At 48.7% G+C, this 230,686-nt stretch carries 212 protein-coding genes, 2 tRNA genes and 7 pseudogenes (1 of these 221 cut by a window edge); 176 read left to right on the forward strand and 45 right to left on the reverse strand.

From position 1 onward, the window contains the following. Positions 1-234: 234 nt before the first annotated feature. From glyQ to M5E81_RS04740, 3 genes are read left to right on the forward strand one after another with little or no spacing between them, the layout of a single operon-like run. A complete protein-coding gene (glyQ, locus tag M5E81_RS04730) occupies positions 235-1,116 on the forward strand; it encodes a glycine--tRNA ligase subunit alpha (RefSeq protein WP_009146333.1) in 882 nt (293 codons plus the stop codon). Further along, positions 1,116-3,287, forward strand: a complete 2,172-nt coding sequence (gene glyS / locus M5E81_RS04735) for a glycine--tRNA ligase subunit beta (RefSeq protein ID WP_249747996.1) — start codon at positions 1,116-1,118, stop codon at positions 3,285-3,287. Before glyQ ends, glyS begins: the two co-directional genes overlap by 1 nt. A gap of 23 nt (positions 3,288-3,310) precedes the next feature. After that, positions 3,311-3,529 (forward strand): hypothetical protein, encoded by a 219-nt coding sequence (locus M5E81_RS04740; RefSeq protein ID WP_009146335.1) that lies wholly within the window; start codon positions 3,311-3,313, stop codon positions 3,527-3,529. 228 nt (positions 3,530-3,757) lie between these two features. On the opposite strand, the gene M5E81_RS04745 is transcribed toward M5E81_RS04740, so the two are convergent. Beyond that, positions 3,758-4,138: a desulfoferrodoxin gene (locus tag M5E81_RS04745; RefSeq protein WP_009146336.1), complete on the reverse strand. Its 381-nt coding sequence runs from the start codon at positions 4,136-4,138 to the stop codon at positions 3,758-3,760. Between the two features lie 281 nt (positions 4,139-4,419). On the opposite strand from M5E81_RS04745, the gene rlmD reads away from it, so the two are divergent. The 5 genes from rlmD to M5E81_RS04770 all read left to right on the forward strand — a co-directional run bounded on the left by rlmD (position 4,420) and on the right by M5E81_RS04770 (position 12,670). Then, positions 4,420-5,790, forward strand: a complete 1,371-nt coding sequence (gene rlmD, locus M5E81_RS04750; protein WP_009145206.1) for a 23S rRNA (uracil(1939)-C(5))-methyltransferase RlmD — start codon at positions 4,420-4,422, stop codon at positions 5,788-5,790. Between the two features lie 150 nt (positions 5,791-5,940). Further along, a complete protein-coding gene (locus M5E81_RS04755; RefSeq protein ID WP_367317906.1) occupies positions 5,941-6,981 on the forward strand; it encodes a virulence RhuM family protein in 1,041 nt (346 codons plus the stop codon). A gap of 645 nt (positions 6,982-7,626) precedes the next feature. Continuing rightward, complete coding sequence (locus tag M5E81_RS04760) at positions 7,627-9,048, forward strand: ISLre2 family transposase (protein ID WP_050787089.1); 1,422 nt, start codon at positions 7,627-7,629, stop codon at positions 9,046-9,048. A gap of 184 nt (positions 9,049-9,232) precedes the next feature. Continuing rightward, positions 9,233-11,509 (forward strand): replication restart helicase PriA, encoded by a 2,277-nt coding sequence (priA, locus tag M5E81_RS04765; RefSeq protein WP_249747998.1) that lies wholly within the window; start codon positions 9,233-9,235, stop codon positions 11,507-11,509. Between the two features lie 126 nt (positions 11,510-11,635). Next, positions 11,636-12,670, forward strand: a complete 1,035-nt coding sequence (locus M5E81_RS04770; protein ID WP_249747999.1) for a 3-deoxy-7-phosphoheptulonate synthase — start codon at positions 11,636-11,638, stop codon at positions 12,668-12,670. Positions 12,671-12,769: 99 nt separating this feature from the next. Here M5E81_RS04770 and M5E81_RS04775 read toward each other — a convergent pair whose 3' ends face one another. Further along, positions 12,770-13,180, reverse strand: a complete 411-nt coding sequence (locus M5E81_RS04775; RefSeq protein ID WP_009145211.1) for an amino acid-binding protein — start codon at positions 13,178-13,180, stop codon at positions 12,770-12,772. A gap of 389 nt (positions 13,181-13,569) precedes the next feature. Between M5E81_RS04775 and M5E81_RS04780 the strand changes: the two genes are divergently transcribed. The 10 genes from M5E81_RS04780 (at position 13,570) to rpe (ending at position 23,738) form a co-directional block, all read left to right on the forward strand. Continuing rightward, positions 13,570-14,607 (forward strand): substrate-binding domain-containing protein, encoded by a 1,038-nt coding sequence (locus M5E81_RS04780; protein WP_249748000.1) that lies wholly within the window; start codon positions 13,570-13,572, stop codon positions 14,605-14,607. A gap of 168 nt (positions 14,608-14,775) precedes the next feature. Then, entirely contained in the window at positions 14,776-15,258 is a 483-nt protein-coding gene (gene def, locus M5E81_RS04785) for a peptide deformylase (protein WP_009145214.1), read from the forward strand. Between the two features lie 49 nt (positions 15,259-15,307). Then, the gene (gene fmt, locus M5E81_RS04790) at positions 15,308-16,243 is read left to right on the forward strand and encodes a methionyl-tRNA formyltransferase (protein WP_009145215.1); all 936 of its coding nucleotides are present in this window, start codon (positions 15,308-15,310) and stop codon (positions 16,241-16,243) included. A gap of 32 nt (positions 16,244-16,275) precedes the next feature. Then, positions 16,276-17,091, forward strand: a complete 816-nt coding sequence (locus tag M5E81_RS04795) for a DUF116 domain-containing protein (protein ID WP_009145216.1) — start codon at positions 16,276-16,278, stop codon at positions 17,089-17,091. Further along, positions 17,060-18,421, forward strand: a complete 1,362-nt coding sequence (rsmB, locus tag M5E81_RS04800; RefSeq protein ID WP_249748001.1) for a 16S rRNA (cytosine(967)-C(5))-methyltransferase RsmB — start codon at positions 17,060-17,062, stop codon at positions 18,419-18,421. The genes M5E81_RS04795 and rsmB overlap by 32 nt, the downstream gene beginning before the upstream one ends. A 15-nt stretch (positions 18,422-18,436) precedes the next feature. Continuing rightward, a complete protein-coding gene (gene rlmN, locus M5E81_RS04805; protein WP_249748002.1) occupies positions 18,437-19,492 on the forward strand; it encodes a dual-specificity RNA methyltransferase RlmN in 1,056 nt (351 codons plus the stop codon). Next, positions 19,492-20,238: a Stp1/IreP family PP2C-type Ser/Thr phosphatase gene (locus M5E81_RS04810; RefSeq protein WP_249748003.1), complete on the forward strand. Its 747-nt coding sequence runs from the start codon at positions 19,492-19,494 to the stop codon at positions 20,236-20,238. Before rlmN ends, M5E81_RS04810 begins: the two co-directional genes overlap by 1 nt. Then, on the forward strand, positions 20,231-22,195 hold the full coding sequence (pknB, locus tag M5E81_RS04815; RefSeq protein ID WP_249748004.1) for a Stk1 family PASTA domain-containing Ser/Thr kinase: 1,965 nt from the start codon (positions 20,231-20,233) through the stop codon (positions 22,193-22,195). The genes M5E81_RS04810 and pknB overlap by 8 nt, the downstream gene beginning before the upstream one ends. Positions 22,196-22,197: 2 nt before the next feature. Next, the gene (gene rsgA, locus M5E81_RS04820; protein WP_249748005.1) at positions 22,198-23,097 is read left to right on the forward strand and encodes a ribosome small subunit-dependent GTPase A; all 900 of its coding nucleotides are present in this window, start codon (positions 22,198-22,200) and stop codon (positions 23,095-23,097) included. Beyond that, positions 23,097-23,738: a ribulose-phosphate 3-epimerase gene (gene rpe, locus M5E81_RS04825; RefSeq protein ID WP_040565025.1), complete on the forward strand. Its 642-nt coding sequence runs from the start codon at positions 23,097-23,099 to the stop codon at positions 23,736-23,738. The genes rsgA and rpe overlap by 1 nt, the downstream gene beginning before the upstream one ends. Before the next feature lie 112 nt (positions 23,739-23,850). On the opposite strand, the gene M5E81_RS04830 is transcribed toward rpe, so the two are convergent. Continuing rightward, positions 23,851-24,477, reverse strand: a complete 627-nt coding sequence (locus tag M5E81_RS04830) for a DNA-3-methyladenine glycosylase family protein (RefSeq protein ID WP_040565018.1) — start codon at positions 24,475-24,477, stop codon at positions 23,851-23,853. Between the two features lie 259 nt (positions 24,478-24,736). On the opposite strand from M5E81_RS04830, the gene gltX reads away from it, so the two are divergent. The 18 genes from gltX (at position 24,737) to M5E81_RS04920 (ending at position 43,222) form a co-directional block, all read left to right on the forward strand. Further along, a complete protein-coding gene (gltX, locus tag M5E81_RS04835; RefSeq protein WP_009145224.1) occupies positions 24,737-26,206 on the forward strand; it encodes a glutamate--tRNA ligase in 1,470 nt (489 codons plus the stop codon). Between the two features lie 131 nt (positions 26,207-26,337). After that, the gene (locus M5E81_RS04840) at positions 26,338-27,180 is read left to right on the forward strand and encodes a protease inhibitor I42 family protein (RefSeq protein WP_148495321.1); all 843 of its coding nucleotides are present in this window, start codon (positions 26,338-26,340) and stop codon (positions 27,178-27,180) included. Between the two features lie 16 nt (positions 27,181-27,196). After that, positions 27,197-27,649 (forward strand): cell division protein ZapA, encoded by a 453-nt coding sequence (locus M5E81_RS04845; RefSeq protein WP_009145226.1) that lies wholly within the window; start codon positions 27,197-27,199, stop codon positions 27,647-27,649. A gap of 7 nt (positions 27,650-27,656) precedes the next feature. After that, on the forward strand, positions 27,657-30,122 hold the full coding sequence (locus tag M5E81_RS04850; RefSeq protein WP_009145227.1) for a U32 family peptidase: 2,466 nt from the start codon (positions 27,657-27,659) through the stop codon (positions 30,120-30,122). Between the two features lie 286 nt (positions 30,123-30,408). Further along, positions 30,409-31,665, forward strand: a complete 1,257-nt coding sequence (locus M5E81_RS04855; protein ID WP_249748006.1) for a DEAD/DEAH box helicase — start codon at positions 30,409-30,411, stop codon at positions 31,663-31,665. A gap of 191 nt (positions 31,666-31,856) precedes the next feature. After that, complete coding sequence (locus tag M5E81_RS04860; protein ID WP_249748007.1) at positions 31,857-32,648, forward strand: FAD binding domain-containing protein; 792 nt, start codon at positions 31,857-31,859, stop codon at positions 32,646-32,648. Further along, entirely contained in the window at positions 32,648-33,115 is a 468-nt protein-coding gene (locus M5E81_RS04865; RefSeq protein ID WP_009145231.1) for a (2Fe-2S)-binding protein, read from the forward strand. Before M5E81_RS04860 ends, M5E81_RS04865 begins: the two co-directional genes overlap by 1 nt. A gap of 15 nt (positions 33,116-33,130) precedes the next feature. Beyond that, positions 33,131-35,410 carry a xanthine dehydrogenase family protein molybdopterin-binding subunit gene (locus M5E81_RS04870; protein ID WP_249748008.1) on the forward strand — a complete coding sequence of 760 codons (2,280 nt, stop codon included), beginning with the start codon at positions 33,131-33,133 and terminating at the stop codon, positions 35,408-35,410. A gap of 567 nt (positions 35,411-35,977) precedes the next feature. Beyond that, positions 35,978-36,934 (forward strand): GTP 3',8-cyclase MoaA, encoded by a 957-nt coding sequence (moaA, locus tag M5E81_RS04875; RefSeq protein WP_249748009.1) that lies wholly within the window; start codon positions 35,978-35,980, stop codon positions 36,932-36,934. Positions 36,935-36,958: 24 nt separating this feature from the next. Next, positions 36,959-37,456, forward strand: a complete 498-nt coding sequence (gene moaC / locus M5E81_RS04880) for a cyclic pyranopterin monophosphate synthase MoaC (protein ID WP_249748010.1) — start codon at positions 36,959-36,961, stop codon at positions 37,454-37,456. Next, positions 37,432-38,382 (forward strand): MOSC domain-containing protein, encoded by a 951-nt coding sequence (locus M5E81_RS04885; protein WP_009145235.1) that lies wholly within the window; start codon positions 37,432-37,434, stop codon positions 38,380-38,382. Before moaC ends, M5E81_RS04885 begins: the two co-directional genes overlap by 25 nt. A 5-nt stretch (positions 38,383-38,387) precedes the next feature. Then, a complete protein-coding gene (modB, locus tag M5E81_RS04890) occupies positions 38,388-39,062 on the forward strand; it encodes a molybdate ABC transporter permease subunit (protein WP_419720856.1) in 675 nt (224 codons plus the stop codon). A gap of 1 nt (position 39,063) precedes the next feature. Beyond that, positions 39,064-39,855, forward strand: a complete 792-nt coding sequence (gene modA / locus M5E81_RS04895) for a molybdate ABC transporter substrate-binding protein (RefSeq protein WP_249748012.1) — start codon at positions 39,064-39,066, stop codon at positions 39,853-39,855. Positions 39,856-39,868: 13 nt separating this feature from the next. Then, on the forward strand, positions 39,869-40,900 hold the full coding sequence (locus M5E81_RS04900; protein WP_249748013.1) for a molybdopterin-binding protein: 1,032 nt from the start codon (positions 39,869-39,871) through the stop codon (positions 40,898-40,900). Position 40,901: 1 nt separating this feature from the next. Next, complete coding sequence (locus M5E81_RS04905) at positions 40,902-41,246, forward strand: winged helix-turn-helix domain-containing protein (protein WP_009145239.1); 345 nt, start codon at positions 40,902-40,904, stop codon at positions 41,244-41,246. Positions 41,247-41,479: 233 nt separating this feature from the next. Then, entirely contained in the window at positions 41,480-42,106 is a 627-nt protein-coding gene (locus M5E81_RS04910; protein ID WP_009145240.1) for a MotA/TolQ/ExbB proton channel family protein, read from the forward strand. 16 nt (positions 42,107-42,122) lie between these two features. Beyond that, positions 42,123-42,536 (forward strand): ExbD/TolR family protein, encoded by a 414-nt coding sequence (locus tag M5E81_RS04915; RefSeq protein WP_040565019.1) that lies wholly within the window; start codon positions 42,123-42,125, stop codon positions 42,534-42,536. Beyond that, positions 42,533-43,222, forward strand: a complete 690-nt coding sequence (locus M5E81_RS04920; RefSeq protein ID WP_249748014.1) for an energy transducer TonB — start codon at positions 42,533-42,535, stop codon at positions 43,220-43,222. Before M5E81_RS04915 ends, M5E81_RS04920 begins: the two co-directional genes overlap by 4 nt. A gap of 294 nt (positions 43,223-43,516) precedes the next feature. Here the strand turns inward: M5E81_RS04920 and M5E81_RS04925 are convergent, their stop codons facing one another. Further along, positions 43,517-44,710, reverse strand: coding sequence for a pyridoxal phosphate-dependent aminotransferase (locus M5E81_RS04925; RefSeq protein ID WP_249748015.1), 1,194 nt, complete (start codon positions 44,708-44,710; stop codon positions 43,517-43,519). Between the two features lie 389 nt (positions 44,711-45,099). Here M5E81_RS04925 and M5E81_RS04930 point away from each other — a divergent pair, with 389 nt between their 5' ends. From M5E81_RS04930 to M5E81_RS04980, 11 genes and pseudogenes are all read left to right on the forward strand, one after another. Next, a complete protein-coding gene (locus M5E81_RS04930) occupies positions 45,100-45,579 on the forward strand; it encodes a ribosome maturation factor RimP (RefSeq protein ID WP_230197141.1) in 480 nt (159 codons plus the stop codon). A 24-nt stretch (positions 45,580-45,603) separates the two neighbouring features. Beyond that, positions 45,604-46,677 carry a transcription termination factor NusA gene (gene nusA, locus M5E81_RS04935; protein ID WP_009145246.1) on the forward strand — a complete coding sequence of 358 codons (1,074 nt, stop codon included), beginning with the start codon at positions 45,604-45,606 and terminating at the stop codon, positions 46,675-46,677. Continuing rightward, the gene (gene rnpM, locus M5E81_RS04940; RefSeq protein ID WP_040565027.1) at positions 46,677-46,949 is read left to right on the forward strand and encodes an RNase P modulator RnpM; all 273 of its coding nucleotides are present in this window, start codon (positions 46,677-46,679) and stop codon (positions 46,947-46,949) included. The genes nusA and rnpM overlap by 1 nt, the downstream gene beginning before the upstream one ends. Beyond that, positions 46,936-47,232 carry a L7Ae/L30e/S12e/Gadd45 family ribosomal protein gene (locus M5E81_RS04945; RefSeq protein WP_009145248.1) on the forward strand — a complete coding sequence of 99 codons (297 nt, stop codon included), beginning with the start codon at positions 46,936-46,938 and terminating at the stop codon, positions 47,230-47,232. Before rnpM ends, M5E81_RS04945 begins: the two co-directional genes overlap by 14 nt. An 84-nt stretch (positions 47,233-47,316) precedes the next feature. Beyond that, positions 47,317-49,869, forward strand: coding sequence for a translation initiation factor IF-2 (gene infB, locus M5E81_RS04950; protein ID WP_249748016.1), 2,553 nt, complete (start codon positions 47,317-47,319; stop codon positions 49,867-49,869). Positions 49,870-49,975: 106 nt separating this feature from the next. Next, positions 49,976-50,353 (forward strand): 30S ribosome-binding factor RbfA, encoded by a 378-nt coding sequence (gene rbfA, locus M5E81_RS04955; protein ID WP_021720223.1) that lies wholly within the window; start codon positions 49,976-49,978, stop codon positions 50,351-50,353. Continuing rightward, positions 50,346-51,296: a DHH family phosphoesterase gene (locus M5E81_RS04960; protein WP_009145251.1), complete on the forward strand. Its 951-nt coding sequence runs from the start codon at positions 50,346-50,348 to the stop codon at positions 51,294-51,296. The genes rbfA and M5E81_RS04960 overlap by 8 nt, the downstream gene beginning before the upstream one ends. 1 nt (position 51,297) lies before the next feature. Continuing rightward, on the forward strand, positions 51,298-52,173 hold the full coding sequence (gene truB, locus M5E81_RS04965) for a tRNA pseudouridine(55) synthase TruB (protein WP_009145252.1): 876 nt from the start codon (positions 51,298-51,300) through the stop codon (positions 52,171-52,173). Between the two features lie 2 nt (positions 52,174-52,175). Beyond that, positions 52,176-53,099 (forward strand): bifunctional riboflavin kinase/FAD synthetase, encoded by a 924-nt coding sequence (locus M5E81_RS04970; protein ID WP_249748017.1) that lies wholly within the window; start codon positions 52,176-52,178, stop codon positions 53,097-53,099. A gap of 155 nt (positions 53,100-53,254) precedes the next feature. Beyond that, the gene (gene rpsO, locus M5E81_RS04975; protein ID WP_009145254.1) at positions 53,255-53,521 is read left to right on the forward strand and encodes a 30S ribosomal protein S15; all 267 of its coding nucleotides are present in this window, start codon (positions 53,255-53,257) and stop codon (positions 53,519-53,521) included. 220 nt (positions 53,522-53,741) lie between these two features. After that, a pseudogene (locus M5E81_RS04980) lies at positions 53,742-53,900 on the forward strand (transposase); the annotation flags it as partial. A gap of 31 nt (positions 53,901-53,931) precedes the next feature. On the opposite strand, the gene msrB reads toward M5E81_RS04980, so the two are convergent. The 3 genes from msrB to M5E81_RS04995 all read right to left on the reverse strand — a co-directional run bounded on the left by msrB (position 53,932) and on the right by M5E81_RS04995 (position 57,149). Beyond that, positions 53,932-54,903 (reverse strand): peptide-methionine (R)-S-oxide reductase MsrB, encoded by a 972-nt coding sequence (gene msrB, locus M5E81_RS04985; RefSeq protein ID WP_249748018.1) that lies wholly within the window; start codon positions 54,901-54,903, stop codon positions 53,932-53,934. A gap of 487 nt (positions 54,904-55,390) precedes the next feature. After that, a complete protein-coding gene (gene panF / locus M5E81_RS04990) occupies positions 55,391-56,893 on the reverse strand; it encodes a sodium/pantothenate symporter (protein WP_249748019.1) in 1,503 nt (500 codons plus the stop codon). Beyond that, positions 56,886-57,149 (reverse strand): YhdT family protein, encoded by a 264-nt coding sequence (locus M5E81_RS04995; RefSeq protein ID WP_009145258.1) that lies wholly within the window; start codon positions 57,147-57,149, stop codon positions 56,886-56,888. Before M5E81_RS04995 ends, panF begins: the two co-directional genes overlap by 8 nt. Before the next feature lie 181 nt (positions 57,150-57,330). Here M5E81_RS04995 and M5E81_RS05000 point away from each other — a divergent pair, with 181 nt between their 5' ends. The 3 genes from M5E81_RS05000 to M5E81_RS05010 all read left to right on the forward strand — a co-directional run bounded on the left by M5E81_RS05000 (position 57,331) and on the right by M5E81_RS05010 (position 58,971). After that, positions 57,331-57,738, forward strand: a complete 408-nt coding sequence (locus M5E81_RS05000) for a hypothetical protein (RefSeq protein ID WP_009145259.1) — start codon at positions 57,331-57,333, stop codon at positions 57,736-57,738. After that, positions 57,728-58,537, forward strand: a complete 810-nt coding sequence (locus M5E81_RS05005; RefSeq protein ID WP_009145260.1) for a Cof-type HAD-IIB family hydrolase — start codon at positions 57,728-57,730, stop codon at positions 58,535-58,537. Before M5E81_RS05000 ends, M5E81_RS05005 begins: the two co-directional genes overlap by 11 nt. A gap of 62 nt (positions 58,538-58,599) precedes the next feature. Next, positions 58,600-58,971 carry a metal-sensing transcriptional repressor gene (locus M5E81_RS05010; protein ID WP_009145261.1) on the forward strand — a complete coding sequence of 124 codons (372 nt, stop codon included), beginning with the start codon at positions 58,600-58,602 and terminating at the stop codon, positions 58,969-58,971. Between the two features lie 40 nt (positions 58,972-59,011). On the opposite strand, the gene M5E81_RS05015 is transcribed toward M5E81_RS05010, so the two are convergent. After that, the gene (locus M5E81_RS05015; RefSeq protein WP_320803127.1) at positions 59,012-60,322 is read right to left on the reverse strand and encodes an MATE family efflux transporter; all 1,311 of its coding nucleotides are present in this window, start codon (positions 60,320-60,322) and stop codon (positions 59,012-59,014) included. A 148-nt stretch (positions 60,323-60,470) separates the two neighbouring features. Here M5E81_RS05015 and M5E81_RS05020 point away from each other — a divergent pair, with 148 nt between their 5' ends. The 4 genes from M5E81_RS05020 to ftsY all read left to right on the forward strand — a co-directional run bounded on the left by M5E81_RS05020 (position 60,471) and on the right by ftsY (position 66,523). Beyond that, a complete protein-coding gene (locus tag M5E81_RS05020) occupies positions 60,471-61,481 on the forward strand; it encodes an elongator complex protein 3 (protein WP_009145263.1) in 1,011 nt (336 codons plus the stop codon). Then, the gene (locus tag M5E81_RS05025) at positions 61,451-61,948 is read left to right on the forward strand and encodes a DNA-deoxyinosine glycosylase (protein WP_249748021.1); all 498 of its coding nucleotides are present in this window, start codon (positions 61,451-61,453) and stop codon (positions 61,946-61,948) included. Before M5E81_RS05020 ends, M5E81_RS05025 begins: the two co-directional genes overlap by 31 nt. A gap of 88 nt (positions 61,949-62,036) precedes the next feature. Continuing rightward, positions 62,037-65,606: a chromosome segregation protein SMC gene (gene smc / locus M5E81_RS05030; protein ID WP_249748022.1), complete on the forward strand. Its 3,570-nt coding sequence runs from the start codon at positions 62,037-62,039 to the stop codon at positions 65,604-65,606. Then, positions 65,606-66,523 carry a signal recognition particle-docking protein FtsY gene (gene ftsY / locus M5E81_RS05035; RefSeq protein ID WP_009145266.1) on the forward strand — a complete coding sequence of 306 codons (918 nt, stop codon included), beginning with the start codon at positions 65,606-65,608 and terminating at the stop codon, positions 66,521-66,523. The genes smc and ftsY overlap by 1 nt, the downstream gene beginning before the upstream one ends. 158 nt (positions 66,524-66,681) lie before the next feature. Here the strand turns inward: ftsY and M5E81_RS05040 are convergent, their stop codons facing one another. The 3 genes and pseudogenes from M5E81_RS05040 to M5E81_RS05050 all read right to left on the reverse strand — a co-directional run. Further along, positions 66,682-66,915, reverse strand: coding sequence for an RpnC/YadD family protein (locus M5E81_RS05040; protein WP_009145268.1), 234 nt, complete (start codon positions 66,913-66,915; stop codon positions 66,682-66,684). Positions 66,916-66,937: 22 nt separating this feature from the next. Further along, on the reverse strand, positions 66,938-67,471 hold the full coding sequence (locus tag M5E81_RS05045; RefSeq protein WP_336604767.1) for an Rpn family recombination-promoting nuclease/putative transposase: 534 nt from the start codon (positions 67,469-67,471) through the stop codon (positions 66,938-66,940). Positions 67,472-67,587: 116 nt separating this feature from the next. Next, positions 67,588-67,779 (reverse strand): annotated as a pseudogene (locus M5E81_RS05050) (Rpn family recombination-promoting nuclease/putative transposase); the annotation flags it as partial. Between the two features lie 418 nt (positions 67,780-68,197). On the opposite strand from M5E81_RS05050, the gene M5E81_RS05055 reads away from it, so the two are divergent. The 6 genes from M5E81_RS05055 (at position 68,198) to M5E81_RS05080 (ending at position 73,826) form a co-directional block, all read left to right on the forward strand. Then, the gene (locus M5E81_RS05055; RefSeq protein ID WP_009145271.1) at positions 68,198-68,683 is read left to right on the forward strand and encodes a GNAT family N-acetyltransferase; all 486 of its coding nucleotides are present in this window, start codon (positions 68,198-68,200) and stop codon (positions 68,681-68,683) included. A 290-nt stretch (positions 68,684-68,973) separates the two neighbouring features. Then, the gene (locus tag M5E81_RS05060; RefSeq protein ID WP_249748024.1) at positions 68,974-69,990 is read left to right on the forward strand and encodes a sialidase family protein; all 1,017 of its coding nucleotides are present in this window, start codon (positions 68,974-68,976) and stop codon (positions 69,988-69,990) included. 27 nt (positions 69,991-70,017) lie between these two features. Continuing rightward, entirely contained in the window at positions 70,018-70,986 is a 969-nt protein-coding gene (locus tag M5E81_RS05065) for a tripartite tricarboxylate transporter substrate binding protein (protein WP_249748025.1), read from the forward strand. A 153-nt stretch (positions 70,987-71,139) separates the two neighbouring features. Then, positions 71,140-72,240 (forward strand): adenosylcobinamide amidohydrolase, encoded by a 1,101-nt coding sequence (locus M5E81_RS05070; RefSeq protein ID WP_249748026.1) that lies wholly within the window; start codon positions 71,140-71,142, stop codon positions 72,238-72,240. A 93-nt stretch (positions 72,241-72,333) separates the two neighbouring features. After that, on the forward strand, positions 72,334-72,648 hold the full coding sequence (locus M5E81_RS05075; protein WP_040565031.1) for a hypothetical protein: 315 nt from the start codon (positions 72,334-72,336) through the stop codon (positions 72,646-72,648). Positions 72,649-73,067: 419 nt separating this feature from the next. Beyond that, positions 73,068-73,826 carry a hypothetical protein gene (locus tag M5E81_RS05080; protein ID WP_249748027.1) on the forward strand — a complete coding sequence of 253 codons (759 nt, stop codon included), beginning with the start codon at positions 73,068-73,070 and terminating at the stop codon, positions 73,824-73,826. 129 nt (positions 73,827-73,955) lie between these two features. On the opposite strand, the gene M5E81_RS05085 is transcribed toward M5E81_RS05080, so the two are convergent. After that, positions 73,956-74,159 carry a hypothetical protein gene (locus tag M5E81_RS05085; protein ID WP_009145278.1) on the reverse strand — a complete coding sequence of 68 codons (204 nt, stop codon included), beginning with the start codon at positions 74,157-74,159 and terminating at the stop codon, positions 73,956-73,958. On the opposite strand from M5E81_RS05085, the pseudogene M5E81_RS05090 reads away from it, so the two are divergent. The 3 genes and pseudogenes from M5E81_RS05090 to M5E81_RS05100 form a co-directional block, all read left to right on the forward strand. Further along, a pseudogene (locus M5E81_RS05090) lies at positions 74,158-74,661 on the forward strand (IS30 family transposase); the annotation flags it as partial. The gene M5E81_RS05085 and the pseudogene M5E81_RS05090 sit on opposite strands and share 2 nt — an antisense overlap. A 418-nt stretch (positions 74,662-75,079) precedes the next feature. Next, positions 75,080-76,084: an HNH endonuclease domain-containing protein gene (locus tag M5E81_RS05095; protein WP_249748028.1), complete on the forward strand. Its 1,005-nt coding sequence runs from the start codon at positions 75,080-75,082 to the stop codon at positions 76,082-76,084. A gap of 48 nt (positions 76,085-76,132) precedes the next feature. Continuing rightward, positions 76,133-77,041, forward strand: coding sequence for an HAD family hydrolase (locus M5E81_RS05100; protein ID WP_249748029.1), 909 nt, complete (start codon positions 76,133-76,135; stop codon positions 77,039-77,041). A 129-nt stretch (positions 77,042-77,170) separates the two neighbouring features. Here M5E81_RS05100 and M5E81_RS05105 read toward each other — a convergent pair whose 3' ends face one another. Next, on the reverse strand, positions 77,171-78,010 hold the full coding sequence (locus M5E81_RS05105; RefSeq protein WP_249748030.1) for an Rpn family recombination-promoting nuclease/putative transposase: 840 nt from the start codon (positions 78,008-78,010) through the stop codon (positions 77,171-77,173). A gap of 367 nt (positions 78,011-78,377) precedes the next feature. Here M5E81_RS05105 and M5E81_RS05110 point away from each other — a divergent pair, with 367 nt between their 5' ends. The 21 genes from M5E81_RS05110 to trpA all read left to right on the forward strand — a co-directional run bounded on the left by M5E81_RS05110 (position 78,378) and on the right by trpA (position 94,898). Continuing rightward, a complete protein-coding gene (locus M5E81_RS05110) occupies positions 78,378-78,932 on the forward strand; it encodes a GDSL-type esterase/lipase family protein (protein WP_249748031.1) in 555 nt (184 codons plus the stop codon). Between the two features lie 93 nt (positions 78,933-79,025). Further along, a complete protein-coding gene (gene ylxM / locus M5E81_RS05115) occupies positions 79,026-79,379 on the forward strand; it encodes a YlxM family DNA-binding protein (RefSeq protein ID WP_249748032.1) in 354 nt (117 codons plus the stop codon). Between the two features lie 5 nt (positions 79,380-79,384). Next, on the forward strand, positions 79,385-80,731 hold the full coding sequence (gene ffh / locus M5E81_RS05120) for a signal recognition particle protein (RefSeq protein ID WP_009145931.1): 1,347 nt from the start codon (positions 79,385-79,387) through the stop codon (positions 80,729-80,731). Between the two features lie 51 nt (positions 80,732-80,782). Continuing rightward, positions 80,783-81,055, forward strand: a complete 273-nt coding sequence (gene rpsP / locus M5E81_RS05125; protein WP_009145930.1) for a 30S ribosomal protein S16 — start codon at positions 80,783-80,785, stop codon at positions 81,053-81,055. A 20-nt stretch (positions 81,056-81,075) separates the two neighbouring features. Next, positions 81,076-81,303: a KH domain-containing protein gene (locus tag M5E81_RS05130; protein ID WP_009145929.1), complete on the forward strand. Its 228-nt coding sequence runs from the start codon at positions 81,076-81,078 to the stop codon at positions 81,301-81,303. A gap of 19 nt (positions 81,304-81,322) precedes the next feature. Next, positions 81,323-81,727, forward strand: coding sequence for a YlqD family protein (locus M5E81_RS05135; RefSeq protein ID WP_009145928.1), 405 nt, complete (start codon positions 81,323-81,325; stop codon positions 81,725-81,727). A 3-nt stretch (positions 81,728-81,730) separates the two neighbouring features. Further along, positions 81,731-82,234: a ribosome maturation factor RimM gene (gene rimM / locus M5E81_RS05140; RefSeq protein WP_009145927.1), complete on the forward strand. Its 504-nt coding sequence runs from the start codon at positions 81,731-81,733 to the stop codon at positions 82,232-82,234. Further along, positions 82,231-83,052: a tRNA (guanosine(37)-N1)-methyltransferase TrmD gene (gene trmD, locus M5E81_RS05145; protein WP_249748033.1), complete on the forward strand. Its 822-nt coding sequence runs from the start codon at positions 82,231-82,233 to the stop codon at positions 83,050-83,052. The genes rimM and trmD overlap by 4 nt, the downstream gene beginning before the upstream one ends. Then, positions 83,045-83,620 carry an RNA methyltransferase gene (locus tag M5E81_RS05150; RefSeq protein ID WP_249748034.1) on the forward strand — a complete coding sequence of 192 codons (576 nt, stop codon included), beginning with the start codon at positions 83,045-83,047 and terminating at the stop codon, positions 83,618-83,620. The genes trmD and M5E81_RS05150 overlap by 8 nt, the downstream gene beginning before the upstream one ends. A 129-nt stretch (positions 83,621-83,749) precedes the next feature. Then, positions 83,750-84,091, forward strand: coding sequence for a 50S ribosomal protein L19 (rplS, locus tag M5E81_RS05155; protein ID WP_009145924.1), 342 nt, complete (start codon positions 83,750-83,752; stop codon positions 84,089-84,091). Between the two features lie 192 nt (positions 84,092-84,283). Further along, complete coding sequence (gene lepB / locus M5E81_RS05160) at positions 84,284-84,856, forward strand: signal peptidase I (protein ID WP_249748035.1); 573 nt, start codon at positions 84,284-84,286, stop codon at positions 84,854-84,856. Next, entirely contained in the window at positions 84,853-85,713 is an 861-nt protein-coding gene (gene ylqF, locus M5E81_RS05165) for a ribosome biogenesis GTPase YlqF (RefSeq protein ID WP_249748036.1), read from the forward strand. The genes lepB and ylqF overlap by 4 nt, the downstream gene beginning before the upstream one ends. A 65-nt stretch (positions 85,714-85,778) precedes the next feature. Beyond that, on the forward strand, positions 85,779-86,618 hold the full coding sequence (locus tag M5E81_RS05170) for a ribonuclease HII (protein WP_148495349.1): 840 nt from the start codon (positions 85,779-85,781) through the stop codon (positions 86,616-86,618). Then, positions 86,596-86,967: a YraN family protein gene (locus M5E81_RS05175; RefSeq protein ID WP_009145920.1), complete on the forward strand. Its 372-nt coding sequence runs from the start codon at positions 86,596-86,598 to the stop codon at positions 86,965-86,967. The genes M5E81_RS05170 and M5E81_RS05175 overlap by 23 nt, the downstream gene beginning before the upstream one ends. Positions 86,968-86,986: 19 nt before the next feature. Continuing rightward, entirely contained in the window at positions 86,987-88,507 is a 1,521-nt protein-coding gene (locus tag M5E81_RS05180; RefSeq protein ID WP_249748037.1) for a YifB family Mg chelatase-like AAA ATPase, read from the forward strand. A 127-nt stretch (positions 88,508-88,634) separates the two neighbouring features. Beyond that, on the forward strand, positions 88,635-89,966 hold the full coding sequence (locus tag M5E81_RS05185; protein WP_249748038.1) for an RNA-binding domain-containing protein: 1,332 nt from the start codon (positions 88,635-88,637) through the stop codon (positions 89,964-89,966). Between the two features lie 528 nt (positions 89,967-90,494). Further along, positions 90,495-91,511, forward strand: a complete 1,017-nt coding sequence (gene trpD, locus M5E81_RS05190; RefSeq protein ID WP_249748039.1) for an anthranilate phosphoribosyltransferase — start codon at positions 90,495-90,497, stop codon at positions 91,509-91,511. A gap of 21 nt (positions 91,512-91,532) precedes the next feature. Next, complete coding sequence (gene trpC, locus M5E81_RS05195) at positions 91,533-92,312, forward strand: indole-3-glycerol phosphate synthase TrpC (RefSeq protein ID WP_009145721.1); 780 nt, start codon at positions 91,533-91,535, stop codon at positions 92,310-92,312. After that, positions 92,305-92,943, forward strand: a complete 639-nt coding sequence (locus M5E81_RS05200; RefSeq protein WP_249748040.1) for a phosphoribosylanthranilate isomerase — start codon at positions 92,305-92,307, stop codon at positions 92,941-92,943. Before trpC ends, M5E81_RS05200 begins: the two co-directional genes overlap by 8 nt. Beyond that, a complete protein-coding gene (trpB, locus tag M5E81_RS05205) occupies positions 92,930-94,114 on the forward strand; it encodes a tryptophan synthase subunit beta (RefSeq protein ID WP_009145719.1) in 1,185 nt (394 codons plus the stop codon). The genes M5E81_RS05200 and trpB overlap by 14 nt, the downstream gene beginning before the upstream one ends. Beyond that, positions 94,107-94,898 carry a tryptophan synthase subunit alpha gene (gene trpA, locus M5E81_RS05210; RefSeq protein WP_249748041.1) on the forward strand — a complete coding sequence of 264 codons (792 nt, stop codon included), beginning with the start codon at positions 94,107-94,109 and terminating at the stop codon, positions 94,896-94,898. The genes trpB and trpA overlap by 8 nt, the downstream gene beginning before the upstream one ends. A gap of 75 nt (positions 94,899-94,973) precedes the next feature. Here trpA and M5E81_RS05215 read toward each other — a convergent pair whose 3' ends face one another. Continuing rightward, positions 94,974-95,348, reverse strand: coding sequence for a hypothetical protein (locus M5E81_RS05215; protein WP_021719551.1), 375 nt, complete (start codon positions 95,346-95,348; stop codon positions 94,974-94,976). Positions 95,349-95,695: 347 nt separating this feature from the next. On the opposite strand from M5E81_RS05215, the gene M5E81_RS05220 reads away from it, so the two are divergent. The 4 genes from M5E81_RS05220 to M5E81_RS05235 all read left to right on the forward strand — a co-directional run bounded on the left by M5E81_RS05220 (position 95,696) and on the right by M5E81_RS05235 (position 100,673). After that, a complete protein-coding gene (locus M5E81_RS05220) occupies positions 95,696-96,667 on the forward strand; it encodes a TAXI family TRAP transporter solute-binding subunit (RefSeq protein ID WP_009145715.1) in 972 nt (323 codons plus the stop codon). Positions 96,668-96,805: 138 nt separating this feature from the next. Continuing rightward, positions 96,806-97,216, forward strand: coding sequence for a DUF1850 domain-containing protein (locus M5E81_RS05225; RefSeq protein WP_249748042.1), 411 nt, complete (start codon positions 96,806-96,808; stop codon positions 97,214-97,216). 34 nt (positions 97,217-97,250) lie between these two features. Next, entirely contained in the window at positions 97,251-99,206 is a 1,956-nt protein-coding gene (locus M5E81_RS05230; RefSeq protein ID WP_249748043.1) for a TRAP transporter permease, read from the forward strand. Between the two features lie 426 nt (positions 99,207-99,632). Further along, on the forward strand, positions 99,633-100,673 hold the full coding sequence (locus M5E81_RS05235) for an IS30 family transposase (RefSeq protein ID WP_249746999.1): 1,041 nt from the start codon (positions 99,633-99,635) through the stop codon (positions 100,671-100,673). 43 nt (positions 100,674-100,716) lie between these two features. Here M5E81_RS05235 and M5E81_RS05240 read toward each other — a convergent pair whose 3' ends face one another. The 4 genes from M5E81_RS05240 to M5E81_RS05255 all read right to left on the reverse strand — a co-directional run bounded on the left by M5E81_RS05240 (position 100,717) and on the right by M5E81_RS05255 (position 102,441). Further along, on the reverse strand, positions 100,717-100,893 hold the full coding sequence (locus M5E81_RS05240) for a YvrJ family protein (protein ID WP_249748044.1): 177 nt from the start codon (positions 100,891-100,893) through the stop codon (positions 100,717-100,719). 22 nt (positions 100,894-100,915) lie between these two features. Beyond that, positions 100,916-101,128 (reverse strand): DUF2922 domain-containing protein, encoded by a 213-nt coding sequence (locus tag M5E81_RS05245; protein WP_249747893.1) that lies wholly within the window; start codon positions 101,126-101,128, stop codon positions 100,916-100,918. Positions 101,129-101,360: 232 nt separating this feature from the next. Continuing rightward, complete coding sequence (locus M5E81_RS05250) at positions 101,361-101,588, reverse strand: DUF1659 domain-containing protein (protein WP_210684102.1); 228 nt, start codon at positions 101,586-101,588, stop codon at positions 101,361-101,363. Positions 101,589-101,823: 235 nt separating this feature from the next. Beyond that, a complete protein-coding gene (locus M5E81_RS05255) occupies positions 101,824-102,441 on the reverse strand; it encodes a peptidoglycan recognition protein family protein (RefSeq protein ID WP_249748045.1) in 618 nt (205 codons plus the stop codon). Positions 102,442-103,158: 717 nt separating this feature from the next. Between M5E81_RS05255 and M5E81_RS05260 the strand changes: the two genes are divergently transcribed. Continuing rightward, positions 103,159-103,572, forward strand: a complete 414-nt coding sequence (locus M5E81_RS05260) for an HTH domain-containing protein (RefSeq protein WP_009144403.1) — start codon at positions 103,159-103,161, stop codon at positions 103,570-103,572. Then, the gene (locus tag M5E81_RS05265) at positions 103,548-104,516 is read left to right on the forward strand and encodes an IS3 family transposase (protein ID WP_050787068.1); all 969 of its coding nucleotides are present in this window, start codon (positions 103,548-103,550) and stop codon (positions 104,514-104,516) included. The genes M5E81_RS05260 and M5E81_RS05265 overlap by 25 nt, the downstream gene beginning before the upstream one ends. Positions 104,517-104,730: 214 nt before the next feature. Here M5E81_RS05265 and M5E81_RS05270 read toward each other — a convergent pair. Then, positions 104,731-105,108 (reverse strand): annotated as a pseudogene (locus M5E81_RS05270) (transposase); the annotation flags it as partial. A gap of 74 nt (positions 105,109-105,182) precedes the next feature. After that, complete coding sequence (locus M5E81_RS05275; RefSeq protein WP_249747014.1) at positions 105,183-106,568, reverse strand: IS4 family transposase; 1,386 nt, start codon at positions 106,566-106,568, stop codon at positions 105,183-105,185. A 313-nt stretch (positions 106,569-106,881) separates the two neighbouring features. Here M5E81_RS05275 and M5E81_RS05280 point away from each other — a divergent pair, with 313 nt between their 5' ends. From M5E81_RS05280 to M5E81_RS05290, 3 genes are all read left to right on the forward strand, one after another. Then, complete coding sequence (locus M5E81_RS05280; protein WP_249748046.1) at positions 106,882-109,794, forward strand: DEAD/DEAH box helicase family protein; 2,913 nt, start codon at positions 106,882-106,884, stop codon at positions 109,792-109,794. Then, positions 109,795-109,986: a hypothetical protein gene (locus M5E81_RS05285; protein ID WP_249748047.1), complete on the forward strand. Its 192-nt coding sequence runs from the start codon at positions 109,795-109,797 to the stop codon at positions 109,984-109,986. 316 nt (positions 109,987-110,302) lie between these two features. Further along, the gene (locus M5E81_RS05290) at positions 110,303-111,502 is read left to right on the forward strand and encodes an IS256 family transposase (RefSeq protein ID WP_249748048.1); all 1,200 of its coding nucleotides are present in this window, start codon (positions 110,303-110,305) and stop codon (positions 111,500-111,502) included. Positions 111,503-111,733: 231 nt separating this feature from the next. On the opposite strand, the gene M5E81_RS05295 is transcribed toward M5E81_RS05290, so the two are convergent. Then, a complete protein-coding gene (locus M5E81_RS05295; RefSeq protein WP_249748049.1) occupies positions 111,734-112,603 on the reverse strand; it encodes an Rpn family recombination-promoting nuclease/putative transposase in 870 nt (289 codons plus the stop codon). Between the two features lie 522 nt (positions 112,604-113,125). Here M5E81_RS05295 and M5E81_RS05300 point away from each other — a divergent pair. The 8 genes from M5E81_RS05300 to M5E81_RS05335 all read left to right on the forward strand — a co-directional run bounded on the left by M5E81_RS05300 (position 113,126) and on the right by M5E81_RS05335 (position 125,768). Continuing rightward, positions 113,126-114,790 carry a ribonuclease J gene (locus M5E81_RS05300; RefSeq protein WP_249748050.1) on the forward strand — a complete coding sequence of 555 codons (1,665 nt, stop codon included), beginning with the start codon at positions 113,126-113,128 and terminating at the stop codon, positions 114,788-114,790. Positions 114,791-114,891: 101 nt separating this feature from the next. Next, complete coding sequence (locus M5E81_RS05305) at positions 114,892-117,450, forward strand: DNA translocase FtsK (RefSeq protein ID WP_249748051.1); 2,559 nt, start codon at positions 114,892-114,894, stop codon at positions 117,448-117,450. A gap of 17 nt (positions 117,451-117,467) precedes the next feature. After that, positions 117,468-118,466, forward strand: a complete 999-nt coding sequence (locus M5E81_RS05310; RefSeq protein WP_249748052.1) for a helix-turn-helix domain-containing protein — start codon at positions 117,468-117,470, stop codon at positions 118,464-118,466. 21 nt (positions 118,467-118,487) lie between these two features. Further along, a complete protein-coding gene (locus tag M5E81_RS05315) occupies positions 118,488-120,425 on the forward strand; it encodes a YgiQ family radical SAM protein (RefSeq protein WP_249748053.1) in 1,938 nt (645 codons plus the stop codon). A 15-nt stretch (positions 120,426-120,440) separates the two neighbouring features. After that, positions 120,441-121,430: an ABC transporter substrate-binding protein gene (locus tag M5E81_RS05320; RefSeq protein WP_249748054.1), complete on the forward strand. Its 990-nt coding sequence runs from the start codon at positions 120,441-120,443 to the stop codon at positions 121,428-121,430. Positions 121,431-121,545: 115 nt separating this feature from the next. Further along, positions 121,546-122,871: a 30S ribosomal protein S12 methylthiotransferase RimO gene (gene rimO, locus M5E81_RS05325; RefSeq protein ID WP_249748055.1), complete on the forward strand. Its 1,326-nt coding sequence runs from the start codon at positions 121,546-121,548 to the stop codon at positions 122,869-122,871. 45 nt (positions 122,872-122,916) lie between these two features. Continuing rightward, positions 122,917-124,179 (forward strand): competence/damage-inducible protein A, encoded by a 1,263-nt coding sequence (locus tag M5E81_RS05330; RefSeq protein ID WP_009144873.1) that lies wholly within the window; start codon positions 122,917-122,919, stop codon positions 124,177-124,179. Beyond that, complete coding sequence (locus M5E81_RS05335) at positions 124,179-125,768, forward strand: DEAD/DEAH box helicase (RefSeq protein WP_009144874.1); 1,590 nt, start codon at positions 124,179-124,181, stop codon at positions 125,766-125,768. The genes M5E81_RS05330 and M5E81_RS05335 overlap by 1 nt, the downstream gene beginning before the upstream one ends. A 166-nt stretch (positions 125,769-125,934) precedes the next feature. Here the strand turns inward: M5E81_RS05335 and M5E81_RS05340 are convergent, their stop codons facing one another. The 4 genes from M5E81_RS05340 to M5E81_RS05355 form a co-directional block, all read right to left on the reverse strand. Continuing rightward, entirely contained in the window at positions 125,935-126,822 is an 888-nt protein-coding gene (locus M5E81_RS05340; protein ID WP_040565032.1) for an IS3 family transposase, read from the reverse strand. Beyond that, positions 126,798-127,157, reverse strand: coding sequence for a hypothetical protein (locus M5E81_RS05345; protein WP_009145279.1), 360 nt, complete (start codon positions 127,155-127,157; stop codon positions 126,798-126,800). Before M5E81_RS05345 ends, M5E81_RS05340 begins: the two co-directional genes overlap by 25 nt. 322 nt (positions 127,158-127,479) lie before the next feature. Further along, a complete protein-coding gene (locus M5E81_RS05350; protein ID WP_040565032.1) occupies positions 127,480-128,367 on the reverse strand; it encodes an IS3 family transposase in 888 nt (295 codons plus the stop codon). Beyond that, entirely contained in the window at positions 128,343-128,702 is a 360-nt protein-coding gene (locus M5E81_RS05355) for a hypothetical protein (protein WP_009145279.1), read from the reverse strand. Before M5E81_RS05355 ends, M5E81_RS05350 begins: the two co-directional genes overlap by 25 nt. A gap of 242 nt (positions 128,703-128,944) precedes the next feature. On the opposite strand from M5E81_RS05355, the gene hflX reads away from it, so the two are divergent. The 9 genes from hflX to M5E81_RS05400 all read left to right on the forward strand — a co-directional run bounded on the left by hflX (position 128,945) and on the right by M5E81_RS05400 (position 139,657). Continuing rightward, a complete protein-coding gene (gene hflX / locus M5E81_RS05360) occupies positions 128,945-130,777 on the forward strand; it encodes a GTPase HflX (protein WP_249748056.1) in 1,833 nt (610 codons plus the stop codon). 38 nt (positions 130,778-130,815) lie between these two features. Next, positions 130,816-132,066, forward strand: a complete 1,251-nt coding sequence (locus tag M5E81_RS05365) for a methionine gamma-lyase family protein (protein WP_249748057.1) — start codon at positions 130,816-130,818, stop codon at positions 132,064-132,066. 407 nt (positions 132,067-132,473) lie between these two features. Further along, on the forward strand, positions 132,474-132,944 hold the full coding sequence (locus M5E81_RS05370; protein WP_187363685.1) for a tripartite tricarboxylate transporter TctB family protein: 471 nt from the start codon (positions 132,474-132,476) through the stop codon (positions 132,942-132,944). Positions 132,945-132,956: 12 nt separating this feature from the next. Beyond that, positions 132,957-134,438 carry a tripartite tricarboxylate transporter permease gene (locus M5E81_RS05375; RefSeq protein WP_249748058.1) on the forward strand — a complete coding sequence of 494 codons (1,482 nt, stop codon included), beginning with the start codon at positions 132,957-132,959 and terminating at the stop codon, positions 134,436-134,438. A gap of 206 nt (positions 134,439-134,644) precedes the next feature. Continuing rightward, positions 134,645-135,571: a calcium/sodium antiporter gene (locus tag M5E81_RS05380; RefSeq protein ID WP_040564965.1), complete on the forward strand. Its 927-nt coding sequence runs from the start codon at positions 134,645-134,647 to the stop codon at positions 135,569-135,571. Positions 135,572-135,769: 198 nt separating this feature from the next. Further along, positions 135,770-136,507, forward strand: coding sequence for a 30S ribosomal protein S2 (gene rpsB, locus M5E81_RS05385; protein WP_009145083.1), 738 nt, complete (start codon positions 135,770-135,772; stop codon positions 136,505-136,507). A 40-nt stretch (positions 136,508-136,547) separates the two neighbouring features. Further along, positions 136,548-137,426: a translation elongation factor Ts gene (gene tsf, locus M5E81_RS05390; RefSeq protein WP_009145084.1), complete on the forward strand. Its 879-nt coding sequence runs from the start codon at positions 136,548-136,550 to the stop codon at positions 137,424-137,426. 198 nt (positions 137,427-137,624) lie between these two features. Then, entirely contained in the window at positions 137,625-138,458 is an 834-nt protein-coding gene (locus tag M5E81_RS05395; protein ID WP_249748059.1) for a MetQ/NlpA family ABC transporter substrate-binding protein, read from the forward strand. A 77-nt stretch (positions 138,459-138,535) separates the two neighbouring features. Next, positions 138,536-139,657: an amidohydrolase gene (locus M5E81_RS05400; protein WP_009145086.1), complete on the forward strand. Its 1,122-nt coding sequence runs from the start codon at positions 138,536-138,538 to the stop codon at positions 139,655-139,657. Between the two features lie 80 nt (positions 139,658-139,737). Here M5E81_RS05400 and M5E81_RS05405 read toward each other — a convergent pair whose 3' ends face one another. Next, positions 139,738-140,205: a flavodoxin gene (locus M5E81_RS05405; protein WP_249748060.1), complete on the reverse strand. Its 468-nt coding sequence runs from the start codon at positions 140,203-140,205 to the stop codon at positions 139,738-139,740. Between the two features lie 143 nt (positions 140,206-140,348). Here M5E81_RS05405 and larAH10 point away from each other — a divergent pair, with 143 nt between their 5' ends. The 26 genes from larAH10 to M5E81_RS11420 all read left to right on the forward strand — a co-directional run bounded on the left by larAH10 (position 140,349) and on the right by M5E81_RS11420 (position 165,658). Next, positions 140,349-141,647, forward strand: coding sequence for an NPN-dependent 2-hydroxyacid racemase, LarAH10 family (gene larAH10 / locus M5E81_RS05410; RefSeq protein WP_148495317.1), 1,299 nt, complete (start codon positions 140,349-140,351; stop codon positions 141,645-141,647). Positions 141,648-141,680: 33 nt separating this feature from the next. After that, positions 141,681-142,643, forward strand: coding sequence for an L-lactate dehydrogenase (locus M5E81_RS05415; RefSeq protein WP_009145089.1), 963 nt, complete (start codon positions 141,681-141,683; stop codon positions 142,641-142,643). Between the two features lie 199 nt (positions 142,644-142,842). Beyond that, positions 142,843-143,916 carry an aminopeptidase P family protein gene (locus M5E81_RS05420; protein WP_009145090.1) on the forward strand — a complete coding sequence of 358 codons (1,074 nt, stop codon included), beginning with the start codon at positions 142,843-142,845 and terminating at the stop codon, positions 143,914-143,916. A gap of 26 nt (positions 143,917-143,942) precedes the next feature. Further along, entirely contained in the window at positions 143,943-144,500 is a 558-nt protein-coding gene (efp, locus tag M5E81_RS05425; RefSeq protein ID WP_009145091.1) for an elongation factor P, read from the forward strand. Positions 144,501-144,708: 208 nt separating this feature from the next. After that, entirely contained in the window at positions 144,709-145,152 is a 444-nt protein-coding gene (locus M5E81_RS05430) for an ACT domain-containing protein (RefSeq protein WP_040564968.1), read from the forward strand. A 34-nt stretch (positions 145,153-145,186) separates the two neighbouring features. After that, positions 145,187-146,491 (forward strand): homoserine dehydrogenase, encoded by a 1,305-nt coding sequence (locus M5E81_RS05435; protein ID WP_249748061.1) that lies wholly within the window; start codon positions 145,187-145,189, stop codon positions 146,489-146,491. Between the two features lie 12 nt (positions 146,492-146,503). Continuing rightward, positions 146,504-147,415 carry a homoserine kinase gene (thrB, locus tag M5E81_RS05440; protein ID WP_009145094.1) on the forward strand — a complete coding sequence of 304 codons (912 nt, stop codon included), beginning with the start codon at positions 146,504-146,506 and terminating at the stop codon, positions 147,413-147,415. 61 nt (positions 147,416-147,476) lie between these two features. Further along, positions 147,477-147,553, forward strand: a tRNA-Pro gene (locus tag M5E81_RS05445). Positions 147,554-148,105: 552 nt separating this feature from the next. After that, on the forward strand, positions 148,106-148,732 hold the full coding sequence (locus M5E81_RS05450) for a hypothetical protein (protein WP_249748062.1): 627 nt from the start codon (positions 148,106-148,108) through the stop codon (positions 148,730-148,732). Between the two features lie 15 nt (positions 148,733-148,747). Further along, a complete protein-coding gene (locus M5E81_RS05455) occupies positions 148,748-150,358 on the forward strand; it encodes a peptide chain release factor 3 (RefSeq protein WP_009145097.1) in 1,611 nt (536 codons plus the stop codon). Next, positions 150,342-151,997, forward strand: coding sequence for an ATP-binding protein (locus M5E81_RS05460; RefSeq protein ID WP_249748063.1), 1,656 nt, complete (start codon positions 150,342-150,344; stop codon positions 151,995-151,997). The genes M5E81_RS05455 and M5E81_RS05460 overlap by 17 nt, the downstream gene beginning before the upstream one ends. Position 151,998: 1 nt before the next feature. After that, positions 151,999-152,703, forward strand: coding sequence for a response regulator (locus tag M5E81_RS05465; protein ID WP_009145099.1), 705 nt, complete (start codon positions 151,999-152,001; stop codon positions 152,701-152,703). Positions 152,704-152,829: 126 nt separating this feature from the next. Then, entirely contained in the window at positions 152,830-153,558 is a 729-nt protein-coding gene (locus tag M5E81_RS05470) for a WecB/TagA/CpsF family glycosyltransferase (RefSeq protein ID WP_249748064.1), read from the forward strand. 213 nt (positions 153,559-153,771) lie between these two features. Then, on the forward strand, positions 153,772-154,404 hold the full coding sequence (locus M5E81_RS05475) for a phosphatidylserine decarboxylase family protein (RefSeq protein ID WP_249748065.1): 633 nt from the start codon (positions 153,772-153,774) through the stop codon (positions 154,402-154,404). Then, the gene (gene pssA / locus M5E81_RS05480) at positions 154,401-155,084 is read left to right on the forward strand and encodes a CDP-diacylglycerol--serine O-phosphatidyltransferase (RefSeq protein ID WP_249748066.1); all 684 of its coding nucleotides are present in this window, start codon (positions 154,401-154,403) and stop codon (positions 155,082-155,084) included. The genes M5E81_RS05475 and pssA overlap by 4 nt, the downstream gene beginning before the upstream one ends. A 31-nt stretch (positions 155,085-155,115) precedes the next feature. Beyond that, positions 155,116-156,408, forward strand: coding sequence for a glycosyltransferase family 2 protein (locus M5E81_RS05485; RefSeq protein WP_009145103.1), 1,293 nt, complete (start codon positions 155,116-155,118; stop codon positions 156,406-156,408). Positions 156,409-156,534: 126 nt separating this feature from the next. After that, entirely contained in the window at positions 156,535-157,194 is a 660-nt protein-coding gene (locus M5E81_RS05490) for an HAD-IA family hydrolase (RefSeq protein ID WP_249748067.1), read from the forward strand. A gap of 191 nt (positions 157,195-157,385) precedes the next feature. Continuing rightward, entirely contained in the window at positions 157,386-158,183 is a 798-nt protein-coding gene (mtnP, locus tag M5E81_RS05495; RefSeq protein ID WP_249748068.1) for an S-methyl-5'-thioadenosine phosphorylase, read from the forward strand. A gap of 9 nt (positions 158,184-158,192) precedes the next feature. Beyond that, positions 158,193-159,239, forward strand: a complete 1,047-nt coding sequence (gene mtnA / locus M5E81_RS05500; RefSeq protein ID WP_249748069.1) for an S-methyl-5-thioribose-1-phosphate isomerase — start codon at positions 158,193-158,195, stop codon at positions 159,237-159,239. Between the two features lie 32 nt (positions 159,240-159,271). After that, complete coding sequence (locus M5E81_RS05505) at positions 159,272-160,516, forward strand: adenosylhomocysteinase (protein WP_249748070.1); 1,245 nt, start codon at positions 159,272-159,274, stop codon at positions 160,514-160,516. 2 nt (positions 160,517-160,518) lie between these two features. Beyond that, a complete protein-coding gene (locus tag M5E81_RS05510; protein ID WP_249748071.1) occupies positions 160,519-161,196 on the forward strand; it encodes a class II aldolase/adducin family protein in 678 nt (225 codons plus the stop codon). 84 nt (positions 161,197-161,280) lie between these two features. Next, entirely contained in the window at positions 161,281-162,561 is a 1,281-nt protein-coding gene (locus M5E81_RS05515) for an amidohydrolase (protein ID WP_249748072.1), read from the forward strand. A gap of 31 nt (positions 162,562-162,592) precedes the next feature. Then, a complete protein-coding gene (locus M5E81_RS05520; protein ID WP_249748073.1) occupies positions 162,593-163,435 on the forward strand; it encodes a sulfide/dihydroorotate dehydrogenase-like FAD/NAD-binding protein in 843 nt (280 codons plus the stop codon). Continuing rightward, a complete protein-coding gene (gltA, locus tag M5E81_RS05525; RefSeq protein WP_249748074.1) occupies positions 163,420-164,808 on the forward strand; it encodes an NADPH-dependent glutamate synthase in 1,389 nt (462 codons plus the stop codon). Before M5E81_RS05520 ends, gltA begins: the two co-directional genes overlap by 16 nt. A 341-nt stretch (positions 164,809-165,149) precedes the next feature. Next, positions 165,150-165,311 (forward strand): hypothetical protein, encoded by a 162-nt coding sequence (locus M5E81_RS05530; protein WP_249748075.1) that lies wholly within the window; start codon positions 165,150-165,152, stop codon positions 165,309-165,311. A 269-nt stretch (positions 165,312-165,580) separates the two neighbouring features. Next, entirely contained in the window at positions 165,581-165,658 is a 78-nt protein-coding gene (locus M5E81_RS11420; RefSeq protein ID WP_366939773.1) for a putative holin-like toxin, read from the forward strand. Positions 165,659-165,888: 230 nt separating this feature from the next. On the opposite strand, the gene M5E81_RS05535 is transcribed toward M5E81_RS11420, so the two are convergent. Further along, the gene (locus M5E81_RS05535; RefSeq protein ID WP_249748076.1) at positions 165,889-166,164 is read right to left on the reverse strand and encodes a hypothetical protein; all 276 of its coding nucleotides are present in this window, start codon (positions 166,162-166,164) and stop codon (positions 165,889-165,891) included. A 174-nt stretch (positions 166,165-166,338) separates the two neighbouring features. Here M5E81_RS05535 and M5E81_RS05540 point away from each other — a divergent pair, with 174 nt between their 5' ends. Continuing rightward, positions 166,339-167,088, forward strand: coding sequence for a hypothetical protein (locus tag M5E81_RS05540; protein ID WP_249748077.1), 750 nt, complete (start codon positions 166,339-166,341; stop codon positions 167,086-167,088). 240 nt (positions 167,089-167,328) lie between these two features. After that, entirely contained in the window at positions 167,329-168,444 is a 1,116-nt protein-coding gene (locus M5E81_RS05545; protein ID WP_249748078.1) for an Ldh family oxidoreductase, read from the forward strand. A gap of 132 nt (positions 168,445-168,576) precedes the next feature. On the opposite strand, the gene M5E81_RS05550 is transcribed toward M5E81_RS05545, so the two are convergent. The 6 genes and pseudogenes from M5E81_RS05550 to M5E81_RS05575 all read right to left on the reverse strand — a co-directional run bounded on the left by M5E81_RS05550 (position 168,577) and on the right by M5E81_RS05575 (position 172,531). Further along, complete coding sequence (locus M5E81_RS05550) at positions 168,577-169,860, reverse strand: Na+/H+ antiporter NhaC family protein (RefSeq protein ID WP_249748079.1); 1,284 nt, start codon at positions 169,858-169,860, stop codon at positions 168,577-168,579. Between the two features lie 150 nt (positions 169,861-170,010). After that, positions 170,011-170,232, reverse strand: a pseudogene (locus M5E81_RS05555) (protein adenylyltransferase Fic); the annotation flags it as partial. 80 nt (positions 170,233-170,312) lie between these two features. After that, positions 170,313-170,807: a lincosamide nucleotidyltransferase Lnu(C) gene (lnu(C), locus tag M5E81_RS05560; RefSeq protein ID WP_019543803.1), complete on the reverse strand. Its 495-nt coding sequence runs from the start codon at positions 170,805-170,807 to the stop codon at positions 170,313-170,315. A gap of 23 nt (positions 170,808-170,830) precedes the next feature. Then, the gene (locus M5E81_RS05565) at positions 170,831-171,868 is read right to left on the reverse strand and encodes an IS1595-like element ISSag10 family transposase (RefSeq protein WP_002837184.1); all 1,038 of its coding nucleotides are present in this window, start codon (positions 171,866-171,868) and stop codon (positions 170,831-170,833) included. A gap of 88 nt (positions 171,869-171,956) precedes the next feature. Beyond that, a pseudogene (locus tag M5E81_RS05570) lies at positions 171,957-172,349 on the reverse strand (Fic/DOC family protein); the annotation flags it as partial. A 106-nt stretch (positions 172,350-172,455) separates the two neighbouring features. After that, positions 172,456-172,531: transfer RNA gene (locus M5E81_RS05575), tRNA-Asn, on the reverse strand. A 341-nt stretch (positions 172,532-172,872) separates the two neighbouring features. Between M5E81_RS05575 and M5E81_RS05580 the strand changes: the two genes are divergently transcribed. The 12 genes from M5E81_RS05580 to M5E81_RS05635 all read left to right on the forward strand — a co-directional run bounded on the left by M5E81_RS05580 (position 172,873) and on the right by M5E81_RS05635 (position 186,286). After that, positions 172,873-173,649 carry an enoyl-CoA hydratase/isomerase family protein gene (locus M5E81_RS05580; protein WP_040565195.1) on the forward strand — a complete coding sequence of 259 codons (777 nt, stop codon included), beginning with the start codon at positions 172,873-172,875 and terminating at the stop codon, positions 173,647-173,649. Positions 173,650-173,786: 137 nt separating this feature from the next. Beyond that, positions 173,787-174,407: a site-2 protease family protein gene (locus M5E81_RS05585; RefSeq protein WP_040565206.1), complete on the forward strand. Its 621-nt coding sequence runs from the start codon at positions 173,787-173,789 to the stop codon at positions 174,405-174,407. Between the two features lie 3 nt (positions 174,408-174,410). Further along, entirely contained in the window at positions 174,411-175,142 is a 732-nt protein-coding gene (locus M5E81_RS05590) for a segregation and condensation protein A (RefSeq protein WP_249748080.1), read from the forward strand. After that, positions 175,132-175,710, forward strand: coding sequence for an SMC-Scp complex subunit ScpB (gene scpB / locus M5E81_RS05595; RefSeq protein WP_009145777.1), 579 nt, complete (start codon positions 175,132-175,134; stop codon positions 175,708-175,710). The genes M5E81_RS05590 and scpB overlap by 11 nt, the downstream gene beginning before the upstream one ends. Positions 175,711-175,715: 5 nt before the next feature. Further along, positions 175,716-176,441, forward strand: coding sequence for a pseudouridine synthase (locus M5E81_RS05600; RefSeq protein WP_249748081.1), 726 nt, complete (start codon positions 175,716-175,718; stop codon positions 176,439-176,441). Beyond that, positions 176,438-177,676 carry a BaiN/RdsA family NAD(P)/FAD-dependent oxidoreductase gene (locus tag M5E81_RS05605; protein WP_249746991.1) on the forward strand — a complete coding sequence of 413 codons (1,239 nt, stop codon included), beginning with the start codon at positions 176,438-176,440 and terminating at the stop codon, positions 177,674-177,676. The genes M5E81_RS05600 and M5E81_RS05605 overlap by 4 nt, the downstream gene beginning before the upstream one ends. Before the next feature lie 93 nt (positions 177,677-177,769). Continuing rightward, entirely contained in the window at positions 177,770-178,438 is a 669-nt protein-coding gene (gene cmk / locus M5E81_RS05610) for a (d)CMP kinase (protein WP_009145774.1), read from the forward strand. Then, positions 178,435-179,031, forward strand: coding sequence for a lysophospholipid acyltransferase family protein (locus tag M5E81_RS05615; protein ID WP_210684442.1), 597 nt, complete (start codon positions 178,435-178,437; stop codon positions 179,029-179,031). The genes cmk and M5E81_RS05615 overlap by 4 nt, the downstream gene beginning before the upstream one ends. Next, entirely contained in the window at positions 179,031-181,100 is a 2,070-nt protein-coding gene (gene ispH / locus M5E81_RS05620) for a 4-hydroxy-3-methylbut-2-enyl diphosphate reductase (protein WP_249746992.1), read from the forward strand. The genes M5E81_RS05615 and ispH overlap by 1 nt, the downstream gene beginning before the upstream one ends. A gap of 12 nt (positions 181,101-181,112) precedes the next feature. Next, positions 181,113-182,177: a type 2 isopentenyl-diphosphate Delta-isomerase gene (fni, locus tag M5E81_RS05625; protein ID WP_249746993.1), complete on the forward strand. Its 1,065-nt coding sequence runs from the start codon at positions 181,113-181,115 to the stop codon at positions 182,175-182,177. Positions 182,178-182,627: 450 nt separating this feature from the next. Then, positions 182,628-183,848, forward strand: coding sequence for an ATP-binding protein (locus M5E81_RS05630; protein WP_249746994.1), 1,221 nt, complete (start codon positions 182,628-182,630; stop codon positions 183,846-183,848). Positions 183,849-184,174: 326 nt separating this feature from the next. Beyond that, positions 184,175-186,286, forward strand: coding sequence for a dynamin family protein (locus tag M5E81_RS05635; protein ID WP_249748093.1), 2,112 nt, complete (start codon positions 184,175-184,177; stop codon positions 186,284-186,286). A 138-nt stretch (positions 186,287-186,424) separates the two neighbouring features. On the opposite strand, the gene M5E81_RS05640 is transcribed toward M5E81_RS05635, so the two are convergent. Next, positions 186,425-188,002, reverse strand: coding sequence for an IS1182 family transposase (locus tag M5E81_RS05640; RefSeq protein ID WP_249746995.1), 1,578 nt, complete (start codon positions 188,000-188,002; stop codon positions 186,425-186,427). A 230-nt stretch (positions 188,003-188,232) separates the two neighbouring features. Here M5E81_RS05640 and tnpA point away from each other — a divergent pair, with 230 nt between their 5' ends. The 9 genes from tnpA to M5E81_RS05685 all read left to right on the forward strand — a co-directional run bounded on the left by tnpA (position 188,233) and on the right by M5E81_RS05685 (position 197,411). After that, entirely contained in the window at positions 188,233-188,379 is a 147-nt protein-coding gene (tnpA, locus tag M5E81_RS05645) for an IS66 family insertion sequence element accessory protein TnpA (RefSeq protein ID WP_249748107.1), read from the forward strand. Positions 188,380-188,747: 368 nt separating this feature from the next. Beyond that, on the forward strand, positions 188,748-190,031 hold the full coding sequence (locus M5E81_RS05650) for a DUF512 domain-containing protein (RefSeq protein ID WP_009145770.1): 1,284 nt from the start codon (positions 188,748-188,750) through the stop codon (positions 190,029-190,031). 9 nt (positions 190,032-190,040) lie between these two features. Further along, positions 190,041-190,550: a cob(I)yrinic acid a,c-diamide adenosyltransferase gene (locus M5E81_RS05655; RefSeq protein WP_249746996.1), complete on the forward strand. Its 510-nt coding sequence runs from the start codon at positions 190,041-190,043 to the stop codon at positions 190,548-190,550. 292 nt (positions 190,551-190,842) lie between these two features. Next, the gene (gene der, locus M5E81_RS05660) at positions 190,843-192,171 is read left to right on the forward strand and encodes a ribosome biogenesis GTPase Der (RefSeq protein ID WP_249746997.1); all 1,329 of its coding nucleotides are present in this window, start codon (positions 190,843-190,845) and stop codon (positions 192,169-192,171) included. A gap of 21 nt (positions 192,172-192,192) precedes the next feature. Beyond that, on the forward strand, positions 192,193-192,822 hold the full coding sequence (gene plsY, locus M5E81_RS05665) for a glycerol-3-phosphate 1-O-acyltransferase PlsY (RefSeq protein WP_249746998.1): 630 nt from the start codon (positions 192,193-192,195) through the stop codon (positions 192,820-192,822). A gap of 153 nt (positions 192,823-192,975) precedes the next feature. Continuing rightward, positions 192,976-194,268: an SH3 domain-containing protein gene (locus M5E81_RS05670; protein ID WP_187363705.1), complete on the forward strand. Its 1,293-nt coding sequence runs from the start codon at positions 192,976-192,978 to the stop codon at positions 194,266-194,268. Positions 194,269-194,287: 19 nt separating this feature from the next. After that, positions 194,288-195,772: a leucyl aminopeptidase gene (locus tag M5E81_RS05675; RefSeq protein ID WP_009145765.1), complete on the forward strand. Its 1,485-nt coding sequence runs from the start codon at positions 194,288-194,290 to the stop codon at positions 195,770-195,772. Then, the gene (locus tag M5E81_RS05680; RefSeq protein WP_009145764.1) at positions 195,772-196,596 is read left to right on the forward strand and encodes a PHP domain-containing protein; all 825 of its coding nucleotides are present in this window, start codon (positions 195,772-195,774) and stop codon (positions 196,594-196,596) included. Before M5E81_RS05675 ends, M5E81_RS05680 begins: the two co-directional genes overlap by 1 nt. Further along, a complete protein-coding gene (locus M5E81_RS05685; protein ID WP_009145763.1) occupies positions 196,587-197,411 on the forward strand; it encodes an Asp23/Gls24 family envelope stress response protein in 825 nt (274 codons plus the stop codon). The genes M5E81_RS05680 and M5E81_RS05685 overlap by 10 nt, the downstream gene beginning before the upstream one ends. A 293-nt stretch (positions 197,412-197,704) precedes the next feature. Here the strand turns inward: M5E81_RS05685 and M5E81_RS05690 are convergent, their stop codons facing one another. Next, the gene (locus M5E81_RS05690; RefSeq protein WP_249746999.1) at positions 197,705-198,745 is read right to left on the reverse strand and encodes an IS30 family transposase; all 1,041 of its coding nucleotides are present in this window, start codon (positions 198,743-198,745) and stop codon (positions 197,705-197,707) included. A 227-nt stretch (positions 198,746-198,972) separates the two neighbouring features. Here M5E81_RS05690 and M5E81_RS05695 point away from each other — a divergent pair, with 227 nt between their 5' ends. Then, positions 198,973-199,449 (forward strand): hypothetical protein, encoded by a 477-nt coding sequence (locus M5E81_RS05695; RefSeq protein WP_249747000.1) that lies wholly within the window; start codon positions 198,973-198,975, stop codon positions 199,447-199,449. After that, positions 199,406-199,816, forward strand: coding sequence for an RNA polymerase sigma factor (locus tag M5E81_RS05700; protein ID WP_249747001.1), 411 nt, complete (start codon positions 199,406-199,408; stop codon positions 199,814-199,816). Before M5E81_RS05695 ends, M5E81_RS05700 begins: the two co-directional genes overlap by 44 nt. A 105-nt stretch (positions 199,817-199,921) precedes the next feature. Here the strand turns inward: M5E81_RS05700 and M5E81_RS05705 are convergent, their stop codons facing one another. Next, positions 199,922-200,962 carry an IS30 family transposase gene (locus M5E81_RS05705; RefSeq protein ID WP_249746999.1) on the reverse strand — a complete coding sequence of 347 codons (1,041 nt, stop codon included), beginning with the start codon at positions 200,960-200,962 and terminating at the stop codon, positions 199,922-199,924. A 455-nt stretch (positions 200,963-201,417) separates the two neighbouring features. Between M5E81_RS05705 and M5E81_RS05710 the strand changes: the two genes are divergently transcribed. The 6 genes from M5E81_RS05710 to M5E81_RS05735 all read left to right on the forward strand — a co-directional run bounded on the left by M5E81_RS05710 (position 201,418) and on the right by M5E81_RS05735 (position 210,130). Further along, entirely contained in the window at positions 201,418-202,629 is a 1,212-nt protein-coding gene (locus tag M5E81_RS05710; protein ID WP_249747002.1) for an ATP-binding protein, read from the forward strand. A 242-nt stretch (positions 202,630-202,871) separates the two neighbouring features. Continuing rightward, entirely contained in the window at positions 202,872-203,831 is a 960-nt protein-coding gene (locus M5E81_RS05715) for a ketopantoate reductase family protein (protein ID WP_009144589.1), read from the forward strand. Positions 203,832-203,858: 27 nt separating this feature from the next. Continuing rightward, a complete protein-coding gene (gene thiD / locus M5E81_RS05720; protein ID WP_040564558.1) occupies positions 203,859-204,662 on the forward strand; it encodes a bifunctional hydroxymethylpyrimidine kinase/phosphomethylpyrimidine kinase in 804 nt (267 codons plus the stop codon). Continuing rightward, on the forward strand, positions 204,662-205,489 hold the full coding sequence (gene thiM / locus M5E81_RS05725; RefSeq protein ID WP_009144591.1) for a hydroxyethylthiazole kinase: 828 nt from the start codon (positions 204,662-204,664) through the stop codon (positions 205,487-205,489). The genes thiD and thiM overlap by 1 nt, the downstream gene beginning before the upstream one ends. Next, entirely contained in the window at positions 205,489-206,124 is a 636-nt protein-coding gene (gene thiE, locus M5E81_RS05730) for a thiamine phosphate synthase (RefSeq protein ID WP_249747003.1), read from the forward strand. Before thiM ends, thiE begins: the two co-directional genes overlap by 1 nt. 229 nt (positions 206,125-206,353) lie before the next feature. After that, positions 206,354-210,130 carry a phosphoribosylformylglycinamidine synthase gene (locus M5E81_RS05735; protein WP_249747004.1) on the forward strand — a complete coding sequence of 1,259 codons (3,777 nt, stop codon included), beginning with the start codon at positions 206,354-206,356 and terminating at the stop codon, positions 210,128-210,130. A 173-nt stretch (positions 210,131-210,303) separates the two neighbouring features. Here M5E81_RS05735 and M5E81_RS05740 read toward each other — a convergent pair whose 3' ends face one another. Both M5E81_RS05740 and M5E81_RS05745 read right to left on the reverse strand, forming a co-directional pair. Then, positions 210,304-211,185, reverse strand: a complete 882-nt coding sequence (locus M5E81_RS05740; RefSeq protein ID WP_249747005.1) for an IS3 family transposase — start codon at positions 211,183-211,185, stop codon at positions 210,304-210,306. Continuing rightward, positions 211,116-211,679, reverse strand: a complete 564-nt coding sequence (locus M5E81_RS05745) for a transposase (protein WP_249747006.1) — start codon at positions 211,677-211,679, stop codon at positions 211,116-211,118. Before M5E81_RS05745 ends, M5E81_RS05740 begins: the two co-directional genes overlap by 70 nt. Positions 211,680-211,819: 140 nt before the next feature. Here M5E81_RS05745 and M5E81_RS05750 point away from each other — a divergent pair, with 140 nt between their 5' ends. Then, entirely contained in the window at positions 211,820-212,623 is an 804-nt protein-coding gene (locus tag M5E81_RS05750; RefSeq protein ID WP_249747007.1) for an ADP-ribosylglycohydrolase family protein, read from the forward strand. 88 nt (positions 212,624-212,711) lie between these two features. Here M5E81_RS05750 and M5E81_RS05755 read toward each other — a convergent pair whose 3' ends face one another. The 3 genes from M5E81_RS05755 to M5E81_RS05765 all read right to left on the reverse strand — a co-directional run bounded on the left by M5E81_RS05755 (position 212,712) and on the right by M5E81_RS05765 (position 215,663). Continuing rightward, positions 212,712-212,981 (reverse strand): DUF1294 domain-containing protein, encoded by a 270-nt coding sequence (locus M5E81_RS05755; protein WP_009144596.1) that lies wholly within the window; start codon positions 212,979-212,981, stop codon positions 212,712-212,714. Positions 212,982-213,018: 37 nt separating this feature from the next. Beyond that, positions 213,019-214,245 (reverse strand): [FeFe] hydrogenase H-cluster maturation GTPase HydF, encoded by a 1,227-nt coding sequence (gene hydF, locus M5E81_RS05760; protein WP_249747008.1) that lies wholly within the window; start codon positions 214,243-214,245, stop codon positions 213,019-213,021. A gap of 365 nt (positions 214,246-214,610) precedes the next feature. Then, complete coding sequence (locus M5E81_RS05765) at positions 214,611-215,663, reverse strand: nicotinate phosphoribosyltransferase (protein ID WP_249747009.1); 1,053 nt, start codon at positions 215,661-215,663, stop codon at positions 214,611-214,613. Positions 215,664-215,829: 166 nt separating this feature from the next. On the opposite strand from M5E81_RS05765, the gene M5E81_RS05770 reads away from it, so the two are divergent. From M5E81_RS05770 to M5E81_RS05790, 5 genes are all read left to right on the forward strand, one after another. Continuing rightward, a complete protein-coding gene (locus M5E81_RS05770; RefSeq protein ID WP_249747010.1) occupies positions 215,830-216,930 on the forward strand; it encodes an MGDG synthase family glycosyltransferase in 1,101 nt (366 codons plus the stop codon). Positions 216,931-217,169: 239 nt separating this feature from the next. Beyond that, positions 217,170-218,297, forward strand: a complete 1,128-nt coding sequence (dprA, locus tag M5E81_RS05775; RefSeq protein ID WP_249747011.1) for a DNA-processing protein DprA — start codon at positions 217,170-217,172, stop codon at positions 218,295-218,297. 11 nt (positions 218,298-218,308) lie between these two features. Continuing rightward, the gene (gene topA, locus M5E81_RS05780; RefSeq protein ID WP_249747012.1) at positions 218,309-220,630 is read left to right on the forward strand and encodes a type I DNA topoisomerase; all 2,322 of its coding nucleotides are present in this window, start codon (positions 218,309-218,311) and stop codon (positions 220,628-220,630) included. Next, positions 220,631-221,959 carry a methylenetetrahydrofolate--tRNA-(uracil(54)-C(5))-methyltransferase (FADH(2)-oxidizing) TrmFO gene (gene trmFO / locus M5E81_RS05785; protein ID WP_249747013.1) on the forward strand — a complete coding sequence of 443 codons (1,329 nt, stop codon included), beginning with the start codon at positions 220,631-220,633 and terminating at the stop codon, positions 221,957-221,959. Positions 221,960-222,163: 204 nt separating this feature from the next. Then, positions 222,164-223,135 (forward strand): helix-turn-helix transcriptional regulator, encoded by a 972-nt coding sequence (locus tag M5E81_RS05790; protein WP_009144605.1) that lies wholly within the window; start codon positions 222,164-222,166, stop codon positions 223,133-223,135. Between the two features lie 316 nt (positions 223,136-223,451). Here M5E81_RS05790 and M5E81_RS05795 read toward each other — a convergent pair whose 3' ends face one another. Continuing rightward, complete coding sequence (locus M5E81_RS05795; protein ID WP_249747014.1) at positions 223,452-224,837, reverse strand: IS4 family transposase; 1,386 nt, start codon at positions 224,835-224,837, stop codon at positions 223,452-223,454. A gap of 261 nt (positions 224,838-225,098) precedes the next feature. Here M5E81_RS05795 and M5E81_RS05800 point away from each other — a divergent pair, with 261 nt between their 5' ends. Then, the gene (locus M5E81_RS05800) at positions 225,099-225,314 is read left to right on the forward strand and encodes a helix-turn-helix domain-containing protein (protein WP_009144606.1); all 216 of its coding nucleotides are present in this window, start codon (positions 225,099-225,101) and stop codon (positions 225,312-225,314) included. A 112-nt stretch (positions 225,315-225,426) separates the two neighbouring features. Continuing rightward, a complete protein-coding gene (locus tag M5E81_RS05805) occupies positions 225,427-226,422 on the forward strand; it encodes a bile acid:sodium symporter family protein (protein ID WP_249747015.1) in 996 nt (331 codons plus the stop codon). Between the two features lie 77 nt (positions 226,423-226,499). Here M5E81_RS05805 and M5E81_RS05810 read toward each other — a convergent pair whose 3' ends face one another. Beyond that, positions 226,500-226,763 carry an Arc family DNA-binding protein gene (locus tag M5E81_RS05810; protein ID WP_009144608.1) on the reverse strand — a complete coding sequence of 88 codons (264 nt, stop codon included), beginning with the start codon at positions 226,761-226,763 and terminating at the stop codon, positions 226,500-226,502. A gap of 173 nt (positions 226,764-226,936) precedes the next feature. On the opposite strand from M5E81_RS05810, the gene M5E81_RS05815 reads away from it, so the two are divergent. Next, positions 226,937-229,858 carry an insulinase family protein gene (locus tag M5E81_RS05815; protein WP_249747016.1) on the forward strand — a complete coding sequence of 974 codons (2,922 nt, stop codon included), beginning with the start codon at positions 226,937-226,939 and terminating at the stop codon, positions 229,856-229,858. 94 nt (positions 229,859-229,952) lie between these two features. Here the strand turns inward: M5E81_RS05815 and M5E81_RS11425 are convergent, their stop codons facing one another. After that, the gene (locus M5E81_RS11425; RefSeq protein ID WP_419720857.1) at positions 229,953-230,522 is read right to left on the reverse strand and encodes an O-acetyl-ADP-ribose deacetylase; all 570 of its coding nucleotides are present in this window, start codon (positions 230,520-230,522) and stop codon (positions 229,953-229,955) included. 6 nt (positions 230,523-230,528) lie between these two features. After that, positions 230,529-230,686, reverse strand: a pseudogene (locus M5E81_RS11430) (SseB family protein); its annotated part runs 238 nt beyond the window's last position; the annotation flags it as partial.

Genomic DNA, 230,686 nt, shown 5'->3' on the forward strand with positions numbered 1-230,686 from the left:
AGCGAGCCGTGACAGTGCAAGGCGGCAAAGGCGGATGAAGGCACTTTGGAGCTGTAAAAGTATATTGATTGAGGCGGGCTGCATTTTTTGCAGTCAAGCAGGGTGGAACCGCGGAGTCCGAGCTGTATGCACTCCGTCCCTGTAACATTTAAGTTACGGGGACGCGGGTGCTTTTTGTTTTTCGGACCAAGCTGCTGCCATTGCCGTCTTTGTAACAAATATAGGAGGTAAAACATGGATTTTCAGACAATTATTTTGAAGCTGCAAAAATTCTGGGCAGGCCAAAACTGCATTATGGCACAGCCCTATGACATCGAAAAAGGCGCAGGCACAATGAACCCGTCTACCTTTTTACGCGTACTCGGACCTGAGCCCTGGCGTGTGGCTTACGTAGAGCCTTCCCGCCGCCCGGCTGACGGCCGTTACGGTGATAACCCAAACCGTCTGTTCCAGCATCATCAGTTCCAGGTTATCGTTAAGCCCTCTCCGGAAAACATTCAGGAGCTGTATCTGCAGAGCCTGGCTGAGCTCGGCATTCATCAGGAGGACCATGATATCCGCTTTGTAGAGGATAACTGGGAATCTCCAACTCTGGGCGCTTGGGGCCTTGGCTGGGAGGTTTGGCTGGATGGTATGGAAATCACCCAGTTCACCTACTTCCAACAGGTAGGCAGCATTGACGTTAAGCCTGTTACCGTTGAAATCACGTACGGCCTGGAGCGTCTGGCTATGTACATCCAGGGCGTAGAAAACGTATTCGATATCCAATGGGTTGGCGACATTACCTACGGTGACGTTTTCCACACCAACGAGGTAGAGCAATCCTTCTACAACTTCCAGGTAGCAGACACCGCGCTGCTGTTTGACCTGTTCGACAAATATGAAGCAGAAGCTAAGCGCGTTATTGAGCTTGGTTATATCCGTCCTGCTTATGATTACGTTCTGAAATGCTCCCATGCATTCAACCTGCTGGATTCCCGCGGAGCAATCAGCGTAAGTGAACGTACTGCCTACATCGGCCGTGTACGTGCGATGGCCCGCCTGTGTGCAAAGGCTTATGTAGCACAACGTGAAGAAATGGGCTTCCCGCTGCTCAAGAAAGGGGAGAATAAATAATGGAAAAATTACTTTTTGAAATCGGTACAGAAGAGATTCCTGCGAAATTTATGCCTGCCATTCTGGCACAATTAAAGGATTTGACAGAAAAGAAAATGACTGAGCTGCGCATTCCCTTCGAAGCAGTTAAAACCTATGGCACTCCCCGTCGTATGACCTTCATTGCCAGCGGCGTTGCCGAGGCTCAGGAGGACAGCACTGTTGAGGCTAAAGGTCCTTCCGCAAAAATCGCTTTCGTAAGCGGCGCTCCCTCTAAAGCAGCTATCGGCTTTGCTCGCGGCCAAGGAGTTGACGTAAAAGAGCTCGTTGTTCGCGATGATTATGTATATGCTGTTAAGCATCTGGCAGGCCAACCGGTTAAGGATTTGCTGCCGGGCCTGCTGACTGATATCCTCACCAGCCTGAACTTCCCGAAAAACATGCGTTGGGCAGATCATGAATTCAAATTCGTCCGTCCGATTCGTTGGCTGGTTGCACTGTTCGGCGATGAAGTTATCCCTGTTGAAATTACCGGCGTAAAATCCGGCAAATTCAGCCGCGGTCACCGCTTCCTGCGTCCTTCCGCACTGGATAACGCTAAAGCTCATGAGTCCATCGGCGATGCTGCCAAGGCTCTGTTCGACACTGTAAAGAGTAAGGCTAAGAACGCTGTAGCTTCCGCTGCTATCGGCACCATCGGCGCTGTAGAAATCCCTGATGCTGATTCCTATGAAAAGGTTATGTATGACAACTATGTAATGGTTGACCAGGACGCTCGCCGTGAGCTGATTCGTCAACAGGTTACTGACCTGGCAATTGCCGAAGGCGGTCATGCAGAAATCAATGAAGACCTGCTGGAGGAAGTAAACTATCTGGTAGAATGGCCGACTGCTCTGTGCGGCAAATTCGAAGAAAAATTCCTTGCTCTGCCGAAGGAATGCATCATCACCCCGATGCGAGAGCATCAGCGTTACTTCCCGGTACTGGCAGAGGACGGCTCCCTGCTGAACAAGTTCATCACCGTCCGCAACGGCGGCAAGGAGCATTTGGAAATTGTTGCTCACGGTAACGAGCGCGTACTGCGTGCACGTCTGAGCGACGCTGAATTCTTCTTCAACGAAGACAGAAAACAAACTTTGGCTGACCGTCTGGAAAAACTCAAAACTGTTTCCTTCCAGGAAGGCCTGGGCAATATGAACGATAAGAGCAAACGTCTGGTACAGGCTGTTGATATGCTGGCTATGGCTATCAATGCCAAGGTTGATAAAGAAAAGCTGGAGCGCACCGCTCTGCTGTGCAAATGCGACCTGGTAACCGGCATGGTTATCGAATTCACCGAGCTGCAGGGCGTTATGGGCCGCGAATATGCTAAGCTCGACGGTGAAGCTCCTGAGGTTGCACTGGGTATTTACGAGCATTATCTGCCGCGCTTTGCCGGTGACGAGCTGCCGACTACCGATATCGGCCGTCTGACCGGTATTGCCGATAAACTGGACAACATCTGCGCTACCTTCAGCCGCGGTCTGGCTCCGACCGGCTCTCAGGATCCGTACGCACTGCGCCGTCAGGCTCTGGGCATCATCAACATTTTACTGGACGGCAACTACCATGTATCCCTGTACAAGGTTATCGCCGGCGCTCTGTACCTGCTGAACATCCCGGCAGAGGACACCAAAAAGCTCGTACCGCAGATTGCTGAGTTCATGAAACAGCGCCTGCGCAATATGCTGATGGATCAGGGCATCCGTTATGACGTAGTTGACGCAGTTCTGGCTGACCAGATGAACGACGATTTCACCGATCTTGTTGCCCGTGCTAAGGCTCTGAACAGCTTTGTTGCTTCCGCAGAGGCTCCGGCACTGATTCAGGCTGCAACCCGTGTTGCTAACCTGTGCAAGAAGATTGAAGAAGAATCTGCAATCAACCCGCAGCTCTTTGCAGTTGAAGCTGAAGGCGCTCTGCACAATGCTGCTATGGCAGCCAGCAAGGAAGTGCTGGTTGCAGCAACCAAGTATGACTATGCTGCAGTTATGGCTGAAGCAGTTAAGCTGGTTGACCCGATTAACAAATTCTTCGAAGACGTTATGGTTATGGACGAGGACGTTCGCGTGAAGAACAACCGTCTGGCACTCTTGGCAGCAGTTAAGGATATTACCCATGCTGTAGGTGACCTGAGCGTTATCGTACAATAATAAAAACTAAGGAGATTAGTCTAATGGAACAATTTAATGCAGAAGCAAAAGCACTTGTAGAAATGCAGAACGAATACGTTTTGCTCACCAGCAAAAACCCCAGCGAAATGTGCCACGATGATTTCATCCGCGCAGAAGAGCTGAACGTACAGATCAAGGACGCAACCAAGGTTATGGCTGCGTTGGCAATCGAATTTGCTGGCTACAAAAAAGACGAAAAAGGCCTGTGGGTAGAAAAATAATTCTCTCGCTGTGCTTTTTAACAGCCTTTGGGGCTTAAGACCATAAGCCTGGCGTGATTGTTTTTGTAATTTAACCGGTCTCTGATATGCTATTACATATAGCTGTCGGAGGCCGGTTTTATTTTTTAGCTTTTTGAGTAATAAAAAAGCATCGGAGCCCCTGACCATTATCGGTCGGGACTCCGATACTGAGAAAAGAAGTGTTTTATGAATGTAAGGCATCAACTGTTACAGCTTTGCCGCCCACAATCCGTGCAGATTGCAATAAGCATAAGCAGCGAGCGGAGCTGCACCCTCGGCAAGAGCGAAAACAGCCTCCGGCTTGTCACCGGGCTTTAAGATATAGCGCTGACCGCCATGAGTTGTCTGCAGATAAATCCATTGGATGTAGTGCTTTTCAATCATGGGATGCTCCACGCTGCCTACAGCTACACGCACAGTGCTGCCGTCAACGGTAATTACGGGCACATGCTTTTCCTGCGCTGCGTCTTCAGTGTTGGCAACAAGCTCCTGCATGGGCTTGCCGCAGCAGACAAGCTCACCGCCGCCGTCGTGAATCAGGCCGACAATATTACCGCAAATACTGCATTTTAAAAATTTTACTGTCATTGTGCATCGCTCCTTTCGCAAAATAAAACCTTTATAGACCCGGAAACTCAATGTCCCTAACTTAATTATAGCTTATGTTATATGAAAAGTATATAGCTTTACAGAAAATGTTGCACACTTCTCACAATTACAGGAAAGATGCAAAGTGATATTTTGGCGTTATGTAGGCTGCGGAATTGATGTAAAGCATTATCTTAGCGTGCTGCTGTTTCTTTGCAGGCTGTTTTTGTGATATAATTAGATATATATACAATAAAATCGAAAAAGTCAGGTGGAAATATATGAAGCAGATAATTCCTGTAAAACAGGGGGATAATATTACGTTAACTGTCAATGGTCTTGGCAGCAGCGGCGAGGGCGTTGGCAAGTATGAAGGATTTACAGTCTTTGTCAAAGGCGCGCTGCCGGAGGAAGAGGTGCGCGTAACTATTACGCTGGTGAAGAAAAGCTATGCAGTTGGTGCGCTGGAGGAGATTGTCAAAGCATCTGCCGAGCGTGTGGAGCCTGCGTGTCCGGTGTATAAGGAATGCGGCGGCTGTCAGCTGCAGCATTTGAGCTACAAGGGACAGCTGGAGTGCAAGCGTCAGCAGGTGCAGGATGCGCTCACTAGAATCGGACATCTTAATTTAGAGGCATTGCCGGTGTTGGGGGCGGCGGAGCCGTGGAGCTACCGCAACAAAATGCAGTTCCCCGCGGCAGCGGATGCTGAAGGTGTGCTGCAGATAGGCTGTTATGCGACGGCAACACACAGCGTCGTAGATACGGATGCCTGCATGATTTCCAAAGAGGCGAACAATGCAATTATGAAAACAGTGCGCACCTGGATGCAGCATTATAACATCAGCGCCTATGACGAAAAGACAGGCAAAGGACTTGTGCGCCATATTATGGGACGCGTGGGCGTACACAGCGGCGAAGTGATGGCGGTTATTATTACCTCTGGCTATGACATTCCGCACCGCGGCGTGCTTATTGAATGGCTGAAACGCCATGTTCCGGGACTTGTGAGCGTAGTGCAGAACATCAACAAAAAACAGACGAACGTGGTCATGGGCAGCAAGACGCGCGTGCTGTACGGACCGGAATCGATTAAGGACAGTCTGGGCAGCCTGAGCTTCCATATTTCCGCGCAGGCCTTCTTCCAGGTGAACAGCGAGCAGGCAGAAAAGCTGTATAACAAAGCGCTGGAGTTTGCGGCGCTGAGCGGCAAGGAAACCGTGGTGGACGTTTACTGCGGTACAGGTACGATTTCTCTGTATCTTGCACGTCACGCCAAACAGGTTTATGGTATCGAGATTGTAGCGCCTGCGATTGAAAACGCCAAGAAAAATGCAGAAGAAAATAAATGCGCTAATGCGGAATTTATCTGCGGTGATGCTGCTGTGGAGCTGCCGAAGCTGCTTGCAGGCGGCGTGCGTCCGGACGTTGTGGTAGTGGATCCTCCGCGTGCGGGCTGCGAGCAGAAGGTGCTGGCAGCGATTGCCGAGGTGCAGCCTGAGCGCGTTGTTTATGTGTCCTGCAATCCTGCGTCCTTGGCACGTGATTTGGCGTTTATGGAGCAGCATGGGTATAAGGCGATTGTAGCGCAGCCGGTGGATATGTTCCCGATGACTAGCCATGTTGAGTGCGTCACCCTGCTCACTAGGAGCTGAGCGACGCGGTGAGCAGCTGGTGCGCACCATGTGATAGCCGTCCAAGAATGCGAGCGAGAGCGAAGCATGATTGGAGACGGCGAACCGCTGAAACTGTGGTACTGTTAAACTGTGCTGATAAATTTGATTTGAGAGAAAGTGGTGGGGATATTGGTAAAAAACAAAGCCGAAATAACCATCCGTTCCAGCGCAGCGGAATATCTGACTTATGTTGCCTCTGTGGGGGACCAGCAGGACAGCATTGAGATGCGCTACGAAGATGAGAATATATGGCTGACACAGAAAGTGATGGCAACTTTGTATGATGTAGGTGTAAACACCATAAATTATCATATTAAAAAGATATTCGAGGATAGTGAATTACAGGAGGGTTCAGTTATTCGAAAATATCGAATAACTGCTGCTGATGGAAAAAGCTATAGCACAAATCACTATTCTTTGGAGATGATTATTGCAGTAGGATTTAAAGTCAATTCTGAGCGTGCAGTGCAGTTCCGTAAATGGGTAAATAAGATTGCCAAGGACTACACCATTAAAGGCTGGGTAATGGATGATGAACGCCTGAAACAAGGCACTTATCTGACGGATAAATACTTTGATGAACAGCTTGAACGTATCAGAGAAATTCGCGCAAGCGAAAGGAAGTTTTATCAGAAAATCACAGATATTTATGCTACTGCGATAGATTATGACAAAACCTCTGCAACAACGAAACGGTTTTACGCAACTATTCAGAACAAAATGCACTATGCAATTCACGGTCACACTGCAGCTGAATTGATTGTAGAACGCGCCGACCATCAAAAGGAACATATGGGACTTACTACATGGGCAGATGCTCCAGACGGCAAGATTAAAAAAAGTGATGTGACGATTGCAAAAAATTATCTGAGCGAAAATGAATTGCAGCAATTAAACCGTATGGTTACCGCATACTTGGATTTCGCAGAGAACATGACATTAAGGCATATTCCTCTTACTATGGAGGATTGGGAGAAGAGACTTAACAGTTTCATTGAAATGTTTGAATATGGTGTTTTACAGGATGCAGGGAAGGTGTCAGAAGCAATTGCAAAGCTGCATGCCGAAACTGAATTTGAAAAATATCGTGTCATTCAAGACAGATTATTTATGTCTGATTTTGATAAGTACATGTTGGAACTGGAAGAGAAAGCAAAAAATAATGGCTAGTCTCAGTGCGAGATTATGAAATATGACGAAGTGCTGAAACAGTGATTTTGATCTATGCAAACAGTTTGAATAGGGCCGCTTTACTGTTACTAGCGCTTGTTCGAATTCTTGCAAAAGTTCTTCGTAACCCATGAAGTGCTTTGTGGTTTGTCTAAGACTTGTATCAGGGGATTAAACTTTGCGTTAGTCTAAACCTCAAAAAATACTTCCATAATCGTTAATGTGTTTCAGTAGTCGTTAGTTTACTACGAACCAAAGAGAATATGGTAAAGCATTTTTTGCTAAGCTTTTTGTGCGAGCAAAAAAGCGACTGTTTCCCGCGCTTTGGTAAAGCGCGCTCCTTTCTTGTTACTTCTTTCGGGGACGAAAGAAGTAAACATAAAGATTAAAGGCAAACCTTAGCGGTTATGAAAGATAAAACTTCGGTAGAAGCAGAAGTACGTGAGCTTGCCTCCAAATTGACAGCATAACAGTAAAACAGCATAAAGCTGCAAAAGGCGTTCTACATGACTGCGGTAGAACGCTTTTTATATGCTAGCGTAAAGTTTTTGTAGGAAAAACGGGAAATAAAAATAAAAGAGAACACCAAATTGTGTTATGATTAAGTGACCAAACAAAAACAAATACACAATGGAGGTGTTCTCTTTGCATACTAGTATACAACGTTTTGTCGCATTTGGCACTTATAATTTGCAAAAAGCTATTGAAAAATTTATTTCCCATCCGGAAGACATAGCTAGCTTTGTTAACGATGTTCAACAAGAAGTTCTGAAGTTTGGTCTGGATATTATTTCTGAGACGTTGGAGGATTGCAACCAATTCCTCGTAGAAAGTGAAGCAAGAAAGCAGAAATGGCATGTAGTTCGTACTGACTTGAAGCAGCTACTTACTTCCATGGGACCAATTATATTTCATAAAACTCTATTTAAACATAAGGCAACTGGCAAGAGCGAGTATCTTTTAGATAAATATCTAAAGATAGAGAGCCATGAACGTATTAGTGAGGACGCCAAGGCATGTATCCTTAAAGAAGCTTCTCAGACCTCTTACCGGAAAGCAGGTGAAAACGCCAGCATTCTGGATATGGTGAGCAAACAGGCCGTTATGGACATAGTCCATGAGTTGCATTTCCCCAAAGAGAAATATAGCGGGGAGAAAAAGGTAGTAAAATACCTTTATGTAGATGCTGACGAGGACCATATTGCATTACAGAAGGCAGGAGAATTGCATTCTACAATTACCAAAATGGTATATGTCTACGAAGGCATAGAGTCTGAATATCCTGGAAGCAAACGCAGGAGATTAGTAAATCCACACTACTTCTGTGGCCTATATTCAGGCAAGGAGAATAAAAGGTTATGGGTACAAGTATATAGATATATTGAACAACATTATGATTTAGATAAGATAAAAAGAATTTATATAAATGCGGATGGAGGTATGTGGATAAAAACAGCCTTGTCACACCTAGATAAGTCTAAATATGTTTTGGATGGTTTTCATCTTAACCAAACCCTGTTTAGGATGACAGCATGCCTTAAAGGAGCAGCAGGAGACGCAAGAAGTAGAATTTGTTCTCTGATTGCAGCAGGAAAACCAAAAGAATTGCAGAAATTAGTAAAGAAAATAGCAGAAGGAACGGATACCAAAGCGGATGAGAAGAGGCTATTGGATGGTCTAGATTATCTTCTGAATAATTTCAAAGCTGCCCAAGCTAGATTAAGTAGGGCCAAAGGACTGGTGGCATGCAGCGCAGAAGGGCATGTGAGCCATGTATTGAGCGCTAGAATGAGTAGTAGGCCAATGGCGTGGAGTTTGGTAGGTGCTGATGCAATGGCAAGGCTCAGAGCATACAGCTTGAACGGCGGAAAGATGATAGATCTTGTTAGATTCCAAAAGAAGCCTATTGAAATCGAAGAAGATGAGATTTGCTTTACACCACAACAAATGATTGCTTTTGAAAACAAAGCTCGCAGACCCTATGGTAAATATTTTGATGGAATTCAGTGTGGAGTAAGCTCCCAGACCATTAAAAAGATGTGGTTCCAACACCAAGTTAGACTTTGAGAATGCTTGGCGGCCCTTGAATGGTATGCCAAGCTCGAATAACTTAATTAGTAAGACAAAATTGGTGGAGTCTGTCCTTTTGATTCCTACAGTAAACTGACGCGGCCCTTTTTATATAAACGCTCTCCGCATTCTCCCTGATTTATGCTATAATAAACTACAAGTATGTTTGCAGGAGGTTGCCATGTTTGCTGTTAATGTTGCGATAAATTTACCAGTAAAAAATTTATTCCGTCAGTTTACCTACAGTGTGCCGGAAGCACTGCAGTTTATAGACAGCGGCTGGCGTGTAGTTATTCCCTTCAGCTGCCAGAAGGTGGAAGGCTTTGTGGTGGAGCGTGTGTCGCTGCCTAGTGATGAAGTGCTGAGAAGTAAGCTGAAGCCGGTGGAGGCAGCCTTGGGCGATACTCCTTGGTTTGATAAGGAAATGCTGGCTACTGCCAAATGGATGGCAGATTATTATATGTGTTCGCTGGCAGAGGCGATGCGCCTTTTTGTGCCGGGAAAATCGAGCATTAAGCGGCGTGCCGTGCGTGATGCGCAGGGACGTTTGCTTTATTATGTTTATAATGAGCGTTTGCAGGAAAAAACTGTGTTGGCTTACCGTATCAATGCTGCAGGAAGGCAGGCGTTGGCTGAAGGAACGCTTGCCAAACGTGCCAAGGGGCAGCATGCTGCCCTGGGCGTACTGGCACAGGCTGCAGGAGCACTGAGCGTGAGCGAGTTGGCGCAGCAGGGTGTGAGCTCCGCGGTAGCGCGCGCTTTAGCGCAGAACGGTTTGGCGGACGCAGTGCAGAAGCGTGTGCTGCGCAACAGCTATAACACAGAGCAGGAGCGTGGCGAAAGCCTGCAGCTGACGGCGGAGCAGCAGGATGCCGCAGTAAAGATTAATCAGGCGATAGATGCGCAGCGTGCGCAGTCCTTTTTGCTGCAGGGCATTACGGGCAGCGGCAAGACGGAGGTTTACCTGCGTGCGGCGGCTCATGCTGTGGATGCAGGCTGGCAGGTGCTGATGCTGGTGCCGGAAATTGCGCTGACAGCGCAGCTGGTGAAGCGCTTTCAGGCATGGTTCGGCAGCGAGATTGCCGTGGCGCACAGTAAGCTATCGCAGAACGAAAGAGGCGACGTGTGGTACCGCATGCGCACAGGCAAGGCAAGGGTGCTGATTGGCGTGCGCAGTGCTGTGTTCGCTCCGTTTGAAAAGCTTGGCTTGGTGATTGTCGACGAGGAGCATGAGGGAAGCTACAAGGAGGAGGACCACCGTCCGCATTATAATGCACGTGATGTTGCCCGCACCCGCTGCCGCCTGACCGGCGCAGCTTTGGTGCTTGGCAGTGCGACGCCGGATTTATGCACTTATTATAAGGCACTGCAGGGCGAATGTACACATTTGCATCTTACATCACGTCCTAATGGTGCTGCTTTGCCAAAGGTTGAGATCGTGGATATGCGCAAGGAACTGGAGGCGCGCAATTTCAGCGTGCTGTCGCGCGCGCTGCAGCAGGCGTTAGTGATGACGGCGGCGGCGGGGGAGCAGGCGATTGTCCTCCTAAACCGCCGTGGCTATTCTACCTTTGTGATGTGCCGCGACTGCGGCCAGACGATTACCTGTCCGCATTGCGCCGTAGCAATGGTTTACCACAAGAAGAACGAGGATTTGCGTTGCCATTACTGCGGTAACACGATGCCGCTGCCGCAGGAGTGCCCCAACTGTCATAGCCGCCGAATCAAATATTTCGGCAGCGGTACGCAGAAGGCCGAGGAACAGCTGCAGCAGCTGCCGGAGGTGCGTGTGTTGCGCATGGACCAGGATTCGACTGTGGCGAAGTTTGCGCATGCCGATATCCTGCGGCGCTTTGCCGACGGTGCGGCCAATGTGCTGATTGGTACGCAGATGGTGGCGAAGGGACATGATATTCCCAATGTAACGCTGGTGGGAGTACTGGCGGCGGACAGTACGCTGCATCTGCCGGATTACCGAGCGTCGGAGCGCGCCTTTTCGTTGCTGACGCAGGCAGCGGGGCGTGCGGGACGCGGTGACAGGCCGGGACATGTAATCTTCCAGACCTATGATCCGGATAACCCGATTCTGCAGCTGGCGGTGACGCAGGATTACGACACCTTTGCCAAGCGCGAGCTGCAGGAACGTCAGAACTATTTTTATCCGCCGTTCGCCCAGATGCTTAAGCTGCAGGTTGTGGATAAGGATGAGGGTGCAGGCCTGGCGCTGGCGCAGCAGGTTGTCTTCTATCTGCAGAGCTTAAAGCTGCAAGGCAAACTGGAGGATTTGTTGATTGCAGGACCGTTCCCCTCGCTGGTGTCAAAGGCCTATGACCTGTACCGTTTCAATGTGCTGTTGAAGGCGCAGGATTTGAGGGAAACAAAGGAAGCATTGCTGAACAGTGAATTCAAGGAAAAGCCTAATCTTTACTTTAATGTTGACCCTGTAAGTGTAATTTAACATGGTAAATGATTGTATAAAAACAGAGTTTGTGTTACAATATAGAAGATTTGACACTGCTAATACCGGTAGAATGTTGCAAAAATCTGCCGGTGTCAGCAAATTGATTAATGGGAGTAATTGTTTATGAGCATGCAGATGGAATTTATCAAGGTGCTGCCGTCACCGCAGGCCTTAATGGAGGATTATCCGGTAAGTAAGGCTTCGAAGCTGCTGAAGCTGCAGCGTGACGAGGCTATAAAGAATATTTTTACAGGCAAGGATGACCGCTTTTTGTTGGTTATCGGTCCTTGCTCCAGCGATAATGAGGATGCTGTGCTGGACTATGTTTATCGTCTGGCCAAGCTGCAGGAAAAGGTACAGGATAAAATTTTTATCGTACCGCGTCTGTACACCAACAAGCCGCGTACTATCGGCGTAGGCTATAAGGGTATGCTGCACCAGCCTTCTCCCGAGGGTGAAGAGGATATGCTGGGTGGTATTATCGCTATCCGTAAAATGAACGTGCGCGTGGTAGAAGAAACCGGCCTGACCGGTGCAGAGGAAATTCTCTATCCCGAGGTTTTCCGCTATCTGTCCGATTTGCTGAGCTATGCCGCAGTTGGCGCGCGCTCCAGCGAGGACCAGCTCCACCGTATGATTGCCAGCGGCGTAGGCATTCCCGTTGGCATGAAGAATCCTACTAGCGGCGATTTGTCCGTTATGCTCAACAGTGTGGCGGCAGCGCAGCATGAGCAGGAATTTTTGTTCCGTGGCTGGGAGGTACGCACCAAGGGCAACCCGCTGGCGCATTCCATTTTGCGTGGTTATGTAGACCCCATCGGCAACAGTTTCCCCAACTACCATTATGAGGTGCTGAAAATCGTTATTGATATGTATGCGGAGCGTCAGCTGCAGAACCCGGCGATTATTGTGGATACCAACCACGCCAATTCCGGCAAAAAATATCTGGAGCAAATCCGCATTGCCAAGGATATTGTGCATTCCCGCAAGCTGAATGCTGATATCAACAGAATCGTCAAGGGCCTGATGATTGAAAGCTATATCGAGGACGGTGCTCAGGGCGTGCATGATGGCGTCTACGGCAAATCTATTACCGACCCCTGCCTGGGTTGGGAAAAGACGGCAAGACTGTTGCTTGACCTGGCGGAAGAACTGTAAACTGATAAGTATGAGCTGCTGTAGCGAAGGCTGCGGCAGCTTTTTTGCATGCAAAAAGACCGCCTGCTTCAGCGGGCGGCCTTTAAAATATTTCAGCTATTAAAATGTTTCCAGCAGCTTGTAGCCACGACCGATGAGGAAGGTGGCAGTTTCCGGCTCGTTGGTTTTAAAAACTACTACTGGTTTAACATTGTCGCGGTTAAAGGAAATATACAGATAGGAAATGTCGATGTTGGCACCGTGAATAGCGGAAAGAATGCCGTCCAGGTAACCCGGAGTATCGTTCATCTCTACAGCAATAACCTTGTCCTGACGGCATTGGTAGCCTTCTGCCTTCAGTACTTCGATAGCAGTTTCTGCCTTGTCCACAATCAGGCGCACGATGCCGAATTCCGCGCTGTCATTGGCCAGCATAGTGTAAATATTGATATTGGCTTTAGCAAGAATGGTGGTGATTTTGAACAAACCACCCTCGTTGTTTTCGGTGAATAAAGAAATCTGGTTCAGCATATGTAAAAATCCTCCCTAAATTATCATAAAGCGGGCTGTACTGTTGTCAGTTTTTGCTTGCTTAATAAAAGATTATAGCACAAACTTTGATGAGAAGAAAGAGGCTTTTGTAAAGTTATCTTTACCTGACGCAAGCTATTGTGAAGTGAAAGAGGACAAAAATAATATTTAGCTTTGATTTGAACGCAGAAAAACAGCTTTGATTTGTGATAAATACAATGCTTGCTGAGTCTATTATTCTTTAATGTTTACGTGGTTATTGAGTTTAGGTTAAAACAAACAAAGATTACAAATTGCTTGATTTTTCTTGTAAAAGTGTTATAATATTATTGATAACATATGAGCAAGTTTTGAAATGTTACTCATATAAATAAGCGGAGGTTGATAGTATGGGTATGAAGAAATTATTAGCAGTTTTATTCTCGGCTTTACTGCTTGTAGGCGTTGCAGGCTGCGGCGGCAACAATGCGCAACAGGGCGCGGTAACACAAAAGGTTATGAACGCCAAATCCAAGCAGGATTTTGAGCCTGTGACGGAAGTAAAGGAAGGACGCAAAAACGTCTATGCCGTACTTAAGGTTATGAAGGGTAACTATTGGGAAGAAGTTATCCGCGGCATTAAGGACGGCGCAGCTAAGGCTGACGTTAACGTTTATGTCGGCGGCGTTATGAAGGACGGCGATTGGGAGCTGCAACGCGATATGGTCAAGGAGCTTCCCGGCAAAAAAGCAGATGCAGTGATTCTTGCTCCGGCGGACAGCTCCAATATGACGGCAAGTGCGAAAACACTGCGCGAGCAGAAGTTGCCGGTATTTTTGGTTGATACTGCACTCAGCAGCAATGATTATGATGCAGCCTTCCTTACCGATAACTTGGAAGCTGGTGCCGAGGTTTGCCAGCAAATGGTAGAGCAGATGAAGGCTAGCGGCGTGAAGGAATCCGAGGAGGCAACGGTTCTGGTACATGTCAGCACCTTGGCCAGCACTACGATTTCCGACCGTCTGAACAGCATTATGGCAAACTGGGGTAAATTTGCTTCTGCAAGCTGGAAAATCGAACATGATTATATTATCAACTATGGTGATGAAGCGGGCGCATTTAAGCTGGTTACCGAAAAAATCAAAAACACTCATAATGTTAAAGGCATTATTGCCTGCAACAACGGCTCCACCAATGCAACCGTGGAGGCTGTAATGGCTGCAGGCCGCAAGGATATTGTCGTTACCGGTTTTGACCTTGGTAAAAAGACTTTGCTTGGCCTGGAGGACAAGAACTATAGTATCGCCGTTGCCGTACAGAATCAGTACAAAATGGGCTACGAGGCTGTGATGGCTGCCGCTGCTGCAGCAAAAGATGGCAGCAAGCCTGCACAGAAGCTGGTAAATACCGGTATCCGTATGGCAGATAAAAACAATTATAAAAAATAAATAACAAAAAAGCTTAAGAGCCTTCTGCTTCTGACGCGAAATTCGCCTGATGCAGAAGGCTTTTTAGTCTTTACTTAAATATATGAGGAAGCTTGTGCAGAGAATTTGTTTTTTCCTGTAGTAATGTGTTATAATGAACTATTGGAATAGATATAAGGAGGAACAAAAATGGCTAAGTTAAAAATAGTGATTGCCGGCGCTCCGGTGCTGCGTGAGGTGGCTCAACCGGTAGAGCGTATAGATAAAAAATTGCAGCGTCTGCTGCGTGATATGGCAGAAACAATGTATTCGGCCGACGGCGTAGGCCTGGCAGCACCGCAGGTGGGTGTAAGCAAGCGCGTAGTAGTTATCGACGTAGGCGAAGGCCTGTACGAGCTGATTAACCCTGAGATTGTTAAACGCGAGGGCAAGGTGCTGGGCAGCGAAGGCTGTCTTTCCGTGCCTGATTACGAAGGCGAGGTAGAACGCTCCGAATATGTGGAATGCGAATTCACCGACAAAACCGGCCAACGCATGTTGCTTTCCGCAAGCGGTCTGCTGGCTATTTGCATTCAGCATGAGCTGGACCATCTGGACGGCATTCTGTTCATCGACAAGGCTAAAACCATTTCGCCTAAGCAGAAGGAAAATCCCGAGGATGCTTTAAGATAAATCCTGACCGGGATACGAAAAAAATAGAAAGATATACGGAGGAAAACAAATGCGTATAGTATTTATGGGAACGCCGGATTTCGCAGTAGGCAGTCTGCAGGCGCTGTGTGAAAGCGGCAAGCATGAAATTCTTGCGGTAGTAACTCAGCCGGATCGTCCGAAGGGACGCGGCAACAAGCTGCTGCAAACACCGGTTAAAGAATATGCGCTGGCGCAGGGCCTGACTGTTTACCAGCCGCAAAAGGTAAAAACTCCCGAATTTGTTGAGCTGCTGCACGAGCTGCAGCCGGAGCTGATTGTTGTAGCTGCTTTCGGCCAGTTCTTGAGCAAGGAAATTCTGGAGCTGCCGAAATACGGCTGCATTAACGTACACGCTTCCCTGCTGCCGAAGTATCGCGGTGCGGCGCCGATTCAGTATGCCATCATCAAGGGCGAAAAGGAATCGGGCGTAACGATTATGCAGATGGATATCGGCATGGATACCGGCGCAATGCTGGATAAGGTAGTAGTGCCTATCGAAGAAAATACCACGATGGGCGAGCTGCATTATGCTCTGCGTGAGCAGGGTGCGGCGCTGCTGCTGCAAGTTATCGACAAGATTGCGGCAGGTACTGCCGTTGCGGAACCGCAGGATAACGAACAGGCTACCTATGCAACACTTCTCGACCGCAGCATGGAGCATATCGACTGGAGCAAAACGGCACAGGAGGTACACAACCTTATCCGCGGCTTTAATCCTGCACCCAGCACCTTTACCAAGCTGCCGAACGGCAAGGGCCTGAAAATATGGGGCAGTAAAATGACTGACAAAAACAGCGCTGCTGCTGCCGGTACCGTTATCGAAACCGGCAAGCACAGCTTCTTTGTAGCTTGCGGTGAGGGCGTACTGGAAATCACCGAGGTACAGCCCGAATCCAAAAAACGTATGCCGGCGCAGGTTTTCCTGAACGGCCGCGGTGTACAGGAGGGCGATCTGCTTGCCTGAAGCAGGCTGTAAATTGAAGGAGTAATCTTTTAATGAACGAAGATAGTGTATTTAAGCCCAAAAAACGTATATTTATGGCCTTGACCTCCATTAGTGCCGTATTAGGTGCGCTGATGTTTTATGTGGTCTGGAAGGTAACCTTTCCGGGGCTTTATGAAATCAGCCGTTTCCTGCCGATAATTTTCGGCTTTTTCGGCGTACTGATCGTGCTGGCAATGCTCAGCGGCGTGCTGGGAATTGTCATGGCGCTATTGGGAATACCGGTGCTCAAAATTTTGTATTTTTGGGCGTGGAAGGCGATTAATATTCTCTTCCCCTTTGCGGTAGTACTGGGACGCTTGTTCAATATTCCCCGCGTCCGCATTGAGCAGTCCTTTATCGAGGTAAGCAACAATCTGGTGCTGCAGCATAAGGTGAAGGTGCCTGCCAACCGAATTATGATTTTAACACCGCATTGTATCCAGCTGGATACCTGCGTACATAAGATAACCCGTAATGTAGAGAACTGCCGTCAGTGCGGACGCTGCAGCGTAGGTGCTATGCTGGGGCTGGCGCACAAGTACGGTTGCCATTTTGCTGTGGCCACCGGTGGTACGCTGGCAAGGCAGATGGTTAAGCAGGCAAGGCCGAAAGCTATTGTGGCCGTGGCCTGTGAGCGTGACCTGACCAGCGGCATTCAGGATGTATTTCCGCTGCCGGTGCTGGGCGTTTTAAACGAGCGTCCCTTCGGTCCCTGCTTTAATACACGGGTAGATATCAATAAGCTGGAAGCAGCAATTTTAGCATTTATGGAAGATGATGAGGAAGAAACAAAGCATGCGGAAGGAACAAAAAGCAAATTATCCTGAGAGTGCCCGCGGAGCAGCGGCGCTTTTGGTGCGTATGGTGCTGGAGGACGGCGCTTATACGAATATCGCGCTGAACCAGTATCTGCGCGGCAGCAGACTGAGCGATCTTGACAGAAGGCTGGCAACGGAGCTGGTATACGGCACGGTAAAGGCCAGCGGTACGCTTGACTGGTATCTGGCGCAGTGTGTCAGCCGTCCGCTGGACAAGGTGGCCGGTGATATTCTGGCGATACTGCGCATCAGCACCTACCAGCTGCTGTATATGACGCGCATTCCTGCGTCGGCGGCAGTAAACGAGGCTGTGAAGCTGGCGCGCTCCGTGAGCCATGAGGGCAGCGCCAAGTTCGTCAACGGCGTTCTGCGCGGTCTGCTGCGTAAGCAGGAAGCAGGAGCATTCGTCCTGCCTGATACCGAAAAGCAGGATGCCGATTATCTGTCGCTGCAGTATTACCATCCGCGCTGGCTGGTGAAGCGCTGGCTGGGACCGTGGGGACGCGGCGGTACCGAACGCCTGCTGGCGTTTGATAATACGGCTGCGCCGGTGTGCCTGCGTGTTAATACGCTGGTGACTACGCGCGACAAGCTGTTGGCGGATCTGACGGAAATGGGTGCGCAGGTGCATGCTTCCGAATGGAGTCCCTACGGCATTGTGGCAGAGCATCTGCCGTCGCTGCATACGCTTCTGGCAGCACTGCCTCAGCATTTTTATATTCAGGATGAAAGCTCTATGCTGGTAGCGCCGGTGCTGGCGCCGCAGCCCGGAATGCGCGTGCTGGATATGTGCAGCGCTCCCGGCGGCAAGGCAACGCACGTGGCACAGCTTATGCAGGATAAGGGCGAGGTTATCGCCTGCGACATCCACGAGCATAAGCTGGAGCTGATTGCCGAAAACGCTGCCCGTCTGGGCATGAAGAGCGTCAAAGCACTGCGGAACGATGCTCTGCAGCTGCGCAGCGAATGGCTGGGCGTGTTTGACAGAGTTTTGGTTGATGCACCCTGCTCCGGTCTGGGTGTGCTGCGTCGCCGTGCGGAAGCACGCTGGCGCAAGCAACGCAAGGATCTGAAGCTGTTCCCGCCGTTGCAGCTGGCAATTTTAAAGAATGCCGCACAGTATGTGAAGGACGGCGGCACGATGGTTTACAGCACCTGCACGATTGAGCAGAGCGAAAACCATTATCTGGTGGAAGAGTTTTTAACGCAGCATCCCGAATGGCAGCGCGTGGAATTCACACATCCGCTGACGGGTGAGCAGGTACAGGAGCTGCAGCTTCTGCCGCAGAATGACGGCATCGACGGCTTTTATATCTGTAAGCTGATGAAAAAGCAGTAATATAGAGGTAAGAGAATGCAAGATATTTTTGCTTTACCAATAGAAGAATTACAGGATTTGTTTGTGGCAGCAGGACTGAAAAAGTTCCGTGCCAAGCAGGTATTTCAATGGCTGTACCAAAAGTCGGTCTTTGATTTTACCGCTATGCACAACCTGAGCAAGGCCGATATTGCCGTGCTGCAGGAAAAATTCACCGTGTTGCCGCACAGTCTGGAAATTTTGCGTGAGCAGAATTCCTCCGACGGCATGACGAGTAAGCTGCTTTTGGGCTTGCCGGACGGCAATTCGGTAGAAACGGTTCTGATGCACCATGATTACGGCTACAGCGTGTGCGTTTCCAGCCAGGTCGGCTGCGATATGCACTGCGCTTTCTGTGCCAGCGGCCTGAAGGGTGCTGTACGCAACCTGACGGCGGCAGAAATCGTGGCGCAGGTTTACCTGTTCAACGAGCGTCTGCGTGAGCAGGGAGCAATGGTGAGCAGAGTGGTGGTCATGGGCAGCGGTGAACCGATGCTGAATTTTGACAGCGTTTTGCAGGCGCTGGATTTTCTGCATCGCGAGGACACCTGCAACATGAGCTACCGTAATATGACGATTTCCACCTGCGGCATCATTCCGGGTATTAAACGCCTGGAGGAGCAGGGCAAGCCGATAAATCTGGCAATTTCACTGCACGCAGTCAAAAACGAGCTGCGTACGGCGCTGATGCCTGTCAACAAGGGTTATCCCTTCGTGGATGTGCTGACAGCTGCCGAAAGCTACAGCAAAGCCAGCGGCAGGCAGATAACATATGAATATATTATGTTGAAGGGAAAAAATGACAGTCCGCAGGACGCGGAGCTTTTGAGCAATTACCTGCGCTATAAGCAGGCATCCGTTAATCTGATACCGGCCAACCCGGTACCGGAGCAGGGCTTTGAGCGCCCGTCCAAAGCGGCAGTAGAACGCTTTTTGCGCATCCTGCAGAAAAACAGGATTAACGCTACCGTTCGTAAGGAGATGGGCAAGGATATTGATGCGGCCTGCGGTCAGCTGCGGGCTAAATTTGCCAAGGAACAGGAGCAAAAATAATGCAGGTAATCAGCAGAACCCATGTGGGCCTGGTCAGAGAGAATAATGAAGATGCGCTGCTGGTGCGTGAGCCCTCTCTTTTTGCCGTTGCCGACGGCATGGGAGGCTATGCGGCAGGAGAAATTGCCAGCAGGTCTACTATTAAAGCCTTTGAGGCTGCAACACATAGCCTGCGCCATGAGCAGAAGGAACAGAATATCCGTAAGGTTATGCTGGAGGCCTTTGACAAGGCTAATACGCACGTTTTTAAAATGGCGGTGAGCAATGAAAGCTATTCCGGCATGGGAACGACGATGACGGCGCTTTATCTGCCGGGGGATGGGCACGGCTACTGCTGCCATGTAGGCGACAGCAGATTGTATCTGTTCCGCAACGACAAGCTGGAGCAGCTGACGCATGACCATACACTGGTAGCGGATTTAAAGGAACAGGGAAAAATTACGGACGAGGAAGCCTTTGTACATCCGCAGCGTAATATTTTGCTGCAAGCCCTGGGTGTCGAGGAAACAGTCAATGCTGATTTCTTCAGCTTCCGTCTGCAGGAGGGTGACAGGCTGCTGCTGTGCAGCGATGGTCTGTCCGACATGCTGCGTGCAGCCGAAATCAGCCGGATTATCGGCTGTGCCGATCCGGAGCAGGCTGCTGACAAACTGCTGGAGCAGAGCCTGGACAACGGCGGACGCGATAATGTGTCTCTGATTCTGATTGATTTAACTACGCAGGGGGAGGAAAGCTGTAATGGATAAAAATGGCAAGACCATCTTGAACGGACGCTATGAGATTATTCGTCCGATTGGCTATGGCGGTATGGCCGAAGTCTTTTTGGCCCACGACCAGCTTTTGGACCGTAATGTAGCCGTGAAAATGCTGCGCGACCAGTTCCTGGGGGACAATGAGCTGCTGGAGCAGTTCCGCAGAGAAGCAAAATCCGCGGCGCGTCTGGTGCATCCGTATATTATCAATATCTATGATGTTGTATCGGAAGGCAGCAATCAGTATATAGTTATGGAATATGTTGACGGTGTTACTCTGAAGGAGTATATGCAGGAGCATAAGCTGAGCCTGAATACTGTGCTGGAAATCGCTGTGCGACTTGCCGATGCACTGCAGCATGCTCACAGCCATAACATTATTCACTGTGACATCAAGCCGCAGAATATTTTAATTGACAAAAATATGAATCCGAAAATCGCTGATTTCGGCATTGCCAAAATGGTCACGAACCAGACGATGGTTTATTCCAAATCAGTGATGGGTTCTGTGCATTATATTTCTCCGGAGCAGGCCTGCGGCGGTAAGATTACTGCCAGCAGCGATGTCTATTCTTTGGGTATAGTGCTCTTCGAAATGCTTACGGGTGAGGTTCCCTACGTCGGCACAACGGCGGTTTCGGTTGCTATGATGCATGTAGAAAAGCCTGTGCCGCAGCTGAAGGACTATATGGAAAATGTTCCCGAGGGCATGCAGGAGATTATGGACAAGGCGTTGGCAAAGCGTTGTGAGGACAGATATGCTAACGCCGGACAGATGCGACACGATTTGTTGAACCTGAAGATGAAGCTCTTCCCGTTCAGCAGCGAGGACTATCATCAGGAGCTGGGCGCGGTGAAGCCTAACGGCAATGTTGTCGATAACCGTGATGACGGTGCTACGGTAATTATGAAGCCGGTGCGCAGTGAGCTGCCGCCGAAGCAGGTAACTCCGGCTGTAACAGAAGAGCCGGAAAAAATTCAGGAAAAGCAGGAAGCAATGCCTTCCGGAAAAACAGGGGATGAAAAACCAGTGGTTAAGAAAAAGCTGAATTATACCAAACTGATAGTAATGATTACTGCTGCTGTAGTAGCAATTTCGCTGGTAGCGCACTTTATCTTCAACCGCAATCTGGCGGAAATTGCAGTGCCTAATGTTACCAATATGACGGTAGTAGAAGCACAGAAGCTGCTGGAGGAAAAGCAGTTTAAGGTAGAGCTGGAGGAAAAATACGGCGATCCTGATAAGTTTAAGCCCGGTACTGTTATGGAGCAGTCCCCGAAGGCCGGCGAAAAACGTAAGCAGGGCAGCCTTATTATCCTGACCATCTGTAAGGGCGCGGAGCTGAAGGCTGTGCCTGATGTTACAGGCATGTCGCTGTCGAAGGCGGAGCAGCAGCTGGCGGATGCAGGCTTTAAGGTCGGTAAGGTGACGCGCAAGCATGTGGACGGCGGTAAAATCGGCGCTGTTCTCAGCCAGTCGCCGAAGGGCCTGGACAAGGCTCCCAAAGGAACTGCCATCGATTTGGTAATCAACGAAGGCGACAAGCCGGTTCCGAATATTATCGGCAAATCCATTGACGAAGCTAAGGGCATGCTGGAGCAGGCAGGTCTGAAGCTGGGTGAAATCAAAAAGGTTCAGGATGCCAGCGCCAAGAAGAATATAGTTCTGGCCTGCAACCCGGGTGTAGGCAGTAACCTTAACGACGGCGCGGCTGTAGCGATTACCGTAGCTGCCGGCGGCGATAAGAAGAGCGCCTACGTTGACTTTGTCGTACCGAGCGGTAAACCTGCCAACGTACGCATTGTGCTGACGGATGACAACGGCACGGCAACGCTGTACAGCGGTACACAAAACGGCAGCGTGCGTCTGCGTCAGAAGGTGGAATATGCAGGCAATGCCAAGGTACAGTTCATCTGTGACGGCAAGCTCATTTCCGAAAGGAACCTGTAAACATGGCAGAGCTGCAGGGCAGAGTCCTGAAAAATTATAACGGCTATTATTACCTGAAGGTTGAGGGCGAAAGCGAGCCCTATACCTGTAAGGTAAAGGGGAAAATGAAGAAAAACCGTTTTTCGCTGGCAACAGGCGATATCGCCGGCTTTGAGGTAAGCAGCAGCGAAAAACGCGAGGGGATGATTACCGGCGTGCTGCCGCGTAGAAACTTTCTGCCACGCCCTACGCTGGCTAACCTGGATTTGTTTGTGGCAGCCTTTGCCTGTGCTGCGCCGGATTTCAGCTTTCTGCTGGCAGATAAGCTGCTGGCGTTGGCAGAGCTGGCGAAAATTCCTGCAATTTTGGTGCTCAACAAGGAGGATAATGCTCCTGCGGGCCTGATTGAGCAGGTGAAGGCTGTTTATGAGCCTATCGGTTACGAGGTTTATACTCTGTCGGCACAGAACGGCACCGGCGTGGAGGCTCTGCGTGAGCGTCTGCGTGGTAAAATCTGCGCTTTTGGCGGACCTTCGGGCGTAGGCAAATCGTCTACTATCAACGCTATCGACAGCAGCGTTGACCTGCGCACGGGCGAGGTTAGCGAAAAAATCGGCCGTGGCAAGCATACTACACGCTATGCACAGCTGCTGCCGTTTGACGAAGGCTATATTGCGGACACGCCGGGCTTCGGCAATCTGCTGCTGGAGGGCCTGACAGCCGAAATGGTGCTGGCCTCCTTCCGTGAGTTTGCCGATTATGAGGCAGGCTGCAGGTTCTGTCCCTGCACGCATACGCATGAGCCTGTCTGCGGTGTAAAGGATGCTGTGGCTGCAGGAAAGATTTCTGCCAGCCGTTATGAATCATATTTGACAATGTTAGCAGAGGTAAAACTCCTGCAAGAGAAAGAGGGAAGAAAATGATGATTAAAGTTGCTCCATCAATTTTATCTGCCGATTTTGCATATCTGGCGGACGAAATCAAAAAAATTGAAGCTGCCGGTGCCGACTGGGTACACATCGATGTTATGGACGGCCAGTTTGTACCTAACCTGACCTTCGGTGCTCCTGTAGTGAAAAAAATCCGTAAGGTAACCGACCTGTTTTTCGACTGCCATCTGATGGTAGAAAATCCGGAAAAATACATTGCCGATTTCAAGGCTGCCGGTGCCGACCAGATTGTTGTGCATGTAGAAACCACCAAGCATCTGCACCGCTGCATCCAGCAGATTAAGGCTGAGGGCATGAAGGCCGGCGTTGCGCTGAATCCCGCTACCAGCCTGGGTACGGTAGAAGAAATTCTGCCTTACGTTGATATGGTACTGCTGATGACCGTTAACCCCGGCTTCGGCGGCCAGAGCTTTATTGAAGGCGTAGTTCCGAAGATTGAGCGCCTGCATGCGATGATTACCGAGCGCGGCCTGAATGTGGATATTCAGGTTGACGGCGGCGTTAATGCCGAAACCTCAAAGCTGGTGAAGGCTGCCGGTGCCAACGTATTGGTAGCAGGCTCCTATGTTTACGGTGCTGAAGATACCGCTGCCGCTATTGCCAGCCTGAAATAGTATTCAGTGATTAGTGAACAGTAAATAGTGTTCGGAAAATAAGAAACACCGTCCTTTCCTGTTATCTGCAAAATTGCAGACTGGGAAGGACGGTTTTGTTTTGCTTTGGGTGTTATTTTTTTTCGCTATCGTTGGCTTTTTGCCAGATATACCATACTGCGAGTGAGCGCCAGGGGCGCCAGGTTTCCGTAAGCGTATTGATTTTGCCGCGTTTGGGAATTTCGCTCAGATTAAGCATTTTTTGCAGCTCTTTCTTGAAGATAAAGTCGGAACTGGGTACAACGTCCGTGCGGCACAGAGCCAGCAGCAGAAACATTTCGATAGTCCATTGGCCGAGGCCGCGGATTTGCATCAGCTGCTTGGTAATCTGGCCGTCGGTCATATCGTCGAACTTATCCATAGTTACGCTGCCGTTGATCACTGCTTCGGCAAAGCTGCGCAGGTAATCTATCTTTTGCTTAACAAGACCGATACTGAGCAGGTCCTCGGCGGAAGCAGCAAGTACTGCCTGCGGCGTAATAGGATTGCCGGTGAGGCCTTCGAGCTTTTTCATCAGCTGTTGGCTGACATCAGGCGGCAGCTGTTGGGCAATAATACCGGTCAGTAATATAGTAAAATAAACCTCTTTAGATTTTGGTTTTAACGGACAGGGCGAATAACGGTCAACTAACGGGGCGAGCTCTGGAACGTTTTCACGCAGATAGCGGTCACCGACGGACCAATCTGGGGTTTGGCACATAAGCATCCTCCTTTTATTTACTTCATTACAATATTATAATACGAAAACGGCGGTTAGACAAACGAAAAAATGCGAAATAATAGCAATAAAAGCAGTTTTCTATGAACGAAGTCGTTTGGATTTGCTTTTTCTTTAAATCATGAAGAAAAATAAAAAACGGCGGCAACGCAGATTAATATTTGCACTTTTTTCTTCAAAGCTGTATAATTAATCTGATTGACAATCTATATTTGTAATTAAAATGTAAGGAGACGATGAAATGTCTGAAGTCAGAGTAAGATTTGCTCCCAGTCCTACTGGGTATTTACATATTGGTGGTGCGCGTACTGCGCTGTTTAACTGGCTGTTTGCCCGCAAAATGGGCGGCAAGCTGATTCTGCGTATCGAGGATACCGATATTGAACGCCTGAAAGAGGATTCCGTAAGCCAAATCCTTACCAGCCTGAAATGGTTGGGCATCAATTGGGATGAAGGCCCGGAGGCCGGCGGCGAATACGGTCCTTACTATCAGTCCGAGCGCTTTGATATTTACAAAAAATATGCTCAGCAGCTGCTGGACGAAGGCAAAGCATACTACTGCTTCTGCACTACCGAGGATCTGGCTGCACAACGTGAAAAACAACGCGCTGCTAAGCAACCGTTCCGCTATGCACGTACCTGCCGTGATATTCCGGCAGAGGAGGCTAAAGCACGCATCGCTGCAGGCGAACCGTATTCCATCCGTATCAAGATTCCTGCCGAAGGCAGTATCACCGTGCATGATCTGATTCATGGCGAAGTTACCTTTAACATGGACCAGTTTGATGATTTCGTAATTGTAAAATCCAACGGTATTCCTACCTATAACTTCGCTGTTTGTGTCGATGACCATCTGATGGGCATGACTCACGTACTGCGCGCTGAGGAGCATCTTTCCAACACTCCGAAGCAGCTGCTGGTTTACGAAGCACTGGGCTGGGAACCGCCTAAGTTCGGTCATATGCCGATGATTCTGGCTATGGATCGTTCCAAGCTGAGTAAACGTCATGGTGCAACCTCTGTTGAAGAATTCCGCAGCCAAGGCTATCTGCCGGAAGCTATCATCAACTATCTGACTCTGCTTGGTTGGGGCCCCGGCGATGAACGCGAAATCTTCACTCTGGAAGAAACCGTTAAGCTGTTTGAGCTGGAGCAGATGAGCAAAAAGGCTGCTATTTATGACACCAAAAAGCTCACCTGGATGAACGGCCAATATCTGTCCGAGCTGCCGCTGGAAAAAATTCTGCCGGATGCTAAGCCCTTCTTCGTTAAAGACGGCCTGGTAACCGAAGAATGGTTCAACGATGCTGCCAACGAAGCATACTTTGAAAAGCTCGTAGACGTTGTACGTGTACGCGTTAAAACTCTGCAGGAGGTTGCCGATGCTTCAACATACTTCTTCAAGGATGTTGAAGAATATGATGAAAAGGGTGTAGCTAAGCACTTCAAGGCAGAAAATATTCCTGTACTGGAGCAGTGCATTGCAGCAATTAAGGCTGATGATGTATATGACCTGGCTTCTACCGAAGCAGCATACAATAAGATTGCTGCCGACAACGGTCTGGCTCTGGGCAAGGTTATCCATCCGACTCGTCTGGCTCTGACCGGACGCACCGTAAGCCCCGGTATGTTTGACGTTATGGTTCTGCTGGGCAAGGAAAGAACTTTGGCACGTCTGGAAAAGGCTGTTGAGTTCATTAAAAGTTTATGATTGTAAAATAGCGATTGGCGGCTAGTTTTAGCGCGATTGCTTTAATTAAGCAGGAGGGCTTTTCTTCCTGCTTAATTTTTACCAAGAGATTCAAGGCTTGGAACATTGTTTTTGGAAAGGAGCTGCAGGCTATGAAAATCCTGTTGACAACATTATTATGCTTATGCTTATCTCTGCCGGTTCTGGCAGACCAGCAGACTACGGTGCTTACCGAACAGACCTCTGTCGGCAAGGCAACGGCAATGCTGCCCTACATCGACGGCAGTAATTCCGCAGAGCTGGAAAAACAGGCCAACGCTTTGGTACGCGACGCTGCAGCTAAGCTGGTCAAGGAGGTAGGCGGTCAGGGAAGTGTAACCTATAAGGTGATGCTGAACCGTCCTAGCCTGGTAAGCCTGCTGCTGGAGGCAGACAACGGCGGACGCAAGGCGTACACCGGACTGAATCTTGATCTGACAACCGGCAAGGAGTTCGAGGTTACGTATTTCTTTGTAGATAACGATAACGTAAAAAATGCTTTGGGCAATTATGATAACGTGCTTTTCGGCGAAGAGGGCTTGTTTGTGCGCAGCAAGAAAAATGCTGCCTACAGTAGCTTTGTACCCTACAGGGATGTAGTTACCTCCCTGCGCATCGGCGAAGCGGGACGCCTGCTGCAGCTGGCGAAAATTACCGATAAGGCTGCAGGCAAAACACTGCGTCTGCCTGCAAGCGGACTTATGGCGTTGAAGCTGGACAGCAATCCTTCCACCGGCTACGGCTGGCAATTCAGCTGCAGCTCACCGGCAGTAAGCAAGGTAGGCAGCTCGTTTACCATTCCGCGCGCTGATGAGGAAAGAATGGGTGCGCCCGGCGTTGAAATTCTGGTGCTGGCGGTTACTAAGCCCGGTACCTACAATATCCGCATGGATTACAAGCGCTCTTGGGAAAAAATGAGCCTGCAAAGCTTTAACTTTATCGTTATCGCAGAATAAGCTAGAGGATGTGTTTATGGAAAAAGCATCAGTTTCTGTAAAAATATATAATAGTACCTATGCATTAACGACCTCTGCTTCCGAAGAACAGGTGCTGAAAATAGCAGCAGAGGTAGACAGAAGAATGCAGGAGCTGGCAGAAAGCAAAAAGCTGCTGCAGACAGATAAAATAGCCATCTGGACGGCGCTCGACCTGGCTGCAGACAGACTGGAGCTGCAGGAAAAATACGCTGCGCTGCAGCAGGAAATGCAGCAGCAATCTGTGGCGGCGGAGCAGAAAATGCAGGAAAAATGCGCTGCGATGGAGCAGGAGCTGCAGCAAAAGTGCGCAGCAGCGGAGCAGAAAATACAGGAAAAATATGCTGCGCTCGAGCAGGAAATGCAGCAAAGAAATGCTGTGCTGGTAGAAGAGCTGCAAAGCCTGCAGGCCAGATACGACAGACTGCTGGCAGCAGTGCGTGAAAGGTAGATAACATATGGAAAAGAAAACAATAGAACTGCTTGCTCCCGCAGGCAGCTGGGAAGCATTGGAGGCAGCGGTAAACGCCGGCGCCGATGCTGTATATATGGGCGGTAAAGCCTTTGGCGCACGTGCCTATGCCAGCAATTTTGATGAAGAGGAAATGGCTAAGGCGGTGTATTTTGCGCATATGCACCATGTGCGCCTGTATATTACCGTCAATACGTTGGTTGATGACAGCGAGCTGGAGGCTTTATCCGCTTACCTGCTGTTTTTGAATAACGTAGGCGTAGACGGACTTATTGTGCAGGACTTGGGCGTTATACGTCTGGCGCAGAAAATTGTGCCGGAGCTGCCGCTGCATGCCAGCACGCAGATGAGCATTACCAACAGCAGCGGTGTAGACTTTGCTATGGGCGCAGGCATGGAGCGCAGCGTATTGGCGCGCGAGCTGAGCCTGAAGGAAATCGGTGCAGCCTGCAGCCGCGGCAGTGAAATCGAAACCTTTATTCACGGTGCTCTGTGCGTATGCTACAGCGGACAATGCCTGATGAGCAGTCTTATCGGCGGCCGCAGCGGTAACCGCGGACGCTGTGCCCAGCCTTGCCGTTTACCGTATAAGCTGCTCAACGCGAAGGATGAAGATATGCTGCAGGGCAAGGATGCAGGCCAGTATCTGCTGAGCCCGAAGGATATGAATACCTTGAGCATTCTGCCGCAGCTGATTGACGCAGGCGTTGTGTCCTACAAAATCGAAGGACGCATGAAGCGCCCGGAATATGTTGCGGTAGTAGTAGATGCTTACCGCCGGGCGATTGACAGCTATCTTGCCGGTGACTATAACGTGCCGGAAGAAGATTTGGCGAATATCGAGCAAATCTTCAATCGTGACTTTACCACCGCTTATTTGGAGCGTCGTCCCGGTCGCACAATGATGAGCGACCGCCGTCCCAACAACCGCGGTGTGCTTATCGGCCGTGTAGCTAAGCTGGATAAAAACCGCAATAAGGCAGTTATCAAGCTGGATAAGGAGCTGCATCTGGGTGACGGACTGGAATTCTGGGTAAGCGTAGGCGGACGTGTAGGCACAACCGTTACGGATATGCTGTGCGGCGGCAATAGCGTGCAGAGCGCGGCCCCTGGCCGGCAGGTAACGATTGACGTGCCTAACGGTGTACGCTTGAATGACCGTGTTTTCCGTACTCTCGACAGCAGACTGATGAGCTATGCGCAGCAGTTCTTCGGACCGGACGCAAAAAAACGTATTCCGGTAGATGCCGTAGTTACTGCACGTCTGGGCGAGCCTATGACCGTTACGCTGACGGATGATGAAGGCAACGTCGGCTACGGCGAAACCGATTTTATCGTAGAGGCAGCACGCAAGCGTGCGCTGGATGAGGCCGGTGTGCGCAAGCAGCTGGACCGCCTCGGTACGACCGAATATTTCCTGAACAGCCTGTGCTTTGAGCATGACGAAAATGTCATGGTGCCGATGAGCGAAATGAACGAAGCACGCCGTATGGCATGCGAGGCACTGGATGCAGCGCGTCTGAATGCCTTCGCACCGGCGCGCACAGCGGTGCACAGCTTCAGCGAGCAATTAGTGCCGCAGGCACATAAGGCCAAGCAGCATGAATCCGTTCTGGTAGTGCATTGCGACAGCGTTGAGAAGGTCAATGCTGCGCTGCAGGCAGGTGCTGAACGCATTCTCTTCGGCGGTGACTGCTTTAACCATCAGCTGCCGTCCGAGGCGGATTATGCCAAGGCTGCCAAGCTGGTGCGCAAGGCAGGCCGTCAGCTGGCCTTTGCTACACCGCGTATCATCAAGGAAGCACAGCTGGCATATTTCGACAAGCTCTTTACCCTGTGGGAGGAGATGCAGCCTGATTTTGTTTATATCAACAACAACGGCTTGTGGCCTTTGGCGAAGAAGCATGCTGCGCTTAATTTGGTAGCAGATATGTCTTTGAACATCTTCAACAGCCAGACACTGCAGTTCTGGCAGGAACAGGGCGCTGCAGGTGCAGTGCTCAGCCCCGAGCTGACCATGGCGCAGGTAGAGCATCTTGTGAGCGTCAGCCCGTTGCCGTTGGAGTGCATGATTCAGGGACGTTTGGAAATGATGGTTTCCGAATACTGTGTAGGCGGCAGCTTCCTGGGTGCGCTGGATAAGGGTGCCTGCAAGTTTAACTGTGCAGAGCCTTTGTTCTTGGGTGACCGCAAGGATGCACGCTTCCCGATTGTTACGGACCAGTTCTGCCGCATGCATATTCTGAATGCGCATGAGCTTTCGATGACTGCCAATGTGCAGCACATGGCGGAAGCAGGCGTAGCGGCGCTGAGAATTGACGGCCGTGATTACGATGCGGCACGTCTGGGCGAACTTGTGGCGCTGTACCGCAAGATTCTCGGCGGTGCGGTGGAGGCACCGGAAAATCTGCCGGGTACTACAAGAGGCCACTATTTCAGAGGCGTAATGTAAAAGCAAATGTCAGCTTGCGAAGCTGAATAAATTGAATAAGCCAAGGCCCCTGTCGGAAATCGCCGGCAGGGGCTTTTTGTCGCATGTACAATTTGTTTGGCCAAGCAATTTTATATGCTTAATTATAAAAATCAGAGATAGTTTTCAGGCTATAGCAATCATATGCAACAGAAAAATTTGCCTGCATCTTTCCGTTCCTGCCCAATCTATGATATAATACTAAAGTTATAGAGAAAAAAGACCTTATGGTCAGAAGATAAATTTTAGAGGAAAAGAGGAATGTGAAATGACAAATGGATTTGCAGCCTTAAAGGTTTGTGCCCACACCGTAGAGCAGCTTCAGAAAATGGGCATTAAAAAGCCGATGCCGGTACAGGAGCAGGCTATACCGGCGCTGTTTGCCGGACGTGATGTAATCGCCCGTGCGCAGACAGGCACTGGCAAAACACTGGCGTTCTTAGTGCCGCTGGCAGAAAAAATCGATACTGCCAAAAGCTATGTGCAGGCTTTGGTAATTACGCCTACGCGCGAGCTGGCGCAGCAGATTGCCACCGAAATGAAAAAAATCCTGGGCGAAAGCGATATCAAAGTGCTGGCTGTTACCGGCGGACGCGATTTCGAAACGCAAAAATATAAGCTGGAGGGACGCAGCCATGTGCTGATCGGTACTCCCGGCCGTCTTTTGGACCACATCCGCAAGGGCAACACCAACCTTGGCGGTGTGCGCTATCTGGTACTGGACGAGGTTGACGAAATGCTGCAGCAGGGCTTTATGGATGAAGCGCTGGAGCTGATTGCTATGACCGCGCCGGAGCATCAGACGATGCTTTGCTCCGCAACTCTGTCGGAAGAAGTGCGCAAGCTGGGACGCAAGCTGACGAAAAACTGCGCGCTCATTGATATCAACCCGGATCAGGCTACAGTTGAGAAAATCAAACAGGTTTGCCTGAAAACAACCGATGAATACAAGAATAAGGCTGTGGCAGCGCTCATTGACCGCCTGAACCCGTATCTGATGATTGTTTTCTGCATGAGCAAGGAGCGCACTAAGGAGTTGGGCGACTGGCTGGGCATGCAGGGCTATAACGTTGATGTGCTGCATGGCGAAATGTCTCCTGCAAAGCGCAAAACTGTTATGAAGGCCTTCCGTGATGCTAAGATTCAGATTCTGGTTGCCAGCGACCTGGCTGCCCGCGGTTTGGACGTTGAGGGTGTAACCCATGTTGTAAACTACGATATTCCGCATGATGTCGACTGGTATGTTCACCGCATCGGCCGTACAGGCCGTGCAGGCAATGAGGGCGAAGCAATTACGCTTTATACTGCCGACGAGGTTAAATGGCTGCGTAATATCGAAACCAAGCTGGGTATTTTGATGGAACGCCAAAATCTGGAGGGTGGTGTTGTGGCACGCCGCGTCGCTGTGGCTGCCAAAAAGAAAAAGTCCGCAGGACCTAAGCGCGGACGCAATTCCGTTGTTGATAAGCGCAAGGCTCCCAAAACCGGCAGTAACCGCCGTCAGGGTGCTAAAAAAGGCAAATAAGCCTGCTTATAATTTTTAATAATAATTATGGATGCTTCTCTTGCTTTACAGAGAGGCATCCATTTTTCTTATGCCGTAGAAGAATGTAACTTATGAGCCAATGTGCATTTTTTCTCTTTTCAAGTATAGAAAAAATATGGTAAAATATAATGGAATAAGTATGCAATAAAAAAAGAACAGGAGGGCAGTATATGTTGACAATTCGTGAATATAAGCAGGCAACAACTCTGGAGGAGGCGTGGCAGCTGAACCAGAAGCGCCCTAACCGCTTGCTTGGCGGTATGCTGTGGATGCGCCTGAGCAAGAGCAATGTGCAGACAGCTATTGATTTGTCGGCTTTAGGCCTGGATACAATAGAGGAAACAGAAACGGAATTCCGCATCGGTGCGATGGTGAGCTTGCGCCAACTGGAGCTGCATGAAGGCTTTACCGCCTACAGTGAGGGAGCAAATAAGGAGGCGCTGCGCCATATTGTAGGTGTGCAGTTCCGCAATCTTGCTACCGTCGGCGGCAGTGTGTTCGGACGCTTCGGATTTTCGGATGTGCTGACCTTGCTTTTGGTGATGGACAGCTATGTGGAATTATACAAGGGCGGTATTGTGCCGCTGGCAGATTTTGTGAATATGCCGTATGACAGAGATATTCTGGTGCGCGTTATTGTTAAAAAGACAGCAGCGCATTACAGCTATAAATCCGTGCGCATCAGCAAAACCGACTTTCCGGTGCTGACCTGCGCGGCGGCGTTGACGCAGGAAGGCGTGCAGGCTGCAGTGGGCGCACGTCCGGCGAAGGCTGCACTGGTGAAGGATGCAGAGCAGCTCGCAACTCTGCCTATGACTGCCGAGAAGGCGCAGGCCTTTGCGGAATATGCTGCAGGCTTACTGCCGACGGAAACCAATCCGCGCGGCAGTGCTGCGTATCGTACACACCTGATTAAGGTGCTGACAGCAAGATGTTTAACAGAACTGGGAGGTAAGGCCTGATGGAGATAACCTTAACCTTAAATGGCAAAAAGCTGACCCGTATGGTGGAGGCTGATACAGTTTTACTCGATTTTCTGCGCAAGGAAGGCTGCTACAGCGTGAAGCGCGGCTGTGACACTACCAACTGTGGTTTGTGCACTGTATTTATGGATAATAAGCCGGTGCTTTCCTGTGCTATCCTGGCAGCGCGTGCCGCAGGCCACAGCATTGTGACTATGGAAGGAATGCAGCAGGAGGCAGCGGAATTCGGTGCCTTTATTGCCGACCAGGGCGCGGAGCAGTGCGGCTTCTGCAACCCCGGCATGATTATGAACGCTATCGCGCTGCTGCGTGAAAACAGCGAGCCTACGGAAGAAGAAATCAAGGAATTTTTGGCAGGCAACCTGTGCCGTTGCTCCGGCTATGAGGGACAGCTGCGCGGAATTCAGAATTTCATCGCCTGGAAAAAAGCTCAGGCGCAGGCATAAGGAGGGGAGCTGCAGATGAAAATAGTTAACCAATCCTACCGCAAAAAGGATGCTATGCAGCTGGTGACAGGCCAGCCTGTCTACACCGATGACCTGGTGCCGAACGACTGCCTGCTTGTCAAGGTGCTGCGTTCTCCGCATGCGAATGCTATTATTGAAAGCATCAACACCGCGATTGCAGCCAAGGTGCCTGACATCGAAGCAATTTATACCTGGGAGGACGTGGACCAGGACGGCGAGCGCTGCACCTATGCAGGCCAGACCTATCCCGAACCGAGTCCTTATGACCGTCTGCTGCTCGACCGTCATGTACGCTTTGTGGGTGACATTGTGGCGATTGTTGCCGGCAAAACGGAAAAGGCTGTCGATAAGGCGCTGTCTTTGATTAAAGTAAAATATCAGCTGCTGGACGCAGTGCTTGACTTCCGTACTGCGCTGGATAACCCTGTGCTCGTGCATCCCGAGGATACCTGGAAGGCTCACTGCCCGGTTGGCGCCGATAATAAGCGCAACCTGTGTGCCCATGAGGTTATCGAGGATGGCGAGGTTGATAAGATTCTGGCGGAATGCGATGTTGTTATCGACCAGACAACTCATACCAAGGCTGTGCAGCAGGATATGATGGAGCCTTTCGTAACCTATTGCTCCATTGATACCTACGGCCGTTTGAATGTCCTTAGCTCTACGCAGATAGTTTTCCACTGCCGCCGCATTATTGCCAACGCGTTGCATATCCCCAAAACTATGGTACGCGTAGTTAAACCGCGTGTAGGTGGCGGCTTCGGCGCTAAGCAGAGCTGTGTCAGCGAAATGTATCCGGCTTTTGTTACCTGGAAAACAAAAAAGCCTAGTAAGATGATTTTCTCGCGTTACGAATGTCATATAGCTTCCAGCCCGCGCCATGAGATGGAGGTGCGCGTGCGTCTGGGCGCTACCAAAGAAGGCAAAATCCGCGCGATTGATTTATATACTCTTTCCAATACCGGTGCTTACGGCGAGCACGGTCCTACGACCGTCGGCCTTTCCGGTCACAAGTCTATTCCTCTGTACCGTACCGAGGCCTTCCGCTTCGGCTTTGACGTAGTTTACACCAACCTGCAGGCTGCAGGCGCATACCGCGGGTACGGTGCTCCTCAGGGCATCTTTGCCGTAGAATCCGCTGTGAACGAGCTGGCAGCACGCCTGAAGATGGACCCGATTAAGCTGCGTGAGATGAATATTACGCGTGAGGGCGATATTATGCCTGCTTATTACGGTGCGCCCAACACAAGCTGCGCGTTGGACCGCTGCCTGGAGCAGGTACGCGAGATGAGCGGCTGGGAGCAGAAGTTCCCGCTGCAGCAGCTGCCTGACGGCAAGGTACGCACAATGGGCGTGGCTATTGCGATGCAGGGCAGCTCCATTCCTTACTGCGACGTCGGCGGTGCTACCCTCAAAATTAACGACGAGGGACATTACACACTGCTGATCGGTGCTGCCGATATGGGCACCGGCTGCGATACCGTTCTGGCACAGATGGCAGCAGAGGTTTTGGAATGTGATTACGATAACATTACCGTATTCGGTGCGGATACCGATGCTTCTCCCTATGACTCCGGTTCCTACGCATCAAGTACAACATATATTACAGGTAAGGCCGTAGAAATCTGCGCACAACGTTTGCGTGGTAAGATTTGCCAGCTGGGCGCACGCCTGCTGGAATGCGGCACGGACCAGGTTGTTTTTGACGGACGCGAGGTGCGTGATACTGTCAGCGACAAGGCTGTAAGCCTCTTTGATATCGCCACTGCTTCTATGGTGAATAACGATATCGCTCTGGAAGAAACCGTGGAGCAGAACAGTGTGCTGTCCCCGCCGCCGTTTATGGCCGGTGTGGCCGAAGTAGAAACCGACCTGCTGACAGGCGAAGCGCAGGTAGTGAATTTCTACGCATCTGTTGACTGCGGTACTCCGGTTAACCCGCATCTGGCTAAGGTGCAGACCGAAGGCGGCATTCTGCAGGGTATCGGCATGGCGCTGATGGAAAACGTAACCTACAGTCCTAAAGGTCGTATTTACGAAAACTCTTTCATGCAGTACAAGGTTCCCTGCCGTGAGGATATCGGTCATATCTATGTTGACTTTGCCAGCAGCTATGAGGAAAGCGGTCCCTTCGGTGCCAAATCCGTTGGCGAGCTGGTAATCAATACACCTGCTCCGGCGATTGCCGACGCAATTTATCAGGCAACCGGCAAACGCTTTATGACTTTGCCGATTACCCCGGAAAAAATTGCTATGGGCGTTGACGAAGAATAAGATTTTAATAAGCTGAAAACAAATGTGGTTGCAAAACCACATTTGTTTTGGCAAGCGTTATTCTCGGGTGAGAATGACGCTGGGGACAGCCCCCTTCCGCCTCACTGCGTTCGGCACCTTCCCTATACTAAGACCAATTTTTCATAAAATGAAAAATGCTGGTCGTGTTATACTCGAAGAGTGCAAGGGGCAGGCAAGAAGGACAGCAGAACACAAACAGGTTAGCTCAAAGCCTTAACGAGCAATTAATATATCGTGTAGCGAATAAAAATTTTAGCAAATGAGTGTCTGGCACCATAGAAGTGTCGCAACTGTTTGAGCGCTAAGCCAACTACTTTAGTATAATTTATTTGCATAGCGCGAGTTTTGCGGCACTTCGTCCTGTTTCCACACGAAATTTGCGTTGTGCCCTATGGCACAGGAAAATTTTTTCTGAGCGAAATGATATTTAATTGCGACGCACATAACCACCTTTCACCTCACTGTGTTCGGCACCTTCTCCAAGGGGCAGGCGAGAAACTAACAGCTTTTTACTAATTTCAATTCACGTAAAAAAGGACTACAATCATGCACGACCAATACAACCGTAAAATAGATTATCTGCGCATATCCCTTACCGACCGCTGCAACCTGCATTGCCGCTATTGTCAGCCGGAGGTGAGTGAGCATGTGCCGCATAATGAAATATTGCGCTACGAAGAGCTTTTGCGCATTTGCCGCGCTGCGCTGCAGCTTGGCATCCGCAAATTCAAAATCACCGGCGGCGAGCCTTTGCTGCGCAAGGGCTGCAGTGATTTTATTGCCAACCTGAAGCAGCTGGAGGGCGCGGAGCAGGTGACGCTGACAACGAACGGCACGTTGCTGTCAAATCAGCTGCCTGCGCTTATCGCGGCAGGTGTGGACAGCATCAACGTGAGCCTGGACACGCTGGATGCAGCGTATTATACAGAGCTTACCGGCGGCAGCCTGGACAGCGTTCTGCAGGCATTGCAGGAGCTGCAGTCTGCAGGGATACCGTTCAAGCTGAACTGTGTGCCCCTTGCAGAAAACGGTCCGGCCGATATTATGCAGTTGCTAAAGCTGGCGCACAGGTATAACGCACCACTGCGCTTTATTGAGCTGATGCCGCTGGACTGCAACGCTAATCTGCGAGGAGTGAGCGGCAACGAAATCCGCAGTCTGCTGGAGCAGGCAGGTTTACAGCTGCAGCCCGATGCGCAGCGCTACGGCAACGGTCCTGCAAGCTACTGGCGCATTAGCGGTTATGCAATGCCGGTGGGCTTTATCGAACCGCTGCACAATAAATTCTGCGCTGTCTGTAACAGGGTGCGTCTTACATCCGTAGGCATGCTGAAGCCCTGTCTTTACAGTGACGCGGGCATGAACCTGAAGCACTTGCTGCGTGACGGCGCAAGTGATGCGGATTTGCTGCAGGCTATGCAGGAGATTATTTACGCCAAGCCTGCGGGACACAGCTTTGATGTAAAAGCAGCGCGCTTTAATATGAGCCAGATTGGCGGATAAATACAGGCTTTGAAGGAGCAGACAATGAGTGAATTTACACATTTTGATGCTGCGGGCAATGCTCTGATGGTGGATGTCAGCGACAAGGCTGACACCGCGAGGGTTGCAGTGGCGCAGGGGAAAATCTGCGTAAGCAGAGAAATATATGAAAAGATTGTTGCCGGCAGTATGGCTAAGGGTGATGTGCTGGGCGTAGCACGTGTTGCCGGAATTATGGCAGCCAAGCGCACCAGTGAGCTAATTCCGCTGTGCCATCTGCTGCAGCTGACGAAGTGCACGGTAGATTTTGAGCTGTTGGCGGAAAACGGCAGCTACGCTGTACAGACACAGTGCCTGGTCAAGACTACGGGCAAGACAGGCGTGGAGATGGAGGCGCTGACAGGCGTGCAGATTGCCTTGCTGACGATTTACGATATGTGCAAGGCCGTGGATAAGGCGATGGTGATTACAGATGTGCATCTGCTGAGCAAAGCAGGCGGAAAGAGTGGTGATTTTGTATGGAAGCAAGCATCAGAGGCATAATCAAGGCTGTGTGTATCAGCGAAAAGAAGGGTACGGAAAAGCATCCTGTGAATGAGATTGTCCTTAAAGAAAATTTCGGCATCGAGGGTGATGCTCACGCCGGCAAATGGCATCGTCAGGTGAGTTTGCTGAGTGCGGAAAAGGTGGATGAATTCAATGCGCGCGGCGGTGATGCCGCTATCGGTGCCTTCGGTGAAAATATTTTGGTAAGCGGCATCGACTTCAAAAAGCTGCTGGTAGGCAGCATCATGCGCAGCGGTGAAGTAGTGATGAAGCTGACGCAGATTGGCAAGGAATGCCACAGCCATTGCACGATTTTTGCACGTGTGGGCGACTGCATTATGCCACGTGAGGGCGTTTTTGCTACGGTAGAGCATGGCGGCGTTCTGCGCAGTGGCATGGAGCTGGAAGTGACGCTGCCAGCAGCCGACGCACCCTTGCGTGCGGCGGTAATGACACTTTCAGATAAGGGTGCCGCGGGTGAGCGTGTTGATACCAGCGGGCCTAGGGCAGCAGAGCTATTGGCGGAAGCAGGCTACGAAATTGTAGAGCAGGTTTTGCTTCCCGATGCGCAGAAGAAAATAGAACGTGAGCTGATGCGTCTTGCGGACAGCAGACAGGTGGATCTGATTATCACCACAGGCGGCACGGGCCTCTCACTGCGCGATGTTACACCGGAGGCAACAATGGCGGTGGCTACACGCAATGTGCCCGGTATCGCGGAGACCATCCGTGCGGAATCGCTGAAGATTACGCGGCGGGCAATGCTGAGCCGCGGCGTGAGCGTAGTGCGCGGACAGACGCTGATTGTGAATCTTCCCGGAAGCACCAAAGCGGTGGAGGAAGCGCTGGCAATCGTTTTGCCGCAGCTGGAGCATGGACTGCGTATCCTGAAGGGCAGCGCCCATGACTGTGCGAGAAAATGAGCGCAATAGACTGGTCACCGCTGTGGATTTCGCTGCGCACTGCGGCAGCAACAATCGTCATAGTTTTCTTTATCGGCGTAATTATTGCCTGGTGGGTGGAACGGCTGCAGAGCCAAATCCTGAAGATTTTTGCCGACGCTGTAATAACACTGTCGATGGTGCTGCCACCTACGGTAGCAGGCTTCTTTTTACTGTATTTTTTTGGCAACAACCGCTTTTTGGGCCAGCTTATTTATCAGCTGACAGGTATAAAAATAGCCTTCAGCTGGTTGGCAACAGTGCTGGCAGCAGCGGTAATTTCGCTGCCGCTCATGTACCGTAGTGCGCGCGGTGCCTTGTCGCAGGTTGACAATGGCATGCTGGAGGCGGCGCGTTCGCTTGGCATGACGGAATGGCGTATCTTTTGGCGTATTCATCTGCCTAATGCGCTGCCCGGTATTATCGCAGGTGGTCTGCTTGCCTTTGCCCGCGGTCTGGGCGAGTTCGGTGCCACGGCGATGATTGCCGGCAATATCGCAGGACGTACACGCACACTGCCGCTGGCAGTTTATTCTGCCGTAGCGGCAGGCGATTGGGATGCCGCAGGCTGGTATGTGGCCGTAATTGTGGGCATCTGCCTTTTGGTAGTTATCGGTCTTAATGTCTACTTATATAAAACAAAACAACAACAGGGGGAGTAAAATGAAAAAACTCTTATGCTTAGTATTTTCTTTGATGTTAGCTGTTATGGCTGCAGGCTGCGGCGGCGGTGATAAGCAGGCTGCTGCTCCGCAGGCAGGCAAAACACTGCGTCTGGTAGCTGCTGCCAGCATGGAAAAGGTCTTTACGCAAAAGCTTATTCCGTTGTATCAGCAAAAACATCCGGAAATCAAAATCGAGGGCGTATATGATGCCAGCGGCAAGCTGCAGGCACAAATTGAAAGCGGCCTGGCAGCTGACGTATTTATTTCTGCGGCCAACAAGCAGATGAACGCACTGAGCGACAAGGGCTATATGGATAAGAGCACGGTGAAGCCGCTGCTGGAAAACAAGCTGGTGCTGATTGTGCCTAAAAGCGGCAGCGAAATCAAAGGCTTTAATGATTTCAGCAAGGCTAAGCATCCTGCAATCGGCGATCCTGCCAGCGTTCCTGCAGGCCAATATGCTGAAGAAGCACTGTCCAAGCTGGACCAGTGGGATGCGATTCAGTCCAAAGTAAGCCTTGGTACTAACGTAACACAAGTGCTGAACTGGGTTGCCGAAGGCAGTGCCGATGCAGGCCTTGTTTACGCTACTGATGCAGCACTCTTGAAGGATAAGGTTACTGTTGTGGCCGAAGCTCCGGCAGGCTCCTTAAAGAAGCCGGTAATTTATCCTATCGGCGTGTTGGCGAAGGCTCCGCAGGCTGAGGCTGCTAAGGATTTTGCGGCCTTCCTGCAGACAGAAGAAGCTATGAAGAGTTTTGCCGCCTACGGCTTTGCGCAGGCTAAATAAGAGGTAGATAAGCATGAAATTAATTCGTACTGAAGATGCGGTCGGCAGTGTTCTCTGCCATGACCTGACACAGATTATCAAGGGCGTTACGAAGGATGCCGTATTCCGCAAGGGCCATGTGGTGCAGCCAGAGGATATTCCGGTGCTGCTTTCCATCGGTAAGGAGCATTTATATGTGTGGGAAGCCGACGAAAACATGCTGCATGAAAATGATGCCGCACGCATTTTGTGCGACATCTGTAAAAACACTATGATGGATGAATCGCCTGTGAAAGAGGGCAAGATTGAGCTTGCCGCCGCTGCTGACGGTCTGTTCAAGGTAGACGGCGCGCGTCTGCGCCTGGTGAACAGCTTCGGACAGATGATGATTGCGACGCGTCACGGCAATACGCCGGTGAAGAAGGGCGACAAGCTCTGCGGTACGCGCATTATTCCGCTGGTTATCGAAAAGGAAAAGATGCAGCGTGTGCGTGAGCTGTGCGGTAATGAACCGCTGCTGCAGCTTTTGCCGTATAAAATCAAAAAGGCTGCCGTGCTGGCGACCGGCAGTGAGGTTTTCCACGGACGCATTAAGGATACCTTTACCCCCGTGCTGGAGGAAAAACTGGCTGAGTTCAATGTGGAGTTAGTTTATAAGCAGGTGCTGGATGACAAACTGGAGCAGATTGCCGCTGCGATTAAAACTGCGATTGAGGAAAAGGGCGCGGAAATGGTGCTTTGCACCGGCGGCATGAGCGTTGACCCGGATGACCGCACACCGCTCGCAATCAAAAATACCGGCGCACGCATTGTTTCCTATGGCGCACCGGTGCTTCCGGGCGCCATGTTTTTGCTATCCTACTACGGTGAAAAGCAGGTGCCTGTTATGGGCTTGCCGGGCTGCGTAATGTACGCTAAGCGCACGATTTTCGACCTGGTGCTTCCGCGCGTGCTGGCCTGTGACCTTGTCACTGCCGACGAGCTGGCGGCCTTGGGCGAAGGCGGTTTGTGCCTGAATTGCGCTGTGTGCACCTATCCTGCCTGCGGTTTTGGCAAGGGGTGGTAAAATGACCTATGCAGAGCCGCAGCATTATCATGTGAAGGTGCGCGTGTATAACGAAAGCATTGATTTCGGCAAGGGCGTAGCGGAGCTTTTGCAGCGCATTGAGGCCACCGGTTCGCTGAGTGCTGCCTACAAGGCTATGGGTATGTCGGCCAGCAAGGCGTGGAAGATTCTGCGGCGTGCGGAGGCAGACCTGGGCTTTGCGCTGGTCAGCAGCACGGCAGGCGGTAAAAGCGGTGGCAGCAGTGTGCTGACGCCGGAGGGACGCTTGCTGCTTGAGCGGTATACAGCCTTCAATGCAGAGGTGCAGTTGGCGGCGGCGCAGGCCTTCGCCAAGTATTTCAAATAACATAAAGCTTGTGGCAGTACGGGGAATTTTCCTTGTACTGCCTTTGTTTATATAGTTTGTATTTTCTTGACGCAGATTAGTAAAGAGGCTATAATATAAACATCTAGTAAATAGCAACAAGTATCAGATATGGAGGCTTTGCCAACTTCCTTCCGCTGTGTATAGGCGGATGATGAGCTTGCGATTTGCCGCAAAAAAATTGCAGCGTTATTTTTTTGAAAGAAGGTTTAAGTATGAGTATTTTTGCCGGAGCTGTTGATTATTTTGTTAAGGGTGGTCCCTGCATGTGGCCGCTGCTGATGTGTTCCTTTGCCGCTATTGCTATTGGTGTGGAACGATATCTTTTCTATAAGAAGGCTATTTCCGGAGAAAAGTTCGCGAGCAGCTTCTGCCGCATGATGAATGACTTTAATCTGGTTGGCGCCAGTGAGCTGGCAGAGCAGAGCAAGGGCGAGGCTGCTGCCATGGCTAAGGAGATTCTGGATATTAAGGGTGACCTCGGACAGCGTCTGGAAACTATTGTCTATACCAAAGCTGACCGCATCATCGACAGCCTGGAAAAGAATATCAACTATCTGAGCGTTGTTATCGGCCTTTCACCGATGCTCGGTCTGCTCGGTACGATTACCGGTATGATTTCTTCTTTTAATGCTTTGAACGAAAGAACTCAGAACCCGATGGCTGTTACCGCAGGTATCGGCGAAGCGCTGATTACTACCGTTTTCGGCCTGTGCATTGCTATTATGGGTATGTGTATCCATGCTTATCTTACAAGTAAAATCAAAACCGAAACTCTGAATATCAACGAAGTAGCGGATACACTGGTTGATATTTTCAAAGCTAACGAGCAGAGCAAATGAGGGGCGGTGTTGAAAAATGCGCAGACGTCGTAAAAGAGAGCTTACTCCACCGTCGATAATGCTCAGTCCGATGATTGACATGATTTTCCTGTTGCTGGTATTTTTCATTGTCAGCACTATGTATATGAGCGAGGTCAAGACGATTCCTATCCGCCTGCCGATTGCTAAGCATTCGGAGAATGTCAGCAAGAGTAACTTTAATGTAACAATCAAAAAGGACGGCAGCCTTTATCTTGATGAAAATAAAATCGAGATGGATATGCTGGTTCAGAATGCTGCGATTGAAAGCAAGCATGATTCCTCCTTCTCGGTTATTATCAGAGCGGAGGACGAAGCTCCCTATAAAACTATTATCCAGCTGATGGATAAAATGAAGGGAGCAGGTGTCACACGCTTCGGTTTGGCTACGGATACAGGTGAGAGCAAATGAAGGATGAACAAAAGCGATTTGGCAAGGGCTTTGCCGTAGCTCTGGCTGTGCATCTTGTTCTTGCCGCCGGCCTTGGCATTTTCGGCTACCGCTTTGTGCATACGCCTCCGGAAATTTTGGAGGTTTCGCTGGAGAGCGGCGGTGGCGGCGCTGAAGCTCAGGAGGAAGAAATCGAACAGGAGGAGCAGCAGGAAGAGCCTGTCATCCAAAGTCTGGAGGATATTATTGACCAAAAGCTGAAGCCTAAACCGCAAAAGAAAGTTGTCAGGAAAAAGGCGACTGCAGCCCCCGGACCGAAGGCTCCTGCCGGTAATCCTACCGGTAACGGTACAGGCACAGGTACGGACAGCGGAACAGGCAGTGGCAGCGGCAGTGGTAATGGTAGCGGCAGCGGCGAAGGCCGCGGTGTGCCGGTAAAACCGCCACGCCTGCTGCGCGAGGTTGCACCTGTATATCCTGCGTCCGCACGCAACAGCGGTGCTACCGGTGTGGTAACGGTACGTATTCTGGTAGGTGCCGACGGCAGTGTAGAGGATGTAACGGTAGTCGGTTCCTCCGGCAACAGCGCTATGGATAGCAGCGTTGTAACTGCGGTCAACAAATGGCGTTTCAGTCCTGCCAAAGATAAGTACGGTCAGAACGCACGCTGTCGCGTTACGCGTGCGGTAAGCTTTAACTTAAGATAAAAATTATACGCAGATGCTTTTATGCAAAAAGCTGCCGTCTCCGGTTTAGGCCGGGGCTGGCAGCTTTAATTTTCCGGGAGAAATATCGAGTTTAAGAAGATGATTATACCGATGCAAAAGAAAAAAACACGGGCATTATGCACCGTGTTTTTTTCTGCCTTGTGTCTCACGGAAGGAGTGAGACGAAGTGGAAGGGATTAGATAAATACCAAAATCATCGGCTAATATTTTATTAGCTGTTTATATTATACTCCTCAGCAAATCAGCTTGTCTAATAAGGAGTCAGCATAACAGTTATTTCGCTTTGTTCAGATTTCTGTATTTCGTTACGAAGAGGGCGATGCGCTCCAGCGCCTTATGCAGGATTTCTTCGCTGTAAGCATAGGAGCAGCGGATATAGCCTTCGCCGCCGGCACCGAAGATGTTGCCGGGGATTACGAGAACTTCCTGCTCCTCCAGCAGCTTTTCAACAAATTCCATGCTGGAAAGGCCGGTTTCCTTGATGCAGGGGAAAACATAGAAGGCGCCTTTGGGCTCATACAGCGGCAAACCCATCTTGTGGAAGCCGTCAATCATAATCTGACGGCGGCGGCTGTATTCGGCAACCATATTGTCAACGTCCTGACGGCAGTATTTCAGTGCCGCAATCGCGCCGTACTGTGCTGTAACGTTGGGGCAGAGCACAACATACTGATGCAGGATGTTCATAGCGTTGATGATTGCTGCCGGTGCCATGATATAGCCAAGACGCAGGCCTGTCATAGCGTAGGCTTTGGAGAAGCCGTTGAAAATGATGGTGCGGTCGCGGAATTCTGGGAAGGAGGTGAACATGGTGTGCGTTTTGCCACCATAGGTAAGATGAGCATAAAGCTCGTCGCTGATGACAATCAGGTCATGCTTTACAGCCCAATCACCGATAGCCTTAATCTGCTCCTTGCTCATAATAGCGCCGGTCGGGTTATTGGGATAACCAAGCATAATAGCTTTGGTCTTGGGCGTAACAGCCTTTTCCAGATCTTCAATGGTGGGCACAAAGCCGTTTTCCTGATAAGTTTCTACGGAAACGGGCTTGCCGCCTGCCAGAATAACGCAGACCTTGTTGGCAACGTAACAGGGCTCGGGAAGAATAATTTCGTCACCGGGATGCATAATGGTAGTAATAGTGGTGTACAGTGCTTCGCTGACACCGACGGTTACCATGATTTCGGTTTTAGGATCGTATTTAACGCCGTAGTTTTTATGGATATCATCCGCAATTGCCTCGCGCAGCTCCAAAAGGCCGAGCGTAGGAGTGTAGCAGCTTTTGCCTTCGCAGATGCTGTTGATTTCGGCATCCTTGACAGCCTGCGGAATATCAAAATCGGGTTCGCCTACACTGAGAGGCACGATGTTGGGGTTAGCGGCCATAATATCAAGAAACTTTGCCAGACCGGAGGGAGGCAGTGCTTTAATAAAGGGAGAAACAGCAGCATCAAAATTATAGGACATAAAAAATACCACCTTTCATAAAAAGCTTGTCGATAAAGCGCCCTTGTCCAAACTGACACTTTTTCCACAATCTCTATCTGTTTACTATATTACTGTAGCAGATATTTTTGCCACTGACAAGGGAAAGCATAGTGTATACATTTTACGTGGCAGATTTAGCATTTTTCTGTATAAAATTTAACATATAATAACTAGATATAGCGTAAGCTACTTGCAAGACTTGTCAACAGATGCTATAATAAGGATAGCCAAAATAAGTATGACTTGTGAAAGAGTGGGTTTAAAGCCCGCTCTTTCCGCTTATTATGATGTTTCTGACGCATTTGCGGCAGAGGCAGGTGTTGGCCGCAAGGTTAATACAGAAAGAAAAACTTAATATGGAGGTGAAAATGATGCAGGCAAAAGAAGTTGAAGCACTGATTACCGCAATGGTAGACCCCCTTCTGCAGGATACCGGACTTACTCTGGTTGATGTAGAATATGTGCGTGAAAAGGACTGGTACCTACGGATTTTTCTCGATAAGCCTGGTGGAGTTGAAATTGATGACTGCCAGATGGTGAGCGAAAAGCTGACGGAGATTCTGGATGCAGAGGATCCTATTCCCGACAAATACTTTTTGGAGGTTTCTTCTCCGGGCATTGACCGTCCGCTGAAGAAGGACAAGGACTTTGAAGCTGCCTACGGCACCAAGGTTGACATTATGTTCTATACTCCGTGGGAGGGAATGAAAAATCTGACCGGTATTCTGGTAGCACATGATGACGAAGCTGTACAGGTTAAAAAGATTATTAAAGGCAAGGAATTCAAAAATCCTGACCGCATTGAACGTAGGCTGATTGCGAATATCAGACCGCATATAGACTTTTAATTTAAGAAATAGGAGGCTTATTAAGTGAACGCAGATTTTATCTCAGCAATCCAGGAATTAGGAAAGGAAAAGGGTATTGACCCCGAGCTTTTGTTCCAGGCTGTTGATGACGCTTTGGTTGCTGCTTACAAGAAGAACACCGGCACAAACCAGAATGTCCGTGTTGAAATGAATAAAGAAACCGGTGAAATCCATGTATATGCTCAGCGCACTGTAGTTGAAGGCGAGGCTGACGGCATTAACGAAATGACTCTGGAGGATGCTCAGGCAATCAACCCGCAGTATCTTGCAGGCGATATCGTAGAGGTTGAGGTTACTCCGAAAAACTTCGGCCGTATTGCTGCCCAAAACGCTAAGCAGTTTGTTGTACAGCGTATCCGTGAGGCAGAGCGCGGACAGGTATATGAACGCTTCCAAAGCCGTGCCAATGATATCGTTACCGGTATTATCGAGCGCATGGAAAACCAAAACGTTTATATCGATTTGGGCAAGGTTGAAGCCGTGCTGACTCCGAACGAGCAGATTCCCGGTGAAATCTACCAATACCATGAGCGTATGAAAACCTATATTGTTGAGGTTAAGCGCACCAACAAGGGACCGCAGATTATGGTTTCCCGTACTCATCCCGGCCTGCTGAAGCGCCTGTTTGAGCTGGAGGTTCCGGAAATCCATGACGGCGTTGTTGAAATCAAATCCGTTGCCCGCGAGCCCGGTATGCGCTCCAAGATTTCCGTATATACCGCTGACAGCAATGTTGATCCTGTAGGTGCCTGCGTAGGCCACAAGGGCATGCGCGTACAGACTATCGTTAACGAGCTGCGCGGTGAAAAGATTGATATTGTAAAATACAGTGAAGATCCGGCACAATATGTTGCCAATGCTCTGAGCCCGGCAAAGGTTGTCAAGACAAACGTTAACGAAGCAGACAAAATCTGCCGCGTTGTCGTACCGGATTACCAGCTGTCCCTGGCTATCGGCAAGGAAGGCCAAAATGCCCGCCTGGCTGCTAAGCTGACCGGCTGGAAAATTGATATTAAGAGCGAAACTCAGGCTGCCGAAGAGGCTGCTGTTGAGCCTGCTCCCGTGGAAGAAGCATGATGAAGGTTAAAAAAGTTCCGCAGCGTAAATGCTTAGGCTGCAATGAAATGAAGGATAAAAAGGCTCTGCTGCGCGTTGTACGTTCACCTGAGGGCGAGGTCAGCCTTGACCTCACCGGCAAGAAGAACGGACGCGGCGCATATGTCTGCCCCGATAAGGAATGCATTACCAAGGCCGTAAAGGAGAAACGTCTGGAGCGCGCTTTAGAGAGACCTATCGGCGAGGATGTACTCAAGCAGCTGCTGGAGGATTTCGAGCATGGCAGGCAATAATGTTGCTTTTGCTTTAGGGTTGGCGCAAAAAGCCGGCAAAACCGCTTCCGGTGATGTAGCTGTGCGTGCTGCCTTAAAAAGCGGCAAGGTCAAGGTACTTGTTTTGGCACAAGATGCTGCCCCTAATTCAAAAAAGGAAATTTATTTCCTGGCAGAGATGGCAGGCGTGCAGGTCATTGAGCTGTTGACGCGCAATGAGCTGGGCTATGCGATCGGCAAAGGACCTAGAATAGCTGTGGCTATTACCGATGCGAATTTTGCCAACATGCTGCTGAAAAAATAATGATTTAAATCACAGTTGTCTGCGCAGCTTGCGCGAGCTTCGCAGATGAATCTGCTTCTTATTATCTGGTCTGGAGGTGGATGAATGGGTAATAAAAGAATATATGAGGTTGCCAAGGATTATGGCAAACCGGTAAATGAGGTCATTGACCTGTTGAAGAAAAATAATATCGAAAAAACTAATTTTAGTGCAGCTGATGACAAGGCTATGTCTGTTATCCGTAAAGCATACGATAAAAAACCAGAACCGCCCAAACCGGCGAAGACGGAAAAACGTGATGTCAGCAAACCGGCTGCTCCTGCGCGTCCGCAGGATACAGCTAAAAGAAACGATAACAATATGAATAGGAATAACGGACAGAGGAATATGCAACAAAATCAGCAACAAAATCAACGCAATAACAACAACGCTCAACAAGGGCGTAACGAAAATCGTCAGGGTGGCCGCAACGAAGGCCGTCCGCAGCAAAACCGCGGTGGCCAGCAGGGCAACCGCCAAGGCGGCCGTAACGAAGGCCGTCCGCAAAACCGCAACGGTCAGCAGGGCGGTCAGGGCAACCGTCAGGGTAACCGCAACGGCCAACAACGCCAGGGCGGTATCTTTGTAGGTCCTAAGAGCCAGCAGGGCACGAGCGTACATGGCGAAAGCCGTGCACAGGTTAGCGGTGGCCGCAGCGAAGGCCGCAGTAGCGGTCGCAGCGAAGGCGGTCGCGATAACCGTCAGGGCGGTCGCAACGCAGGCAAGAGCCGTAAGGACAACAAGCTGCAGATTAAGGGCAGCTACGCTACCCGCGAAAGCCGTCCAAACCGCAGCGCCGGCCATCAGATGCCGATAAACCGCGGCGGCAAGAAGCCCGCACCGAAGCAACAACAGGCTCCGGTAGAAATCGTTCGTCCGACCTACGTTGAAATCGGCGAATCCATCAATGTACAGGAATTTTCCAAGCTCATTAAGCGTGAGGTTAATGAAGTAATCAAGGCTCTGTTTATGCTGGGCGTAATGGTTACCATCAACCAGGATATCGATTTCGATACCGCACAGCTTATCGGCGACAACTTCGGCGTAGAAGTTGGCCAGAAGGCTCCGGAAGAGGATCCGACAGAGATTCCCGAGGTTGACGATCCGCCTGAAAAACGCGTTCCGCGTCCGCCGGTTATTACCGTTATGGGCCACGTTGACCATGGTAAAACCTCCTTGCTGGACGCTATCCGCAAAACCAACGTTACTTCCCGCGAGGCCGGCGGTATTACCCAGCACATCGGTGCTTATAAGGTAAACTACCAGGGCAAGCAGATTGTATTCCTGGATACCCCGGGCCATGAAGCTTTCACAGCTATGCGTGCCCGCGGCGCACAGGTAACCGACGTTGCAATTCTGGTTGTGGCAGCAGATGACGGTGTAATGCCGCAGACCATCGAGGCTATCAACCATGCTAAGGCCGCAAAGGTACCTATCATTGTAGCTATCAATAAAATCGACCGTCCGGGCGCAAATCCGGATCACGTTAAACAACAGCTGGCAGAGCATGAGCTCATTCCTGAGGATTGGGGCGGCGACACCATCATGGTACCGGTGTCCGCACATCAGAAAACCGGCATCAGCGACCTGCTCGAAATGATTCTGCTGGTTGCTGAAATGCAGGAACTGAAGGCTAACCCGAATCTGCCTGCTCACGGCACCATCATCGAGGCACAGCTGGATAAAGGCCGTGGCCCGGTTGCTACTGTCCTGGTACAACGCGGTACTCTGCATATCGGTGATACCATTATTGCCGGCACCTCCTATGGTAAGGTTCGTGCAATGATTAATGACCGTGGCGAAAAAGTTAAGAAGGCTCTGCCTTCTACCCCTGTAGAGGTACTGGGCCTGAACGATGTACCGGCTGCCGGCGATATTCTGGACAGCACCGATGAAAAGACTGCCCGCGGCGTTGCCGAAAAACGTATCGCTAAGAAGAAGGAAGAGGAAATCAAGCTGAACTCCAAGGTTTCTCTGGATGACCTGTTCCAACGCATTAAAGAAGGCGAAATCAAAGAGCTGAACATCGTTGTTAAGGCTGACGTTCAGGGTACCATCGAAGCATTGAAGGCATCCCTTGAGAAAATCAAAAACGATGAGGTTAAGGTTGCCGTTGTCCATGCAGGCGTAGGCGCTATCACCGAGTCCGACGTAATGCTGGCATCCGCTGCCAACGCACTGATTATCGGCTTTAACGTTCGTCCTGACGCTAACGCGCGTAAGGCTGCCGAAACCGAGAAGGTTGACGTACGCACCTACCGTGTAATTTACGACGCACTCAACGATGTTGAGGCTGCTATCAAGGGTATGCTTGCTCCTAAATTCAAAGAGGTTATTCAAGGCCGCGTAGAAATCCGTCAGCTGATTACTATTTCCAAGCTGAAGATTGCCGGCTGCTATGTAGTTGAAGGCAAGGTTACCAACAGCTCCAAGGTTCGTGTTGTCCGTGACGGCATCGTAGTTCACGAAGGCGTTATCGAATCTCTGCGCCGCTTCAAGGACGATGTGAAGGAAGTTGCCCAAGGCTTTGAATGTGGTATCACTTTAGAGAAATTCAGCGACCTTAAAGAGGGCGATATCTTTGAAGTATACGACATGGAAGAAATCGCAGTAGAATAGTCTGCCGCATAAGGCACATTGCGCAGGAATGCCGGCCGCAAAAGCCGCATTCCCCGCAGCTGCTGCCTGTACGTCAGTCTGTATCTATATTATAGAGGAAAAGAAAATGGCAAGACTTAGAGTAGAAAAAGTACAAGAGGCCATCAAGCATGAAATCAGCAAAATGCTGCTGCATGATGTCAAGGATCCGCGTATTCAGTTTGTTACCGTAACCGGCGTGGAGCTGACAGATGATATGAGCTATGCCAAGATTTTCATCAGCATGTATGGTCCCAAGGATAAACAGGATGAAACCTGGAAGGCTCTGAACAAGGCATTAGGCTTTATGCGTACGGAAATCGCCAAACGTATCCGCCTGCGCTTTGCACCAACCCTGATTCTGCAGAAGGATACATCCGCAGAATACAGTGCGCATATTCAGAGCATCTTAGATAAGATTAAGCAGGAAGAAAAGCCTGCAGCCGAGGAAGCAGAGCATGAGTAAGGAGCTTAGCCTGCAGGAAACAGGCGCTATGCTGCTGGCGGCAGAAAAAATCGTGCTGTGCACCCATGTAAGCCCGGATGGTGACACCTTGGGCTCCACTTTGGGACTGGCACGCTTTTTGCTGGCACAGGGCAAGCAGGTTACTGTTTTCTGTGATGACGTTATCAATAAAAGCTTTAGCTTTATTCCCGGTATTGAATTGTGTGAACGCCCGGTAGAGGGCAGCAAGCTGCAGACGGATTTGCTGGTAGTTATTGATGCCAGCTCCTTTGACCGTATTGGTCTGGTGTCCGAGGTTGTAGAAGCAAAAATACTGCTGAACATCGACCACCATATTTCCAACGAACGCTTTGCCGAATATCTCTACTTGGATGCCAAGGCAGCAGCCGTGGGCGAGGTAATGTGCGATTTGTTCATGGCTATGCAATGGCCCTTTGATAAGGAAATTGCTACCTGCTTTTATACAGCAATCAGCACAGACTGCGGTTCGTTCCGCTATGCCAACACTACGCCGAAAACTATGCGTAATGCTGCCAAGCTGCTGGAATACGGCGTGCAGCCTAACGAAATCAGCGATGCACTGGACGTGCGTTCCCGTGATACGGTAGAGATGCTGGCCAAGGTACTGCCTTCGCTGACCTTCGCTTATGAAGGCAAAATTGCTTATCTCACAATTACCAACGATTTATATGACAAGGATGTCCAGACCGACAGCTTTGTGTCCTACCCGCGCTATATTGAGGGCGTTGACGTAGCTATTATGTTCAAGGCCGTTGAGCCGGCGGTAACGCGCGTGAGCATGCGCTCCAAGAGCGTTGACGTATCCGCTGTGGCTGTAGCCTTCGGCGGCGGCGGTCATCTGCGGGCAGCAGGCTGTACGATTTATGCACCGGTAGAGGAGGCTCGCACTCAGCTGCTGGAAGCATTGGGCAAATTGGTTTAATATGGACGCAATTTTTAATGTATTAAAACCACCACAGATGACATCGCACGATGTTATCGGCTTTTTGCGGCGCGTGCTTAACACAAAGAAAATCGGACATGGGGGAACTCTTGACCCTGACGCGGCAGGAGTTCTTCCTGTTTTTGCGGGCAGTGCGACCCGTTTGCTGGAGTTCGCTGTGGAAGGCCGCAAGGAATATATTGCCGAATTTACGCTGGGTGCGCAGACAGTTACCGGCGATGACAGCGGTGAGGTTGTCAAAACGATGCCTGTGCCTGCATTCGGCAAACAGGAGCTAGAAGCGGTGCTGGCGCAATTTACCGGCAAGCAGCTGCAGCTGCCGCCGATGTATTCGGCAATCAAAATCAACGGCAAAAAGCTGTATCAGCTGGCACGTCAGGGCGTAGAGGTGGAACGCACCGCACGTCCTATTGAGATCTATAAGCTGGAGCTTCTGCATTATACGGCAAACAGCTTTACTGTGCGCGTGGCCTGCTCCAAGGGTACCTATATCCGCGTTCTGGGCGAGGACCTGGCGACGGCGCTGGGAACCTGCGGTACGATGAGCTTTTTGCTGCGCACGCAGGTGGGAGCCTACACGATTGACAAGGCCTGCACGCTGCAGGAAATCGCGGAGAATCCCGAAGCCTGTGCCGCAGAGCCGCTGACTGCCGTTGCCGAGCTGCCTAAGCTCAAGGTGAACGCGCGTCAGGCGGCGCGTATCACTAACGGTGTACGCACCACGGTGGCGCAGACTGCCGACGGCAGATACGTACTGCTGGGGCCGGGGGATGAATTCTTAGGCATCGTCCGCTGTGAGCAGGAGCGCCTGCAGGCAGAAAAAATCTTAGAGCATTACCCGATGCCAGAGGAATAAGCATGGAGATTATTACTTCTTTAGAACAACTGCATAAATTTTCCGCTCCCTGTGTGGTAGCATTGGGTACCTTTGACGGCCTGCATCGCGGTCATCTTGATGTAATTGAAACCGCAAGGGAGAAGGCGCGTGAATGTAATTCGCAGCTGGCGGTATTTACCTTCAGCAACCATCCCTTTGAATGGATTCGTCCGGGCATGGTGCCGTCGGCGCTGATAACAGGTGCGCAAAAGCAGGAGCTTTTGCAGCAGCTTGGCGTGGATGTGCTGGTGGACATTCCCTTTAATCAGCAGGTAGCAGATCTTTCGCCGCAGGAGTTTTTGCAGCGACTGCAGCAGCTTGATTACAGCTGTCTGGTAGTCGGTGCCAACTTCACCTACGGCTGCCGCGGACAGGGAACTGTCTATACGCTGGCTGCTTCTGCCAAGGCCATGGGCTTTGAGCTGATTGTGCGCGAGCTGGTAAGCGAGGGTGCAACCGTTATCAGCAGCACCGCTATCCGTCAGCTGATTGCTGCCGGTGAGGTAGCAGAGGCAGCAGCAATGCTGGGGCGCAGCTACAGCATCAGTGGCACGGTGGCGCACGGCAACGAGCGTGGCAGACTGCTTGGTTATCCTACGGCCAATATTGAGCTGGAGGATGCACATGTTGCGGTTCCTCTGGGGGGAGTTTACGCTGTGCGGGTGATTGTCAACGGCAAAAGCTATCACGGCATGGCCAATATTGGTTACAATCCGACCTTTGGCGATGTTGCCCAACCGCGTCTGGAAACGAATATCTTTGATTTTACCGGTGACCTTTACGGTAAGCAGCTCACAGTGCAGTTTGTGCAGCGCATCCGCGGTGAAGTAAAATTTGCCGGCATTGAGCAGCTCAAGCAGCAGCTGGCACAGGATAAGCATGACTGCGAAGCGACATTGCGGTAAATTAAAGCTGTTTGTATAAAAATCTTTACAAAATACTTGCTATACAGTGGCAAGATATGGTATACTATCATAGTATTTGAACCAAGGCCTGGCAGTTCGATTCTCCAACGGCTGCTACGCTTATGGCAATTTGAAATTTTAGGAGGAAACAAACAATGTTAACTAGCGAAGCTAAACAAGCAGTAATTCTGGCAAACGCACGTCATGAAGGTGACACCGGTTCTTCTGAGGTACAAATCGCAGTTCTGACCGAACGCATCAAATATTTGACCGAGCATCTGAAAGAGCACAAAAAAGATCATCATTCCCGTCGTGGCCTGCTGAAACTGGTAGGTAAACGTCGTGGCCTGCTGAACTACCTGGCTAGCAAAGACATCGAGCGCTATCGTGCAATCATTGCTAAACTGGGTATCCGTAAATAATCCGGTTTATGCTGAAAAGTCCGTCCGCAAGGGCGGACTTTTTTTATGTGGCTTTAGTCCGTGGAGCGCTATCGAGATTCTTTTCAAAGAAATGAGAGAGTGCTTCACACAGAACCACCCGCTATGCGGGTACGCATTGCTTGTTATACAAAAAAAGGTCATTCCGATATACAATAGTAAGTGTTCAAGTCACTATTGCAAAGAAAGGAATGACGTATTAATGGCAAATAAAACTAACGAATTATCGCATTCAAAATGGGTATGCAAATATCATATAGTCTTTACACCTAAGTATAGACGAAAAATCATTTATAATCAATACCGTGAGGATTTAATAGAAATTTTTAAACGGCTATGTTCGTACAAGGGTGTAAAAATATCAAAGTCATATGATGCCTGATTAGAGAGTATTATTTGAAAAGGTCCAACAGATAGCCATAGCCTTCGGATTCCATCTGTTCGTAGGGGATAAAGCGCAGGGAAGCACTGTTGATGCAGTAACGTACACCGTTGGGTGATTCGCGGTCACCGGTGAAAACATGGCCCAAATGCGAATCACCGCTGCGGCTGCGCACTTCGGTGCGTACCATACCATAGCTTGTATCCTTGCGTTCGACTAGCAAAGGTGCTTCAATAGGCTTGGTAAAGGCGGGCCAGCCGCAGCTGCTCTGATATTTGTCGGTTGAAGAAAAGAGCGGTTCGCCGGTTACGATATCAACATAGATGCCTTTGGCAAATTTATCCCAGAATTCGTTGTGGAACGGTCGTTCGGTACCGTTTTGCTGTGTTACCTGAAATTGTTCTGCGGTAAGCTTATCGCGTATAGTTTCGGCAGCAGGTTTTTTGTAGGCACCGGCATCAATTTTCAAACTGCTGAGCAGTTTGATTTTGGCAGGCGATATGTGGCAGTATCCGCCCGAATTTTTATCAAGATAGTTCTGATGATATTCTTCTGCCGGATAATAGTTTTTCAGTGGTCCGACTTCGACTGCAAATACCTTATGACGACCGCGTTCCAGTTCCACGATACGTTCTACGACAGCCTGCACTTGTGTATTGGTATAGTAGATGCCAGTCTGATACTGTGTTCCGGTATCATTACCCTGTTTGTTGAGGACTGTTGGGTCAATAACGTAAAAATATGCCAAGAGCAGATGGTCAAGACTTACCTTTGCCGGATCGTATTCAACACGCACGGTTTCGCGAAAACCAGTTTTCCCGCCCAAGATTGTCTGATACTTGGCATCTGCTTTGCCTGTGCCGTTGGCATAACCGCTTTGGGCATCGATTACGCCAGGTATGGATTGCATCAGTTTTTCCAACCCCCAGAAGCAGCCTCCTGCAAGATAGATAACGTTTTCTTTTTCTTGGGAAAAATCCATAATTGTGACCTCCTTGACCTTGGGGATTAGTTGTTGTTTAGCAGATTGTTGTATACGTGTGTTGGCAAAGCAGCTGGTAATTAAAAGCAACATTCCTGCGAGAATAATGACAGATTTTTTTAGCATGACGGCACGCTCCTTCCTGTATCGTGGGGTGAGTGGCTGAGAACTGCTTATATCTTTAAGATAGCAGAAAATAATATTCTATGTCAATGGATAATCATGATTACTCAATGAAAACTATTTGTCCTTTTTGTAAATAAGAATAAGGCGGATATAAATGACAGGAGTGTCAGCATTGAGAAAATTTTATCTATGAGGAAATTAATCAGCAGCGTCTGTTAAATGCAAGAAGATCATAGGTAAATATTGCCAGATACTTAATTTTATAAAGAAAACAGAGCATAAAAAATCTCTGCTAAGGTGCTTGCAAACACCGTAAGCAGAGATTTTGATTTTGGGATATTGGAATAATATGCGGCTTTATTTATTTTTCGTCGTCAAATTTTTCGGGGAAGAAAATGCGCAGTGTTTTTTCATCAGCTGTCTTGCCGAAGCTGTTGCCGATGAAGAAGCACAGCAAGGAAAGACCGATGCCAAGCACAATCTGATGCAGATCGAGCACCTTAATTTTGAAGACCATAGCCAGGCAGTAGATGATAACGCCGCCGCCCATGGCTGCAATAGCGCCGTATTTGTTGGCCTTGGGCCAGAAAAGACCGAAAATCAGTACCCAGAAGAAGGCTGTTTCCAGGCCGCCGAAGGCAAACATATTAATCTGCCAGATAACGCTTGGCGGTTTTATGGCAATGGCATAAACCAAAAGGCCGAGAATAATTGTCACGCCCAGGCTGTAGAGGCGAATCTGATTATTGCTGAGCTGTTCTTCGCGCTTGCCCTTGATGTTCATGTAAACGTCCTTAACGATAGAGGAGGACGAGGAAAGCAGCAGCGAGGATACGGTGGAAATGGTTGCTGCAATCGGTCCGATGATAATGACGCCGGCCCAGAAGGGAGTAAGGCTTTGCACGATGGCGATAGGCATGATGTTATCAACGCTGTTGCCGTAGGCTGTAATAGGTCCGGTAAGAATACCTTTGCTGATGACACCGATCCAGGTTGCGACAAGCGTCATAGCGCCTATGACAATGGTGCCAATAATCATAGCATTGTGCAACGCCTTGGTATCCTTGTAGCTGATGCCGCGGACAACAGATTGCGGCAGCGACAGCGTACAGATACCGACGAGCAGCCATTGGCTGATATACAGAGAAATCGGCATTTTGCCGCGGGAAAGCGGCTCCAGCATATCGGGGTGCTGCGTGCTGATGTAGCTCATGATTTTGTTGAAGCCGCCGCCTGTGTGCATCATGCCGCCCATGAGGATGCAAAGGCCGACGATCATGGCGATGGCGCAGCAGGCGTCGGTAACGGCAACGCCCTTAAAGCCGCCGATAGTGGTGTAGATGACAACAATTAGGCCGAACATCGTGAGGCCGGTGAGGTAAGAAAAGCCGGTTACTGCTTCGAAGAGCTTGGCAGCGCCGACGAACTGTGCCGCCATAGTGGCGCAGAAGAAGGCGACAATAACAACGGCGGCCATGTTCGCCAGAAAGTCTGAATGATAGCGGGCACGCAGTACGTCAATGACGGTTACGGCGTCAATTTCGCGCGCGATGAGGGCAATTTTTTTGCCGAACACGCCCAAGACGAGGAAGATAACGACTACCTGTACGATGGCCATGTACAGCCAGCCGTAGCCGATAACCCAGGCTACGCCCGGACCGCCGACGAAGGTGCTTACGCTGCTGTAGGTGGCAGCGGTGGTCATAGCCAGCACAAAGCCGCCGAGAGTACGGCCGCCGATGAAGTAATCCTTGGCGAAATCCTTTTGCCTGTTTTCTTTTGACGTGCGCTGGATATAGGCGCTGATGCTCAACAGAATCAGCAGGAAGGCCAGTGCGGGTAAAATGTTTACAATACTACTCATGCTGTTTATCCTCCGTGCTGTCATCCAAATCAAAGTTGACAAATACCTTCTTAGTCAGGAAAACGGTAACAGCGATGGCAAAGAGCCAGGTGCCGACACAGCCGCCCCAAACCCAAAGAGGTGTATGCCAAAAGGTAATATCGCTGTCTGCGAGTCCAAAGCCTGTCAGGCACCAGAAGATGATGACGGCGATGGTGGCGATAACGGTAGCCAGAGCTTCACGGTTAGCCTGGCGGAATTTATCACTGCGCTTCATATAAACTGCTCCTTTCGTACAGACAATGCTGTCTGCTTACGTTAATAAATTTATTTTACCACAAAATATGCAGAAATACTTGCAAAATATGCTTAAGAGCATCATAAAATATCAGACGCCTGGTGTAATTTGACGGCTGTCTGTGTTATAATGTATCTTGGTGATTAATTTGAAGAAAACAATGTATAATTTAGCTACAATGTGGCTGACGCTGAGCGTCATTTTTTTCCTTTGTGAATATGTAACCGGTATGCTGCAGGTTGTTACCCTGGGCGGTCTGGTGGCAGGTTCCTTTATCGAAGGCGCTTTTATGTGCCTGGGCCTGAAGCTGATGCATGTTATTGTCGACAAGCAGTTTTTGCTGACAAGGCTGCAGGAGCTTGCGCAGCGCAGAAATGATTGCATAAAGGCTATGCTGGTGATGGCTGCCTTTTCCATGGAGGGTGCCGTAACCGTTTGCCGCATGCTGCCGGGTTATGACCTTAACTTTGGCATTATGCACGGTATTTTTCTTTTGCTGCTTTATCCGGCAGCCGCTATTGTGTTGGATAAATTGATGTTAAAGGAGCAGGTTGAGCATGGAAATTAAGTTGATTGCCAGCGATATGGATGATACACTTTTAAATAAGGACTGCCAAATTTCTCCGCGTAATGAGGCAGCTATCAGAAAGGCACTGGACGCAGGCAAGATTTTTTTGATTGCCACGGGCAGAATGTACGTTTCCGTGCGTCCCTATGCGCAAAAGCTGGGCCTTGATGTGCCGCTGGTTACCTATAACGGCGCTCTCGTTAAGGGCAGCCTGAGCGGTAAGGTTTATTACGAGCACAAGATGAAGCTGCCTACAGCCAACGAGGTACTGGCGTACTGCCGCGAGAAGGGCTATTACCTGCAGCTTTATGTGGGTGACAGTATTTTGATTAAGCAGGAGAATGACTGTTCCCGCATGTATACCAAAATCAGCGGTATTCAGACGACTGCTATCGGTGATGCACTGTATCATACGGATGAAGAACCGTACAAGATTCTGGTAATGACCAAGAGCGAGGAATTTGCCGATGTATGGCAGCAGTTCAAAGAGGATTTTGCCGGCAAGCTGGATGTTACCAGCTCTAAAGACAATTTCCTGGAGCTGATGGAGCCCGGTGTCAACAAATGGGAGGCGGTTAAGAGCGTAGCTGCAAGCTACGGCGTACAACCGCAGGAAATTATGTGCATCGGTGATTCCAATAACGATGTGAAGATGATTGCCAATGCCGGTATCGGCGTTGCTGTTGCCAATGCTAAGGACAGCGTGAAGCAGAATGCAAAAATCATTACGGCATCCAATAATGATGACGGTGTTGCTTTGGTAATCGAAAGCATTTTGACGCCACAGGCAGCGGAATAAAATGAGGGAGCGTGTTTAGTGCGCTCCCTTTTAATAATGTAGAGATAAGGTTGGTGACAGTAATGGCAGAGGAAAAATCTTTATTGGAATATGTGCGCAGGCAGGCGGAGCTAAATCAGCAGGATGATAAAAAGCAGCAGGCTCTGCAGGAAGCTCATGCACACGCTCACAACCATCCTAATAAGAAGAAAGTTGTCAACCGCCTGGCACGCATTGAAGGCCATGTGCGTTCTATCAAGACTATGGTAGATAACGACAGGGATTGCTCTGAGGTGCTGATTCAGATAGCTGCGGTGCGCAAGGCGCTGGATAATACGGCCAAGGTTATTTTGAAGGACCATCTGGAGCATTGCATTCTGCACGCTATCGAAAAGGGTGAGGGCAGCAAAAGTCTGGAAGATTTTGAAGCGGCTATTGACCAATATCTGCGCTAAAAAAAGACTGCACGTTAAGAACGTGCAGTCATGTTTGAGATTAGACCAAAGCTACTCTTTGCTGCAGCTTGGGAACGAAGAACAGTAAAAAGCTGCTGCGGGCAATATAGAAGATGAGGAAGGCCAGCCACAGGCCGATGTTGCCGTAAAGCGGGATAAGCGTAAAGTAGGCGGTAAGGTAACAGCCTGCGGTCAGCAGCATGGAGATGCAGATAGGCCTGGTGTAGAGCGCACCATTGAAGACGCCGTAGTAGACGATGCCAAGCGCGCTGATAAGCGGGAAGAAGGCTATGAACAAATCGTACTGTTGCGCTGTGGCAATGACGCTGTGCAGATTGGTGAAGCAGCCAAGAATGGCGTGACGACAGCAATAATAGCCGACAGTCTGCAGCAGGCCGAAGCCGATGGCCCAGATGAAGCTGATGCGCAGCGTATCATTGAGCATGGAGCGGTCATGCTCGCCGAAGGCAATGCCGGAATAGATGGCACCTGCCTGCGAAAGGCCGGTCAGAATATCACCCATGATGAATTGGATCTGGAAAAGAATAGAATTAGCGGCCAAAAGCTCGCCGCCGAAGGCTGAGCTTTGATGCATAAAGCTGTTGACCATGATAATCATGCAGAACATACGCACGGTGAGATGCGAACCGCATTGCAGCATCTGGCGGCAAGTGGGACCGGAAAAGATTTTTCGCAGCGGAACTGCTGTCAGAGGCAGGGGCTTATGCTTGGCATAAAAGTACAGAATAGCTAAAAAGCCGGTAATATTGGCGATGCAGGTGGCAGCAGCAACGCCGGTTACCTCATAATGCAATACAATGACAAAAAGCACGTCCAGCAGCAGGTTGATGATGTTGCTGGCAAGTGCGGTGAGTACAGCGATACGTACATGCAGCGTGCCGGCGAACCATCCCTGTGCAGTCTGGAAAACGAGCGTCAGCGGCATAATCCAAATGAGCATGCGATAATATTGCTCTAACATAGGCCTGGTTGCTGCGTCGGGATTGAAGAGCAGCAAAGCTGTCCGCCAGATAGGCTCCTGCAAAATGACGAGCAGCAGGCCGATGCCGAAGGCTGCAAGCACTCCGCGGATAAAAGCACCGGCAAGCAGCTTGCGATCATGCTGACCTAAGGCTTGTGCCGCAAAACCGCTGGTAGATATTTTCAGAAAGCCGAAAAGCCAATAGACTGTGCTGAAAATTACTGCGCCTAAAGAAACGGCGTTAATGTATGTATAATTCCCCAAATGCCCGACTACTGCAGTGTCGACAGCACCCATAAGCGAGGCCGCCATTGTAGAAAATGTAAAGGGAAGACTTGTTTTTATAAACTCCATATGAGATAATTTCATTGCTGCATCACATTCCTATTAAATTTCTTGCAAAACTATAATAACCCCCTATAGGGGATAATGTCAATAGGAATAGTTATCATTAATTTAGCTTTTTCCTGAAAAATTTACATAAAAGCTGTGTTTTTGTTCAAAAGAAGGGATATCTATGTCTATTCTGCCGATTTTCATACCGCATGCAGGCTGTCCGCATCAATGCGTTTTTTGTAACCAAAAGACAATTAGCGGACAGAAGCTGGCTGCTGTCGCAGGTGCCAAGGAGCAGCTTGCGCGTTGGCGCAGCTGGCTGCGTCCGAGCGTGGTCAACGAGGCGGCGTTTTACGGCGGCAGTTTTACCGGGCTGCCCCTGGAGCTGCAGGAGGAGCTTTTGGCGCTGACGGACGCATTGCTGGCCGAAGGCTTTATCGGTAGCGTGCGCCTTTCCACACGCCCGGACTATATAGATGAAGAACGCTTGCAGCTTTTGCAGTGTCATGGGGTGCGCTTGGTGGAGCTGGGCGTGCAGTCGCTTGATGACAGGGTGCTGGCGGCAGCGGAGCGCGGACACACGGCGGCGCAGGTGGCGCCGGCGGTGGCGCTTTTAAAACGCTTCGGCTTTCAAGTCGGCCTGCAGCTGATGGTGGGCATGCCCGAGCAAAGCTTTGACAGCGTGCAGGAAACAGTACGCAAAGCGATAGCAATGCAGCCTGACGTGGCACGCATCTATCCTTTATTAGTAATCAAGGGTACGCCGCTGGCTGCGGACTACGCGGCGGGGCGTTTTGTACCGCTGACGCAGGAGGAGGCCGTGACGCAGGCAGCCTGGGTTTACCGCGAACTGACGGAAGCAGGCGTGAATGTTATCCGCATCGGCCTGCAGCCTGACGATGAGCTGTGCACGCCGGGGAATATCCTTGCTGGACCGTTTCACCCGGCGATGGGTGAGCTGGTAAAAAGCAGAGTGCTGCGCACCGAAGTGACGTCAAAATTAGAAAAGTTGGCTGACTGCGGCGCTATTACTATATATTGCCCTGCACGCCTGGAATCGAAGCTGCGTGGGCAAAAAAGCTGTAACCTGCGCTATTGGGAGGAATACTTCCCGGGTCTTGCGCTGCAGATAATTCAAGATAAGGCAGATGAGATAAGAGTATGTCCACATGTAAATCCTTCGCACCGATAGCGGACGAGCAAAGCAGAATATTGATTCTCGGCTCTATGCCGGGGATAAAATCATTGGAGCAGCAGGAATATTACGCGCATCCCCAAAACCGCTTCTGGCGATTGCTGGCACTGCTTTTAAATGAGGATGTGCCGCAAAATTACGCGGTTAAGCAGGCTTTGCTGCATAAGCATCACTTGGCGCTGTGGGATACGCTGGGCTATTGCGAGCGTGACGGCAGCTTGGACAGCAGCATCAAAAACGAAGCGCCGAATGCTGTTATCGAGCTTGTAAGCGAGCTGCCGCATTTGCAGGCGGTAGTGTGCAACGGAGGCAAGGCGGCTGCAGCCTTTAAAAAATATTTTGCCAAAAAACTGCCTGAGCGGGTGCAGGTTTTCTATTTGCCGTCCACAAGTCCTGCCAACGCGCGCCTGCGTCTTGAAGGTTTGGCTGAGCGCTGGCGGGTTATTTTGCAATTTTTAACATAAGAGAAGTTCTTCATGGTGTAAAAAAACAGCATTTTATGATACAATAAAAAGATATAATAACTGACTTAGAGAAAATAGGTGATTTCTAGTGCGTTTAAAGTCCTTTTCAACCTATGGCTTTAAATCCTTTGCTGATAAAACTGAATTGACCTTTGACAAGGGAATTACTGCTGTTGTCGGACCGAACGGTTCGGGCAAGAGCAATATTTCGGATGCCATCCGTTGGGTGTTGGGCGAGCAGAGCGCCAAGTATCTGCGTGGCAGCAAAATGGAGGATGTTATCTTCTCCGGCAGCGGCAAGCGCAGAGCGTTGGGCGTAGCAGAGGTCACCGTTGATTTTGATAACAGCGACAGAACACTGCCGCTCGATTTTGAGCAGGTAAGCCTGACGCGCCGCATTTTCCGCAGCGGCGAAAGCGAATATGCGATTAATAAGAAAAGCTGCCGCCTGAAGGATATAATCGACCTGATGGCGGATACCGGTCTTGGTAAGGGCTCCATGTCCATTATCGGCCAGAATAAAATTGATGAGGTTTTAAACAGCCGTCCCGAGGACAGACGCAGTCTGTTTGAAGAAGCGGCAGGTATTGCCAAGTACCGTCTGCGCAAAAAGGATGCGGTGCGCAAGCTGGATGATACGGCCAATAACCTTACGCGTATCAACGATATCCGCAGTGAGGTGGATGCGCAGGTAGAGCCTTTGGCGCAGGCAGCAGCCAAAACGCAGCAGTTCAACGAGCTGAGCGAGGCGTTGCGCCGTTGCCGTTTATCCGTGCTTTTGCGTCGTTTGGATGCGCTGGAGGAAACAGGCAATGAGCTGCAGGCGAAAAAAGAAGCGGCGGCAAGTGCTTATTCCGAGCAGGCAGCGAAGGTCGGCAGCATGCAGGCCGAGGCCGTACAGGTACAGCAGGAGCTGGATAAGCTGGCCGAGGCTTATAATAAATTACAGGATGATATCAAAAACCGCGAAACTGCTTTGGAAAAGCTGCGCGGTGACCAAAAGGTTTTGGATGAACGTGTCAGCCAGAACGAAAAGGCCAGCGAACGCTTAGTGCAGCGCAATGAGCGTTTGGAGCAGCAGGTGCGCGAGCAGGAAGCGAGAATGCAGGAGCTGGCAACAGAGTTTGATGCTGTCGAAAAAAGACATGCTGTGGCCGATGGCGCTGTGAAGCATCTGCAGGCGCAGCGTGACGAGCAGAGCGCTAAGCTGGAAGAGGCGAAGCGCAATGATGAGCAGGCGCAGTCACAGTTCTTCAGCGGCATGCAGGAGCTGATTAAGCTACGCAACGAGCTGCATAATCTGGAACAGGAGCAGGAGCAGCGCGCACGTCGCCGAGAGGCTTTGAAGAAAAGTATAGAAGAAGCCGAGGCGGCGGACCGTCAGGCACAGGAGCAGTACAGCAGCCTGTTGGAGCAGCAGTCGCAGTGCGCTCACGGTATGGAGCTGGTGCGCAAAAAGGGCGAGGAGCTGCGCAGTGCCTATGATGCAGGTCAAAAGGAGCTGCAGGCTGTACGCAGCAGTCAGCAGCAGTGCCAGCGTCAGTTGACGGCGGCCGAAACACGCGAGCAGAGCTTAAAGCGTCTGCAGCAGAGCTACGAGGGCTTCAGCTATGGCATCAAAGCGGTGCTGAAGGCGCAGGAGCCTTGGCGTGAGCAGGTTGTAGGCGTGGCAGCGGAGCTGTTGCAGGTAGAAGATAAATATGTCGCTGCTATCGAAACAGCGTTGGGCGAGGGTGCGCAGAACCTGGTGATGCGCTCTGCCAATGCGGCGAAGGAAGCAATTGCTTATTTGAAGCGTTCCAATAGCGGACGCGCAACCTTCCTGCCGCTGGATACCGTACAGCGTCGCGGCCCGAACCGCGAGGAGGAAGCACTGGCGAAGCTGCCGGGAATTCTTGGCTATGCGGTTGATTTAATCGGCTTCAAGCCCGAGGCGGAAAACGCTGTCCGCTTTTTGTTGGGCAGAGTGCTGATTGCCGAAAACATTGATGCTGCCTTGGCTGCAGCAAAGGCCGGACGCTACCGTCTGCGCGTAGTTACGCTTGACGGCGATGTGGTAAACGCCGGCGGCAGTATGAGCGGCGGCAGTAAAAAGCATAAGGAAGGCTATTTGAGCCGTAATGTAGAAATTGCTCAGGCGGCAGCACAGGTGAAGCAGCTGCATGCCGAGATGCTCAGCTGGCAGGAAAAGCTGGAGGAGCTGGAAGAAACCGAAGGCAAGCAAAAGGAGCAGCTGCAGCAATTGGCAGCAGAGCTGCGTCAGCAGCAGCTTAAGGCCGACAGGCTCAAGCTCAATCTGGAGCAGGTACAGCAACAGAAAACGCGCGATAATGAGCGCCTGCTGCTGCTTTTGGATGATCGCAGCAATATCACTGCGGCCTATATGGCAAACCGTGATAAGGTTAAGGAGCTGCGCGCGGCAGTTGCCGAGCGCGAAGGACAGGATACCGAGGCCAAGGAGCTGTTGGATAACCTGAAGAAGGAAATCGCCAAATACGGCAGTGCGGTTACTGCATTGGATAACCAGCTGCAGGATGCCAAAATTACGCTGCAGACCTCTGCCGTACGCACGCAGGATATCAGCAAGGCTATGCACAGACTTGACCAGGATACACTGCGGCTGCAGGAGGAAATTGCTGCCAACCAAAAAGAGCAGGAGCGCAGACAGCAGGAAATTGCCGACTGTGGTGTGCAAAAGCAACGCCTGCAGCAGCAAAGCGATGAGCTGTTGGCACAACTGCAGCAGATTCTGGGCGGTAAGGATGACTTTGCTCAGAAGCGCGGCAGCCTGCTTGATAAACAGCAGGATATTGAAAAAGAGATTGCCGGACTGCGCAAGCAGGTGAATGACAGTGAAGCACAGCTGAAGCAGACAGAGCTGGACTTGGCACGGCACGAAAGCAACTGCGGCCATATTCGTGAGCAGCTGCAGCAGGATTATCAGCTGGATGAGGCGGCGGCGCGCGGTCAGGATTTTGCCGAGCTGCAGGCCATGGATCTGGCGGCGCTGCAAAAACAGGAAAGCTGTCTGACACTGCAGATTGCAGACCTGGGACCGATTAATGCGGCGGCGATTGAAGAATATAACGCAGTGAAGGAGCGCAGCGAATTCCTGTGTAAGCAATATAATGATTTGTGTATAGCAAAGGAAAATCTGGAGGCTGTTATCGCAGAAATCAACAGCGGTATGACCAAACGCTTCAAGGAGGCCTTTGCCAAAATCAACGAATACTTTGCGCAATGCTATGTCAAGATATTTGGCGGCGGTACGGCGGTGCTGCGTCTCACAGAGCCGGATAATCTGCTGGATTCCGGTATTGATATCGATGTCCAACCACCCGGCAAAAAGCTGCAGAGCCTGTATCTGATGAGCGGCGGCGAAAGAGCGCTGACGGTTATCGCACTGCTCTTTGCTCTTTTGAGCTATCAGCCTTCGCCGTTCTGCATTCTGGACGAAATTGACGCGCCTTTGGATGACGCCAACATTCAGCGTTTTGCCGATTTCCTGCGGGATTATGCAGGAAACACGCAGTTTATCGTGATTACACACCGCAAGGGAACGATGGAATGCGCTGATATCATGTATGGCGTAACTATGGAAGAATCCGGTGTTTCTAAACTATTATCCGTAAAAATAAATGCAAAGGAGAATGAATAATGGGATTTTTTGAGCGTTTAAAGGAAGGCCTTTCTAAAACAAGACGCAATTTTACTGACCGCATTCAGGAGCTTGTAGGCCTGTCTGCTGCGATTGACGATGATTTTCTCGATGAGCTGGAAATGATTCTGCTGTCTGCGGACGTAGGCGTAAAAACTACCGAAAAGCTGATCGACGCAGTGCGTAAAGCAGCGAAGAAGAAAGAAATCAGCGGTACCGAGGATGTTATACCTTTCTTGAAAAAATATATGGCAGAAATGCTGGCAGACAGCGGCCAACGTACACGTATCGGTGCCAAGCCGACGGTTATTCTTGTTGTTGGCGTTAACGGTGTAGGCAAGACTACTACTATCGGCAAGCTGGCAAATTACTTCACTTTGTTCAAATACAAGGTTGTTCTGGCAGCAGGCGATACCTTCCGCGCTGCGGCAGGCGAGCAGCTGCAAATTTGGGGCGAGCGTGCGCATTGCGACGTTATCCGCCATGCAGAAGGTGCTGATCCGGCGGCAGTTGTCTTTGACGCTATGAAGGCAGCGATTGCGCGTAAGGCAGATATCCTCTTTATTGATACTGCAGGACGCTTGCATAACAAGGCTAACCTGATGAACGAGCTGGAAAAAATTCACCGCATTATTAAGCGCGAAATTCCTGAAGCTCCGCACGAAACCTTCCTGGTTCTGGATGCTACTACCGGTCAGAACGCAATCAATCAGGCTAAGGTGTTTATGGAAACCGCCAAGGTTACCGGCGTTGTACTCACAAAGCTGGACGGCACTGCTAAGGGCGGTGTGGTTGTGGCAATTAAGGAAGAGCTGGGACTGCCGGTTAAATGGATTGGCGTAGGCGAAGGCATTATGGACTTCCGCCCCTTTGAGCCGGATAAGTTTGTCGAAGCACTTTTTGACAGCGGTAAATAAGATGCTCTTGCAGCTGACAGGCGTTGAGTCCTGTTGTTTATATGAAGATGTTTGAAAATCTCCCGACAGCTGTGTTTGGCAGCGTTCGGGAAATTTTTTGTGCGGGCAGAAAAAAAGCCGTGTGCGGAAGCACACGGCGGTGGTAGTAGGGACTAGGATCATTCTTGCTTCTCTACATGCATATCATGCTTTAGCTTTTCTATATCATCAATAGACAAACCGGAAAGTTCAACGATTTCTTGCGGAGAATAGGAACCTTTAGCCAGCATGAGTTTAGCTACTCTGAGTTTTTCTTCGGCTATACCTTCGGATTTTCCTTCAGTTCTACCTTTAGCCTCACCTTCGGCAAGAGATTCTTCGCGAATATCCTTCATACGCATTTCATAAGTCATATAGGAATCCCTCACGTTCTTATCAAGCTTGTTCAGCCTTAATTTTTTCAACCTGCTCAACAGAAAGCGAAGTACCTTTAGCGACATCTTGTACTGACAAACCCATCCTTAAAAGACGCTTAGCAGTAGCAAGTTTTTCTTCGGCTATACCTTCAGCTTTACCTTCAACTCTACCTTTAGCTTCACCTTCGGCAAGAGTATCCTTTATACGCATTTCGTAAGTCATATAGGAATCCCTCACTTTCTTATCATTCTTGATTTCCGTAATCGTATCGGCAACCTCACGGGTGAAGTTGCTGGTAACTGTATTGTTGTTGATGTAGTCAAACAGGCTTTGAATATCCGGCGATACATCGCCATTAGTGCCTAATGTGTTAAGAAACATAATAGCAGCTTCATCTGCTAATTCAATCTCCATGTTTTCCATGCAACGTCTTTTAAAAGTATAAATACGCTGGGAATCCTCAAAGAAGTCAAACAGGCAGAAGAAGATGATATAAGTGGGAGAAAGCTCGTCATAATCTTGTCCCTTTTGCAGCACATCTGTATCCAACACGGCCTGGTAGTAGCGAGTGCGCTTGGGAAGTTGAATTTACCAGTACGGCTGACAGGATTTTTGACCTGCATTTCGAGATTATAGTGCGTATTGGTGTCATCAGCAATTCTGACGTCCAGGCGAATACCATGGCTGTCGGGATAAACATCAAGTGTCTGTTCTGCTTCAAGATAGGTGATATCTGCAATTTTGGTGTGTAAAAGCTCCTCCAGAATATGCTTGCAGATGCGCTTTCTGAGCATAACGTGCTTGAACAGAAAATCGTTGGAAAGAGTGAGTTTGTCAAGATTAGATACTTGCTTTTTCATATGTTTCCTCCTTTGATTATAGCATAAAGTTAGGCAAAAATATATAAGATGGCAGATGTAAAAAAAGCGCCTGCCGAAAGCTCGACAGGCGCCACTGGTCCGCACGACCAGGCAAGAGCTCCGCAAAATTGCGGTGGCTCATGCAACTAAGGTAATTATAACATAGAAAAAGAATAAAAACAATAGTTCGTAAAGCAAACATTTTTTGCAGATAAAAGCGCTCCCAGTTTTTGCAAAAAAGGCAACTACTAAGAATATCTTCTGCTTTTTTCTGTTTAATCGAATTACGATTCATGATATACTTATTATGATTTGCAATTTTGCTAGTGTTATAATTAAAGGTGAAGAAAACTTCAAAGCGTAACAAAATATTGTGATGCATGTGCGTTGAATAAATAATTATTAAGGAGAAGAACTTATGGTTATAAAATATGCAACTAAGGAAGATATTGCCGCGATTGCCGCAGTGGAGGCAGAATGCTTTCCGCCGGCGGAGGCAGCAACGGAAAAGGAGTTTGTTGACAGAGTGAAATATTACGGCAATCATTTCTGGCTTATGTATGAGGCTGAAAAGCTGATTGCCTTCGTGGACGGTTTTGTGACGGATGAGCCTGATTTGACGGATGAAATGTACGAGAAGGCAACGCTGCACGATGAAAACGGCGCGTGGCAGATGATTTTCGGTGTCAATACCATTCCTGCTTATCGCAAGCATGGCTATGCCGGGGAGCTGATTCACCGTGCGATTGAGGATGCCAGAAAACAGGGGAGAAAGGGCCTGGTGCTGACCTGCAAGGATAGGCTCGTTCATTATTATGCAAAATTCGGCTTTGCCGATGAGGGAGTGTCCGATAAATCTACGCATGGAAATGCTGTCTGGCATCAGATGAGGCTTACATTTTAATTAGGGAGCTTACAGGAATACTATAAGTTGCAATGTACATCATGGCAAAATGATTGCCTTATATCTGATGAATAAAAGGTGTACGTCAAATAAATAAGCAGCTGCGCAAGCCAAAAGCCTGCGCATTTTTTTGCCTGCGGACTGCAAAGCGTTGCCAATGGCTTAGTAGGCAACGTGTCGACGGACAAAATTTGTCAGAAATGTGAAGAAAATAGTTTACGCTTTTTTGTATATGTGTTACAATATTTATGTTATAGAATTATGCGACTTTTTTGGATGTGATTGATATAATGCAAAAGGAATTGATTATGCGCTGTCTGCCTACAGCGTTCTGCCATGCTTCAACAGTATTGGCGCTGCCCGACGGCAGCCTGCTGTGCTGTTGGTTCGGCGGTACGCACGAGGGAGAAAGCGACGTGGGGATCTACATCAGCAGACGCACGGATGCAGGCTGGAGTGAGCCAAAGCTGCTGGTGAACGGGGCGGCGGCAAACTGGAATCCGGTGCTTTTTGCGGGCGCGGACGGAAGATTGCTGCTGTTTTACAAGCAGGGCCAGCAGATTGCCGATTGGCAGACGTGGCTGCTGCAGTCTACGGATAACGGCGAAACCTGGAGCAGACCGCAGGAGCTGGTGCCCGGTGATGTGAGCGGAGGACGCGGACCTGTACGCAATAAGCCGTTGCGCTTGGCGAGCGGACGCATTCTTGCCGGTGCGTCTACCGAACATGGTATATGGAAGGCCTTTGCAGATATCAGCGATGACGATGGCGCAAGCTGGCATAAATCCTCTGCAGTGCAGATTGAGGGACTGCAATATCAGACAGGCGAAAAGACTGCCGACAGTAATATTGCCGTAAGCCAGCAGTCTTTTTACGGACGCGGCGTAATCCAGCCGAGCCTGTGGCAGAGTGCGGACGGCAGCGTGCATATGCTGCTGCGCAGCAGCGAGGGCTTTGTCTATCGCAGCGATTCTGCGGATGACGGCGAAACCTGGTGCAGTGCCTACGCTTTGAGTCTGCCGAACAATAACAGCGGTCTTGACTTGGTGCGGACTGCCGGCGGTGTACTCTACTTGGTGTGCAATCCGGTGGCTGCCAACTGGGGTCAGCGTTCTCCCTTAAGTCTGTTCAAATCCACAGATGAGGGTGCGAGCTGGCAAAAGCTGTTTGACCTGGAAACAGAGCCTGCGGAATTTTCCTATCCGGCGATTATTGCTGACGGCGAGGACCTTATGCTCACCTATACTTATAAGCGTTGCAATATTGCTTGTGTAAGATTGAGCGCGGATGAACTTGTTACCCTTTAAATTTAAAATATAAGGAGATGTAAGACAATGAAGAAAATTTTAGTTGTGCTGATGGCTATGCTGACCATGGCTGTTATGCTTACCGGCTGCGGCGGCGACAGCAAAAAAGCAGCTTATCCTGCAGACGGAGATATTTCCGTAATTATTCCTAAGGCTCCGGGCGGCGGTACCGATATCTCTGCCAGAGGTCTGATTCAGTTCATGGAAAAAGAGCTGAAGGGCAGCAAATTTGTTCCCGTAAACAAACCCGATGGCGGCGGTGTAACCGGCATGGTAGAGCTGGCTAACGCTAAACCCGACGGCCATACTCTGGGCATGGTTACCGTTGAGCTGGCTATGTTCCCGCATCAGGGCAAATGTAAAAACACCTATAAGGATTATGCAGCTATCTGCGCTCCGATTGCAGCTCCGGCAGCTTTGATTGTGCCGAAGGATGCTCCTTATAATAATGTAGACGAATTCGTAGCCTTCGCTAAGGCAAACCCCGGCAAGGTGAAGATGGGTAACTCCGGTATCGGCGCTATCTGGCATATTGCTGCACTTTCCTTTGAAGAGGAATTTGGCGTACAATTCAAGCATGTACCATATCCGAAAGGATCCGCTGATATTGCTGCAGCTTTGGCAGGCAAGCACATCGATGCAACCCTGGCTGACCCGTCTGTTTTCAAGAGCCAGGTAGACGCAGGCAACCTGAAGATTCTTGCTGTTATGGCTGATACCCGCAGCGTAATCTATCCTGATGTTCCGACCTTCAAAGAGCTGGGGCACAACATGACCGTTCGCGCTTGGGCAGCACTGGTTGCTCCTAAGGATACTCCGAAAGAAAAGCTGGAAGCTCTGCGCGCTGCTGCTAAAAAGGTTTGCGAATCCAAGGAATTCAAGGATTATTTCATGAAACAGGGTATCGACCCGACCTGCATTATCGGTGCCGATGCTGATAAGATGATGGCTGAAGACCATGCAATGTATGAAAAATTCCTGAAGAAAGCAAAATAAAATCGCTGTAAGGCGTAAATGAAAATGCCGACGCTGTAACCCGGAAGGGTTGCGGACGTCGGCGTTTTTTCGTTCTTATTTCACCTGTAATTCTCTTGACCATACTATTACTATATAGCTTATAATAACAATAAAAATCAAAGGAGGCTGATTATGTCGGAACATTTATGCACCTTGTCGACAGGAGATAAGGTTTATTTTTACGATAAAAGCATCGTTATTTTTTTTGAAGGAGCGCGCAAAATCTTAAGCACCTCACTTTATAACGGCGGTTACCATGATGATTACGCTGCCGTATATAATTATGATGCCAAGCAGGGAGCAGGTATGCCCTGCGAAATGCTGGCTGATACCTATGTGGAGCACATGCGCCTTGTATCCAAGCGCTTGGCGCTGGACCCGGACAAGGTGAGCGGCATGGGTACGGCGGCAAGCATGGAAAACGCTGTGGTAGAGACATTGAGCTTTAAGGAGCTGACCGTAACTGCCATCGTAACCGGCGGTATCGAAACAAACGGTGGGCGTGCAGGTGACCCTGCTGATTATTATAAGCCTATGCCTAAGCCGAAGTACGGAACAATTAATATTATGCTGCTGTTGGACTGCGATATGCCGGAAGGAGTAATGGCGCGCGCCCTGGTGACCTGCACCGAGGCCAAGACTGCTGCTATTCAGGAGCTGCTGGAGGGAAGCAAATACTCCAACGGTATTGCTACAGGCTCCGGCACGGACCAGACAATTATCATCGCCAACAGTGCGAGCGAGCTGTACATGGAGGGAGCAGGCAAGCACTCTAAGCTAGGCGAGCTTATCGGCAAGACCGTGAAGAACGCAGTAAAAAAAGCGCTGGCCAAGCAATCCGGCCTCACTCCCGCAAAGCAGCATGACGTGTTCCGCCGCCTCAAACGCTTTGACATCAAGACGGGCGATATGTGGCAGGCATACAGCGCGCAGGATGCTGCGGTAGTAAAGCCGGAATATCTGCTGGCAGCCGAAAAGCTGGCCAAGGAAGATATAATGCTGGTATATACTTCGCTCTATGCGCACCTGCTGGACCAGCATTTGTGGGAGCTTATCAGCTCTAAAGAAATGCAGCTGGCAGGGCAGAAGCTGCTGCAGGCTATTGCAGAACAATATAATGTTGAAGCTGAGATTATAAATGAAGGCACTTTGGCTTCTATGCTGGCCTCCTGGCAGCAGCAGTTCAACAAAATTATCGCCCAACGCTTGCATCCGACTGCAAAAGAGAGCTAGTTTCAGGTGAGAAAAATATAAATATGCACTTGACCTTATAGCGGCAATATAGTGTATATTATGGTTGTAATCAAAGGAAGCGAGGTGAATAATATGCATCCGAAATTTGAAATTCCGACTGATCCGCACGGCAAGCATCGTTATGAAAGCGCTATGAAGCACGTAGAGGCTGCTAAAAAGGCAGGCAAATCCAGCGACGAAATCCATGCTATCTTCAAAAAGGTAATGGAGTTCAACCCGATGGACATTGAGTCCATTCCGCAGGATGAAGCACATGCTAAGTATCGCACTGCCATGGTGCATATGAAAAAAGCACTGGAAAGCGGTAAGAGCGCAGACGAAGCGCATGAGGTTTTCCGCAAAATCATGAATGGCGAGACCAGCGGTCACTGCCACCACAGCAAATAAGGCTGAAAGCAAAAGCATCGTAGGCTATTGAGGTAGCTTACGATGCTTTTTTGTATACAAAAAAGGCGCCTGCCGAAAGCTCGACAGGCGCCACTGGTCCGTATGACCAGGCATAAGCTCCGCAAAATTGCGGCTACTCATGCAACTAAGATAATTATAGCATAGGCAAAGAATAAAAACAATAGTTCGATAAAAGAAAAATGATATTGCGTAAAATAATTTATAAAAATTTTATAAAAGCAAGTCAAGATAGACAGATATTGTCCAATTTATATGGTAAGATTATATTAAAGCAGAAGTCAAAAAGCTTCGGCAACGCGAGAAGTTCGCAAAATGGCTTTTGTTTTAACCTGATATCTGTAATGCCGGGTATGATGGTATTCAAGATATCCTAATTATTGAAGGGAAGGTGTTTGAAAATGAGAACAACAGGAAAATTTGCGGCAGCAATCCTCAGCGCAATTATGATGGCTAATGGCTTGAGCCTGCCGATGGCTTATGCTGCGCCGTCAAGCCGGTATGTAAGTGTGGATGAAAAGTACGACCCGTTTGCAGAAGAAGAAATGCCTGCTAAGGAGGCAGATCCTTCGAAGCTGACCTTTAAGGAAAGACTTGCGCTGCAGAAAAAAGAGGAGCAGGCCGCTGCTCAAAAGGTAACAATTGCCAATGTTATGCCGGGACATATTTATATCCCTAAAAAAACTATGCTTAACGTTGAGCTTATCGAGCCTGCTAGCTCTAAAACTCACAAGAAAAATCAGCAGGTGGAGTTCAAGACTACAGAAAACCTGATAATTAACGGAGTTGTAGTTATTCCTAAAGGTACTATCGGCATGGGTTATGTATATGAAGTGCAGAAGGCAGGCGGCTTCGGCAGAAAGGGTGTACTGCGTATTGCAGGCAAGGAAATCAAGACGCTGAACAATGTCAGCGTTCCGTTGAGAAAAGGCCTCGAAGGCAAGGGCAAAACCGATGGCGGTGCTGTGGCTGTTGCTGCTGCGGTTAGCCTGGTGGGCGGTCTTTTTATGAAGGGCAGCAATATCAACTATCCGGCCGGTACTGATTTTCAGGTAGAGGTTAGGGATAATGTGGATTTGGGCGTAACTCCGGAGGAGCTGAAGGATGCTATGAATCCTAATATTCCGCATGGTCAGGAAATCGTTATTGAAGTTAAATAAGGTATCTGAGCAAATTAAGGTTTAACCTTTCGTGCTTTGGCAAATCTGCGCAGGCTGTGTGCTTGCGCAGATTTTTTGCATTAAAAAGCTGTGCGTGGGAGCGCATGACGGGGGAAGTAGGGGGGATAATCAAGCTAATTCAGCCTTAATCTTTTCAACCTGCTCAACAGAAAGCGAAGTACCTTTAGCGACATCTTGCACAGATAAGCCAATGCTTAAAAGACGTTTGGCGGTAGCAAGTTTTTCTTCGGCTTCACCTTTAGCAAAACCAATAGCTTCGCCTTCAGCAAGAGATTCTTCACGAATATCCTTCATACGCATTTCGTAAGTCATAGATGAACGCAATGAATTCGGTCATTGGGAAATAGATACTGTTATAGGAAGTAAAAGCAAGAGTGACAACGTGGTGTTGACTCTTGTGGAACGTATAACACGCAAGTATATCGCACTGAAAATAACTAGTAAAACATCCTTTGCTGTTAACGAAGGCATTGCTTACCTAAAAGAATACTATGGTACTAAATTCAGTCAGGTGTTTAAGACAATTACTAGCGATAATGGAAGCGAGTTTGCAGAACTCTCGCAAATAGAGAATGACACTTCTATAAAAATATATTTTGCACATCCTTACAGTTCTTGGGAAAGAGGCAGTAATGAGCGCCATAATGGTTTGCTCAGAAGATTCATCCGAAAAGGAAAGAGGATGGACAATTATAGCTACGAAGATATTATGTTTATCGCTGATTGGTGTAATTCACTTCCAAGGAAGATTCTGGGATATAAAACTCCAGATGAACTGTTTGACTTTGAGTTGGATAAGATCTATGCATCTTAATTTTCAAAAAGTGTGCAACTTCTTATTGCAATTTAGAGATATTATGTTTATCGCTGATTGGTGTAATTCACTTCCAAGGAAGATTCTGGGATATAAAACTCCAGATGAACTGTTTGACTTTGAGTTGGATAAGATCTATGCATCTTAATTTTCAAAAAGTGTGCAACTTCTTATTGCAATTTAGAAGATAATTGTGGTGCTGATACAATTTTGGGTTTTGGTAAGCCTATCATTAATTTACCTAAAAATAAGAACTCATCAACGGAATCTCCTATCAATCTGCGTAGACATGTAGTATGCGCAGATTTTTTCTAGCTAACAGGATATAACCGCCGCTGTTCCCCCCAATCCCCAGCAGGAAATTTTCTTTCGCCAGCGAATAAATATGAATACAGACAGATTAAAGTAGGTGATTGAATTGACAGTACCTGGATGGTTATTAAAAGAACATCAAATAGATAATAGTTTTCATTCAGATGACGAATTGTGGAGCGCTATTAACAATCTCTTTAATACAAGAACAAAATTTAGAACTAGCTACAAATTCTGTTTCCTAAAATCCATTTTAGATAATATCTATAACGTTAATGAAAGACTTGAACTGTCGATGATAGATATTTTCAGCAGATTCACAGAAATTTACTGGAATTTGATAGTAAAACACCATCTGAACCAGATTCGTCAGGGAAGCGGTACGAAATCAGCTATAGCTACTCTGATTAATGAAATAAGTGCCAATAATTGTGTATGCTCAGAAATGCCGTTTGAACGTCTTACGCAGATTGAAAAAGATAGGCTGATTCTTGGAGTAGTGAAGGAATGTTCAAAATATGTAGTTGGTGCGCTTTGTACAGATTTTCGTTATATTATTTATGGATTCGATAAGGATAAGACAAAAATCCAGTTTAGTTATTTTGCCTATATTTTCTTGGTAAAGTACGCGTATATTATTGGTAAGCTTAATTATTTTGAATGGATTAAATTTCTGGAAAGCGTTAATGATAAGGATTTGGCGTATAATATTGCAGGCTGTCTGGATGATTCTTCGCAAAGGGTGGACTTAAGCAAGTATAGGACCTTTCTCTTTAATGATTTACATGAGCATACCTGTTTTTATTGTGGCGCTGAATTGAACGGAACCTGTGAGGTTGATCATTTTATTCCTTGGTCATTTGTAAAGGACGATAAAATGTGGAATTTTGTACAGTCTTGCAAAAAATGCAATGGCAGCAAGCGTGACAAACTTACGGTTCCCTTTTATATGACAAGAATAGTCACTCGTAATAAGGAAATTCTTGCAAAAGCTGAGTTGATGAATGCTTTTCAGGATGATTTTTATGGTTACAATGATGACAGACTACCAGAGATGTATAAAAGTGCTGCATTCAATGGTTTTGAGGTTGGTTGGCAGCCAGCTATATAAGTGGAGCGTGTTAACGCAAAGTAAAAAGTAATAAGGATGGTGCTGATTATGGCTAATGTCATAGCTGTTATTTGGGACTTTGACAGGACTCTTGTAGATGGATATATGCAGGATCCTATCTTTAAAAAATATAATGTTGACGCTGCAAAGTTTTGGGCTGACATGGAGGCGGACAGAGAAAAATGCTCTAAAATAGCCTACAGAGTTAATAAAGATACCTATTATGTCAACTATTTCATTAAATGTGCTCATAACGGAACCCTACCCGGACTTAACAACGCTGCGCTGCTGGAGGCAGGACGTGAGCAAAAGTTCTATCCGGGAGTAGAGGCGCTGCTCAAAACCATCAAGGAAACGTTTAAGTATGATGCTGAATACGCCGAATATGGCATCAAAGTAGAAAACTACATTGTAAGCACAGGCTTTGCGGAAACTATCCGTGGAACTTCTCTGATGCCATGGATAGATGGAATTTGGGGATGCGAGCTTCTTGATGGACCGGATGGCAATGGTGGCAGTGTTATAAGTGAAGCGGTCTACACGATTGATAACACTACTAAAACACGTGCCCTGTTTGAAATAAATAAGGGGATAGGCAAGGTGCCGGATATAGACGTCAATTCCCAAATTGAAAAGTCTATGCGCCGTGTACAATTTGAGCATATGATTTATATTGCTGATGGTCCCAGCGATATACCTGCGTTTTCTGTGGTTAAACAAAACGGTGGTCTTACCTTTGCTATTTATCCCAAAGGCGATTACAGGGCAATGCAGCAGGTTGACCAGATGCGTGCTAACGGCAGGGTGGATATGTATGGCGAAGCTGATTACACTCCGGATACTACAGCCTATATGTGGATTACTGATAAAATCAGACAGATGGGCAAGCAGATACTTGCTGATGAAAAGGCTAGGATATGTGCTTCATCATCATCTGTGCCTAAGCACCTTAATTAAGCAGAATATGAAGGTGTTGTGATGCATCAGTGAATTTAGGGCGTCCAAATTGACAACATAAGAGCACCAAAACACAAAAGGCGTTCTACCGAACTGCGGTAGAACGCCTTTTGCATGACAGCAAAAAAATTATTTGCAGGACTGCTCAGCTTGCAATGCTTCAACCTGCTCAATCGGGAGAGAAGTAGCCTTGGCGATATCCTGCACGGAAAGTCCCATGCGGAAAAGACGCTTAGCAGTAGCGAGTTTCTCTTTAGCTTCGCCTTTGGCAATACCCACAGCTTCGCCTTCACGTCTTTCATCTAATAAACGTGCTTCCATAAGCATAAATTCTCGCCTCACTTTCGTATCTAATTTGAGATAGCTGATTTCGTCGTCAATCTGCTTAGTGAAATCAGTAGTTACAATGTGGTTGTTTACATAATCATAAAAGCTCTTGATGTCTTTAGAAATATCGCCATGCGTACCTTTCGTGTTTAAAATCATGGTGGTTGCTTCATCGGAAAGCTCCAACTCCCGATTTTCCAGACAACACTTTTTAAAGGTATAAACGTAATGATCCTGTTCAAAGAAATCAAAAACGCAGATAAAAATGATAAATGTCGGTGGCAGCAGGTCATACGGCTGTCCCTTCTGCAGCAAATCAATATCAAGCAGCGCCTGGTAATAACGGGAACGCTTAGGCAGAACGTAGGTGTCCGTATCGGGATTCTTCTTGTTTTTTACCTGCATTTCCAGATTATAATGCGTGTTTTTATCATCCGCTACGATTATATCAAGGCGGATGCCACGGCTGGTGTACTCAGGCTCAAGCGTCTTTTCTGCCTCCAGATAGTTGATATCCGCAATTTCTATCTGCAGCAGCTCCTCCAGCAGATGCTTGCAGATGCGCTTGCGCGACATAACCTTCTTGAAGATGAAGTCGCTTTGGATTGTCAGGTTTGCAAATTTTGTTGCCAGGTCTTGCATGGTTTTTCTCCTTTCATTTTAACACAGATAAAGTAAAAAATACATAAGCAGCGCAAAAACAAAAAAGAGCAGTACTCTGGCGATTAAAAATCGTCAGTTTGTACTACTCTTAGAATGTACCATATAAATATAAATGGCCTTGCTTAAGCTTCTGCAGAAAAGGTACATCTGCAGGATATACTGCTTATTTAATTGTCCGCAGGTAAATGAGCCGGATGCGTAAGCTTACTTGCGGTTTTCAAGAACTTAGTTTAAGTGTACTTGAAATATGGGGGAATGTCAAGGTAGTGGATAGAACGCCTTTACTATTCCTCCGCCATCTATGCTATAATAATATGTAGAAAAACCAACGTGAGGAGCGATTATCATGAAATACGTTGCCTGTTACGGCGATTCTCTGGTGCAGGGCTTTCCCTTCGGCCCACGCTATTCCTGGACCGCTCAGGTGGAAAAGCTTACGCAGATTAAAATGCTCAATTACGGCGTCTGTGGTGACTGCTGCGATGATATCATCTACCGCATGCGCCAGTACGCGCTGCCGGAATATGTGCATCACGTTATCTTCCTCGGCGGGGCCAACGACATTCTGCAGGGACGCCGCATTGAGGATATCAGCCGCGATTACAAGCGTGTGCTGGAGTGGTGCGAGGAAAAGCAGTACAGCCTGTGCGTAGTGCTGCCGTTCATCAGTACGGAGCAGGCGCTCAACCGTCAGCTGCTGAACCTGCGGCAGGAGGCAGAGCATATCTGCGGCGGCAAGGCCTTCCTGCTGGATTTGCAGCCTGCCATCGGCATGGACGCCGGGGCACGCTTCAAGGCCTACGTTGACGGCATTCATCCTAAGTCCCAGACGTATGAGGCGATGGGAAGCTATGCAGCGCCGCTGATCTGGAAGTGGCTGAAGAACGAAAAAGAGGCTTAGAAAAATTTTTAAAGGTGACAAGTAAAAATACTTGACAAGCATCGCTTTATGCTTTATACTTACATAGTCGACTAAATTTCGAGAGGGATAAATATGTCAGCAGAAGAAATTTTTGCGCAGCGTATGCGCTTAGGCAGGCTCTTTGATATTTACGGCGGTCTTCTGACAGCTAAGCAGAAGCAATGCCTGGGACTGTATTTCTATGACGACTTGTCTCTGAGTGAGATTTCGGAGGAGCTGGGCGTTTCGCGTCAGGCTGTCCACGACCTGCTCAAGCGTGTTGAGCAGCTGCTAGAACGTTATGAAGCATCACTGAAGGTGCTAAGCCGCGAGGAGGAGCTGCATGCTAAGCTGCAGCAGGCAATTGATTTGCTGGAAACTCCGGATGAGGCAAAAAAAGACGAGGCCGTGCAAATGCTGAAAGAGCTTTGCAGTGAAGGTAGGTAGATAGAATGGCATTTGAAAGTTTATCTGAAAGATTACAAAATGCATTAAAGATGTTCCGCGGCAACGGCAAGCTGACTGAGGAAGATTTAAAGGCTCCTATGCGCGAAGTGCGTATGGCGCTTTTAGAGGCCGACGTTAACTTCAAGGTTGTTAAGGACTTTGTAGCCAAGGTTAAAGAGCGCGCTGTTGGTGAAGCGATCGGCGAAGGCCTGAATCCGCATCAGCAGATTATCAAGATTGTTAACGAAGAGCTGATTGAGCTTTTGGGCGGTACCCAAAGCAAGCTCACTGTTGCTCCCAAACCGCCGACAGTTATCATGCTGGTTGGTCTGCAGGGCGCAGGTAAAACCACTACCGCCGGTAAGCTGGCCAACTACCTGAAGCGCAAGCACAAAAAACCGTTGCTGGTTGCAGGCGACGTTTACCGTCCTGCTGCTATTACTCAGCTACAGGTTTTGGGCGAGCAGCTGAATGTGCCGGTATTTACTCTGGGCGACAAGGTTTCTCCTGTAGAAATTGCCCAAAAGGCCATGGAAAAAGCACATAGCCTGGCATGCGATACGGTAATCATCGATACCGCAGGCCGCTTACATATAAATGAAGAGCTGATGGAGGAGCTGCGCAACATTAAAGGCGCTGTTCATCCTCAGGAAATTCTGCTGGTTGTAGATGCTATGACCGGTCAGGATGCAGTAACCGTTGCCGAGAGCTTTGACAAGGAATTGGGCATTGACGGCCTGATTGTTACCAAGCTTGATGGTGATGCCCGCGGTGGTGCGGTGCTTTCCGTAAAGGCTGTTACCGGCAAGCCGGTTAAGCTGATCGGTTTGGGCGAAAAGCTGGATGCTCTGGAGCCCTTCCATCCGGATCGTATGGCTTCCCGTATTCTGGGCATGGGCGATATCCTGACTCTGGTAGAAAAAATTCAGTCTACAACAGACCTCGCCAAGGCACTGGAGATGGAGAAAAAGCTGCGTAAGGATGAATTTACCTTAGAGCAGTTCCTGGACCAGATGCAGCAGGTTAAAAAGCTGGGTTCTCTGGAAACCATCTTAGGCTTAATCCCCGGCATGGGCGGCATCAGCCAGAAGCTGAAGGAAGCTAATGTGGACGAAAAGGAATTCGACCGCATCGAAGCAATCATCCGCTCCATGACCAAGAAGGAAAGACAAAAACCCGAAATCATCAACGGCAGCCGTCGTAAACGTATCGCTGCAGGCTGCGGCATGCGTGTACAGGATGTCAATAAGCTTCTGAAGAACTTCGAAGAAAGCAAGAAGATGATGAAGCGTATGCAGGGTATGGCAAAGTTTGCTTCCAAAGGCGGCTTCAAGCTGCCGTTTGGCAGATAATAAAGAAAGTTCCATGTTGTGAGATATTAATTTAAGGAGGTGAAAATCAACATGGCAGTTAAAATCCGTTTAAAACGTATGGGCGCTAAAAAAGCTCCTTTCTATCGTATTGTTGTTGCAGACGCTCGTTCTCCTCGTGATGGTCGTTTCATCGAATCTATCGGTTACTACGATTCCACCGTTCAACCGGCTAGCGTAAAAATCGATGCTGAGAAAGCTATCGACTGGATGAACAAAGGCGCTCAACCGACTGATACCGTTAAAAACCTGTTCAGCAAGGATGGTATCATGAAAAAATTTGCTGAAGCTAAAGCAGCAAAATAATTTGAGGGGGCGTGATCTACATGAAGGAATTGGTAGAAGTTATGGCCAAATCTCTTGTAAATGATCCCTCTGCAGTAGTAGTGGAGGAGGAGACAACCGGTACAACAACGGTGCTTCGCCTCCATGTTGCTTCTGAAGATATGGGTAAGGTTATTGGAAAACAGGGCCGTATCGCAAAAGCTATCAGAACTGTTATGAAAGCAGTAGCAACCCGTGAGAATGTGAAAGTCATTGTCGAAATTATTTGATTGAGGATGGTATATCGCTATGGATAAAATGATCGTTAGGGTTCCCGTCGCTGTTAAAGCAAAAGTTACTGAAGATTTAAAGTTGAAAATTGTTGGAGATCTCCAAAATACCATAAAGAATATGGAGCTTGATCTGGAGCAATTCGAGTTCCAGGCTAAAAAAGCATTGCATCAGGCTGCCAGCGATTTGAGCGTGCTTCCGGCTTTGCGCGAACAAATTGACATCGAAAGAAATAAGCGTACTGCTGCCAAACAAGAAGCAGAGGCTAAGCTGAAAAGAGCGGAAGCTCTGGAGCTGGGCGCTGAAATTGGTCATGGTACCCTGGAGCGTACTGTAGAAATTACCGTAGGCACCAATATTGATACCCTGATGGGCGCAGAAATCCTTACTGAAGACGGTAAGGTTATCGCTTTCCGCGAATAATCCATGGAAAACCAAATAGTTATTGGCAAAATTGTCGCTCCGCACGGTGTGCGGGGCGATATTCGTATATTGCCGTTAACCGATAAGCCGGAACAATTTTTAGACCTGGATTATCTGCTGCTGCCGGACGGTCGCAAGCTGACCGTGAAAGCAGCACGCTTTCATAAAAGAATGGTGCTGGTGACTACTGCCGAAATCAAAAGCATGAACGAGTCCGAGCTGCTGCGCGGTATGGAGGTAAGCATTAACGCTGAGGACCTGCCGGAGCTGGAGGAAGGACGCTTTTACGTTGCCGACCTCATCGGCCTGCCTGTTTATGACGAGCAGGGCGAGCAAATCGGTACCTTTAAGGACGCACTGAGCACAGGCAGCAACGATGTTTATGTTATCGCTGTCCCCGGTCAGAAGGATTACCTGCTGCCGGCACTGAAGAAATATGTCAAGGAAATCAATCTGGCAGAAAAGCGCATTGTCGTGGAGCTGCCTGAGTGGGTTGAGGCAGAATGAAGTTTTTATTTGTAACCTTATTTCCCGAACAGATTGAGCAGGCTGCAAGCCACAGTATTCTGCAGCGCGCTGCCTCCAAGGGCCTGATTGAGGTGAGCTGCATCAATCCGCGCGATTTTACGCATGACGTGCATCGCACGGTGGATGATTCTCCCTTCGGCGGCGGTGCAGGCATGGTGCTGAAGCCCGAGCCTATGGTGGCTGCTATCCGCAAGGCGAAGGAGCAGCTGCCGAATGCCCGCGTTATTGCCATGTGTCCGGGAGGACGCACGCTGAAGCAGAGCATCGTCGAGGAATATGCCCACAGCGGCCAGGATTTCATCTTCGTCTGCGGTCATTACGAGGGCTTTGACGAGCGCATCTTCTATTGGGTTGATGAAAAGCTGTCTATCGGCGATTATGTGCTCACCGGCGGCGAAATGCCTGCCATTATTGTGATGGATGCAATTTCCCGCTTTATTCCTGGCGTACTGGGTAAGATTGAAAGTGCGGAGGAGGATTCCTTCAGCACCGGTCTTCTGGAATACCCGCAGTACACCCGTCCGGTGAACTTTGAGGGCATGGAGGTGCCTGAGGTGCTGCGCAGCGGCAACCATGCGCTGATTAACAGCTGGCGCCTGAAGCAGTCGCTCAAAGCAACGCTTGCTCTGCGTCCCGACCTTTTGAGTGCGGAGCAGAAGGAGCTTTTGACAGGCCGCTTGCCCTATAAAATGAAAAAATCGGAGCGCCGCTTCTATGAGGAGCTGCGTGCTGAAATCGCTGCCGAGCAGGAAAAACGCGCAAGCGCCGAGGTGAAGGAGGATGAGGCGAATGGCTGATTTATATGTTGGCCTGGTCCATTATCCTATCTACAACAAGCGCATGAACGTTATCGCCGGCGCGGTGACTAACTTTGATATCCACGATATATCGCGTACCTGCCGCACTTATAACGTGCAGGGCTATTACATCATCCATCCGCTGGAGGTCCAGAAGCAGATTATCGACAAGATACTTTCCTACTGGCAGGAGGGCTATGGCAAGGTGTATAACCCCGACCGTGCTGACGCGCTGAGCCGTGTGCTGTGGCAGCCTGATATCGCAAGTGCGGTGCAGACGATAGCAGAGCGCACAGGCAAGCAGCCTTACGTTGTCACTACGGATGCACGCATTTATCCCAACACCGTTTCCTACAGCTTTATGCGCAAGCAGCTGCAGGAGGGTGACAGACCGGTGCTGCTTTTGTTCGGCACAGGCTTTGGCATCGAGGCGGAAACTATGGCCAAATTTGATTATATTCTGGAGCCTGTTTACGGCCCGTGTGACTATAATCATCTTTGCGTGCGCAGTGCCGCAGCCATTATTCTGGACAGGCTTGCAGGCGAGCCCTGGTGGGAAAAAAATTAAAGAAAAATGCAAGAAATTATACACTTTTCTCTTGCATAAATTGGTTGTCTATGATACAATTTACGTTGTGTAATACGGACGGTCCGCTGTGGAGTTCGCACATGAACGTCTATGATTTAGGAGGAAACTATGAACATTATTGAAGTACTGGAACAAGAACAACTTCGTTCCGACATCCCTGAGTTTAAAGCAGGCGACACCGTTAAAGTTTATTGCAAAATCGTCGAGGGTACCCGCGAGCGCGTTCAGCTGTTTGAAGGCGTTGTAATTTCCCGCAGTGGCTCCGGCGTTCGTGAAAACTTCACCGTTCGTCGTATTTCTTACGGCGTTGGCGTAGAAAGAACTTTCCCGGTTCACAGCCCGCGTATTGAGAAAATTGTTGTAGCACGCGTTGGTATCGTTCGCCGTGCTAAACTGTATTATCTGCGCAAACTGACTGGTAAAGCTGCTCGTATCAGAGAAAAACGCTAATCAATCTTTGTTTATAGTAAAAGGGACTGTAGTAGTACGGTCCCTTTTATTACGTTATGAAGCATTTATGCTTTAAAATAAAGCAAATTTACAATTATGTCATAACTGAAGCTGCAATCTATGCTACAATATATCTATATTATTGTAGTTAAAAATCCGGCCTGTGCCGGCGATAGAGAGGAGGCTCATTAGTTGAGCAAGAAAAGTGAAACCTCCTGGCAGGATTCTGCCAGTGATTGGCTTGTTTCGATTATTATTGCGGTAGCACTGGCATTCTGCATCCGCACCTTTTTGGTAGAGCCTTATATGGTAGAAGGCTCCTCTATGTATCCTACTCTGGTAAACCATGAGCGTCTTGTCGTTGATAAGCTGAGCTACTTTGTTACCGACCCGAAGAAGGGCGAAATCGTAGTTTTCCGCTTCCCCAAGGACCAGACCCGTGACTTTATCAAGCGCGTTATCGCAGTTGGCGGTGACACTGTGGAGATGCAGCAGGGCAAGGTATTCGTCAACGGCAAGCAGCTGAACGAAACCTATATCTACCACAATGACCCGAAGGGCAAAAATATTTCCGATTACCGCAAGGTAGTTGTTCCCAAGGATACCATCTTTGTATTAGGTGATAATCGTAATAACTCTGAGGACAGCCGTTTTGCCGACGTTGGCTTTGTGCCGCTGAAGCTTGTTAAGGGACGTGCGCTGCTAGCTTTCTGGCCGCTGGACAAGATGCGCGTGCTGAAGGCTGATACGGGTATGGGCGAATGATGCTGGAGGATTTTAAGATTCAGTGGTTCCCCGGTCATATGACCAAGGCGAAGCGCATGATGGAAAGCCAGATTAAGCTGGTTGACGTTGTTGTGGAGATGCTGGATGCGCGTATTCCTCGCTCCAGTACCAACCCCATGCTGCAGGATATCCTTGGCAGCAAGCCGAAGGTTATCGCACTGAACAAGATTGATATGGCAGACAAGGCTCAGACTGATGTGTGGCTGGAAAAAATCAAGCACAGCGGTCTGCCTGTGTGCAAGATTGACTGCGCTACCGGTAAGGGCGTCAAGCAGCTTATCAGTGCAGTTCAGCTGGCTGCGAAGCCGGTGATTGATAAATGGCTGAAGAAGGGCGTGCGCAACCGTCCCGTCCGCGTTATGATTGTAGGTATTCCGAACGTCGGCAAGTCTACCCTGATTAACCGCCTCGTAGGCAAGAACAAGGTAATGGCTGCCGATAAGCCGGGTGTAACACGCGGACAGCAGTGGGTAACGATTGCCAAGGGCTTAGAGCTTTTGGATACGCCGGGTGTACTCTGGCCTAAGTTTGATGACCCGTCGGTGGGCTTTGCGCTTGCCGTTACCGGTGCCATCAAGGAGGATGTATTCGACAGGGAGCAGGCCGTAGAGCTGCTGCTTGATCTGTTGATACGCAAATATCCTCAGGATTTGCAAAATAAATATGCAGTAAGCCTCGAGCAGGGTGATGATGTCAACGCCGTTATGGCGAAGATTGCCGTTGCCAGAGGTTGTCTGAAGTCTGGTGGACAGCTTGACATCGATAAGGTGGTTCAGCTTGTACTCAGAGATTTCCGAGCAGGACGTTTAGGGCGGTTTACAATCGACGAGCCTTGATTTGTCGTGCCATAAAAACCGCCGCAGGGCGGTTTTTCTTTATGCAAAAATAAATGTTAAGGGGGATACAGAAGATGAATATTACCGAAATCAAGGAGCTGCTGGCAGGAGCACCGACGGCGGAGCAGCTGGCGACATTGGCAGCAGACGAGCGCAAGGGAGTACAGAAGCTGCTGGCAGCATACAACAAGCGTCTGGAGAAGGCGGCGGCGGAGAAGGAGCGCTTCACGGCGATGCTGAAATTGGAACGCGAGCTGTATGACGAGGGCTGCGAGCTGATTGCCGGCGTAGATGAGGCAGGACGCGGACCTTTGGCAGGACCGCTGGTTATCGCTGCCGTTATTCTGCCCAAGGATGTGTTTATCAGCGGACTGAACGATTCCAAGCAGCTTTCCGCTGCTAAGCGCGATATGCTGTATAACGAGGTTATGGCCAAGGCGCTGGATATCGAGGTGAACATCGTCAGCGTCAGCAATATTGATGAGCTGAATATTTACTACGCTACACAGCAGGGCATGGCGCAGGTGCTGGAAAACCTGCACTGCCGTCCGCAGGCAGCGCTGATTGACGCTATGCCGGTGAAGGTTCCAGGTATGAAGATTGAATCCGTGGTGCACGGTGATGCGCTGAGCGCTTCTATTGCCGCTGCTTCGATTATTGCGAAGGTAACCCGTGACCGCATCATGGAGCGCCTTGATCTTGTTTATCCTGCCTACGGCTTTGCGCATAACAAGGGCTATGGCAGCGGCGCGCATATGCAGGCTGTGAGCGAGCTGGGAGCCACACGCTGGCACCGCCGCAGCTTTGAGCCTGTGAAGAGCATGCAGCTGCCGCTGGTGGCTGCTGAGGAAAATATCCTCTATGCTCCGCAGACGGATAACTATGAGTACCCCGTCGAGGAGTAGTCTTGGGAAATACGGCGAAGATTTTGCCTGCCGCTATCTGCAAAATATGGGTTATAAACTGTTAGCCCGCAACTTTCGCTGTCACCGTTATGGTGAGATTGATCTTATTGTTGAAAAAAGTGGCTGTATCAGCTTCATAGAGGTCAAGACACGTGCTTCTACCCGGTTCGGCAGACCGATAGAGGCCGTGACACCGGCAAAGCAAAGAAAAATTCATCGTTGCGCTGAATATTATCTCCAATGCAGAGGTCTGCTGGAGCAGCCGCCGGTGCTTTCCTTTGATGTAGTAGAAATTATCATTGAAAGCACTGCGGCTATCAGCATCAGGCATTGGCCGCACTGCTTTTAAAAGAAACGGAGTGTTGATAATGTTTGCACAGATTCTTGGCGAAACAACTTGTGGTATTGATGGTGTACAGATTTTGGTTGAGGTGGACGTGAGCAACGGCTTGCCCAGCTTTGATCTTGTGGGACTGCCGGCGATGGCTGTGCGTGAGTCCAAGGAGCGCGTGAAGGCGGCGCTGCGTAATTCCGATTATCCCTTCCCGATGACGCGCATTACGGTCAATCTGGCGCCCGCAGATTTGCGTAAGGAAGGCAGCGGCCTTGACTTGCCGATTGCCATAGGCCTGATGACCTGCGGCAGAATTCTGGAGCCGGAAAAGCTGGAGAACAAGGTTTTCATCGGCGAGCTGTCGCTGGACGGCAGAATCCGCAAGGTTTCCGGCGTGCTTTCCATGATTATGGATGCCAAGAAGTGCGGGGCGCAGGAGGTGTATATTCCGCAGGCCAATGCTGCCGAGGGCAAGTTGATTCATGGTATTGATGTGTATACGGTGGCAACCTTAAAGGAGCTGGTGGAGCACCTGAAGGGGAAGAACACGCTGACGCCGCTGCCGAAGGAAAATATTCTGCAGAACAATAACAGGATTTATCATGTGGATTTTGCTGACGTCAAAGGCCAGCTTGTAGCACGCAGAGCGTTGGAGATTGCTGCCGCCGGCGGTCACAGTATCCTGATGGTGGGTTCTCCTGGCTGCGGGAAAACGATGCTGGCACGCCGTTTGGTGACGATTCTGCCGCCGATGACGGAGGCCGAGGCGCTGGAGGTTACTAAGATTTACAGCATCGTGGGACTTTTGCCGCAGGCCGACAGTGTCATGCTGGAGCGTCCGTTCCGCAGTCCACATCACAGCATCAGCGGCAGCGCCTTGCTTGGCGGCGGCAGTACACCACGCCCGGGAGAGGTGACGCTGGCGCACAACGGCGTACTCTTTTTGGACGAGCTGCCGGAGTTTGAACGTGCTACGTTGGAGATGCTGCGTCAGCCGCTGGAGGATGGAGAGGTGAGTATTTCGCGCGTCAGGGCGGCAATGACCTTCCCGAGCAAGTTTATTTTATGCGCTGCTCAAAATCCTTGCCCCTGTGGGTTCCTCGGTGATTCGGTGCACCGCTGTTCATGTAAACAATCGGAAATTGACAGCTATAAACGTAAGATTTCCGGTCCGCTGATGGACAGAATCGATATGCAGATAAACCTGAGCAGGGTGGAGTTCAGCGAGCTGAAAACGAAGGAAAAGGGCGAATCTTCGGCTGCCATCCGCGAACGCGTGGTGAAGGCGCGACTGCTGCAGCAGGAGCGCTTGGAAGCCTTGGGGATGCACTGCAATGCGCAGATGGGCCGGAGCGAGGTTGTTAAATATTGCCAGCTGGACGCGGCGGCGCAGAATGTTATGGAGCGTTACTTTAATATGCTCAACCTCAGCGCCCGCAGCCATGACCGTATCCTTAAGGTGGCACGCACGATTGCGGACCTTGCGGGCAGCGAGAACATTGAGGCGGTGCATCTGGCGGAGGCCATTCAGCTGCGCACCAGCGTGCGGCAGTAAGGAGCAGGCTTCGAAGCAGGTAAGCTTAACGCTCTGCATATTACTGACGGTAGTACGCAGAGCGTTTTTTGTTGCTTTCTTTCTTAAAATGATGTAAAATAAAAGAAAACGAAAGGAACGAAAGCTAATGACAAAAGAAACACTTGCGTATGAGAATATCGACAGAGAGTTTAAAGAGCTGTATGTCAGTGACATCAAAAAAACAGTAGTTGCTTTTGCCAATACAGAGGGCGGAATTTTATATATCGGCATAAATGATGCAGGAGAGGTTGTCGGTCTGCCAAACGTAGACGATGTAATGCAGCAGACAGCCAATACGCTTAAGGACAGCATTGCACCGGATGTTATGCCGTTTGTCAAAATACGCGCAGTTACCAAAGAAGGTAAACAGATTATTAAGGTTGCGGTGCAAAACGGCACGAGCAGACCGTATTATATTCGTGAAAAAGGCTTAAAGCCCAGTGGTGTTTATATCAGGCAGGGCAGCAGCAACCAGCAGCTGAGCGATGAAGGCATTCGCCGTATGCTGATAGAGGTTAACGGTAAAAGCTATGAAAGCATGCGCAGTATGCAGCAGGAGCTGACCTTTACTGCTTTGCGCAAGCATTTTCGGCAGCGTGAGCTGAAATTGGATGAGGCGCAGCTGCGCACTCTTAAGCTCATCGGTGACGATGGCCTGTACACAAATCTGGCGCTGCTGCTGTCCGAGCAGTGCGAGCATTCGCTGAAGGTTGCGGTTTTTCAGGGCAGTACGAGAGCGGTTTTTCGCGATAGACGTGAGTTTACCGGCTCTTTGCTGCAGCAGCTTTACGATGCTTACGCATTTATAGATAATTATAATAAGACTAAGGCAACCTTTCACGGCTTGGAGCGTGTAGATACGCAGGATTATCCGCCTGAGGCTGTGCGCGAGGTGCTGCTGAACTGCCTTGTGCACCGTGATTACAGCTTCAGCGGCAGCACGTTGGTTAATATTTACGATGACCGCATTGAGTTTATCTCTTTGGGAGGACTCGTCACTGGCTTAAAAATGGAAACAATTTTCATCGGCGTATCGCAGACGCGCAATCCTGCACTGGCTGCCGTGTTCTACCGCTTGCGCTTAATTGAGAGCTTTGGTACGGGGATTGAAAAAATTCAGCAGAGCTATTTGGATACTGCGGCAAGGCCGGAATTTATTGCGGTTTATGGTGGCTTTAAGGTTATTTTGCCCAATATTAATGAGGTGCAGGCCAAGGAGTTTAGCATCAGCGAAACGCAGGAATGCTATGGCTTTGCGGATGAAAAGGACAAAGTAATGCAGCTGGCTGCTATGCAGGGCTATGTTACTCGCAAGCAGGTTGAGGATGCCTTGCAGGTGAAAACAACTAAGGCCTATATGCTTTTGCAGGAGCTGTGCGATGCAGGCAGGCTGACGCCTATCGGAGTAGGGAGAAGCAGAAAGTATATCAGCAGGTGAAGTCAACGCTTTGCGTATTACTGACGGTAGTACGCAGAGCGTTTTTTGTTACAAATCTGTAAACAGCTTTACAAAAGTTTCCCGAAATAAAAAAATCTGCAAGTTTTTGTACAAAGGTGTTGACGAAAGATATACGCAGTGGTAAACTAGGCACAACTTCAAAAAAACCACAAACCGTTGAGACGGAGATCAAGTCAGCAGATGCGCTTACAGAGAGTTCGGGCAGGTGGGAGCCGGATAGAGATGCAGGCTGATAAATGGACCGTTGAGGGTGCTGTCAAATCGCTTCGGCGAGAGTATTCGGCAACGCAACACCGGCGTTAAAGGTGAGGAGTGTGATGGCACTCTGCGAGAGCGCGTCGCGATAGCGACGAAATAAGGTGGTACCGCAGGTATAAGTATTTACAGCCTGTCCTTGGAATTGCTTAGAAAAGCTAAGCAGCTTCAGGACAGGCTTTTTTGTATAACAAATCTGTGATAGGCCTTCTCGTAGAATGTTAAAGCTTTAAACTATGGGAGGAATTAAAAATGATTAAAGAAGCAATTGTAAAAATCGTCGGCAAAGAGGATTTAACCTATAACGAAGCATATGACGTAATCAACGAGATTATGAGCGGTGAAACAAGTGCAACGCAGAATGCAGCTTTTCTGGCAGCGCTTTCTACCAAGAGCACTACGGCGGAAACTACCGATGAAATCGCCGGCTGCGCCACTGCGATGCGTGACCATGCACTGAAATGCGAAACGGGCATGGATATCTTTGAAATCGTCGGTACCGGCGGCGACGGCTCCAACAGCTTCAACATTTCCACAACCTCCGCTCTGGTTGCTGCGGCAGGCGGCATGAAGGTTGCTAAGCACGGCAACCGCGCCGCTTCCTCCAAATGCGGCACTGCGGATTGCCTGGAGGCGCTGGGCGTGAACATTCAGCAGGACCCGGAAAAATGCGTGGAGCTGTTAAAGGAAGTCGGCATGTGCTTCTTCTTCGCACAGAAGTATCACACTTCGATGAAATATGTAGGACCTATCCGCAAGGAGCTGGGCATCCGCACCGTATTCAACATCCTCGGACCTCTGACGAACCCCGGCAGCCCGAAGATGCAGCTCTTGGGTGTGTATGACGAGTATCTGGTTCAGCCGCTGGCGCAGGTACTGATGAACCTGGGAGTTAAGCGTGGCATGGTGGTTTACGGTCAGGACAGACTTGATGAGATTTCGCTGAGCGCACCGACTACCGTTTGCGAGTTCAAGGACGCCTGGATGAAAAATTACGTGATCAAGCCTGAGAACTTCGGCATGGAGCGCTGCACCAAGGCTGATCTGGTAGGCGGTCTGCCGGAGGAAAATGCTAAGATTACGCGCGACATTCTGGCGGGAGCGCAGGGACCGAAACGCAATGCAGTTTTGCTGAATGCCGGCGCCAGCCTGTATATCGGCGGCAAGGCCGAGAGCTTTGCGGATGGCGTGAAGCTGGCGGCAGAGCTGATTGACAGCGGCAAGGCGCTGCAGACGTTGGAAAAGCTGATTGAGCTGAGCAATAAATAAGCTGATTAAAGAGGTTAGATTATGATTTTAGATGAGATTGCGGAATATACCAAAGAGCGTGTGCGGGCGCTCAAAGCGCACAAAAGCCTTTACGCGGTGCGTGATGAGGCAGAGGGCAGACCGCAAGGCAAGGATTTCAGGGCAGCGCTTGCTGCCCCCGGCCTGAGTGTAATCGCCGAGCTGAAGAAGGCATCCCCCTCGAAGGGCGTTATTGCCCCCGATTTTACGGACATCTACCTGCGCAAGGCTGCGGAGTACGAGGCAGGCGGCGCAGCAGCCATCTCCTGCCTGACGGAGCCGCAGTTCTTCCAGGGCAGCGATGCTTACCTGCAGGCAGTACGCCAAAGAGTGGAGCTGCCGCTTCTGCGTAAGGATTTCACGCTGGATGAGTACCAGATTTACGAGGCCAAATGCATCGGTGCCGACGCGGTACTGCTCATCTGCAGCCTGCTGAGTGCAGCGCAGCTGGGTGAATACCTGGCGCAGGCGCAGGAGCTGGGGCTGAGCGCTTTGGTGGAGGCACACACCGCAGGCGAGGTGCAGCAGGCACTGGCGGCGGGCGCGGAAATCATCGGCGTGAACAACCGCAATCTCAAGGATTTCAGCGTGAACCCGGTAAACAGCCTGCGCCTGAGGGATGCGATTCCCGCAAGCAAGATTTTTGTAGCGGAAAGCGGTATCAAGTGCGCAGCCGATACGCAGGCGCTGAAGCAGGCAGGCGTGCAGGCGGTGCTGGTGGGCGAAGCGTTGATGCGCAGCGCGGATGCGGCGGCAATGCTGAAGGAGATGCGTGATGCGTAAGGTAAAGGTTAAAATCTGCGGCTTGAAGCGTGCGCAGGATATAGAGTGTGTCAACAAGCTGCTGCCCGATTATATAGGCTTCGTTTTTGCCAAGACCAAACGCGAGGTGACGGAGCAGCAGGCAGCACAGCTGAAGGCAATGCTTAACCCGCAGATTAAGGCAGTCGGCGTTTTCGTCAATGCCGAGATAGATTTAATTGTACGCCTGGCAGCAAGCAGGACGATAGACATCATCCAGCTGCACGGTGACGAGGATGCGGCCTACTGCGAAAGGCTGCGACTGCAGACGGAACTGCCGATTATCAAAGCAGTCCGCGTGAAGGACGCAGGCTCCTTTGAAAATCTGCAAGCCTATCCCTGCGATTACCTGCTCTTTGATACCTATACCAAGGGGCAGTACGGCGGCACCGGTAAGCGTTTTGATTTATCGCTGGTGGCAGATGAAAAAATCAATAAGCCGTATCTTATAGCAGGCGGTCTTGAGGCGGCGAATGTTGCAGATGTATTGAAAAACAGTAACGCCTTTGCCGTAGATGTAAGCGGTGGCGTAGAAACAGAAGGGTTGAAGGACCCGGAAAAAATTGCCGCATTTATAGCGGAGGTAAGGGGAGATAACGATGACAAAAGGTAGATATGGTATTCACGGCGGTCAATATATGCCGGAAACTTTGATGAACGCAGTGCTGGAATTAGAGGCTGCATATGAAAAATTTAAAAACGATCCCGAATTCAAGGCTGAGCTGGCGCGCTTGTACCGCGAATATGCCAACAGACCGTCCCTCCTGTATTACGCAGAGAAGATGACCAAGGATTTGGGTGGATGCAAGATTTACCTGAAGCGTGAGGATCTGAACCACACCGGCGCCCACAAAATCAACAACGTTCTGGGACAGATTCTGCTGGCGCAGAAGATGGGCAAAAAGCGTGTTATCGCCGAAACCGGCGCAGGTCAGCACGGCGTTGCGACTGCTACCGCAGCGGCGCTGATGAACATGGAATGCGTTGTTTACATGGGCAAGGAGGACTGCGAGCGTCAGGCGCTCAACGTGTTCCGCATGGAGCTTCTGGGTGCGAAGGTTGTGCCCGTAAGCAGCGGCACCGGTACCCTGAAGGACGCAGTAAACGAAGCGCTGCGCGTATGGACCGAACGCGTTGAGGATACCTACTATGTTCTGGGCAGCGTTATGGGCCCGCACCCGTATCCGGAAATCGTGCGCGACTTCCAGAAGATTATAGGCGAGGAAATCAAAGCGCAGATGCTGGAAAAGGAAGGACGCCTGCCTGATGTGCTGGTGGCTTGCGTGGGCGGCGGCTCCAATGCTATGGGTATGTTCTATGACTTCATCGAGGACAAGGACGTGCGCTTAATTGGCGTAGAGGCTGCAGGCCTGGGCGTAGATAATCCCAAGAACGCCGCAACCATGGCAAACGGCAAGCTGGGTATATTCCATGGCATGAAGAGCTACTTCCTGCAGGATGAATACGGCCAGATTGCTCCGGTTTATTCCATCTCCGCCGGTCTTGATTACCCCGGCATCGGCCCCGAGCATGCTTATCTGCACGACATCGGCCGTGCGGAATACGTTCCTGCTACCGATAAGGAAGCAGTTGACGCCTTCAACTATCTTTCCAAAACAGAAGGCATTATCCCCGCAATCGAAAGTGCGCATGCCGTAGCCTACGCTATGAAGCTGGCACCGACTCTGCCGAAGGACAAGATTATGGTTATAAATATTTCCGGCCGCGGTGATAAGGACGTTGCCGCAATCGCACGTTATATGGGAGTTGATTTACATGAATAGAATACAAAAGGCATTTGACGAAAAGAAAAAGGTATTTATCGGCTTTGTGACCGCTGGCGATCCCAATCTTGCTACAACCAAGGAGCTGGTGAGAGCCATGATTAAGGGCGGTGCAGGCTTAATTGAGTTCGGCATTCCCTTCTCCGACCCCGTGGCTGAGGGCGAGATTATCCAAAAAGCGGATATGCGTGCGTTGGCTGCAGGCACTACTACCGATAAAATTTTTGATCTCGTAGCGGAGCTTCGCGAGGAAACACAGGTACCGCTGGTATTTTTGACCTACGCTAATCCGATTTATGCCTACGGTGCGGAAAAATTCTTTACCCGCTGCGAAGAAACAGGTGTAGACGGCGTTATCATACCGGATATACCGTACGAGGAGCGCGAGGAGATGCGTCCGTTCAGCGAACCGCATCACGTTGCTCTGGTGCCGCTGATTGCGCCAACCTCCAAGGACCGCATCCAGAAAATCGCCGCTGTTGCCCAAGGCTATGTATATGTAGTTTCTTCCTTAGGCGTTACCGGCGTGCGCAGCAACATCACTACCGATATCGACGGCATTGTGGCAGAGGTGCGCAAGGCTACCGATATACCGGTGGCTGTAGGCTTCGGTATCGCTGCTCCCGAGCAGGCTTATAAAATGGCTAAGGCCAGCGACGGCGCTATTGTAGGCAGTGCGATTGAAAAAATCGTGGCACAATATGGCGAGGCTTCTCCCGAGCATGTTTACGAATACGTCAAGAGTATGTCCGAAGCGGTTGCCAAGGCAGCTGCAGAGGCTTAATCACAAAAGTTCGGACACAAAAAAACTCCGTTCCTTACTGCACAGGCAGCAGGGAGCGGAGTTTTTCGGTTTAAATTATTGCAGCGGCATTGGCTCAGTGCCACCGTTTACTGCGTCCGGCTGTTCAAAAATGAAGGCAGGGGACGGATAGTAGAATTTGCAGTGCTGGAAGTTGATAACCTCGGTGGAGAAGCGTTTCAGCAGAGCATAGGAAGCACGCTCTTCGAAATCAATCAGGTTGTCCTTGTTGATATCAGCGTCTTTTACGATTACCAGCAGATAAGCTGGTACTTCCGGTGCATCCTCGGGAACCTGGCTGCGGTCGAGAGGGATGTTCGGAATAATTTCCAGATCACCGATAGGCTGTTGGTTTTCATTGTACAGCATAGCATGATAAACATTTTCGTACAGGGTACGAGCGAGTCTTAAAGAATAAGCTCCGGAACTCATATTATTCACTCCTTAAAAAGATGTTTTTGATGACTCTCGCTTTATCAAAAAAAGCAATAAACATAACGCTATTATTGTAACATAGATTACGGAAATAAGCAAAATGAATCTATAATGAAATGATTCCACAGCAATTTATGCAGAAAAGCTGTATTAATAATCAAAAAATAGCAAGAATATTTCATGGAATCTGCATTTTTATGCTGAATGTATTCTGTATACATGACATTTCTGTCGATTTTTTAGCAGGAATTTACACAATGTTGACGAATAAGAAGAATAACAATATGTTGCTGTGTGAATTTTGTTATCTTAGCACATATGTATATTAAAGGAGGGGAACTCTTATGAAAAAACTCTTGGCTTTTTTACTTGGTATCATGGTTATGGCTACTATGATTGCCGGCTGCGGCGGTGGAGATAAGAAAGATGATAAAAAACCTGCTGCTCAAAAATTCATTAACATTGCTACCGGCGGTACCTCCGGTACCTACTTCCCGTTAGGCGGTGCTCTTGCTGATATCCTGAATAAAAATATTCCGGGTACCAATGCTTCTGCACAATCTACCGGCGCTTCCGTAGCAAACGTAAACCTGCTCAGCCAAGGCAAGGTTGAAATTGCTTTTATTCAAAATGATATTGCTTACTATGCTGCCAACGGCACTGAAATGTTCAAAGGCAAACAGGTTGCCGGCCTGCAAGGTCTTGCAACTCTGTATCCGGAAACCGTACAGATTGTAACCCTGAAAAAATCCGGTATCAAATCTGTTGCTGATTTCAAAGGCAAACGCATCGCTGTAGGTGCTGCAGGCTCCGGTACCGAAGCTAACGCTCGCCAGATTATGGAAGCATATGGCATTAAATATGATGATATTAAGGTTCAATACCTGTCCTTCGGTGAAGCTGCAAGTGCTCTGAAGGACGGCAACGTTGATGCTGCCTTCGTAACCGCAGGCCATCCGACCGCTGCTATTCAGGATATCGCAACTCAGAACGACGTTGTACTGGTTCCGGTTGATGCTGACAAGGCTGACTCTCTGATCAAAAAATATCCGTTCTACACCAAGCTGGTTATCAAAGCCGGTACTTATCCGAAGCAGGATGCTGACGTTTCCGCAGTAGCAGTAAAATGCATGCTGGCAGTAACCGACAAAATGGATGCAGACACCGCTTATGCAATCGCTAAAGCTCTGTACGGCAACCTTGACCGTATGAAATCCGCTCACTCCGCAGCAAATGCTATCAGCAAAGATACTGCTAAAGACGGCATGTCCATTAAGCTGAACCCGGGTGCTGAAAAATTCTTTAACGAAAAATAAGGATTTTAAATGATGCCGAACTTCAAAGACCGGAAACCGGCGTTTGCCGGTGGCCGGTCTTTTTTCCCAGTAAAGAATTTAGTAATTATTATAAGCGTTGTTTTAATGCTTTTGGGGTGGTATAGTACGCGCCTGGTGGTGGCTATTATACCTGAGGGAGCTTCGGGAGCTGTTACTTTTGCCACAGCGGCAGGTGATGAATGGTACATCAGCCTGACGCATTCGGTGGAAAAAACTGCCTGGAATGATTATTTCAGGGTTAACGGCGCAAATAACATGACCATGACGCACACCCGCTTTTCCTCGCTGGGCTGGGGTTATCCTTATTCCGCTGCCGACGGCAAGCTGACGCAGACTGCCGACGGCAAGTTTGATATGGAGATGAACCGCCCCTATAAGGAGGTTGCCCTGCGTATATCCGAGCAGGCAATGCCGCACATTGTCCACGGCGGCGACAGCTACGATCTGATTGCTCTGTACGGGCAGGGGACTGCGGTAACGGTGAAGGCCATGTATCGATATCAGTACTGGCTGGAACGGTACTTTTAGGTTTTATTATATTAAATGAGAGGAGCTGATACCCATGTCTGAAAAAGAAAAGAAAGTAAGAGAGCTTTCAGCAGAAGAGGTATTGCAAAAATTTGACAAGGAATCAGACAAGCGTGAGCTTACAGGTGTGTGGGGTAAAATTATTTCCGCAATCTGTATTCTGTTTGCACTTTTCCAATTATATACAGCCACCTTCGGTGTGCTGGATGCGCATTTGCAGCGTGCTATTCACTTAGCCTTCGGCTTTTTATTGATTTTCCTGCTGTATCCCAGCAGACATTCCTGGTCCCGCAGCAAGATGCATCCCTTTGATGCCTTCCTGGCACTGCTCAGCGCAGGCACTGCCATGTATCTGGTTGTCAACTATCAGGAGCTGGTGCTGCGTGCCGGCATGAACACGGAAACCGACTTCATCGTCGGCCTTATCGGTACGATTATGGTATTTGAAGCAGCGCGCCGCGTAGTAGGCTGGCCGATGATTATCGTTGCCTTCTGCTTCATGCTGTATGCCTTCTTAGGCCCTTACGTTCCCGGTATTCTGGCGCATCGCGGCGTTGGCGTGCAGGAAATGTTTGACCATCTGTTCTTCACTACCGAGGGTATTTTCGGTACGCCTATGGGTGTATCTTCTACCTTTATTTATCTGTTCATCCTCTTTGGTGCATATCTGGAAACCACCGGCCTGGGCAAATTCTTCATTGATATTGCCAACGCAATCGCAGGCTGGGCAGCAGGCGGACCGGCGAAGGTTGCCGTACTGTCCTCCGGCCTCATGGGTACTGTTTCCGGCAGCTCTGTTGGTAACGTTGCCGGCACCGGTGCTTTCACCATCCCGATGATGAAAAAGCTTGGCTATCGTCCGGCTTTTGCGGGCGCTGTTGAGGCTGCTGCTTCTACCGGCGGTCAGCTGATGCCTCCTGTAATGGGCGCTGCAGCCTTCCTGATGGCAGAGTTTGTAGGCGTACCGTACTTTGATGTTGTTAAGGCTGCCGTTATCCCGGCAATGCTGTACTACATCGGCGTATGGCTGGGCGTTCACTACGAAGCTAGAAAGTTCGGCCTGAAGGGCACTCCGCGTGACCAGCTGCCGAAGTTCAAGACTTTGTTCCTCGAAAAAGGCCATCTGGCTATTCCGTTAATCGTTATCGTTTACCTGCTCGTAAGCGGTTATACTCCTATGCGTGCTGCTTTGGCAGCTATCGTGCTGACCATCGTTTGCGCCTGCCTGCGTAAATCCACCCGCATCGGCTTCAAGCAAATCGTCCAAGGCCTCGTTGACGGCTCCAAGGGCGTGCTTGGCGTACTGATTGCCTGTGCAACCGCAGGTATCATCATCGGCGTTGTTACCAAAACCGGCGTAGGCCTGAAGATTGCCACTGCTCTGCTAGATTTGGCAGGCGGTAATCTGCTGCCGGCAATGTTCTTCACCATGATCACTTCGCTGATTCTTGGCATGGGCGTGCCGACAACTGCTAACTATGTAATTACATCTACCATTGCAGCACCTGCTCTGGTGCAGATGAATGTACCGGTGCTGGCAGCGCATATGTTCGCGTTCTACTTCGGTATCGTTGCTGACGTTACACCGCCTGTTGCCTTGGCTGCTTATGCCGGCGCAGGTATTGCCGGTGCTAACCCGATGCGTACCGGCGTTATCGCTGCTAAGCTGGCGATTGCAGCGTTCATCGTTCCGTACATCTTCGTGCTGGCACCTGAGCTGCTGATGATCAACGCAACTCCGTTCACCATCTGCTACAGCGCCTTCACCGCGATTGTCGGTATGTGGGGTGCTTCCATGGCGATGATCGGCTTCTGCAACAATCTGCTGAACATTCCGCAGCGTATTCTGTTCCTCGTTGGCGGTATCTGCATGATTATCCCAGGCGTATTTACCGACGGTATCGGTGTTGCGCTTATTGCCGTTGCCTATGTATGGCAGCGCATGAACAAGGTTAAGGGTGCGATTCAGCAAGATGGGGAAGACCTGTAAACCGAAAATTTCATAGCAAGTTTCATAGTCCTGCGTGCATTTAAGATGCTGCGCAGGACTTTTTTTGCTTATTATTATACTAATGGCCTTTTAGTTTTGCTTTAGGATAGGCAGCTTGCCGGTCTGCTTCCGCTCCTGCGGGGGATGCTTGCCATAAATCATTCTATATAATGAAGAAAACCCTCAGACTTTTATGTCCGGGGGCTTTTGTTTTCTATAAAGATGGGCTGCCGTACTGCAAAGTACGACAGCCCTTGTGCCATATGATTAGTTCTTTAGTATATTTTTGCTTGTATATACTATTTTACTGTGGCTCATTGTATAATGAAATTGCACACCTGAAAAATTGAATAAAAAATAGTCCATTGTGATACCTTTGTGTTAAGATTAAGTTGCTACACAAAAACTAACTAAGGAGTAATCACAATGGACTACACCAAAGATATCACAAATCATCAAAAAGGTAAACACTTTTCTTTAGGAGACCGCAGGGAATTACAAGGAATTCTGTCTGACAGCTCTAAACAGTATTCTCTTCGTCAGCTGGCAAAGTATTTTAACTGTGCTCCAAATACTATCAGGAATGAACTCAAGCGTGGTGCTCATCCTCATACCGGTAGATATGGAGCTGCTCGTGCTCAACGTGCCTATATTGCTAGCCATAGCAACAGTATTTGCAAGTCTAAAAGATTTCTTACAAGTAATTTTGTTACTTGGACTGTTCGAAAAGTATTGCAAGAACACTGGTCTTTGGATGCCTGCCATGGCTATGCCCTAGACAATCATCTATTTCCTCTCAAAGAAATTGTGTGCGTAAAGACTCTCTATAACTATGTAGATTCCATGCTGCTTAGATTGCGCAACATTGACCTTCCATTAAAGGTAAGAAGACGTAGAACAACCCGCAGCATAAAGAAAAATCTGAAGCATATGGGTCGCAGCATAGACGAGAGGGATTCTAATGTGGATGAACGCAATGAATTCGGTCATTGGGAAATAGATACTGTTATAGGAAGTAAAAGCAAGAGTGACAACGTGGTGTTGACTCTTGTGGAACGTATAACACGCAAGTATATCGCACTGAAAATAACTAGTAAAACATCCTTTGCTGTTAACGAAGGCATTGCTTACCTAAAGGAATACTATGGTACTAAATTCAGTCAGGTGTTTAAGACAATTACTAGCGATAATGGAAGCGAGTTTGCAGAACTCTCGCAAATAGAGAATGACACTTCTATAAAAATATACTTCGCACATCCTTACAGTTCTTGGGAAAGAGGCAGTAATGAGCGCCATAATGGTTTGCTCAGAAGATTCATCCGAAAAGGAAAGAGGATGGACAATTATAGCTACGAAGATATTATGTTTATCGCTGATTGGTGTAATTCACTTCCAAGGAAGATTCTGGGATATAAAACTCCAGATGAACTGTTTGACTTTGAGTTGGATAAGATCTATGCATCTTAATTTTCAAAAAGTGTGCAACTTCTTATTGCAATTTAGAACTATTTTACTGTTGTACATATGGAAATTGCATCACAAGTCTTTCCTGCAGCACACGGGTTAGGGTGTCGATATTGGCACTCAGCTTTTCGATTCTGCCTTCCATACGGACCAGAAGATACGAGCTGACGAGCATGGGGAAACCATAATCCGCTGCAGCGGAGAGAAGTCTGTCAAATTCCATGAGGATCACTCCTTAGTGCTTTTTACGCCAGAACTTGGACGTTACGATTGACAACACGAGCTTCAACAGCTTGTACCAGGTCACCGCCGATGGTGTTGAAAACGTTGGCTGCGACGATTTTTTGCATTGCTTCGTCGGTTTCGGATTTGGTGAGGTTTTCTTTGGGGTTGGAGATGGTGATGATTTTGGTGCTGCCTGCAGCGTTTTTAAAGACGAGTTGTAAAGATTTTTCCATGTTTGATTGCTCCTTTGTGTCATAATGATAAAAGTTCGGTAGAAGATAGCCTCTCCTTTGGGAGACAAGGTGAATTGCCCGCAGGGCAAGAGAGGGCGCCCTGGGGCGGGTGCCGAGCTTGTCGAGGCGGAGAGGGGATTCGCCCAACCTAACGCTATTCGTAAGCGTGGAAACAGCAAACCCCTCTCAGTCACCCTGACGGGTGACAGCTCCCCCCGAGGGGAGCCTTTTTTTACGCTTCCGCCAGCTCACTCTTTTCGGTCAGCTCAATATCCTTATAAGGCTTCTCCATCAGACCGCCGAGGGCAGTGCCTGCCTCGTACACCTTGTCCAGTGCAGCGTCGGTCTTGATGCCGTTGAAGTTTTTCGCCTTATACTTGGTAGTGCCGTCGGCACCGGTGCCATCCTCAACGTTGATTACCAGAGTACGTTTCAAAATTTCCTGATTGATTTCTGCCATAGATTAAAACTCCTTTCGATGATGAAAAAAATGATGGGTAGAAGATAGGCTCCCCTAGGGAGGACAAGGTGAATTGCCCGCAGGGCAAGAGAGGGCGCCCTGGGGCGGCTGTCGCCGTAGGCGACTGAGAGGGGACTGCTGTCATTATGCTTAGCAATTAAACCCCTCTCCGTCATCGCTTCGCGATGCCACCTCTCCCCAAGGAGAGGCTTTTTGTCGGCGCTAGGCGTTGCCCTTACGCTGCCAGCAGCTCAGGCTGCTCCACTTCCGCTTCATGCGGCTGCAGCAGCTTGTCCCTGAGCATACTGTGCAAATACGCCAAAGCTTTTTTCCGCAGCAGCACGCCTCCCGGGCGCATGGCCCTCGTTTCCGGCATGCCTTTGAGCATGTACAAATCCCAGCGCATATCGGGATCACCTTGACCGGGACCGTAGAGGTCGCGACAAGCTGCTTCAGCATGAGTCATGACCGTATCGTTAGATATTTCCAGTCCAAGTTCGTGACACAGGATAGCGACTACAATCGCCATCTGTTCTACTTGAAGTTCAGTCGGTGGATATGCGCCAAACACAGGATTGCATTTGTAGGCAAGGATTGCATCCTTAGCGCAACAGAGAGTGACGCCAATGGAGCGACTGTTGCGACGCCAGGTATGCGACTTATATTCGCGCAGCATGTTGCAGGTGAGGTAAAGCTCGCCCTGCTCGCCGATGTTGATGTGGTAATCATCAAAAACCTGGTCGTAGGTTCCTGCCGTCCAATGCAGATAGATGTGAGTGATACCGCCTTTGGCATTCTTAGCCAAGATTCGCAGCTGTTCATGATTAATTCTGCGGGGATTTGTTACAAGCATATATCAAAAAGCTCCTTTGTATTTTTTCTCCCATGCGCTTACTTGCATATCCGGATTCTGCTTTGGGCAAGAGGCGGGAGTGTGTTGTTTTTGCCTCTCACTTTACTAATGGCTTTTTTTAGGGTAAAAGTCAGACACACATAATAAATATTTTTAAAAAATTTTTTAGATTTTTTTTCTTTGTCTGACTTTTGATTGTTTTTTAGCCATTAATACATTGAGTTTTCTTTTTTCTCTCTTTCTTTTTTATAATTTTTTCTTTCTGTCTTTATTTCTTTTGGCTGTGATAAAAACTACTAGCGTAAGCTAGTAGTAACCTTGTTCTTTAGATTACTACCTAGAGGTTAGACGTAAAGTACGGTAGAAGCAGAGCGTAGGCGCAGCCCAAATCCCTATAATGTACCCATAGTCATGGACAGTTTGGTAGGTAGTATAGAAAGCGATATGGGCATTAAAGCAACATAGTCTACATGAATTATATTTGCATTTATGACTTAAGTGTCCCTTTAACTTATTGTTTAAATCTGGACACTAAGAGAGAACGAAAAGAGAGTTACTTTGGACAGTTTTCAAGAAAAATACTAGAATTGGACAGCTTTCTTTTGGTCAATCCCTAAAAATGGACACTTTTTTCTTTTCCTTGGTCTTAAATCGTTTTTGAGCGACTTTTTCCCAAACTGTATGTTATACTATGGATAAAAGGCGGAGGTGCTCAAAATGGCTGTAAAGCGCTTTACTGAAGAGGAAATGGAGCTGTTACGTAAGAATCCATACACCTACAGAGTAACTTATAACATGTTATTATTGACGGTAGAGTTTAAGGAGAAATTTTGGAAACTTTACCTTCAAGGTTTTTCACCAGTGTCTATTTTTAAGGAGTTAGGATATGACCCTAATATTTTAGGTGCTTACAGAATAAACAACTTCACTTTTAAGCTAAAGAAGGCAATGGAATCTGGAAAACCTCTCACTCAGGGAGTTGGTGGTGAAGTAAAGCCTCCACCTAAGAATAAAAATTATAGCGATTTGCCATTCGAGGCAGCGATAGCATCTATGCAGTACGAACTCTCATATCTTAGACAGGAGGTAGATTTCTTAAAAAAGCTGTGCTCTTTGGACAAATCAGACTAGCACGTGAAATATCTCTTGGGTTGTCGAATAGAAAATTTCAATTGATTCATGATTTAGTATCTAAGCCAGATAATCAATTGAAAGTGTCCCATTTATGTAAACTCGCTCATGTTACTAGATCTGGATACTATAATTGGTTAAGCAATATGGATTCCCGTAATGAACATGAACAGAAGGATAGAGCAGATTTTAGTAAAATTCTTGAGGCATATAAATTTAAGGGCTATGACAAAGGCATTCGCGGCATCCATATGAGGTTGTTACATTTGGAGAAGCCAGTGCTGATGAATCTTAAAAAGATAAGGCGGCTAATGGTAAAGTACAATTTGAGATGCCCAATTAGAAAGCCAAATCCATACAGGCAAATGGTAAGAGCTTTGAGAACCAATAAGGTTGCTCCTAATCTTTTGAACCGGGAATTTAAAGAACATGGACCTAGAAAAGTATTGTTAACAGATATAACTTACATACCATTAAATGATAAATACTGTTATTTATCTACAATTCTAGACTCCTATACAATGCAAGTATTAGGATATTGTCTGAGTGATTCTCTGGCAATAGATTTTGTGTTGGAAACTGTTAATATGGTACTAGCAAAGCATGGTAATGAAATCTCTAGTGAAACTATAATTCATTCCGACCAGGGTTCACACTATACAAGTTATAAATTTATGCAGTTAGTCCATGATGCTAATCTTAGGCAATCCATGTCAAGAAGAGGAAATTGTTGGGATAACGCACCACAAGAGAGCTTTTATGGACACATGAAGGACGAAATACATATATCTAAATGCAAAGACTTTGAGGCCTTAAGAGCTGAAATAGATAGGTGGATGGATTACTACAATAACGATAGGTACCAGTGGAAGTTAGCCAAGCTATCCCCAAACGAGTATTATGAGTATGTAAAAACAGGCCTTTACCCATTGAGGATATTTTAATAAAAACTAAGAAGCAGCGGTTCCGGCAGGAACTGCTGCTTCTCTCTTTCTCTTAAAAATGTCCTTGACAAAGGGTACGGTTTAAATATCTAGCCTTTTTATTTTTTCTTTTGTTCCTTTTGGAAGAGGCTGGGACAAAACCACCCTCTCAAACTAAAGAAGGACTGGAATTTGAGTTTTTTCTCAAATTCCAGTCCTTTTACTTCGCGTAAAATTAAGCTGCAGCTGTATGCTGCATATATTTTCTTAAATTTACTGCCATCAAAGCCAAACCCATTTCTATTTTTGCTTTGAATTTTCCTCTTACCGTAAATCTGTTGAAACGCAAATTAGCCTTCAAGAATCCAAAGACTGGCTCTACATCAATTTTCCTTCTCTTGTAGATTTTGCCAGTCTTATTGTCTGAAAGCTGTGCTCTAATATATTCTTTTTGCTGTTCCCATTTTACGTTTATACTTATTTTCCTGTTATTGCCTTCTTTGGCCTTGCAACACTGACTGCGGTATGGGCAATTACAACAATCTTCGCATTCGTATACTCTAAAGTTTATCGCAAAGCCGTTCTTATCTTTTCTTTGGGAATTATATTTAAATATCTCAAACTTCGCACACGGAAAACATCCCGTATGCCTTGATAAATCAGCTTGAACTGAATGTCGAAAGCCATTCACGCACACTTCTGTGCACGCAGACGACTCATCCAAAGAGCGGGCAGATCGTTCAGGAATCGTTCCAAGAGCGATTCGACCAGCAAGACTTCTGACGGATATTCTGCCCGAAGCTGCTCCGCAAACTCCTGCAACACGAGGCGAAGCGCTTCCATGTACTTCAAGTCCGGAAGCTCATCAAGCCCCAGATAGAAGAGCTCGCCGAGGCTTCGCCCATCCGTGTTCTCACGTTCCTCGACAGCCAGGAGCATATATCGTGTGCAGACGACGGCGACATGCGCCGTCATCGCATCGTAGGAGACGGAACGACAATCCTTGCCGAGCCGCAGGTAGGACTTGCACGCTTTGAAGAACACCTCGATGCCCCAGCGCTTCCCGTAGAGCTGGATGACTTCTTCCTCCGAAAGCGAGAGGTCTGTCGTGACGAGGACGAGATAATCCTTCCGCTTGTTGCGGTTCCGCACGAAGACCAATCGCACAGGCACGAGGGATTCTCCCTGTTTCGTCGCGACAGCATCGACGGACAGGAGGTAACGCGAGCGTCCGCGGCGTTTCTTGTGTTCCTTGTAGATGGCCTTGACGTTCGAGATCTTCCCTTCGCAGGGGTAGCGCACCTTCTTGCTCTTCTTTGCCATAGCGGTGACGTCATAGCCGAGGTCATGGATGGCTTTCAGCGACGACGGCGAGCAGAACCATGTGTCGAAGAGGACGTACTGCGCGGGGATTCCTGTCGCCTTGACCTCCTGCAACAAATTGAGGACGACGGCTGGCGCTTCCATCTGCGCGAGCTTGCGCTGCTTTCCGCCGTTGCTTCTTGCATCGACGGATGCGCTGGCCTCATTGAGCCGGTTCTTTTCCTTCGAGGTTGAAAGAAGGCAGAACGTGAGTGGCAGGAACGTGTTCCCGTCCGTCCAGCCGAGGACGAGCAAGCGGAAGCCCTTCGTATAGCGGCGGCTCACATGGTCGTAGACGTTCGCCAAGAGTTCCACGCGCTTGGAACGCGAGCGGCTGAAGAGCGAATCGTCGACGACGATGGCACAACGCCGGCCGGCATCCGTCAGCGGCTTGATGGTTTCGTTGATGATCCGCGCCGCAAGAAGCAGCGTGAACTTGCGCCAGTTCGTGTGGCAGGAGTTCAAGAAGCGGTAAGCCGTGTCCTTGCCGAACGGCAGCGAATCCTCGTGAAGTCGGCGCTGCATATAGAGCGAGCGGTTCTCGAAGATGATGCTTACGAGCACGAGGAAAACGAGAATGGAGGAAAATCCTTTGAGCTTGCAAGCGTTGGCCGCGCGCAGAATCTGGCCGACATGATAACGACGGAAGAACGCCGAAGTTTTCTTCGAGATGGATTCCATCTGCTGGGTGGTTTGTGATATACTTTTCATAGCATGAGCCTCCGGTGCTTGGTATGTTTTTGAGCCAACATAATTATACCAAACTGGCAAGACTCATGCTATTTTTCTGTTTACAAAGCCTGGACTTTCAAGGGGTGCAGGGGATTTTTACCTGCGAAGTTTGAGTTTTATTAAAGAAAATTTCTCAGCATGCTCCTAAAGACACTTATAGTTTTGTTCCCATGCAAGATTTTAACAGAAGTTGGTCTGATGAGGATTTGTATGTAAAGTATGGACTTGATGCTTATGAGATTCAATTTATTGAAAGTATGATTCGTCCTATGGGATTAGGCGGTGATGATTAATGGCATTTGATAATATCTTTTTTAAACAACGCCCTGCAGTAGTACCTCAGATTTATGGCTATAAGGTGCCAGGAGTGCCTAGCCACAATGGTTTTATAAAAGTTGGATATACCGGAAGACCTGATGTTAATATTCGTATTGGTGAGCAAGTCGGCACGATTGGTGTTAATTATGAATTGGTGCTTACAGAAAGCGCTATGCGGCCTGATGGTAGCTGTTTCCTTGATACAGATGTACATGATGTACTAAAACGTAAAGGATTCCCTCAATTAAATCCTAATAAGCCGCGTGACGAATGGTTTAAGTGTACTGTTGCAGATGTTAAGGCTGCTATTATTGCTGTTCGTGATGGCACAGAAAATATAGAAAATAGGCATCTTGATTTTGGTATGAGACCTGAGCAATACCGTGCTGTAGAACGCACAATGGACTATTTCAAGCGTTCTCTTGAGGATAGCCCTAATGATATTCCGAAATTCCTTTGGAATGCTAAAATGCGTTTTGGTAAGACTTTCGCTGCTTATCAGCTTGCTAAAAAGATGGGGCTGAAGCGTGTATTGGTACTTACTTTTAAACCTGCTGTTGAATCTGCATGGCGTGAGGATTTGATGACTCATGTTGATTTTGAGGGATGGCAGTTTGTTTCTAACAAGGATGCTCATAATAATAACTTAAATATTGATGAACAATTTGCAAATGCCGACAAGAGCAGGCCCATCGTAGTGTTCGGTTCTTTCCAGGATTTGTTGGGTACTAATGAAAACGGTGGTATTAAAGCCAAGAATGAGTTTATCCATACGGAAAACTGGGACTTAGTTATTTTTGACGAGTATCATTATGGTGCATGGCGTGAAAATGCTGCCAGCTTGTTTGAAAAAGCCAATGATGAGGATGTAGATTTCGACCAGGAGCAATATAGCAAATCCGAGGCCGGCAATGCTTATAACGAATCTTTCCTGCCTATTACTACCCGCTATTATCTGTTCCTGTCCGGCACCCCCTTCCGTGCTCTTAACAGCGGTGAATTTATTGAAGAACAGATTTTCAACTGGACATATTCTGATGAACAGAGAGCAAAAGCTGAATGGAAGGGATCTAATAACCCTTATGAATCGTTGCCTAGGATGGTAATGCTTACCTATAAGATGCCTGATGATATTCGTCAGATTGCAATGCAGGGTGAATTCGATGAATTTGATTTGAATGAATTCTTTTCGGCTAAGCCTAAGAAAAAAGGAGATATTGAAAGCTCCAGATTTGTTTATGAAAATGAAGTGCAGAAATGGCTTGATTTGATTCGTGGTGCTTATCTGCCGGCTGGCCTTGATGATTTAAAACTGGGTATGGATAAAAGGCCTCCTATGCCGTTTTCAGATACCCGTTTATTGAATGTTTTGACGCACACCCTTTGGTTTTTGCCTAATGTAGCGAGCTGTTATGCCATGGCCAATTTGTTGAAGCAGCGTCAGAATAGATTCTATCATGACTATACTGTGAATATCTGTGCTGGTACTAGGGCAGGTATCGGTTTAGATGCACTACGTCCGGTACAAGCATCTATGGGCAATCCTCTGGAAACAAAGACTATTACATTATCTTGTGGCAAGCTAACTACAGGTGTAACTGTAAAACCGTGGGCCGGTGTTTTTATGCTCCGCAATCTTAAGAGCCCTGAGACCTATTTCCAGACTGCTTTCCGTGTTCAGTCGCCTTGGACGGTAAAAAATGATGATGGCAGTACTGAAATAATGAAACAGGAATGCTATGTGTTTGACTTTGCACTTGACCGTGCTTTGCGTCAGGTTGCTGATTATTCCTGCCGGTTGGATGCTAAGGAAAGCAATCCTGAAAAGAAGGTAGAAGAGTTTATCGGGTTCCTTCCTGTTCTTGCCTATGATGGTTCTTCCATGAAACAGGTTAGTGCTCAGGATATTTTGGATATTACACTTGCCGGTACCTCGGCTACCCTTCTTGCCCGCCGCTGGCAGTCGGCTTTGCTTGTAAATGTTGATAATGCTACTTTGAAACGCTTAATGGATAATCCTGAAGCTATGAAGGCTTTGGAGAACATTGAAGCTTTCCGCAATCTTTATAATGATATTGAGACCATAATCAATAAGTCCGAGGCGGTTAAAAAGAAAAAGGAAAAGGGTGGCAAACTTACTCCTAAGGAAAAGAAGGAGATTAGTGAAGCAGAAAAAGAGTATAAGAGTATGCGTAAACAGATTCAGGAGAAACTGATTAAGTTCTCTACTCGTATACCTGCTTTTATGTATTTGACGGATTATCGTGAACGTTCTCTTAAAGATGTTATTCTTCAGCTGGAACCTGATTTGTTTAAGAAAGTTACAGGCCTCAGCACTAAGGACTTTGATTTGTTATGTTCTCTTGGATTGTTTAATTCTAATATGATGAACGATGCGATATTCAAATTCAAGCGTTATGAGGATGCAAGTCTTTCTTATACAGGTTTGGATATGAATGCTGATCATATCGTTGTCGGTGGTTGGGATACTGTTATCCGTCGAGAGGAATATGAGAAAATGTATGCCAGCCAGCAGGATAGCATGATTGTGAAAATCGGCAAAGGAATTAAGCCTGATAAAGATATCAAAGAAACTGCCAAACCTGATGTTCAGGTAAACAAAGCTCCTGTAGCTAAAACATCTATAGTAAACAAACCTGGTTATGTAACTCGTAAACAACCTATGGCAAAGGTTGCTGATAATGAAGAACAGGAGTTATTTGTTAAAGCTGGAGATATTGTAACACATAAGAAGTTCGGTAGAGGAGTCGTTAAGAAAATCGATAAATTTAACAAGTATATTGAAATTAAATTTGGCAATGCTAGTAAGAAGTTTATCTATCCGGATATCTTTAAAATGGGCTTTTTGACATTGGAGGGTAAATAATTGGCTAGACCTAAAAAAGACTGTAAGCCATTTAGTATTCGTATGGAGCAGACAGTATTTGACCGTTTGTGTTGTTACTGTGAACAATCAGGGCAGACAAAAACAGTAGCTATTGAACGGGCTGTGATGCGTTATATTGACGAGTACGAAAAGCAACAAAGCCTAATTAAGGCTAATTTTCCACAAGTATAGGTAAATCCTTGTCCTATGCGAGTAAAATGTAAAATATACGCGTTTTTGCCTATTCTACGCTCTTTTTTATGGCGTTGAATTATGATTAATGTTAAAAAGAAGTCGTGAAAAATTTCGTTTTTTCACGACTTCTTTTAGTCTTCGGTTATCCATTATTTAAGGTTGTTGTAGAACTTGTCTATTGCCGTCTGCATCAGCTGAACCAGTTCGGATAACGTATAATAAGTTGCGCAAATTCAATTCAAAAAGATAGACATAGAGACTACCTTTGCTTACAATTAAGTTACCACACAAAACTTGAAAGAAGGTAGAATCTATGTCTGGTAACATTATACAATTAAACGAGCAATTTATCCACAACGAATTGAAAACTATTGTAAAAAATAGTGTAGAAGAAACTCTCAATGCTCTTTTGGATGCAGAAGCTGACAAACTTGTACAAGCTGAACGCTACGCACGCGACCAAACAAGAAAAGGTTATCGTGCCGGTCATTACGAAAGATCATTCTCTACTCAAGCTGGTGACGTTACTTTAAAAGTGCCTAAATTAAAAGGTCTTACTTTTGAGTCTGCTATTATTCAGCGCTACCAAAGACGTGAATGCTCCGTAGAAGAAGCCTTGGTAGAAATGTATCTTGCCGGCGTTTCTATGCGTCGTGTTGAAAGTATTACAGAGATTCTCTGGGGACAGAAGGTTTCAGCCGGAACCATTAGCAATCTGAATCAAAAATGCTTTTCTCAAATTGAAGAATGGCGCTCCAGGAAGCTTACAGAAAAGTACCCCTATGTCTTTGTAGACGGTATTTTTCTAAAAAGATGTTGGGGAGGTTCCTTTGAAAACGCCTCTGTATTAGTTGCTATTGGCGTCACAGAAGACGGATACAGAGAAGTTATAGGTACAGCCGAGGGCCTCAAAGAAGATACTGAAAGCTGGAAAAATTTCTTTGTATGGCTGAAAAGCCGTGGCTTAGATGGCGTAAAACTTATAATTGGCGATAAAAATTTAGGCATGGTAGAAAGCATAGGTGAAGTGTTTCCAAATGCCAGATACCAACGCTGCACGGTGCATATGTACCGTAATATATTCTCTGTAGTACCACGTAAAACTGTCAAGGAAGTTGCCAAGATGCTCAAAGCAATTCATGCTCAGGAGAATAAAGCAGCAGCTAAAGAAAAGGCAAAATCAGTAATTTCCAGATTACGTGAGATGAAACTTAACAAGGCTGCAGACAAACTAGAAAATGGTTTAGAGGAAACCTTAACCTATATGGATTTTCCGTCAGAGCATTGGCTGCGTATACGTACCAATAACGTTATTGAACGTGTAAACAGAGAAATAAAGCGTCGCACAAGAGTGATTGGCACGTTTCCTGATGGTGAATCAGCATTGATGCTTGTATGTGCAAGATTGCGTTATATAGCCAGCAATGATTGGGGCAAAAAACGTTACTTGAACATGAAACATCTAACAGATATGCTTGCCGAAGAACTGTATTGTGAAGCAAAAATATCTTAAAAACAGCTAACTTAATAAGCAAAGGTATCTAAAGCAGAAGCTAGTTGATATTTAATGGTTAAGTGCACTAACCGTTAAACTTATATACTAAACTTCTGCTAGGATGTCTGAAGAAATTTGCGCAAAACTATTGACAGTACCGAAGTGGCGCTGTACGGCGAACATATAAGACTAAAGGCGTTCTACCCAACTGCGGTAGAACGCCTTTTGCTTTAATGTTGTGTGTGCGTATCAGGCTTGCTCAGCTTGCTCTTCCTTCAGCTTCTCTACATCAGCGAGAGATAAATTTGTAAGCTCCGCAATATCCTCGAGAGAATAGCAGCCCTTGGCCAACATGCGCTTAGCAGTAGCGATATTGGCATTTGCTTCACCTTCAGCAAGACCTATTTCCTTGCCTTTGGCAATACCCACAGCTTCGCCCTCACGTCTTTCATCTAATAAACGTGCTTCCATAAGCATAAATTCTCGCCTCACTTTCGTATCGAGTTTCAGATAGCTGATTTCATCATCTATCTGCTTGGTAAAATCAGTAGTTACAATGTGGTTGTTTACATAATCATAAAAGCTTTTGATGTCTTGAGAAATATCGCCATGCGTACCTTTGGTGTTCAAAATCATCGTGGTCGCTTCATCGGGAAGCTCCAGCTCCAGATTTTCCAGACAACGCTTCTTAAAGGTGTAGACATAATTACCCTGTTCAAAGAAATCAAAAACGCAGATAAAAATGATAAATGTCGGTGGCAGCAGGTCATACGGCTGTCCCTTCTGCAGCAAATCAATATCAAGCAGCGCCTGATAATAGCGTGAGCGCTTGGGCAGAACGTAGGTATCCGTATCGGGATTTTTATTGTTTTTCACCTGCATCTCCAGATTATAATGCGTGTTTTTATCATCCGCTACGATGATATCAAGGCGGATACCGCGGCTGGTGTACTCAGGATCAAGCGTCTTTTCTGCCTCCAGATAGTTGATATCCGCAATTTCTATCTGCAGCAGCTCCTCCAGCAGATGCTTGCAGATACGCTTGCGCGACATAACCTTCTTGAAAATGAAGTCGCTTTGGATAGTCAGGTTTGCAAATTTTGTTGCCAGGTCTTGCATGGTTTTTCTCCTTTCATTTTAACACAAGTGAATAAAAAAATACATAAGCAGTTGCAAAGCGCCTGAAAAACAAAAAAGAGCAGTACCCTGACGATAAAAAATCGTCAGTTCGTACTACTCTTAGAATGTACCATATAAATATAAATGGCCTTGCTTAAGCTTCTGCAGAAAAGGTGCATCTGCAGGATATACTGCTTATTTAATTGTCCGCAGGTAAATGAGCCGGATGCATAAGCTTACTTGCGGTTTTGAAGAACTTAGTTTAAGTGTACTTGAAATGGAAGGGAATGTCAAGGGAGCAGGGGGCACCTTGCCCGCAGCCCTTTTTTGCATGCGCTATTCCTCTGCCAAAAAGTCATCCGTTTGGCAACAAACTTTTCACAAAAAATATGTATCACTATTTGTCAATAGCCCATATTTAGTGTATAATAAAGTAGAGAGTATGTGTGCGGACACAGTATCAAATTCAATTTCTACATTTGTACGGAAGAATGTAAAATAAAAAATGGAGGTGTATTTTTTTTGGGTAAATTTCAACATAAGGTCCAGATTATCCCGCTTGGTGGTTTGGGCGAAATTGGTAAAAATATGACGGTATTCCGTTACGGGGACGACATGATCCTGATTGATGCAGGCCTGATGTTCCCTGAAGACGATATGCTCGGCATTGACTTGGTTATTCCCGATATTACATATTTGGTTGAGAATAAAGATAAAATTAAGGGTATCTTTCTGACACATGGTCACGAGGACCATATCGGTGCGCTGCCCTATGTTATGAAACAAATTGATTGTCCAGTTTATGGTACCGCACTTACTCTGGGTATTTTACAAGGCCGCTTGAAGGAAAACGGTGTAGGCAACGAAACCCTGCACGTAGTAAAACCCGGTGACAAGATTAACACCGGTGCCTTTAAGCTCGATTTCATCCGCGTAAACCACAGCATTCCCGACGCTGTTGCTATCGCGATTACTACTCCTATCGGTGTTATTATCCACACCGGTGACTTCAAAATCGACCACACTCCTGTTGACGGACAGGTTATGGAATTCAATAAATTTGCCGAATACGGCGACCGCGGTGTACTGTGCCTGCTGGCAGACAGCACCAACGCCGAGCGCCCGGGCTTCACTCCCAGCGAAAAAATGGTAGGCCAGACCTTTGACGAGGAGTTCCGCTATGCTAAGCATCGTATTATTGTAGCAACCTTCTCCTCTAACGTACATCGTATCCAACAGGTTATTGATACTGCTGTGAAGTATGACCGTAAGGTAGCAGTTATCGGCCGCAGCATGGTGAATGTTGTAAATATCGCCAAGGAGCTTGGTTACCTGAAGGTTCCCGAGGGCGTGCTGATTGATATTGACGAAACTCATAACTATACGCCGGAAAAGGTTGTTATTATCACCACCGGCAGTCAGGGCGAGCCGATGAGCGCGCTCACTCGTATGGCTATGAATGACCATAAAAAGGTTGATATTATGCCCGGTGATACAGTAATTATTTCTGCTACACCTATTCCGGGCAACGAAAAGCTTGTTTCCCGTACTATCGACCATCTGTACAAGCTGGGTGCGGACGTTATCTATGAAAAGAGCAACGGTGTCCACGTTTCCGGCCACGCCAGCCAGGAGGAAATCAAGATGATGCACAATCTGGTGCGTCCGCGTTTCTTCATGCCTGTGCATGGTGAATACCGTCACCTGGTTAAGCATGCTAATCTGGCGAAATCCCTCGGCATGCCGGCAGACCACATTGTTATCGGTGAAAACGGCAGTGTTATCGAGCTGACCAAGAGCAGCATTACCATTAGCGGCAAGGTGCCTGCAGGCAAGGTGCTGGTTGACGGCTTGGGTGTCGGCGACGTAGGCAACATCGTACTGCGCGACCGCCGTCAGCTCTCTCAGGACGGTATCATGATTGTTGTTGTAACCGTCGACAAGGAATCCTGCCATGTGGTTTCCGGTCCGGATATCGTTTCCCGCGGCTTTGTTTATGTGCGCGAGGCCGAGGACCTGATGGATGAAGCACGCGATAAGGTGCAGGCTGCATTGGATCGCTGCGAGGAAAACAATGTTTCCGAATGGTCGGCAATCAAGTCCACTGTCCGTGATTCTCTGGGACGCTTCCTGTTCGAAAGAACCCGCCGCCGTCCGATGATTCTGCCGATTATCATGGAGATTTGATAGTGATTAGTTATTAGTGATTAGTTTTTGGTGAGCGGTTGTCAGAAGTCAGCTGATAAAGGATGACTGCCGGCAGCTGCAAATTTAGGAGTTGTCTTATCTTGCGCAAGGAAAGAAGAAGGAAGCAACAGAATAGAAGCTACTCGCGCCCTGTCGGCGTTGTCTGCCTGCTTATTGGTCTGCTGTTTGCAGCCGCTCTTCTTATGACGGCTGAGGACGGCGTAATGCATTATGCTTATCTGGTGGAGCAGCATCTGCTGGGTAAGGGTATCTTTTTGCTGCCTTTGGCTTTCTTTGCTGCGTCCTTTGCTTTGCTTAAAGGACAGTTTGGTGTTTTTAACAAGAGAACATTAATTTTTACTTTGGTGACGCTGTGCCTTACAGGCACAGCTCATCATGTTTTTGTGCCTGTTGGCTCTGAGCTGGAGCCTTCGCTGATAGCGGAGGGCGGCGGTTTAGTCGGCGGTTTGCTGCTGAAGCTGCTGCGTTCCTTTGCCGGTGATGTGACTGTTTATATTATTCTTGCCTTAGGCTGGCTGTGGCTGCTGGGCCTGGTGCTGCCGCTGCGCAAATGGTGGGAGCTGTGGCAGGATTACCTGACCTCCGACGAAATTACGCTGGTGCGCCCTGATGACAAGGTGAGGGAGGAGCGCGTGCGTCCCGAGCCTGCGGTAAGAGCTGTGTTCAAGCGCAAGAGTGCCGCGCCTCAACAGCATGCCGTTCCCGCGGATAATGTTATCAGCAACTATACCAGCCCCGAATTTGATGCCTTCAACGAGGGCGTGCAGAAGAAAAGTGCTTTCAGAAGCATTTTAGGCTTTACCAAAAACAAGAGTGTTTACGAAAAATCACCTTTAAAAGAGGAAATAGAGCGTGACCCGGTGCAGCTGCCCGAATGGGAGCAGTCCAAGCCCGAGGTCATTGTAAGACCGATTATCAATTATGACGATGATTACGAGCCGGACAGCCGCTTTCTGGATGATGCGGAGCCGCCGGCTGCCGAACCCGAGCCGGAGCCGGAGCGTCCTGCTTCCGTAATCCGCAATACCTATCGCGAGCAGGCGCCTGCGTTTGCTGAGCCTGCCAAGGCGGAGCCGCAGCCTGAGCCTGAACCGGAGAAGCCGGCCGTAACGATTTTTGACAGTGCAGATAAAATTGCCGCAGCGGCGCCTGCTCAGCAGTCCGCAGCATATGAACCTGAAGCGCAGGCCGCAAGCAGCTATCAGCTGCCCCCGCTGGAGATTCTCGATACGCCGAAGGCCAGCGACCCGTCCACCTATCAGAAGGACATCATGGATCAATGTGCGGTGCTGGAGCAGACTTTGGCAGACTTCAAGGTGCGCGCCAGAGTTGTTGCCGTAACACGCGGACCTTCTGTTACCCGCTTTGAGCTGGAGCCTGCGGCAGGCGTGAAGGTAAGCTCGGTGGTGAACCTTGCGGATGATATTGCCCTGCGTCTGGCTGCTCCCGGTGTGCGTATCGAAGCGCCGATTCCCGGCAAATCCGCCATCGGCATCGAAGCGCCGAACACGAAGAACGATCCCGTGTGCTTCCGTGAGGTTGTGGAGGCAGGCAGTGTACGCAATGCCAAGGAGCATCTGTGCATCGGTCTGGGCAAGGATATCAGCGGTGATATTATTTCCGCCGACCTTGCGAAAATGCCGCATCTTTTGGTGGCAGGCTCCACAGGCTCCGGCAAATCGGTGTGCATCAATACGATTATCGCCGGTCTTTTGTACCGTGCTACACCGGACGAGGTTAAACTGATTCTTGTCGACCCTAAGGTCGTAGAATTGTCTAATTACAACGGTATTCCGCATCTGCTGACACCGGTTGTCACCGAGCCGAAAAAGGCAGCCAGCGCGCTGCACTGGGCGGTAGCGGAAATGGAGCGCCGTTATAAGGCGTTTGCCGACAGCCGTGTGCGTGACATCAACACCTATAACGCGCAGGCCGACGAAAAGATGCCCTATATCGTAATTATCATCGACGAGTTGTCAGACCTGATGATGGTAGCCAAGGTTGATGTGGAGGATGCTATCCTGCGCCTGGCACAGAAGGCCCGCGCTGCCGGTATCCATCTGATTTTGGCAACCCAGCGTCCGTCCGTAGATGTTATTACAGGCATCGTCAAGGCGAATATTCCTTCACGTATTGCTTTCGCCGTATCCTCGCAGACAGATTCGCGCACCATTATTGATATGGGCGGTGCCGAAAAGCTGCTGGGCAAGGGCGATATGCTCTTTTACCCCATGGGCTACAACAAGCCTGTGCGTGTGCAGGGTGCCTTCGTCAGCGATGATGAGCTGAATAAAATAGTAGATTTCATTATCAAGCAGTCCATTCCTGTAAATTACAGCGAAGAAGTAACAGAGCAGGAGCTGGAATGTGATAATAAAGGCCATAATGCCGAGGATGCAGGCTCCAATGCGCCTGCAGAGGATGAGCTTTTTGAGGATGCCCTGAGCCTTGTGCTGGATATGGGGCAGGCATCAAGCTCCATGCTGCAGCGACGCTTCCGCATAGGCTATACGCGTGCGGCGCGTCTGGTAGATACTATGGAGGAGCTGGGCATTGTCGGTCAATCCGTAGGCAGCAAGCCACGAGAGGTTATAATGTCGCGTAAGGAAGCAGAGGAACGCTTCCTGCGCCGTGAATAAGCGGAGGTGCAGGCGAAATGGATGATAAGGAAAAGACTGTCGGCGCAATTTTGAAAGAAGCAAGACTGGCCAAGGGTATTTCCCTGGCTGATGCCGAAAAGGCTACCAGTATCCGCAGCCGTTATCTGCAGGCTGTAGAAAATGACGAATATGACAAGACTCCAGGCGAGGTTTTCCTGAAGGGAATAATCCGTAACTACGGTAATTATCTGGGACTGAACGGTCCGGAGCTTGTTAATGAATATAAAGCAAGTGCTGCCGGTATGGCGGCAGAGGCTGTACGCAGCCAGGGTATCCGCGAGGTGGAAAAAGTCCGCCTCAATATACAGCTGAAGGATAAGCGTGATATCGGCAGCGGTACAGGCCGCTTTGAAATGCCGGGCTTGCCGAAGCTGCCAATGAAGCAGTGTCTGGCAGGCTTAGCAGCGGTAGCGGTGCTCACGGCAGGCTATTTTGCTATTCCCGCTACGATTAACTATTTTAAAAATATGCCTAAGGATGAGGCTAAGCAGACTGAGCAGGTTAAGCCCGAAGCTAAAGCACCTGCAGTTCTGGACAAGGTTACCGTTGACCTGGAGGCCGAGGGTGACTGCTGGCTGGAGGCAAGTGCCGACGGCAAGGAGCTTTTTGCCGGCATTCTGCATGCTAAGGAAAGCAAGCATTTTGAGGCTAAGGATAAGCTGATTATCAAATACGGCAATATCGGCGTTGTACGCATTAAGGTGAACGGCGAGGCTGTTGACCTGAAGGGCGAGCATGGCGTGGCCGTCAAGACCTATCTGCGCAACGCTCCCGCACAGCCTGCAGCCGCAGCTAAGGCAGAGGAGGCTGCACCGAAGTCCGAGCCTGAAACCAAGGCTGCACCTGCTGCCGCAGTAGAGGAAGCAGCCCCGCAGCCCGCTGCAGTTGCACCTGCGCCGAAGGCAGAAGGACCGAAGCCGCAGGCTGAGGTTAAGCCGGCTGAGCCGCAGCAGCCACAGGCTGCCGGCGAAGCGAAGGCCGATAAGAAGAAATAATAATTTGTTCAGGAGTTTTTCATGAAACAGTTTTTACCGATTTCCGCTCAGGAAATTGCCGAGCGTGGCTGGGAGCAGCTTGACTTTCTGTTTATCAGCGGCGATGCTTATGTAGACCACCCCTCCTTCGGTCCGGCAGTAATCTGCCGCGTGCTGGAGGCGCAGGGCTACAAGGTAGCTATGCTGTGCCAGCCGCGTTGGGATAAAGCAGAATATATGGCAGAGCTGGGCAAGCCGCGACTGGGCGTGCTTATTTCCGGCGGCAACCTTGACTCCATGCTGTGCCGTTATACGGCAGCCAAAAATGAGCGTTCTGTCGACAAATATACCGCAGGCGGTGCGGTGGGACAGCGTCCCGACCATGCTACGGCCGTTTATGCGCAGCTCGTCAAGCAGCTATGGCCCGATATGCCTGTAATTATCGGCGGTATTGAAGCCAGCCTGCGCCGTTTTGTGCATTTCGACTACTGGGAAAACAAGCTGCTGCCTTCTATTCTGGAGTCTAGCGGTGCGGACCTTTTGGTTTACGGCATGGGCGAAAAGCAGATTATGGAAATTGCCGACTATCTGGCAGGCGGTGCCAGCGCTGAGGATTTGCATTATATCCGCGGTACGGCGTATCTGTCTGACAGTTTGCCCGATGATGAAAATGTGGAGCTTCCGGGCTGGAAGGCTATCAAGGACGACCGCAAGGAATTTGCCAGAGCCTTTAAGCTGCAGAGCAAGGAGCAGGACCCGTTTTATGGCAAAATCGTAGTCCAAAAGGGACAGAAGAAATATATCGTACAGAATCCGAACATCTTCCCGCTGACGATGGAGGAGATGGACGCTATCTACGATTTGCCGTATATGCGTCAGTGGCACCCGAGCTACGACGCCAAGGGCGGCGTAGCAGCGCTGGAGGAGGTTCAGTTCAGCCTGGTAAGCAGCAGAGGCTGCTTCGGCAGCTGTTCCTTCTGCGCTATTCATGCGCATCAGGGACGTATCATTCAGGCGCGCAGCCATGAATCTATTCTGCGTGAAGCAAAGCTGCTGACGCAGCTTCCCGGCTTCAAGGGTTATATCCATGACGTCGGCGGCCCTACGGCCAACTTCCGCCATCCTTCCTGTGCCAAGCAGCTGAAATACGGCGTGTGCAAGGACAGGCAGTGCCTGTTTCCCAAGCCGTGCCCCAATATTGATGCCGACCACAGCGATTATATAGCTCTGCTGCGCAAGCTGCGTGCTTTACCGGGAGTCAAGAAGGTGTTTATCCGCAGCGGTATCCGTTATGATTATCTGCTGGCGGATAAAAAGCAGGAATTTCTGGACGAGCTGTGCCGTTATCACATCAGCGGTCTGCTGAAGGTAGCGCCCGAGCATATCGCGCCGCAGGTTCTGGCGCGTATGGGCAAGCCCGGCAAGGAAGTTTATCTGAAGTTTATGCGCATGTTTACGCAAAAAAATAAAGAAATCGGCCTGCCGCAATATCTGGTGCCGTACTTTATTTCCAGCCATCCGGGCTGCACGCTGAACAATGCCATTGAGCTGGCAGAGTTTTTGCGTGACATCAAGCACAATCCGGAGCAGGTGCAGGACTTTATTCCTACTCCCGGCAGTGCGGCGACGGCGATGTATTATTCCGGCATCGACCCGGAAAGCGGCGAAACCGTATTTGTGGCCCGCAATCCGCATGATAAGGCAATGCAGCGTGCGCTGATGCAGTACCGTACTCCGCGTAACCGCAAGCTGGTGCTGGAGGCGCTGCAGAAGGCAGGACGCATGGACCTCGTGGGCAGCGGACATAAATGCCTGCTGTATACGGAGCAGGAACAGCGCGGCGGAGTGCGTGGCGCGAAGCGTGATGCTTCTCGCGGCCCGAAACGTAATGCAACGGGCAGTGGAGCGCGTAATGCAACGCGCAGTACCGCTTCAGGCAGTGCCGGTGGAAAAAGGCGTGAGGATAAGCGCCGCAGATAGTAACGGAGGGATGAGATGATCCGTTGTATCTTTTTAGTGCTGATATTGGCCGGAATACTGACGGGAGGCTGCGGTGAGCAGCCTGCTCCTGTACAGAACGCAGGGGCAAAAACCGTTATCCTGTATTCCGAGCTTGATAATAAATTTACTGAAAATCTGGTGGATGCCTTCAACAAGGAGCAGAAGGCTAAGCTGCAGCTGAAGGCTGTTTACGAGCTGAAGCCCGGCGGGGAGCTGCCGGACGTTGTGCTGGCCGAGCAGCGCACGCTTGCCGGCCTGAAGCGTCAGGGAAGGCTGAAGCCTGTGGCCTTTGCCGATGGCGACAGACTGCCGCAGAAGTTCCGTGATGCGGATTTAAGCTGGTACGGCATTTTCTATGATCCGATAGTTTTTCTGGTCAACCAGCAGTACGCCCGTACTGTCGGCCAGGCAAATATCTGCAGCTGGCAGGATTTGGCAGGGAAAGAACAGCTGCGCATTGCTCTGGAAAATTTATCCGACAGCAACAGCACGCAAAACTTTCTGGCAGGTCTGGCAGACCGCTTCGGCGAGGATGAATCGCTGGAGTATTTAGGCAATATCAACCGCTTTATCGGGCAATATTCCAAGTTTCCCTTTACACCTGTGCGCATGGCGGCGGTAGGTGATGCGGATGTGGCTATTACCAGACAAAGCTACGTGTTTAAATATCTGGAAAATAAATTTCCCGCTTATGTTGTCTATCCCAAGGAAGGTACGCCGGTCAATCTTTTCTGCGTAGGCCTGTTTAAGAATACTACAGATGATTTGCAGGGCCTGAAGGTTATGGAATGGCTTTTGACAAGCGAGCAGGTGCAGGCGATAGCACAGGAAAATGCTACAGGCTATCTGTTTCTGTTCCTGCGCGGCTTTGATGAGGCTGCCGCCGATGGCGATAAAATCTGGCTCAACAGCAGTTATCTGGAGCCTGTTAAGCAGGATGGCCTGACAAATAAGTGGCTGAGTAAGGTTAGATTCAGTAAATAGTTGTTAGTGGCTGGTGATTAGTCATCAGTGAATAGTGAATTAGATTATAATGATTTATGCTCTTGCTTGCTGTCCCGACGGCTTGGGTGAGGGCAGCAGGTTTTGGAGGTAAAGAATGAAAATAGGTATGGTCAGCCTCGGCTGTCCCAAAAATCTGGTAGATTCTGAAGTTATGCTGGGTATTATCAAGGATAAGCAGCTGGAGATTACCAATAATCCCGCAGATGCCGAACTGATTATTGTTAATACCTGCGGTTTTATCGAAAGTGCGAAGGAGGAATCCATCAGCACAATTTTACAAATGGCGCAATATAAGGAGGAGGGCAGCTGCAAATATCTGATTATGACAGGCTGCCTCGGCCAGCGTTATGCAGACGAGCTTTTCGAAAGCATGCCGGAGGTTGACGCTATCGTCGGCACTGACAGCTTTACCGATATCGGCTGGGTTATCGACCAGGTGCTGGCAGGCAAGCGCGTAAAGCATCTGCAGAAGCTGGAAAGCAAAAATGTACAGACTCCGCCCAGAATGCTGACTACGCCTGATTACATGGCGTATCTGAAAATTGCCGAGGGCTGCGACAACTGCTGCTCCTACTGCATTATTCCGCAGCTGCGCGGTCCCTACACCAGCCGTCCTTATGATGAGGTTATGGCAGAGGCAAGAAGCCTTGCTGCTCACGGCGTCAAGGAGCTGATTGTTGTGGCGCAGGACACTACCCGCTACGGCGAGGACCTTACCGGCAAGCTGCTTTTGCCGCAGCTGCTGCGTGATCTCAACGAGCTGGAGGGAATCGAGTGGATCCGCGTTATGTACCTGTATCCCAACAACTTTACGGACGATTTGATTGCAGCCTTCGCCAAATGCGACAAGGTGTGCAAGTATATTGATATTCCTCTGCAGCATGCCAGCGACAGACTGCTGGAAAGCATGAACCGTTACGATACACGTGCGCAGGTAGAAGAACTTCTGGCCAAGCTGCGTGAGCGTATTCCGGGCATTACTATCCGCACTACCTTCATCGTGGGCTTCCCCGGTGAAACCGATGAGGATTTTGCGGAGCTGATGGACTTTGTTGAAAAGCAGCGCTTTGAAAACGCAGGCGTGTTCCAGTATTCCCAAGAGGAGGGTACTGTGGCCGGCGCTATGGAAAACCAGATTGAGCCTGAGGTTAAGGAAAACCGCTATCATGAGCTGATGGCGCTGCAGGCAGGTATTTCCGAAGAAATCCATCAGGAGCGCGAGGATGAGGAGCTGGACGTTATCGTCGAAGGCTTTGATGAAGAAAACCCCGCTCTTGCGGTAGGACGTTCCTATCACGAGGCACCTGATATCGACGGCAACATCTTTATCGAAAATGCCGCCGAGCTGGAGGTAGGCCAGATGGTAAGAGTGCGTATTCTGCAAGGCTTTACCTATGAAATGGTGGCAGAGCTGGTTTAACGTTGCTGTATGAGTCAAAATAACCGGTGAGAGGGTGACAGCAGGATGAAGGTTGAAATCATTACTACCGGGACGGAGCTGCTGCTGGGTGAAATTTTAAACACCAATGTGCAGTATTTATCCCGCAAGCTGAATAATATAGGCTTTGATGTTTTATATCACACTACGGTCGGAGATAATCCGGAGCGTATGCGCGCAGTGCTGGAGCAGGCCATGCAGCGCGCCGATATCATCATTACCAGCGGCGGTCTGGGACCGACGCGCGGTGATATTACCAAGGAGATAGTGATGGAGGTTTGTCATACTGAAGGCTATCTCGATTTGGATACGTGGGGACGCATAGATGCATATTTTGCCAAGAAGGGACTTTGCCCTTCGCAAAATAACGAGAAGCAGGCGTATGTGCCCATCGGGGCCGAGGTACTGCAGAACGATGTGGGTACCGCTCCCGGACTGTGGCTGGAATATAAGGACAAAATCTTCATTATGCTGCCCGGACCTCCGAGCGAGCTTACGGATGTGTGCGAAAAGCAGCTGCTGCCGCGAATGCTACAGCGCTTCAGCAAGCACGGCATTATCATGTCGCGCACCTTGCATCTGCGCGGTATCGGCGAATCTATGGTGGCTGCCAAGCTCGACGAGCTGATTATGGCGCAGACCAATCCGACGATTGCGCTTTATGCCCGCTACGGTGAAATTCTCATCAGGCTTACGGCGAAGGCTGCCAATGATAAAGAGGCAGTCAAGCTGCTCGACGCTATGGAAGCCAAGGTACGCAAGAGCGTTGATAATTATATATACGGTGTGGATGATGCCACTCTGGCGGCCTGCTTAGGGCAGGAGCTGCTGAAGCAGGGCAAAACTATTGCCTTTGCGGAATCCTGCAGCGGCGGTCTTGCCAGCAGCCTGGTTACGGATGTGCCGGGCAGCAGTGAATATCTGCTGGGAAGCATCGTCAGCTACACTAACATGGCTAAGCAGAAGCTGCTTAATGTGCAGGCAGATACGCTGGCCAAATACGGCGCTGTCAGCCGTGAAACCGCCTGCGAAATGGCGCTGGGCGTACGCAAGCAGCTGGGCAGTGATTATGGTGTGAGCATTACGGGCAACGCCGGACCGGGAGCCAGCGAGGGCAAACCGGTAGGCCTTGTATATATTGCCGTTGCCACTGACAACGTGGTATATTGCCAGGAGCACCGTTTTATGTCTACAAGAACAGAAAATAAGCTGAGAATAGCTCAGACAGCTATTTCCATGGCTATTGATAAATTATTAGAAGAAAAAAACAATACGGAGGATAAACATTAATGACCATTCAAAAAGAGATGTTCGGCAGCTTAGAGCTGGACAAAAAAATTGTAACCGCCCTGACTGACATGGGCTTCGAAGAGCCTTCTCCAATTCAGGCCGCTACTATTCCCCTGGTGCTCGAAGGTAACGACGTTATCGGCCAGGCACAGACCGGTACCGGCAAGACCGCTGCCTTCGGTATTCCTCTGGTGCAGGCAATTACCGACTTCAAGCATATTCAGGCGCTGATTATGACTCCGACCCGTGAGCTGGCTATTCAGGTTGCGGAAGAAGTAGGCAAAATCGGCCGTACCCGCCGCGTGCGTGCGCTGCCTGTTTACGGCGGCCAGCCGATTGAACGCCAGATCCGTGCGCTGCGCAACAATGTGCAGATTGTTATCGGTACCCCGGGCCGTTTGATTGACCATATCAACCGCGGCACTATCCGTCTGGACCATATCAAATTCCTGGTACTGGACGAGGCTGACGAAATGCTGGATATGGGCTTTGTTGATGATATCGAAGAAATTATGCGCAGCCTGCCGGTTGAACGCCAGACTCTGCTGTTCTCCGCAACCATGCCTCGTCCGATTCTGAGCCTGACCAAGAAGTACATGAAGGCGCCGAAGAATGTAACCATTTCCAAGGAAGAGCTGACTGTGCCTCTGATTGAGCAATACTATTTCGAAACCAAGGATAAGATTGAAGGCCTGTGCCGTCTGTTGGACGCAGAAATCGACGGCAAGCTGATTATCTTCTGCCGTACCAAAAAGGGTGTTGACGACCTGTCTATCGCACTTTCCAGCCGTGGCTACATGGCTGAGGGCCTGCATGGTGACCTGAGCCAGAACCAGCGTGACCGCGTAATGAAGAAATTCCGCGAGGGTGCTGTCGATGTGCTTATTGCTACCGACGTTGCTGCCCGCGGTATCGACGTTGACAACATCACCCACGTTATCAACTTTGATATTCCGCAGGATCCGGAAAGCTACGTTCACCGCATCGGCCGCACCGGTCGTGCAGGCAACACCGGCGTAGCTATGACCTTCATCACTCCGCGTGAGTTCCGTCAGCTGAAGCTGATTGAGCGTACCGTCAAGACTAAAATCCAACGCCGTCAGCTGCCAACTGCTGCTAACGTTATCGAGCGTCAGCGCGACCAAATTATCAGCAAGATGCAGACGGTGCTGGAGCTGAACGCATATCATGACTATATGCCGATTGCCGAAAGCCTGTTGGATGATTACAGTGCGGAAGAAGTTGCTGCCGCAGCTCTGAAGCTGATGCAGGAGGGCATTAAGGCTCTGGAGGCTCCGCAGGAGGATATCCTGTCCAAGGACCTGCGCAACACCGGCGGCCGTCCCGGCATGGTGCGCCTGTTCATCAACATCGGCCGCAGCCAGAAGATTATGGTTAAGGATATTGTCAGCACCATTGCTATCGAAGCAGACATTCCGGCGCGTGATATCGGCCTGATCAATATCTATGATAAGTTCACCTTTGTTGAAGTACCGGAAGATGTAGCCGAAAAGGTTATCGGTGCGATGAACAAGAACTTTATCAAGGGGTATAAGGTTAATATTGAGCCTGCTAAGGCAAGAAGATAATAACAAGGGCGACCGAGCCTCTCCTCTGGGAGACAAGGTGAATTGCCGGCAGGGCAAGAAAAGCCTCTCCTAGGGGAGAGGTGGCATCGCGCAGCGATGACGGAGTGCACTAGTCAACAAATTTTAGACACAAATCATAAAAAAATATACAACAAAAAATTATCTGTTAGTCAGATATCCGTTCGTAATGCAACTTGCGATATTGAGTTGGCGTCAGATAGTTTAACGAATAAGCTGGACGCTGTTCATTAAAGAAGTGAATATATTCTTTTACTTCATCTACAACAGGCCTTTCGCCTGTTACATGAAAATCGGTAAACATTTCTGCCTTTATCCAACCATTAATCGCTTCCATTGCTGCATTGTCGGTAGGTGTTCCGGCACGAGACATGGAATGAGTAATGCTATACATTGGCAACAAGTCGTTAAATGCCTTAGATGTGTAAACAGATCCTTGGTCTGAATGCAAGATCATTTCATATTCCGGATACTGCTTCTTTAAAGCAATTAAATCCTCCAGACCGCTAATATATGTCATACGGTCACCACGTTTGGAAGATAGAGAATGGCTTACAATTTCATTATTCCAAAGATCCATATACAATGTTAGCTCATAATAGATCCCTTTTACATAAAAAGCAGTCATATCGCTTACAATACATTGCAGTGGTCCGTCAATCTGTATTTCTGTCATAAGCAGATTAGGAAAAACACGGTATGAATCTCCTGGCTTTTTGTATTTATAATGCTTGGCTTGACTCTTAATGCCAGTGATTTTACAGCACTTATGTGCATATGCATCTGAAAGTACAAGACCAGTATCCAAACGAATCTTAGCGTTAAGCCAACGATACCCATGAGAAGGAAACTTAGCATGGTACTCTTTAAAAAGTAAAATATTGCTAAGCAGGCTCTTCATTCTTGTAGAAGGATGCGCAAGCTTCTTTTTCCAAGCATAGAAACTACTGCGCTGGATATTCATGGTTTCGCATATAAGTTTTACTGGAAATTCTCCGGAAAGCTCTAATACTACTTGGTATTCTTCTTGCCGTATAGAATTACTGTACCATCCCCTTTCACCGCATAGCCTTTTTTTAATCTGGCTTCTGCAATTCTTGCTTTAAGCAATTCACGAATTAATTCTTCCTTGGTCATGGATTGAAAGTCATCCGTATTTGCAGAAAGTGCTGGGGAATCGGGACGTATTATATTACATTTTTGTTGTTTACAATTTTTTGCAGGCAGGTTATTTGCATCTCTGTACATACGCATATAAGTGCGTGCTGTACCTTCGCAAATTTTATATAACTCTGCAGCTTGATAGCGAGTAATCTCACTGTCATATATTCGTCGACCAATGTCTAATTTTTCTTGTTTAGTGTATTTCATGGTAAACCTCCTGTTTAGACTGAAGTATTCCTTGTTCAGTGATATATATATTGGTGTATTCCATTATATATTATCTGTACAAAAAATACCCCCTCTGTGTCTAAAATAAGTTTACCACTTCAGAGAGGGGTTCTGCCTAAAGCAACGTTTCTGTCAAGCCCCTCTCAGTCGCCCTGACGGGCGCCAGCTCCCCCCAAGGGGAGCCTTTCAATAAGCAAATTGCTAAGCTACTCCCCAAGGGGAGCCTTTCAATAAGCAAATTGCACTAGTCAACAAATTTTAGACACAAATCATAAAAAAATATACAACAAAAAATTATCTGTTAGTCAGATATCCGTTCGTAATGCAACTTGCGATATTGAGTTGGCGTCAGATAGTTTAACGAATAAGCTGGACGCTGTTCATTAAAGAAGTGAATATATTCTTTTACTTCATCTACAACAGGCCTTTCGCCTGTTACATGAAAATCGGTAAACATTTCTGCCTTTATCCAACCATTAATCGCTTCCATTGCTGCATTGTCGGTAGGTGTTCCGGCACGAGACATGGAATGAGTAATGCTATACATTGGCAACAAGTCGTTAAATGCCTTAGATGTGTAAACAGATCCTTGGTCTGAATGCAAGATCATTTCATATTCCGGATACTGCTTCTTTAAAGCAATTAAATCCTCCAGACCGCTAATATATGTCATACGGTCACCACGTTTGGAAGATAGAGAATGGCTTACAATTTCATTATTCCAAAGATCCATATACAATGTTAGCTCATAATAGATCCCTTTTACATAAAAAGCAGTCATATCGCTTACAATACATTGCAGTGGTCCGTCAATCTGTATTTCTGTCATAAGCAGATTAGGAAAAACACGGTATGAATCTCCTGGCTTTTTGTATTTATAATGCTTGGCTTGACTCTTAATGCCAGTGATTTTACAGCACTTATGTGCATATGCATCTGAAAGTACAAGACCAGTATCCAAACGAATCTTAGCGTTAAGCCAACGATACCCATGAGAAGGAAACTTAGCATGGTACTCTTTAAAAAGTAAAATATTGCTAAGCAGGCTCTTCATTCTTGTAGAAGGATGCGCAAGCTTCTTTTTCCAAGCATAGAAACTACTGCGCTGGATATTCATGGTTTCGCATATAAGTTTTACTGGAAATTCTCCGGAAAGCTCTAATACTACTTGGTATTCTTCTTGCCGTATAGAATTACTGTACCATCCCCTTTCACCGCATAGCCTTTTTTTAATCTGGCTTCTGCAATTCTTGCTTTAAGCAATTCACGAATTAATTCTTCCTTGGTCATGGATTGAAAGTCATCCGTATTTGCAGAAAGTGCTGGGGAATCGGGACGTATTATATTACATTTTTGTTGTTTACAATTTTTTGCAGGCAGGTTATTTGCATCTCTGTACATACGCATATAAGTGCGTGCTGTACCTTCGCAAATTTTATATAACTCTGCAGCTTGATAGCGAGTAATCTCACTGTCATATATTCGTCGACCAATGTCTAATTTTTCTTGTTTAGTGTATTTCATGGTAAACCTCCTGTTTAGACTGAAGTATTCCTTGTTCAGTGATATATATATTGGTGTATTCCATTATATATTATCTGTACAAAAAATACCCCCTCTGTGTCTAAAATAAGTTTACCACTTCAAAATTGCTAAGCTACTCCCCAAGGGGAGCCTTTCAATAAGCAAATTGCTAAGCTACTCCCCAAGGGGAGCCTTTCAATAAGCAAATTGCTAAGTTACCCCCCAATTGGAGGTGAATACCCATGGCGAATGAAATTTACGGCAACCTGAAGGGTATCCGTAATTCCGTTATTGAAGAATTAAAAACGTTTTATGATATCCGTCTGGAGGGCGGTCAGCTGCTGACTAGCGAGCTGGCTTTGCGTATGGCGGATGTTACTGATTTTATTAACCGCGAGGTGAGCGTTTACGTTGCGCGCAACGGTCAGGTGCTTGCCGTATCGGTGGGCAATGATCAGAGTGTGGAGCTGCCTCCGGTTGAGGGCAGACGTGGTGCCAGCCGTTTGAGCGGTGTGCGCTGTGTGCATACTCATCCCAACGGCAATCCGCTGCTCAGCGGTGTGGATATTTCCGCGCTGAAGAATAACCGTTTTGATGCGATGATTGCTGTCGGCGTTACTTCGCCTGATATCAGCCAGTCGCAGATGAGCTTCGGCATGATTACCGGTATTGACGATAACGAGCAATATCAGGTGGAATGCTACGGACCGCTGACACTGCAGGAGGCGGAGGGAGTGTTCTTCCCGAATCTGGCGGCGATGGTGGAGCGCATCCTTGATAAGCAGACGGGCAGTGCAAGCCTGGCGCAGGGAACCGAGCGTGCGATTATCGTGGGCATGGAATATGGTGCTCCCAACAGCAGCGGCTGGACGGCTGAGGATTCTTTGGAGGAGCTGAAGCAGCTGGCAGATACTGCCGGTGCGGAGGTTGTGGCAAGATTCCTGCAGAAGCGCCCCAAGCCGGACCCGGCGTTCTTTATCGGCCGCGGCAAGGTGCAGGAGCTGGCGCTTTATGTGCAGCAGGAGAACGTAGACCTGTGCATTTTTGACGATGAGCTTTCGCCGGCACAGCAGCGTAATATTGAGCAGTCAATGGGTGTGCGTGTGCTTGACCGCACGGCGCTTATCCTTGATATTTTCGCCCAACGTGCGCATACTAATGAAGGTAAGCTGCAGGTTGAGCTGGCGCAGCTGCAATATACGCTGCCGCGTATTATGGGCAAGGGCCTGGCGCTGTCGCGTCTTGGCGGCGGCATCGGTACCCGCGGTCCCGGCGAAACTAAGCTGGAGGTTGACCGCCGTCGCATCCGTGACCGCATTGCTTATATTAAGGAATGCATCGGCAAGGTTAAGAGTGTGCGCACTCTGCACCGAGCAGGACGCGCGAAGGCGAGTGTGCCTACGGTAAGCCTTGTGGGCTACACCAACGCCGGAAAATCCACGCTTTTGAATACGCTGACTAATTCGGATATCTATGCGCAGGACCAGCTTTTCGCAACGCTGGACCCGACTACGCGCCAGTTAGATCTGCCGAATAAGCAGCAGGCCATTTTGACAGATACTGTCGGCTTTATCCAACGCTTGCCGCATCAGCTGGTTGCAGCCTTCCAGTCTACGCTGGAGGAGGTTGTGCAGTCCGACGTGCTGCTGCACGTTATTGATGTCAGCCACGAGCTGTATAAGGAGCAGGCTGCTGCTGTTTATCAGGTTCTGGATGAGCTGGGTGCCAAGGATAAGACAATTATCACGGTTTATAACAAAATTGATAAGCTGCCGCCGGATTCCGGTCTGGCAGAGCGTTTGAGCAAGGAAGAAAACAGCATCTGCATTTCCACCAAGGCACGTTATAATCTTGACGGCCTGCTGGCGCTGATTGCGGAGAACCTGAAGCTGAAGGCGGTAGAGGAGAGCTTCCTCGTGCCTTACAGCGATTCCGCTGCGGTAGGACGCTTGCATGATGCAGGCACTGTACTGGAGCAGGAATATCTGGCGGAGGGCACACTGCTGAAGGTGCTTCTGGACGCGGAGCAGGTACAGCAGTTTGCCAAGTATCTTGCTGCAGATGCCAAGGCTTAGGATTAATTGGCTTATGCCGAAAAATATAAAAATATCAGGTGAGAATTTTGGTTGATTACAATGCATTAGAGCAGGCAGCCTTAGCTGAGGTTGCTAAACATACCGCAGAGCTGGAAGCAGCAGCTTTGTACAATACTGAAAAGGTTATTGCGGCTTTCCGTAATAACATGGTTTCCGACTATTACTTGAAGCCTACTACAGGCTACGGCTACAGTGATGTGGGCCGCGATACTCTGGATCTGATTTACGCAGAGCTGTTCAAAACCGAGGCTGCATTGGTGCGTTCTCAGTTCGTCAGCGGTACTCATGCGCTGGCAGTTGCTTTGTTGGGCAACCTGCGCGCAGGCGATGAGCTGATTGCCGTAACCGGTGCTCCTTATGACACTATGCAGACTATTATCGGCTCTCCGGTTAAAACTCCCGGCTCCTTGGTTGACCTGGGCGTAACCTATAAGGAGCTGCCGATGAAGGGCGACCATGTTGATTTGGAGGCTGTAAAAAACGCTGTTACCTCCAAGACTACGATGATTCATATTCAGCGCTCCTGCGGCTACAGCAGCGAACGTAAGACTATTGACGTTGCTGAAATCGGCCGTATCTGCAGTGCTGCTAAGGAAGCTAACCCGAATGTTATCTGCTTTGTTGATAACTGCTACGGCGAGTTTATCGAGAAGCAGGAGCCTACCGAGGTTGGCGCTGATCTGATGGCAGGCTCTCTGATTAAGAATCTGGGCGGCGGCTTGGCTCCTACCGGCGGTTATATTGTCGGCCGTGCGGATTTGGTAGAGAATGCTTCATACCGTCTTACTGCTCCCGGTCTGGGCGGCGAGATGGGCGCAACTCTGGGCGATACCGCGCGTGAGTTCTATCAGGGACTTTTCTTGGCTCCGCATATTGTGGTGCAGGCTGTTAAGACTGCTATTTTTGCGGCTGCTGTTTTCAAGGGCCTGGGCTATGATGTTAAGCCGCTGCCGGAGGAACGCCGCAGCGATATTATTCAGGCTATTACCTTGGAGAGCAAGCAGCGTCTGTGCGATTTCTGCGTTGCTATTCAGGGCAATTCTCCTGTTGATGCGCACGTTGAGCCGGTTCCGAGTCCGCTGCCGGGTTATCAGGATGAGATTATTATGGCTGCGGGTACTTTTGTACAGGGCGCTTCTATTGAGCTGAGTGCCGATGGTCCGTGCCGTGAGCCGTTTAATGTTTTCTTCCAGGGCGGTTTGACTTTTGAGCATGGTCGTCTGGCGATTATGGCGGCGGCTAAGCGTGTTGGCCCCAAAGAGGCGTAATAAAGTTAAAGATTCGTAATTAAATCTCATTCCGTTCAAAAGAATTGCGGGCGCTCGTTTCGTGTGGAACCAAGACGAAGTGCCGAAAAACTCGCGCTAAGCTAAAAAATTATACAATATTAGCTTGCATAGCGCTCAGACAGTTTCGGCCCTTCGGTGGTTCCAAACACTTACTCGCTGCAATTATTATTTCTCTGCATGAGAATTTAATTACTCAATTTAGTTTGCTTTTAACGTTATGTTAAGAGTTAAGTTACTCAATGTAGTTTGCTCTTAGCTTTGCAATAAGAGTTCATTTATCCATTTTAGTTTGCTCTTAACTTTGCAATAAAGTTTCGGTTACTCAATTTAGTCTGGCATCGAATTGACGTCAATTTTGATGGCGGAGTTGTTTAAGGATGATTTATATGAATAATATGGCAGTATGTAATTATATAGTGGGCGTGCTGGGCGCTGTTATCGGCGGTCTGATTATGCAGGCGGCTGCAGCCTTTCCGCTGGAGTTTACGGAGAACGGCCCCGGTCCCGGCTTCTGGCCTTTTACGCTGGGGGCGGTGCTGGGCGCTGTTTCGGTTTTGCTGCTGCTTTATACCTTTATCAATAAAACTGATTTACATGGCGTGAAGGTGCAGCTTTCTTCGACAGGCAACAAGCGCGTTTATTTAATGATGGGACTTGTTGTTGTGTTCTGCGTGCTTATCAGCATTCTCGGCTTTTATCCGGCAGCGGCACTTATGATTCCGGCTGTTATGCGTCTTATGGATTATCGCAATTATAAGGTAATCGGCCTGACAACGGTGCTTAGTCTGCTGTTTATTTATCTTGTTTTCGGCATGCTGCTGCATACGCAGATGCCGCAATCTGTTTTCATGGAGTAGGGGGTCATACTGATGGTTGATATAATGAGCGCATTAAATATGATTTTCGTCCCCATGAATCTGCTGGGACTTTTCTTCGGCGTGCTGGTGGGCATTGCCTTCGGCTGTATGCCGGGCCTGAGCGTTAACATGGGTTTGGCGCTGCTGTTTCCGCTGGCATTTACGTTCCACGGTATCGGCGGCATTCTGATGCTGCTGGGAATTTACTGCGGTGCGATTTACGGCGGCAGTATTTCGGCAATCCTGCTGAAGACTCCGGGTACGCCTGCTTCCGTAGCGACTACTCTGGACGGTTATCCGATGGCGACAAAGCTGGGGCAGCCCGGACGTGCTCTCGGTCTTTCCACCTTGGCCAGCACCTTCGGCGGTATTTTCAGTACTATCTGCCTGATTTTGCTGGCACCGCAGCTGGCGAAGGTTGCACTGCAGTTTTCCAAGCCGGAATATTTTGCTCTGGCTATTTTCGGCCTCAGCATTATTACGAGTGTTTCCTCCGGCAGTGTTATCAAGGGTATTATGGGCGGTCTTATCGGTCTGTTCCTGGCGACCGTCGGCATTGACGGTATGAGCGGTGCAATCCGCTTTACTTTGGACTCCAACTATTTTATGGGCGGTGTATCCTTTATCCCTGTGCTGATCGGTGTGTTCGCCTTTGCGCAGGTGTTGAGCAGTATTGAGGATTATTATCATAATGAACGCAAGGAGCAGCACATGATGCTGGACCGTCTGCTGCCTTCGTTTGACGATATCAAGAGGGTGTTCAGCACGCTTTTGCGTTCCTCCTTCATCGGTACCTTCATCGGCTGTGTGCCCGGTACCGGCGGCGATATTGCTTCCTTTGTTTCTTATGATCAGGCTAAACGCTGGTCTAAGCACAGCAAGAACTTCGGCAACGGTGAGCCCGAGGGCATTGTAGCCTCCGAGGCAGGCAACAACGCTGTATCAGGCGGTGCTTTCATCCCTGTGCTGACGCTGGGTATCCCCGGCGACGGCGCAACGGCAATTATGATGGGCGCGCTGATGGTTCAGGGCCTGCAGCCCGGTCCCTTGCTTTTTGTGGAGAAGGCACCTGATGTTTACGCTATCTTCATCGGTCTGCTCTTAGCTAACGTGATTATGGGTATTATGGGCTTTTCGTTAATCAAACTTTTTATGAAGGTTGTTAACGTGCCTGTACACATTCTGCTGCCGATTATCGTGATGATGACCTTCGTGGGCACTTATTCCTACAATAATTCCCTGAACGATGTTTATCTGATGGTAGCAAGCGGTTTCTTAGGTTACTTTATGAATAAGCTGGGCTTTTCCATGTCGGCGATTATCATCGGCATTATCTTAGGCGGTATGGCAGAGCAGAACTTTGTCGGCTCGCTGATTATGAGCGACGGCAGCTTTGCTATTTTCTTCCAGCGTCCGCTGTGCCTGTTCTTCCTGGTGGCAGCACTTTTATCACTGCTTTCGCCGCTTTTCGGCAAGCTGTTCAAAAGAAGTTAAATTTTACTTGACAAACTCCCTGCGTTTAGCTAAACTAAGCATATAAAGGGAGTAGCTTGCACGCATGGCGTGTTCACTCTGTCGTCAGTACGATTGCTTTGGCAATCCGGCTTTGTGACTAAGTAGCGAGACTTTGTTGTAATTTTATTGCAGCAATGTCTCGCTTTTTTGTTTTTAGGGACGGCTGCAAATCAAGGAGGAAGAAAATGGAAATAGCTTTACAGTTTGTTTTATTGGCTTTAGGCTTTGTGATGCTCGGTAAGGGTGCGGATTGGTTTGTCGAGGGCGCGGCAGGTATTGCCATGCGCTTTGGCATTCCGCAGCTGGTAATCGGCCTTACTATCGTGGCGATGGGCACCAGCGCACCGGAGGCAGCGGTAAGTATCGCGGCGGCGGTTAAGGGTAATGCGGATATTACCATCGGTAATATCGTAGGCAGTAATATTCTTAACATACTTGTTATTTTAGGCCTTGCGGCTTCTATCGTACCGATTGCGGTAGCGCGTTCTACCGTACGCATCGAAATCCCCTTCATGATTGGTGTTACCGCACTGCTGTTTTATCAGGGACGCGACAGCAGTATCAGTCTGGCGGACGGCGGCGTGCTCATGGTAGCCTTTGCCGCATATATGATGTATCTGTACACCATGGCGATGAAGAGCAATGTCGACAGTGATCTGGAAGAGCCCGGTTTGCCGCTGGGACGCTGCCTTTTGGGTGCAGTTGGCGGCTTGGCGCTGATTATTGCCGGCAGTAATGTTACCGTTGGCGCAGCAACCTCTATTGCAACCTATGCTGGACTTAGCGAGCGTTTTATCGGCCTGACGATTGTGGCCTTGGGCACCTCGCTGCCGGAGCTGTTCACCTCTGTAGCGGCGGCACGCCGCGGTAACGCGGATATTGCCATCGGTAATATCGTCGGCAGCAACATTTTCAATATCCTTTTCGTAGTAGGCTTATCCTCGCTTATCATCGACATTCCCTTCGCATCTGCCTTCAACTTTGATACCTATGTAGCGCTTGGTGCGGCAGTGCTTCTGTGGCTGTGCGTGTTGCGTACTCAGCGCCTGCAACGCTGGGCCGGGGCGCTGATGCTGATGTGCTATGCGGCATATCTGGGGTATATTCTGTAAGCACAGCATTATAATGTAAAAAATTTAACATTTACCCTTCGCAAGCAGTAAAAATCTCTTGCCTGCTTGCGGAATTTATGGTAGAATATTTTGGTGTAAAAATAACACACGCAGGAAAATTCATCTGTTGCTACGTTTTGCCGCGTAGAGAAGAATTATAACCCATTCCTGCGGAGGAAAAAACAGGAGGAAACAAAAATGGCTATTATCTCTATGAAACAATTACTTGAAGCTGGTGTACACTTTGGTCACCAAACCCGTCGTTGGAACCCTAAAATGGCTCCGTACATCTTCACCGAGCGTAACGGTATCTACATCATCGACCTGCAAAAAACCGTAAAAAAGGTTGACGAAGCTTACAACTTCATCCGTGAGGTTGCTGCTGCTGGCGAAAACATTCTGTTCGTTGGTACCAAAAAACAAGCTCAAGAAGCTATGAAAGAAGAAGCTACCCGCTGCAACATGTTCTTCGTTAACGAGCGTTGGCTGGGCGGCATGCTGACCAACTTCAAAACCATCCAAACCCGTATTGCACGTCTGCGCAAACTGGAAGCTATGGAAGCTGACGGCACCTTCGACCTGCTGCCGAAGAAAGAAGTTATCAGCCTGAAACATGAAATGGAAAAACTGACCAAATACTTGGGCGGTATCAAAGACATGAAAAAACTGCCGGGCGCTATGTTCATCGTTGACCCCCGCAAAGAGCACATCGCTGTTCTGGAAGCTCACAAACTGAACATTCCTATCGTTGCAACCGTTGACACCAACTGCGATCCGGACGAAATCGATCATGTAATCCCTGCAAACGACGACGCTATCCGCGCTGTAAAACTGCTGACTGCTAAAATGGCTGACGCTGTTCTGGAAGGCCGTCAAGGTATGCAAACCGAAGAAGCTGCTGCTGAAGAAGCTCCGGCAACCGAAGAAGCTGAATAATCCTAACGTTAATATATTACATTTTGAGGAGGAATAACTGATGGCTCAAATTACTGCTGCATTAGTTAAAGAACTGCGCGAGCGTACTGGCGCTGGCATGATGGACTGCAAAAAAGCACTGACCGCTGTAGAAGGCGATATGGACAAAGCAATCGACTTCCTGCGTGAAAAAGGTTTGGCTGCTGCTGCTAAAAAAGCCGGCCGTATCGCTGCTGAAGGCGTTGTTGGCTCTTTCGTTAGCGCTGACGGCAAGATCGGTGCAATCGTAGAAGTTAACTGCGAAACCGACTTTGTGGCTAAAACCGACGGCTTCAAAGAACTCGTTGAAAAAATTGCTGCTCATATCGTAGCTACCAAACCGGCTGACGTAGAAGCTCTGCTGGCTTCCGAGCTGGACGGCCAAACCGTTGAAGCTCTGGTAACCGCTAGCGTTGCTAAAATCGGCGAAAAGATTTCCGTTCGTCGTTTCGCTCTGTACGAAGCTCCGGAAGGCGTTGTTGCTGCTTACATCCATGGCGGCGGCAAAATCGGCGTTGTTGTTGAATTAAAAGGCGGCAATGCTGAACTGGGTAAAGACGTTGCAATGCATGTTGCTGCTGCTAACCCGAGCTATCTGGAACGCTCTCAAGTACCGGCTGCTGAGCTGGAACACGAGAAAGAGGTTCTGTCCGAGCAAGCTAAAAACGAAGGCAAACCGGAAAAAATCATCGAGAAGATGGTTATGGGCCGTATCAACAAATACTACAAAGAAGTATGCCTGGTTGACCAAGAGTTCGTTAAAGATCCGGACCAAACCGTTGGCAAACTGGTAAAAGCTGCAGGCGCTGAAGTTCTGGCATTCTCCCGTTTCCAACTGGGCGAAGGCATCGAAAAGAAACAAGAGGACTTCGCTGCAGAGGTTATGTCTCAAATTAAATAATCCGTTTAGTTTGGACTGCAACTGAACATTTAAGGCTATCACAAGCAATTGTGGTAGCCTCTTTTTTGCACTGCAAAACTTTTAAAAAGTGTAAAATAGTATACATTTTTCTTTCTTGACTATGCTATGGCAAAAGCATATAATAGCAATGTATTTTGTTTTAGCAGTCTAGTAAACTGCTGGGGAGGTTAATGTATAATGAATAAGTTTTTAAAATACGCTCTTGTGGGCGTACTGACAATGTTTGCTCTTGTAGCTGCAGGCTGCGGCGGTTCTAAAGATGACGGCAAGGTAGATATGAATAAGCCGGTTATCGTAGGCGTAAACCCCGGTCCTCATGCTATTATTATGGATAACGTAAAGAAGATTGCCGAGAAAAAGGGCCTGAAGATTGAGGTTAAAGAGTTCAGCGATTTCGTAACTCCTAACTCCGCTCTGGCTTCCGGTGAAATCTGGGCTAACTGCTTCCAGCACGAGCCCTTCCTGAAGGCAACTATAAAGAAGGAGCCTTCCTTCAAGCTGGCTAAAGCCTTCAACACCGCTCTGTTCCCGATTAACATCTATTCTAAAAAATTGAAACCCGGCGACACCATTCCCGACGGTGCAAAAATCGGTATTCCTAACGATCCGACCAACGGCGGCCGTGCCATTCTGCTGCTCGCTGCCAACAACCTGATTAAGGTTAAAGACCCGAAGGATGTTACTACCAGCGTTAAGGATATCACCGAAAATCCGCATCATTTCGAAATTATCGAGCTGGAGGCTGCAGCAATTCCCCGCAGTCTGGATGATCTGACCTGCGCAGCTATCAACACTACCTACGCTATCAGCGCCGGCCTGGACCCTGCCAAGGATCCTATCCTGCGTGAAACCAAGGATTCTCTGTATGTAAACATTGTTGCTGTACAGGAAAAGGACCTGAACGATCCGCGTCTGAAGATTTTCCAGGAAGCATATCAATCTAAGGAAAATGCAGAATTCATCGAGAAGAAATTCCCCGGTTCTGTATACTTAGGCTGGGATAACAAATAATGAGCTCATGGTCAACGTGCAAAACTCCTGCGGGAGCTTTGCCGTTGGCCTTTTGTCTATGCAAAGGTGGTAATTTTATGGATATTCAAGCATATATTAATGAAGTATGGCCCAAGCTGCATGCTCTGGCTGAGCCTGCCTTCAAGGAAGTTAGGACGGCAGCCTTTCTGGCAGATTTTTTGCGTAAGCTAGGTTACGACGTAACAGAAAACGTTGGCAATACTACAGCACTTACCGCTGTGCTCGACAGCGGCAAGCCGGGACCTACGGTAGCAGTGCGCACCGATATGGATTGCCTGCTCTTTAAAAACGAGGACGGTTCGCTGGCGCCTATTCACGCCTGCGGTCATGATGCGCATATGACTATCGCTTTGGGCGTAGCCAAGCTGCTGCAAGAGCAGGGCCTCGCCTGCGGCCGCGTGAAGATTCTTTGCCAGCCTGCGGAGGAAATCGGCAGAGGCGCATTGGCAATGCTGGAGGCAGGCGCACTGGATGATGTGCAGTACGCTTTGGGTTATCATGTAATGCCGAAGGATATGGCACGCAGTGGTCAGATTATAGCGCAGATCAATTGGACGGCCTGCACCCTGATGGAAGGCGAAATCCGTGGGTTGGCAGCGCATGGCTCCCAGCCGCATCTGGGCGTGAACGCTATTGATGCCGGTGCCGCTATCGTGAATGCCATCAACGCACTGCACAGCAACCCGCTTTTGGGCGGCAGCATCAAGACTACCCGCTTTATGGGCGGCGCAGGCTCGCTTAACGCTATCTGTGACAAGGTAAGCATCGGCTTTGACCTGCGCAGTACGTCGAACGCCGAGATGTTGGTGCTGCGCCGCAAGGTAGAAGATATCGTCGTGAATACGGCGAAGGTGTATGGCGCGGAGGCGGACTGTCATATTGTCGGCACCTGCCCGGCTGCGGAGGCTGACCCATCACTGTTGGCGCTGACGCAGGAGGTAATTTCTGCAGAGCTGGGAGCGGGAGGACTGATTCCCGCTGCCAATATTACGGTAGGCGAGGACTTCAACTTCTTCAAGCAGGAGCGTCCGCAGCTGAAAACTGCCAGCCTGGGCATTGGCTGCGACCTGGAGCCGCGTCTGCATGACCGTGATATGCACTTTGACCACAGCGCGCTGGCTAATGCCATCAACGTGCTGACAAATCTTACGCAGCGTATTTTATGCGTAAAGCCGTAAGCATATCCTGAAAAATTATAAAGCAAAAGGCTTCTGCAGTAAGGTGTTGCCAAACTGCGGAAGCCTTAATTTTACGCTTCTTATGCTTCTTCGATTACTGCGGCAATGGCTGCAACAGCCTTATCTTTGAGGCCGGTTGCTTCAATGCAGGGCTTAAAGGTTGCGTCCTTGCAAACTGCCGTCATAGCCTTTTCGCTGCTGCCCTTACCGCTGCTGCCGTAGGTGCAGACAGGGATAACTGTTTTGCCGCTCAGGTCGTTTTCCTCCAGGAAGGTGAGGATGATATTGGGGCAGGTGAACCACCAGATAGGGAACATCACCACAATGGTGTCATAGTCCTGCAGGTTCTGCGGCTTGGCCTTTATCGCAGGACGTGCGTTTTGCAGGTTTTCCAGCTTGGCCTGGCCTACGCAGATAAGATAAGAGGAGGAATATTCTTTTACCGGCTCGATAGCAAAAAGATCGGCACCGGTTTGCTTGGCGGTGTCTTCGGCCAGTTTTTTGGTAATGCCTGTGCGTGTAAAATAGGCGATAAGAGTTTTCTTCATAATGTGAACCTCGCTTTCATATAATAACATTATAACACAATTTTAGACAAAGGCTGAATTTTCTTTACAGTTTTACTGTCAGCTTGTATATTTAGCTGATTTCATGTATAATAAAGTTAGTTTTTTCAAATGGAGGGATGTCGATGAAAAAGTACTTTCTGCCAATAGGCAAACGACAGGAAGAGGTACTGCTCCCCGAGGAGCGCGTTATATATGATATACACGGCAATGAATCCAGCGTCTGCGAGGACGTTGTTGCCGCTACTACCGAAGCAATCCGTAACCCGATCGGTACCAAGCCTCTGCGAGAAATTGTGCATGCAGGCGAAACTGTAACCATTGTCATCAGCGATATCACACGTCTGTGCGGCACGTCCGAATTTCTGCCGGTTATTGTGGCCGAGCTGAACAGTGTGGGCGTAAAGGACGAGGACATCACTGTTATTGTTGCTACCGGTACCCACCGCGGTCATACGCATGAAGAGGATATCACTGTTTGCGGCGAGGAGATGGTACGCCGTCTGAAAATAGTTCAGCATGACTCCCGCAAGAGCGAGGACATGGTACTGCTTGGGCAAACCTCCTTCGGCAATGATGTTGCTATCAGCAAATATGTTGCCAATGCCGACAGAGTTATTCTGACCGGTGCTGTAACGCTGCATCCCTTTGCCGGCTTCGGCGGCGGACGCAAGGCTGTTATGCCGGGCGTAGCGGCATATGACAGCATTATGAAAAACCATTGCATGACTATGTCTCCGGTAGAAGGCGCAGGCTGCAACAAGGCCTGTGACGCAAGTCTGCTCGAGGGCAATCCCATTCATCAGGATATGTATGAATCCTGCAAACTGTTGAATCCGGATTTTCTTGTGAACACTGTGTTTACTCCGGACGGAGAAATCAGCGAGGTTGTTGCAGGCCACTGGTACGAGGCATGGCAGAAAGGCTGTAAGGATTTGCTGGCTATGGCAGGCGTACACATCAAGCAGCTGGCTGATGTAGTAATTGCTTCCGCAGGCGGTTATCCCAAGGATTTGAATCTGTATCAGGCTACCAAGTGCCACATGAACGCACAGTTTGCGGTTAAGCACGGCGGCATCATGATTTTCACTTTGGACTGCCCGGATATTAAGGAGCCTGCTATCTTTACGGATTGCTTCAGCCGTAACGATATGGAGCAGTTTGAAAAGGATATCCGTGCTAATTTCACTATTCCGGCCTTTGTTGCCTTCAAGGCGCGCTGCATTGTCAACGATGTAACCGCTTATCTGGTAACACGTCCCGAGAACTTCGACTTTGTCCGCAAGACAGGTCATATTCCCTGTGCATCCTTGCAGGAGGCCTGGGATATGGCTCAGGAAAAACTTGCAGAGCAGGGCAAAAAGGATTACAATATTACCATTATGGGCCATGCGTCAGCTACGCTGCCTATTTTGGACAAATAAAATATTAAAGAATAATTTTGGGGGAACTTAATTATGAAAACAAGAAAAGTTGGTATTATCGGTTTAGGTCACGTTGGTGCTCACGTTGCATACAGCCTGGCTATTCAGGGCATTGCTGCCGAGCTGGTGCTGGTAGATCCGAAAGAATCCAAGCTGGCTGCCGAGGTACAGGACCTGCGTGACGCAATTCTGTATTGCCCGCATGATGTAAAAATCAACGGCGGTACCTACGCTGACTTGGGCGACTGCGATGCTATTGTAAACTGCATCGGCGATATCGACCTGGTTGCCAGCGGTGACCGTTTGGACGAGCTTACCTTTACCGCAGCACAGGTTAAAGGTTATATCCACAAGGTTATGGCCAGCGGCTTCAACGGCTTCATTGTTAACATCACCAATCCTTGCGATGTTATCACCAACATCCTTTATCGCGAAAGCGGTTTGCCGAAAGGCCATGTAATCGGTACCGGTACCGGTCTGGATACCTCCCGTCTGGTATCTGCTTTATCTCTGCAGACCGGCGTTTCTCCGCAATCCATCAGCGCTTACATGATTGGCGAGCATGGCGCTTCCCAAATGGCTGCATGGTCCTGCGTAAACTTCAACGGCATTCCTTTAAGCTCTCTGGAGCACGAGGATCCTAAATTTGCTTTTGACAAACCGGAGCTGCAAAAACGCGCTATCGGCGGCGGCTGGGTAACCTACAGCGGCAAGCACTGCACCGAATACGGCATCTGCTCTACCGCAGCACGTATGGTACGCTGCATTTTCAACGACGAGCAACGCATTATGCCTGCTTCCATGCTGCTTGACGGCGAATACGGCGAAAAGGATGTCTTTGTAGGCGTTCCCGTACTGTTGGGCAAAAACGGCGCAGAGCGTGTGCTGGAGCTGCCTCTGACTGCTGAGGAGCTGGCAAACTTCCATAAATGCTGCGACGATGTACGTAAGAACATCAAAACCGCAGAAGGCATTGCTCCTGCCGAATGTAAATAATTTTTATAGTATGTCTTTGAAAGGGCAGGCCGACAACGCTGCAGGGCGCTGCTTACGGCCTGCTTTTTTGCTGGTTATGCTACAAAGTTAACAAAAAAAGTGCCTTAGCAAAGATAATAGTTGAAAGTTTTGCCAATGAGTGGTAAAATATTTAGGTGATTCATAGCTATCATCAGTTTTATGGAAAGAGGGTAATATCATGACGCGTATCAATAGAGTTTTGGAGCATATGGCCAAGCTGCAGGTAGACAGTGTCATTATTAAGGATGTTACCACAATCCGTTATCTGACCGGCTTTACAGGAGATTCCAGTCTGCTGTATCTGGACAGACAACAGGGCGTGCTGATTACGGATGGCCGTTATACAGAGCAGGCCAGAAACGAAATGAAGTTCTTCAAGGTGCTGGAGTATACTCCGACAGGTGCGCACAGCATCTGGGCTGCCGCCGCTGATTTGGCAAAGAATGCCCAAGCGCAGGTAGTAGGCTTTGACGGAGCGTATTACAGCTATGATGATTATACTGTGCTGCACGAGCTTTTGGGCGAAACCTATATGCAGAGTATTGATTTCAGTGATATCCGTATGATTAAGGATAAAAAAGAGCTGGACCTGCTGCTGAAGGCTGCCAGCATTGCTGACGAAGCCTTTATCCATCTGCTGGAGGATATCAAGCCTGGCTGTACCGAGCGCAGTCTGGCAGGCCGTCTGGAATACTATATGCGTGCCTTGGGAAGTGAAAAGACTTCCTTTGATACGATTGTAGCCTCCGGCGTACGCAGTGCTTTGCCGCATGGCATGGCATCCGACAAGGTTATCGAGGTCGGTGATTTTATTACCTTTGACTTCGGCGCTGTCTATAAGGGATATCATTCCGATATGACGCGTACCCTGGTAGTGGGTCTGGCAAATTCCTGGCAGCAGGAAATTTATACTATAGTTGAAGAAGCACAGCGCAAGGGCCTGAAGGCTGCCGAAGCAGGCATGACCGGCAGAGAGCTGGACGCTATTGTGCGTGACAGCATTACCGCCTGCGGCTACGGCGATTATTATGTGCATGGAACAGGTCACGGTGTAGGCCTGGAAATCCATGAAATGCCGATGATCAACAAGCGTGGCGCTACGGTGCTGCAGACAGGCATGATCTTCACTATTGAACCCGGTATATACATTCCCGGTAAAGGCGGGGTACGTATAGAAGATACTGTTGTTTTGACAGAGAATGGGGCAAGAGCCTTGAACGGTGTCAAAAAGCAGCTTATTGAAATTGTCTAATATTTAAATTTATAGGAGGGCTTCCAATGATTTCCACAAACGAATTTAAAACCAACGTAACTGTTACTATCGATGGCGACGCTTGGCAGGTTGTTGAATTCCAACACGTAAAACCTGGTAAGGGTGCTGCTTTCGTACGTGCAAAAATGCGTAACCTGTGCACCGGTGCTGTTGTTGAGCGTACCTTCAACGCAGGCGAGCGTCTGCCGAAGGCTCACATCGACCGTCGCGAAATGCAATATCTGTATGAATCCGACGGCATGTATGTATTCATGGATAATGAAACCTACGAACAAACCGAGCTGAGCAAAGAAACTCTGGGCAGCGCACTGAACTTCCTGAAAGAGAACATGGACGTTAAAATCATGATTTATGACAACCGTGTACTGGGCGTTGATCTGCCGAACACTGTAGAACTGACCGTAGTTGAAACCGAACCCGGCATCAAAGGCGATACCGCAACCGGCGGCAGCAAGAACGCTACCATGGATACCGGCTATGTTGTTAAAGTTCCTCTGTTCATCAACGAGGGCGATGTTCTGGCTATCGATACCAGAACCGGCGACTACATTTCCCGCGCTTAATTTTAATTAAGAATTACACAGCAGCTGCTGCAGGCTTGTTCTGTTACTCACGGTGACGGAACCTGCCTGCGGCAGCTTTTTTTGTATGCATATGTACTTATATTGTACACTGAATTTGTTCAGAATTTACAAAAATAACAAGTGTACTTTTCAAGAGAACAGTGGTATAATATTAGAAGAATTTTGTATGAAGAAAGGGGACACTAGTATGTCTGAAAAATCCACATTCTATTTGGTTCGCGAAGAAATTCTTCCTGAAGCAATTAAAAAAACTATAAAGGTTAAAGAAATCCTCAAACGCGGCGAAATCAAAACTATCAACGAAGCAGTTGAAAAAATGGGCCTGAGCCGCAGTGCTTATTACAAATATAAGGATTTCGTTTTCCCGTTCTATGAAGCAAGCAAGGAAAAAATTATTACCTTGTCCTTACTGCTTGAGCACAAATCTGGTGTGCTGTCCAAGGTCCTGAATACTGTTGCCGACGATTCCGGCAGCATCATGACCATCAACCAGGGCATTCCTCTGCAGGGCGTTGCCAACACCACTATTTCTATCGAAACCAAGCATCTGACGGTAGATCTGGAGGCTCTGCTGGACAAGCTGCGCATGATTGACGGCGTAAAACGTCTGGAAGTTTTAGGTCAGGTATAACCGATTACTTATTTAGGTATTGGAGGGGTACTAAATGAAGGATTTTGTAAATGTTGGTCTGTTGGGCGCCGGCACTGTCGGTGGCGGCGTGCTGAAGGTTTTAGAGAAAAATGCAGAGAAAATAGCCAAAGAGGTAGGCAAGCCGGTAAGAATCACCAAGGTGCTTGACCGCCATGTAGACCGCCTGAAACAGGAATACGGCGATAAATATATTTTCACCGACAACGCTGACGAAGTGCTTGAGGATAAGGATATTGATATTATCGTTGAGCTGCTGGGCCGCGAGCATCCTGCCAAGGAATTTATCGCCAGAGCCTTTGCCAACGGCAAGCATGTTGTTACTGCCAACAAGGACGTTCTGGCCAAATTCGGTGCCGAGCTGTTCCCGCTGGCACATGAGCACAACTGCGACTTTATGTTTGAAGCCAGCGTCTGCGGCGGTATTCCTATCATTGGACCTTTGAAAACCAGTATGGCAGCCAATCAGATTACCTCTATCATGGGTATCGTGAACGGCACCACCAACTATATGCTGTCCAAGATGGCTAACGAACACCTTGATTACGACGAGGTACTGAAGGAAGCGCAGGCCAAGGGCTATGCAGAGTCCGATCCTACTGCCGATGTAGGCGGTCTGGATGCTGCGCGTAAAATCGTTATTCTGGCATCTATCGCCTTCAATACCCGCTTCAATCTGGACGATGTGCAGGTTGAAGGCATTGAAAGCATCGAAGCCTGCGATATCAAATATGCAACTGACCTCGGTTACGCAGTTAAGCTTCTGGCAATCGCCAAGAACGATCCGGAAAACGGTGTCAGCCTGCGTGTTAACCCGACGATGATTCCGCTTTCCCATCCGCTGGCAGGCGTAAACGGCGTGTATAACGCTGTATTCGTCAACGGTGACGCTATCGGTGAGGCAATGTTCCTGGGCCTCGGTGCAGGTCGTCTGCCGACTGCAAGCTCTGTCTGCGGCGATATTATTGATATTGCCCGCAATATGCAGCATCAGTCTACCGGACGCATCAGCTGCACATGCTTTGAGGAAAAACGCCTCTGTCCGCCTGACAAGATGTCCGCACCGGCATATATCCGTCTGCAGGTAGCAGATAAACCGGGCGCACTGGCAGCTATCGCTGCAGCCTTCGGCGCACAGAACGTGAGCCTGCGCAATGTTGTACAGACTAATGATGTTAAGAGCAACAAGGCGGAAATTGTTGTAATTACTCACAGTGTTTCGGAGGCTAATCTGCAGATGGCGCTGCAAATTTTGCGCGTACTGCCGGTAGTAGAAGCAATCAGCTGTGTGATTCGTGTAGAAGACAGCCATTTGGCATAAAGAGGCGGCAACATGAAAAAAGTATTTATCCAGGTTCCCGCAACCTCAGCTAACTGCGGCCCCGGCTTTGATACCCTCGGCCTGGCCTGCAATCTGTATAACGAAGTAAGCTATGAAATAACCGATAAGAAGGGCTTCCAGCTGGAGGTAGAAGGCGAGGGCGCAGATTATCTGAAGCCGTTTGGCCGTAATTTGGCCTTTGCCAGCTTTCTGCGCGTGTGGAACGCCGTAACCGACGGCCAACGCATCGGTCTGAAGGTGAAGATGCTCAACCGCATTCCTATGTCCCGCGGTCTGGGCAGCAGCTCCAGTGCGATTGTTGCCGGTCTGTTTGCAGCCAACGCTTTGTGTGATGACCATTATACCAAGGATGAGCTTCTCGATATCGCTACGGAAATCGAGGGCCACCCGGATAATGTGGCACCGGCGCTGTACGGCGGCTTCACCATCAGCTATATGGAGCAGGAGAAGGCGCATTCTTTGCGTCTGCTGCCTGCCAAGCCATTGAAGTTCATTGCCGTCGTTCCCGACAGCAAGCTGCCTACGTCGCTTGCGCGTCAGGCTATTCCCAAGACTGTACCGCACAAGGACGCAGTATATAACACCTCCAGAGCTTCGCTTTTGGTCGGTGCGCTGCTGAGCGGCAATTATGAGTATCTGGGCATGGCGCTGGAGGATAAGCTGCATCAGCCGTACCGTGCGCATCTGATTCCGGGCTTGCCCGACGTTTTTGCGGCTGCCAAAGAGGCAGGCGCATATAACGCTATTATCAGCGGTGCAGGCTCTACGGTGATGGCCTATGCTTCGCCGGAAGCAGACTGTGAGCGCATTGCCAAGGCCATGGTTGATGTGTTTGCGGCCAATAATGAACACGCCTGCTACCATATTCTGGACCTGGATACAGACGGTGTAAAAAAAGTTTAAAATATTTTAAAAAATAGTGTTGACAAAATCCAAATAAACCTGTATAATACTCCTTGTGATTCGGGGCGTGGCTCAGCTTGGTAGAGCGCTTCCTTGGGGTGGAAGAGGTCGTGGGTTCGAATCCCGCCGCTCCGACCAATGTCGGACTTATAGCCTTTACGTTTTAACGTAAAGGCTTTTTTCATGTTTAAAAGGAAGTTGGGGCACGCGAGAAAATATAATAATGCTCTCGATATGAGCTTAGGAAAAACTAATCTTATAAACTTAGAACCGATTTTGGTTCTTTTTATTTGCGTAAATTTACATAAAAGTGTGATTCGGAACACAAAAAATCTTATAAAAATGTGAGAAATAAGCATTTTATACAATTCGCTTTGCGATACGTCCCCAACAACCCTCATTTTAAAGAAAAATTGTTAGGGAAAAACAATCTGATATGTTATAATATAGAACGTGTAAATATATTTTGCGCAGCTGCCGGGCAGCAGGGGTAAATAAAACTGCTGCTGACGGCATAACAAAGCAATTTGAACAGTAATTGACAGCAAAAGCTGCAAAACATCAGGCCGAAGGCTTACAGCTTGGGAATATAGCTTCCCGACAGCCACGGCATTACTGATTACTGTTATAGCAGAGCGCCTTGCATTCGAAGTAAGGGCTTTTTCATATTATATTGGGAGGTTTTGACCGATGATTCGTACCTTGGAATTCGTCTGCAGTGAATGCGGCGAACATTTTGTGCCCGGAGAAAAATTGTATTATCGTGATAATTACATGAACAACAGCATTCGCGATACCAAATTTATCTGCCCGGAATGTATTGCCCGCTGGCAGCAGAAATGGCAGATTAAAACAGCCAGCTTTCATGAGATTGATTATGTGCTGACAGTTGACCTGGAGCTGGAGGACGGCACAGTCTGCAACAACATGGACTGCACGCCGATAGATGAAACCGAAACCGTTGTCCTGGGCGAGGACGTGCCGGTGGAGGCACAGCAGGAGCTGTATAAAATTTATGCAGCCTGGGATAAGGAGCGCAAGGCGCACATCCTGAAGGACTGCACCTTTAAGGATGAATTCATGCGTACTTCCTTCACCTGCGAAACCTACAGCGGTGAACGCTACGAGAACGTTGCCTTCCGCGTAACCATGCGCGGTGAGCTGCAGACGGAAATCCCTGTTCCCGACTACATCAAAATGCAGATTCTTGATGCCTACAAGCTGTACGAGGAGCAGAACGCTGATTATCCGGCAGTAGACGAGCTGGTTCCCGATGAGGATGAAATTGCCAGGATTACCAAAAATTTAAAGAAATAGGAGAGCATATACATAATGACAGAATTGATGGATAAAATTAAGAAACGCCGTACCTTCGCTATTATTTCTCACCCTGACGCAGGTAAAACAACCCTTACCGAAAAGCTGCTGCTTTACGGCGGAGCTATTCACCTGGCAGGCTCTGTAAAGGCTAGAAAGAGCAACAAGCACGCTGTATCCGACTGGATGGAGATTGAAAAGCAGCGTGGTATTTCCGTTACTTCTTCCGTACTGCAATTTGATTACGACGGCTTCCGCGTAAACATTCTGGATACCCCCGGTCACCAGGATTTCTCCGAGGATACCTACCGTACTTTGATGGCTGCCGACAGTGCTGTTATGCTGATTGACGCTGCCAAGGGCGTAGAGCCGCAGACCAAGAAGCTGTTCTGGGTTTGTCACCGCCGCCGTCTGCCTATTTTTACCTTTATCAACAAACTGGACCGCTACGGCCGTAATCCCTTCGACCTGATGGACGAGCTGGAAAAGGTGCTGAACATCCGCGCATATCCGATTAACTGGCCTATCGGTATCGACGGCCATTACAAGGGCGTGTACAACCGTCTGGAAAACACTATCGAGCTGTTCGAGGATGACACCAGCCATGGTGCCAACAAGCTGAAATCCACTACCGGTTCTTTGGACGATCCCAAAATCAAAGAGATGCTGGGCGACGAACTCTACGAAAACCTGTGCAACGATATCGAGCTGCTGGACATGGCAGGCGATGAATTCGATATGGAAAAGGTTAACACCGGCGAGCTGACTCCGATGTTCTTCGGCAGTGCTATGACCAACTTCGGCGTACAGAGCTTCCTGGAAAAATTCCTGGAAATGTCTCCCATGCCACAGCCAAGAATGCTGCAAGATGGTACAATATTGTCACCGGAGAACGAAAAATTCTCTGCTTTTGTTTTTAAAATCCAGGCTAATATGAATCCTGCTCACCGTGACAGAATTTCCTTCATGCGTATTTGTTCCGGCGTCTTTGACAAGGGAATGAGCGTTTACCACAAGCAATCCGGTAAGATGGTTAAGCTGGCACAGCCGCAGCAGTTCCTGGCTCAGGAGCGCACAATAGTGGAAAAAGCATATCCAGGTGATATTATCGGCGTTTTTGATCCGGGTATCTTCGGTATCGGTGATTCCCTGAGCGACAGCAGCCTGAAGCTGCAATTTGAAGATTTCCCCGTATTCCCGCCGGAAATTTTTGCCCGCGTACAGCCTAAGGACTCCCTCAAACGCAAGCAGTTTGAAAAGGGCATCATCCAGCTGTCGCAGGAGGGTGCTATTCAGGTATTCCGTCAGGAGGGCGTAGGTCTTGAAAGCTACATCGTCGGCGTTGTCGGCGTACTGCAGCTGGAGGTTCTGGAATACCGTCTGCTTAACGAGTACAGTTCTAAGCTGCTGATGAACCAGCTGCCGTACTCCGTTGCACGTTGGGTATATGCAGAGGATAAGAAGCTGATTGAGAACATTAAAGGCTTGGATAACGGAATGCTTGTTTATGATAAAAAGGACAGACCTGTTATTCTTGTAAATAACGAGTGGTCCCTGAATTGGATTCTGGAACGAAATCCTGGTATTCAGTTCCTGACGGTACCTGCTGATGTGGAGAAAATCTAAAGATAATTACAATTACAAATCAGGAAAAACGCTTTCACTTTTACAGAAAATAGTAGTACTTATTACGCTCGTAGTGTGTATCGCACTGCTGCCGACATCTTTGTTTACGACGCAGAAGGTGGCGCGGGTAATTTATGACCGCGTCAGTATCAACGCCGTAAGCATCAACAACATTCTCTGTAACTCTCCGGAAATTAGGGAGAGCCTGGAGAAGCAGAACAAAATGCCGGAGGATTCCGTAGACAGCTTTATGGCTGCCTTTGTTAACGATGTTGACCATTCGGATGAAGCGGGCGTAGCGATTTACGACAAGAACCGCCATCTGCGCGTGTTGTATAACCCCGGCAAGCTGCCTGACTTCGAGCATAGTGCGCGTAATCTGGTTGACAAATATGCGGTACGCAACAATATTTCCTATAAGGAAAACTATTCGATTCCCAATAAGGCTATTGGCTTTGTTAAAGATGACAATAAAAAAACTATCGGTTATGTTGTTACCGGTTATTCCGATGAAATCGTTAATAATTCTACAATAGATGCAGTTTTATTCTTGCTGTCTATGACGCTGCTTGGCCTGATTGTCGGCATCTGGGGAGCAATTTATCTGGCACAGAGGATTAAACGTGTTCTTTTCGGCTATGAGCCGGAAGAAATCGCCAGAATGCTGCAGGAGCGCGACGTTATTCTTAACTCTGTACGTGAAGGCATTATCAATATCAACAGCAACGGCTGCATTACGCTTGTCAATTCCGAGGCCCAATTGCTTTTGAAGCAAGCAGGTATTGAAGGAGTTAATGAACTATTTGGAAAATCTGCAAAAGATGTCTTGAAACGTGTGCCGTTGGATGATATTATAAAAGAAGGTAAAACTTTAGTTGATGCCAGTGTCAAGATGGGTAATACTGTCTTTATTATTACTGCAGTATCGTTACTGGATGATAAGAACATTATCGGTGCCGTAATTACCTTCCGCAAAAAATCTGTAGTAGAAGAGATGGCTAACCAGCTGACAGGCTTTAAAAATTATGCTACTGCTTTAAGAGCGCAGACACATGAGTTTATGAACAAAATGCATGTGATTATGGGCCTGATAGATATGAAGGCCTATGACGAGCTGAAGAATTTTACGCAGGAAATTGCCTATAACAGACAATCTGAGGTTTCTTATGTAGTAACCCGCCTGAAAGACATTACATTATCAGGCTTTATCCTCGGTAAAATAAGCCGCAGCCGTGAACTTGATATCGACTTTTCTCTGACAGAGGAAAGCGAGCTGCACAGCGAACTGGATGTGCCTTCGGTACATGATATTGTACTGATTGCCGGCAATATTATTGAAAACGCCTTTGATGCGTTGAAGAATTTTGACGGTGAACGCATCGTTAATCTCTCGATTCTGGATTTTGACCGCGAAATTGTTATCGTCGTGGAGGATTCCGGACCCGGTATGAGTGACGAGATACGCGAGCATATCTTCCAGCGCGGCTTCAGCAGCAAGGGTGAAAGCGGTCATGGCTTTGGCTTATATCTGGTTAAGCAAAGCATCAATAACCTTAATGGCACCATTACTGTGGAGTCTGCTCCGGGTGAGGGCACTACCTTTACCGTAAGGCTTCCGACCAGGAAAGAGGGGGATTAAGATGATTAACGTGTTAGTTGTAGAAGATGACCCGATGGTTGCCCAATTGCATGAGCACTATCTTAGCCAGATCAAGGGGTTTCAGCTGTGCGATATCGCAGGTAACGGAGATACTGCGCTGAAGCTGCTGCGTCAGAACAAATACGATTTAATCATTCTTGATGTCTTTATGCCTACTATGGATGGTTTACAGCTTTTGGCTAAAATACGCGAGAATGGTTATGATGTAGATGTCATCATCGTTTCGGCAGCAAATGATAAGGATAAAATTAAGCTGGCGTTGCGTTTAGGCGCTGTCGATTATATTATCAAGCCCTTTGAGTTTGAACGCTTTAACCTTGCGCTGAACAATTATCTGAAGCGTTATCAGATTGTTGAGGAGCAGGGCATCATTAAGCAGGCTGACCTTGATACTACTATTATGCGTCAGGATAATCAGGTTGCGGTAACTCTGCCCAAGGGACTTGATAAAAATACCTTAGGCACTGTTTGGGAATGCATCTGCGGTATTGACGGCATGTTTACTACCGAAGAGGTGGCAGGCATGGTGGGAATCTCCCGCGTTTCTATCCGTAAATATCTGGAGTTTTTGAAATCCCTGCATCTGCTGAAGCTGGACCTGCACCGCGGCAGCGTTGGCAGACCGGTCTATAAGTATCTGTGCCTTGATAAGCAGAGCGATGTGCTGAAGGCGTATATACAGTAAAGCGATTCGGGTGAACCCTCGGCAGTATTTGTCTGAGGGTTCGCTTTTTCTTATACAGATTTGAAATAATCGTTAAAGTAGTGTACAATAGTAGTATTATTATGCAGAAAAGAGGGGGCAAAACATATGCAAGACCCGATTAAAATATTAGGCGTGCCTATACACGCAATGACTATGCAGGAGGCAGTGAAAACGCTTGAAGAAAGAATGCTCGCCAAGGAGCAGACTTTTGTTGTTACCGCAAATGCCGAAATCATCATGATGTGCCAGGAAAACGCAGAATACAAAAAAATAATCTGCGAGGATGCGGAGCTGGTGCTGCCTGACGGTGCCGGTGCCGTGTGGGCAGGCAGACACCTTGGCTACAAGGTGCCGGAGCGTGTAGCAGGCTTTGACCTGTACAACGAGCTTTTGGATTTATCGGCGCACAAGGGCTACAAGGCGTACTTCTTTGGCGGTAGCCCTGGCGTTGCCGAAGCTGCGAAGGCGAAGGCCGAGGAGCTTTATCCGGGAGTACAGGTAGTAGGCTGCTACAACGGTTACTTTAAGGATGAGGATGTGCCGCAGATTATTGCGGATATCAACGCCAGCGGCGCAGACATGCTTTTCGTTGCCTTGGGCGCACCCAAGCAGGAAAAATGGCTGGTGGCACACCGCGCGGAGCTGAACGCAAAAATTCTGATGGGCATCGGCGGCAGCTTTGACGTACTCGCAGGTAAAATGGAGCGTGCACCGAAATGGATGCAGGATGCTTCCTTGGAATGGGCCTTCCGCCTGTACAAGCAGCCCAGCCGTTTTATGCGTATGATGGCGCTGCCTAAGTTTGTTATCAAGGTAATGTCATCCAAGTTCTGATATAGACTGAAAAATACTGTGCTTGCCGAAAGTGCTAAGAATTTTACACTTATGTAGACAAAAGCAGGTTGGTGTATTATAATAAAGTGATGGAAGTAGCATTCCATCACTTTTTATGTCTGCGAAAAAACAGACTGTACAGTCAGTTCAAGGTTGTTTGCTGATATGAAGTTTTAGATTAAAAGAAATATTCGCAGGAAAGCGAGGCTTTATATGTTTATTGTAAAAGATGGTTATATTTATGTTGGTGTTTCTTTGTTGTTGGCTGCAATAGTATATTATTTCTTCGGCGCTGTGTGGGCCGTAATCCCCGTAGTGCTGGCGTTATACTTTGCCTACTTCTTCCGTGATTTCCACCGCGTTACGCCTTATGATCCCAACATCCTGTATTCGCCTGCAGACGGTACGGTAATGGGCGTAGATGAAATTTTTGATGATGAATATCTCAATGAGCCTGCGATTAAGGTAACTATTTTCCTTTCCGTATTCAACGTGCACACCAACCGTGCGCCGCTCGATGGCGAAATCAAATATCAGCGCTATACCTGCGGTCAGTTCGTGCCTGCGTATGAGAAAAACGCTTCCTTTGAAAACGAGCGTCATGCTATCGGTATGGATAACGGCCGTATGCGCTTCCTGGTAATCCAGATTGCTGGTCTGCTGGCACGCCGCATCGTTTCCTGGGTAACTGTAGGCACCAAGCTCAAACAGGGCGAAACCTACGGCATGATCAAATTCGGCTCCAGCACGGAGCTGGTTGTGCCCAGAAATGTTGAAATCACCGTTAAGAAGGGTGATAAGGTTGTTGGCGGTATTACCGTAGTGGGGAGGGTTAAAGAACAATGAACTGGCGTCGTCTGATTCCAAACAGCATCAGCTCTGCGAGCCTTATTTTCGGTGTGCTGTCTATCTTTAAAACTATCGAGGGTGATTTCTTCCTTGCCCCCGTTTTCATCGTAATCGCTGTACTTTTTGACTCTATGGATGGCCGTGCTGCCCGCGCTCTCGGCGTTGGCGGCGGTGACTTCGGCAAAGAGATGGATTCTCTTTGCGACATGTGCTCCTTCGGCGTTGCGCCTGCCATCATGATTTATATGTATGGTCTGCAGAATTTGGGCCTTGTAGGTCAGGTTATTGCTGCACTCTTTGCTGTCGGCGGCTGCCTGCGTCTGGCACGCTTCAACTGCAACACCGGTGTTGTACACGGTTATTTCCAGGGCATGCCTATTCCGGCTGGTGCCTGCTTCTTGGCAACATATGTTGTTTCCGGTTATCAGTTTGCTCCGGCTGTGCTGGCAGCAGTTACTCTGGTAATTGCCTGCATCATGTACAGCGAGGTTAAATTCCCGGATTTCAAGGGCAAGGGCAATCCTATGTATCGCCTGCCTGTAATCATTGCCGTAATTGTCGGTGCCGTAATGCTGTACGAGCGTCCCGGTGCGTGGCCGTTTGTAGCAATGTTCACCTATACGCTGGCAGGCATTGTAAACCATGTTTACCGTGCTCTTACAGGTAAGAACAAATAATTTGCCGTTAGGGGAGTAAAGGAGATTTTTGATGTATACAGCTTTTGATATAATCATGATACCTTTGCAGCTATTGATTATATTTTTTACGCTCTACTACTTTTTTGTTTCTTGGTTCGGCCTGTTCGGCAAGAAGAAGGAAGTTAAGATATATAATGAAAGCAAAACCTTTGCCTTGATTGCCTGCGCGCATAACGAGGAACGTGTTATTGCTCAATTAGTAGATAACCTGCGCCGTCTGAATTACAATGACGCTTTATATGATATCTATGTTGTTGCGGACAACTGCTCGGACAAAACCGCGGAGGTTGCACGCAAGGCCGGCGCGCTGGTGCATGAGCGCTTCAGCGAAACCGGTAAGGGCAAGGGCTTTGCCCTCGCGTGGATGTTCGACAGACTGTTCAAGCTGGATAAGAAATATGATGCGGTTTGCGTTTTCGATGCCGATAACTTGGTGCATCCCAACTTCCTGCAGGAGATGAACAGCCGTCTGTGCAACGGCGAACGCATTATCCAAGGCTATATGGATGCCAAAAACCCGACTGATACCTGGGTAAGCGGCGTATTTGCAATTTCCTTCTGGATTGTTAACCATGTATGGAGCCTGGCAAAGTACAACATGGGCCTTTCCTGCTGCCTTGGCGGTACCGGCATGTGCTTTGACACCGAGGTGCTGAAGCGTTACGGCTGGCGTGCAACCTGCCTGACCGAGGATATGGAGTTCACCATTCAGGCAATGATGGAAGGCATTCCTACAACCTGGGCGCATGATGCAATCATTTATGATGAAAAGCCGCTGACCTTCAAGCAAACCTGGAACCAGCGTAAGCGTTGGTCGCAGGGCCACTTTGACGTTGCGGACCGCTATCTCATCCCGATGATCAAAAAAGCAATCAAGACACGCAATATCGTCATGCTGGACTGCTCTGTGAACCTCATTCAGCCGTACTTCCTGATGATTTCCACGTTCTTTGTGCTTTGCAGCTATATTTATAACTTCTATCCGTTCTACACCAATATCCTGTATACCATTATTCCGGTAGAGGTTTGGACTCTGGTTGGTATCGGCCAGTATATTTTCCCGGTAGCGGTACTGTGGAAAATCCGCGCTTCCTTCAAGTCCTGGATGTATCTGCTGCTTTATCCGCTGTTTATTTACAGCTGGATTCCTATTACAGCCCTTGGCTGGTGGCATCGCCACGACCATGAGTGGAGCCATACGCTGCATACCCGCGGCATCAGCTTCGACGATGTAATTATTCCCGAGGACGCAGTAAACGACGGTCCTAAGGAAGTAGTCTTTGCGAAAAAGGACGAAAAATAAGCTTTATAAGCACTTCTGCGTAAGCGGGAGTGCTTTTTTAGTGCGCAAAGGCAGGTAAACATGATATAATAAATTTATTGTGCTTATGCAAATTTTATGAAGATGAGCTAAAAGAGCGGAGAGGATATGAAGATGCAGATTAAGGGAATACTTTTTGATTTTGACGGCACTATTGCCAATACCATAGATTTGATTATTACCACCTTTGAGCACACCTGCCGGGAGGTGCTTGGCTTTACTCCGGAGCGCGAGAAGATTGTCGCTACCTTCGGCCTGCCGTTGCCGGAGGCAATGATTGCGCTTTCCGGTAAGCCGGAGCTGGTGGAGACTATGCGCGACGCTTACAGAGAATATAATAACGCGCATCACGATGATATGATTCGTTCTATCCCTGGCGTGAAGGAAACACTGGAGCAGCTGAAGGCGCAGGGCATTAAGCTGGCGGTGGTTACCTCTAAGAAGCCGCCGATGCTGCGCCGTGGGATGGACTGCCTGCAGCTGACGCCGTATTTTGATGCGACTGTTGCCCTGGGCGATACAAAGGAGAGCAAACCGCATCCTGAGCCGATGCTGGCGGCGTGTGCCAAGCTGGGAGTGAAGCCGGAGGAGTGCCTGTGCGTCGGCGACAGTCCCTTCGATTTGCAGAGCGGACGTAGTGCGGGGGCGAAAACCGTTGCCGTGCGCTATACCGCCTTTGGTTGGGAGAAGCTGCTGGAGGAGGACAGGCCGGATTTTGTGATTGCAAGCCCGCAGGAGCTGCTGGAGCTTGTAGGGAAAGCAAAATAAAGTCAGATAAACAGATTAAGCACTTTTGCGGTTAATGCGAGAGTGCTTTTTCTTTACTCTTTAAATTATGCCTTATTTATGGTATTATATAATAGAAAAAGTGTGGAGAATCTGCATAGATATTATGCGTAATAACATACTTCAGCAAACAGTTTTCATTATCACATTTAACTATAAAGGAGGCAAAGCATATGCGTAAAATTGCTATCATTGGCGGAACCGGTATTGATAATCCCGATACCCTGAAGGGATTCGAAAAAAAGATTATAGAAACACCGTTTGGTAAAGCATTGTGCAACATCGGCACAATGAGCGGTAATCAGGTTGTTTTCGTGAGCCGTCACGGAGTAGATCATTCCGTGCCGCCCCACAAGGTAAACTACCGTGCCAACATCTGGGCTATGAAGAGCTTGGGCACAGAGGAAATTTTTGCTACTACCGCAGTCGGTTCCCTCAACCCGGAGATGAAGGCAGGTCACTTCGTAGTTTGCGACAACGTGCTGGACTTCACCAAGAGCCGCATCAACACCTTCTACGATTCCCCCGAGCGTGGTGTAGCGCACTGCGATTTCACCTATCCGTATTGCCCGACTCTGCGCGAGAAGGTTATCAAATGCCTGGAGAAAACGGATATTACCTTCCATAAGCACGGCGTTTATGTTTGCACCGAAGGCCCGCGCTTTGAAAGTGCTGCCGAAATCAAGATGTTCGCTATGATGGGCGGTGACCTGGTTGGCATGACCAATATGCCTGAGTCTATTCTGGCGCGTGAGGCAGAGATGTGCTACACCAACTGCTCCATCGTTACCAATATGGCAGCCGGTATTTCCCCGACACCGCTTTCCCATAAAGAGGTTTGCGACGCTATGGCACTCAGCATTAAGAATATGGAAAAGCTGATTCTGTCCTTCATCGCTTATGAAGAGCCGACTGAGGCGAAGTGCAACTGCCATCACGCTATGCAGGAGTTCGGCGGCTTTAAGCTGTAAGAGGTTGTTATGGTAGAAACTATGCGTTGGGAGCAGGGGAGCCTGGTGCTGCTGGACCAGACTCTGCTGCCGCAAAAGATAGAATGGATTACCTGCGTGGATTACAAGCGCGTGAAAGTGGCGATTGAACGCTTGGAGGTGCGCGGTGCACCGGCCATCGGCGCTGCCGCTGCCTTCGCTATGGTGCTTGGTGCGCGCGAGGTCGCGGACAAGCCGGACTTTTTGGGTGCGCTGGATGCTGTGCGCGCAGATCTGATTACTGCGCGTCCGACGGCGGTAAACCTGGCGTGGGCGGCAAATCTGCAATACGCTTTGGCTGTGCGCCTGAACGGCGAGGACAAGTCACCTGCGGCGATTATCAAGGCGCTGGAGGAGAAGGCCGAGCAGATTTATGCGGACGATATCACCATGAATAAGCGTATGGGCGAATACGGCGCTGCTGTGCTGCCTGACGCTGCCGTAGTGCTAACGCACTGCAACGCAGGCGCACTGGCAACCTGCGGTTGGGGCACAGCGCTGGGCGTTATCCGCAGTGCTTACGCGCAGGGCAAGCTGAAAATGGTTTATGCCGACGAAACACGTCCGCTTTTGCAGGGTGCGCGTTTGACGGCGTTTGAGCTGTTTGAGGACGGCATCCCGGTTACGCTGATTACCGATAATATGGCAGCGTGGACCATGCGCACGAAGGGTGTGAACGCTGTTGTTGTCGGTGCCGACAGAATTGCGGCCAACGGCGACACGGCGAACAAGATCGGCACCTATGGCGTAGCACTGGCGGCGAAGGCACATGGGATTCCGTTTTATATCGCCGCGCCGACGAGCACCTTTGATTTTTCCATTGCTACAGGTGCGCAGATTCCTATTGAGGAGCGCAAGGCCGACGAGGTACGTCATTTCCGCAGCGAGCAGACTGCGCCTGAGGGCGTAGCAGTGTTTAACCCTGCGTTTGACGTGACACCGGCAGAGCTTATTACCGGTATTATTACCGAGCATGGCGTACTCAAAGCGCCGTATACAGAAAGTATTAAGAAATTGCAGGCTCTTTTACAAGACTAAAGAGCATATATTAAAGGAGGATTTTTAGATTTATGCAAAGCATTATTAAAGACATCAAATTGGCACCGTTAGGTCATCAACGTATCGCGTGGGCAAAGGAATATATGCCTCTGCTGAACCATCTGAACGATGAATATAGCAAAACTAAGCCTTTCCAAGGCATCAACATGGTTGTAACCATTCACCTGGAAGCAAAAACCGCTTATCTGGCACTCGTGCTGAAGAACGCAGGCGCTAATGTTGTTGTTACCGGCAGCAACCCGCTTTCCACTCAGGACGAAATTGCCGCAGCACTGGTTGACAGCGGCGTTACCGTTTTCGCAACCCATGGCTGCACCAACGAAGAATATGATACGTATCTGCGCGAGGCTTTAAAGAGCGAACCGCAGCTGATTATTGATGACGGCGGCGATTTGGTTAATATGCTGCACGGCGAACGTCGTGACCTGATTCCTAACCTGATGGGCGGCAGCGAGGAAACCACCACCGGCGTACATCGTCTGAAGGCTCTGGCTGCAGCAGGTCATCTGGCATTCCCGATGATTGCCGTTAATGATGCTTACTGCAAGTATCTGTTTGATAACCGTTACGGTACCGGCCAATCCTCCTGGGATGGCATCATGCGTACCACCAACATGTCCGTAGCAGGCAGAACTGTTGTTGTTGCAGGCTATGGCTGGTGCGGTAAGGGCGTTGCTATGCGTGCCAAAGGCTTGGGCGCTAACGTTATCGTTACCGAGGTTGATCCGATTAAAGGTATTGAAGCAGTATTTGACGGCTTCCGCGTTATGCCGATGCAGGAGGCTGCAAAACACGGCGATATCTTTGTAACCGTAACCGGCTGCAAGGACGTAATCACCAAACCGCATATGGAGGTTATGAAGAACGGCGCTGTTATGTGCAACGCAGGCCACTTCGACGTAGAAATCAACAAACATCATCTGGAGGAGCTTTCCGTAGTTGCTCCGTATGAAGTACGCAAAAATATCATGACCTACACCATGGCTGACGGACGTAAGCTGAACCTGCTGGGCGAAGGCCGTCTGGTTAACCTTGCTTGCGGCGACGGTCATCCGATTGAAATCATGGACCTGTCCTTCGCTATGCAGTTCCTGGCTATGAAATATCTGCTCGACCATAAGGGAGCAATGGAAAATAAACTGTATGTACTGCCGGAAGAGCTGAACACCGAAATCGCTGCTCTGAAGCTGCAGGCTATGGGCGCAGGCATCGACACCCTGAGCGATGAGCAGAAGGCATATCTGGCTGCCGAATAATCATGAAAACGCAGTTATTTGCTAAAGAAAGTGCATGCGCCGCCATTGTGGAAACAGGCCATGCGCTGATTGAAAAAAAGCTCGTTGCAGGCTCCTGGGGCAACATCAGCTGCCGTATTGACGCGCAGAATATTGCTATCACACCCTCCGGCCACGGTTATGAAACACTGATGCCTGAGGACGTTGTCATTATCAACCGTGATGGCGAAGTTGTTGAAGGCAAGCACATTCCTTCTTCCGAACTGAAGGTGCACACCGCTATTTACAACGCTTATCTTGAGGCTGGTGCCGTAATCCATACGCACAGCATTTATGCCAGTGCACTTGCGGCTATGCATCAGGGAGTGCCGGCGATTATCGAGGATATCGTGCAGATTATCGGCGGCAGGGTGGAGTGCGCTGAGTACGCTCTTTGCGGTACGCGGGAGCTGGCGGAGAACACCGTGCGCGCGCTGAACGGCAAAAAGGCTGTGCTGCTGGCCAACCATGGCGCTGTGTGCTGGGGCAAGAACCTGGCAGAGGCACTGCTTGCTGCCGAAATTCTGGAAAAGGCGGCGCAGATTGCCGTAATCTGTGCAGGCACCGGCAACAAGGTGTACGAGCTGAGCTGTGAGGACGTGGATGTGATGCATGATTTTTATGAAAAGCATTACTCCAAACGTCAGCAGGGCGAGGAGTAGAAAACAATAATATCACTGTCATCTGCCTCCCTAAGCATTAAACAGGGAGGCAGGACTTAATTTATACCAAGGAAGTGAAATCTTTTGGCTAAGCTACTGATTAAGAATATCGAGCTTCTGCATACTCCGAACGGTGAAATGCAGAACATCGCCGTTGAAGATAATAAGATTGTTTATGTAGGCAAGGACGTGCCTGCAGACTTTGCTGCCGACGAAATCGTGGACGGCAAGGGCAAGCTGGCTACCGCCGGCATGGTCAACACCCACGGCCACGTTTCTATGACACTGTTGCGCAGCTATGCGGATGATATGGCGCTTATGGATTGGCTGCAAAACAAAATCTGGCCGATTGAGGACAAGATGGATGCCAATGACATCTACTGGGGCGCAATGCTGGGCATCGTAGAAATGCTGAAGTGCGGTACTACCTGCTTTGCCGATATGTACGCATTCATGGAGAACGTTGCGCGTGCCTGCGCCGAAACCGGTATCCGCGCTAACCTCAGCCGCGGCCTGATCGGCGTAGCGCCGGACAAGGACGTAAAGCTGGCTGAAAACACTGTGCTGGCGAAGAACTGGCAGGGCTACGACAACGGCCGTATCCGCATCACCTACGGTCCGCACGCTCCTTATACCTGCCCAGTAGATTATCTGGAAAAGGTTATTGCCGAGGCTGCTGCCAACAAGGCAGAAATCCAGATGCATCTGTGCGAAACTAAATTTGAGGTTGATACCGTTGTCAAAGAGCATGGCATGACGCCGATTCAGCTGATGGATAAGCTGGGCATGTTTGAGCTTGGTACCATTGCTGCACACTGTGTACACCTGACAGACGAGGATATGGATATCATGGCTGCCAAGCACGTGCGTGTAGCACACAACCCGCAGAGCAACCTGAAGCTGGCAAGTGGTATCGCACCGGTAGCGGCAATGCTGAACAAGGGCATTTGCGTTGGCCTGGGCACGGACGGCGCATCCAGCAACAACAATCTGGATATGCTGGAGGAATGCCGTGCTGCCGCAATGCTGCATAAGGCAACAACCTTTGATCCGCTCGTTGTTCCTGCTAAAAAAGCGTGGGAGATGGCAACCGTTGACGGTGCCAAAACTTTGGGCTTTGCCGATACCGGACTTTTGGAGGCAGGTCAGCAGGCAGATATCGTACTGTGGGATATGCATAAGCCTTACTGGTATCCGCGTCACAATAAGCTGTCCCAGCTGGTTTATGCAGCAAGCAGCACCGACGCCGACACTGTTTTCGTAGCAGGCAAAAAGGTTGTGGAAGCTGGCAAGCTGCTGACCTTTGACGAAGAAAAGATTTATGCGGAAGCTGAGGCTTGCACCAGAAAGCTTTTGAATAAATAGCAATTAGCAGCAAAAGGAGAAAAGCAAGAAAATGGCTAAAATCATTACCAAAGCAAATTTAGCACCTGCTGTTTACGAGTTCGTCGTAGACGCGCCGCTGGTGGCACACAAATGCCATCCGGGACAGTTTGTTATCATCCGCACTGACGAATACAGCGAACGTATTCCTCTGACTATTGCGGATTTTGACCGTGAAAAAGGCTATATCACCTTAATTGTGCAGGCGGTGGGCAACACCACCAAGCACTTGTGCGACACCTTTAACGAGGGTGATGATATTCTCGACGTAGTAGGTCCTCTGGGACATCCTTCCGAGATGGGCAAGTTCGGTACTGTTGTAGTAGTTGGCGGCGGCATCGGCGTTGCGCCTGTTTATCCCATCGCGCGTGCATATCACGAGCTGGGCAACAAGGTTATCTCCATCATCGGTGCGCGCGACAAGGATCTGGTAATCTGGCAGGATAAAATGGCTGCTATCAGCGACGAGCTGATTTTGACCACCGATAACGGCAGTGCAGGCCGCAAGGGTTTTGTAACCGACCCGCTTCGTGAAATGCTGGAGGCAGGCGAAAAGGTTGACCTGGTATTGGCCATCGGCCCTGTTATCATGATGAAAAACGTGGCAGCGACCACCAAACCGTTCGGCGTTAAAACTACGGCCAGCCTCAACACCATCATGGTAGACGGCACCGGCATGTGCGGCGGCTGCCGTGTAATGGTTGGCGGCGAGAACAAATTTGCCTGTGTAGACGGACCGGAGTTTGATGCTCACGAGGTAGATTTTGCGAACCTGGTAATGCGTCAGCAGATGTACAAGGACCAGGAAGCACTGGAATATAGCTGTGGAGGTCATTGCAAATGCGTGGAGGAATGAGAAATGCTATGCCGGAACAGCCGGCTGATGTGCGTAACAAAAACTTTCAGGAGGTAGCACTTGGCTACACTAAGGAAATGGCGGTAGACGAGGCACAGCGTTGCCTAAACTGCCCCAAACCGCGTTGTGTAGGCAGCTGCCCGGTTAATATTGATATTCCTAAGTTTATCCATGAGGTTGCACAGGAAAACTTTGCCGAGGCTTATAAAATCCTTAAGCAAAAGAGCACACTGCCTGCTGTCTGCGGCCGTGTCTGCCCGCAGGAAAACCAGTGCGAGGGCAAATGTGTGCTGGGTATCAAGGGCGAGCCTGTCGCTATCGGCCGATTGGAGCGCTTTGTTGCCGACTATGCGCGTGAGCATGGTTTGGATAACGATGTGGAAGCTCCGGCAGAACGCAAAGGCAAGAAGGTTGCCGTAGTAGGCAGCGGCCCCAGCGGTCTGACCTGCGCCGGCGATTTAGCAAAAATGGGCTATGATGTAACTATGTACGAAGCGCTGCATGCTGCCGGCGGCGTGCTGATGTACGGCATTCCGCAGTTCCGTCTGCCGAAGGAAATCGTACAGCATGAAATCTCCGCACTGAAAAAGCTGGGCGTAAAGATTGTAGTTGACGCTGTTATCGGCCGCACCTTCACTATCAAGGAGCTGATGGAGGAGGAAGGCTTCAGCGCTGTTTACGTTGGTACCGGCGCCGGTCTGCCGCACTTTATGCAGATTGACGGCGAAAACCTCAACGGCGTATATTCCGCCAACGAATTTTTGACGCGTGTAAACCTGATGAAGGCTTATGAATTCCCGAACTACGCTACACCTGTATACGTTGGCAAGAAGGCTGCTATCGTTGGCGCAGGCAACGTAGCTATGGACGCAGCGCGTACTGCGAAGCGCCTTGGCGCGGAGCAGGTATATATCGTGTACCGCCGCAGCGAGGAAGAAATGCCCGCGCGTAAGGAAGAAATCGCCCATGCTAAGGAAGAAGGCATTGAGCTGCGCCTGCTGAACAATCCGGTTGCTATTCTGGGCGATGAAAAAGGCTGGGTTAACGGCCTGAAGTGTATTAAGATGGAGCTGGGCGAAGCGGATGCCAGCGGCCGTCGCAGCCCTGTAGCTATCGCAGGTAGCGAGTATGTGCTCGACGTTGACATGGTAGTTATGGCTATCGGCCAGGGCCCGAACCCGCTGATTAAGCAGACTACCCCTGATCTGGAGGTCAACAAGCGCGGTAACATCGTTGCTGACGAGGCAGGTGCTACCTCTATTGCGGGCGTATTCGCCGGTGGCGATATCGTAACCGGTGCTGCAACCGTAATCAGCGCTATGGGCGCAGGCAAGAAGGCTGCAGCTGCTATTGACGAGTACCTGAGCAAGTAAGGGGAAAGCCGGCGCTGTTGCATAATTTAATATGAAATAAGCGTAAAATCCTATTGCAGATGTTCTGAGTTAGTCTGCAATAGGATTTTATTTATATACATTGTTGTAGTTTTAAAAATAATTTGAACGATTATAAAAAATTCTTCCACTCAACTCATACAATCTTGTCTCACATTAAATCACTCGAAAATCTGAGCCTTTCATTATAAATAATGAAACATTCAAAAGAATAAAAATGCAGATTCTTTACAAAACGATTGCTATGAAAAAACATTTGCTTTTAACGCAACAAAATAATATAATGTAGCTAACTTCACCATAAGAACAAAGGAGTGCAGCAAATGGGATGGTTTAGTTCAAATAAAAATCCTGAAACAGATTATGATTCTATTGTTACAACAACCGGCGACTTAAAAGAAGAATATTCTATTATGGGAATCATTTTCTCAGATGGTTCTTTAGGGACAGTACGCAAGATTGGGAAGTTGAACTCATTAAACTGAAAACCAAGGCTTTAGCAATGAAAGGTCATGCTATAATTTACGTCAAAGCAATTAGCGACGGGAAATATAGTAGATTAATGGGTACATTAGTACAATTCATTTGATATAAAAGAGGCTGGATAGAATCTGGTATCTTTGTTTTTAAATATGCTTAAAATAAAAAACACACCTTTTTAGGTGTATTCTCAAAAATTAAGTATTATGTTATAATACATTTTGAGACAACTGGTAGTCGGTTTTCTTACTCCCTAGCGAGTGGGGGTGATGTTATGACTGTTTTCGAAGCGTTATCTCTGATGATTGCTTTCGCAACTCTGGTCGTGCTGATCCTTACGTATCGTAAGTAATTACGGCATGAAAAAAACCGCCTAGCGGTAAGACGGTTTCTTTCTAACTTTTAAACAATGAGGAGAACCGGCTTTCCACAACCAGTTGTCTCTTTATGTTTATTATACGTTTTATCTTGTTTTTTGTCAAACCTGAAGGGGTTGCGGAGAGTGTTTTGGATTTTACTGTGGTTTAATGGCAACCTTAATCCCAAAAATAAAACACATATCCTAAGAAACCTGCTAATATTTTAGGCAATTTGCTTACTCTCCTTTGCCATTTCCCACATAAGTAAAAGATTATCCGCTGCAAAACTCTCAATCCAATAAATCTCGTCCTCACTAAAGCCAAAAGCCTTGATAAACTTTTTGTCAGGCATAATAATTTCAGCGAAATCAAAACCATTATTATTGTTGGGACGTTCAAATCTTACGCAAATATATTTCTTGTATTCTTCATCTATAATGTCGCTGGTAGTGACTGTAATGCCGTTGAACATGCAGTAGTAATGCTTGTTGGTACACATAGGCGCACAACTCCTTTCAATGAGCTTATTTAATTATATTATAGCGTAGAAGGGGTGAATAGTAAATAGAAGAATACCCCCCATCACCTCCACACTTAATTCACAATAGTTTTATATTTTCTTTTAGTAACCTATGCTATAATATGCTTAGAAAGTGTAAATGAGGTGATTATCATGCGTAAATTTACAGCCTTACTATTAGTTGCCTTAGTGCTTGTAGGCGCTAACATAGCTCTTGCTGATAAAACCATAACCTTAGACAAGGATACCAAGCTGGTGCCGCAGGGCTGGACGGTAGCGGACGATATCAAGTTCAAGAAGAATACTGTTGTAAAGCTCAATGATGACGGTCAGGTAATCGAGGGCGTGCTGGTGAGTGCCACCTATCTGCGTCCTGCAGGATGGAAGAGCCTGGCGAGCAATTATTATTATGTGGAGCGGAGTGCGCCGTTCTTCCCGCCGCGCTTCTTCTACCATCCGTACCGCCCGGGGCTGGTGATTCCTGCCGACGGTCATGTGCGCTACATGGGCAATAAGTCCGTAATCTTTGCCAAGGACGGCACTGTGCTCAGCGGTGTGATTGATAATGACGTTATCCTGCAGCTGAGCGATAACGGCTACGGCTTTGTGCGCTTTAAAAATGACAATCTGCTGACCTTTGATACAAATGGCAGGGTTATAACCGGTACACTGGCGGAGGCAACGAAGCTGCGTCCGCTTGGCTGGCAGCACAACCTGAAGGATGAAAGCGCCGGTTTTGTTGAATTCAAGAGCGGTACAGACATCTCCTTTGATGCGACCGGCCTTGTAACCAACGGTTCGCTGAACAAGAAAACCCTGTGGCATAATGCCGACGGCAGCACGAAGGAGCTGGAGGCCAAGGCACCGGTTGCCTTTACTGCGGACGGAGCAGAGCAGGGTTAATAAAAATATATAATACCGTACAGGCTTCTGTGGCTATGACGCTGAGGTCTGCACGGTATTTTTTTATATGTGGGAATGCCTAAGGATAAAATAGATTTTTTGATATCAGCGTTTGTAACAGGCGCTAAGTGTAGCCTTAAAAGCAATACTGTACAATTATGGAGTAATGAGGTATACTATATGTAGTGCGAAAGCAATATTATTATGAATTGAAAAAATTTTCTTCAAGGAGGAAACAGCATGGAAGAAACAAGACCCTTTGTAAGCTGGGACTTAGTCCACGATTTTATGGTAGACGTATTTGTTAAATACGGCGTTCCCGAAGAGGATGCACGCATTTGTACAGACGTTCTGTTGGAAAGCGACAGACGCGGTATTGAAAGCCACGGCTGCAACCGCTTCAAGCCTATTTATCTGGATCGTATTAAAAACGGCACCCTGCTGCCGAAAACCGAAATTGAAATTGTCAAGGATACTCCTTGTACTGTAGTTATGGATGCTCATAACGGCATGGGCATGGTTGCTTCCCATAAGATGATGGAAATGCTGATTGAAAAGGCTTCCAAATACGGTATGGCCGGCGGCACCATCTTTAATTCTACTCACTACGGCATTGCAGGCTACTGGACCACTATGGCTGAAAAGGCAGGCATGATCGGTATTTCCGGTACCAACGCAAGACCTTCCGTTGCTCCTACCTTCGGTGTTGAGCCGATGATGGGCACCAACCCGCTGACCTTTACTATGCCTACCGATGAGGAGTTCCCGTTCAACTTTGACTGCGCAACCAGCATCATCCAAAACGGTAAGATTGAGTTCTATGCTAGACAGGGCAAGGATACTCCGGCAGGTCTGGTAGTTGCAAAGGACGGCGGCACCATGACCGAATCCGCTACCATCCTGAAGGAAATGCGTGCAGGCAATGTTGCGCTGCTGCCGTTGGGCGGTCTGGGCGAAGAAACCGGCGGCTACAAGGGCTACGGCTTCACTACTATCGTAGAGATTCTGTCCTCCGCACTGGCAGGCGGTCCTTTCATGAAGGCACTGTCCGGCAAGGATGAAAACGGCAACAACGCTATGTATCATCTGGGCCACTTCTTCTTCGTTATCAACCCGGCGTTCTTCATGGGCGTTGACACCTTCAAGAAAACTGCCGGCGATATCTGCCGCGGTCTGCGTAATTCCACCAAGGCTCCCGGTCAGGAACGCATCTATACTGCCGGCGAGAAGGAATACATGGCTTGGCTGGATAGAAAAGAGAAGGGTGTACCGGTTGGCGAATCCATTCAGAAGGAGTTCATTCAGCTCAGAGATGAGCTGGGCCTGACTCAGTACAAATTCCCGTTTGAAAAATAATAAGCTATAACAAAAGCCTGGGCGTTTGCTCAGGCTTTTTGTGTGGGGAGATGTAGTTTTTAAAGCATGAAAAAAGCCGTACGGCTTGATTTTTACTATTGCAGTAAATTTATAGTCGTACGGCTTGATTTTTTAGTCTTTATTCTTGATGAAGATGAAGATCAGTCCGCTGATACCCATCAGCAGCGGATAGAAGCAGTAGGGGATGATGGCGAAGGGGGTAAGTCCTGTGAGGCTTGCCGCAGCCAGAAGCTGTGCGCCGTAGGGGATAAGTCCCTGACCCATGGAGCTGAACATATCCAGCAAAGAGGCGCTGCGGCGAGGAGTCACATCAAACTCTTCACTGATATCTTTGGCAATCGGACCTGCCATAACAATCGCAACAGTGTTGTTTGCGGTGCAGATATCAACAAGCAGAGCGAGAGCTGCAATACCCAGCTCACCGCCTTTGGTGCTGCTGATGCGGCTCTTGATGAAGTTCAGTACGAAATCAATACCGCCGTATTCCTTAATCAGGGTAATGATGCAGGCCACGATGATAGAAATAACGGTGATGTCATACATAGACATAATGCCGTTGCCAACATGGGTAAACATTTTGGTAGCAGTAAACATGCCTGTTCCGAGGCCTACCAGCATACTGAGCACGGTACCGATAATCAGAATAACGAAAACGTTTACACCGCTTACGGCACCGATTAAAACGAACAGATAGGGGAGAACCTTTATCAGACTGTAGTCGAGGTTACCGTTGACCTGATATTCGTTGGTGTTGCCCAGGAAGTAGAACAGACCAAGAGTGATGATTGCTGCCGGCAGGACGATTTTAAAGTTTTCACGGAACTTGTCGCGCATATCGCAGCCCTGAGTTTTAACAGCAGCAATAGTGGTATCGGAAATAATAGAAAGGTTGTCACCGAACATTGCACCACAGACTACGGCACCGGCGCAGATAGCCATCGGGAAGCCGGTTTTATCGCTGATGCCCGCAGCAATCGGAGCAAGCGCGGTAATTGTGCCTACGGAAGTACCCATAGAAATGGAAATGAAGCAACCGATAGCGAAAAGGCCTGCAACTGCCATGTTACCCGGCAGAATAGAAAGGCCGAGGTTAACAGTGCTTTCTACACCGCCGGCAGCGCGGACAGCGCCGGAAAAGGCACCTGCGGCAAGGAAGATGAGGCACATGGTGAGAATATTTTCGTCACCTACGCCGGTAGAAGCAAGGCGCAGCTTCTGCACAAAGCTGAGCTTTTTGTTTTGCAGGAAGGCTATGATTAAAGCAATTAAAAAGCCTACAATCGCAGGCATGCTGTAAAAATCCCCGGTAATCAGGCCTGAGCCTATAAAAAACAGCAAAAAGACTGCGATAGGCAGCAGAGCGATGGCACGCCCCTTGGAATGGTTGTTGGTCATAAACAGAATCTCCTTTTATATAATTTTCAGCTTTTTCTATTATATCAATTAAATTTTTAGTATGCAAGGAAGATTGATGAAGGATTACTAAAAGAATAACAAAAAACCTCAGCTGCATTGCTACAACTGAGGCGATTGGCAAGCAAGTGCTTATAAATCTTTCGTTTTGAATTCTTCGTAGCCTTCGTACATATAGCTTGCATCAATACCCTTCATATAAACCTCGCGGTCATTAATATGCTCGGTCAGGGCGTTCTTTAAGAGAAACTTGATTTCCAGGTCCTTAATCGGGCTGCGCTCCATAGCGGAAAGATAATCTTCCTTATTAACCTTGCTCCAATCAATAACCAGCTGCAGCTCTTTTTTCAAAAGGCTATGTCACAACAAACAGTTGATAAATAGCCATTTTTATAGGGGAGTATCAGAACTCCCCTACAAACTGTTATTTGCAGTTATCTATACTCATTTGGAATTTCGATATGAAGTGTCTCACACAATAACTTCACATCATGTGCATCATTTTCATCAAACTCGTATCCCAGATGGAACATTACTTGACTATATGGTTCAATACAGGAAACCTCTATTTCCTCAATTCTTCCTTTACCCGAAAAAGTTTCTACCGGAAAACAATCCCCATCATAAAGAATTTCACCTTCGTCCGTATATTCAAAACAATGCAAATCAATAATTCTGTTTTTCAAATCTTCCCATACAGTATGGTTCAATGTTGTATATTCCATCTTAATCTCATAAAAGCCATTAGCTTTCATTATTTCTATAAAGTTCTGATAATCGTTCTTTTCTACAAAAATGTCAATATCATTATGGGCTCTTGACTGATATCCAAGAAGAGCATCTACACCCCATCCACCATCAAGAAAGACTTTAATCTCCGCATCTATTGCAAATTGAAGAATCTGTTTTACATCTGTTATATTGACCATCTTATCATCTCCACAAATTCTAATTAGGCGACCAGAGGAACTGCTGGTCTGTTTGATAAATCTCTGCATTTAGCAGTTTTCAATGTTGCCAAAACAAAAGTTAAGAAGATGTTCCTTTTCTCCATGTCGCTTTCTTTGGCGTAATTTACAAGGTTATTCCACACAAGATAGTTGTTCAGATACTTGGTAGAAACACCGTTAAAGCCACGCATAAACCTCTTTAGCTGGCTATGGTAGCTATTGATATGTTGGATATTATAAATGCCTTTCTTGGCTTTGCCAGTCTTTAACTGCACAAGGTCAATGCCATTGGCATTTGTAAATCTCACATAGGAGTTCATCTTGTCCGTAACAAGAGTGGAATTGGTCTTAATCCTACCATCATAAATATGATGTAAATCTCTTGTAGAAACTCTACCAGTATTCGTAATCTTGGAGATAGACAAGCCATTCCTATTAACCGCACAAGGAACACATACCTTTTCTTGGGACAAGCCTCTGATATGTGTAGAATGACCACGCTTATGAGCCTTGCGTGGCATAGCAAATGTCTTACTCTTGCTATGATTGCCCTTGTACGAGATGGCGAAAAAAGTTTCGTCAGCCTCAATAATGCCGTCAAGGGTAACATCGTCTGCCATATTCTGAAGTGCATCCAAAATCTTGTGTCTCCAAAGGAATGCGGTGTTTCTGTGAATCCCACAAGCAACAGCAGTCTTACGAATGGATAAGCCATTCATCATACAATCAATGTACTGCTCCCACACGGACAAGTCTTTTCTTGTACCAGACACAATGGAGTTCGTAGCAATCACGAAGGACTTGCCACAATCCTTACATACATATCGCTGTGTGCCATCTTTACGATGACCATTGCGAACCACATGGATACAGCCACAAAGAGGGCATACACGACCATTTGCAAAGCGTTCCTTTGCTACGAAATCTTCAATATTCAAAGACTTTACAAAGGCAGGACTTAAAAGCATTGTTTTAAGGCTTTCCTGCTCTGCGACAGTCAACTTACCGATAATATCTAATGCGTCTTTGATAGTAGGCATATCCAATTACCTCCTTCGGTGGTACTGTTTCTTACTATTATTATACGCTATTTCTCGTCAAAAATCAACCATTTGTTGTGACAGAGCCTTTCAAAATAAGATCAAGCCAGATGCGCGTACTGCGGCCGTTGCCCTCACGAAAGGGGTGGGCGACATTCATTTCAACATATTTTTCGATGATTTCGTCGAAAGTGCTTTGCGGCATGCGCTCAATCTGTATCAGCGCATCAAGCAGATACATGGCCGGGACAAAACGGAAGCCACCCTTGGCAATGTTTACAGAGCGAACCTTGCCTGCAAAATCGTAAATATCCATAAAAAGCTGCTTATGAATCGTCTGCAGCGTTTTGAAGGTGCCGGCCTCCAGCTTGTCCAGCATACCGCTTTCGAAAAGCTCTAACGCACGCTTTTTGCTTAAGCGCTCTTCCTGAGTTGCCAGCTCGGCGGAGCTGGTGATGCCTAATTTATTTTCCAAAGTCATAGTATAGATACCTCGTTGGTTTTAGTGGTGTATTTATTATATCATAAATCAATTTCGGGAAAAACAAAAAGCTCCGAACTCCTAAAAGTTCGAAGCTTTAACTTCTTGGCTCCCCGAGTAGGACTCGAACCTACGACGCCCTGATTAACAGTCAGGTGTTCTACCGGCTGAACTATCGGGGAATTAAGGTTGGTAAGTCAACCAACGAAGATTATTATACTCGCATGGCAATTATTTGTCAACAGTTTTTTTAGAAAAATTTATAAGTATTTTGAAAAGGCGATAAATGCACGGAATTTAGGAGATGAAATGCCTATATAGAATTAAGGCAAGTGATATGAAAGGCGAGGGAAAGATGGTCTTGATGTGTTGCCTTAAAGGCAGCGCTCTTCACCTTTACTTAATGCAGAAAGCGAAGAAAGCAGTAAGAGCTAAAATCTTTAGACAAATAGTAGGCGCTTTTAAGGTTTTATGCTATAATATCCTTAATGATATAAACTACATGTGTAAAGGAGTGTTCCCCATGGAAGAAGCTGTATTATACGCTGTGGAAAACAATATTGCGACGATTACTATGAACCGTCCGAAGAGCCTGAATTCAATGAATGACGCGCTGATTGACGGTTTGCATGCTGCCATTACCAAGGCTGCTGCTGACGCTGAGGTGCGTGCTATCGTACTTACCGGCAACGGCAAGGCATTTTGTGCCGGAGGCGACCTGAGCTATCTGAACGGCTTGGAGGGCGTTGCTGCCAAGAAGGACTTTATCGCTAAGGTGGGCGACGTTGCCAAACGCTTGACTACTATTCCTAAACCTGTTATTGCTTATATCAATGGCGTTACTGCCGGTGCCGGCGTTAACCTGATGCTGGCCTGCGACCTGGTGTATGCATCTGCCAAGGCACGCTTTGGCGAGAGCTTTGCCAAGGTTGGCCTGATTCCCGACTGCGGCGGTCTGTATTTCCTGCCGAAGGCTATCGGTGTGCTGAAGGCTAAAGAGCTGATGTTTACCGGTGACTTGATTGACGCTGCGACTGCCAAAGAGCTTGGCATGCTGAACGATGTTTATGAAGACGAAGAGCTGAAGGATAAGGTTTACGCTATGGCTGCACGTCTGGCAGCAAGCGCTCCGCTGTCTATCAGCCTGACGAAGAAATATCTCAATGACCATGATCTGACTCTGGACGAAGTGCTGGCAATCGAAGAAACTACCCAGGCGCTGCTGATGGGTACAGACGACTGCAAGGAAGGCATTGCTGCTTTCTATGAGAAGCGTGCACCGCAATTCACAGGCAAATAAGAAACTAATCAGCAGAAAAAAGTAAATGTTTATGGAACTGTCACATAATTTATACTGATGGTTCCGTTTTCTTTTTGACGTAGGAATACAAGATGTTGTATAATAAATCTATTGATAAATTTTTCTCGGAGGAAAGTATGCTCGATTTCAGTACAATGATTTATCGCATTCCTGCGCTGTTGTTTGCGATTACGATACACGAATATGCCCATGCGCAATGTGCGGACAGCATGGGTGACCCGACTGCGCGTTACATGGGACGCATGACCTTCAACCCGATGGCACATTTGGACCCGTTGGGTGCGATTCTGCTGGTGGTAGCCGGCTTCGGTTGGGCTAAGCCCGTAGAAATTAACCCCAGCAATTTCCGCAACCGCCGCGAAGGTATTCTGAAGGTTTCCTTTGCCGGTCCCGCAGCCAATCTGTTTTTGTGCTTTCTCGCAGCATTCTTCATGACGTTTTTAAATCGCTTCGGTCTTTTGAGTGATGGCGTTTACCGCTTTTTGCTGTGGATGCAGTTATATAATGTATGGTTTGCTTTCTTCAACCTGATTCCGGTTCCGCCGTTGGACGGCTCCAAGATTCTTTCGGAGCTTCTGCCGCCGTCTATGGCCTGGAAATTTGACAATCTGGTTGGACGCTACGGCTTTTATATTCTGATTGCGTTGGTGTTCACCGGTATTACAGGTGCGATTATCAGACCGCTTGCCGCTGGCTACATGCTGCTGGTAAACGGTATCTTGGGTTTAGTGTTCTAGGCCATGGCTGATTTATCGTTGAAGCTGACTGCGTTCGAAGGTCCGCTGGATTTGCTCCTGCACCTTATCGAGCGTGATAAAGTAGATATTTATGACATTCCCATCGCTGCGGTTACGGAGCAGTATATAAGCTATCTGCGCAGCATGAGCGAATTTGATATGGAGGTTGCCAGTGATTTTCTGGTGATGGCCGCAACGCTGCTGCAGATTAAATCGCGCATGCTGCTGCCCAAGCAATCCGCTGAGGGCGAGGAGGAGGAAGCAGACCCGCGCCAGCAGCTGGTGGAAATGCTGGTGGAATACCGCCGCATTAAGCGTGCCGCTGCTGCTTTGGCGGATATGAAGCAGAGCGCTGACCTGTACTGGCAGCGTGAGCCGATGTTCGGCAATCTGGTGGAGCGTACTGTTGCTCCCTGCACGGTGCAGCAGTTATTGAAGGCTTTGGCAGGCATGACGACTGCGCCCGACGGCAAGCCGGCAGCCTTTATTGAGCCGCAGGCCTACAGCGTGCAGGATAAAATGGCAGATATTCTGCAAAGACTGCAGCGCAGGCCACAGGGCTTTATGATGAATGAAATTTTTACCGCAGGCAGCCCTGCCGAGAAGGTAGCCTGCTTTTTGGGTGTACTGGAGCTGCTGAAGCTAGGGTTGATTGCTATCAGCCAAGCACAGCGCTTTGCACCGATTTATATCTTCGGCAAGCAGGGACAGGAGGAAGCAAACGATGTATCTTGACAAAATGACAGGAGCACTGGAAGCGGTGCTGTTTGCTGCAGGTGAGCCTGTTTCTGTAGCGGAGCTTGCGGACCTTCTGCAGCTTGATAAGCCGCAGGTGTGGGAGCTTGTTTCGGAGCTGAAGCAGTCCTACGAGGCGGAAAGCAGGGGATTGATGCTGCGTGAAACAGCAGGCTGCTTTCAGCTGGTGACCAAGCCTGTTTACTATAATGTACTGCTGGGCTTAGGACGCAAAAAGGAAGTAAAGCTGACGAATGCTTCCTTGGAAACCCTGGCGATTGTCGCTTTTAAGCAGCCGGTGACGCGCGCAGAGATGGAAGCCATCCGCGGCGTGAAGGTTGACGGCGTACTCAATACACTGCTGGACCTTGGCCTGGTAGTGGAGGCAGGACGCAAGAAGGCCTTGGGCAACCCTATTTTATATGCTACAACAGAAAAATTCCTGATGGTGTTTGGCCTGAACTCATTGGAGGAGCTCCCACCGCTGGAAACGAAGCCTGAGGATGAGGCAGAGGCTGCGCAGCAGGTGCTGCAGCTTGATAATACATTAGAAGCAAAGGAAAACTGAGATAGATGGAAGAACGTTTACAAAAAATCCTGGCGGCAGCAGGCGTTGCCTCCCGCCGCGAAGCAGAAAAAATTATTACGGCAGGTCGCGTCCGCGTGAACGGCAAGGTTGTTACCGAGCTGGGCTGCAAGTTTGATGCCGACAAGGTACGCATCAGCGTTGACGGCAAGCCTATTGCGCAGGAAGCCAAGGCTTATTACATGTTCTATAAGCCGAGGGGAGTAGTCACCACTATGTCCGACCCGCAAAACCGCCGCAGCATTGCCGATTTCGTGCAGAACCTGCCGGAGAGAGTTTTCCCGGTAGGACGCCTGGACTTCAATACCGAAGGACTGTTGCTGCTGACGAATGACGGTGCGCTGGCACAGGCGCTGATGCACCCGAGCCATGAAGTCAACAAAACCTACTTTGTTAAGGTTCCGGGCATTGTGTCGCAGGAAAAGCTGGACCAGCTGCGCTTGGGCGTAAAGCTGGAGGACGGCCCGACCGCTCCGGCGATTGTCAACCTGCGTGATTATGACCATGAGCGTGGCTTTACGCTTTTTGATATCACCATCCATGAGGGACGTAACCGCCAGATTCGCCGCATGTGCGACGCTATCGGCTTCCCGGTGCGTGATTTGAAGCGCATCAAGCTGGGACCGCTGCAGCTGCAGAATCTGGGACGCGGCAAGTTCCGCAGTCTGAGTGAGCAGGAATTATCTCAGCTCAGAAAGGCGGCTAAGCTATGACGCGAGTTGCGATTGTAGGCGGCGGCGCGGCAGGCCTGTTGGCAGGTATTGCTGCAGCCTGGAGCGGAGCGCAGGTAACGATTTATGAAAAAATGCGTGTGCCGGGCAAGAAAATGCTCATCACCGGCAAGGGACGCTGCAACATTACCAACGCTTGTGAAATACCCGATTTCATAAAAAATCTGCCCGGAAACGGAAGATTTTTAAATAGTGCTTTACATAGGTTCTCAAATGATGATATAGTATTGCTGTTGGAGAGTAACGGACTGCCGACGAAGGTTGAACGCGGCGGCCGTATTTTTCCGGTAAGCGACAAGGCGAAGGATGTAGTTGATACGCTGGTGAGGATTTATACCGAGGCCGGCGGCAAGCTGCAGACCGACACCAAGGTTATTGATATCATGGTCAAGGAAGGCCATGTGTACGGCGTGCGTACGGTCAACGGCGTGTACGAGGCAGACAGAGTTATTCTGGCTGCGGGCGGCGCCTCCTATCCGGGCACAGGCAGCGATGGCGGCGGTGCCAAGCTGGCGAAAAAGCTGGGTCACACGATTGTGCCGCTGAAGCCTTCTCTGATTCCGCTGGAAAGCGATTATCCTTATGTTGATGACCTGCAGGGCTTGTCTTTGCGCAACGTGCAGGCAACGCTTTTGGCCGACGGCGTAAAGCTGGGCAGTGAATTCGGCGAGATGCTGTTTACGCATTTCGGCGTTTCCGGTCCCATTGTGCTTTCGCTGAGCAATCTTGCCGCGGACGCTTTGGCTGCGGGCAAGGATGTAGAGCTGGAGGTTGACCTGAAGCCTGCGCTGAGCGAGGAAAAGCTAGATGCGCGCATTCAGCGCGATTTTGTGCAGTACAGCCGTAAGCAGGTGCTCAACGGCATGAAGGATTTGCTGCCGCAGCGACTGATTCCCGTTGTGCTGGATATGTCCTACGTTGATGAAAACAAATTCATCAACCAGGTTTCGCGCGAGGAGCGTCACAGACTGCTGCAGACGCTGAAGCATTTTGTCATCACCATTTCCGCAACACGTCCGATTGCAGAGGCTATCGTTACTGCAGGCGGCGTGAGCGTGAAGGAGATTGACCCCAAGACCATGGAATCCAAGCGCATCAAGGGCCTGTACTTTGCAGGCGAGGTTATGGATATCGACGGTTATACCGGCGGCTATAATCTGCAGGCAGCGTTCAGCAGCGGTCATGCTGCGGGCGAAGCGGCGGCTGCCGAAGAATAATTCATAAATTTGACTTAAATTAGGCTATCCATATACATGTAAAACATGGTATTATATAGATAGCTAATACATTATAAAGTGTGGTTATGTAGAATGAAGAAAATTGTTGTGGCAATTGATGGTCCCGCAGGTGCAGGCAAAAGCACTATTGCGAAGCTGGCTGCCGAAAAATTAGGCTATGCCTATATTGATACCGGTGCCATGTACAGAAGCGTAGCCTGGAAGTTTTTGCAGACAGGCAAACCTTTTGACGAGGACTTTATCAGCGGCTTATCTAAGACTATGCTGATTGACTTCAAGCCGGAGGCAAAAATCAACCGTGTTTTTGTGGACGGTACCGAGGTTACCGATGCTATCCGTACTCCCGAGGTGACGGCGATTGTGTCGCGTGTTGCTGCTATCGGAGCAGTGCGTGAGGCAATGGTGGACCAGCAGCGCCGTATGGGCGAGGCAGGCGGTGTCCTGATGGACGGCCGTGATATCGGTACGGTGGTATTCCCGAACGCACAGCTGAAAATTTTTCTTACTGCTTCGGTTGAGGAAAGAGCGCGCCGCCGCTATGCGGAAATGGTGGCCAAAGGTCAGCAGGTTGATCTGCAGCAGCTGCAGGCGGATATTGCCGAGCGCGACAAGCAGGACAGCGAGCGTGCTATCAGTCCGCTGCGTCAGGCAGAGGATGCACTGCTTCTGGATACATCCGATATGGGCATCAGCGAGGTTACCGAGAGAATTTTACAGCTGGTGCAGGAGCGCGCACAATGATTTATACCTTAGTGAAGAATCTCTTTAAAATTCTTTTTACCATCTTTTTGCGATTGAAGGTAGAAGGAACAGAAAATATTCCCAAGGATGGTCCGCTGGTTATAGCGAGCAACCATCTGAGTCTGCTTGATCCGCCTGTACTTGGTACGGCAGCAACCCGTAAGGTCCACTTTATGGCCAAGGAAGAGCTGTTTGTGCCGGTTCTGGGCACTATCTATAAAATTCTGGGTGCTTTCCCGGTGCGCCGTGGCGGCGCGGACCGTGCTGCAATCAAGCATGGTATTGATATTCTGGAAAGCGGTCAGGTGCTGGCGATTTTCCCTGAGGGAACGCGCAGCAAGACCGGCGAGCTTGGTAAGGCTCAGCCCGGAGCGCTGATGATGGCGAGCAAAGCGAAGGCAACTATCGTGCCGGCCTGCATCATCGGTACCGATTACAAGCGTCATGGCCGTATCTGGCCAAAGGTTACGGTGCGCTTTGGCAAACCGATGCCTTTTCCTGAGGACGCTGTAGTCAACAAAGAATTTTTGCATGCAATGACTGAAGAGCTGATGCAGCACATTGCAAAGCTGCAGGCAGGTGAAGATGTATAATGGAAATTAAGGTAGCAGAGCACTGTGGTTTTTGCTATGGTGTGAAGCGCGCGGTGGCGTTGGCCCAAAAGGCTGCGACCGACCGTGTGCAGGGTGCAACGCTGGGACCATTGATACACAATCCCCAGCTAATTGCCGAGCTTGCATCTAATGGCATTGCCTGTAAGGACAGCCTGGAGCAGTTTGCTCCCGGTGAAACGGTTATCTTCCGTTCACACGGCGAGGGGCCTGAAACCTACGCGCAGGCAGAAAAACAAGGGCTGACAATTTTGGACGCAACCTGTCCGAATGTGCGCCTGGCACAGCAAAAGGCTGCTCAGGCAGCAGCTGATGGCTATTTTCCTGTAATAGTCGGAGAAAAAAATCATCCGGAAGTAAAAAGTATTTTAAAATGGGCAGGAAAAAACGCTATCTGTGTAGAATGTATAAAAGATATCTCTTATGTACCGCGCCAGGAGCGTTATGGAGTAATCATCCAGACGACTTTTGAGCTGCAGAAATTTAATGATATATTGCAGGCACTGCAGGAGCAGCGCCCGGGAGAATACCGTGTGGAGCGCACCATCTGTCTGGCGACAGCGCAAAGACAGCAGGCGGCTGTAAAGCTGGCTGCAGAGTCGGATGCCGTTATCGTCATCGGCGGACGCAACAGCGCCAACACAAGGCATCTTTTCGAGCTGGTGCAAAAGCATTGCAGGCAAGCATATCATATAGAGACTGCCAGCGAACTGAGCAGCGATATGCTAAGGGGTTGCAATAAAATAGGAATCACGGCAGGAGCATCGACTCCGGACCGTTTAATTAAGGAGGCTATTTTAGTAATGGAAAACATGGATTTTGAAAGCATGCTCAACGAAAGTATGGAGGTAGAGGTATATCCTGGCAAAGTTGTCAACGGTACCGTTATTCAATTGGATAAAGACGGCGTTTATGTATCTTTTGGATATAGACATGATGGTCTGATTCCTTATTCCGAATGGTCCCAGACCGAATCTGCTGAAGAACTGCAAAACTCCATCAAAGTTGGCGACGAAGTAGAAGCTAAGGTTGTTCCTGGCAGCACCAAGAGCGATTTCGTTCGTCTGTCCAAAATCAAAGCAGAGCGCGACGCAGCATGGAAAAATGTTGCTGAGCTGCCCGAAGGCGAAAAACGCCCGGCAACCGTTAAGGTTCTGCGCATCATCAAAAACAAAGCTAAAAACATTGTTGGCCTGGGTGTTGCAGTTGAAGGTGTTGAAGGCTTCATGCCCGCATCTCATGTTGAACTGCGCCGCGTAGAAGACTTCACCGGTTATGTCGGCAAAGAGCTGGAAGCTGAAATCATCGAAGTTGACCTGGAGAAAAAACGCATCGTTGTTTCCCGCCGCGACCTGCTGAGAGCTGAAGCTGAAGCAAAACGCAAAGCTTACAAGGAAGCTAAAGAAGCTCGCATTGCTGCTGCTAAAGAAGCACGCGCCGCTGCTGAAGAAGCTGCTTACAACTCTGTTGCTGAAGGCGAAGTTTACACCGGTAAGGTTGTAAAAGTTGCTGAATTCGGTCTGTTCGTTGAAATCGGTGAAGGTCTGGTTGGTCTGGTTCACAACACCGAACTGTCTTGGGACCGTAGCGTAAAAGCTGCTGACGTTGCTAAAGAAGGCGACGAAGTAACCGTTCTGGTTAAGAGCATCGACCGCGAAAACAAACGTGTTGCTTTGAGCATCAAAGCTACTCTGGAAGATCCCTGGAAGGTTGAAGCTTCTCAATTCCACATCGGCGACATTCTGGATGTAGAAGTTGTTCGTCTGCTGGCTTTCGGCGCTATCGTTAAACTGAGCGACAAAGTTGAAGGTCTGGTTCACATTTCCGAAATCGCTCCTGAGCGCATCGAAGCTCCGAGCGACGTTCTGGAAGTTGGCCAAGTTGTTAAAGCTGAAATCATTAAAATGGATCTGGACAGCAAAAAAATCGGCCTGAGCATTTCCAAAGTTAAACGCGACGCTGAAAAGAACGAATTCCGTTCCTACATGGGCAGCAAAAAATCTCACCTGAGCCAAAACCTGTCCGAGCAGCTGGAAAGCCTCGAAAAATAATTGGAGAAGGATATGCAACGTGCAAAGCGTAAGCTAGAACATATTCAATATGCACTGGAGCTGGGCGACGGCCCGGCGGCAACGCACCTTGCTGATCTCCGCTTCTTACACAACTGTCTGCCGGAGATTAATCCGGCAGACTTTGTTTTATCTGTAGAAATTTTAGGCAAACGTCTACGTTTGCCTTTTTTCATTGATGCTATTACCGGCAGTACAGATGCGGTGACGGAGATTAACAGAAAGCTGGCGCAAGTGGCGGCAAGAACCGGTATCGGTATGGCTGTCGGCTCGCAGTTCGGCGCTGTGCGTGACGGCAGCGGTATCGCGAGCTATACTGTGGTGCGCGAGGAGCTTGCTGAAGGTCTTGTTATCGGTAACATCAGTGCTCTTGCTACGCCTGCGCAGGCGCAGGCTGCCGTTGACATGCTGCAGGCTGACGCGCTGGAGGTTCACCTGAACGCTGCGCAGGAGCTGTGGATGGCCGAGGGCGACAAGGATACCTGCGGACTTTTGGCAAACCTAGTGCAGATCCGTGATGCTGTGAGCGTGCCTGTTATCGTCAAGGAAACAGGCTGCGGTATTGCTGCAGAGCAGTACGAGCTTTTGCTGGAGCAGGGCTTTACCGCCTTTGACTGTGCCGGCGCAGGGGGGACGAACTTCCCGGCGATTGAGGCAAAGCGTCAGGGCGTGGAGCTGACGGAGGAGTTTGCTGCCTGGGGCGTGCCTACCTGCTGGAGCTTGCTTGACGCGCAGCAGACACTGCCGCAGAATGCTCTGCTTTTGGCGAGCGGCGGCATCCGCAGTGCAGGTGATGCAGCGCGTGCCTTCGCTCTTGGTGCGGACGCTGTAGGAATTACCGCACCGCTGCTGCGCCTGGTTATGGAGCAGGGTGTTGACGCTGCCGCAGATTATGTGGAAGCGCTGGCGGACGGACTGCAGAAGTATATGCTGCTTTTGGGCTGCCTGACGCCGAAGGAGCTGCGTGACGTTCCGCTGATTGTGACGGGAGAAACTCGTGACTTTATTGCCAGCCGCGGTTACGAGTTGGCGAAGCTGTGCAGATGGCGCAGAGGGTAAAAAAGAAGAGGATAGAAAAACTGCGGAGCAGGCGAGAGCTTGCTCCGCAGTTTTTGGTGAGAAAACCGTTCTAGTCACTTATGACTTTTGCTTCTTTACCTCTAAACGTAATACCATATTTGTAAATGGTATGTACATTACGAGCGAGAAATTCTGTATCGTATTTTTTATCTAAAATTTGTTTTTAGGCTGTTAAAGCTAAGTCGGTGAGTTTATCTGAAGCTTTACTTGTCGCTTTAATTCCTGGTTGCTCAGAGCTTCTTGATTCAAGCTGGATATCATAACGATCATCGCCACTTTCTCTATTAGAAAGAAGCTTATGGATATTTGTAATTAAAGCTCTAAAATAAGAAGACTAAATAAAATATTTTAAAATAAATTCCGAGATAGGAATATAATTTGATTTTCAAAACATAATGTGCTATACTCGGAGAAAGGAGGGATAGAGCCATGGTTGAAAGAAAAGAATACCTCGCACAGCTTTGGGAGTGGAAAGACGAGCACATCATTAAAGTTGTGACGGGAATTAGACGTTGTGGTAAATCGGTGCTTCTGGAACAGTTTAAGGACAGACTTCATTTAGCTGGCGTGGAAGCAGAACAGATTATATCAATCAACTTTGAAGACCTAGAGTTTGAAGAGCTTTTGGATTATAAGGTACTTTATCGTTATATAAAAGAACGTCTGTGCAGCGATAAAATGACATATATATTTTTGGATGAAATTCAGAACGTGCCTGATTTCCCCAAAGTAGTAGATAGTCTATATGTAAAGAACAACACGGATGTATATATTACGGGTTCAAATTCGTATTTGCTTTCAAGTGAACTGGCAACCCTTTTGTCTGGAAGGTATGTGGAAATATCAATGCTTCCCCTTTCTTTCCGTGAGTATGTCACTGTGACGGGGAGACCGCAAGAAGATGCTTTTTCAGAATATATGCAAACGGGAGGACTTCCGTATGTTGCGGTGATGAACCGCACGGATGAAAAAGTAAATCAATATCTGGAGGGAATCTACAACACCGTTATTGTTAAAGATATTGAGGAACGCCAGGCAAGAAAAGAAAAAGATGCAGGTAGACGTAAAATCACAGATATTGCACTACTGAAGACCATTGCACGCTATTTGGCAAGTGTAATCGGCAGTCCGATTTCTATAAAAAGCGTAACCGATTACTTAATCTCTTCTGGCAGAAAGATTTCCCCGAATACGGTTAGTGATTATGTAGAGGCTTTGACTGAATCATTTGTCTTTTACCCAGCTGAAAGATTTGATATTGTGGGGAAACAGCTTTTGAAAGCCAATAAAAAGCTGTATATGGTTGATCTGGGACTTCGCAATCATATTCTTCCAAGAAAACGGTATGATTTGGGCTTTTCCATTGAGAATATTGTATATTTCGAGCTTTTACGGCGAGGCTATAAGGTCAATATTGGAAAGTTTGGCTCAACTGAAGTGGACTTTGTCGCTCAGAAGCAAGGAATATTAACTTATTATCAGGTTACAGCTAATATGACTGCTGAGGAAACATTTGAACGAGAGATGCGTCCGCTACGGGGAATACAAGACAATTATGAGAAAATCGTCTTGACGCTTGATCGCTTCTCCCTCGGAAATTATGAAGGCATAAAAGTTGTGAATGTCATTGACTGGCTGCTGGGGATATAGTGGATTGTTGGGTTTTCCAAAAATCTTGTGGCAGAAAAGCTGAGCGCGTAAGCTCCAGTTATAATAAAATATGTATTGAGCGTCATCGTGGGAGAAACCTGCGATGGCGTTTTTTACGTTTTGAAGGATGATGCTGGGATGGCAATATGTTAAAAATTGAATAGCTATGCGCGCAGAAAGGGAAAAACTGTCAAGAGTTCAGCATATCGGGAGACGAGTTTGACCTGGCGGGAACAAGATGTTATAATTTTTATTAAAGAATACTTGTAAAGAAAAATTATAAACTTGTATTATACAAAATTTAGCTGAACGGGAGGTTGCTAGTGATGAATGTCAATTTACAGGAGATTATTAATAAATTACAAACAGCGAAGGGAGAGCTGCAAAAGCAGCAACGCTTCGCGCAGTTTGCTACAGGACTAGACAAGCTTATTTCTCATACCTCAGAGCCATTGATGCTTGTGGTCATGGGCTCTTTTTCTACGGGTAAGTCGTCATTTATTAATGCATTGCTGGGCGAAGAAATTGCGGCTGTGGAGGAAAAGCCGACGACGGCTGTTGTAACGAAGTTTTGCTATGGTCAGCAGGATAAGCTTTTGCTGCATTTCAGAGATGGTAAGGTGCAGTCTGCAACGCCTCAGGAATTTACTAGAATGACAGCTGTTAACAATGAAGAAAAGCTCAACGAGGTTCATGAAAAGCTGGATTATGTCGAACGCCAGATGCCGCTGGAAATCTTAAAGCAGGTCAGCATTATTGACAGTCCGGGACTAAATGATTTGAAGGAAAAGCGCTCTGAAGCAACGGAGCGTTTTGTCAGCAAGGCGGATACAGTGCTGTGGATGTTTTCTGTGGTACAGCTGGCAACGAGGGAAGAGATGGCGGCGATGGACAGGCTGACGCCACGCCTGAAACCGATTGCTGTTGTTAATAAGATGGATCTGCTGGACGAGGAAGAGGATAATCCGCAGGAGTTTTTAGCAAAGGCCAGACAGACATTAAATGGCAGAGTGCAGTACGTTGTAGGCATTTCTGCGAAGTATGAGCTGGAAGGAAAGAAGGAAAATAATACGCTAAAGCGGGAGATTGGTAATTTTGCCGAGTTGGAAAAGGCTGTAGCTGATTTGGTGCTGCCTCACCACGAGAAGTTTAAGCTGAACACACTGCTCGATGAGCTGGGTGCTTATTTTGCTGCGTTTAACAGGAAGTTTGCGCAGGCGAAGGCAGAGAACGAAGCTAAAAAGAGTGGAAGCTATGAAGAATATATGGAAAATGAACAAGCCTTTATGCAAACAGAAGATATTCTTATTGGTGTAACCAGCGGTATTTGGGATTACTGTGAGCGTGAAGCAGGGCGTAATAATGAGCTGGCCTTGTATTTATTAGGCGTGCTGTATGAGGGTGGCATTAGCGTGCTACAAGATACGGATAAGGCATTGCGATTTTATCAGAAAGCGGCAATGAAAAATCATCAGGATGCGATGATTAATTTGCATGCCTATTATAGTAATCATGGAAGTGATGCTGCTGCTAATTATTGGTTAAGAAAAATAGCTGAGCAAGGGTTGGCTGAGGCGCAGAATAATTTAGGTAATTGTTTATATAAAGGTAGTAGTTGCACTGTTGATAAAGTAGAGGCAGTCAAATGGTTTAAAAAGGCTGCGGAACAGGGTCATGCAAAAGCTCAAAATCACTTAGCTTATTGTTTAGTTAAAGGAATTGGTTGTGCAGAAAATAAAGCTGAAGCGTTCCAATGGTATAAGAAATCTGCGGAACAGGGTTATGCAAAAGCTCAATATAACTTAGCTTATTGTTTAGTTAAAGGAATTGGTTGTGCAGAAAATAAAGCTGAAGCGTTCCAATGGTATAAGAAATCTGCTGAACAGGGTTATGCAAAAGCTCAAATTAGCTTAGCTTCTTGTTTATTTTTAGGAATTGGTTGTACAGAAAATAAAGCTGAAGCGTTCCAATGGTTTAGAAAAGCTGCGGAACAGGGTCATGCAATAGCTCAATATACGGTAGGAAGATATCTAAGAGAAGGCTGGGGTGGTATAACGAAAAATCAAACTGAAGCGTTCCAATGGTATAAGAAAGCTGCTGAACAGGGTTTTGCAGAAGCTCAATATATGGTAGGAAGATATCTGACAGAAGGCTGGGGTGATGTAACGAAAAATCAAACCGAGGCGTTCCAATGGTTTAGGAAAGCTGCAGAACAGGGTCATGCAGAAGCTCAATATAACTTGGCTTATTGTTTAGATAAAGGGATTCGTTGTGCAGAAAATAAAGCTGAAGCGTTCCAATGGTATAAAAAGGCTGCAGAACAGGGTCATGCAAAAGCTCAATATAACTTAGCTTATTGTTTAGATAAAGGAATTGGTTGTGAAAAAAATAAAGCTGAAGCGTTCCAATGGTATAAGAAATCTGCTGAACAGGGCTAAGCTTCAAATATAACGCTGGTATAAAATCTCAATTCAGTAATATATAATAGAGGCTGGGACAAAACCACCCTCTCAAACTAAAGAAGGACTGGAATTTGAGTTTTTTCTCAAATTCCAGTCCTTTTACTTCGCGTAAAATTAAGCTGCAGCTGTATGCTGCATATATTTTCTTAAATTTACTGCCATCAAAGCCAAACCCATTTCTATTTTTGCTTTGAATTTTCCTCTTACCGTAAATCTGTTGAAACGCAAATTAGCCTTCAAGAATCCAAAGACTGGCTCTACATCAATTTTCCTTCTCTTGTAGATTTTACCAGTCTTATTGTCTGAAAGCTGTGCTCTAATATATTCTTTTTGCTGTTCCCATTTTACGTTTATACTTATTTTTCTGTTATTGCCTTCTTTGGCCTTGCAACACTGACTGCGGTATGGGCAATTACAACAATCTTCGCATTCGTATACTCTAAAGTTTCTCGCAAAGCCGTTCTTATCTTTTCTTTGGGAATTATATTTAAATATCAATTTTTTGCCGTTTGGACACGTATAGTAATCATCAGCATTATCATAATCCCAATTAGCGGTCTTGAAAGCATCTTTTTTATATATTCTTTCCTGCTCTTTCAGATACATGCCATAAGTAATTAACGGTGTCAGTTGTCTGTTTTCAATAATGTCGACATAGTTTTCCTCACTGCCATATCCAGCATCAGCTACAATATATTCCGGCAAAGAAAAATAACTGCTTTCAATAACATCTAGAAATGGTTTAAGTGTGCGAGTATCTGTAGGATTGGGAAATAAGTCATATGCAAGAGCGTATTGGCCTTCTGTTGCTATTTGTACGTTATAACCTGGCTTCAGCTGGCCGTTCTTCATATAATCTTCTTTCATACGCATAAAAGTAGCATCTGGATCTGTTTTGGAATAACTGTTTCTATTCTCCATAATAGTAAGTTGTCTGTCGTATTTTTGTTTTCGGGCAATATTATCTTTTAAGATTTTTCTGAGTTGCTTCGGACGTTTCCTTTTGTGCCTTATTCGTTTACGTTTTTCGACAGAATCAGATTCAGCTATTTCTTTGTCCATAACCTCAATAGCTGAATCAAGCTTTTCGACCACCTCAACCATCTCTTTTTCGTTAATCGTAGCTTCTTGCTCAAGCTCCATGGCAGGAATTATTTCCTGCTCAACCAATTCATCGTATATCCGTCTGGAATTTTCTATCAGACTTATACCATATTTTTCTACAGCCTTTTTCCATACAAAGCTGAATTTGTTGGCATTGGCTTCTATCTTTGTTCCGTCTATGAAAATAGCTTCATTGTTTATTATCTTTTCTTTTATAAGTTGGGCTCTGAACTGAATAAAACACTGACAAAGCAGTTCCTGCATGTCTTTGTTGCTTCTGAATCTGTTAATAGTGCGGTAGCTGGGTGAATATCCCTGAGCTAACCACATCATACGAATGCTGTCAGATAACAACGCTTCTATTTTTCTACCGGAAAATACCGACTGAGAGTAGGCACACAATAATATTTTGAGCATCATTCTCGGGTGATATGCCGGGCAGCCCGTTTCTTTGTAATATTTATCAAAGGCCTTTTTGGGAATACTTTCAACCAAATTGTTTACGTGCCTTGCGATATCGTTATCCTGAATTTTTATTTCTAAATTTAGAGGCAAAACCAGCTGATTTATGTTATAATTTTTGTACATGACGAGTTCCTTTCCTTGTTTTTGTTATTTTGTGGTGATTTAATTCTAACAGAAAAGCAACTCGTTGTGTACTTTTAGCACTAAAAAACCAGTGGAAATTTACCTGACGGTAAAACTCCACTGGTTTTTCTGTTTAAGGTTGGGTTTTGTCCCAGCCTCTTTTTAATGTTCAGGAGTGTTGTAAACACTTCTAAACACTTTAATTAAACTGAATTGGAGTGTATTACAATATGGATAACAGTTTGCAAATTGTCAATACTAATCGTGAAATGCAAGAGTGGGCAGACAAGATCCGTGCCTGTCGCAGTAGTAGCCTTTCTGTACGTGCATGGTGCCGAGAAAACAGTGTTCCTATATCGGCAAAAGAAGATTTTTAACAGAGTTTCAAGCAGAGAATATAGTTTTGTCGAGATTCCAGTTTCAGAGGAAACGTAAAAACTCCTTGTTCGCCAATACACCACGAGGAACGCAAGGCAGTGCAATTATCTACAACTTGGTAGAAAGCGCCAAGGAGAACCGCTTGGATCCATTTAAGTATTTAGTCCATGTTCTTACTAATGCCTGAATGCAGCGTAATTTTCAGGAAATAAAGATTTGTACCAGGACTACTATGTGGTTCTGATTTTTTTCATACACATTATATTTAACGCTTACCCCCTTTTTGCATTCTTCAAGCTAATATGATATAATAATTTGACGACTAATCTTTTCACGGTTGATTATCTGCATTTTTTAAGGAGTTGTAATGGTAGGACTTATTAGTGGTGTACGCAAGAACAGTTTGGCAGCGGACGCAGGCATCAAGGCCGGCGAAAAGCTGTGCAGCGTGGACGGCGTACAGGTTAAGGATATAATTGAATTGAGCTTCTATACCTCCGATTACGAGGTTGACTTGGAGATAGAGGCCACCGATGGCACACGCCGTCAGGTACATATAGAAAAATATCCGGATGAGGATCTTGGCTTGGAGTTTGATTCCGCAGTTTTTGACAGAGTTGCTACCTGCTACAATAACTGTGTTTTCTGCTTTGTCGACCAGATGATTCCCGGTATGCGTCCGGGTCTGTATGTGCGTGATGACGATTACCGTCTGTCCTTCTTATATGGTAACTTCATTACACTCACCAATATGAAGGATGAAGATTTTGAACGTATTATCCGCACGCATCTGACACCGCTGTATGTTTCGGTACACGCTACCGACCCGCAGGTGCGCTGCCAGATGATGCACAACCGTTTCGCCGGTCAGCTGATGGAGCGCTTGCAGCTTTTGTTCGATGCGGGCATTCAGGTGCATACGCAGATTGTGTGCTGTCCCGGTTATAACGATGGCGAGATTCTTGCCAAGAGCTTCCACGATTTGTACGCGCAGTATCCCAATGTACTGACGATGGCAGTTGTTCCCGTAGGTACTACTAAGCACCGCGAGCACTTAACGCAGCTTGCTACCTTTACGAAGAAGCAGGCCGCAGAGGTTGTGGAGCAGGTGACCGCATGGCAGGAGCGCTGCCGTAAGGAAACAGGCAAGACGTTTATCTACTTGGGTGATGAATTTTATCTGCTGGCGGAAAAGCCCTTTCCTCCTACCGAATGGTATGACGGCTTCCCGCAGCTGGAAAACGGCATCGGCCTTACTGCCAACTTTATGCTGGAGTGGGACGAGGCCTTAGCGCAGATGCAAAGCTTTCATCCTGCAGAGCCTGCGGTGATTCCCGTGGGTGAGGGTGCTTACCGTGTGCTGGAGCCTTTGATGGCGAAGCTGAACAGCCAGTTCGGTTCGGAGCATCGTTTTGTGCCTGTTCCTAACAGCTTTTTCGGCGGCAAGGTGAATGTTACCGGTCTTTTGACGGGCAGCGATATCTTGGCGAACGTTCAGGAGAAGAAGATTATTCTGCCGGATGTGGTTTTGAATAACGATAAGCTGTTTTTGGATGATATGTCGCTGGCGCAGTTCAAGGAGCGTTACCCCGGTAAGGTGGAAATTGCTAAGGGTGCGAAAGAGCTACTGCATTTATTATTGGAAAGATAGGTGAGGCGTATGCTGCAGGTTTATACAGGTACAGGCAAGGGTAAGACTACTGCCGCTTTAGGCGTAGCGCTGCGTGCCTCCGGTTATGGTATGAAGACTCTGATGCTTTCATTTTTGAAGGATGATCCTGAGTACGGCGAGGCGCGGGCTGCAAAGAATCTGCCCTGGTTTACGCTGCGGCAGGTGGGACGCGACGCCTTTGTTAATTTCCATAATCCCGATCCTGTTGATTTGAAGATGTGCCGTGACGGCTGGGAAGAGGCGAAGGAAGCTATCAGCTCGCACGCTGCGGACGTTATTATTCTTGATGAGCTGAATATTGTGCTTGCTACCAAAATGCTGCCGACGCAGGAGGTTGTTGATTTTCTGCGTGAGCATAAAAATAACGTTGAGGTTATTACTACTGGTAGAGGTGCACCGGAAGAGCTTATTAAAATTGCTGATCTTGTTACGGATATGAGCGAGGTTAAGCATTACTTCCATAAGGGAATTAGCTCTCGTAACGGCATCGACCATTGAGGTGTGCGTTATAGCACTCCATCTGTGTTACCCCCTTTAGTCGCTGACGCGACAGTCGCCCCAGGGCGCCCTCTCTTGCCCTTCGGGCAATTCACCTTGTCCCCCAAGGGGGAACCAAGAACATACTAATGAAGGCCAATTGAAAGCTATCCTTCTTGCCTGCCCCTTGGGGAAGGTGTCAGTGAGCGTAGCGAACTGACGGAAGGGGGATGCCCCATAAATATACAAAAAATTTTACATTTCTATGATAGACACTTATTAAAAAATTTATTATGATGAAGGAGATTTGATTATGGCTAAACCGATAGTTGCTATAGTTGGACGTCCTAACGTGGGCAAATCTACTCTTTTTAATATTTTTGCCAACAGCAGGATTTCCATTGTTGAGGATACACCGGGCGTTACCCGCGACCGTCTGTATGCTACCGCCGAATGGCTGGACCACGAGTTTATGATGGTTGATACCGGCGGTATCGAAATCATGAATGCCGATGCTATTGCTGTTTCTATCCGTCAGCAGGCACAGATTGCGATTAAGGAGGCGGACGTTATTCTGTTCGTCTGCGATGCGCGTGCAGGCATTACTACTGAGGATGCTGATGTTGCCCGTCTGCTGCGTCAGTCCAAGAAGCCGATTGTTCTGGCTGTTAATAAGGCGGATTCTCCGAAGCAGGAGATGAATATCTTTGAATTCTATAATCTGGGTATCGGTGACCCGATTGCTGTTTCCGCGTCCAACCATTTGGGCCTGGGTGATTTGCTGGATGCCGTTGTTGCCAAGTTCCCGTCCGATAAGATGGCAGGCGACCTGGAGGAGGAGGACGAAATCAAGGTTGCTTTGATTGGCCGTCCTAACGTGGGCAAGTCCTCTATTTTCAACGCACTGGTAGGCGAGGAGCGTTCTATCGTCAGTGATATTGCAGGCACTACCCGTGATGCGATTGATACTCCGGTAGTACGCAACGGTCAGAAGTACCTGTTCATTGATACAGCAGGCATGCGCCGCAAGGCTAAGGTTGACGAACCGATTGAAAAATACAGCGTTATGCGTTCTCTGCGCGCGGTTGACCGCAGTGACGTTGTGCTGATGGTTTTTGATGCCGTTGAGGGTGTTACCGAGCAGGATAAACGTATCGTCGGCTATGCTCATGAGGCAGGCAAGGCTGTTATTCTGGTTGTCAACAAGTGGGATTTGTACGAGAAGGACAATTCCTCCACTCTGCGTTACACCGAAACTCTGCGCAAGGAGCTTGTTTTCCTGCAGTATGCGCCGGTAGTTTTCGTTTCTGCCGTTACCAAGCAGCGTATTCACCGTCTGCCGGAGGTTATCTCCTATGTTGCCGAGCAGAACGCTATGCGTATCGCTACCAGTATTCTCAACCAGGTTATCGAGGACGCTGTGGCTATCAATCCGCCGCCGACCGAGAAAGGTAAGCGTCTTAAGATTCTTTATGTTACACAGGTCAAAATCAAACCGCCAACCTTTGTTATCTTTGTCAACGAACCGGAAATCATGCATTTCTCCTATCAGCGTTATCTGGAGAACAAGCTGCGTGAGGCCTTTGGCTTTGAAGGCACACCGATTCAGATGATTATCCGTGGCAAGAACGAGGATGAATAAATAAAAGTCAGGTGATTTGTTATGTTCAATGAGGTGGGTATATTACATTTTCTGCTGGGCTTTGTGCTCGGTCATGTCTGCGGCTCTGTTCCCAGCGGCTTGTGGCTGGTGCAGGCCTTTCACGGTATTGATATCCGTAATTACGGCAGCAAGAATATCGGCACGACGAACGTTTTCCGTATCGTCGGTCCCAAGACTGCGGTGCTGGTGCTGATTGCCGATGCCTTCAAGGGTATTCTTGCGGTTGGTATTATGAGCTATTTTTTCCACAATCCTCTGCTGGATGTGGTTACGGCTTTGGGCGCGCTTTTGGGACATAATTATTCGCTTTTTCTGGGCTTTAAGGGTGGCAAGGGCGTTGCAACCGCACTGGGCTTGTTGATTTTTATGATGCCTAAGGTTGCGGTGGCAAGCTTCGGTATCTGGCTGGTGTGCGTGCTTTTGACGCGCTATGTATCGCTTGGCTCCATTATGGCTGCCATCTTTACGCCGCCGCTGGCATGGTATCTGGGTTATCCCTCTGCCTATGTGATTTTTTCCGTGATTGCCGCTTTCTTTGTAGTTTTGCGCCACAAGGAAAATATCCATCGCCTGCTCACAGGCACCGAAAGCAAAATCAAACCGGGCAATGCCAAGGATCTGCAGAAATAAAATATCGCTTCTACGCTGATGTAGGCCAACGCTTACATCAGCTTTTTTCATATATTAAAGCAGGATTTTTCTTCTGCCTAAAGAATATAATAATACTACAAGTATTTTGCATGACTTGCAGTAAGCAAAATGCTGCAGGAGGGAGGAACTAAATTGCGATTAGCAAAGCTTTTATATACAGCTGCCTTTGTTTGCGGATTGCTGCTGCCCTTGGGTGCTTCGGCTGCAGGCATTACCAATTATCCGCCGCTGGTGAACCCGTCGCACTGGACGGAGCAGAACAAGAGCGGTGATACGGTTATTCTGGATGCGAAGGGTGTGGCAGCCTTCAACGCCAAGGTGCGTGCTGCTTCCCGCAGTATGCCTGACCTAGCCAATTATCCTGCGACGATGAGCGGTGATGCGCTCAAAACGAGGATTATGGATTATTCTATTCTTGACGATGACCTGTATCTGCATGGCAACAAGGTGAGCGAAAACTATAAGAATATCCTGCGCAAGCAGAGCAATGTCAGTGCTATTCCCAAAAGCGTGGGCGTGCAATATGCAGTGACGGTGCGCCGTACTGCGGTGCGTGCGCTGCCTACGGGCGAGGGCCTGTATTATTACGCGGGCGACAGGGATTTTGACGCGCTGCAGGAAACTATGCTGGACCCCGGCGAGCCTGTAGCTGTGCTGCACACCAGTGCCAACGGTTATTTTTACTACGTGCAGGCAGTAAATTACAGCGGTTGGGTGAGCAAGTATAATGTAGCTATGACCGATAAGAACACCTGGAGCAGCTTTGTAAAGCCGCAGAAGTTCCTGGTTGTTACCGATGCGGAATATAACCTGAAAACGGACGGCGAGCAGGTACTTTATCAGCAGGGTTCGCGCCTGCCGGTTGACAGTGTGCAGAGCGATACCTATACGGTGCTTGCTCCGGTGCGCACTAAAGCAGGCCTGCTGCAGAAGCAGAAGCTGCTGGTGCCGAAGGCTGCCTCTGCCGTGCATTACGGTTATTTGCCCTATACCAGCAATAATCTGCTGAGCTCCGCCTTCAAATTTTACGGCAAGCCTTATGGCTGGGGCGGTTTGAAGAACAGCGTGGACTGCTCGAGCCTGGTGTTCAATGCTTACCGCACTGTAGGCATTGTGCTGCCGCGTAACGCCGACCAGCAGGAGCTGACCGCAGGCACGAAGAAAAAGCTGAGCGGCAGTTCACAGGAACGTGCCGCTGTTATCAGCAGGCTGATGCCGGGTGCAGCACTTTATATGGATGGCCATTGCCTGATGTATATCGGCAATATCAACCAGACACCATACACGATTCATGCGCTGGGCTCTTATTTTTCCAAGGGCCGCCTGATGCGCGAGATGAAGGTGCTGGTGAGCGATTTGTCGTTGCAGCGCTCCAGCGGCAATACGATGCTTAACGAATTGCAGACTGCAATAGAATATAAATAATGATAGGAGAGTTCAGGAAATGTTAAACCAAATTCAATGTACCGCAGCGGAGTTCAACGCTGCAGCCTATAATGACGCGGACAGTATTGTCCTCTTTCTGTGCAAGGAATGTGCGGCGGCTATCGACAAGCTGGAGCTGCCGGAGGCAGCAGCCAAGGCGGCAATTGCGTACACCGCGCAGCACGATGATATTTATGACGCAGGCAGCGTAACCACACTGGTGCTGCCGCAGGGTGAAGGTCTGCTGACACTGCTTTTGGCAGGCTGCGGCGAAGGCAAGGATTGTAAGCCGAACAATTTCCGTAAGGCTGCCGGCGCTGCTGCCCGCGCTTTGCATAAGGCTAAGGCGCAAAAGGCTGTACTGGCTGCGCCTATCCTGCTGAACGCCGAACGCAGCAAAAACCTGCAAGCGCTCGTCGAAGGCCTGTACCTCGGCGCGTACACCTTCAACCGCTTCAAGAGCGAAGCAAAGCAGGCACCGCTGTGCGAGGCTGCCGTGCTGAGCGCTGTGCCGGAGGCAGCGGCAATCATTACCGCTGCGGAAATCTCTGCTGAAGCAGTGTGCTATGCACGCGATTTAGTGAATAACCCGGGCAACGTGGTAACACCGCAGACCATGGCCGAAGATGCCCTGAAGCTGGGGCAGGAATTGCCGTTGGAAATTACCATTATGGACGAAACCTTGATGGAAGCAAGAGGCATGCATGCACTGCTGGCAGTAGGTCAGGGCAGTCATAACCCTCCGTGCCTCGTTGCCTTGCGCTACAACGGCAACGGTGACGCTCCCTATACAGCCTTCGTAGGCAAGGGCATCACCTTCGACAGCGGCGGTATTTCCATTAAGCCTGATGACAACATGGGCGAGATGAAGGACGATATGACAGGTGCGGGCGCTGTGCTCGGCGCTATGCGTGCCATCGCACGTTTGGGCCTGAAATGCAACGTTATCGGCGTGTTGGCCTGCGCGGAGAATATGCCTGACGGCAAGGCGCAACGCCCCGGCGATATCGTACGTGCAGCCAACGGCAAGACCATCGAGGTTGTTTCCACCGATGCTGAAGGACGCATGGTACTGGCGGACGCAGTCTGGTATGCCTGCCAAATGGGAGCAAAGAAGGTTGTTGATATAGCAACGCTGACCGGTGCGGTAATTATCGCTCTGGGCAACGAAACCAGCGGTATTGTGGCCAATGATGACGAGCTGGTGGAGCAGATTAAGCTGGCAGGACGCATGGCCGGTGAAAACTACTGGCAGCTGCCTTCTTTGCCCGAATGCAAGGAGGCCATCAAGAGCGACGTTGCGGACCTGCTCAACAGCGCAGGACGTGCCGGAGGCTGCATCACCGGCGGTCTGTTCATCGGTGAATTCGTCGACAAGGATATTCCGTGGGCGCATCTGGATATCGGCGGCACCTCCACCGCTACCAAGACGGAGGGCTTCAAGGTTAAGGGCGGTACTGCCTTTGGCACTATGACGCTTATCAAGCTGGCAGGTATGCTGTAATGGCTGCACAGCTTGTTGATTTACATTTGCACAGCACCTTCAGCGACGGACGCTACACGCCGACCATGCTAGTGGACGAGGCCGTGGCTAAAGGCATAGGCGTAATCGCCATCACCGACCATGATTCGTGGAATGGTATGGCAGAGGCGTGCGAGGCGGCGAAACGCTACGGCGGACGCATCCGCGTCCTCACCGGCGTGGAGCTGGGAACGCAGTACGAGGATGATGCCGTGCATATTTTAGGTTATCACGTTTCCATGGACTGTGAAGCGCTGCATAATAAAATGGACGAAATGCGCTATGCGCGCGAGCACCGTTTATATGCCATGCTGGAGAAGCTGGAAAAGTTAGGCTACCATGTGGAGGTAGAGGCCTGCGACCCCAAGAACAGGGCAGTGGGCCGTCCGCATGTGGCCAAGGCACTGGTGGCCAAGGGCTATTTTGCTACCGTGCAGGAGGTTTTCGACGCACTGCTGCACCGCGGCGGACCGGCGTATGTGCCGCAGCCCAAGCTTTCTCCGCATGAGGCAGTGGCGCTGATTCACGAGGCAGGCGGTATCGCTGTGCTGGCACATCCCTCGGAGCTGGTGGATAAAACTCTGCCCGAGCGATTGCTTGCTGCAGAGCCTTTTGACGGCATCGAGGTGTGGCACCCCAGCGCGGATGCACGGGCGCAGGCCCATTGGCTGGCGCTGGCGAAGGAGCATGGACTGCTGGTGAGCGGCGGCAGTGACTTTCACGGAATCCCTGACCGTTTCCCCACAAAGCTGGGAATCTGGCAGGTGCAATATGATGATGTTAAGGGTGTAATAGAATGGAAGTAGTTGCTTTTGTAGGACCCAGCGGCACAGGCAAGAGCCACCATGCCATCGGCGTGGCCTTTGACAACCGTTGTGACGCTATTATTGACGACGGCCTGCTGATTAAGGGTACCAAAATCCTGGCAGGCACCTCCGCCAAGAACGAAGACAACAGAATACAGGCCGTAAAGCGTGCCATCTTCACTGACGAAGGACACGCGCAGGCGGTGCGTGAGGCGCTGGCGACCAACAACATTCATCGTCTGCTGATTATTGCTACCTCGGACAATATGATCAACAAGATTATAGGCAGGCTGAAGCTGGATAAGCCGGTCAAGACGGTGTATATCAACCAGATTGCCAGCAAGGCCGAAATCAAGAAGGCCCGTCATGCGCGTCTGCAGGAGGGCAAGCATATCGTGCCGGTGCCGACGATTGAGCTGAAGCCTCATTTCACAGGCTATTTTGCCGATTTGCCCTATAATATTTTTTCCAGCCAGCGCAAGCAGGAGAAGGATGCGGACCGTTCTATCGTGCGTCCTTCGTTCAGCTTTTACGGCAAGCTGCTGATTTCCGACAGTGCGCTGGAGGATATCATCAAAATTATCGGGCGCAAGCTGGAGGGCGTGGAGCGCATCACATCGATTAAGGTGCGCCGCCGCAGCGACAACAGCAAGGGCATTGTTATCAGCGTAGAGGTTGTGCTGTATTACGGCGTCAAGCTCTTTGCCGTTACCAAGCAGTTCCAGGCGAAGATTAAGGAAAAAATTGAGTATATGACAGCTATGAAGGTGAATAACGTGAATGTTTCCATCCGCAGCTTGGCTGTGAAGAAGTGAATAGAGCAGCTGTATGCTTTGAATACTTTAGGATGCACAAATCCCCCGCAGGGTTGCAAGGGTGCTCATAAGACAGTAATTCTAAAAATTACGATTATGGCATCTGTCAGGCAGGATTGGGAACGGAATAACGGGTATCTGGTGAAAGCCAGATACCCGTTATTTTTTTGCCGTCACGAAAAGCAATAGATTTATTCACAGCTTTCAGGTATAATTGCCTTAAATCAATCCTATCCCATCCATTCCGAGATTTTTTTCTAAATTGCAATAAGAAGTTGCACACTTTTTGAAAATTAAGATGCATAGATCTTATCCAACTCAAAGTCAAACAGTTCATCTGGAGTTTTATATCCCAGAATCTTCCTTGGAAGTGAATTACACCAATCAGCGATAAACATAATATCTTCGTAGCTATAATTGTCCATCCTCTTTCCTTTTCGGATGAATCTTCTGAGCAAACCATTATGGCGCTCATTACTGCCTCTTTCCCAAGAACTGTAAGGATGTGCGAAGTATATTTTTATAGAAGTGTCATTCTCTATTTGCGAGAGTTCTGCAAACTCGCTTCCATTATCGCTAGTAATTGTCTTAAACACCTGACTGAATTTAGTACCATAGTATTCCTTTAGGTAAGCAATGCCTTCGTTAACAGCAAAGGATGTTTTACTAGTTATTTTCAGTGCGATATACTTGCGTGTTATACGTTCCACAAGAGTCAACACCACGTTGTCACTCTTGCTTTTACTTCCTATAACAGTATCTATTTCCCAATGACCGAATTCATTGCGTTCATCCACATTAGAATCCCTCTCGTCTATGCTGCGACCCATATGCTTCAGATTTTTCTTTATGCTGCGGGTTGTTCTACGTCTTCTTACCTTTAATGGAAGGTCAATGTTGCGCAATCTAAGCAGCATGGAATCTACATAGTTATAGAGAGTCTTTACGCACACAATTTCTTTGAGAGGAAATAGATGATTGTCTAGGGCATAGCCATGGCAGGCATCCAAAGACCAGTGTTCTTGCAATACTTTTCGAACAGTCCAAGTAACAAAATTACTTGTAAGAAATCTTTTAGACTTGCAAATACTGTTGCTATGGCTAGCAATATAGGCACGTTGAGCACGAGCAGCTCCATATCTACCGGTATGAGGATGAGCACCACGCTTGAGTTCATTCCTGATAGTATTTGGAGCACAGTTAAAATACTTTGCCAGCTGACGAAGAGAATACTGTTTAGAGCTGTCAGACAGAATTCCTTGTAATTCCCTGCGGTCTCCTAAAGAAAAGTGTTTACCTTTTTGATGATTTGTGATATCTTTGGTGTAGTCCATTGTGATTACTCCTTAGTTAGTTTTTGTGTAGCAACTTAATCTTAACACAAAGGTATCACAATGGACTATTTTTTATTCAATTTTTCAGGTGTGCAATTTCATTATACAATGAGCCTCCGAGATTTTTTCAAAAAATCTCAAAAAATTTTGGAAACATTGGAACAATACAGCCGTTCTCATGCTATATATAGTAGAGGGCTATTTCAAAACGATTGGAGGTGACGCTTATGGAGAAGCGGAAAAGCCCGAAAGGATTTATTGTTGTGCTGCCCGGTGAGATCATCGAGCTACGATCTGCCCCGTTGCCCTATGAGGTGCTACGGACGGACAAATATGACCACATCGTATGTGATGATATGTTCAAGCTGCTTGTGTGGGACTGCTGCGCATGGAGCGCATGGCAGTTTTTCCAAGTGAGAGATCGCAAGGGTAATTATCGTGATATTCCCGGTACATGGACGCAGTACACAGGATATTTTCCTTTGTGGCGTTTGTCATATAGCATTATCCCTTACATCCGCATGAAGTTTGAGCAGAATGGGCTTGGATTCCAAAAACTTTACAACATCCCGCAGGGCGTGGAAGTGCCGTGGCTGATCTATCAGCAATCTGATCGGCAATGTCACCGACATGGTGATTGCGGAGCAGGAATGGCAGCCGATGATCGATGCCATCTGGGAAAATCGCACCGTGGAGGACTATGAAACCACCAGCAGCACCGTCAAGACCGATTTCATGCAGAAGTGGCATTACAACCGTTCCGGCAAGCCGATTTCTCTGGATGAAATGATGGAGAATGAGGACGGCGATATTTTCGATGTAGCAGACCCCCGCAGCGATTTTGAGAACTCGGTCATTTCTGAAATGCAGATCGCTACCTTTGCAGAAAGCACTATCACAGAGAAAGACCGAGAGATATTGAAGCTGCGTATGGAGGGCTACACCGAGCAGGAGATCGCAGACAAGGTTGGCTATAAAACCGCCAGTGCAGTCCATAAGCGAATCGCCAAGATCGCAGACGCTTATGAGGATTATGTGACAGCGGAATATCAGAAGTATTTGTATAAGTAAACAGAGACAGAAGCGGCAGCAGTTACCGACATGGTGACTGCTGCTTTTTCATGCAGGAAAGGAGTTTTTCTAAATTGCAATAAGAAGTTGCACACTTTTTGAAAATTAAGATGCATAGATCTTATCCAACTCAAAGTCAAACAGTTCATCTGGAGTTTTATATCCCAGAATCTTCCTTGGAAGTGAATTACACCAATCAGCGATAAACATAATATCTTCGTAGCTATAATTGTCCATCCTCTTTCCTTTTCGGATGAATCTTCTGAGCAAACCATTATGGCGCTCATTACTGCCTCTTTCCCAAGAACTGTAAGGATGTGCGAAGTATATTTTTATAGAAGTGTCATTCTCTATTTGCGAGAGTTCTGCAAACTCGCTTCCATTATCGCTAGTAATTGTCTTAAACACCTGACTGAATTTAGTACCATAGTATTCCTTTAGGTAAGCAATGCCTTCGTTAACAGCAAAGGATGTTTTACTAGTTATTTTCAGTGCGATATACTTGCGTGTTATACGTTCCACAAGAGTCAACACCACGTTGTCACTCTTGCTTTTACTTCCTATAACAGTATCTATTTCCCAATGACCGAATTCATTGCGTTCATCCACATTAGAATCCCTCTCGTCTATGCTGCGACCCATATGCTTCAGATTTTTCTTTATGCTGCGGGTTGTTCTACGTCTTCTTACCTTTAATGGAAGGTCAATGTTGCGCAATCTAAGCAGCATGGAATCTACATAGTTATAGAGAGTCTTTACGCACACAATTTCTTTGAGAGGAAATAGATGATTGTCTAGGGCATAGCCATGGCAGGCATCCAAAGACCAGTGTTCTTGCAATACTTTTCGAACAGTCCAAGTAACAAAATTACTTGTAAGAAATCTTTTAGACTTGCAAATACTGTTGCTATGGCTAGCAATATAGGCACGTTGAGCACGAGCAGCTCCATATCTACCGGTATGAGGATGAGCACCACGCTTGAGTTCATTCCTGATAGTATTTGGAGCACAGTTAAAATACTTTGCCAGCTGACGAAGAGAATACTGTTTAGAGCTGTCAGACAGAATTCCTTGTAATTCCCTGCGGTCTCCTAAAGAAAAGTGTTTACCTTTTTGATGATTTGTGATATCTTTGGTGTAGTCCATTGTGATTACTCCTTAGTTAGTTTTTGTGTAGCAACTTAATCTTAACACAAAGGTATCACAATGGACTATTTTTTATTCAATTTTTCAGGTGTGCAATTTCATTATACAATGAGCCGAAAAGAAAAAAATAATGGATTTGGTGAACGCTAACAAAGATACTATTTACGCAGATTGCAGAGAGCAGGCTGCTTACGAAGAAGATGAAGACTATGAGGAGTAAAACACTAAAACCGAGCACTCACTAACGTGGGTGCTTTTTATTTTCCGGCATGCGAAGGTATACCGTTTTTTCTATGTTCAAAATCAGGAATAAAATCCTAATTTTATATAAAAAATGCTAAAATTTGGATTCCATTCCAAACTTTTAGGGAAAATAGAGAAAACTTGGAATGCGTTCCAAGTTTTCTTGCGTTTATAACAGGTTTGCTTTACAATATAAGTAAGAGGTGATAACTATGCAGCTTATTCCAAGAAAAGAATATCTTGACTGGTTATGTCGCTGGCAGGATAAACAAATCATAAAAGTAGTATCCGGTGTACGCCGTTGCGGAAAATCAACCATGTTTACGCTGTTTAAACAGAACTTGCTTAAGCGGGGGGTAGATGAAAAACAAATTATCAGCATCAACTTTGAAGCAATGGAATTTGAAGCCTTACGGGATTATCATACTTTGTATCAATATATAAATGACCACCTGCAGCAGGAATGCAAAAACTATATTTTTTTAGATGAGGTACAGCATTGCACGGAATATCAAAAAGCTGTCGACAGCCTGTTCATTAAAGATAATTGCGATATATATCTTACAGGTTCCAACGCTTATTTTATGTCCGGAGAGCTGGCAACCGTTCTTTCCGGCAGATACGTTGAACTAAAGATGCTGCCGCTGTCATTTAAAGAATTTGTATCTTCTTTTGCTCCGGAAAATGTTGACATAAGCATACAGGAAAAGTTTAATTTATACCTGAATTATGGTTCCTTTCCTTTTCTGGCACGTTACAATAGCTTTGACAGTGATGCTTATAATTATCTGCGTGATGTATATAATACAATTATTCTCAATGATATAGTAAAACGTCTGAAGATTACTGATGTGAACGCATTAGATAAGGTAACAAAATTTATCGCTGATAATATCGGTAATATTGTTTCTATAAACAAAATTGCGAATACCTTAAAATCCGGTGGCAAGAGTATAGACAACAAGACTGTTGAGAAGTATTTGCAGGGGTTGGTAGATGCTTTGTTTTTATATAAAGCTCCGCGCTTTAACATCAAAGGAAAGCAACTACTTACCAATCTGCCTAAATATTATATTGTTGATATTGGTATGCGCAATATCCTGATACGTAATAAAGAAAGCGATATAGGTCATATCATAGAAAATCTTGCCTATCTGGAGCTGATGCGACGCGGTTATGATGTATACGTGGGGGATATTGATAAAGGTGAGGTTGACTTTGTAGCCATTAAAAACAACCAGACAGAATATTACCAGATATCCGCTACTACGTTAAACCCTGATACATTAGCAAGAGAGTTGGCACCGCTACAAAGCGTACAGGATAATTATCCAAAATATCTTTTGACACTTGACGAGCTTTTTGGCGAAGCTAATTATAATGGAATACAAAAGAAAAACCTGATAAAATGGTTGCTTGAATGAGAGATATAAAAAGCTTGCCTCCAAGCTGACAGCATAAAAACTTCTTCCATATATACTATAAATTTCATCCGTTCTTCACAGCAGCTTGTGCCTTGCACTTCGCTGCTGTTTTTTTATGCGCCCCGATATGCTATAATATATAGTGTATAATTAGCTTTACTGCAATGAGCGTTACAGCCTCAGCGGAATAAATTCCGCTGAGGCCTGCAGCGCTTCTTCGCAAGCAATAAGGAGTGATAAGCATGGAGATAAAATCTGTCGCACTTTTAGGAGCAGGAGCCGTAGGCTCTTATATAATCTGGGGACTGAGCAAGCTCCCCGATATCAGATTCGGCATTATCGCCGAAGGCAGCCGTGCTGCGCGTTTGCGTGACGAGGGCTGCAGCATCAACAACGTAACCTACCATCCGCAGGTGTGGAGCCCGCAGGAAGCCAAGGGCGTAGATCTGTTGATTGTCGCTTTGAAATACGGCGCTCTGCCCGGCGCACTGGCAAGCATCCGCGAGGCAGTTGGCCCTAATACCACTGTCATGAGCCTGATGAACGGCGTGGACAGTGAGAAAATTATTGCCGGCGCTATCGACAGCAAGCAGATTCTGCCTGCACTGATCAAGATTGCATCGCGCCACGATGGCAACGGTGTGCGCTTCAACCCGGAAAAGACTATCGGTATTGTTTTCGGCGAAGCGCAGGCACCGTTTGAGAGTGAGCGTGTGCTGGCGATTGAAGCGCTTATGCGCAGCGCCGATATCCATATCCGCCATACGGATTGCATTAATGAAGAAATCTGGTGCAAGTTCCGCCTGAACGTCTGCAACAATCTGCCGCAGGCTGTTATTGGGGCAGGTCTTGGCTGCTACCGGGACAGTGAGCATATGCGTGCGATTAAGGAAGGACTGCGCCGTGAACTGGAGGACATCGCCGCCGCCAAGGGCATTGATATGAGCAAATGTCCCGCAAGCTCCGGTCGTGGCAGCGCCGTTCCGCCATCCGTGCGCTATTCTACGCTGCAGGATCTGGACGCAGGCAGACACACTGAGATTGATATGTTCTCCGGTGCTCTGATGGCGATGGGCAAGGAGCTGGGGATTCCCACACCCTACAACGAATATACCTATCATATTATCAAAGCGTTGGAGGAAAAGAACGACGGTCTGTTCGATTACTCCGGCCAAAACAAAGAAAATACATGCGCGCGTTGAGTGCGCATTAAAGGAGGCAGAAAGCAGATGAAGAATTTGCTGACGATTGCCGGCAGTGATTCCAGCGGTGGCGCGGGAATTCAGGCCGATTTAAAGACCTTTGCCGCTCACGGTACCTTCGGTATGAGCGTCATTACCGCCGTTACGGCACAAAACACCTGTGGTGTTACCGCAGTACAAAATATTGACTGTGATATCGTAGAAGCGCAGATTGCTGCCATTTTTGATGATATCCATGTGGACGCAGTAAAAATAGGCATGGTATCGCAGCCGGAGATTATCCGCACGATTGCCGCCTGCCTGCGCCGTTATCAGCCACGCATTATCGTGGTGGACCCGGTAATGATTTCCAAAAGCGGTTATCCGCTGCTGGCACCGGAGGCCTGCGAAACGCTGATTAAGGAGCTGCTGCCGTTGGCTACGCTGGTTACGCCCAACCTGCCGGAAGCAGAGGCAATTACCGGCATGCAGGTTACGGAAAAGGCGCAGATGCGCGCCGTAGCGGAAAAAATTATTACTCTGGGAGCGAAGGCTGTGCTCGTAAAAGGCGGTCATTTGAGCGATACAGCGGATGATTTGCTCTTTGACGGCAGCACGGAAACGTGGTTCCCCGGCAAGCGCATCCCTACGAAAAATACTCATGGCACAGGCTGCACGCTTTCGAGCAGTCTGGCGGCAAATCTGGCCAAGGGGTTGGTGCTGCCTGAGGCAGTACGCACCTCCAAGGCCTACGTTACCGAAGCCATCGAGCATGGCATTGAACTAGGTAGCGGCTGCGGACCGACGCATCATTTTGTTGATTTATACAGAAAGGCTGGTATCTTAGACTAATGGACTTAAAAAATACTTTTGGCGAGCTGGTTGACAAGCTGCGTAAGGCAAGACCTGTCATCCACGAAATTACTAATTACGTTACGGCGGAAAGCTGTGCAGATGCTGCACTGGCAGCAGGTGCTTCTCCTGTAATGGCTGATGAGCCGGAGGAAGTTATCGAAATTACTGCCGGTGCCGACGCACTGGTGCTGAATCTTGGTACGCTGAGCTTCAATAAGCAAATTGCTATGGAGCGTGCGGCGCAGGCGGCCAAAACCAAGGGCATCCCCGTAGTGCTGGACCCCGTGGGCGTAATGGCTTCTACCGTACGTCTGAACTTCGCGCTGAAGCTGCTGAACGCAGGCTATATTGACATCGTGCGCGGCAACCACAGCGAATGCCAGGCGCTGCTGCTGGGTGCAACCGGCGGCCGTGGCGTGGACAATATGGAGCAGGGCACCGAAGAGGGCGAAGCACTGCGCACCGCTAAGGATGCTGCTGCCAAATTCGGCTGCGTGTTTGCTGTCACCGGCCCGATAGACAACATCAGCAACGGCAAGCAGGCTGTTGTACTGAACAACGGTCACCCGCTAATGCAGGATATCACCGGCAGCGGCTGCATGACTACTACCTTAGTTGCCTGCTGCGCCGCTATTACCAAGGATATGCTCGTTGCGGCAGCACTGGGCGTAGTAATCATGGGCCAGAGCGCCGAGCTGGCTGCCAACTTCCTCGAGAAGAAGGACGGCCCCGGCATGTTCAAGGTACGCCTGATTGACGCCATTTACCATGTAACTACGAAGTGGAATCTAGTAAATCTTAAGCCGGAGGAAAAGGTGTCCTGATGAAAGCACAGCCTGATTACAGTATTTATCTGGTTACGGACGATGGCTGCCTGCAGGGAAGGACGCTTATTGACTGCGTGCGTGAGGCGCTCGAAGGCGGCGTGACGCTGGTGCAGTACCGTGCCAAGACAGCATCCAGCGCGGAAATGTACGCCGAAGCGCTGCAGCTGAAAGCACTGTGCGACAGCTTTAATGTGCCGCTGATTATCAACGACCGTCTGGATATCGCCATGGCGGTGGGGGCAGCAGGTGTACACCTGGGGCAGGACGACCTTCCCTGCGCTGCGGCGCGCAAGATTCTGGGCGAGGATTATCTCATCGGCGTTTCGGCGCACAATCCGGCAGAGGCTAAAGCGGCGCTGCAAAACGGTGCGGATTACCTTGGCTGCGGCGCTGTCTTCGGCACTGCTACCAAGGCAGACGTGCAAAAGCTTGGTACTGATGGTTTAGCTGCTATCTGCAGGGAGAAGGGACTGCCTGTTGTCGGCATCGGCGGCGTAACTGCGGACAATTACCGCGAGGTGCTCGCGGTAGGCGCTGACGGCGCAGCCATAGTCAGCGGCATACTGGCGCAGTCAGATATCCGCGCTACGGTAAAAGCGATTGCTAAGGTAAGCCAAGAGTTTGCCAAATAACAAGCGTTATCACAAACATCCTGTTCAATAAAATTATGGTCATCTTTCATGGTGGCCATTTTTGCATTATGGCCGATTTTCCGAATTATTTTTAGTTAAAACTGAAAAATGTTCACTAATATGCCTATATTTATCGCTATCCATATTGGATAAAACGCCGAAGTGTGTTAAAATAGAAACATAAATAGCAAGTATTCACCTCGAAAAAATTACATTGGAGGCCGTGTATATGAGTAACATTAGAAGACTTTTTGTAGAAAAGAAGGATGCCTTTGCTGTCGAAGCACATGGCTTGCTTGCAGATCTGCGCAACAACCTTGGTATGAGCAATCTTACCGGTATGCGTATCGTTAACCGCTATGACGTGATGGGCCTGAGCGATGAGGAATTCGCTATGGCTAAACAGCTGGTGCTGTCCGAGCCGCCTGTCGATAATGTCGTAGAAGAGGAGCTGCCGCTGGCTGCAGGCGAGGCTGCCTTCGCCGTAGAGCTGCTGCCCGGTCAATACGACCAGCGTGAGGATTTTGCCGAACAATGTATCCAGCTGATTACCCAAAAGGAGCGCCCGATGGTTGCTGCTGCTAAGGTATATGTGCTGGAAGGCAAGCTGACTGCGGAAGAAGTCGAAAAAATCAAGGCTTACTGCATCAACCCGATTGAAGCGCGTGAGGCTGAGCAGGCTAAACCCGAAACCCTCATCAGCACCTGCGAGGAGCCGGAAAAGGTTAAATCCGTTACCGGTTTCCTGACCATGTCCAAAGAAGAAGCGGAAGCACTGCGCCAATCCATGGGCCTGGCTATGAGCCTGGACGACCTGCTGTGGTGCCAGAAATACTTCAACGAAGAACACCGCGAGCCTACTATTACCGAAATCCGTGTGCTGGATACCTACTGGTCCGACCACTGCCGTCATACCACCTTCATGACTCAGATTGAAGATGTAGATATCGTTCCCGGCACCTTTACCCAGCCTGTACAAGAGGCTTATGACAAATACATGGCTGCCCGTGACGAGGTTTACGGTGAAGACACCGAGCGTCCGGTAACCCTGATGGACATTGCCGTAATCGGCATGAAGAAGCTGCGCAAGGAAGGCAAGCTAGCTGACCTTGACCAGTCAGAAGAAATCAATGCATGCTCTATCGTTGTGCCTATCGAAATCGACGGCAAGACTGAAGAGTGGCTGGTAATGTTCAAAAACGAAACCCATAACCATCCGACCGAAATCGAACCGTTCGGCGGCGCTGCAACCTGCCTCGGCGGTGCAATCCGCGACCCGCTGTCCGGCCGTTCCTATGTATATCAGGCTATGCGTGTAACCGGCAGTGCTGACCCGCGCACCCCAATCAGCGAAACCCTGCCCGGCAAGCTGCCTCAGCGCAAGATTACCATCGGCGCAGCTGCAGGCTACAGCTCCTACGGCAACCAGATCGGTCTGGCAACCGGCCATGTACAGGAATACTATCATGATAAATTTGTTGCGAAGCGTATGGAAATCGGCGGCGTAATCGGCGCTGCTCCCCGTAGCGCAGTTCGCCGTGAGCGTCCCGCTGCCGGCGATATTGTAGTGCTGCTGGGCGGCAAAACCGGTCGTGACGGCTGCGGCGGTGCAACCGGTTCCTCTAAGGAGCACACCGTTGACTCCCTCATGAGCTGTGGCGCAGAGGTACAGAAGGGTAATCCTCCAACCGAACGCAAAATCCAACGTTTGTTCCGCAACCCTGCCGTAACCGCAATGATCAAACGCTGCAACGACTTCGGTGCAGGCGGTGTATCCGTTGCTATCGGCGAGCTGACCGACGGTCTTGTTATTGACCTAGATAAGGTTCCCAAGAAATATGAAGGCCTGGACGGCACCGAGCTGGCTATCTCCGAATCTCAGGAGCGTATGGCTGTTGTTATCGCTGCCGCTGACCGCGACGCCTTCATCAAATATGCTGACGAAGAAAACCTGGAAGCAACTGTTGTTGCCGACGTTACCGAAGAACCGCGCCTGGTTATGTTCTGGCGTGGCGATAAAATTGTTGACCTGTCCCGCGCTTTCCTCGATACCAACGGCGTTGCACAACACACCAATATCGTAGTAAGCGAAGAAAAAGAGGACAACGTATTCGAGCAGGTTCCTGCCGAAGTAACCTCCGCTGCTGACCTTGAAGCTGCATGGCTGGCTAACCTAGGCCGTCTGAATGTCTGCAGCGAAAAGGGCCTGTCCGAGCGTTTTGACAGCACCATCGGCCGTGGCACCGTAATGATGCCGTTCGGCGGCAAAACCCAGCTCACTCCGAGCGAGGGTATGGTAGGCCGCATCCCCGTACTGCACGGCAACACCACCGCAGCAAGCGTAATGGCCTGCGGCTACAACCCGAACGTTGCTTGCTGGAGCCCGTTCCATGGCGCTATGTACGCTGTAACCGAATCCGTAGTTCGTGCCGTAGCTCTGGGTGCTGACCCCGCTAAGCTGCGCCTGACTCTGCAGGAGTACTTCCCGAAACTGCATGATGCCAACAGCTGGGGCCAGCCGTTCAGCGCACTGCTGGGCGCCTTCACCACACTTGATGCTCTGGACCTGCCGGCAATCGGCGGCAAGGACAGCATGAGCGGTACCTTCATGGATAAAACCGTTCCGCCGACACTCGTTTCCTTCGCAGTAGGCGTAATCGACGGCAACAAGGCTGTATCTGCCGACTTCAAGGCAGCAGGCGACAAGGTAATCTTCCTGTCCTGCCCGCGCAATAGTGCAGAAGTACTGGACTTTGCAGTGCTGAAGGAAAACCTGACCGCTGTACACAAGGCTATGGAAGCAGGCAAGATTGCTGCTGCTGCCGCTGTTAAAGAGGGCGGCGTAGCTGCACTGGTAACCACCATGAGCCTGGGCAACGAGCTTGGCTTTGAATTTATCAAACCGTTCCACGATACCGACAGCCTCTTCACTCTGCAGCCAGGCGGCATGGTCCTCGAGCTGGCAGCCGGCGTAGAACCGGAAGAGCTGTTCGAAGGTCTGGATTACATGCTGCTCGGCCACACTACTGCCGAAGCAGGCATCACCATCAACGACACCAAGATTGACGCTGAGAAAGCCTTTGCCGCATACCGCGAGCCGCTGCTGGGCATCTTCCCGGACGGCACTCCGAAGGCAGAAGAGCCTGCTGACATCGCTATGCCGCTGTACAAGAGCGAGCTGACTTTGACCGCTCCGGTGAATATCGCCAAACCGCGCGTATTCATCCCCGTATTCCCCGGCAACAACTGCGAATACGACAGCGCCCGTGCTTTTGAAGCTGCAGGTGCCGAAGCTAACACCTTCATCGTGCGCAACCTTACCGCTGCTGCTATCGAAGAATCCGTAGAAGCAATGGTTAAATATATCAACAACTCCCAGATTGTGATGATTCCAGGTGGCTTCAGCGCCGGTGACGAGCCTGACGGCAGCGGCAAGTTCATCGCTACCATGTTCCGCAACCCGCGCATCAAGGAAGCAATCAGCGACCTCTTGGAAAACCGCGATGGCCTGATGCTGGGTATCTGCAACGGCTTCCAGGCATTGATTAAGCTCGGCCTCGTTCCGTACGGCGATATCCGCGATATGACCAGCGATGCACCGACACTGACCTTCAACAACATCGGCCGTCATATTTCCCAGATTGTTACCACCAGAGTTGTTTCCAACAAATCTCCGTGGTTCAGCCTGTGCGAACCAGGCGAAGAGCATGCTGTTGCCGTATCCCACGGCGAAGGCCGCTTCTACGCTCCGGAAAGCACTATCAAAGAGCTGTTCGCTAACGGCCAGGTTGCTACCCAGTATGTAAATGCTCAGGGCGTACCGACCATGAACACTCCGTTCAACCCGAACGGCAGCCTGTATGCTATCGAAGGCATCACCAGCCCCGACGGACGTATCCTCGGCAAGATGGGCCACAGCGAGCGTTTTGCTCCGGGCCTGTTCCGCAACATTGCGGGCGACAAGGATCAGAAGATTTTCCTGTCCGGCGTAAGCTACTTCAAATAAGCTGAGGCTTAAAACTGACACAATAAAACGCTCTGCTGACCGCAAGGTTGGCAGAGCGTTTCTGTATATGTTTATATGTATATTATTGCTGTCGCAGAAAACCGTACAAACGCAGGCCGGGCATGATATGTACCTAGTTTTCTGGACACCGCTAAAAATTTGAATAATTATATTTACATCATGGATGCTTCTCTGAATTTAGAGGGAGGCATCCATTTTGTTTTAGCTTGAATTCTTTTGTTGTTATAATAATCGATGTACTCAGCTATAGCGTTTGAAAAAGATTCAAACGAAGGGTAATCTTTTTCAAATCCGTAGAACATCTCGTTTTTTAATCTGCCAAAGAAAGTTTCCATAATACAGTTGTCATAGCAGTTACCTTTCCTAGACATTGATTGAATGATTCCGTGCTTTTGCAATTCATTCCTATAAAATGCATGCTGATATTGCCATCCTTGATCTGAGTGCATAATAAGACCTTTTACAGAAGGAAAACCTTTAAATGCCTTTTTCAGCATGTCCTTTATTTGCGCCATATCTGGATGTAGAGAAAGATTGTAAGAGATTATTTCATTGCTGTTCATATCCAAAATCGGAGAAAGATAACATTTGCCCCAAGGCAGATTGAACTGCGATACATCGGTTGTCCACTTTTGCAAAGGTTTTTCGGTATTGAAATCTCGATTGATGATATTATCAGCAACTTTGCCAACATCGCCTTTATAGGAGTGGTATTTTTCCTTGGGACATTTTCCAAACAAGGTAAGCTGATTCATGATTCGTTGGACACGCTTGTGATTTACTCGAAAACCTCGATTCAGAAGCTCCTTATGTACGCGCCTTACACCATATCGCTTTTTGTTCTCGTTGAAGATAACAATAATTTCGGATGATAAGTCGGCATTTCGTTCGCTAACTTTATCTGTCTTGCTAAGCTCGTAATAGTACGTTGAACGCGACAGTCCAATCGCATCCAGCAAATAATTCAGTTTGTAACCTTCTTCACGCAGTTTTTGGACGAGCGCAGCTTTTTCGCCTTGAGTTGCGCTGCGCATCTCTCTTCTCTCAAGGCAATCTCTTTTTTTACAATAGCAATCTCCGCTCTCAAGCGCTCATTTTCTGCTCTGAGCAGAATCATTTCTTCTCGTTCTGATGGAGTAAGTTCTGCCGGCTCTATTTTTTTCTTCATTTCAGGCTCCTTGGGTGGTCGTCCTTTTCGTTGTGCGACCAATCCCTGATACCCTTTAATTTTATAGCATCTAACCCACTGATACAAGAGTCCAGCGTTAATTCCTGCAGAAATAGCTGTTTCCTTATTTGACGCACCAGCTAATACTTTGGCTACAAGTTCATATTTCTCTTCTGCTGACCAAGTTTTTCTCTGATTTTTATGTCTTAATGCTTCTGGACCACATTTATCTTCTATCCGAACCCAAACTCGGATTGTATTGTGGAAATTTTTTTCTGTTATATCTTTAGGCGTTTCAGGCCATTTACCTTGTCGATATAATTCTACACACTGTCTTTTGAACTTATAGCTGTATTTCATTAAAATACCCCCAATACTGGGTGTCCAGTATTGGGGGTACATATCAGCAAGCCTTTGCGCGTGTACGGTTTTTGTTATGATGTACGGTTTAGACGATTATGCTATAATATACATATAACAAATGAGTGGAGGCGTATACAATGCTAGGTGCAATTATTGGCGATATTGTCGGTTCACGTTTTGAATGGGATAATTACAAAGCGAAGGATTTTGAGTTTTTTACTAATGACTGCTTTTTCACAGATGACAGCGTAATGTCTTTGGCGTTATGTGAGGCGCTTTTGGAGAGCAAGCCTGATTTCAGCGATTTGCGCGAGCAGGCTGTAGCAAAAATGCGTGCTTTTGGTGAGGCATATCCTGATGCCGGTTATGGCAGAACCTTTTCCTGCTGGCTTTATTTTGACGACCCGCAGCCTTATAACAGCTATGGCAATGGTTCGGCAATGCGCGTGAGCGGTGTTGTTTATGCTACGAATACCCTAGAGCAGGTAAAACAGCTTTCGCTGATGGTGACGGACGTGACGCACAACCATCCGGAAGGCATCAAGGGAGCGGAGGCAACTGCTGTGGCAGCATTTATGGCCAAGCAGGGCGCAACTATGCAAGCCATCAGGGATTATATTAATGCCAACTATTATCCTATGGACTTCACGCTCGACGGTATCCGCGATTCCTATATGTTCAACGAAACCTGCCAGAATACCGTACCGCAGGCATTGATGGCCTTCTTTGAGTCGACAAGCTATGAAGATGCTATCCGTAATGCTATTTCTATCGGCGGTGACAGCGACACACTGGCAGCAATCACCGGTGCGGTAGCAGAATGCTACTACGGCATACCACAAAAACTACGGGAGCAGGGTATGAGCTATCTGGACGAAAGACTGCTTGGTGTATTGCGCGCTTTTGAAGCAAAGTATCCGCCGAAGGTTGCGGAGTTATAAGTGCAACACAAAAACCGTACAGCCCCAAAGCCTTATGCAGCAAGGGGTTGTACGGTTTTGTACGGTTTGTACGGTTTTTAGTGAGCGCTCAGCCCTTATAGAAAAAATAGCTGATGACTGCTACCTGCAGAAAGAAAATGAGCGGTACGCCGAAGATAAACTTCAAATGCTGTGTCTTATGGCGGAAAAGCTGCATGGCGATAAATGCGCCTGCGCTGCCGCCGAGCGCTGCCAAAAACAGCAGCACTATTTCCGGCACACGCCAGCTGTGCAGCTTGGCGAAGGCTTTATCTGCACCGTAGACGACAAAGGCGGTGCAGTTGATGAAGATCAGGTAATAATATAAAAAACTGTGCATGGTTCATACCCTCACTTTCTCCTGTTCAGCTGAAGCTTTACTCCAGCAGCTTGGCGATATCCGGCAGGGGAGCGACGCTGCGCTTTAAAATGCCGTGCATATAGGCAATAGCAATGCCGTAGTTGGTCATGGGGACGTTCTGCGCTGCAGCACATTCGCTGCGGCTTTGCATTTCGCGTTCGTTGAGCATGCAGCCACCGCAATGCACTACAAGTTTATATTGTGACAAATCCTCAGGGAATTCCGTGCCGCTGCTGAAGCAGAATTCAGGCTCCGCTTTGGTGAAGCTGCGAATCCAGCCGGGAAGCTTTACTGTGCCGATGTCCTGACATTGGCGGTGGTGTGTGCAGCCCTCGCTGATGAGTATCTTATCGCCATCCTGCACTGTATCGAGCACACGCACTGCCTTCACGGCTGCGCTGAGCGTGCCCTTGTAGCGCGCCATGAGGATGGAGAAGGAGATGAGCGGAATGGTGGGCGGCACAATTTTGCTGACTACGCCGAAGGCTTGGCTGTCGGTTACAACGAGCTTGGGCGGGAAGGCGAGGCGTGCCAGTGCTTCCGCCAGTTCGCTTTCCTGCACAGTTACGGTAATGCCCTTGTTGTCGAGCACGTTGCGCAGTACCTGCTGCTGCGGCAGTATCAATCTGCCCTTGGGGGCGGCGCTGTCAATCGGCGTTACGAGCACTACGATGTCGCAGGGCTTAATCAAATCGCCAAGCAGCTGGCGTTCTACCTCACGCGGGCGCAAAGCAGCGATAGCCTCCTTCAGCTCGTTGATGTTACGGTTGGTGATGGCGCTGACAAGGAAGCATTGCTTAGTGAGCTTCATGGCCTCCATAGTGAGCAGTGCCTGGCGCATTTCGTCTAACAGTTCTACTTTGTTCAGCACAAGGATGGAGGGCAGTTTTTTCGCCTGCAGCTGCTGCCACAGTGCTTTATCCGCTTCGCTGAGGCCAACACTGGCATCTACTACGAGCAGAGCGATGTCGCACTTATTCAGCACCTGCTGAGCCTTGGCGATGCGCTGCGCGCCCAGCTCGCCTTCATCGTCGAGGCCGGGGGTATCGATAATCATTACGGGGCCGAGGGGCAAAAGCTCCATAGCCTTATATACAGGGTCGGTAGTGGTGCCCTTTTGTTCGCTGACAATGGCAAGCTCCTGACTGGTGATAGCGTTGATTAGGCTAGACTTGCCGGCATTACGCTTGCCGAAGATACCGATGTGGATACGCTCGGCAGCGGGAGTTGTATTCAATGACATAGTGGGTTCTCCTTTTTATGTAGATGAAATTGTGATAATCACATGGTATATCAAAGCTAAGATTTATGAATATGGGAATGGAATGTCGCGTAAGGAATAAAAATTACAGCGAATGAGTGTCTGGAACCACAGAAGGGGCGCAATGTCTGAGCGCTATGCAAACTCATATTGCAGAATCTCTTGGCTTCGCGCGAGTTTTGCGCCGCTTCGTCTTGGTTCCACACGAAATGAGTGGCCGTAATTTTTCCTGCCTGAAGGGACATTTTGTTTCCCGTAGTAAGTATTCTTGCTGATAGCCATATTTCCTGCATTAGGATAGCAAAAAAGGCTGCAGCACTTTCGCACTGCAACCTCATTGTTGCAAATTATTTTACAAGCTCCATTTTGGGGTTAGGATTGTATTTACGGCCGGCCTTAGCGCAGTCCTTGCCATCAACCTTAACGATATCCGCAGTATAGTTGATGTTGCCGTCGAAGAAGGAAGAACCTACTGCATAGGTATCAACAGGCACGCCCATTTCCTCAAAGGCTGCTACGCGCTCAGCGTCAAAGCCGCCGGAGGCGATAATCTTAACGTGGTTGAAGCCCTCGGCATCCAGCGCACGGCGAACGTTGCAAACCAGCTCCTTGCAAACACCGGTCGGCTTAAAGGTACCAATCTGAGTCCACAGGCTCTTGTCAACCATGCTGCCGGAGGTATCCAGACGCACACCTGCGAGCTTTTTGCCCAGCTTGCGGGCCACAGCCAGAGAAGTGTTTACGCAGTCGTTGTCAAAATCAACCAGAGCGATACGTGCGATAGACGGATCAACATATTTATCGAATGCTTCGGTAGCAGCGACAGTGTCACCCTTGTAGGAAGCAATCAATGCATGGGGGATAGTACCCAAACCCTTGCCGCCTGCTGCCAGAGCATTGGCATCGGTAGAGAAGCCGTGGATGCCGCCAACCAAAGCTGCATAGCCGTCGGATTCCTGAGTCTGGTAAATATCATAACGTGCAGGGAAGAAAAGCACCGGCTTGCCGTTGGCAGCCTTCACTACGCGGCGAACATTTGTAGCAATGCGGCTCTGGCGTGCCAGAATACCCAGATAGATGGTTTCCAGATGCGCAAAGTCGGCATAATCGCCTTCGATAGTCATAACGGTTTCCCACTCGTCAACCTCTTCGCCGTCACGCAGGGAATGAATTTCGATAGTTTCCGGATGGAAAGCGCATTGACGGATCAGAGCAATGACCTCGTCGGTACCGCAAACAACAACATGGTCACGGGCGAACACCTGCATCAGCACACGCGGATGATAATTATCACCGTTTAAGATTTCTTCGGAACGCATAAAATATGCGTCAGTATAATAACCTTCTTTAATTTTTTCTACAGGAAAGCTAAAGCTTTCAACAGGTCTTCTTGTAGTCATTTGATGAGCCTCCCAAAAATTTCTCACGAATTTTACTCTTTGCGAGAACATTAACTATTGATTGTAGTTAAAAATATGATACAATATAAAGGCTATGATAGCAAGCTTTTTTCGCAAAAAAATTCCGATTAGCTATATTTCCGATACAATATAGATGGTGATACATATGCACGAAACACGAAAAAAATATACTGTGCTCCTGCTTTCGGCACCCATAGGCTCGGGACACAGGCTGGCAGCCGAAGCGCTGGAGCAAGCCTTAGCCGACCGTCCGGAGGTTGAGGTCATCCACGGCAACATCTTCGACTTCTTCCCGCAGTTTCTGGGCAAGGTCTTTCTCGGCACCTACCTGTGGATTTTAAAATGCTGCCCCTGGCTTTATAAGCTGGCCTACAGCTGGGGCAACAAGCAGGGCGGCTCTTTATGGATGCGTGAGCTTTTAAACCGCCTGTTGGCGTGGTTAGGAGGCAGCTACCTGCGCAGCGTACAGCCTGATGCGGTAATCGCTACGCACGCTACACCCGCAGGCATCATCGGCTATTACAAAAAGCAGCATCCCAAGCTTTGGCTCGGTGCTGTAGTGACCGACTTTACGATTCACCGCTGGTGGGTTTGCGACGGTGTGGATACCTATTTTATCGCCGACGAGCTGCTGCGTGACAAGCTCGCTACCGATGCCGACATTCAGGCTACGGGCATTCCCGTGCGTCAGCAGTTTATGATTAAGCATGACAAGCAGAAATGCCGCGAGTTCTTCGGCTGGGACGAAACCGAACGCGTCTGCCTGCTGATGGGCGGGGGCGAGGGCCTGCTGCCGATGGCCGAGATAATCACGGCACTGCAGCGCGCCGCTCTGAAAAACCTGCGCGTTGTTGCTGTCACAGGCCACAACGAAGCGTTAGCGGCACATCTGCAAGCCAAATACGGCGCTACTGCCGAAATCTACGGCTTCCGCGAGGACGTACCACAGCTCATGGCCGGCGCTGATATGATTATCACCAAGGCCGGCGGTTTAACCTCTGCCGAGGTGCTGGCGAGCGGACTGGACCTTTTAATCTACAAGCCGCTGCCGGGGCAGGAGGAGGGCAACGCAGCTTTCCTGCAGCAGTATTGCGGCGCTCTGGTAGCACGTTCTACCGACGAGCTGGTGCAGCACATCAAAAACAGCACGGTAAGCCCGCGTGAGGCAGCAGCCTGCAGTGAGCACGCACATCCTTTGGCAGCACAGCAGATTGTCGACTACGTTATGCAAAGACTGCAAAAATAATTTTCGGACTCCTTCGGATGAGGGAGTCCTTTTGTTGTATATAGGCCGATGTTTGGGCCTTTTCGTGAAGAATTTGCCCCGCATTTGGCTGACAATTTCTTCTATTGTATAATTAATTTACTTGACCAATACGAATTTCATCATTATAATGTAAGAAAATCGCATATTATGAAGGCTGTGGCATGTAGTTCCGCTCTGACTGCATAATCATGTATTTATTACAGGAGGAGTGTGACCTTATGGATACCACCTTATACCTTGCCGCTGTCTGCGCTGTTGTCCCCGGTCTGGGACGCAGCAGAATACCTGATCTGATTAACGCTCTGGGCAGTGCCCGCGCTGTTTTTGAAGCGAGTGCCGCCACGCTTACGGCAACCGGCCTCTGTACGCCGCGAGCAGTGCAAAGCTTTATCAGCAACCGTGATGCGCGTCTGCCGCAAAGGCTGGATTACTTCTGCCGTCACAACGGCGTGCAGATACTGGCCTATACCGACGCTGCCTATCCGCAGAGCCTGCAGCAATTAAGCGACAAGCCCTTAGTTTTGTACGTCAAGGGCAAGCTGCCGCAGGCAAATTATGCTTTGGCCATCGTCGGCTCACGACGCTGCAGCGAATACGGCGTGCGTGCCGCAGGCTACTTTGCCAAGACGATGACGCGCGAAGGCATACCGATCATCAGCGGCGGTGCCAAGGGCATCGACACGGCGGCACACGAGGCCTGCCTGCAGGCCGGAGGTACGACGGTGGCAGTATTAGGCTGCGGGTTGGATATTGTCTATCCGCCCGAAAACGCCAAGCTGTTCGCCCGCATTACCGAGCATGGAGCACTGGTAACGGAATATCCGCCGGGAGTTCCGCCAGCAGCGGCAAATTTTCCTGCGCGCAACCGTATCATCGTTGGTCTGTCGCAGGCCGTACTGGTAGCAGAGGCAGGCAAGCGCAGCGGCGCTGTAATTACGGCGAATATCGCTGCCGACGAGGGACGTGAGGTATACTGCGTACCGGGGAATATTTTCGACGGCGGCAGCATAGGCTGTCATGAGCTTATCCGTACCGGTGCCAAGCTGGTAGATATGCCACAGGATATTTTAGACGATAAAAGAAGTTGGCAGCAGGCGATGAACCGCTGCATAACCCAGCCGAGTATATTTGATTGTGCGCCGCAGGAACCAAAGCCTGCGCCCGCACCTGTCACAACGGAATTAGGAGCGAAGCTGCTTGCGCTTTTGCAGGCAGGAGCGCTTTCTTTAGAAAAGCTGACGGAGCAGAGCGGAGCCGCTTTTGCTGCCGTGAGCATGGAGCTGCTTGACCTGCAGGCCGCCGGACTGGTGGCGACAGACCAGGCGCAGCGTTACTACCGAAAGTAGGAGGAACATAAATGGCAAAGACTCTGGTTATCGTGGAATCACCTACGAAATCCAAGACTATCGAAAAATTTTTAGGCAAAAACTATACTGTAAAGGCTTCTATGGGACACTTGCGCGACCTGCCGAAAAGCACCCTAGGTGTAACCTTTCTGCCGGACGAGGAGCATGCAAACGAATTTGAGCCGAAATATATCAATATCCGCGGTAAAGGCGATTTAATCAAAGCGCTGAAAACAGAAGCAAAAAAAGCCGACAAAGTTTTACTGGCAACTGACCCTGACCGCGAGGGTGAAGCAATCAGCTGGCATCTGGCTTTTATTCTGGGCATCGACCCGACATCTGCCTGCCGCATTGAATTTCATGAGATTACCGCTGCCGCTGTCAAGGACGCTATCAAGCATCCGCGCTGCATTGACATGGATATGGTTGATGCACAGCAGGCACGCCGCATTTTAGACCGCATCGTAGGCTATCAGCTGAGCCCGCTGCTGTGGCGCAAAATCCGCAAGGGTCTGAGCGCCGGCCGCGTACAATCCGTTGCTACCAAAATCGTTGCTGACCGCGACCGTGAAATCGAAGATTTCGTACCGGTAGAATACTGGACGTTAAGCGCCAAGCTGCGTGAAGGCAGCAAGGGACAGCTCTTTGAAGCGGAAGCAGTAAAATACAAAGGCAAAAAGCTGGAGCTACACAATGAGGCAGAGGCCAGAGCAGCGGAAGAAGCGCTGTCCAAGGCCGATTACATCGTGAGCGACGCAGTAAAGAAGGAACGCAAGCGTCACCCCGTACCGCCGTTTACTACCTCCAGCATGCAGCAGGAGGCCAACAAAAAGCTCAACTTCAGCGCCAAAAAGACCATGATGCTCGCACAGCAGCTTTATGAAGGCGTATCCCTGGGCAAAACTTCCGTCGGCCTGATTACCTACATGAGAACCGACTCCGTGCGTCTGGCAGAGGTTGCCATTGCCGAAATCCGCGACTATATCAAGCAAAACATCGGCAGCGAATTCTGCCCGGCGAAGGAAAACCATTACAGCACCAAAAAGAACGCTCAGGACGCACATGAGGCGATTCGTCCGACCAGCGTCATGCGTACCCCGGCCGAGATGCAGAAGTACCTCACCAATGACCAGCTGAAGCTGTATACGCTCATCTGGAACCGCGTTGTTGCCAGTCAGATGACGGACGCTGTTTATGATGTTACCACCCTGACGATTGATGCCGCCGACTACCAACTGCGTGCAACAGGCTCCGTACTGAAATTCCCGGGCTTCTTGCAGCTGCACAGCAAATATGACGATAAAGAAAAGGACTCCAAGGTTCCTTACGTTGAACCCGGCAGCAAGCTGCTGCTTTACAAGCTCATGCCGGCAGAGCAGCACTTCACCGAGCCGCCTGCGCACTTCACCGAAGCAACGCTTATCAAAGAGCTGGAGGAGAAGGGCATCGGCCGCCCCAGCACATTTGCACCTACCATCGTTACACTGCTTACACGCGGTTACGTTGTCAAAGAGGCCAAAAAGCTGCTCGTTACCGAGCTTGGCATTATGACCGTAGATATGCTCACCGAATATTTCAAGGGACTCATCAACATCGGCTTCACCGCCCAGATGGAGGAAAAGCTGGATGAGGTTGCCGAGAAGAAGCACACCAAGGACGAAGTTCTCAGCGAATTCTATGGTCCCTTCAAAAAGGATCTGGACCACGCAGGCGTGGCTATTCCTATTGTCGAAATCCCGCTGGAGGTCTCCGACGTTCCCTGCGACAAGTGCAACGACGGCACCATGATGGTTATCCGCGAGGGACGCTTCGGCAAGTTCCTGGCTTGCCCCAACTTCCCCAAATGCCGCAATACCAAACCCATTCTGCACCCGATTGGTGTAAAATGTCCTAAGTGCGGCGCCGATATCCTCGAACGCAAGAGCAAAACCGGTAAGGTATTCTATGGCTGCGAAAAATATCCCGAGTGCGATTACACCACCTGGGATAAACCGCTTAACGAAAAATGCCCGGACTGCGGCGCTATGATGGTAGAGCACGTTGAACGCAACGGCAGCAAGCGCAAGTTCTGCAGTAACCCGGAATGCTCCAAGGCAAGACCGGTATATGCTTCCAAAACCGCTGCAGCAAAGACTACGGAAGCTAAAACCACCGCAACCAAGAAAACTACGGCGGCTAAAAAGACTACCGCTAAGAAAACTACTGCTACCAAAACCACTGCAGCAAAAAAGACTACAGCTACTAAAGCTACTACCGCTAAAAAAACCGCTACTGCAAAGAAAACAACCGTAACGAAAAAAACTACTACAACTAAGAAAGGCAGCAACGAATAAATGACTATCTCTCCTGTACATGTAATCGGTGCGGGTCTGGCAGGCTGCGAAGCCGTTACCCAGCTCACGCGTCACGGTATCCCTGTAATCCTGCACGAAATGCGTCCCGTAAAAAGTGACGGAGCACATAAAACCGCATATTTTGCCGAGCTTGTATGCAGCAACTCCCTGCGCGCAGCCAACATTGAAAACGCTGTCGGCCTGCTGAAGGAAGAAATGCGCCGTTTAGGCTCCCTCATCATGCAAAAAGCTGATGAGCATCAGGTGCCTGCCGGCGGCGCTCTGGCTGTTGACCGCGACGGCTTTGCCGCTGCCGTAACCGAAGCAGTGAAGGCCAATCCGCTCGTTACCGTTATCCACGAAGAAGTGACCGATCTTGAAAGCCTCGAAGGCACTGTCATCGTAGCCAGCGGCCCGCTGACCAGCGACGCGCTTTTCGCCGATATCAAAAAGCTGCTGCAGGCTGATTATCTGCACTTCTTTGATGCGGCAGCACCGATTGTTACCGCCGATTCCCTGGACTACGACAAGGTTTACCGTGCGTCCCGCTACGACAAGGGCGGCGCCGACTACCTCAACTGCCCCTTCTACACAAAGGAGGAATACGTTGCCTTCTGGGAAGCTCTCTGCAATGCGGAAAGCGCTCCCGTTAAGGATTTTGAGCATGATGTATTTGAAGCCTGCATGCCTATCGAGGAAATGGCTGCAAGAGGCGAGGACACCATGCGCTTCGGTCCGCTGAAGCCTGTAGGGCTCATTGACCCGCGCAACGGCAAAGAAGCCTACGCAGTAGTACAGCTGCGTCAGGATAACGCCGCTGCCTCCCTTTATAATCTGGTAGGCTTCCAGACACACCTCAAATGGCCGGAGCAAAGACGTGTTTTCGGCATGATTCCCGGTCTGGAGAACGCAGAGTTCGTCCGTTTCGGCGTAATGCACAAAAACACCTACCTGAATTCGCCGCAGCTTTTGGATAAGCACTTCAACCTGCGCAATAACAAGCGCTTCTACTTTGCCGGACAGATGACAGGCGTAGAAGGCTACGTTGAATCGGCAGCCTCCGGACTGATGGCCGGTTTAGCTGCTGCCAGAGCGGTATTGGAGCTGCCGGAGGTAGAATTGCCCGAGGTAACTGCGCACGGAGCATTGGCCAACTACATCAGTAACCCGGCGATAGAAAACTTCCAGCCGATGAACATCAACTTCGGTCTCATTCCGCCGCTCACTGTACGCATCCGCAAGAAGAGAGAAAAGAACGCTCAGATTGCAGCACGCGCTTTGGAAGCATTGGACGGCTTTCTGCCTGCACTTAAAACTGAACAGGCGTAAATTTTCGCCTGTTATCTCTGAAATATGCTGAAAAAGCCAAAAATATTTTTAGAGAAAGACAATATGTGTCCTCCCTCTATGGTAAAATTTGCTTATAGCTAGTGGCAAAACGTTTGCTTAAGAGAATGATTGTGCTATAATTAGCTTAAAGAGATTTTCTTGCAGCAACCGCTTTGCAAATTTCATGGCAGGGAGGAACTAATAATGACAGATTTACGCATCGCAAAGGATCGTTTGCTCTATATGTATTCGCGCCTGGTAGACGGCAAAATGCTCTACAAGAAGGAGGAGGCCCAACGCTTCGGCTGCTCCTTACGCTCTATTCAGCGCGACATAGAAGACCTGCGGTCCTTTTTACATGAGCAGAACGAAGCATCAGGCCTGGTGCAGGATTTGGTCTACAACCAAAAGCTCGGCGCTTACCAGCTTGTACCGCCATCACGCAATCTGCTGTCCAACGAGGAGGTTTTCGCCACGCTCAAAATACTGCTCGAAAGCAGGGCGTTCACCAAAAAGGAGCTGTATCCGATTCTTGATAAGCTGATTGACTGCTGTATCCCGAAAACGGAGCAGCAGCGTGTGAGCGAGCTTATAGGCAATGAAAAGCTGCTTTATGTAGAACCGCAGCACAAGGATAAGTTCCTGAAGAAGATGTGGGAGCTTAGCGGCGCTGTGCATGAGCATCTGGAAATAATCATTAACTACCGCCGTACCGACGGCGTTCTGGTGCAGCGCAGACTGCAGCCCGTAGGCATCATGTTCTCCGAATTTTACTTTTATCTGGCAGGCTTCATTGTGCCCAAGGAGAAGGAGGAGCTCAAATTCGAGATAGAAAACGATCCCTTCCCGACTATCTACCGCATCGACAGAATCAACAGCTTTACCGTCACCGAAACGCATTTCGCCGTTCCGTATTCCAAGCGCTTTGAGGAGGGCGAGTTCCGCAAGCGCATCCAGTTTATGTACGGCGGCCATCTGCAGCGCCTGCGCTTCCTGTTTAAAGGCGGCAGCTACGAGTACATTCTTGACCGCCTGCCGACCGCCAAGGTGGTAGAGGAGGGCGAAAACGGTACGCTTATCGAAGCGGAGGTTTTCGGCAAAGGCATTGATATCTGGCTGAAAAGCCAGGGCGAGCTGATTGAGGTTATTTCCAGACAGGAGATACCGGTAAACTAAGCGCAAAATTCATTTTCGCAAAAAATATCTAAAAATTTCTCAAAAAATTTTTTAGGATAGCCAATTTCTGGCTATCCTATTTTTTATAATAAGATTATGCTAAGACATAACGCAAAAGCAAAACTGATTGCCGGCACGTTTTTCAGGAATGCACCTGTATTTACTTTGGCAAGCGGTATCAAGGCAGTCTTCGCACTTTTTTTACATGAAGAAATGCCGGAAATACTGTAAGCTATAATCAGTAACTCAAACTTCGCACACGGAAAACATCCCGTATGCCTTGATAAATCAGCTTGAACTGAATGTCGAAAGCCATTCACGCACACTTCTGTGCACGCAGACGACTCATCCAAAGAGCGGGCAGATCGTTCAGGAATCGTTCCAAGAGCGATTCGACCAGCAAGACTTCTGACGGATATTCTGCCCGAAGCTGCTCCGCAAACTCCTGCAACACGAGGCGAAGCGCTTCCATGTACTTCAAGTCCGGAAGCTCATCAAGCCCCAGATAGAAGAGCTCGCCGAGGCTTCGCCCATCCGTGTTCTCACGTTCCTCGACAGCCAGGAGCATATATCGTGTGCAGACGACGGCGACATGCGCCGTCATCGCATCGTAGGAGACGGAACGACAATCCTTGCCGAGCCGCAGGTAGGACTTGCACGCTTTGAAGAACACCTCGATGCCCCAGCGCTTCCCGTAGAGCTGGATGACTTCTTCCTCCGAAAGCGAGAGGTCTGTCGTGACGAGGACGAGATAATCCTTCCGCTTGTTGCGGTTCCGCACGAAGACCAATCGCACAGGCACGAGGGATTCTCCCTGTTTCGTCGCGACAGCATCGACGGACAGGAGGTAACGCGAGCGTCCGCGGCGTTTCTTGTGTTCCTTGTAGATGGCCTTGACGTTCGAGATCTTCCCTTCGCAGGGGTAGCGCACCTTCTTGCTCTTCTTTGCCATAGCGGTGACGTCATAGCCGAGGTCATGGATGGCTTTCAGCGACGACGGCGAGCAGAACCATGTGTCGAAGAGGACGTACTGCGCGGGGATTCCTGTCGCCTTGACCTCCTGCAACAAATTGAGGACGACGGCTGGCGCTTCCATCTGCGCGAGCTTGCGCTGCTTTCCGCCGTTGCTTCTTGCATCGACGGATGCGCTGGCCTCATTGAGCCGGTTCTTTTCCTTCGAGGTTGAAAGAAGGCAGAACGTGAGTGGCAGGAACGTGTTCCCGTCCGTCCAGCCGAGGACGAGCAAGCGGAAGCCCTTCGTATAGCGGCGGCTCACATGGTCGTAGACGTTCGCCAAGAGTTCCACGCGCTTGGAACGCGAGCGGCTGAAGAGCGAATCGTCGACGACGATGGCACAACGCCGGCCGGCATCCGTCAGCGGCTTGATGGTTTCGTTGATGATCCGCGCCGCAAGAAGCAGCGTGAACTTGCGCCAGTTCGTGTGGCAGGAGTTCAAGAAGCGGTAAGCCGTGTCCTTGCCGAACGGCAGCGAATCCTCGTGAAGTCGGCGCTGCATATAGAGCGAGCGGTTCTCGAAGATGATGCTTACGAGCACGAGGAAAACGAGAATGGAGGAAAATCCTTTGAGCTTGCAAGCGTTGGCCGCGCGCAGAATCTGGCCGACATGATAACGACGGAAGAACGCCGAAGTTTTCTTCGAGATGGATTCCATCTGCTGGGTGGTTTGTGATATACTTTTCATAGCATGAGCCTCCGGTGCTTGGTATGTTTTTGAGCCAACATAATTATACCAAACTGGCAAGACTCATGCTATTTTTCTGTTTACAAAGCCTGGACTTTCAAGGGGTGCAGGGGATTTTTACCTGCGAAGTTTGAGTTAATTATACTAAATTGGTGCAGTTCATGCTATTTATTTTGCTACAAACATAGATTTCACAAGGCTTTACGGGTGCTCAGCACCTGCGAAGTTTGAGTCAGTAAGAAGTAGAGGAGTGGATGATATATGTATTGCGAAAAGTATGTAGAAATGGGCAGAAAAATACGTTATTACAGAATCATGCAGGAGCTGGGGCAGGGGATGCTCGCAGAGCAGATAGGCATTACTCCGCAGTATTTGAGCAAAATCGAGCACGGCAGCGCGCGCCCGAGTATGGACCTGGTATTCCGCATCGCCGATAAGCTGCAGGTGAAGGTGTCGCACCTGCTGGAGTCCTGCTGATACTTTATTTTTCCTCCTTTTTGTGGTACAATACCCATGTAATTGCTTCTGCTCGAGGCAATTAACAGCGTGACTGCCCCAAGGCAGCATACATGTAAGGAGGCAATTTAATATGAACGAGCAAAACAGCGTTTTAAACATCATTGGCAAGGTAAGCGGATTTTTATCCAAGTACATCGCCGTCGTGATTTTAATCACCTCTGCGGTTGCTTTCACCCATACGCAAAAATTCATGTGGATTCCGCAGTATACCGCTCTCTTCCTAGGCACGGCAATGTTCGGCATGGGCCTGACCATCAAGCGCGAGGACTTCCAAATCGTCTTTTCCCGACCTAAGGAGGTTATTTCCGGCTGTATCCTGCAATACACCATCATGCCATTGGCAGCCTATTTTCTGGCTGTAGTGATGAATCTTGATACTGATATCGCTCTGGGCGTTATCCTCGTAGGCTGCTGCCCCGGCGGTACTGCCAGCAACGTTATTGCCTACATCGCTAAGGGTGACGTTCCCTTATCCGTGGGCATGACCATCACTTCGACCTTGATTGCACCGCTGGTAACACCTGTGCTGGTGTACCTGCTGGCAGGCTCCTGGGTTGAGGTAAGCTTTATGGCTATGGTGCTTTCCGTAGTGAAGATTGTGCTGCTGCCTGTGCTTGCAGGTATCATATTAAACAGCCTTTTCCACGAAACCATCGTCAAGCTGGGCGGTATTCTGCCGCTGGTTTCCGTTGTAGCGATTGTAACCATTATCGACGGTATCGTTGCTGTTAACGCTGCTAAGCTGATGAGCTGCGGTCTGATCGTTATGCTGGCTGTTGTCCTGCACAATGGCATCGGTATGGCTCTTGGCCTGGCCATGGCGCGTCTGATGAAGGTATCCTACGCTAAGGAAACCTCTATCGCTATTGAAGTTGCAATGCAGAACAGCGGTCTGGCGCTGGCACTGGCAACCGCAAACTTCGCCGCTAATCCGCTGGCTACACTTCCGGGCGCAATTTTCAGCATATGGCATAACGTTTCCGGTTCTATTTTCGCCAGCTGCCGCATTAAAGAGGTAGAAGAAAAGCAAAAGCTTGAGCTTAAGGAACATGCAATAGCAAAATAAGCAAAAACTAAAGGCACTACTGTGAGCGCAGTAGTGCCTTAATTATTTGTATTGCGTAGGGCAGGGGAGCCTACATATTATTTTTTACTTTTATTATCCAAACCGAAAAGCATTTCCATAGGCTGCTCCGGTGCTTCTTTAACCGTTGCGCCTGTGCTGAAGCCAGGCATTTCCGCCTTGGTCAGCTCAATTTTTCCGTATTGGCGCTCATAATCATCAATAACCCATTTCAAAATCTGTTCGATTTCCTTGTTGACCGAACGGCCATTTATCTTTGCCAAATGCTTCATCTTATTCATGATAATAGGATGAATGCGCAGTGTAAAACGTGCTTCTTCCATCAATATTCCCTCCAGGTCTTCCTATTCTACTAATTATTATAGGCAAGAACAGCGCTTTTGGCAAGGAGATAATCTTTTTTAGCAACAGCTAACTGTTTTTACAAGATTTTCAGACAATAGATATGCAAATATGTTATAATAAATACCATAGTGTAAATTTTTAGGAGGCAACAATGACTTTAGCAATAAATGCCGTATACCACGGCTTTAAGGTTTTACAAGCACAATTTGTAGATGAAATCAGCTCCCAGGCATATATCATGGAGCATATCAAGAGCGGCGCACGCCTTTTGTACCTTGCTAACGATGACGATAACAAGGTTTTTTCTATTTCCTTCAGAACTCCGCCTGCAGATGATACAGGTGTAGCACATATTCTGGAGCATTCCTCTCTTTGCGGCTCCCGCAAATATCCCTTAAAGGAGCCCTTCGTAGACCTCGTCAAGGGTTCTCTGAACACCTTTTTGAACGCTATGACCTTCCCGGATAAGACCATGTATCCCGTTGCCAGCCGCAACGATAAGGACTTCCATAACCTGATGGACGTATATCTGGACGCTGTGTTCTATCCTTCCTTCTACCAAAACAGATACACCCTGCGTCAGGAGGGCTGGCATTATAATTTGGACAGCCTCGACGGCAAGCTGAGCTACAACGGCGTTGTTTATAACGAAATGAAGGGAGTATATTCTTCGCCGGACGCATATCTGGAAAACGAAGCAATGAAGGCTCTGTTCCCTGACAACTGCTACCGCTTTGAATCCGGCGGCTATCCGGACGCTATTCCGCAGCTGACTCAGGAAAAATTCGAGCAGTTCCACAAAACCTATTACAGCCCGGAAAACAGCTATATCTATTTATACGGTGATATGGATATCGACGCTACTTTGGAATATCTCGACAGCGAATATCTGAACAGCTTTGAGAAAACCGGTACTGTTGATTCCGCTATCGCAGAGCAGCAGCCCTTGCCGCGTACTGCGGATATCGAAGCCTTTTATCCGGTTGGAGCAGAGGAGGACTGCACTGCCAAAACATATCACGAGCTTTCTATCGTAACAGGCAAGGCAACCGACCTGCAGACTAGCATGGCTCTGAGCCTGCTGAAAAGCACCCTGCTGGACAGCGAATCCTCCGCTCTGCGCCGTGCGCTGATGGATGCAGGCGTGGGCCAGATTATCAACGGCGGCTATACCTCCAGCATGTATCAGCCGGTATTCTCTATCCGTGCCAGCGGCAGCGAGAAGGACTTGCGCGATAAATTTATCAGCGTTATCTATAAAACACTGCAGGACATTACCATCAACGGCATTGACAAAAAGCTGTTGGAGGCCAACATCAACTCCATGGAATTCAAGCTGCGTGAGGCAGATTTCGGCGGCTATCCCAAAGGACTGATTTTGGGCATCGGCGTTATGGATAACTGGCTGTACGACGGCAATCCGATTGAAGGCCTCTGCTACAACAAATATCTGGCAGCTCTGCGCGAGGGCCTGAAAACCAATTATTACGAAAGCATCATTGAAAACTATCTGCTGGACAACACCCATAAGGTGCTGGTAACCCTGCTGCCGCAACCCGGCAAGGAGGAGGCAGACCAGGAGGCCGCTGCTGCCAAGATGAGCGCTATCAAGGCACAGATGAGCCAGGAGGAGCTGCAGCAGCATATCGACGAATGTGCCGAGCTGCACCGCCTGCAGGCTACTCCCGACAGTGAGGAAGCCCGCGCAACCATCCCTGTACTGAAGCGCAGCGACATCAGACAGGAGGTAGAGAAGATTGAAACGCAGGAGGAAGAGCTGGGCGCAAGCCATTTGCTGTATCTTCCGCGCAACACCAATAAAATCGCTTATACCAGCTTCTATTTTGATATTACCGATATCGAAGCCGAAAAGCTGCCTCTGTGCTATCTGCTCACAGATATCATGGGCAAGTTCAACACCGAGCGCTACAGCTATCAGGAGCTGGCAACCAACGCCATCATGTATACCGGTGGTATTGCGTTCGCTGTACGCGCCTTCACCGAAGCAGAATCTACGGATAATTATAAAATTTACTTCTCCACCAAAGGCAAATGCCTCACAGATAACCTGCCGAAAATGCTGGATATCCTGCAGGCTATTGCTTTGGAAAGCAAGATGGACGATCTGGAGCGCTTCCGCGAGCTGGTGTCCGAGCTGAAAACCGATTGGGACGACAACTTCTTCAACCGCGGTCAGACCGTTGCTATCACCAGACTGTTCTCCTATTGCTCTGCCGGCGCACGCGTCAACGAGCAGGACGAATTCAGCTATTACCAGTTCCTCAAAAAGCTGACCGATAACTTCGACGAGCTGGCACCGCAGGTACTGGAGCAGTTGCGCCTGTTAATCAAATGCTTCTTCCAGAAGAACCGTTTCTTGCTCAGCTACAGCTGTGACGTAAAAGAGCAGGCAGCAGTAAGACAGCAGTGCCTTGATTTCATCAGCAAGCTGTCTGATGCAGAAGCAGGGGAGAAGGCTGAGATTCTGCCCGTAGGCACCGTTAACGAGGCTATTGCTACCGCAGGTAAGGTACAATACGTTGCTGCAGGCGGCAACTTTGCAAAGCACGGTCACAAATACGTGGGTGCGATGGCTGTACTGGAAACCATTCTGAGCTATGAATATCTCTGGACCAAAATCCGTATTCAGGGCGGCGCTTACGGTGTTACTGCACGCTTTGAGCTGAACGGCGTAGGCGTGTTTGCATCCTACCGCGACCCACAGCTGCCGAAAACTCTGGAGGCTTACCAAGGTCTGGCAGAATGGCTGAGAAACGAAGAATTCCCCGAACGCGAGCTGAACAAGTACGTTATCGGTACCATCAGCACGATGGATAAGCCCCTGACCAACAGCATGCGTCTTGACAAGGCAACCGCACAATATCTGAAGCACGTTCCCGTTGAGCTGCGCCAACGCATCCGCAACGAAATCCTGCAGGTAAGCAATGCAGACCTGCAAGCACTGGCTAAGGTAGTAGAGGACATGCTCAGCGACGGCCTGATCTGCGTAGTCGGCGGCAAGCAGCCTATTGAAGCTAATAAATCTTTGTTCAACAATATCATCAATGCGTAAATCTGTACGCTAGTAAATTTACGCTAAGGTTAATAAAAACCCGTGACGTCCGAAGGGAGTCACGGGTTTTGTCGTACATAAAAGTGCTATAAGGTTAATCTGACTCGCCGTTCTGCGCTTTTTTAACAAGCTCCTGATAAGCGTTATAAACGCCGCTGTTGAAGCAGGTAAGCACAACACTCATGCCATAGTCGGCGTTGGCATTAATCCATTCGGTGCAGGTCAAAAGAGCGATACGGGCAGCCTCGTCCACAGGATAAGCATAAGCACCGGTAGAAATCGCCGGGAAAGCAATGCTGTGCAGATGATGCTTGCGCGCCAGTTCCAGGCTGTTCTTGTAGCAGTCGGCCAGTTCCAGTCTTTGTTCAACCTTACCGTTATAAATAGGGCCTACGGTATGAATAATGTAGCTTGCAGGCAGATTATAGCCATAGGTAATCTTGGCAGCACCAGTCGGGCAGCCGCCTAAGGTTTTGCATTCTTCCAGAAGCTGCGGTCCTGCAGCGCGGTGGATAGCACCATCAACGCCACCACCACCTAAAAGCGTACTGTTGGCAGCATTAACAATCGCGTCGCAGTCCAGCGTAGTAATATCACCGCGCCAAACGGAAATAGCGTTCTGTGCCTTGTTCTTTTGGGCATCAGCCAACAGCTCCTTGAGCATTTGGTTCTGAATATTGAAGGGAGCTGGGGAAGCAGGGTTAAAGATAATGCCCGCAATACCGTCCATTTGCAGGATTGCTTCAAAGTAGTTGACCAAAGGGCGGCTGATAACATTGCAGGGCTCGCCCTGCTCGTAGGCCTCTTTGCTGCTGAAAGCAGTCATAT

It is taken from the genome of Phascolarctobacterium succinatutens (assembly GCF_023497905.1).
Taxonomy (GTDB): domain Bacteria; phylum Bacillota; class Negativicutes; order Acidaminococcales; family Acidaminococcaceae; genus Phascolarctobacterium_A; species Phascolarctobacterium_A succinatutens.

Bases quoted from the DNA above. Each gene is read 5' to 3' on its own strand.
- trpB (WP_009145719.1), top strand. From the start codon at position 92,930: ATGACAAAAGGTAGATATGGTATTCACGGCGGTCAATATATGCCGGAA.
- M5E81_RS05735 (WP_249747004.1), top strand. From the start codon at position 206,354: ATGAGTAACATTAGAAGACTTTTTGTAGAAAAGAAGGATGCCTTTGCT.
- M5E81_RS05710 (WP_249747002.1), top strand. From the start codon at position 201,418: ATGCAGCTTATTCCAAGAAAAGAATATCTTGACTGGTTATGTCGCTGG.
- M5E81_RS05315 (WP_249748053.1), top strand. From the start codon at position 118,488: ATGAAACAGTTTTTACCGATTTCCGCTCAGGAAATTGCCGAGCGTGGC.
- M5E81_RS05685 (WP_009145763.1), top strand. From the start codon at position 196,587: ATGGAAGTAGTTGCTTTTGTAGGACCCAGCGGCACAGGCAAGAGCCAC.
- M5E81_RS05015 (WP_320803127.1), bottom strand. From the start codon at position 60,322: ATGAAATTATCTCATATGGAGTTTATAAAAACAAGTCTTCCCTTTACA.
- rnpM (WP_040565027.1), top strand. From the start codon at position 46,677: ATGAAGGTTAAAAAAGTTCCGCAGCGTAAATGCTTAGGCTGCAATGAA.
- M5E81_RS05650 (WP_009145770.1), top strand. From the start codon at position 188,748: ATGGTAGGACTTATTAGTGGTGTACGCAAGAACAGTTTGGCAGCGGAC.
- M5E81_RS05745 (WP_249747006.1), bottom strand. From the start codon at position 211,679: ATGAAATACAGCTATAAGTTCAAAAGACAGTGTGTAGAATTATATCGA.
- mtnP (WP_249748068.1), top strand. From the start codon at position 157,386: ATGCGTAAAATTGCTATCATTGGCGGAACCGGTATTGATAATCCCGAT.
- rpsO (WP_009145254.1), top strand. From the start codon at position 53,255: ATGTTAACTAGCGAAGCTAAACAAGCAGTAATTCTGGCAAACGCACGT.
- ispH (WP_249746992.1), top strand. From the start codon at position 179,031: ATGGAAATTAAGGTAGCAGAGCACTGTGGTTTTTGCTATGGTGTGAAG.
- topA (WP_249747012.1), top strand. From the start codon at position 218,309: ATGGCAAAGACTCTGGTTATCGTGGAATCACCTACGAAATCCAAGACT.
- msrB (WP_249748018.1), bottom strand. From the start codon at position 54,903: ATGGATTTTTCCCAAGAAAAAGAAAACGTTATCTATCTTGCAGGAGGC.
- M5E81_RS05420 (WP_009145090.1), top strand. From the start codon at position 142,843: ATGACGCGTATCAATAGAGTTTTGGAGCATATGGCCAAGCTGCAGGTA.
- dprA (WP_249747011.1), top strand. From the start codon at position 217,170: ATGGATACCACCTTATACCTTGCCGCTGTCTGCGCTGTTGTCCCCGGT.
- M5E81_RS04970 (WP_249748017.1), top strand. From the start codon at position 52,176: ATGGAGATTATTACTTCTTTAGAACAACTGCATAAATTTTCCGCTCCC.
- M5E81_RS05080 (WP_249748027.1), top strand. From the start codon at position 73,068: ATGAGAACAACAGGAAAATTTGCGGCAGCAATCCTCAGCGCAATTATG.
- M5E81_RS04855 (WP_249748006.1), top strand. From the start codon at position 30,409: ATGACAAATGGATTTGCAGCCTTAAAGGTTTGTGCCCACACCGTAGAG.
- mtnA (WP_249748069.1), top strand. From the start codon at position 158,193: ATGGTAGAAACTATGCGTTGGGAGCAGGGGAGCCTGGTGCTGCTGGAC.
- efp (WP_009145091.1), top strand. From the start codon at position 143,943: ATGATTTCCACAAACGAATTTAAAACCAACGTAACTGTTACTATCGAT.
- M5E81_RS04995 (WP_009145258.1), bottom strand. From the start codon at position 57,149: ATGAAGCGCAGTGATAAATTCCGCCAGGCTAACCGTGAAGCTCTGGCT.
- M5E81_RS05640 (WP_249746995.1), bottom strand. From the start codon at position 188,002: ATGTACAAAAATTATAACATAAATCAGCTGGTTTTGCCTCTAAATTTA.
- M5E81_RS04740 (WP_009146335.1), top strand. From the start codon at position 3,311: ATGGAACAATTTAATGCAGAAGCAAAAGCACTTGTAGAAATGCAGAAC.
- M5E81_RS05085 (WP_009145278.1), bottom strand. From the start codon at position 74,159: ATGACTTACGAAATGCGTATGAAGGATATTCGTGAAGAATCTCTTGCT.
- rpsP (WP_009145930.1), top strand. From the start codon at position 80,783: ATGGCAGTTAAAATCCGTTTAAAACGTATGGGCGCTAAAAAAGCTCCT.
- M5E81_RS05250 (WP_210684102.1), bottom strand. From the start codon at position 101,588: ATGGCAGAAATCAATCAGGAAATTTTGAAACGTACTCTGGTAATCAAC.
- M5E81_RS05380 (WP_040564965.1), top strand. From the start codon at position 134,645: ATGGAAATAGCTTTACAGTTTGTTTTATTGGCTTTAGGCTTTGTGATG.
- M5E81_RS05580 (WP_040565195.1), top strand. From the start codon at position 172,873: ATGGAAGAAGCTGTATTATACGCTGTGGAAAACAATATTGCGACGATT.
- trpC (WP_009145721.1), top strand. From the start codon at position 91,533: ATGATTTTAGATGAGATTGCGGAATATACCAAAGAGCGTGTGCGGGCG.
- M5E81_RS05020 (WP_009145263.1), top strand. From the start codon at position 60,471: ATGTCTATTCTGCCGATTTTCATACCGCATGCAGGCTGTCCGCATCAA.
- M5E81_RS05695 (WP_249747000.1), top strand. From the start codon at position 198,973: ATGGAGAAGCGGAAAAGCCCGAAAGGATTTATTGTTGTGCTGCCCGGT.
- panF (WP_249748019.1), bottom strand. From the start codon at position 56,893: ATGAGTAGTATTGTAAACATTTTACCCGCACTGGCCTTCCTGCTGATT.
- M5E81_RS05715 (WP_009144589.1), top strand. From the start codon at position 202,872: ATGGAGATAAAATCTGTCGCACTTTTAGGAGCAGGAGCCGTAGGCTCT.
- M5E81_RS05200 (WP_249748040.1), top strand. From the start codon at position 92,305: ATGCGTAAGGTAAAGGTTAAAATCTGCGGCTTGAAGCGTGCGCAGGAT.
- M5E81_RS05450 (WP_249748062.1), top strand. From the start codon at position 148,106: ATGATTCGTACCTTGGAATTCGTCTGCAGTGAATGCGGCGAACATTTT.
- M5E81_RS05795 (WP_249747014.1), bottom strand. From the start codon at position 224,837: ATGAAAAGTATATCACAAACCACCCAGCAGATGGAATCCATCTCGAAG.
- M5E81_RS05290 (WP_249748048.1), top strand. From the start codon at position 110,303: ATGTCTGGTAACATTATACAATTAAACGAGCAATTTATCCACAACGAA.
- M5E81_RS04930 (WP_230197141.1), top strand. From the start codon at position 45,100: ATGATGCAGGCAAAAGAAGTTGAAGCACTGATTACCGCAATGGTAGAC.
- larAH10 (WP_148495317.1), top strand. From the start codon at position 140,349: ATGAAAAAGTACTTTCTGCCAATAGGCAAACGACAGGAAGAGGTACTG.
- M5E81_RS05345 (WP_009145279.1), bottom strand. From the start codon at position 127,157: ATGAAATACACTAAACAAGAAAAATTAGACATTGGTCGACGAATATAT.
- thiM (WP_009144591.1), top strand. From the start codon at position 204,662: ATGGACTTAAAAAATACTTTTGGCGAGCTGGTTGACAAGCTGCGTAAG.
- M5E81_RS05185 (WP_249748038.1), top strand. From the start codon at position 88,635: ATGACAAAAGAAACACTTGCGTATGAGAATATCGACAGAGAGTTTAAA.
- moaC (WP_249748010.1), top strand. From the start codon at position 36,959: ATGAGTGAATTTACACATTTTGATGCTGCGGGCAATGCTCTGATGGTG.
- M5E81_RS05280 (WP_249748046.1), top strand. From the start codon at position 106,882: ATGGCATTTGATAATATCTTTTTTAAACAACGCCCTGCAGTAGTACCT.
- M5E81_RS05485 (WP_009145103.1), top strand. From the start codon at position 155,116: ATGTATACAGCTTTTGATATAATCATGATACCTTTGCAGCTATTGATT.
- M5E81_RS04960 (WP_009145251.1), top strand. From the start codon at position 50,346: ATGAGTAAGGAGCTTAGCCTGCAGGAAACAGGCGCTATGCTGCTGGCG.
- M5E81_RS05400 (WP_009145086.1), top strand. From the start codon at position 138,536: ATGGATATTCAAGCATATATTAATGAAGTATGGCCCAAGCTGCATGCT.
- M5E81_RS05545 (WP_249748078.1), top strand. From the start codon at position 167,329: ATGGAAGAAACAAGACCCTTTGTAAGCTGGGACTTAGTCCACGATTTT.
- M5E81_RS05100 (WP_249748029.1), top strand. From the start codon at position 76,133: ATGGCTAATGTCATAGCTGTTATTTGGGACTTTGACAGGACTCTTGTA.
- glyS (WP_249747996.1), top strand. From the start codon at position 1,116: ATGGAAAAATTACTTTTTGAAATCGGTACAGAAGAGATTCCTGCGAAA.
- M5E81_RS05335 (WP_009144874.1), top strand. From the start codon at position 124,179: ATGACCATTCAAAAAGAGATGTTCGGCAGCTTAGAGCTGGACAAAAAA.
- M5E81_RS05815 (WP_249747016.1), top strand. From the start codon at position 226,937: ATGACTTTAGCAATAAATGCCGTATACCACGGCTTTAAGGTTTTACAA.
- M5E81_RS05000 (WP_009145259.1), top strand. From the start codon at position 57,331: ATGTATAATTTAGCTACAATGTGGCTGACGCTGAGCGTCATTTTTTTC.
- M5E81_RS05010 (WP_009145261.1), top strand. From the start codon at position 58,600: ATGGCAGAGGAAAAATCTTTATTGGAATATGTGCGCAGGCAGGCGGAG.
- M5E81_RS05805 (WP_249747015.1), top strand. From the start codon at position 225,427: ATGAACGAGCAAAACAGCGTTTTAAACATCATTGGCAAGGTAAGCGGA.
- M5E81_RS05105 (WP_249748030.1), bottom strand. From the start codon at position 78,010: ATGCAAGACCTGGCAACAAAATTTGCAAACCTGACAATCCAAAGCGAC.
- M5E81_RS04915 (WP_040565019.1), top strand. From the start codon at position 42,123: ATGCGCAGACGTCGTAAAAGAGAGCTTACTCCACCGTCGATAATGCTC.
- M5E81_RS04830 (WP_040565018.1), bottom strand. From the start codon at position 24,477: ATGTGCCAAACCCCAGATTGGTCCGTCGGTGACCGCTATCTGCGTGAA.
- M5E81_RS05765 (WP_249747009.1), bottom strand. From the start codon at position 215,663: ATGACTACAAGAAGACCTGTTGAAAGCTTTAGCTTTCCTGTAGAAAAA.
- M5E81_RS05405 (WP_249748060.1), bottom strand. From the start codon at position 140,205: ATGAAGAAAACTCTTATCGCCTATTTTACACGCACAGGCATTACCAAA.
- hydF (WP_249747008.1), bottom strand. From the start codon at position 214,245: ATGTCATTGAATACAACTCCCGCTGCCGAGCGTATCCACATCGGTATC.
- M5E81_RS05550 (WP_249748079.1), bottom strand. From the start codon at position 169,860: ATGACCAACAACCATTCCAAGGGGCGTGCCATCGCTCTGCTGCCTATC.
- rplS (WP_009145924.1), top strand. From the start codon at position 83,750: ATGAACATTATTGAAGTACTGGAACAAGAACAACTTCGTTCCGACATC.
- M5E81_RS05460 (WP_249748063.1), top strand. From the start codon at position 150,342: ATGTGGAGAAAATCTAAAGATAATTACAATTACAAATCAGGAAAAACG.
- M5E81_RS04885 (WP_009145235.1), top strand. From the start codon at position 37,432: ATGGAAGCAAGCATCAGAGGCATAATCAAGGCTGTGTGTATCAGCGAA.
- M5E81_RS05135 (WP_009145928.1), top strand. From the start codon at position 81,323: ATGGATAAAATGATCGTTAGGGTTCCCGTCGCTGTTAAAGCAAAAGTT.
- rpe (WP_040565025.1), top strand. From the start codon at position 23,097: ATGATTAAAGTTGCTCCATCAATTTTATCTGCCGATTTTGCATATCTG.
- moaA (WP_249748009.1), top strand. From the start codon at position 35,978: ATGCACGACCAATACAACCGTAAAATAGATTATCTGCGCATATCCCTT.
- M5E81_RS05585 (WP_040565206.1), top strand. From the start codon at position 173,787: ATGCTCGATTTCAGTACAATGATTTATCGCATTCCTGCGCTGTTGTTT.
- M5E81_RS05110 (WP_249748031.1), top strand. From the start codon at position 78,378: ATGAAATACGTTGCCTGTTACGGCGATTCTCTGGTGCAGGGCTTTCCC.
- M5E81_RS05470 (WP_249748064.1), top strand. From the start codon at position 152,830: ATGCAAGACCCGATTAAAATATTAGGCGTGCCTATACACGCAATGACT.
- M5E81_RS05175 (WP_009145920.1), top strand. From the start codon at position 86,596: ATGAGTACCCCGTCGAGGAGTAGTCTTGGGAAATACGGCGAAGATTTT.
- M5E81_RS05755 (WP_009144596.1), bottom strand. From the start codon at position 212,981: ATGCACAGTTTTTTATATTATTACCTGATCTTCATCAACTGCACCGCC.
- M5E81_RS05535 (WP_249748076.1), bottom strand. From the start codon at position 166,164: ATGTGTACCAACAAGCATTACTACTGCATGTTCAACGGCATTACAGTC.
- M5E81_RS05355 (WP_009145279.1), bottom strand. From the start codon at position 128,702: ATGAAATACACTAAACAAGAAAAATTAGACATTGGTCGACGAATATAT.
- infB (WP_249748016.1), top strand. From the start codon at position 47,317: ATGGGTAATAAAAGAATATATGAGGTTGCCAAGGATTATGGCAAACCG.
- rbfA (WP_021720223.1), top strand. From the start codon at position 49,976: ATGGCAAGACTTAGAGTAGAAAAAGTACAAGAGGCCATCAAGCATGAA.
- M5E81_RS05565 (WP_002837184.1), bottom strand. From the start codon at position 171,868: ATGCCTACTATCAAAGACGCATTAGATATTATCGGTAAGTTGACTGTC.
- M5E81_RS05475 (WP_249748065.1), top strand. From the start codon at position 153,772: ATGTTTATTGTAAAAGATGGTTATATTTATGTTGGTGTTTCTTTGTTG.
- M5E81_RS04840 (WP_148495321.1), top strand. From the start codon at position 26,338: ATGAAAATCCTGTTGACAACATTATTATGCTTATGCTTATCTCTGCCG.
- trpD (WP_249748039.1), top strand. From the start codon at position 90,495: ATGATTAAAGAAGCAATTGTAAAAATCGTCGGCAAAGAGGATTTAACC.
- M5E81_RS11425 (WP_419720857.1), bottom strand. From the start codon at position 230,522: ATGCTCAAGGAGCTGTTGGCTGATGCCCAAAAGAACAAGGCACAGAAC.
- M5E81_RS05655 (WP_249746996.1), top strand. From the start codon at position 190,041: ATGCTGCAGGTTTATACAGGTACAGGCAAGGGTAAGACTACTGCCGCT.
- M5E81_RS05530 (WP_249748075.1), top strand. From the start codon at position 165,150: ATGGGATGGTTTAGTTCAAATAAAAATCCTGAAACAGATTATGATTCT.
- M5E81_RS04795 (WP_009145216.1), top strand. From the start codon at position 16,276: ATGAACGAAGATAGTGTATTTAAGCCCAAAAAACGTATATTTATGGCC.
- gltA (WP_249748074.1), top strand. From the start codon at position 163,420: ATGCGTGGAGGAATGAGAAATGCTATGCCGGAACAGCCGGCTGATGTG.
- M5E81_RS05130 (WP_009145929.1), top strand. From the start codon at position 81,076: ATGAAGGAATTGGTAGAAGTTATGGCCAAATCTCTTGTAAATGATCCC.
- M5E81_RS05705 (WP_249746999.1), bottom strand. From the start codon at position 200,962: ATGGACTACACCAAAGATATCACAAATCATCAAAAAGGTAAACACTTT.
- M5E81_RS05790 (WP_009144605.1), top strand. From the start codon at position 222,164: ATGACAGATTTACGCATCGCAAAGGATCGTTTGCTCTATATGTATTCG.
- M5E81_RS05220 (WP_009145715.1), top strand. From the start codon at position 95,696: ATGAAAAAACTCTTGGCTTTTTTACTTGGTATCATGGTTATGGCTACT.
- modA (WP_249748012.1), top strand. From the start codon at position 39,064: ATGAAAAAACTCTTATGCTTAGTATTTTCTTTGATGTTAGCTGTTATG.
- M5E81_RS04745 (WP_009146336.1), bottom strand. From the start codon at position 4,138: ATGACAGTAAAATTTTTAAAATGCAGTATTTGCGGTAATATTGTCGGC.
- M5E81_RS05215 (WP_021719551.1), bottom strand. From the start codon at position 95,348: ATGAGTTCCGGAGCTTATTCTTTAAGACTCGCTCGTACCCTGTACGAA.
- M5E81_RS05330 (WP_009144873.1), top strand. From the start codon at position 122,917: ATGAAGGTTGAAATCATTACTACCGGGACGGAGCTGCTGCTGGGTGAA.
- trpA (WP_249748041.1), top strand. From the start codon at position 94,107: ATGAATAGAATACAAAAGGCATTTGACGAAAAGAAAAAGGTATTTATC.
- M5E81_RS05465 (WP_009145099.1), top strand. From the start codon at position 151,999: ATGATTAACGTGTTAGTTGTAGAAGATGACCCGATGGTTGCCCAATTG.
- trmFO (WP_249747013.1), top strand. From the start codon at position 220,631: ATGACTATCTCTCCTGTACATGTAATCGGTGCGGGTCTGGCAGGCTGC.
- M5E81_RS05800 (WP_009144606.1), top strand. From the start codon at position 225,099: ATGTATTGCGAAAAGTATGTAGAAATGGGCAGAAAAATACGTTATTAC.
- ylqF (WP_249748036.1), top strand. From the start codon at position 84,853: ATGATGCTGGAGGATTTTAAGATTCAGTGGTTCCCCGGTCATATGACC.
- rlmN (WP_249748002.1), top strand. From the start codon at position 18,437: ATGCAAGATATTTTTGCTTTACCAATAGAAGAATTACAGGATTTGTTT.
- M5E81_RS05245 (WP_249747893.1), bottom strand. From the start codon at position 101,128: ATGGAAAAATCTTTACAACTCGTCTTTAAAAACGCTGCAGGCAGCACC.
- glyQ (WP_009146333.1), top strand. From the start codon at position 235: ATGGATTTTCAGACAATTATTTTGAAGCTGCAAAAATTCTGGGCAGGC.
- M5E81_RS05180 (WP_249748037.1), top strand. From the start codon at position 86,987: ATGTTTGCACAGATTCTTGGCGAAACAACTTGTGGTATTGATGGTGTA.
- M5E81_RS05590 (WP_249748080.1), top strand. From the start codon at position 174,411: ATGGCTGATTTATCGTTGAAGCTGACTGCGTTCGAAGGTCCGCTGGAT.
- fmt (WP_009145215.1), top strand. From the start codon at position 15,308: ATGCGTATAGTATTTATGGGAACGCCGGATTTCGCAGTAGGCAGTCTG.
- pknB (WP_249748004.1), top strand. From the start codon at position 20,231: ATGGATAAAAATGGCAAGACCATCTTGAACGGACGCTATGAGATTATT.
- M5E81_RS05065 (WP_249748025.1), top strand. From the start codon at position 70,018: ATGAAGAAAATTTTAGTTGTGCTGATGGCTATGCTGACCATGGCTGTT.
- tsf (WP_009145084.1), top strand. From the start codon at position 136,548: ATGGCTCAAATTACTGCTGCATTAGTTAAAGAACTGCGCGAGCGTACT.
- rpsB (WP_009145083.1), top strand. From the start codon at position 135,770: ATGGCTATTATCTCTATGAAACAATTACTTGAAGCTGGTGTACACTTT.
- scpB (WP_009145777.1), top strand. From the start codon at position 175,132: ATGTATCTTGACAAAATGACAGGAGCACTGGAAGCGGTGCTGTTTGCT.
- M5E81_RS04870 (WP_249748008.1), top strand. From the start codon at position 33,131: ATGAAAATAGTTAACCAATCCTACCGCAAAAAGGATGCTATGCAGCTG.
- rsgA (WP_249748005.1), top strand. From the start codon at position 22,198: ATGGCAGAGCTGCAGGGCAGAGTCCTGAAAAATTATAACGGCTATTAT.
- M5E81_RS11420 (WP_366939773.1), top strand. From the start codon at position 165,581: ATGACTGTTTTCGAAGCGTTATCTCTGATGATTGCTTTCGCAACTCTG.
- priA (WP_249747998.1), top strand. From the start codon at position 9,233: ATGTTTGCTGTTAATGTTGCGATAAATTTACCAGTAAAAAATTTATTC.
- M5E81_RS05415 (WP_009145089.1), top strand. From the start codon at position 141,681: ATGAAAACAAGAAAAGTTGGTATTATCGGTTTAGGTCACGTTGGTGCT.
- M5E81_RS04910 (WP_009145240.1), top strand. From the start codon at position 41,480: ATGAGTATTTTTGCCGGAGCTGTTGATTATTTTGTTAAGGGTGGTCCC.
- M5E81_RS05275 (WP_249747014.1), bottom strand. From the start codon at position 106,568: ATGAAAAGTATATCACAAACCACCCAGCAGATGGAATCCATCTCGAAG.
- M5E81_RS05055 (WP_009145271.1), top strand. From the start codon at position 68,198: ATGGTTATAAAATATGCAACTAAGGAAGATATTGCCGCGATTGCCGCA.
- M5E81_RS05070 (WP_249748026.1), top strand. From the start codon at position 71,140: ATGTCGGAACATTTATGCACCTTGTCGACAGGAGATAAGGTTTATTTT.
- M5E81_RS05435 (WP_249748061.1), top strand. From the start codon at position 145,187: ATGAAGGATTTTGTAAATGTTGGTCTGTTGGGCGCCGGCACTGTCGGT.
- def (WP_009145214.1), top strand. From the start codon at position 14,776: ATGGCTAAGTTAAAAATAGTGATTGCCGGCGCTCCGGTGCTGCGTGAG.
- M5E81_RS04775 (WP_009145211.1), bottom strand. From the start codon at position 13,180: ATGCTGAACCAGATTTCTTTATTCACCGAAAACAACGAGGGTGGTTTG.
- M5E81_RS05455 (WP_009145097.1), top strand. From the start codon at position 148,748: ATGACAGAATTGATGGATAAAATTAAGAAACGCCGTACCTTCGCTATT.
- M5E81_RS05520 (WP_249748073.1), top strand. From the start codon at position 162,593: ATGGCTAAAATCATTACCAAAGCAAATTTAGCACCTGCTGTTTACGAG.
- M5E81_RS05235 (WP_249746999.1), top strand. From the start codon at position 99,633: ATGGACTACACCAAAGATATCACAAATCATCAAAAAGGTAAACACTTT.
- M5E81_RS04925 (WP_249748015.1), bottom strand. From the start codon at position 44,710: ATGTCCTATAATTTTGATGCTGCTGTTTCTCCCTTTATTAAAGCACTG.
- M5E81_RS05810 (WP_009144608.1), bottom strand. From the start codon at position 226,763: ATGGAAGAAGCACGTTTTACACTGCGCATTCATCCTATTATCATGAAT.
- ffh (WP_009145931.1), top strand. From the start codon at position 79,385: ATGGCATTTGAAAGTTTATCTGAAAGATTACAAAATGCATTAAAGATG.
- der (WP_249746997.1), top strand. From the start codon at position 190,843: ATGGCTAAACCGATAGTTGCTATAGTTGGACGTCCTAACGTGGGCAAA.
- M5E81_RS05700 (WP_249747001.1), top strand. From the start codon at position 199,406: ATGATCGATGCCATCTGGGAAAATCGCACCGTGGAGGACTATGAAACC.
- M5E81_RS04845 (WP_009145226.1), top strand. From the start codon at position 27,197: ATGGAAAAAGCATCAGTTTCTGTAAAAATATATAATAGTACCTATGCA.
- thrB (WP_009145094.1), top strand. From the start codon at position 146,504: ATGAAAAAAGTATTTATCCAGGTTCCCGCAACCTCAGCTAACTGCGGC.
- M5E81_RS05240 (WP_249748044.1), bottom strand. From the start codon at position 100,893: ATGGAATTTGACAGACTTCTCTCCGCTGCAGCGGATTATGGTTTCCCC.
- M5E81_RS04810 (WP_249748003.1), top strand. From the start codon at position 19,492: ATGCAGGTAATCAGCAGAACCCATGTGGGCCTGGTCAGAGAGAATAAT.
- thiD (WP_040564558.1), top strand. From the start codon at position 203,859: ATGAAGAATTTGCTGACGATTGCCGGCAGTGATTCCAGCGGTGGCGCG.
- M5E81_RS05310 (WP_249748052.1), top strand. From the start codon at position 117,468: ATGGATGATAAGGAAAAGACTGTCGGCGCAATTTTGAAAGAAGCAAGA.
- M5E81_RS05630 (WP_249746994.1), top strand. From the start codon at position 182,628: ATGGTTGAAAGAAAAGAATACCTCGCACAGCTTTGGGAGTGGAAAGAC.
- M5E81_RS04905 (WP_009145239.1), top strand. From the start codon at position 40,902: ATGACCTATGCAGAGCCGCAGCATTATCATGTGAAGGTGCGCGTGTAT.
- M5E81_RS05395 (WP_249748059.1), top strand. From the start codon at position 137,625: ATGAATAAGTTTTTAAAATACGCTCTTGTGGGCGTACTGACAATGTTT.
- tnpA (WP_249748107.1), top strand. From the start codon at position 188,233: ATGGATAACAGTTTGCAAATTGTCAATACTAATCGTGAAATGCAAGAG.
- M5E81_RS04900 (WP_249748013.1), top strand. From the start codon at position 39,869: ATGAAATTAATTCGTACTGAAGATGCGGTCGGCAGTGTTCTCTGCCAT.
- M5E81_RS05150 (WP_249748034.1), top strand. From the start codon at position 83,045: ATGGCTGATTTATATGTTGGCCTGGTCCATTATCCTATCTACAACAAG.
- cmk (WP_009145774.1), top strand. From the start codon at position 177,770: ATGAAGAAAATTGTTGTGGCAATTGATGGTCCCGCAGGTGCAGGCAAA.
- M5E81_RS05025 (WP_249748021.1), top strand. From the start codon at position 61,451: ATGTCCACATGTAAATCCTTCGCACCGATAGCGGACGAGCAAAGCAGA.
- M5E81_RS04920 (WP_249748014.1), top strand. From the start codon at position 42,533: ATGAAGGATGAACAAAAGCGATTTGGCAAGGGCTTTGCCGTAGCTCTG.
- M5E81_RS05060 (WP_249748024.1), top strand. From the start codon at position 68,974: ATGCAAAAGGAATTGATTATGCGCTGTCTGCCTACAGCGTTCTGCCAT.
- M5E81_RS05600 (WP_249748081.1), top strand. From the start codon at position 175,716: ATGGAAGAACGTTTACAAAAAATCCTGGCGGCAGCAGGCGTTGCCTCC.
- M5E81_RS05040 (WP_009145268.1), bottom strand. From the start codon at position 66,915: ATGACTTATGAAATGCGTATGAAGGATATTCGCGAAGAATCTCTTGCC.
- hflX (WP_249748056.1), top strand. From the start codon at position 128,945: ATGGCGAATGAAATTTACGGCAACCTGAAGGGTATCCGTAATTCCGTT.
- M5E81_RS05690 (WP_249746999.1), bottom strand. From the start codon at position 198,745: ATGGACTACACCAAAGATATCACAAATCATCAAAAAGGTAAACACTTT.
- M5E81_RS05505 (WP_249748070.1), top strand. From the start codon at position 159,272: ATGCAAAGCATTATTAAAGACATCAAATTGGCACCGTTAGGTCATCAA.
- fni (WP_249746993.1), top strand. From the start codon at position 181,113: ATGCAACGTGCAAAGCGTAAGCTAGAACATATTCAATATGCACTGGAG.
- M5E81_RS05540 (WP_249748077.1), top strand. From the start codon at position 166,339: ATGCGTAAATTTACAGCCTTACTATTAGTTGCCTTAGTGCTTGTAGGC.
- M5E81_RS05770 (WP_249747010.1), top strand. From the start codon at position 215,830: ATGCACGAAACACGAAAAAAATATACTGTGCTCCTGCTTTCGGCACCC.
- M5E81_RS05740 (WP_249747005.1), bottom strand. From the start codon at position 211,185: ATGCGCAGCGCAACTCAAGGCGAAAAAGCTGCGCTCGTCCAAAAACTG.
- M5E81_RS04770 (WP_249747999.1), top strand. From the start codon at position 11,636: ATGAGCATGCAGATGGAATTTATCAAGGTGCTGCCGTCACCGCAGGCC.
- trmD (WP_249748033.1), top strand. From the start codon at position 82,231: ATGAAGTTTTTATTTGTAACCTTATTTCCCGAACAGATTGAGCAGGCT.
- rsmB (WP_249748001.1), top strand. From the start codon at position 17,060: ATGCGGAAGGAACAAAAAGCAAATTATCCTGAGAGTGCCCGCGGAGCA.
- M5E81_RS05490 (WP_249748067.1), top strand. From the start codon at position 156,535: ATGAAGATGCAGATTAAGGGAATACTTTTTGATTTTGACGGCACTATT.
- M5E81_RS04865 (WP_009145231.1), top strand. From the start codon at position 32,648: ATGGAGATAACCTTAACCTTAAATGGCAAAAAGCTGACCCGTATGGTG.
- M5E81_RS05680 (WP_009145764.1), top strand. From the start codon at position 195,772: ATGGCTGCACAGCTTGTTGATTTACATTTGCACAGCACCTTCAGCGAC.
- M5E81_RS05370 (WP_187363685.1), top strand. From the start codon at position 132,474: ATGAATAATATGGCAGTATGTAATTATATAGTGGGCGTGCTGGGCGCT.
- ylxM (WP_249748032.1), top strand. From the start codon at position 79,026: ATGTCAGCAGAAGAAATTTTTGCGCAGCGTATGCGCTTAGGCAGGCTC.
- M5E81_RS05255 (WP_249748045.1), bottom strand. From the start codon at position 102,441: ATGCTTGTAACAAATCCCCGCAGAATTAATCATGAACAGCTGCGAATC.
- M5E81_RS05675 (WP_009145765.1), top strand. From the start codon at position 194,288: ATGTTAAACCAAATTCAATGTACCGCAGCGGAGTTCAACGCTGCAGCC.
- M5E81_RS05750 (WP_249747007.1), top strand. From the start codon at position 211,820: ATGCTAGGTGCAATTATTGGCGATATTGTCGGTTCACGTTTTGAATGG.
- M5E81_RS05375 (WP_249748058.1), top strand. From the start codon at position 132,957: ATGGTTGATATAATGAGCGCATTAAATATGATTTTCGTCCCCATGAAT.
- M5E81_RS05605 (WP_249746991.1), top strand. From the start codon at position 176,438: ATGACGCGAGTTGCGATTGTAGGCGGCGGCGCGGCAGGCCTGTTGGCA.
- rimO (WP_249748055.1), top strand. From the start codon at position 121,546: ATGAAAATAGGTATGGTCAGCCTCGGCTGTCCCAAAAATCTGGTAGAT.
- ftsY (WP_009145266.1), top strand. From the start codon at position 65,606: ATGGGATTTTTTGAGCGTTTAAAGGAAGGCCTTTCTAAAACAAGACGC.
- M5E81_RS05260 (WP_009144403.1), top strand. From the start codon at position 103,159: ATGGCTGTAAAGCGCTTTACTGAAGAGGAAATGGAGCTGTTACGTAAG.
- pssA (WP_249748066.1), top strand. From the start codon at position 154,401: ATGAACTGGCGTCGTCTGATTCCAAACAGCATCAGCTCTGCGAGCCTT.
- plsY (WP_249746998.1), top strand. From the start codon at position 192,193: ATGTTCAATGAGGTGGGTATATTACATTTTCTGCTGGGCTTTGTGCTC.
- M5E81_RS05295 (WP_249748049.1), bottom strand. From the start codon at position 112,603: ATGCAAGACCTGGCAACAAAATTTGCAAACCTGACTATCCAAAGCGAC.
- M5E81_RS04945 (WP_009145248.1), top strand. From the start codon at position 46,936: ATGGCAGGCAATAATGTTGCTTTTGCTTTAGGGTTGGCGCAAAAAGCC.
- M5E81_RS05005 (WP_009145260.1), top strand. From the start codon at position 57,728: ATGGAAATTAAGTTGATTGCCAGCGATATGGATGATACACTTTTAAAT.
- M5E81_RS05615 (WP_210684442.1), top strand. From the start codon at position 178,435: ATGATTTATACCTTAGTGAAGAATCTCTTTAAAATTCTTTTTACCATC.
- M5E81_RS05430 (WP_040564968.1), top strand. From the start codon at position 144,709: ATGTCTGAAAAATCCACATTCTATTTGGTTCGCGAAGAAATTCTTCCT.
- rlmD (WP_009145206.1), top strand. From the start codon at position 4,420: ATGAAGCAGATAATTCCTGTAAAACAGGGGGATAATATTACGTTAACT.
- M5E81_RS04850 (WP_009145227.1), top strand. From the start codon at position 27,657: ATGGAAAAGAAAACAATAGAACTGCTTGCTCCCGCAGGCAGCTGGGAA.
- rimM (WP_009145927.1), top strand. From the start codon at position 81,731: ATGGAAAACCAAATAGTTATTGGCAAAATTGTCGCTCCGCACGGTGTG.
- M5E81_RS04860 (WP_249748007.1), top strand. From the start codon at position 31,857: ATGTTGACAATTCGTGAATATAAGCAGGCAACAACTCTGGAGGAGGCG.
- M5E81_RS05635 (WP_249748093.1), top strand. From the start codon at position 184,175: ATGAATGTCAATTTACAGGAGATTATTAATAAATTACAAACAGCGAAG.
- gltX (WP_009145224.1), top strand. From the start codon at position 24,737: ATGTCTGAAGTCAGAGTAAGATTTGCTCCCAGTCCTACTGGGTATTTA.
- M5E81_RS05510 (WP_249748071.1), top strand. From the start codon at position 160,519: ATGAAAACGCAGTTATTTGCTAAAGAAAGTGCATGCGCCGCCATTGTG.
- M5E81_RS05320 (WP_249748054.1), top strand. From the start codon at position 120,441: ATGATCCGTTGTATCTTTTTAGTGCTGATATTGGCCGGAATACTGACG.
- M5E81_RS05075 (WP_040565031.1), top strand. From the start codon at position 72,334: ATGCATCCGAAATTTGAAATTCCGACTGATCCGCACGGCAAGCATCGT.
- truB (WP_009145252.1), top strand. From the start codon at position 51,298: ATGGACGCAATTTTTAATGTATTAAAACCACCACAGATGACATCGCAC.
- M5E81_RS05230 (WP_249748043.1), top strand. From the start codon at position 97,251: ATGTCTGAAAAAGAAAAGAAAGTAAGAGAGCTTTCAGCAGAAGAGGTA.
- thiE (WP_249747003.1), top strand. From the start codon at position 205,489: ATGAAAGCACAGCCTGATTACAGTATTTATCTGGTTACGGACGATGGC.
- M5E81_RS04780 (WP_249748000.1), top strand. From the start codon at position 13,570: ATGGGTATGAAGAAATTATTAGCAGTTTTATTCTCGGCTTTACTGCTT.